Genomic DNA, 230,686 nt, shown 5'->3' with positions numbered 1-230,686 from the left:
GCGGCGCCCGCGATATTGGACAGCGAGGCGTTGCCGACCCCTTCCGGCCCCATAAACACGGTTTTCAGCCCAACGGAGCGCGCCTGGCGCAGCATCTGGCCCATTTCCGGGTAGTAGCCGCCGTAGTAGACGAAGTCGATGTTCTCTTTCTTCAGGCGCGCCAGCAGGGCGGAGAAATCTTTTTCCCCCGCGGTGATGCCGTCGAAGAAGACGATGTTGGCCCCGGCTTTTTTCAGGTTGTCCTGCACCGAACGCGCCAGCCCTTCGCCGTACTGCTGCTTGTCATGAATGATGGCGATACGCTGCGGTTTCACTTTCTCGACGATATATTTCGCCGCGGTCGGCCCTTGCGAGGAGTCGAGGCCGGCGGTACGCATGATGTACTGATAGCCGCGCTGGGTCAGCTCCGGGTTGGTCGCTCCCGGGGAGATCATCAGGATGCCTTCATCCTCATAGATGTCGGAAGCCGGCTGAGTGGAAGAGGAGCACAGGTGGCCGATAACGTACTGAATGCCGTCGTTGACGATTTTGTTGGCCACCGCGACCGCTTGCTTCGGATCGCAGGCGTCGTCATATTCGACGGCCACCAGCTTGTCACCCTTAATGCCGCCGCTGGCGTTGATGTCTTTAATCGCCTGACGCGCGCCATTGAACTCCATGTCGCCCCACTGGGCCACCGGACCCGACATCGCGCCGACGACGGCGACCTTAATATCCTTGGCCATCGCCGCGTGCGACATCGCTAATGCGACAATGCCCGCGACGATGGTTTTCGCGTTCCTTTTCATGCTGCAGAACCCCGTTCGTGATGTGGTGTAAATGTTTTGTATTTTTATGGTTAAAAAGCATTCTGTGCTTTTATTAAACAACGCCATTTTTACCATTGAGTTTAATGGTTTAGCGCAGCTTTTCACTAAAAAACAGATTAAAATCTCTATTTTTCAGTCGATTAAGCAAAGATAATATTCTGTATTTTGGTGAAGATAAACAAAAAAAAGTCCATCCTGCAGCATAAAATAACGATACATAAGGCGGAATAAAACGCTGCACATTAGGTTAAAATTCTGCTTATTTTTCGATCCATGACGGATTGCGCTACCCTGACTACATCCGGAAAACGAATCCCCTGATGTACGCGCAAAAAACAGCGCTCCGCCAGACAGCAATTTTGGGTACACTGGCGCCTCTGTTTTGCACTGGATTTGCCGCCCATGAAACTGACCATTATCCGTTTACAGCACTTCACCGATCAGGATCGCATCGACCTGGGGAAAATCTGGCCGTCGCAGGATCTGTCGACGTTAACCCTGGACGAGAATCATCGTCTCTACGCCGCCCGCTTTAACGAGCGCCTGCTGGGCGCTGTGCGCGTCACCCTGCGCGGCGTCGAAGCCGAGCTCAGCGATCTGTGCGTGCGTGAAGTGACCCGCCGCCGCGGCGTCGGGCAATACTTAGTGGAAGAGACGTTGCGAGATAACCCGGCCATCAATAGCTGGCGCGTCGCCGACCACGGGGTGGAAGACCGCGGTGTGATGGCCGCATTTATGCAGGCACTCGGCTTTAGCGCCCAGCAGACCGGTTGGGAAAAGCATTAAGAAAAGCGTTCGTCGGGTAACACAGCGCTTGTTTGTTGCCTCCCGGCAACGGAATAAAGCCCAGCCGCGGGTAAACGGCTGGGCTTGTTTATTTCATACTGCGACGATAATGCCATGGTGCCCCGAACGCGAAGCTGCGGATTGGCCTGTCAGATATTCACCAGGGCAAAGGCCCGCATGATATTTCAGAATTTAACGCGCGAGTGCACGTTTCCCCTGCGCTTCACGTGAGGTAAGATTCGCTGACGCGTAAAATTGCGCAGAAAGTATTCAGCGCAACGCGATCATCAGCAGTCAACATGGAACAAACATATGGAAATGTCTATCGGGCTGGCTATTGTCGCCGTGATCCTTATCTGGGCGATCTTCACTTATAACCGTTTTATCTCTCTACGCCGTTTCAAAGATGAAGCCTGGAGCGGTATTGCCGTCCAGCTCAAGCGCCGTCACGATCTGGCGCCCAACCTGTTCAGTCTGGTCAAACGCTATGCGCAGCACGAAAAAGAGCTGCTGGAAGAGATCGGCCGCCAGCGCAGCGTCCTGATCGGCAATCCCCGACAGGTGGCCGACAGCGAGCAGCAATATGCCGGAACGTTGAGCCGTATATTCGCCCTGGCGGAAGCCTATCCGGAACTCAAAGCCAGCGAAAACTTCCTCTCGCTGCAGCAATCCCTTAGCGAAATAGAAGAACAGCTGCAGATGGCCCGCCGTTACTTCAACGCCACGGTCCGCGAGTTTAATATTCTGGTGGAGTCTTTTCCCAGCCTGCTGCTGGCCCGCCTGTTTAGCTTCAGGGCGGAACTTTTCTTTGAACTGGAGTCCCCTGAAGAAGCCAAATTGCCACGGATGGAGTGACCCATGTCCACCTGGTCCATGCGGATACTGCGCAGTATTGGCCTGTTGCTGCTGCTGTTGAGCATCTCTGGCTTAGCCGTCAGCGACGATAAAGCTATCACCGAGGCGTCGCCACCCCCGGCTAATGCCCGCCGGGTCCCCGCGTATGAACATATTCTCTTTTTCGATTCCCTGGCGCGTTTTCAGCCAAATGGCAGCATGGAGATGCGGGAAAATATCACCGTGCTGGCCCTGGGAAAGGAGATCCGTCGGGGGATTTTCCGCACGTTGCCTCTCAACTGGCACCGTCAGGACGGCAAAATTTTTAGCGTTAATTACGCCATCAAATCGGTCTCGCGCAATAGACTCCCGGAACCCTACAGCCTCGATCGCACGACAAAAACGCTGACCGTGCGCATTGGCAGCGCCGATCACACCCTGAAGCCAGGTATTTATAACTATGAAATTCGCTATCAGGTTAGCCACCATTTCAGCCGCTTCACCGACTGGGATGAGCTTTACTGGAACGTGACAGGCAACGACTGGAGCTGGCCAATCGGGAAAGCCCGTTTCCAGCTTGCACTGCCTGACGCCGCCGGGCAGTTGAATGCGGATGGCAGAGATGCAAGGTTGCGCACCATTGATGTTTACACCGGTCGTCAGGGGGCGAAAGATCACCATGCGACCATCCTGCCTGATGGCAGCATACAAACGTCGCGCCCCCTTGCCGCCGGCGAAGGGCTGACCGTGGTCTATACCTGGCCCCGCGCCATTCTGGCAAATGCCGCCGCCCCCGAAGCGGTTTGGCCGTTGGTTCATTTACTGGTGCCGACGCTGGCCACCAGCGTTATCTGGCTTCCCCTGCTACTGCTTGTTGGCTACTACTGGCTGTGGTGGCGCAAAAACGTCACGGCGACGGGTTTAAAAATGCCGCCGGTGACGCCGCAATTTTCGCTGCCCGCCGCGATGTCGCCAGGCTATCTGCGCTTTATTACGCAACGTAAGTATGACGATGTGGCATTCAGTAGCGATTTACTGGGGCTGGTAGCCAAACGAGCCATCACATTGACGAGGAAAAAAAGCCAAACCAAAGGCGCATGGTCCTCATCCCCTGTTGATGAGCAGTGGCTTTCCCGCCAGCCAGACGAAAAGCATAAACCGCTGAATCCCATAGAGAAGCAGCTGATGAGCCTGCTTTTCAGCGCGAAACGTAAGAACATCAATCTCAGTACGCCCCATCAAACGTTGATGCAAAACGCGCGCCGGTGGCTGGAAAAATGTTGTGAAGAGCAGAAACCGCAGCTGTGCCGGACATGGGGTAAACCGCTGCGTCATTGTATTTATATTGCTCTGCTGGTTCCGATCGTTTGCGGCATCGGATTTAGCCCGGCGGCAGCGGCGCTCACCGTTCCCAGTCTGCTGTTTGTATCGGTCGGCGGTGTGATGACGTACTTGTGCCTGAAGTTTTTACGCAACCCGATGAAAACATTGCGTAGTTTGGGACCAGTTATGATCCTGATGGCGCTGGTATTTAGCCCTTTCGCCACCGTGGCGGGAGGCGTTTTCCTGCTCGGCATGTTACCCATCACCCAACTTCCTGCCGGGTACCTGGGCGCCTTGTTAACCGCCATCGCGCTGTGTGCGCTCGTCGCCTGGAAAACACCACGCTATACGCAGAAGGGGTTAAACGATCTGGCCGTCGCCAAAGGGTTGAAACGGTATATTAAAACGGCCGAAGAGAAGCGTTATCAGACACTTTATCCACCTGACCAGATGGTCGCGCACTTTGAAAGCCTGCTGCCGGTCGCTCTGGCGCTCGGTGTAGGAAAGACCCTGGCGAACACTTTTGCCCGATACTTAAGCAGCACCGGCGCGATGTCGGAAGTGTTACAGCAGACGGACTGGCAGGACATGCATCATTTCTACCAGCGCTGTCATTCCGCCGCTAGCGAGAAGCCGGTGCAGCGTTCAGAAGGTGGCTCTTCAGGGTCGGGCTATAGCGGTTCCGGCTCTTCCGGCGGCGGATCGTCAGGCGGCGGTTCCGGTGGTGGTGGTGGCGGTGGCTGGTAAGAGAAGGCCGGATAGCATTTATCCGGCCAATAAAGCTGCGGCGTGAAAGGCCCCCACTCATTTAACCCAGCATTTCGCGTTGCAAAAAGGCGTCAAGACCCGACATCCCCGAGAGCTTACATCAGTCAGTGACCGGGGTTGAGGGCCGCAGACAACGCATTTGCAGCGTGAAAGGCGCCCCACCCATTTAACCCAGCATTTCGCGTTGCAAAAAGGCGTCAAGACCCGAAATCCCCGGGAGCTTACATCAGTAAGTGACCGGGGTTGAGGGCCGCAGACAACGTATTTGCAGCGTGAAAGGCGCCGGTTAAATTATTTGGCGTCGGTCGCCGTACCATTCGCATGCCAGGTAAAGATACCGAATTCAAACCCTTTCAGGTCGCCTTTCTGATCCCACGACAGCGGGCCCATCACAGTGTCCACGGTCGCGCCTTTCAGGTATTTAGCGATTTCCGCCGGATCGTCAGACTGGTTCAGGCCCGCCTGCAGCGACTGCAGCGCCGCGTAGGTGGTCCAGACGAAGGCGCCGCTCGGATCCTGTTTCTTCGCCTTGATCGCATCCACGATCGGTTTGTTCGCCGGCACCTGGTCGTAGTTCTTCGGCTTGGTCACCAGCAGACCTTCCGCCGACTCGCCGGCGATGTTAGACAGGGAGACGTTCGCTACCCCTTCCGGGCCCATAAACTGGGTTTTCAAACCGGCGGCACGGGCCTGACGCAGGATCTGGCCCATTTCCGGGTGATAACCGCCGTAGTAAACGAAATCGATATTCTCTTTCTTCAGGCGCGCCACCAGGGTGGAGAAATCTTTCTCACCGGCGGTGATGCCGTCGAAGAAGACCACGTTCGCCCCGCCTTTTTTCAGGCCATCCTGCACCGCACGGGCCAAACCTTCACCGTACTGCTGTTTGTCATGTACCACAGCGATACGCTGCGGCTTCACTTTGTCGAGAATGTATTTCGCTGCGGTGGGTCCCTGGTCGGAGTCCAGACCGGTGGTGCGCAGGATCAGCTTATAGCCGCGCGCGGTCAGCTCCGGGGCGGTCGCTGCCGGCGTGATCATCAGAATGCCTTCGTCTTCATAGATGTCAGACGCCGGTTGAGTGGAAGAGGAGCACAGGTGGCCGATGACGTATTTGATGCCGTCGTTGACCACTTTGTTGGCGACCGCTACCGCCTGTTTCGGGTCGCAAGCGTCATCATATTTGACGATCTGCAGCTTATTGCCCTTGATGCCGCCCTTGGCGTTGATATCTGCTACCGCCTGCTCGGCGCCGGTAAATTCCTGGTCGCCGTACTGAGCCACCGGGCCGGACATCGCCCCGACGACCGCGATTTTGATATCTTCCGCCAGCGCCGCGCTGCTCATAACTAAGGCAATACATCCTGCCAGTAACGCTTTACCCTTTATATTCATCCTGAGGCTCCCCATTATTATGGTTTTTGCATTTGTTGTGATGTTGTTTGTTAGCGCATTATTTTGTTTATATCGATAGGAAAAGCATATGATAGCTAATCCACCGGGGGCTGCTCGCGCTTTTGCAGCACACTATGCTAAACATACCGTCATTCTGAGGAATTTGAAACGACTAAATTGCGGGCTATGTAACAGATAAGTGACAAATAAAAAAACCGCGCCAGCATGAACCGGACGCGGTGCAAAACAGGGCCTGATTACCAGCCAGCGGGCAGGTAGCCTACCGCGGACGCTATCGCATAGACGGCGCTGCAAAGATACAACAACACAATGAAGCATTGGATAAGCGGATGGGTCATCCAGGTCGGACAGGTCCAGCCAGGGGTCAGGTCGCCACGCTGGCGGGCGCCCTTCAGCATCAGGATCGGCATAATCGATAAAATGACGCCGCTGAACACCCCGGCAAAATAGAGCGCGTTGACGAAAGAAACCATGCCGCTATAGGCCAGCACGAACGGCGGGATCGCCACCACCAGCAGCACCATCAAGCGCCGGACGGGTTGCTCATCATTCCCCAGGCGGAACTGATCGAAAATGTTGGTCAGGAAGCTACCGCCCAGCCCCCAGTAAGAGGTCAGCATGGCGCACAGCGCAAACAGGTTGGCTGAGAAGAACGCCCATTCGCCAAGCGCGCGGCCCCAGGAGATGGTGGCCACATCCGAGATATTGTCCAGGCCATTAAGCGAGATCACCGACAGCGGCACCAGCGCCAGCAGGGCAAAGGTCAAAGCCATACCGACCATAATGGCCCTGGGCAATTTTTCCGGTTTGTCGGCGAAGCCCCGCGCCATCTCCGGCACGATATACTGTGCCGAGAAGCAGAATGCCACAACGTTGAAGACCGGAACCATATACAGCCAGTTGCCATCGAGCAGATAGCCGACGCGGGTGGTCTCTTTCAACAGCGTGGCAATCACCAGCACCGAGATCATCACCACCATGCCGATGCTGATAAATTTCTCGCCGCGGCCGATCGCCTTCAGGCCCAGGTAGAGCACCCCTGCCGCCGGGACGAAAAACAACACGCTGCCCAGCGCCGGCGAGATGCCAAACAACGAGTGCAGCAGCTTGCCGCTGCCGGTCATATAAGCCGTCAATGCGCCGACGCTGTTGACGCAAACGGAGAGGAACATCATCAGCGCGCCAAAGCCGCCGACGTAGCGCTTCGATAAACCGCTGAGCTGCAGATGTTTCCGGGTGCGGAGCGTGGATTCCGCGACATAGAGCATGGTCACCGTCGTCAGGCTGCCCACCAGCACCAGCCAGAACAGCAGCGGTAAGAAGCCCGCTTTGCTCGACGCATAGGCGATAGAGAGGACACCCGCGCCGATATTGGTACCGACAATCATCGATACGCCTTCGACGAAGCTCAGAGATTTTGTAGGGACAGCCGTACGTTCCCGGCCGGTGAGGACGGGAGAAAAGGTGGAGTTTTCAGACATAATACTTTCCGTTTTACTCCGACAGTTTTTACCGCCGGAAAAAAGGTGATATCAGGGTGATAAACCACTCACGCTGAGCATGAACAGCCGGCTGCGGCGTCCTGTTTCTGTTCGGCTTCCGTGCCGCCGCAGCCCGCCGGGGAGACGTTAGCTCTTCAGGATGCGCGCCAGAATATCCAGCGCTTTCGAGAACTGGGCGTCGGGGATAGTCAACGGATACAGGAAGCGGATCACGTTGCCGTAGACGCCACAGCTCAACAGCAGCAGGCCGTTTTCCTGCGCTTTCTGCTGCACCTGGCGGGTGAACTCCGGCGACGGCTCGCCAGTTTGCGGATCGTTAAATTCCACCGCCACCATCGACCCCCGGCCACGGACATCAACGATCGCCGGGCAGGTGGCGCGCGCCTGGTTGAGCACTTCCTGCAGATGGCTACCCAACTGATCAGCGCGCTGACACAGCTGCTCTTCGGCAATGACATCCAGCACCGCGTGTGCCGCGGCCACCGCCAGCGGGTTACCGGCATAGGTTCCGCCCAGCCCGCCAGGCGCTGGCGCATCCATCACCTCAGCGCGACCGACAACGCCCGACAGCGGGAAGCCGCCGGCGAGGCTTTTCGCCATCGTCATCAGATCCGGTTTCACCTCATAGTGCTGCATAGCGAACAGCTTGCCGGTGCGGGCGAAACCGGTCTGCACTTCATCAGCGATCAGCAGAATGCCGTGGGTATCGCACAGGTCGCGCAGCGCCTGCATAAAATCGGCCGGCGCGACGTTAAAGCCGCCTTCCCCCTGGATCGGCTCGAGGATGATGGCCGCTACCTGGTCCGGCGCAATATCCGCTTTGAAAATGCGCTCCAGGCTTTTCAGCGCATCCGCGGTGGTCACGCCGTGCGCCTCATTGGGATAAACGCCGTGATAGACCGATCCCGGGAACGGCCCGAAGCCGATTTTGTAAGGAGCAACCTTACCGGTGAGGGCCATGGTCATAAAAGTACGGCCGTGGAAGCCGCCGCCGAAAGTAATCAGCCCCGGGCGGCCGGTATAAGCGCGGGCAATTTTCACCGCGTTCTCGACCGCTTCCGCGCCGGTAGTGAAGAAGGCCGTTTTTGCTGGCCCGTCAATTGGCGCCAGATCGTTGATACGCTCCGCCAGCGAAACATAGCTTTCGTACGGCACAATCTGATAGGCGGTGTGGGTGAACGCCTGCAGCTGATCGGCGACTGCGGCGACCACTTTCGGATGGCGGTGACCGGTATTTAACACGGCGATCCCGGCGGCGAAATCGATCACCTCATTGCCTTCGATATCCCACAGCGTGGCGTTTTCCGCCTTCTCGACAAAGTAGTTACACATTACGCCTACGCCGCGCGGCGTCGCCTGCTGGCGACGTTGATTCAGTTCTGAGCTTTTCACCTGCGAATCTCCTGTCGTGTATGTCACGTTATCGCAACAAATTAGAAACGATGTCGTTTATTTACACAGGAGTTGGCCCTATAATCGAGTACCAATTTAGAATATCTGAGGGATCCAATTGCGTTCGCTGGTGGGTGACCTAGTGCTGGTCCGTCTGCAGGAAGAGCGGGATCCTCTTCTGCACAAACGCTTATATAACGCGCTGCGCCGCGCGATCCTCGACGGTTCGCTGGCGCCGCAAAGCCGCCTGCCGCCGTCGCGCGATCTGGCGGGTGAACTCGGCGTATCTAGAAACACCATATTAACAACTTATGAACAATTGCTGGCGGAAGGATATGTGGTTTCCCGTCGGGGAAGTGGAACATTCGTTGCCCAAACCGCACCTGAGAGCTCATTGACGGCTAAAGATCAGCAAGAAAACAGCAGTATCGCGTCACCGACGGCACATCTTTCACGCCGTGGCCAGCACCTGCTCGGCCAGGTCAGCGCCAGCCCGCGCCAGTGGGGGGCGTTTATACCCGGCGTGCCGGACGTTAACGCCTTTCCCCACCCGCTGTTCAGTAAGATCCAGGCCCGTATCAGCCGTCGGCCCAAACCGGAGCGGCTCAGCTATAGCTGCAACGGTGGCACCCCGGAACTGCAGCAGGCGCTGGTGGATTATCTGCGCGTGTCGCGCGGCGTCCACTGTCAGGCAGATCAAATTCTTATTACCGAGGGGATCCACCAGGCTATCGATCTGGTCACCCGCATGCTGTGTGACAACGGCGATCTGGCATGGGTGGAGGAGCCTTCCTATTGGGGGATCCGCCACGTGCTGGCAATGAACGACGTTCGGGTGGAACCCCTGACCGTCGATGCCAACGGCCTGTGCCCGCCGGAAACGGTTGACGACGCGCCGAGACTCATCTTCGTCACGCCTTCCCACCAGTATCCGCTGGGCGCGGTGATGAGCCTTGAGCGCCGCCAGCGGCTGCTGGCGCTCGCTCGCCAGCAGGGCAGCTGGATCGTCGAAGATGATTATGACAGCGAATTTCGCTTTTCCGGTCAGCCGATCCCCGCCCTGCAGGGGCTGGTCCCCGATGCCCCGGTGGTCTATATCGGCACCTTCAGCAAGACGCTCTATCCCGGCCTGCGCCTGGGCTACGTGGTGATCCCGCGTCCGCTGGTCAGCGACCTGAAGCACGCCCATGCCGAGCTTTACCGCGGCGGCCATTCGCTGATCCAGATGGCGCTGGCGGAGTTTATTACCGCCGGCCACTATTCGGCCCATATCCGCCGTATGCGGTTGCTCTACAGCCGTCGCCGCGCCTTTTTAACTGAGCTTATCCAGCGGCACTGTATGCCGTACGCCCTGTCTGACTTCAGCGATAATGCCGGGCTGCATTTGATCCTCAATTTGCCCGCAGAGGCTGACGATGTGGCGATCGCCAGAGAGGCCAATGCGCGCCATATTCTGGTGCGGCCGCTGTCGCGTTACTACCTGACGACGGCGCGGAAGAAAGGATTACTGATGGGATTCGCCAGCCAGCCCGAAGAGCAGATGGCGCCGGCGTTCAGCGTCTTACTCGGCTGCCTGCAGACGCACTGCCCGCAGATGCTCCTGCCCCGGGAGGACGCAGAAAAACAAAACGCCCCAACCTGAGGCGGGGCGTTATCGGGGAGCCTGATATCAGGTATCAGGCAGGCGTGGCGTATCAGGCTTCGATAGCGGCACGCAGTTTTTTCATGGCGTTCTTTTCCAGCTGACGCACGCGCTCTGCGGAGACGCCGTAGCGGTCGGCCAGTTCCTGCAGCGTGGACTTGTTGTCTTCGTCCAGCCAGCGGGCGCGGATGATGTCCTGGCTACGCTCGTCCAGGCCCTGCATCGCGTCAGTCAGCTTATTCGCCGCCTGCTCTTCCCAGTTGTCGTCTTCGATGCCGTCGGCAAAGTTAGACGTTTTGTCCTGCAGATACAGGACCGGCGCCATCGGCTGGCTGTCGGACTCATCGTCGGACGACATGTCGAAGGTCATGTCCTGGGCCGCCATGCGGGATTCCATCTCGCGGACGTCTTTGCTCGACACGCCCAACTCACGGGCCACCATTTCCACTTCATCCTGGTTGAACCAACCCAGACGCTGTTTGGTTTTACGCAGGTTAAAGAACAGTTTACGCTGTGCTTTGGTGGTAGCGACCTTCACAATACGCCAGTTACGCAGCACGTATTCGTGAATTTCGGCTTTAATCCAGTGCACGGCGAAGGAGACCAGGCGCACACCCACTTCCGGGTTGAAGCGACGCACGGCTTTCATCAGGCCGATATTGCCTTCCTGGATCAGATCCGCCTGCGGCAGGCCATAGCCCGAGTAGTTACGAGCAATGTGAACAACAAAGCGCAGGTGAGACAGAATCAGCTTTTTCGCTGCTTCCAGATCGCCCTGGTAATGCAGCTTTTCAGCAAGCTCCCGCTCTTCATCAGCCGACAGCATCGGCCAAGTGTTAGCGGCCCGGATGTACGATTCCAGGTTACCAACGGGGGCTAAAGCTAAAGTTTGCATTTCTTTGGTCATTCAAATCCTCTCAATTGATATCTTCTGACGCGTTCTTGTCCCCATCAGGCAACAAGCATGCCAGCATTCATGAGCAACGAGAATATCACTCACATTAGTATCAGACAGTGATTTTATCCACAAGTTCCATGCAACGGTGTGAATAAATTACGCACAAAATGTGACACCACGATGAACAAGTGAGGGCAGGAAAAGGAGAACAAGCTTGCGGTATCTTTCCCTGCGAACAGGAACTCATTGCAGCAGGGAAAGATTATATCACGCTTTTTTTAATCGGGAGTAAAGTGACGTAAATGTTGCACTGTCGCCAGCCAGGCGGCGACCCAACCGATCATCGAGCAGACAATCAGCATCAACAGGCACTCGTCGAAGCCCAGGCCGCTCAGCTCAAACTGGGTGCCGAACACTTTCGCCACTTCGGTCACCGCCGACGAGAGGCGCATCACCAGAATCTCCGACAGGATCAGCGATAAAAACGCGCCGGAGAAGCCCAGCATCGCCCCACCATAGAGGAACGGACGCAGGATAAAGCCGTCGGTGGCGCCGATTAGCTTCTGCACGTTAATGGTATCGCGGCGGGCGAAGATGCTCAGACGCACGCTGTTGCCGATCACCAGGAACACCGCCGCCACCATCAGCACGCCGATCATCGCCGACACGCGGCCTACCAGCCCGGTAAGCGAGGAGAGACGGGCAAACCAGCTGTCGTCCATCCGCACCTCATCCACCCCCTGGATCCGCGATACCCGTTCGCGCAAGGTATTCAGCGCTTCCGTGCTCTGGAAATCCAGCTTCGGTACCACGATGGCGACCGCCGGCAGCGGGTTCTCTTCCAGCATATCCAGTGCGCCGCCAAAGCCTGACCAGTTACGGAATTCACCCAGCGCCTCGTCACGGGACAAATAGTTTACCTTGTCGACGCCCTGCTCCGCCTGCAGTTGGCCCACCACCCGCGCCGCGGCGTCGTCATCCAGCGTTTTTTCCAGATAAACGGTGATCTGCGGCGATGGATAGTACTGTGACGCCGCGCTGCTGACGTTTTTGTAGACCATGTAGCAGACGCTTGGCAGGGTCAACGAAATGGCGATGACCATCACCGTCAGGAAGGTCGCCAGCGGCGTGCTTTTGAGATCCTGCAACGCGCCGTGCCAGGCATAGCGCACCTGTTCGTTGAACACGTTACTCTTACGCGAGGCCGGGTTAGGCGCCGCTTTCGGCCGTTTTGGCGCATTGCGCCCGCCGCCACTGCCGCCCGCCGCGTTGCGCAGGCGATCGAACTTACTGCCGAACTGGCGAATCTGGTTCATTGCGTCGCGCTTATTCACCCCGAATGCCTCCATGCAGATGGCCGTCGCTGAGCGACAGCACGCGGTACGGACGACTGGAGATAAGTCCCAGATCGTGCGTCGCCATCAGTACCGTCACCCCAACGCGGTTAAACTCTTCAAACAGACGTAAAATCCCCTCCGAGAGCGCCTCGTCGAGGTTACCGGTCGGTTCATCCGCCAGCAGCACCGCCGGCTTGTTGACCACCGCGCGGGCAATACCCACGCGCTGCTGCTCACCGCCGGAGAGCTGAATCGGAAAGTTCTTCGCTTTGTCCAGCAGGCCGACCTTGTCCAGCGCCGCCGAGACGCGACGACGAATGTCATCGCCGCTGGCACCGGCGATAATCAGCGGGATCGCCACGTTGTCATACACGGTACGATCCATCAGCAAATGGTGGTCCTGGAAAATCATGCCGATCTGGCGGCGCAGGAACGGCACCTCACGGCTCTTCAGACGGCTGATTTCATGACCGCTGAAGAAGATTTTCCCGGCGCTGGGCCGTTCGATACCACAGATAAGCTTCAGCAGGGTACTCTTCCCTGCGCCGGAATGGCCGGTCAGAAACGCCATCTCGCCCGGCTGCAGGTGGAAGGTCACCCCCTGCAGCGCTTGTCTCCCACCGAGATAGGCTTTGCTGACTTGTTCAAAGCGAATCATTCTTAATCCTCTCGGGCAAAAAGTGCCTCAATAAAGTCGCCCGCATTAAACGGACGCAGATCCTCAATACGCTCGCCGACGCCAATATAGCGAATCGGAATACCGAACTGATCGGCCACCGAGAAGATCACGCCGCCTTTGGCGGTGCCGTCCAGCTTGGTCAGGGTGATCCCGGTCAATCCTACCGCTTCATGGAACAGTTTGGCCTGGCTAATGGCATTCTGCCCGGTGCTGGCGTCAATAGTTAACATCACCTCATGCGGCGCGTCGACGTCCAGTTTTTTCATCACCCGGACAATCTTCTTCAGCTCTTCCATCAGGTGCGATTTATTCTGCAGACGCCCGGCGGTGTCGGCAATCAGTACGTCAACATGGCGCGCCTTCGCCGCCTGAATGGCGTCGAAAATCACCGAGGCGGAGTCCGCGCCGGTATGCTGGGCGATCACCGGGATATTGTTACGCTGACCCCAGACCTGCAACTGTTCCACCGCCGCCGCGCGGAAGGTATCCCCCGCCGCCAGCATCACCGATTTACCCTGCTGCTCAAACTGACGCGCCAGCTTGCCGATGGTGGTGGTTTTCCCCACCCCGTTTACGCCGACCATCAGAATAACAAACGGCGTTTTGCCTTCAACGTTCAGCGGCTCATCCACTTTGGCGAGAATCTCGCCCATCTCTTCTTTCAGCAGGCCGTACAGCGCTTCCGCATCGCGCAGTTGCTTACGGCTGGCGCCTTCCGTCAGGTTGGTAATGATCTTGCGGGTGGTTTCCACCCCGACGTCGGCGATCAGCAGTTGCTCTTCCAGCTCTTCAAACAGATCATCGTCGATCTTCTTGCCGCGGAACAGACTGATAAATCCGGAACCGAGGTTCTCTTTGGTTTTCAGCAGGCTACGCTTGAGGCGGGCGAAAAAGCCTTCTTTCGTCGGCTTTTCCTGCTCCTGAGCCAGCGCTTCCACCGGCGCCTCGTCCTCGGGCTCCGGCACCACGACCGCCGCCTCTTCTGCCGCCTCGGCCGCCAGCGCCAGTGCTTCCAGCTCTTCATCGCTTAACGGGGCGTCCTCTTCAGGGACATCCGTCTCCTGCGGCTCGGCGATAACGTCTGCCACAGGCTGCTCTGCTACGGCTTCCGCCACCACCGGTTCGGCGATAACCTCTTCCGCCAGCGGCTCAACCACCGCAGGCTGTTCAGGCGGTTCGCTGACCGCGGGCTCCGGTTCAACAACAGGCGCTTCTTCGGTCAGAGCAGGCGTTTCCACCCCCTCTTCTTCCTGCACGCTGGCAGGCTCCGCGAGGTGCGCTTTTTCGCTTTCGACTACCGTCTCGGTCACTTCGACGACGTCTTCGGCAAACGCTTCCGGGTCTGCTTTCGGCGCGCTCGGCTCAGCAGGGGTTTCCGCTACCGGCGTCTCATCGGCAACCGCTTGTTGTTCTTCTACTTTTTGTTCAGTCTCGGTTTCCTGTGCCTGTTCTTTCTGTCCAAAGCCCAGCCAGGAAAAGAAGCCACGTTTTTTCTCTTTTGCCATTTGCGACCACACTCCTCGCTGTTTTATTCATGGCGCAGCTTCATCAGAAGCTGAAAAAATGATGAAATTAGTCGGATAGTCTATCACTTAACTTAACTCGCAGCACCGCCCCCGGATTAAGGTTTCGTCAACCGCCGTCGATCGCTAGAATAGCAGGCCGGAAGTTGAGACTTGAGCAGAGAGATGAAAAAACCAAACCACGCGGGCAGCGGCCAGATCCGCATTATCGGTGGGCAATGGCGCGGCCGTAAATTACCGGTGCCGGAGAGCCCGGGCCTGCGGCCGACCACCGACCGGGTTCGCGAAACCCTTTTTAACTGGCTGGCGCCGTCCATCGTTGACGCGCACTGCCTCGACTGCTTTGCCGGCAGCGGCGCGCTGGGGCTGGAGGCGCTGTCCCGCTATGCGGCCAGCACCACACTACTGGAGATGGAGCGCGGCGTAGCCCAGCAGTTGCAAAAAAATCTCGCCACCCTGAAAGCGGATCGCGGCAAGGTGATCACCACCAACACCCTCAGCTTCCTGAGCCAGCCGGGGACACCGCACCAGATCGTGTTCGTCGACCCGCCGTTCCGTCAGGGGCTGCTGGAGGAGACGCTACGTCTGCTGGAGACACAAGGCTGGCTGGCCGATGAGGCCCTGGTGTATGTCGAAAGCGAAGTCGAAAATGGCTTACCGCCGGTGCCAGCTAACTGGCAGCTGTATCGTGAAAAAGTGGCCGGACAGGTCGCCTACCGTCTTTACCAACGTGAGGCCCAAGGAGAGCACCATGCTGATTAATTTAGGCCGCCTGCTGATGCTGTGCGTCTGGGCCTTTCTGTTATTGAATCTGTTTCAGCCCTTCCCGAAGCCGCTGAATATCTTCGTCAACGTCGCGCTGATTTTCATGATCCTGATGCACGGGCTGCAGTTGACGCTGCTGAAGGCGACGCAGCCGAAAGAGGCGCCGCCGCTGAGCCGCTTTGAGCAAATCCGCATTTTTATCTTCGGCGTGTTTGAGCTCGTCGCCTGGCAGAAAAAACTGAAGGCGACGCTGAAAAAGTAGTCCTGAAAAGGGCTCAGTGATCGGGCGTAAACGCCACGAACGCTGTGCCCTTATAACTCAACATCCCGCGATCGCCCACGCTCAGCGCATGATATTGCGGCGCTTCAAGGCGAAACACCACCTCCAGCCCACCGTTTTCGGGGCGAAAGCTCGCTTCATAGCGCATTTCACTGCCTGCAGGCGTCACCGTCTGCTGCCGCGAGCGCCGATCGTTAATCACTTTTTCCCGTTTATTGCTGACGATAACCCGCTTTTGCAGCAACGGCGCGGCGTCATTCGCCTGTTTCTCACGGCGCTGCTGTACATAGCGAAACGAAGCCGCCACCACAATCACCGCGACAACCAAAACAAAAAAGAGGGGCATTTTACTCATTAAGGTTACCCATAAAAAATATCAGGAATCAGCATACTGCGTCGGGAATAACATTGTCATCTGCTACGCCAAACCACTACACTGAGTTGTAGCATCACGCATCCGTAACTTTCTTTATGATAACAGATACAGGGACTTACTATGCTTTGGTCATTTATTGCTGTCTGTTTCTCCGCATGGCTTTATGTCGATGCATCCTATCGTGGGCCGGCCTGGCGACGCTGGGTATTTAAACCAGTCACCCTGATTCTGTTGCTGTTACTGGCCTGGCAGGCGCCGATGTTCAATGCCATCAGCTATCTGGTGCTGGCTGGCCTGTGCGCCTCGCTGCTCGGCGACGCCCTGACCCTGCTGCCGCGCCAGCGGGTGATGTACGCGGTGGGCGCTTTCTTCCTGTCACATCTGCTGTATACCATCTGGTTCGCCAGCCAGCTGACGCTGTCGTTCTTCTGGCCGCTGCCGCTGGTGCTGCTGGTATTCGGCGCCCTGCTAATGGCGGTGATCTGGAGTCGGCTGGAAGAGATGAAAATGCCGGTGCTGACCTTTATCGGAATGACGCTGGTGATGGTCTGGCTGGCCGGTGAGCTGTGGTTTGCCCGCCCCACCAACACCGCGCTGTCTGGTTTCGCCGGCGCGGCCCTGCTGCTGCTGAGCAATGCCGTGTGGCTGGTGAGCCACTACCGTCGCCGCTTCCGCGCCGATAACGCCATTGCCGCCGCGTTCTACTTTGCCGGCCACTTCCTGATCGTGCGCGCATTGTACCTGTAATTTAGTCCTTGACTCTGGAGTCGACTCCAGAGTGTATCCTACGGCTAATGAGAAAATTATCATTTCCCGGAGGGTGCCATGTCGACTCCAGACGCGCAGGATAAAAAAGTTCCACAATTCTCGTCATTCACCATGCGGCCAGCGACTGCGCCGGCGGAGAGCTGCTGCACAGACCACGCCTGCACCACAGAATCCGCCCCTGCCGCCGAAGCACTCAGCGACGCCCGCTATAGCTGGCAGGTTGATGGCATGGACTGCGCCGCCTGCGCCCGCAAGGTGGAAACCGCGGTTCGTCAGGTGCCCGGCGTCAGTCAGGTTCAGGTGCTGTTCGCCACAGAAAAGCTGCTGGTTAACGCCGAGGGCGATATCCGCGCTCAGGTTGAGAACGTGGTCCGCCAGGCGGGCTATACGCTGCGCGATGCCGATGCTCCCGTAACAGAGAAAACCCGCGGGTCGCTGCTGCGCGACAATCTGCCGTTACTGACGCTGGTTATCATGATGGCCCTGAGCTGGGGGCTGGAGCAGGCCAACCACCCAGCCGGTCAGTTGGCCTTTGTTGCTACCACCCTGGTCGGCCTGTGGCCGGTTGCTCGCCAGGCGCTGCGCCTGATCAAGAGCGGGAGCTGGTTCGCGATTGAAACGCTGATGAGCGTCGCCGCCATCGGGGCGCTGTTTATCGGCGCCACTGCGGAAGCGGCGATGGTGCTGTTGCTGTTCCTGATCGGCGAGCGTCTCGAAGGCTGGGCCGCCAGCCGCGCACGGCAGGGGGTGAGCGCGCTGATGGCGCTGAAGCCCGACACCGCCATCCGTCTGCGCAACGGCGTGCGGGAAACCGTCGCCCAGCGCGACCTGCGTCCCGGAGATGTGATTGAAGTGGCCGCCGGCGGGCGTCTGCCGGCGGATGGCCAGCTGCTGTCGCCGTTTGCCAGCTTTGATGAAAGCGCCTTGACCGGCGAGTCGGTGCCAGTGGAGCGTCAGGCCGGGGAACGGGTCGCGGCGGGCGCCACCAGCGTCGATCGCCTGGTGCAGCTTACTGTGATATCCGAACCGGGCGACAGCGCCATCGACCGCATCCTGAAGTTGATTGAAGAGGCAGAGGAGCGTCGGGCGCCGATCGAGCGCTTCATCGACCGCTTCAGCCGGATCTACACCCCGGCCATTATGGTCGTAGCCTTGTTGGTCGCCATTGTCCCGCCGCTGTTCTTTGCCAGCGCCTGGCTGCCGTGGATTTATAAAGGACTGACGCTGCTGCTGATCGGCTGTCCGTGCGCGCTGGTCATCTCCACACCGGCGGCCATCACCTCCGGCCTGGCGGTCGCCGCCCGACGCGGAGCGCTAATCAAAGGCGGTGCGGCGCTGGAACAACTGGGCCAGGTGCGGCAGGTGGCGTTCGATAAAACCGGCACCCTGACCGTCGGCCAGCCGCAGGTGACTTCGGTTGTCGCCACAGCTGAGGTTGACGACAACGCGCTGCTGGCGCTGGCGGCGGCGGTGGAGCAAGGCTCCAGCCACCCACTGGCGCAGGCCATCGTCCGTGAAGCACAGCGGCGTCAGCTGAGTATTCCGCTTGCCAGCGGCCAGCGGGCGCTGGCGGGCTCTGGTATCGAAGCCGAGGTGAACGGCAGCCGCATCTTGATCTGCGCCGCCAGCAAAGCCTCCCCGGCAGAGCATGAGGCGCAGATCCAGCAGCTGGAGAGCGCCGGGCAAACGGTGGTGCTGGTGATGCGCGGCGAGACGCTGCTCGGCATCCTGGCGCTGCGCGACACTCTGCGCGATGACGCGCGTCAGGCGGTGGATGCCTTACACCAGTTGGGGGTGCAGGGGGTGATCCTCACCGGAGATAACCCGCGCGCCGCGGCGGCCATCGCCAGCGAACTGGGGCTGGAATTCAGCGCGGGTCTGCTGCCGGAGGACAAAGTGAAAGCCGTCATGACGCTGAATGCCGATGCGCCGCTGGCGATGGTCGGGGACGGCATCAACGACGCTCCGGCGATGAAAGCAGCCACCATCGGCATCGCCATGGGCAGCGGCACCGACGTGGCACTGGAAACCGCCGACGCCGCGCTGACCCATAATCGTCTGACCGGCCTGGCGCAGATGATTTCACTGGCGCGCGCCACCCATGCCAATATTCGCCAGAACATCGCGATTGCCTTAGGGCTGAAGGGGATTTTCCTCGTCACCACCCTGCTCGGCCTGACCGGCCTGTGGCTGGCGGTGCTGGCGGATACCGGTGCCACCGTGCTGGTAACGGCTAACGCGCTGCGGTTATTGCGTAAGAAGTTGTAGCATAGATACCGACTTCCCTGCTCGCGCTACGCTTAGCAGGGCTACGGTTCCAGACCGTCGGGTAGCCCGGATAAGGCGCAACGCGCCGCCATCCGGGATATTCCCTGCTCGCGCTACGCTTAGCAGGGCTACGGTTCCGGACCGTCGGGTAGCCCGGATAAGACGCAACGCGCCGCCATCCGGGGTATTCCCTGCTCGCGCTGCGCTTAGCAGGGCTACGATTCCGGACCGTCGGGTAGCCCGGATAAGGCGCAACGCGCCGCTATCCGGGAAAAGCTCAGCGGCTTTTGCGGATCAGATAGCGGTACGGCAGGGCTTCGGTTTCCTGGGCCACCAGCTCATGCTCCATAAAGCGGCAGAATCCCGGGATATCGCGGGTGGTGGCCGGATCGTCAGCAATAATCAGCAGCGTCTCGCCGACCGGCATCGTCCGCACGGTTTTACGCACCATCATGACCGGCTCCGGGCAGCGGAGCCCCAGAGCATCCAGGGTATGGTCAGGAGTGGAGAAAAGTTCGCTCATTTTAGTCTCACGTCAACAAAACGGCCCTAGTTTACCCCCAGTTCGCCAGTACGCAAGCCAGGTTAACGTTTGCGCGAAAAACAACCATTGCATTACGCCGGTAACGCAGTATCATGCAGCCGTTTTTTATTGGGTTCCCTCACCCCAACGTTCCGCTGCCGATTGCTCCTTAACCTGAAGCATGACGGGCATAAAAAGGTCACAATATGAATCCGTTTACTACCGTACAGCGCAAAAAAGCGCTCGTCTGGCTTTCGCTATTTCATCTGCTGGTGATCACCTCCAGCAACTATCTGGTTCAGCTGCCGATCTCCATTTTTGGTTTCCATACCACCTGGGGCGCGTTTAGTTTTCCGTTTATCTTCCTCGCCACCGATCTGACGGTACGCATTTTTGGCGCACCGCTGGCGCGACGCATCATTTTCGCGGTGATGGTCCCGGCGCTGGTCATTTCCTACGGTGTCTCCGCCCTGTTTTACATGGGCGAGTGGCAGGGCTTTGCCGCGCTGGGCACTTTTAATCTCTTCGTCGCGCGTATCGCCATCGCCAGCTTTATGGCCTATGCGCTGGGGCAGATCCTCGACGTCCACGTCTTTAACCGCCTGCGGCAGAGCCGCCACTGGTGGCTGGCCCCCACCGCCTCAACGCTGTTCGGCAACATTAGCGATACCGTCGCATTCTTCTTTATCGCTTTCTGGCGCAGCCCGGACCCATTTATGGCCGCCCACTGGGGGGAAATCGCCCTCGTCGACTACAGCTTTAAAGTGCTTATCAGCATCATTTTCTTCCTGCCGATGTACGGCGTGTTGTTAAATATGCTGTTGAAAAGACTGGCGGATAAATCTGATTTGTCGGCATTGCAGCCGAGTTAAAGGTACTCGCGGGCTGATGTGTTAAGATAGCCGGATGAGCCATTAGTGGCCGTTTATCGAAAGGAAGATGTCAATGCGCAATTTGGTTAAATATGTCGGTATTGGCCTGCTGGTGATGGGGCTTGCCGCCTGCGATAACAGCGATTCAAAAGCGCCAACCGTTGGCGCAGCAGCGGAGAGCAATGCCAGCGGCCAGGCAATCAGCCTGCTGGATGGCAAGCTGAGCTTCACCCTGCCTGCGGGCATGGCCGACCAGAGCGGCAAACTGGGTACCCAGGCGAACAACATGCACGTCTACTCTGACGCTACCGGCCAGAAAGCGGTCATCGTCATCGTCGGCGACAGCACCAATGAAGATCTGGCGGTGCTGGCGAAACGTCTGGAAGATCAGCAGCGTAGCCGCGACCCGCAGCTACAGGTGGTGAGCAATAAATCGCTGGAGATTAAAGGCCATACCCTGCAGCAGCTGGACAGCATCATCTCCGCCAAGGGGCAGACCGCGTGGTCTTCCGTACTGCTTGGCAAAGTGGATGACAAACTGCTGACCCTGCAGGTGACCCTGCCGGCGGACAACCAGCAGCAGGCACAGACCGAAGCAGAAAGCATCATCAACACCCTCACCATTCAGTAATTACTGGCCTGGTGCGATGGCCTCCGGTTCGCTAACCGGGGGCCGTTTTTTTAGCCGCCAGCCCAACAGCAGCGCCGCCATCACCAGCCCCGCCGCGGCGAGATAAATCATCGAGATCCCGGTCCACGCCATCAGCAATCCGGCCAGCGGCCCGGTAACGCCCAACGACAAATCCATAAACACGGTATAGGTCGCCAGCGCCGACCCCTGATTGTGCTGCGGCACCGCTTTGACTGCCACCACCCCCAGCGCCGGGAAGACCAGCGAGAACCCCGCCCCGGTAAGGAAGGTACCGATCTTCGCCAACAGCGGCGTATCGGCAATGCCGACCAGCAACAGTCCGATAATCTCCACGCTAAAGCAGAGCATCGCCACGTTCAGTCCACCGAGGCGATGAATGCCGTTAGGAAACAGCAGCCGCGTGCCAACGAACGCGCAGCTGAATAACGTCAGAGCGAAAGCCGCGCCGTCCCAGCCTTTGGCGTCATAAAACAGCGTGATAAAGGTGGCGATCACCCCGAAGCCGGCGGAGGCCAGCGCCAGCGCCATGCCGTAGGGCCAGACCCGGCCAAGCACCGCGCGAAACGACATCGCTTTACCTTTAGCTGCCTTCACCGCCGCGCGGGGCAGCGCACAGAGGATCGCCACCAGCGCCACCGCCATAATGACCACCGCCAGGCCGCTGAGGCCAATATGCGAATAGCACAGCACGCCGAGCGGCGCGCCCATCGCCATCGCCCCGTAGGTCACAATCCCGTTCCACGAAATCACCCGGCCGATATGCAGCGAACCGACCACGCCGACGCCCCACAGCGTCGACCCGGTGCCGGCAAAGCTCTGACCGATTCCAAGGATCACCCGCCCGAGGCATAACAACAGCAGGCTAATCAGTGGCCAGCCGCTGCTGCAGGCCGCCAGCAGATAGCTCAGACCGCTCAAAAAACAGCCGCAGAGACCGAAGACAACAATCTTTTTGGGCCCCAGCAGGTCGGCGTAGCGCCCGGCGTGCGGGCGGCTGAGCAGCGTGGCGAAATATTGCAGACTAATCACCAGCCCGGCCCAGAAAGCGCTAAAGCCCATGACATCATGAACATAGCCGGGCAGCACCGCCAGCGGCAGGCCGATGGTGAGATAGCTGGCAAAGTTAAAGATGACGACAGAGACAATCCGCAGATTGAGGCGCAGTCCATTGAGCGCCGGTTCGGCGACGGGTTCGGGCATCAGGTTCCACCAGATTTCGACAACCAGCTTTCACTATTACCACGCTGTCGGCGGAAAAGCAGCCCTCCTTTCGGAATATTGGCAGTCGGCGAACCGCTACACTTATCTGGCGCGACTCATAAAAGGAATCCCTATGTCCTCTCCGCAGGCTGATAAAGCCGGGCTCCATATTTTACTTAAGCTGGCAGCGCTGGTGATTATCCTCGCCGGGATCCACGCCGCCGCCGATATTCTGGTGCAGCTGCTGCTGGCGCTGTTTTTCGCTATTGTTCTCAACCCGCTGGTCAGCTGGTTCATTCGCCGCGGGGTGCGCCGTCCATTCGCCATTACCCTGGTAGTGACAGCGATGCTGGTGATGCTCACCGCGCTGCTTGGCGTACTGGCGGCGTCGCTCAATGACTTCGTCGCCATGCTGCCCGATTTCAACCGCGCAATGACACGCAAGATCCTCCAGCTCCAGGAGTATCTCCCCTTCCTTAACCTGCATATCAATCCGGAGCGCATGCTGCGGCGCATGGATTCAGAACGGCTGATGACCTGGGCCACGACGCTAATGACCCAGCTTTCCGGGGCGATGGCCAGCATCGTGCTGCTGGTGATGACGGTGATCTTTATGCTGTTTGAGGTTCGCCACCTGCCCTACAAACTGCGCTTTGCCCTCAATAATCCTCGCCTGCATATCGCCGGACTGCACCGGGCGCTGAAAGGCGTCACCCATTATCTGGCGCTGAAGACGCTGATTAGCCTGTGGACCGGGCTGATTGTCTGGCTGGGGCTGCTGGCGATGGGGGTACAGTTCGCCCTGATGTGGGGGGTGCTGGCGTTTCTGCTGAACTATGTGCCGAACATTGGCTCCGCCATCTCCGCTATCCCCCCTATGCTGCAGGCGCTGCTGTTTAGCGGCATTTATGAGTGCCTGTTGGTCGGGGCGCTGTTTCTGGTGGTGCATATGGTGCTGGGCAACATGGTGGAGCCGCGCATGATGGGCCACCGGCTGGGGATGTCGACCCTGGTGGTGTTCCTGTCGTTGCTGGTCTGGGGCTGGCTGCTGGGGCCGGTGGGGATGCTGCTCTCGGTGCCGTTAACCAGCGTCTGTAAAATCTGGATGGAGACCACCGTCGGGGGCAGCAAGCTGGCGCTCCTGCTCGGCCCGGGGCGTCCCAAAAGCCGGCTCCCCGGCTAGCGGCGTTTGACCGGCCAGAAGATCGTTAATACGCCGGCGACGATGATTGCCACGCCCAGCAGCGATTGCCAGTAGAACGGCTCATGCCAGCCGGGCAGCCAGATGGCGGCGGCCCACACGAGGATATAGCTCAGGCTCAGCAGCGCATACGCTTTCGACAGCGGCAGGCGATGCAGGGCAAAGTACCAGCAGACCATCGACAGCAGGTAGCCCAGCAGGCCGAAAAACAGGCCGAAGGTACCTGGCTGAAAATGCAGCAGATGTTGGATAAATACCAGAATATCGGTCAGCGGCGGCAGGGCCACCATGGCGCTGCGCAGCAGGAGCTGCGCGGCGCTGACGAGGCCGACACTGAATAATGCCCAGAGAAAGCCCATCAGACGCTGGTCCCCAGAATGACGATGCCCACGACGATCAACCCGACGCCAAACCAGTGACGACGGGCGACCGGCTCATGCCAGATACCCCAGCCCGCCAGGGTAACCCAAACGAAGTTCAGGCTCAGCATTGGGTAGGCGATGCTGACCGGAATAGACTGCAGGACGCTCAGCCACAGCAGCATGCCGCAGCCGAGGCATAACAGCGCCATCCCCAGCCAGAAGAGTATATGGCGACTCCGCCGTCCGCGACGGGACGGGCGGGTCGCCTGTTTCTGGCAGAGTTGTCCGGCGCAGCTCAGCAGGCTGGCGAACACCAGACAGATCCAGACACTCATTGCGGCAGGTACTGAAGGAAGACCACCCGACCCAGCTCGTAGGCGTTATCCGGTTTCGGTAACGGTAAGTCGACCATACTCTCTCCTTTATCCATCAACAGCACCAGCGAGACCGGCCCCTGCTGACGATGCGTGGCCAACCAGTCAGTGAACCCGGCCTGGCTGACAAAGCTTCCCTGAGCGTCCGGCCAGTCGAGACCGTACTTCAGCTCACCCTGTTTGTCGAACATAATAATATCGCTGCGCTTCAGCTCCCAGGCCAGGCCACCGGCGATCCCAACGTTGTTGGTCAGGACGTAATGGCTGGGCTGCAGGGACTCGCTCACAATATCCACGAGGAACTGCGGCTGTTTGCTGTCGATAACCCGGTCCGGGATAGCGAAGCCCACCAGCAGCGCCAGGCCGAGCGGACAGAGCGCGGCGAGGCTCCAGCGGCGGCCAGGGTTTTTCATCGCCAGCCAGCCCATCAGCGCCCAGACGGCGAAGGCGATCGCCGCCAGCAGACATTTATACAGCTCAATCTTGCTCCACACCGGCTTGTGCATCACGCCCCAGGGAGAGACTACCAGCACGGCGACCAGCCCCAGCAGGCCAAATCCCAGGTTGATCATACCGTTGATGCGCAGCGCTTTCGCGCCGGTTTTCGCCGCCTCCAGCGCGTAGCGGGCCATCAGAATCGACAGCGGCACAAAGCACGGCAAGATATAGGTCGGCAGTTTGCCTTTGGCGATACTGAAGAACAGGAACGGCATTGCCACCCAGCCCAGCAGGTATAGCGCCCCTCGCGCCTCATCGCGCTCGCGCCAGCCGCGCTTCAGCGCCCCCGGCAGCAAGGCCAGCCACGGCAGGCTGCCGGCAATCAGGAACGGGATGTAGTACCAGAACGGCGCTTTGTGCTGGGCATCTTTTTCGGCAAAACGCTGAATATGCTCGACCCAGAAGAAGTAGCGCCAGAAGTCCGGCTCACGCTGGGCGATAGCCAGCCCCCAGGGCAGCACCACCAGCGTACAAACGACCACCGCCAGCCAACCGTAGGTCAGCACTTCACGCCAGCGTTTACGGGCGATCACCCACGGCAGAACGCCCACCACCGGCACCGCCAGCGCAAGGAAGCCCTTGGTCATCACCCCCATACCGCAGGCGACGCCCAGCAGCACGTAGCCCAGTATTTTGCCGTTGCGGGTCTGCGCCTGCGTCGCGCCCCAGAAGCTGCACATCGCCAGCGCCAGCCACAGGGTGATCATCGGGTCCAGCACCGCATAGGTGCCGATGCCGTAGACCAGCAGGGCGGTAAGGAAGATAACCGGCGACAGGACGGCTACCCGCTTATCGCGAAAGATCCGCCACGCCAGCCAGGCCACCAGCACAGCGGTCATGGTGATGGCGAAGACCGACCCAAAGCGTACGCCGAAGTTATTATGGCCAAACAGCCACTGACCGATACTGTTGATCCAGTAACCGGCAATCGGCTTTTCGAAGTAGCGCAGCCCGAGAAAATGCGGCACCACCCAGTCGCCGGTGGCCAGCATTTCACGACTGATCTCCGCGTAGCGGGTTTCATCGGGTTGCCAGAGCAAACGGAAATTGAGCGGCAGCAGGTAATACAGCGCAAACAGCGCAATCAGAGAGACGCCATAGCGAATGCTTTTCATCAAACACCCGAAGTCAGTAATTGTTCACGTCCGAGCCAGCCTTCCCGGCCAGCCAGTTCACCCCGAACCACTTTGCCAGACGGCAGCTCGCTAAAGTCAGCGGGCAGCAGCTGGCTCAGTGGGCAAAACTGAATTTCTTCTTCCGCCGCCATGGTCAGCAGTTCATCGAACTGATCGGCGTAGGCAATACCTTCCACTTCGGCGTGAATGGTATAGACCGGCACGCCCGTGTCGCGATGGATGCAATCCAGCAGGTAGCGGTTAAAGCCAGCGATATCGACCGCCGTGCCCACCGCCTCGTCCCAGGTCGGCAGCGTGACTGGGATCTGCACCGTACCGGACGTGCCGCTACCGAGCTGGGGCAGAAACGGCCGCGTGCCGCGACAGTCGCTGTTGTAGAGAAAATCGAAGGATTCTTTGGCTTTGACTACCCGCTGATCGGCGCGCCAGCCGGCGACAGCCGAGCAGGTGACCGGACGGCCGATAATGCGCTCGAGCTCCAGCAGACCGCGCTCAACCTCCAGCGTTAACCGCTCGGGCGGCCAGACGCCGCTCCACGCCTGCCAGCTGTAATGATCCCAGGCATGCAGCCCGACTTCATGAGACTCGGCGGTCGCGCGGATCACCGCTTCGTTACCCGCGCCGATGCGGCGTCCCGGCCAGGCGGTGCCGGCCAGCAGAATATCCCAGCCGTACAGCGAAGCCGCTCTGGAACGCAGCATCTTCCACAGAAACTTCGGTTTTATCAGGCGCCACAGATGGCGCCCCATATTGTCCGGCCCGACGCTGAAGAAGAAGCTTGCCTGAATCCCGTGCTGGCCCAGCAGGTCCAGCAGCCGCGGAACGCCGTCCCGCGTTCCGCGAAAGGTATCGACATCTATGCGTAAGCCGACCTGTTTCATGGATTTTTATCGTCCACCAGTTCAACCGTGCGCAGGAAGAAGTCCAGCGTATGCTCAACGGTCTCTTCCATCTCGACGGTCGGTTCCCAGTTCAGGCAGCGTTTGGCGTTGCGAATGCTCGGCTTACGATGCTCAACATCCTGGTAGCCCTTCCCGTAGTAATCGCTGCTTTCCACTTCACGGAAGCCGGCAAACGGCGGGAAGCGATCGCGCAGCGGATGGCGTTCGAAGCAGGCGAGCAGCATTTCGGCCAGCTCTTTGATACTCGCTTCGTTTTCCGGGTTACCGATGTTGATGATCTGCCCGTCGCAGCGGCCGTCTTTGTTCTCGATGATGCGGAACAACGCTTCGATACCATCGCTGATATCGGTAAAGCAGCGCTTCTGCTTGCCGCCTTCGATGAGCTTGATCGGCGACCCTTCCACCAGGTTGAGGATCAGCTGGGTGATGGCGCGGGAACTACCGATACGCGCGGCGTTGAGGTTATCCAGGCGCGGACCCATCCAGTTGAACGGACGGAACAGGGTGAACTTGAGATCGTACTTATCGCCGTAGGCCCAGATCACGCGATCCAGCAGCTGCTTGGAAACCGAGTAGATCCAGCGCTGTTTGTTGATCGGCCCGACCACCAGGTTGGAGGTATCTTCGTCGAAGTTTTTGTCGGTGCACATGCCGTACACTTCAGAGGTCGACGGGAAGATGATGCGCTTATTGTATTTCACGCAGTCGCGGATGATCTTCAGGTTCTCTTCGAAATCCAGCTCGAACACGCGCAGCGGGTTACGGGTGTATTCGATCGGGGTCGCGATGGCCACCAGCGGCAGCACCACGTCGCATTTCTTAATGTGATATTCGATCCACTCGGAGTGAATGCTGATATCGCCTTCCACGAAGTGGAAACGTGGGCTCTCAAGGAAACGGCTGATGGCGTCGGAGCCGATATCCAGGCCGTAAATTTCATAGTTGTCGTCCTGCAGCAGGCGCTCGGTCAAATGGTTACCGATAAAGCCATTGACGCCGAGGATCAGCACGCGGGTGCGACGCTTAATCGCCACCACCGGTTTGCTGCTGATCACTGCCCCGGACACCAGGCCAAGCGCCTGCGCCAGCTGAGTGCCCTGCATGTACACACCGCGTTCGGTCTGGCCGGTGACAATTTCCAGCGCCCCGTCCTGACACGCCACGATCAGCGGCGCAACGGAGATAACGGTGCCCGGTTTGGCTGCCGGCAGATCGCGGCGTACACGGGATTTCCAGACAATAAATTTGTTTGCGCCGGCGTAGCCGAACGCGCCCGGCCACGGGTCAGAGACGGCACGCACCAGATTGTGCAGCGTCTGCGCCGGCTGCTCCCAGTCGAGGCGGCCATCTTCCGGGGTACGACGCCCCACGTAGGTCGCCTGGCTGTGATCCTGCGGGCGCTCTGTGGTTTTTCCTTCAAGGATAGCCGGCAGCGCCTGGCCCAGCAGCTCAGTGGCAGCGGTGCACAGCTTACGATGCAGCGCCAGGGCGGCGTCATCCGGGCCAATCGCCACGGTTTGCTGGGCGACGATATCGCCGGCATCCGCGCGGTTCACCATGCGGTGCAGGGTCACGCCGGTTTCGCTTTCGCCATTGACCAGCACCCAGTTCAGCGGCGCACGGCCACGATATTTCGGCAGCAGCGAACCGTGCAGGTTAAATGCCCCTTTCGGCGCCAGATTGAGGATCTCATCGCCCAACAGGTTGCGGTAGTAGAACGAGAACAGCACGTCCGGCTTCATCTCGCGGATACGCTCAATCCACAGCGGATGGTTCACGTCTTCCGGCGCCCACACCGGAATGCCCTGCTCGGCAGCAAGGCGCGCCACGGAGCCAAAGAAATGATTTTCGCCAGGGTTATCCGGGTGGGTGAAAATAGCAGCGATATCATACCCAGCGTCCAGCAGGGACTGGATACCTGTGCAACCCATATCGTGATAAGCGAAGACTACGGCTTTCATGAACGATCTTCCTCTTTAGATGCCGTTTCCGGCTGGCGAACAACACGTTGAATAAAGTAGCGGGGACGAGCGCGAACGTCGTTATAGATGCGTCCGATATACTCGCCGAGCAGGCCCATACCGATAAACTGGGCGCCGATGAACATAAACAGCACGGCGAAGAGCATGAACACCCCTTCCGCCGCCCACTGCGGGCCAAAGGCCAGACGCAGTACTACCAGCATCAGGCCGAAGGCGAAGCCCAGCAGGGCAATCACGCTGCCGAAAATACTGAGCAGACGCAGCGGTGTGGTGGTCAGACAGGTCACCAGGTCGTACATCAGGTTAATCAGGCGCATAAAGCTGTATTTGGAGTCGCCGAATTCGCGCTCGGCATGCATCACCGGGATCTCGACCGCGCGCCGGGCGAAGGTATTCGCCAGGATCGGGATAAAGGTGCTGCGCTCGTGGCAGTTGAGCATCGCGTCGATAATATGGCGGCGGTAAGCGCGCAGCATGCAGCCGTAGTCGCCCATCGCTTTGCCGGTGGTGCGCTGGATCAGGCGGTTAATCATCTTCGAGGCGCTTTTGCGGAAGATGCTGTCCTGACGGTTCTGGCGGACGGTGCCCACCACGTCGTAGCCTTCATCAGCCTTCTCTACCAACCGCGGAATTTCCTCCGGCGGGTTTTGCAGATCGGCATCAAGGGTAATAATCAGATCGCCCGTCACATGGCTGAAGCCGGCCATGATCGCCGAGTGCTGGCCGTAGTTACGGTTTAACAGTACAGCAACGACGTGACTGCCTTCCGCCTCAGCGGCTTCGGTCAGCATGCGCGCGGAATCGTCGCTGCTGCCATCGTCGATCAGCAGAATTTCATATTGCCGCCCCAGCGTGGCGCAAGCAGTATCCGTACGACGAAGCAGTTCCGGCAGGCTATCCTGTTCGTTATAAACCGGGATAACCACCGAAACCTTCTTCACGGGAGGGTATGTAAGCATATCAACGTCCTGACAGCTGGCGCAGTGCGGAAATAACGCGAGTGACATCGTCATCGGTCATGTCCGGGAACAACGGGAGAGAACAGATGCGGGCGCTGTTCCATTCGGTATTCGGCAGGGAAACCTCAGGGAAGCGCTCGCGGTAATATTTTTGCGTATGAGCCGCACGGAAATGCAGACCCGTACCGATACCCATCGCCTTCAGTTTTTCCATCAGCGCGTCGCGGCTGATGCCGCATGCGGCCTCATCGACACGGATGATAAACAAGTGCCAGGCGTGCTGGTGATCCCATGCCGGGACGGTCAGCGGTTTAAACGGCGTGTCCGCCAGCTCGCGCAGGTAGCGCTGGGCAATCTCCGTCCGGCGCTGATTGGCGTGGCTCAGTTTTTCCAGCTGGACCAGCGCCAGAGCGGCGTTGATATCGGCAAGGTTGTACTTAAAGCCCGGGGTGATCACCTCCGCCTGCGGCGCGCGGCCGTGGGTCTGACGATCATAAGCGTCCACGCCCAGACCATGGAATTTCAGACTGCGGATGCGGGAAGCCAGCTCGTCGTCGTCGGTGACAATCAGCCCGCCTTCGGCGCAGGTCATGTTTTTGATCGCGTGGAACGAGAAAATGGCGGTCCCCTGCCAGCCAATGTGGCGGCCTTTATAATGGGTGCCCGCCGCATGGGCGGCATCTTCGATCACCGGAACGCCATGGCGCTCGCCCACCGCGCGAATGGCGTCGATGTCGGCTGGCGCGCCCGCATAGTGCACAGGAATTATCGCTTTGGTACGCGAGGTGATCGCCGCTTCCACAGCCTGCGGGGTAATCATCAGATTGTCGTTATCGACATCGATCATCACCGGCGTGGCGCCCAGCAGGCAGATCATATTGAGAGTAGAGACCCAGGTCTGGGAAGGGGTAATGACTTCATCGCCGGGGCCAATACCCAGCGCCATCAGGGTCACATGCATCCCGCCGGTCGCTGAACTGACGGCAATCGCGTGGCGGTTGCCGGTCAGCTGGCAGAATGCCGCTTCGAGTGCCTGATTCTTCGGTCCGGTGGTGATCCAGCCCGACGCTAAAACTTCACGCAGCGCAGCCAGCTCTGCGTCGCCCATCGACGGGCGCGAAAACGGCAAAAAATCGCTCATCATCATCCTGTTCTGTAGATGACCCACGCACAAATCAGGGTCGTTAGAATAAAATATCCTGCGCCTGCGGACTTAAACGAAATTAAAATGAAGTGAGTTCAGCGCGGCATTCCATTTCAGGGTATTTCGACCACTATTAATGTAGTCGACCTTGCTTAGGATAATATTAAGAAATTAATATTTTCCCAACACAAGTAATAACTCATTATTAAACAGTATGATAGGATTTTTTTATGGCAGGGGTATGACAGAAAAGCGTTCCTGTTAGCGGGGACAAACAGGAACGCAATAGCAGAAAGTAAACGGAGATTAAACCAATACACAATACTTTAATTAGCGATCGTCACGCTTAATGACAAAAAGTTAGCGCAGATCACAAATTTATTTCTGCTGAATTACAAATTTGCAGGGAAATCAGCTGGCAATTCACTTGCCGGGCAATTAATGACCTCGTCATTATCGGCACCACAGTCGCGAATGAAGGTGATGGTGGCGAACTCGTCAATCACTTCCGTCGGGTAGGCCGGGCCGGCATCACGGTACGAATTCATCAGCGGAATATGGTCGTTCTGGAAGCAGACGGTTTTTTCCGGGTTATTCATGATCCAGCGCGGGAAGAAAATGGTGCCGTGGAACAGTTTGTCGCCCAGGTTGACGATCAGGCTGACGTCGGTGCCGGTCGGTTCGGTCCAGGAGATTTTGTAGATACTTTCCCCCACCCGCACAATGTACGCTTCCTGATCTTTCACCCAACGATTGCCGACGATGCCGCTGTGAATACGGTAGTCGAGGGTGTGGCCATTTTTGACGTAAATCTCGTAGTTCCAGCCGTTGTCGTAGGTGTAGACCAGATGTTTACCGATAAAGCCGCTGAGGTCATGTTTGTCGAAAGTGCTCATCATTTATTCTCCTCTGTTTCGTTGAGGACAGCATACGTCTTTAAAAAATGAATGAATAACGCTATGTTTGGATTAAATATATCCAAATTTTAGATTGATTATGCACAAGACAACCCTGGAGCAGTGGGCGTTACTCGAAAAGGTAGTGGAATTGGGGAGCTTTGCCAGAGCGGCGGAGGAGACCAACCGCAGTCAGTCTTCGGTGAGCTATAATCTCGCGCTGCTGCAGGAGCGCTTAGGTGTGGCGCTACTGGCGCCGTCCGGCCGGCGGGCGGTACTCACCCCCGCGGGTGAACTACTGCTGAATCAGGTCAAACCGCTCCTGCAGGCCTTTGCCTACGTCGAGACGCACGCCGCCACTCTGCGCAACGGGGCGCGCACTCGTCTGGATCTGGTGGTCGACAGCATTTTCCCTCGCCAGCGACTGTTCGCCATTCTGCGCCAGTTTCAGCAGCGCTATCCGCAGACCCAGGTCAGACTCACCGAAGTGCTGGAAAACCTTGATGACGAGCGCGCGGCGCGGACGGAAGCCGATGTGATGGTGCTGACCCGCCGCCAGGATATTACCGGCCGCGGAGAGTGGCTGATGAATATTGATTTCATTGCCGTCGCCCACCGCGACCACCCTCTTGCCGCGCTCGATGGGCCGCTGGAGGATAGCGCGCTGGCGCCGTGGCCGCTGGTGCGCATTGCCGATCAGACCGGCGATGGCCAGGCGACGCGTGACGCCTGGACCTTCTCCACCATTGACGCCGCCATTGATGCGGTGATGTATCAGGTCGGGTTCGGCTGGCTGCCGGAGGAGCGCATTCGTTCCCATCTCGACCAGGGCGTGCTGAAGCGGCTGCCCCTCAGCCACGGCGCGCGCCGCGCGACGCCGCTGCATCTGATCGTCAAGCGGGACCTGGCGCCGATCGACGAACAGGTGGCCACGCTGCTGGGCTTATTCCGGGCGCCCTGAGAGGCGCAGGCGGCGTTTACCGCCTGCGCGTAATGATACGATTTTCTTATACTTTCCGGCGCAATATTGATCCAGGTTACTCCCAAAGTATGATGAATCACTAAAATCGTCATACTTTCCTGTCGCTGAGATCGCTGTCTTGTCTATTATCCGCCTCACCCTGCTGGCGCTGGTCGCCTGCGTCCCTCTGCTGGCTCAGGCCACGCCGCACCAGTTCACCACCGCCTGGCCGGTTAACGTCGGTCCGCTGAATCCGCATCTCTATACGCCCAACCAGATGTTTGCCCAAAGCATGGTCTATGAACCGCTGGTGAAGTATCAGGCTGACGGCAGCGTACAGCCCTGGCTGGCGACCCGTTGGCGTCACGCCGCCGATGGCAAAACCTGGTGGTTCACCCTGCGCGACGATGTGACGTTCTCCAATGGCGAACCGTTTAACGCCCAGGCCGCGGCGGCCAATTTCCAGGCGGTGCTGGCCAACCGCCAACGCCATGCCTGGCTTGAGCTCGCCAACCAGATCACCGACGTGCGGGCGCTCAGCGCCACTGAGTTGCAGATCACCCTGAAAAGCGCCTACGCGCCTTTACTCCAAGAGCTGGCCCTGCCCCGTCCGTTCCGCTTTATCGCCCCCTCGCAGTTTATCGATGGCGGCACTGCCAGGGGCATAAAAGCCCCGATCGGCACCGGACCGTGGCGGCTGGCAAGCTCGCAGCTCAATCAGCGCGATGTGCTGGTACGCAATGAGCGCTACTGGGGTAGCAAACCGGCACTGCAGCAAATCACCATCAAGGTGATCCCCGATGCCACCAGCCGGGCGGTGGCGTTCGAAACCGGGGAAATCGACATGCTGTACGGTGACGAAGGGCTGCTGCCGCTGGATACCTTCGAACGCTTTCGTCATCACCCCGGCTACGTGGCTCGTCTGTCCGCCCCGGTGGAAACGGTGATGCTGGCGCTGAACGCCAGCCAGGGCCCGACCCGCGAGCAGGCGGTTCGCGAGGCGCTCAACTACGCCGTCGATAAACAGACCCTCGTCGATAGCGTGTTGTATGGCACCCAGCAGGTTGCCGACACTCTGTTTGCCCCCTCGGTCCCCTACGCGCCGCAGGATCTGACGCCGCGCCGTTACGACCCGGCAAAAGCCCGCGCCCTGCTGGAGCAGGCTGGCTGGCAGCAGCCGGATGGCCAGCCCTGGCGACAAAAAGCCGGGCAACCGCTGGCGATTGAGCTGGCGTTTATCGGCACCGACGCGCTGGCCAAATCGATGGCCGAAATTATTCAGGCCAATCTGCGGCAGGTTGGCGTCCAGGTCACCCTGGTGGGTGAGGAGGAGAGCAGCATCTACGCGCGCCAGCGCGAAGGCCGCTTCGGCATGATCTTCAATCGCACCTGGGGCGCGCCCTACGATCCGCATGCCTTTTTAAGCTCGATGCGCGTGCCGTCGCATGCGGATTACCAGGCCCAGCGAGGGCTGCCGGATAAGGCGCTGATTGATAAAGAGATTAGCGAGGTGCTGACCACAGGGGACGAAGCACAGCGGAGAAAACTGTACCACGATGTGCTGACCCGCCTGCATCAGGACGCGGTGTATCTGCCCATCAGCTATGTCTCGCTGATGTCGGTTGCGCACCAGGAGGTCGGGGAGATCCCGTTCGCCCCGGTGACCACCGAGATCCCTTTCGATCAGATTAACCCGGTAACGCCATAATGCTACGCTATATTTTACGCCGCCTGCTGCTGCTGATCCCGCTGCTGCTCGCCGCCTCCGCCATCATCTTTCTGCTGCTTCGGCTCGGCACCGGCGACCCAGCGCTGGATTATTTACGCCTGTCGAACCTGCCGCCCACTGAAGAGATGGTTGCCTCGACCCGCGAGCTGCTGGGGCTCAACCAGCCGCTCGCTATGCAATATCTGCACTGGCTGTGGCGGGCGCTGCACCTGGATTTCGGTCTCTCCTATGCCACCCAGCGTCCGGTCCTGGATGACCTGCTGCACTTCCTGCCTGCCACCCTGCTGCTCACCGGCGCGGCGCTGGCGCTGATCCTCGTCACTTCCCTGCCGCTGGGCATCTGGGCGGCGCGCCATCGCGATCGCCTGCCGGACTATGTCGTACGGTTGATTGCTTTTCTCGGCGTCTCAATGCCGAACTTCTGGCTGGCCTTTCTGCTGGTGATGCTCTTTTCCGTGCATCTGCAGTGGCTCCCGGCGATGGGGTATGGCGACTGGCAGCACCTGATATTGCCCGCCGTCTCCATCGCCTTTATGTCGTTGGCGATCAACGCCCGCCTGCTGCGCGCCAGCATGCTGGACGCTTCCAGCCAGCGTCACGTGATGTGGGCGCGCCTGCGCGGATTAAGCGATCGCCAGGTGGAACGGCGGCATATCCTGCGCAACGCCACCTTGCCGGTGGTGACCGCCATGGGCATGCACATTGGCGAGCTGATCGGCGGCACCATGATTATCGAAAATATCTTTGCCTGGCCCGGTGTTGGCCGCTACGCGGTTTCCGCCATTTTCAATCGCGATTACCCGGTGATCCAGTGCTTTACCCTGATGATGGTGACGGTGTTCGTGCTGGCCAATCTGGCGGTGGATGTGCTTAACGCGGCGCTCGACCCGCGCCTGCGCCGCCACGAGGAGGTGAGCGCATGAGATGGCTACGAAGTTTTCGCTGGCCGGTAAAACTGGCCATGCTGGTTATCGCGCTGTTGGCAGTCATCGCTATCGGCAGCGGCTGGTGGCTGCCCTGGGATCCAGCGGCGATTGACCTTCAGCAGCGGCTGCTGCCGCCGGGTGAAGCGCACTGGCTTGGCACCGATCATCTCGGCCGGGATATTTTCTCACGCCTGCTGGCCGCCACCCGCGTTTCGCTGGGGGCGGTGATGGCTTGTCTGCTGCTGGTGCTGCTGATCGGTCTGGCGGTCGGCGGCAGCGCCGGGCTGCTGGGCGGCCGTGCCGACCGCGGCCTGATGCGCCTCGCCGAACTGTTTATGACCTTTCCGACCTCGATCCTGTCTTTCTTTATGGTGGGGGTGCTGGGTACCGGGTTGACCAACGTGATCCTCGCCATTGCGCTGTCGCACTGGGCCTGGTATGCCAGAATGGTGCGTAACCTGGTGGTTTCCCTGCGCCAGCGCGAATTTATCCTCGCCGCCCGACTGAGCGGCGCCAGCCAGTGGCGGCTGTTCAGCGACCATCTGGCCGGGGCGGTGATCCCCTCGCTGCTGGTGCTCGCCTCGCTGGATATCGGCCATATGATGCTTCACGTGGCCGGCATGTCGTTCCTCGGTCTCGGCGTCAGCGCGCCGACGGCGGAATGGGGGGTAATGATCAACGACGCCCGACAGTATATCTGGACCCAGCCGCTGCAAATGGTCTGGCCGGGGCTGGCGCTGTTCATCAGCGTGATGGCTTTTAACCTGCTGGGCGACGCGCTGCGCGATCGTCTCGATCCCCACCTGATCGCGGAGCATAGCCACTGATGCCGCAGAAGATCCAACTGGAACAGATCTCGCTTGCCGCCGACCGACCGCTGGTCAGCGACGTTTCCTTCACCCTACGCCGCGGGCAGGTGCTGGCGCTGCTCGGCAGCAGTGGCTGCGGAAAATCGCTGACCTGCGCCGCCGCGCTGGGCATGTTGCCGCCCGGCGTCAGGCAAACCGCCGGACGCGTGCTGCTCGACGGCATTCCGGTGCACGGCGAACAGCTGCGCGGCACAACTATTGCCACCATCATGCAAAACCCACGCAGCGCCTTTAATCCACTGCAGACCATGGCCGCGCACGCCCGGGAAACCTGCCGGGCAGCGGGTCGCGAAGCGAATGACGCCGTGCTGCTGGCAGCGATGGAAGAAGTGGGTCTGGACAACCCGCGGGCGTTGCTGAAGCGCTACCCCTTTGAGATGAGCGGCGGCATGCTGCAGCGGATGATGGTCGCTCTCGCCCTGCTCAGCCGCGCGCCCTTTATCATCGCCGACGAGCCGACGACCGATCTCGATGCCATCGCCCAGGCGCGCATCCTCGATCTGCTGGCGGATATCGTCGCCAGACGCGGTCTGGGGCTGCTGCTGGTGACGCATGACATGGGCGTCGTAGCGCGGCTGGCGCATCACGTGACGGTCATGGAGAACGGTCGCCTCGTTGAACACTGCGATGTGAATACGCTATTCAGCGCCCCGCGGCACCCGCTCAGCCAGCGCCTGCTGGCCGCGCATCTGGCGCTGTACGGGCTGGAGAAAACACCATGAATTTACTCAGCGCTACCGGGGTGAGTCACGATTACCCCCACCACGGCAGGGTCCTGCACGAGATCCAACTCGCCATCGCCCCCGGCGAAACGGTGGCCCTGCTCGGACGCAGCGGCTGTGGGAAAAGCACCCTGGCGCGGATGCTGGTGGGTCTGGAAACACCGCAGCACGGCGATATTGCCTGGCGCGGCACGCCGCTGCCCGCCCTGAAGGGCGAGGCCATCGGTGCCTTCCGTCGTGACATTCAGCTGGTGTTTCAGGATGCCTTTAGCGCGGTGAATCCGCGCAAAACGGTGCGCGAGATCGTCAGCGAGCCGCTACGCCATCTGTTACGCTTGTCGCGTGAGGCGCGTGCGCGGCGGGTGGAAGAGATGCTGCTGGCCGTCGACCTCGCGCCGTCGCTGCTCGATAAGCGCCCGGCGCAGCTCAGCGGCGGACAACTGCAGCGCGTCTGCCTGGCACGCGCCCTGGCGGTGCGGCCGCAGCTGTTGATCCTGGATGAAGCGGTTTCGAATCTTGATCTGCTGCTGCAGGCGGAAATTATCGCCCTGCTGAAGCGCCTGCAGGCGCAGTTTGACACCGCCTGCCTGTTTATCACCCACGACCTGCGGCTGGTCGAGCGCTTTTGCCAGCGAGTGCTGGTGATGGAGCACGGGCGCATCGTCGAAACCGCGACGGTCAGCTTACCGCTGCGCCTGCACTCCCCTGCCGGACAGGCGCTCCAGCAAGCGGTGCTCCCCCCTTTTCCTGCCACTCTGCTAAACGAGGCCATGCCATGCAGCGCGTAACCCTGACCCTTGATGATGACCTGCTGGCCGCCCTCGATGCGCTCAGCGCCCGCCGTGGCTACCACAATCGCTCGGAGGCGGTACGCGATATTCTGCGCGACGCCCTCAACCAGGATCCTGCGTCGCCGGAATCACGGCGCGGATATGCCGTCCTGTCGTATGTGTATGAACATGAGAAACGCGAACTGGCGAGCCGGCTGGTGGCCACCCAGCATCATCATCACGATCTCTCCGTCGCCACGCTGCATGTACATATCAGTCATGACGACTGCCTGGAGATTGCGGTGCTGAAAGGAGACATGGCCGAAGTACAGCATTTTGCCGACGACGTGATTGCCCAGCGCGGCGTGCGCCATGGGCATTTGCAGTGTTTAGCGGATGAAAATTAAAACGATGGCGAGCTGCTGCAGACTGTTTTAAGCCTGTTTGAGACGTTCATTGAGCGTCTCGAGGATCCAGGTATTTACGGAAACCTGTTCCTCCGCAGCGGCGGAGCTAAGACGCTCACCAAATGACTCAGGATAGCGCAGCGTGAAGGTTTTCAGCTTTTCCGGGTGAGCATAAGGCTCAATCCCCGCTTCATGACAATCTGCGAGATATTCCTGTAATGATATCTCGCCCTCCTGTTGTAACCCTTGAATGCTATCGGAAACAAAATCGCAATATCCTGATAATCCCAGGAACTTACCACGGAATGCATTGAGCTCAGGCACGTAATTGATAACGGCAGGCTGGCCGGCAATCTCCATTGAGTTTGGCGTTTTAGGTTTGATCATGGTTTTACCCCTATAGTGATTAACCAATCGCGCACGCTCTCCACGGCGCCTTTGTCGGTATCCGGCGAAGGGTGAGGCCTGTGAAAGCTGGCAATGCTGTGGTTCAACAAAAATTTACAGCGCGAGCCGCGTCCTTCTTTAATCTCCCCGCCCAACGCTTTAATTAGCGATTCAATGTCGGCCCATTTAATGCCCTGTGGGACAGGGATTTTAAACAGTTGCTCCAGCGTGTGGCGCTGTTTATTACGTAAAGATAAAACCTGCTGGTCCATCGCCCTGCCCCATGATTTCATCCATTGAAGTCAAGCTAATGATAGCACAAGATGAAGTCAAGCCGTATCCTGATGAACTTTGTTTATCAACAGTTGATAAACCACATAAACTATACGCTTTGTTAATTATCCCTCTTCGCCAATAATGGCGCCTCATTTAACGATCTCGTTATGGCGAGGCTCCTGCATAAATACAAGTTACCGCCCTGTTGGTATCGAGAGAGACCACTCAGGGAAATACAGGCTTCCATCGAATCAAGGTGTTGCCAAGGTAACTTCTGGCGGTCATGACCGTTCAGATACGTTATGCAGTGCTAAAACCAGGACGTAGGGATCTGCCTGCGCTAACCCTGTCTTGTTCGCCCCTATGAGTGATTTTTTATAGGGATTTTAATCATGTCTTCCATTCAACTCTGCGCCGCCCATCAGGCAACCTCTGGCTTCGACGGCGATGCGATCGCCCAGTACATGCGTACCGATTTTATTACGCTGCAGGAACATCTCAGCGTCCATGAGGCGCGCGAACACTTTATCTCCCAGCTGGACAGCGATGATATTCCCGGCCAGGTGTTTGTCGTTGCCGGCAGGAAACTGCGCGGCAGCCTGTCGGTCAAAAAGCTCCTGCAGGAAGGGGATGTCGGGCAGTCTATCCGCTACCTGATGGACAGCTGCCTGTTTCGCGTCAAACCTGACGACGAGCGCCCGCAGGTGATTGCCGAGCTCAGCGAGCGCGGCCTCGACCTGGTACCGGTCGTCGATAAAGGCGAGCTGGTCGGCTGCCTGATGGAAAAGGAGATCGCCCATCTGCTGGAGGATGACGTCACCGAAGACGCCCAGTTGCAGGGGGCGACGCTGCCGCTGGAAAAACCGTACCTCGAGATCAGCCCCTGGACGCTGTGGAAGAAGCGCTCGGTGTGGCTGCTGCTGCTGTTCGTGGCCGAAGCCTACACCAGCAGCGTGCTACAGCATTTCGAAGAGGCGCTGGAATCGGCCATCGCGCTGGCCTTCTTTATACCACTCTTGATCGGCACCGGCGGCAACAGCGGAACGCAAATCACCTCGACGCTGGTGCGCTCGATGGCGCTGGGGGAAGTGCGGCTGCGCGATATGGGGCGTGTGATCCGCAAAGAGGTGTCGACCTCGTTTCTGATTGCCCTGACCCTGGGGCTGGCGGGCTGCCTGCGCGCCTGGATGATGGGGATAGGCATGGAAATCACGCTGATCGTCAGCCTGACGCTGGTTTGCATTACCCTGTGGAGCGCGATTGTCTCGTCGATCATTCCGATGGTGCTTAAGCGGATCGGCATCGACCCGGCGGTGGTTTCCGCGCCGTTTATCGCCACGCTGATTGATGGCACCGGGCTGATTATCTATTTCAAAATCGCCCAGTATTTTCTTGGGTTGAACTGATCAAGTAGGCCCGGGCGCCAGAGTGCCCGGGCACGTTAATTAGGCTTCCACCAGCGCCTGCGCGCAGGCCCAGGCGCTTGACCACGCCCACTGGAAGTTATACCCCCCGAGCCAGCCGGTGACGTCCATCACTTCGCCGATAAAGTAGAGACCCGGCGCCTTACGCGCCTCCATGGTACGTGATGAGAGTTCGTTAGTGTCGACGCCGCCGAGCGTCACTTCCGCCGTCCGATAGCCTTCGGTGCCGTTCGGCTGCACGCGCCAGGCGGTTAACGTCTCCACCAGCGACTGCTGATCGCGAACGTTCAGTTGCTTCAGTGTCACATCAGGTATCTGCCCAAGCTGCTGTAAACATTCGACCAGCCGCTTCGGCAGCTGCATCGCCAGGGTGTTCTTCAGACTTTGGTTGGGATGCGCGCTGCGCTGCTCGTTCAGGAATTCGTCAAGATGACAGTCCGGCAGCAGATTGACGGTGACGAACTCGCCGGGCTGCCAGTAGCTGGAAATCTGCAGCACCGCCGGCCCGGAAAGGCCGCGATGGGTAAACAGCAGATTTTCGCGGAACAGGGTGCCATCCTCGGCGGTAATGGTAGAAGGCACTGAGACGCCGGAGAGCACCTGCAGCTGCTCGAGCAGCGGCTTATGCAGGGTAAACGGCACCAGCCCGGCGCGGGTCGGCAGCACCTTCAGGCCGAACTGCTCGGCCACCTTGTAGCCAAACGGCGAGGCGCCGAGCCCCGGCATCGACAGACCGCCGGAGGCAATCACCAGCTTTTTGGTCATCAGCGTTTCGCCGTTCACCTGTAGCCGGTAGCCTTGTTCATCTCGCTCGACGCTGAGGATTTCGCTGCGCAGGCGGATCTGCACGTCGCCCTTTTCGCATTCCGCGAGCAGCAGATTGACGATCTGCTCCGCCGAATCATCGCAAAACAGCTGGCCGAGGGTCTTCTCATGCCAGGCGATGCCATATTTGCCGACCAGCTCGATAAAATCCCACTGGGTATAGCGCGCCAGCGCAGATTTGCAAAAATGCGGGTTTTGGCTCAAATAGGCCGCCGGCTCAACATACATGTTGGTAAAGTTGCAGCGGCCGCCGCCGGACATCAGAATTTTTCGTCCCGGCTTTTTGCCATTATCGAGCAGCAGGACGCGGCAGCCCAACTGCCCTGCCTGCGCTGCACAAAACATTCCCGCCGCACCGGCGCCGATCACAATGGCATCAAACCTTTCCACTCAACTTTCCTCATTCCCCAATTGTCGGGAATTGTAAATATTTCACTCTGGTCGCACCAGCACGATAAAAACAGCATTCAGTTACGTCTTTGAAAGATATAGGATTACTCTCAACCGGGTAGAAACCAGACAGGAAGAAAATCAAAAAAAGTCTATATTTCACTTTGCCCGCGCCGCTAAAGTCACTGATAATGCGCCGCGTTCATGTCCTCAAAATGGCGTAACGTCCTATGCTACATTTATTTGCCGGTCTGGATTTACATACCGGACTATTATTATTGCTTGCTTTAGCTTTTGTACTGTTTTACGAAGCGATTAACGGTTTCCATGATACCGCAAACGCGGTGGCTACGGTTATCTACACTCGCGCAATGCGGTCGCAGCTCGCTGTGGCGATGGCGGCGCTCTTCAACTTTTTCGGCGTTCTGCTGGGCGGTCTCAGCGTAGCCTATGCCATTGTGCATATGCTGCCGACCGATCTGCTGCTTAACATGGGTTCCGCGCATGGCCTCGCCATGGTGTTCTCAATGCTGCTGGCGGCGATCATCTGGAACCTCGGCACCTGGTATTTCGGCCTCCCGGCCTCCAGTTCTCACACTCTGATTGGCGCCATCATCGGTATTGGTTTAACCAATGCGCTGATGACCGGTACTTCAGTGGTTGATGCGCTGAATATCCCGAAAGTGATTGGTATTTTTGCTTCGCTTATCATCTCGCCGATCGTCGGTCTGGTGATTGCGGGCGGCCTGATTTTCATTCTCCGTCGCTACTGGAGCGGTACCAAGAAACGCGCGCGTATTCACCTGACCCCCGCAGAGCGTGAAAAGAAAGACGGTAAGAAAAAACCGCCGTTCTGGACCCGTATCGCCCTGATCCTGTCCGCTATCGGCGTGTCGTTCTCCCACGGCGCCAACGATGGGCAGAAAGGCATTGGTCTGGTGATGCTGGTGCTGATTGGCGTCGCCCCGGCGGGCTTCGTGGTGAATATGAACGCCTCCGGTTACGAAATCACCCGTACCCGCGATGCGGTCAACAACGTCGAAACCTTCTTCCAGCAGCGCCCTGACCTGCTGAAGAAAGCCACCGGCGTTGACCAGTTGGTTCCGTCTCCGGATACCAATACCGCGGCCAACGGTGAGTTTCATTGCCATCCAGCAAATACCATCAACGCGCTTGACCGCGTGAAGACTATGCTGACCGGCGTTGAAACCTACGATTCACTGTCACCGGATCAGCGCGGTCAGCTGCGTCGCATTATGCTCTGCATCTCCGATACCACCGATAAAGTGGCGAAGCTGCCGGACGTCAGCAATGACGACCAGCGTCTGCTGAAGAAACTGAAAACCGATATGCTGAGCACCATTGAGTACGCGCCAATCTGGATTATTATGGCGGTCGCGCTGGCGTTAGGTATCGGCACCATGATCGGCTGGCGCCGCGTGGCGACCACTATCGGTGAGAAAATTGGTAAGAAGGGCATGACCTACGCACAAGGTATGTCGGCTCAGATGACCGCGGCGGTTTCTATCGGCCTGGCGAGCTACACCGGGATGCCGGTTTCCACCACCCACGTGCTGTCCTCCTCAGTGGCGGGGACAATGCTGGTGGATGGCGGTGGTCTGCAGAAAAAGACCGTAACCAGCATCCTGATGGCCTGGGTGTTGACCCTTCCGGCAGCGATTATCCTTTCAGGCGTCCTTTACTGGCTCTCCCTGAAACTGATTTAAACGTCATTCGATCAAAACGGGTCAGCTTGCTGGCCCGTTTTTTTATCCCGAAGATGTCGTTAGTGCCAGATCATCAGCGCAATCAGGCTCACCACCACCAGACCGCACAGCGCGCTGGTCAGGATAAACTGACGACGGACACGTTCGCAGCGACGAATAAATTCATCATCGTGATGGTCACGGTAACGCTGGGCATAGATATACCAGACCAGCCGCATCTGTTTGCTGGGCTGCCCATGCGAGGTAAAAAAACCACCGCCATCAACATACTGATAGAGCAAGGGATCGCAACCACGTAGCACCACTAATAATGCACGCAACGATGAGAAGTAGCGTGCCATATTCACCACACAAACGACACACAGGGCCCAAAACAGCGCAATAGTGCTGATCATACCTCCTCCCCGGCGACCCGCCCACGGAGAAATCCTCCGCGGCTACCGCTCCCCAAATAACCCACGACGATACCGTAAAGAGTGCGATTCCGATCACATTTATTTTTCCGACCGGCTCATTAAATAGTGTAGGAGATCCATTAATTTTTTTACCACAAGGTTATTCGTTATCAATACGTAAGACGGATAAATTTGTTTAACTTTTAGGTGAACCCAGTGCATTGACGGAGTGCGGGGGGCGCTATAAGGTAGGAAATATCTTCTACAATGAAGTCCTTAAAGGCTACCCTCCCGCGAATGTAGCACGCAGGACGCGGGCGAAACGGCAGCGCCAGCTGCCAGGTCCAATGGTCATCGACAAACTTATGGAAGGAGTAACACTATGGCTTACAAACATATTCTTATTGCAGTAGACCTGTCCCCGGAGAGTAAAGTACTGGTTGAAAAAGCCGTTTCTATGGCCCGCCCGTATAACGCGAAAGTGTCCCTGATCCACGTGGATGTGAATTACTCCGACCTCTACACCGGGCTGATTGACGTTAACCTCGGCGACATGCAAAAACGCATCTCCGAAGAGACCCATCACGCGCTGACCGAGCTCTCGACCAACGCGGGCTACCCGATCACCGAGACCCTGAGCGGCAGCGGCGACCTGGGTCAGGTGCTGGTCGATGCGATCAAAAAATATGATATGGATCTGGTGGTCTGCGGCCACCATCAGGACTTCTGGAGCAAGCTGATGTCCTCTGCCCGCCAGTTGATCAACACCGTCCATGTCGACATGCTGATCGTTCCGCTGCGCGACGAAGAAGACGAATAACCTTCGCTTTTTCCACACCCAAGACGCCCGCCGATGCGGGCGTTTTTTATTTCAGCCCTCCGCCGCCCACAACAGAGCTTCAATCCATAAACAAGCCATTCAATTAGTGTGATCAACCAGTTATTCGCCAAAACATCTATATAATAATCTATTCATTAAGCCAATAACCGCAGCATGGCGAGTTATCAGACATTTTCAGCGCGTTCTGGCATACGCGTTCATACTTTTTGGGAAAGTAAAACAAGGCGAAGGAATATGAATACAACTGCACCTACGGGCTTGCTGCAGCAACCTCGTCCGTTCTTCATGATCTTCTTTGTGGAGCTCTGGGAACGTTTTGGCTATTACGGCGTTCAGGGGATCCTGGCGGTCTTCTTTGTCAAACAGCTGGGCTTCTCTCAGGAACAGGCCTTTATCACCTTCGGCGCCTTCGCGGCGCTGGTTTACGGGCTGATCTCCATTGGCGGCTACGTGGGCGACCATCTGCTGGGGACCAAACGCACGCTGGTGCTCGGCGCGATTGTGCTGGCGATCGGCTACTTTATGACCGGGATGTCGCTGCTGAAACCGCAGCTGATCTTTATCGCCCTCGGCACCATCGCCGTCGGCAACGGCTTGTTTAAAGCCAACCCGGCGAGCCTGTTGTCAAAATGCTATCCACCGAAGGACGCCCGTCTCGACGGGGCGTTTACCCTGTTTTATATGTCGATAAACATCGGTTCACTGCTGTCGCTCTCGCTGGCGCCGGTGATCGCGGAAAAGTTTGGCTATGCCGTGACCTACAACCTGTGCGGCGCGGGACTGATTATCGCGCTGCTGGTCTACGTCGCCTGCCGCGGGATGGTGAAAGATATCGGCTCCGAGCCGGATCACCGTCCCCTCAGCCTGCGCAATCTGGCGCTGGTGCTGGCCGGTACCGTAGTGATGATTTTTCTCTGCGCCTGGCTGATGCATAACGTGATGGTCGCCAACCTGGTGCTGATTGTCCTGTCGGTCGTGGTCATTGCGTTCTTTTTCCGCGAAGCGTTTCGCCTCGATAAAACCGGGCGCAACAAAATGTTCGTCGCCTTTATCCTGATGATCGAGGCGGTGTTGTTCTACATTCTGTATGCCCAGATGCCGACCTCGCTGAACTTCTTCGCCATCAACAACGTCCATCATGAGATCCTGGGCTTTACCATCAACCCGGTCAGCTTCCAGGCGCTCAATCCCTTCTGGGTGGTGGTTGCCAGTCCGGTGCTGGCGGCGATCTACACCCATCTCGGTCACAAAGGCAAAGACCTGACCATGCCGGTGAAATTTACCCTCGGGATGTTCCTCTGCGCGCTGGGGTTCCTCACCGCCGCGGCCGCCGGGATGTGGTTCGCCGACGCCCAGGGATTAACCTCGCCGTGGTTTATTGTGCTGGTCTATCTGTTCCAGAGCCTGGGCGAACTGCTGATCAGCGCCCTGGGGCTGGCGATGGTTGCCGCGCTGGTGCCGCAGCATCTGATGGGCTTTATTCTGGGGATGTGGTTTCTGACCCAGGCCGCCGCGTTCCTGCTGGGCGGCTATGTGGCGACCTTCACCGCAGTGCCGGAAAACATTACCGATCCGCTGCAGACCTTGCCGGTCTATACCGATGTGTTCAGTAAAATTGGCCTGGTGACGCTGGGCGTCACGGTGGTGATGGCGCTGATGGTGCCGTGGCTGAACCGGATGATTAATACCCCGGCCAGCGCCGAGTAACCGTTTAAGATGGCCGATCCGCGCTGGCGCCGTTTGTTCAGATATTGCGGTTCCCGGCTTGCGCTACGCTGAGCCGGGCGACAATTCGGTAGCCCGGATAAGGCGCGTTGCGCCGCCATCCGGGAGATACCACCACGGCGTAATATTACTCCGGCGTACCGGCGTAGATATCAAACCGATGTCCTTTGGTCACTACCGCGTTCGGCGTGGCGACCTCCGCCAGCGGCGGCGCATAATCCGGGCGCTTTACCACCACCCGTTTGGTCGCCAGCTGGCGCGCCGGGGCCAACAGGCCATCGGCGTCTAAATCGGGCCCCACCAGCGACTGAAAGACGCGCATCTCTTTCTTCACCAGCGCGCTTTTCTGCTTATGCGGGAACATCGGATCGAGGTACACCACCTGCGGACGCGGGGTGATATCGGTCAGCGCCGTCAGGCTGGAGGCGTGGATCAGATGTAGCCGCTCCTGCAGCCAGCCGCCAATTTCCGCATCGGCATAGCCGCGCGCCAGGCCATCGTCGAGCAGCGCGGCGACCACCGGATTACGCTCCAGCATTCGCACGCGGCAGCCGACCGACGCCAGCACGAAGGCATCGCGTCCCAGCCCGGCGGTGGCGTCGACGACATCCGGCAGGTAATCGCCTTTAATGCCCACCGCTTTGGCGACCGCTTCACCGCGGCCGCCGCCAAACTTGCGCCGGTGGGCCATCGCCCCGCCGACAAAGTCGACGAAGATGCCGCCAAGTTTGGGCTCATCGCGCTTACGCAGCTCCAGATGCTCCGTCGTCAGCACCAGCGCCATCAGATTATCGTCATCCTGCTCCAGCCCCCAGCGGGCGGCTAAAACAGATAAGGCGCCGTCTCCGGCGCCTGTTTCATCAATTAAGCAGATCTTCACCGCAGACTTAACCCTTGATCCCGTAGTGCTCCAGCATCGCGTCCAGCTGCGGCTCACGCCCGCGGAAGCGTTTGAACAGCACCATCGGCTCTTCGGAACCGCCACGGCTCAGGATATTGTCGAGGAACGACTGACCGGTTTCGCGGTTGAAAATCCCCTCTTCTTCGAAGCGTGAGAAGGCGTCCGCCGCCAGCACGTCGGCCCACAGGTAGCTGTAGTAGCCCGCCGCGTAGCCGCCCGCGAAGATGTGGCTGAAGGCGTGCGGGAAGCGGCCCCAGGTTGGGCCCGGCACCACAGCGACCTGCTTTTTAATCTCGGCCAGAGTCTCAAGAATTTTCGCCCCCTGCTCCGGCTTGTACTCCGCGTGCAGGCGGAAATCGAACAGGCCGAACTCCAGCTGGCGCAGAATAAACATCGCCGCCTGGTAGTTTTTCGCCGCCAGCATTTTCTCCAGCAGCTCCTGCGGCAGCGGTTCACCGGTTTCATAATGGCCGGAGATGAACGCCAGCGCTTCCGGCTCCCAACACCAGTTTTCCATAAACTGGCTCGGCAGCTCGACGGCATCCCATGGCACCCCGCTGATGCCGGAAACGCCGGCGGTATCAATGCGGGTCAGCATGTGGTGCAGACCATGGCCAAACTCGTGGAACAGGGTGATCACTTCATCGTGGGTGAACAGCGCCGGTTTGCCGTTGACCGGGCGGTTGAAGTTACAGGTCAGGTAAGCGACCGGTTTCTGCAGGGAACCATCCAGTTTACGCATCTGGCCGACGCAATCGTCCATCCACGCCCCGCCGCGCTTATGTTCACGGGCATACAGGTCAAGATAGAAGCTGCCGCGCAGCTCGTTATTTTCGTCATACAGCTCGAAGAAACGCACTTCCGGATGCCACACATCGACATCGGTACGCTCTTTGGCAGTAATGCCGTAAATGCGCTTAACCACTTCGAACAGGCCGTTAACGGCTTTGTTTTCCGGGAAATAGGGGCGCAGCTGCTCATCGCTGATGCTGTAGAGATGCTGTTTCTGTTTTTCGCTGTAGTAGGCGATGTCCCACGGCTGCAGTTCATCAACGCCAAACTCGGCTTTGGCGAAGGCGCGCAGCTGGGCCAGCTCTTTTTCGCCCTGCGGACGGGCGCGTTTGGCCAGGTCGGTGAGGAAGTCGAGCACCTGCTGGGGATCCTCCGCCATTTTGGTGGCGAGGGATTTAAACGCATAGCTGTCAAAGCCCAGCAGTTGCGCCAGCTCGTGGCGCAGGGCGAGGATCTCCGCCATCACCGGGCTGTTATCCCATTTCCCGGCGTTCGGGCCCTGATCGGAGGCACGCGTGGAGTAGGCACGGTACATCTCTTCGCGCAGCGCCTGGTTGTCGCAGTAGGTCATCACCGGGAGGTAGCTCGGGATATCCAGGGTCAGCAGATACCCTTCCTGCTCTTTCGCCTGGGCCTGAGCCTGAGCGGCGGCCAGCGCGCTTTCCGGCATGCCGGCCAGATCGGCGACGTCGGTCACCAGCTTGTTCCAGCCCATGGTGGCGTCGAGGACGTTGTTACTGTACTGGTTGCCCAGCTCAGAGAGGCGCGCGGCGATTTCACCGTAGCGTTTCTGCGCCTCCGGCGGCAGGCCAATACCGGATAATTCAAAATCGCGCAGCGCGTTGTCGACCGCTTTTTTCTGCGCGGTATTCAGCGTGGCGTAGTTATCGCCATCGCGCAGGTCGCGGTAGGCTTTATACAGGCCTTCGTGCTGACCGACCCAGGTGCTGTACTCGGAGAGCAGCGGCAGGGTCTGTTCGTAAGCTTCACGCAGTTCCGGGCTGTTTTTTACCGAATTCAGATGGCTGACTGGCGAGAAGATGCGTCCCAGCACATCGTCCACTTCCGCCAGCGGCTGGCAAAGATTTTCCCAGCTATACGGCGCGCCGTGCGCCACCGCGCTTTCCACCGCGGCCCGGCAATCATCCAGCGCTTTGGTGACCGCAGGGACCACGTGTTCCGGTTTGATCGCAGAAAAAGGCGGCAGGGAAAAAGGCGTCAGTAATGGATTGGTCATATGCGCTGTCCTGTTGAAAAGGGTGAATGAAGCGCGCGTCCGGCGCTTATGCATGAGATCTAGAATGGGGGATAGTTGGGGGAATTTCAATGACGGGCGGTGCGTCATCCTGGGTATTGCTGCGATAAGTCCGCCCGTTGCGGGAAAAGGCCGACACGCGGTGCAGCGTGCCGGAAACCGCATTAATGCCTTTTTTGCGCCATCTCCCAGGCCGCCGACAGATTCAACCGCTGCCAGAATTGTTGTTCGGGGGTGGCGCCGGAAAGGGGGTAACCCGCCGGCAGCGCGGTGTTGACCATCAACGCCCGACGCTGGGCCGCTGACAGCTGCGGCAGGGCAGCCTCCAGTAACACTTCCGCCCCCTCAGGCACCTGCAGACGCGGCTGCGGCCCCTTCTGCTGCGGCAGATCGTAGGTCATGGTGAAACGAGAGAAATCACGCATCGCCGGATCGCGCCAGGGATCGTCTTTCACGCTGCTCTTCGCGCACTCAGCAAGCGATGTGCCGCAGGCTTTCGCCAGCGCGGCGCGCAGCTGATCGCGGGCTTCGTTAAATAATACCCGGTAGTGCGGATCGTTAAGATAGTGGGCTACGTTGCGCTCAGCCACCATCCGCGAGCCGATCACGTCCAGCGGATAGTGGACGCCCAGCACGATGCGCGAGTAGCCATAGCGGGCGCCGCGCGCCACCAGCGCGTCGTAGCGCTCCGGGATCATCGCCGCCAGCAGCAGCGCATCGGTATAGCCGGTGTTGGTGTGGCCGCTGGGGAACGAGCCGCCGTCGGCGGTATAGGGCTGGTTATCCTTCACCACCACGTCGTCCGGCACCAGGTGAATGGTGTTGCCCTGAACCAGAAACGGCCGCGGATTGTTGAAGTGCTTTTTCGCCTCGCCGGTGCTGACTTCCGAGGCTTTGATCAATGCTGCCGCTTTCCCCAGCGCGCCCTGGTCATAGGCGGTCAGAAACGCTTTGCCCAGCCGCGGCCCCAGCGCATCGCTGAGGAAGTAGAGGTAGCTAATCCCTTCCGCATCGGCCAGCGCCTGACGGCGTGTCGTCTGCACGGCATCGCGATTGATGCTAGTCACCGTCGCCAGATTCTGCTTCACGACGGTCTCCGGCAGGGTGCTGAACGCCGACAACAGCGCAATACCCGCCTGCTGGTTGGCCCGGGTCTGGAAGTCATAGCCGCTGGCCTTCAGCCAGGCGGTATCGGCCTGAGTTTTGTTTTGTTTCGTGTGCGCCAGCCGATCGCGGGTCAGCGTGGCGGCATCCCCCTGCAGAGCATGACGTAGCTGCGTCAGCGCCTGTTGCTCAAGATCGTCATACGCCTGGCTGGAGGCCGCCGGCGTCACGCTATTGGCGAGGGCCGCCGCCCTGTCCAGCGGGATGTCTTTGGCCAGAACCGGTTGCGCCAGCAGCAGCGCGACGGCCAGCAGTGAGAGTTGCCTTTTCATTATTTTTCCTTTTATTCAAATAATTACCTTGCCTGTACCCGACGCTAGCGCGGCCGTTTGACGTTTTTATGACAGCGTTATGTTTTGCAACGCTTTTGGCACAAATGAAACAGCACGGCGGCGCAGCGGTAATCTCGGCCGATCTGCGGTAAACTATCGGTTAACTTGTTTACTTCCCGGAATCTCTGTATCCATGCTCAGTTATCGCCACAGCTTTCACGCAGGCAACCACGCCGACGTCCTCAAACACACTGTTCAGAGCCTGATCATCGAAGCGCTGAAAGAGAAAGAAAAACCGTTTCTCTACCTGGACACCCACGCTGGCGCGGGCCGCTATCAGCTGAGCGGCGAGCACGCCGAGCGTACCGGCGAGTATCTCGAAGGCATCGCCCGCATCTGGCAGCAGGACGACCTGCCGGCAGAGCTGGAGCCGTATATTTCCGTGGTCGAACACTTCAACCGTAATGGCCAGCTGCGCTACTACCCGGGCTCTCCGCTGATCGCCCGCCAGCTGCTGCGCGAGCAGGACAGCCTGCAGATGACCGAGCTGCACCCGAGCGACTTCCCGCTGCTGCGCGCCGAGTTCCAGAAAGACAGCCGCGCGCGCGTCGATAAAGCCGATGGCTACCAGCAGCTGAAAGCCAAACTGCCGCCGGTTTCACGCCGTGGTCTGATTCTGATCGACCCGCCGTATGAAATTAAAACCGACTATCAGGCGGTGGTGACCGGGATCCACGAAGGCTACAAACGCTTCGCCACCGGCACCTACGCCCTGTGGTATCCGGTAGTGCTGCGCGCACAGATCAAACGCATGATCAAAGAGTTAGAAGCCACCGGCATTCGCAAAATTCTGCAAATCGAGCTGGCGGTGCGTCCGGACAGCGACCAGCGCGGCATGACCGCCTCCGGGATGATCGTCATCAACCCGCCGTGGAAGCTGGAGCAGCAGATGAACAATGTGCTGCCGTGGCTGCACAGCAAGCTGGTTCCGGCCGGCACCGGCCACGCCACCGTCAGTTGGATCGTACCGGAGTAATCGCAACCATCGGTGGAACCTTTTAAGCCTCGCGCTACAATCGCGGCAATCAACGATTAAGGACATATGGGCATGAGCAAACATTATGATTACCTCGCCATCGGCGGCGGTAGCGGCGGTATCGCCTCGATTAACCGCGCGGCCATGTACGGCCAGAAGTGCGCGCTGATTGAAGCCAAAGAACTGGGCGGCACCTGCGTCAACGTCGGCTGCGTGCCGAAAAAAGTAATGTGGCATGCGGCGCAGATCCGCGAAGCGATTCATCTTTACGGCCCGGACTACGGTTTCGATACCACCATCAACCATTTCGACTGGGAGAAGCTGGTCGCCAGCCGTAGCGCCTACATCGACCGCATCCATACCTCCTACGACAACGTACTGGGTAAGAACAACGTCGACGTCATCAAAGGCTTCGCGCGCTTTGTCGATGCCCACACCGTGGAAGTGAACGGCGAGACGATCACCGCTGACCATATCCTGATCGCCACCGGCGGCCGTCCAAGCCACCCGAATATTCCGGGCGTCGAATACGGTATTGATTCCGACGGTTTCTTTGAACTGCCGGCGCTGCCGAAGCGCGTGGCGGTAGTGGGCGCTGGCTATATCGCCGTTGAGCTGGCGGGGGTGATTAACGGCCTCGGCGCCGAAACCCACCTGTTCGTGCGTAAACACGCGCCGCTGCGCAGCTTCGATCCGCTGATCGTGGAGACGCTGGTGGAAGTGATGAACGCCGAAGGCCCGCAGCTGCATACCAACGCCATCCCGAAAGCGGTGGTGAAGAATGCCGACGGCAGCCTGACGCTGGAGCTGGAAGATGGCGGCAGCCAGACCATAGATTGCCTGATTTGGGCGATTGGCCGCGAACCGGCGACCGATAACTTCAATCTGGCGGCTACCGGCGTGAAAACCAACGATAAAGGCTACATCATCGTTGATAAATTCCAGAACACCAACGTGCCGGGCATCTACGCGGTGGGCGATAATACCGGCGCCGTCGAGCTGACTCCGGTAGCGGTTGCCGCAGGCCGTCGCCTCTCCGAGCGCCTGTTTAACAACAAGCCGGAAGAGCACCTGGACTACAGCAACATCCCGACCGTGGTCTTCAGCCACCCGCCTATCGGCACCGTCGGTTTAACCGAGCCGCAGGCGCGCGAGCAGTACGGCGACGACGCCGTGAAGGTCTACAAATCTTCTTTCACCGCGATGTACACCGCCGTCACCTCTCACCGCCAGCCGTGCCGCATGAAGCTGGTGTGCGTCGGCCCGGAAGAGAAGATTGTCGGGATCCACGGCATCGGCTTCGGGATGGATGAGATGCTGCAGGGCTTTGCGGTGGCCCTGAAGATGGGCGCCACCAAAAAAGACTTCGACAACACCGTCGCCATTCACCCGACAGCGGCAGAAGAGTTCGTCACCATGCGCTAAGACGCGGTCGCCGGATGATAAAAAGAAGCCCCAGGGGCTTCTTTTTTTATGCTCAGGCCACGCCGTTATTGCCATGGCGCATAAACGCCGGGCGCTGATTGAGCGCCATATACCAGCGCTCCACGGCCGGCATCTCCGGATGGGCAAAAGGGGTCATCTTCCAGCGATGCACCGACAGCCCCAGCACGATATCGGCGAGGGTGAAGCGCTCGCCGGCTATCCACGCCCCGGTACGCTGCAGTTGTGCTTCGACAATGCGCACGCACTGGGTCCAGGTGGCAATACTCTCTTTAATTGCCGCCGGATCCTGAAAGCGCGGATCTTTGCGCACCAGACCCATAAAGGCATGGCGCCAGGCAGTGTTAAACTCGGTCGCCTGCCAGTCCATCCAGTGCTCCACCTCGGCGGCGGGCTGTGGCTCGGTGGGCAGCAGATCCCAGCGCTCCGCTTTCCGCGCCAGATAGCGGCAGATACTGTTCGACTCCCAGAGCACAAAGTCGCCGTCCAGCAGCACCGGCACCAGGCTGTTAGGATTCAGGCGCTGAAACTCAGGCGTATCCAGAGGCTTAAATCCGCTGCCGTAATCCTCCTGCTGGTACGCCAGCCCGGCTTCCTCGCAGGTCCACAACACTTTCCGTACATTGATTGAAGAGCGTTTGCCCAGAATTGTTAGCATTGTCAGCGATTCCTCAGCCATAAAAGAGAGATCTTTCACTCTACTCTATTGTCAGCCTTGCCAGCCAGCAACAAGGCAGAGTAGTGGATAATGTGTATAGTTGATTCCAGCCTGTTTGCCGAAAAGGAACCCGACATGTTGACCCCTTTTACCGTTTTGATGCCCGCAAATATTCGTTTTGGCCGTGGCCAGGCCCTGAGCGCTGCCCCCTGGCTGGCGCAGCAGGGCGGCCCCATTCTGCTGGTGCATGGCGCCAGCCCGCAGCGGGCGGCGTTTCTGCTCCATCAGCTGGAGGCGCTGCAGCTGGAGGTCACGACGCTGGCGATAAGCCGCGAACCCTGGCTTATCGATATCGAGCAGGGCGTCCAGCTGGCGCGCGAGAAAGGCGTCCGGGCAGTGGTCAGCCTCGGCGGCGGCGCGGTGATTGACGCCGGTAAGGCGATTGCGGCGCTGGTGCCCGCCGCCGGCCCGCTGGTCGACTATCTGGAGGTGGTGGGCACGGGTCGTCAGCTGGAAGCCAGTCCGCTGCCGTTCGTGGCGATCCCGACCACCGCCGGGACGGGCGCGGAAGTCACCAAAAATGCGGTGATCAACGTCCCGGAACAACAGCGAAAAGTGAGCCTGCGCGACGACCGAATGCTGCCTGACCTGGCGATTGTTGACCCGGCGCTGACCGACAACGCGCCGCGGAGCATCACCCTGAGCTCCGGCCTCGATGCCCTGACCCAGGTGATCGAGCCCTGGCTCTGCAGCCGGGCCACTCCCTTCACCGATGCCCTCTGCCAGCAGGCGATCCCGCGGGGCATCCGCGCGCTAAAGATCCTGATGGAAAAAGAGTGTCCGGCCAGCCGCGACGAGATGGCATGGGTCAGCCTGTGCGGCGGACTGGCGCTGGCGAACGCCGGGCTGGGGGTGATCCACGGCCTCGCCGGCCCGCTGGGCGGCCTGAGCCGCGCCTCGCACGGCGCCTTATGCGGCAGCCTGCTGCCGTTTGGGCTGGCGCTCAATGAGTCGCAGATAAGCGACCCTGCCCTGCGCCAGCGCTTCAACGACGTTCGCCGCTGGCTGGCCGACGGGCTGGACGTCCCTGTGGAACAGGTCTGGGACAGTCTGCGGGAATGGAGCCATCGCGCCGGTCTTGGCACCCTGCGCGACCTCGGCGTGGCGCGCGATGCGCTGGAACCGGCGGCGCTGGCGGCCAGCACCTCCTCGTCGATGAAGGCCAACCCGGTCAGTCTGAGCAGCGAACAACTGCTGGAGATGCTGGAGGCGGCGTGGGAGTGAGCGCGCCGGGATAAAATTTTGTTGCATAATGAATGCTCCGAATTTCATCTGTGCCCGAATAGATAAATTTTAATTATTTATCAATTTATTACCTTAAGATAACGGCTTTTCGTCTCGGCGGGAAAGCGTGATCTAACGCACAGTTTACTTCACACTCACCGAAGCGACTGTCTACGCTTAATAGACAAGGCCGGGTATGCCCGGCCCCGAACTCACGCTATCCGGAGGTCCGTATCGCTATGTTCAGCCAGAAATTACGCCACGTTGAAGACGACGAGTTAAGGATCGACATCGATCCCTGCTACGAAGCCGATCCGTACGAATTAAAGCTGGATGAAATGATTGACGCTGAACCGGAGCCTGAGGTGATCGAGGGGCTTCCGGCGTCCGATGCCCTTACCCCGGCGGATCGCTATCTTGAGCTGTTTACCAACGTGCAGAAATCACGCATCTTTGCCGACAGCAAAACCTTCCCCGACTGCGCGCCGAAACACGATCCGCTGGACATCCTGCGGCACTACCGGAAGGTCAAACGTCAACCCGACTTCGACCTGCGCCAGTTCGTTGAAGACAACTTCTGGCTGCCGGAGAACCAGACCGACGTCTACACCTCGGACCCCAGCCTGACGCTGAAAGAGCACATCGATAAGCTGTGGCCGGTGCTGACCCGCGAGCCTCAGGATCATATCCCCTGGTCTTCACTGCTGGCGCTGCCGCAGGCCTATATTGTGCCCGGCGGTCGGTTTAGCGAAACCTATTACTGGGACTCTTATTTCACCATGCTGGGGCTGGCGGAGAGCGGCCGGGAAGATCTGCTGAAATGCATGGCCGATAACTTTGCCTGGCTGATTGAAACCTACGGCCACATTCCGAACGGCAACCGTACCTACTACCTCAGCCGTTCGCAGCCGCCGGTGTTTGCCCTGATGGTCGAACTCTTTGAAGAGGACGGCGTGCGCGGCGCGAAGCGCTATCTGGACCATCTGAAGATGGAGCACGCCTTCTGGATGGACGGCGCCGAGTCGTTGATCCCGCACCAGGCGTATCGCCACGTGGTGCGCATGCCGGATGGCTCCCTGCTCAATCGCTACTGGGACGACCGGGACACGCCGCGGGATGAGTCCTGGCGCGAGGACGTGGAGACCGCCCGACACTCCGGGCGGCCCGCCAATGAAGTGTACCGCGACCTGCGGGCGGGCGCCGCGTCCGGCTGGGACTACTCCAGCCGCTGGCTGCGGGATATCACGCGGCTGGCCAGTATCCGCACGACGCAGTTTATCCCCATCGACCTGAACGCCTTCCTGTTCAAACTGGAGACGACCATCGCCAACCTCTCCGGCCTGAAGGGCGATCGCGAGACAGAGGCGGCCTTCCGCCAGAAGGCCCAGGATCGGCGGGCGGCGGTCAACCGCTATCTGTGGGACGATGAGAATGGCTGTTTCCGCGATTATGACTGGCGCCGCGAACAGCTGGCGCTGTTTTCCGCGGCCAGCATCGTCACCCTTTACGTCGGCCTGGCGACTCACGAGCAGGCAGAACGCCTTGCCGATGCGGTGCGGGCCCGCCTGCTCACCCCCGGGGGGATCATGGCCACCGAATATGAAAGCGGTGAGCAGTGGGATAAACCTAACGGCTGGGCGCCGCTGCAGTGGATGGCGATCCAGGGATTTAAACGTTACGGCCAGGATCCGCTGGGGGATGAGATTGCCTGGAGCTGGCTGCAGACGGTCAACCACTTTTACAAGCAGCATCACAAGCTGATTGAGAAATACCATATTGCCACCGGCGTCCCGCATGAGGGTGGCGGCGGGGAGTATCCCCTGCAGGATGGCTTTGGCTGGACCAACGGCGTGGTGCGCCGACTGATTGGCCTGTACGGTGAGCCAACCTAGTCGGGCTGTTCCCGGCGGCTTTCTCCTGCTATGTTCAGAGGATTCGCCCCGCCCGGAATGACGCTTATGCCTGAACTCCTGACGCCGCGCCTGCGCTGCTCACCGCTGCAGCTGGATGACTGGTCGTTTTTTCTTTCCCTGCAGCAGGATCCGCAGGTCATGCTTTACGTCGCCGATCCCCGGCCGCAGGCGGCCATCCGCGAGGCGTTTGATTCGCGCCTGCCGCCGTGGGCGCCGGGGGACGAACACTGGCTGTGTTTGGTGGTGCGCGACAGGCTCACCCATGCCCCGCTCGGCCTGACCGGTTACCAACATCATCACCGCGACATTGCCGAGGTTGGCTTTCTCTTCGCTCCGTCGGCGCAGGGTCGGGGCTACGGCTACGAATCGCTGCGCGCGCTGTGCGACTACGCCTTTACCACCGGCGGCGTCCGCCGCCTGACCGCCAGCGTCACCGCCGGCAACGAGGCGTCTAAGCAGTTACTGCTCAAAGCCGGCTTCCGGCTGGAAGGGGAGCTGCGGGAAAACTACTGGCTGAACGGGCGCTGGCACAACGACTGGCTGTTCGGTCGGCTACGTGGGGAGGGCGATGCGCCGTAGCGCACCGCCGGTCACAGGCTGGGGGCAGTCAGGATCAGAGGAACATCCCGCCCGAGACTTCCACACGCTGCGCGTTCATCCACGCCAGCTCATCGCTGAGCAGGGCGGCGATGGCGTCGCCGATATCATCCGGCAGCCCAACCCGCCCCAGCGCGGTCTGGGCGGCGATATGCTGATTCACCTCGGCGTTATCGCGCACCACCCCGCCGCCAAAGTCGGTCTCGATGGCCCCCGGCGCGATGATATTCACCGAAATACCGCGCCCACCCAGCTCTTTCGCCTGATAGCGGGTCAGGACCTCCATCGCCCCCTTCATCGCGGCGTAAGCCGCATAGCCCGGCAGGGCAAAGCGCGCCAGGCCGCTGGAAACGTTGAGGATCCGCCCCCCGTCCTCCAGGAGAGGCAGCAGACGCTGGGTCAGGAAAAACGGTCCTTTGAACTGGATGTTCATCAGCTCGTCAAACTGCGCTTCGCTGGTCTCGGCGAAGGGCACGTTGAGGCCAATCCCGGCGTTGTTCAGTAAATAATCAAAGGTGGTGCGCCCCCACTTCTGCGCCAGCACCTGCGCCACCTCGCTGGCGAAAGTGTCAAAACTTGAGGTATCCCCGACGTTCAGCGCTAATGCTGCCGCTTTGACCCCTTTTTGCTCGATTTCTGCTACCACGTCGAGGGCCGCCTGGCGGTTGCTGTGGTAAGTCAGAAGAATATCGGTTCCCTTCGCCGCCAGCTTCAACGCGGCGTTTTTACCCAGACCGCGGCTGCCGCCGGTCACTAAAGCGATACGTTGTGTCATCAGAAGACCCCTTTCAGGTTGCGTTGTGATTGTGTTCTAGCTTATTAACTGCCAGTGCAACAATAAATACGCTACATTACGTTTTACTGTTTCATCCATAACAACAATAGGCGATCGGCATGGATAAAATTCATGCAATGCAGTTATTCATTCGCGTAGCGGATCTGGAGAGTTTTTCCCGCGCCGCCGAGACCCTGGCGCTGCCGAAAGGCAGCGTCTCGCGGCAGATCCAGGCCCTGGAAAGCCATCTTGGCGTGCGGCTCCTGCACCGTACCACCCGCCGGGTTCAGCTCACCCAGGATGGGATGGTCTACTATGAACGAGCAAAGGATCTGCTGAGCAACCTCGATGAACTGGACGGTATGTTCCAGCACGATCCGGCGAGCATCAGCGGCCGGCTGCGGGTGGATATGCCGGTCGGCTTTGCTAAAAAACTGGTGATCCCCCATCTGCCGACTTTTTTACAGCAGTATCCGGGCATCGAGCTGGAGCTGAGCAGCAGCGATCGGCTGGTGGACGTGATCCGCGAGGGGTTTGACTGCGTGGTGCGCGTCGGCGCGCTCAAAGACTCGGGGCTTATCGCCCGCCCACTGGGCAAACTGACGCAAATTAACTGCGCCAGCCCGGACTACCTTGCGCGATTTGGCTATCCGCAATCCCTTGAGGATCTGGCGGATCATGCCCTGATCCACTACGCCAGCACCCTCGGGGTCCGTCCCCCCGGCTTTGAGGTCATGCTCGACGGCGCGGTGCGCTGGGTAAAAACCGGCGGGATTTTGACGGTCAACAGCACGGAAACCTACCAGGCGGCCTGTATCGCCGGGCTGGGGATCATTCAGGTTCCGCGCACCGGCGTACGCGAGGCGTTACGCGCTGGCGACCTGATTGAGATCCTGCCCCAGTACCGCGCCGAGCCGCTGCCGGTCTCGCTTATCTACCCTCATCGGCGCAATCTTTCCCGCCGCGTGCACTTGTTTATGGAGTGGCTGGGCGGGTTGATGAAAGATTATGTCGATTGATCCCCGCGGATGGTGAACGGGTGGCGGGCAGATGGGTTCCTGCAAGATACGGCATTTAAGGTATACTTTTGCTGAATCTCGCTGTAAAAAAGGAAGAAATCACGTATGACGCCGGAAAACGACGATCGACGCCCACCACAGGAACCGGACACACAGCCGGAGAAAAACAAAAGTACGCTCGAGGCCCTCAATGACACGGCCGTCGGGCAAAAAGCCAGCCAGGCGCTGAAGACCGTCACCGGAACGGCGGCCAGGGTACAACGCAACCCGGTGATTGCCCATCTGTTACGCGCCGCAGAACGTTTCAATGACCGACTGGGCAATCAGTTCGGCGCGGCCATCACCTACTTCTCGTTCCTGTCGATGATCCCGATCCTGATGGTCTCCTTTGCCGCCGCCGGCTTCGTGCTGGCCTGGCACCCGACCCTGCTGCAGGACATTTTCGACAAAATTCTGCAAAACGTCAGTGACCCAACGCTGGCGGCGACCTTGAAAAACACCATCAACACCGCGGTGCAACAGCGTACTGCCGTCGGTCTGGTCGGCCTGCTGGTCGCGCTCTATTCCGGTATTAACTGGATGGGCAATCTGCGGGAAGCGATCCGCGCCCAGTCGCGCGACGTCTGGGAACGCCGACCGCAGGACGAGGAGAAAATCTGGATAAAATACTTCCGCGATCTTATCTCGCTAATCGGTCTGCTGGTGGCGCTGATCATTACGCTGTCGATCACCTCTGTCGCCGGTTCCGCCCAGCAGTTGATTATCTCCGCGCTGTATCTCGACAACATTGAATGGCTGAAACCCGCCTGGCGGCTGATCGGCCTCGCCATCTCGATTTTTGCCAACTATCTGCTCTTTTTCTGGATCTTCTGGCGTCTGCCGCGCCATCGTCCACGGCGCAAAGCCCTGTTTCGCGGCACCCTTATCGCAGCGATTGGCTTTGAAATCATCAAAATCGTCATGACCTGGACGCTGCCGGCACTGGTGAAATCCCCCTCAGGGGCGGCATTCGGTTCGGTGCTGGGGCTGATGGCCTTTTTCTATTTCTTTGCTCGCCTGACGCTATTCTGCGCCGCGTGGATCGCCACCGCGGAGTATAAAGACGACCGGCGGATGCCGGGCAAAACCCACCGTTAACGCATTGCGAGGATGAATTGAAGAGGCAAAATTCATCCTCGCGCTTTATTTCAGTAGATAAATCCACCCATTAACTTTTATTTAACTCAAAACTGGTTTTATCCTCTATCTTTTTAATTGTGTGAAGCATTTCATAGAACTATTTTCACTGGTGTAAAAATTATCCGCTTTTTGCCTGTTTTTTGCCCATTCTCGGCGTTTGTTACAGATTGAAATGTCCCTGTGGCTGTGGCTATATGGCTTTTCGTTCGCGCAAAAATAAGAAAGATCTATGCAAGCCACAGCCACCACACTCGAAAACTCGCAGGAAACCGCCCCGGTCAACTCACGCAACAAAGTCGTTGTCGCCTCGCTCATTGGCACCGCCATTGAGTTTTTCGACTTCTACATCTATGCCACTGCCGCGGTCATCGTCTTCCCGCATATCTTTTTCCCGCAGGGTGATCCCGCCGCGGCCACCCTGCAGTCGCTGGCCACCTTCGCCATCGCCTTCGTCGCCCGGCCGATCGGCTCCGCGCTGTTTGGCCACTTCGGCGATCGCGTCGGCCGCAAGGTCACCCTCGTGGCTTCACTGTTAACCATGGGGATCTCCACCGTGGTGATCGGCCTGCTGCCCGGCTATGAAAGCATTGGCATTGTCGCGCCGATGCTGCTGGCGCTGGCGCGTTTCGGTCAAGGCCTTGGCCTCGGAGGGGAATGGGGCGGCGCAGCGCTGCTGGCTACGGAAAACGCCCCGCCGCGCAAGCGGGCCCTGTACGGCTCCTTCCCGCAGTTGGGCGCGCCTATCGGCTTCTTCTTCGCCAACGGCACCTTCCTGCTGCTCTCCTGGCTGCTGACCGACCAGCAGTTTATGGAGTGGGGCTGGCGCGTGCCGTTTATCTTCTCCGCCGTGCTGGTGATCATCGGTCTGTACGTTCGCGTCTCGCTGCACGAAACGCCGGTCTTCGCCAAAGTAGCGGCGGCGAAAAAACAGGTCAAAATCCCGCTGGGTACTCTGTTGACCAAACACGTCCGCGTGACGGTGCTGGGCACCTTCATCATGCTGGCAACGTATACCCTGTTCTACATCATGACCGTCTACTCAATGACCTTCAGTACCGGCGCCGCGCCGAATGGCCTGGGCCTGCCGCGTAACGAAGTGCTGTGGATGTTGATGATGGCGGTGATTGGCTTTGGCGTGATGGTACCTGTCGCCGGCCTGCTGGCGGACGCCTTTGGTCGTCGTAAGAGCATGATTGTCATCACCACGATGATTATTTTGTTCGCCCTGTTCGCTTTTAAACCGCTGCTGGGCTCCGGTAACCCGCTGCTGGTGTTCGCCTTCCTGCTGCTGGGTTTAAGCCTGATGGGACTGACTTTTGGCCCAATGGGCGCGCTGCTCCCGGAGCTGTTCCCGACGGAAGTGCGCTACACCGGCGCGTCATTCTCCTATAACGTGTCGTCGATCCTCGGCGCCTCGGTCGCACCGTACATTGCCGCCTGGCTGCAGGGCAACTACGGCCTGGCGGCGGTCGGCACCTATCTGGCGGCGATGGCGGCGCTGACGCTGATCGCCCTGCTGCTGACCCACGAGACCCGCCACCAGTCGTTGTGATCCTTCGCCCTGACGCCGCTGGCGTCAGGGCTCTCCCCTACTTTTTCATCTGCGACAAAATGGTCCGGCACTGGTTGCTATCGCCCTCCGCCGGGGAGACCAGCGCCAGCAGCGCGGCGGCCGGCGTCACCAGGGTTGCCAGCGCGGCCGCTACCGCACCGCGGACAATCAGCGGCCCGGCCTTCACCCCCGCCTGCGGCGATTTAAAGGTGCCCCGAACATACAGCGGTGAACGCAGCGTGATCACCCGGAAGCCTTTACTTTCCGGATCGATGGTCAGGTCCAGCTGCTCGGAGGCGAAGCTGGCGGTCCCGGTCACATTGATCAGCGCGTTTTCCGTATCAAAGGCAAAAATCTGCGGCCGGGCGACACCGTTGGTCACGTCGATATTGGCCGCCGCACAGTTCACCCGGACCTCCTCATCGCCAAAAATCTGGCCTATCAAGTAGTTGCCGACGTTAAGGCCGAGAATTTCCATCAGGTTGCGACTGATCAGGCCGTCGTTCATCAGTAGCTTCAGATTGCCATTACTGTTGCCGAGCAGGGCTGCCACCGAGTTACCGCTGCCGCGCAGCTGGACATCGCCATTCATCTCGCCGAGGGTTTTCTGCATCATCTCGACGTTCGGCATCAGCGCCTTCAGCTTCAGGCGTCGCGCCTGCAGATTGGCCTCACCCTGCAGCGGCTTTTTATCACCCTGCAGATGTACGCTGCCGGCAATCGAACCATTGGCCAGGCCAAAGCGCACCGGCTGCAGGCGCAGGTCGCCATCTTCCAGGATCACGTGGGTCGACAGATCGCTGATCGGCAGGGTGCCACCGTGCTCAATTCTCCGGCCCTTAAAACGTACATCGGCATCCATCACCTGCCATTTATCGGTTTCAAAGCGGTCTGCCGGCAGCACTTTACCCGCCGGCTGCGGCCGGTCGCTCCCCTGGCGCGAAGCGCTTTTCTTCGTCCCTTTGCCAGAGTCGACGCCGATTAACGGCCCGAGGTCCGCCAGCCGCAGCTGCTTCGACTCCATATCGCCGCTGAGTTTCGGCCGCGGTTTGCCGGTGGTGTAGGTCAGGGAGCCATGAATGTCGCTATCGCCGATCCGACCATTAAAATCCTGATAGTCAAAGCGCATGCTGTTTTTTTGCTTAAAGTCAGCGCGCAAGCGGCCGTCGGTAGAGAACGATGGCGTCTCCGGCAGCAGCACGCCGGTCAGGTCGTAGAGATCGCGCAGCGAGTCGCCGGCGAATTTCAGCCGCAGGTCGATGCCGCCGACGTTGAGCGGGTCGCTGACCGTGCCGCTGAACGCCACCCGCGTGTTGCCGGAGTGGAAGTCGCCCTGCAGCGGGAAAGGCGTGCTTGCGCTGCGCAGGGCCAGCATACCGCCGATTTTACCGTTGCCGGTGACCGGCTGGTCCTTGTAGCGGCCCTTCAGCGACAGGCCAAAGACGTAGTCGCCCACTTTCGTCGCGGTATGGCGATCGTCGGCTCCGGTCACTTCGCTGAACGGCAGCGGTTTGCCGAGAGGATCGACGAGGATGGTGATATCGCTGCGGGTGATCTTGTCATCAATGGCGATAGTCCCGCGATCAAAGAGAATGTTATCAAGGCGGAAGGACCAGCTGGAGGGGGCGCTATCGCCCGACGTACGCTGATCGCCTGCCAGCTGAAAGGTCCAGTTATTGTTGTCTTCCGCCAGGCGGATCAGCCGCACGTCGGGCTGTTCCAGCTTGATCCACGGCAGGTACACCGTTTTGCTCAGCAGCGCCAGCGGGGCGAGGGTCGCCTCCACCCGCGGCAGGTGGATCATGGTCACCTGGGGAATGGCCGGCGGGTTGCCCAGCACGATATCTTCCGCGTGCACATGCGGCCACGGAACCCAGCTGCGCCAGCCGCGCTCGTCCGGCTGCCGCTCCCAGACCACACCGAGATCGCCGCGGATGGCGAACGGGCGGTTAAGCTCAGCGGACACTTTCTGATTGATCGTCGGCTTCAGCCGGTTCCAGTCAAAGGTGGCCAGCACGATAAAGAAAAGAACGATCAGCAACAGTATCGTTCCTGTGATGATAACCAACGTTTTACGGGTTCTGCTCATCCCTACTCCGCTCCTTTTGCATCACGTCAGTCCTGAATATAGTCAAAAAGCGGCGTTTCTCCTGGAAATGCGCTTTTCGTCACATTACGCGCGTCAGGTCAAAAAAATAATGGAACGATGTTTTAATATGATTGACCAGTCAAACAGCGCAGCGCACACTAGCGCTCATATCGATTCCATTGCAGGTTCTGGCTATGTCTAAAAAAATTGCCGTCATTGGCGAATGCATGATTGAGCTGTCAGAGAAGAACGGGGCCGTTAACCGCGGCTTTGGCGGCGATACCTTAAACACCTCGGTCTATATCGCAAGGCAGACCGATGCCAGTGCGCTGAGCGTCCACTATGTCACCGCGCTGGGAACCGATGCCTTCAGCCAGCAGATGCTCGACAGCTGGCAGCAGGAAAACGTCAACACCGATCTGATCCAGCGGATGGCCGACCGCCTGCCGGGGCTGTATTACATTGAAACTGATGATACCGGCGAGCGCACCTTCTACTACTGGCGCAACGAGGCGGCGGCAAAGTTCTGGCTGGAGAGCGATCGCGCGGCGGCGATTTGTGAAGAGCTGGCCACTTTCGACTATCTCTATCTGAGCGGCATCAGTCTCGCCATTCTCAGCCCGGCCAGCCGCGACAAGCTGTTCACGCTGCTGCGTGAGTGCCGCGCCAACGGCGGCAAGGTGATCTTCGACAACAACTATCGTCCACGCCTGTGGGCCAGCCAGGCGGAGACGCAGCAGGTCTATCAGGAGATGCTCGCCTGCACCGATATCGCGTTTCTGACCCTCGATGATGAAGACGCGCTGTGGGGGGAAAAACCGGTTGCTGAGGTGATCGCCCGCACGCATGCCGCCGGCGTGGAAGAGGTGGTGGTGAAGCGCGGGGCGGATGCCTGCCTGGTCTCGGTTAGCGGGCAACCGCTACAGGAAGTGCCGGCTGTCAGGCTGGCCAAAGAGAAGGTGGTGGATACCACCGCCGCCGGAGACTCCTTCAGCGCCGGTTATCTGGCTGTTCGCCTGACCGGTGGCGATGCTGAATCCGCCGCCAAACGCGGACACCTGACCGCCAGCACGGTGATCCAGTATCGTGGGGCGATCATCCCACGGGAAGCGATGCCGCAGTAATTCTCCGCAGGAAGCGCTCTCCGGCCGCCGCTGGCGCGCCGGAGAGGCGTTAGGTTACTGCCCTGGCGGGATATCGCTGGCCTCGCTGTGAGCGTCAACCGTATCAGCGCTACCGCTGACCGCCGCGGCCGCCGGATTCGGCGCCATCAGTTTTTCCCACGTAGCCTGCAGTTCCTTCATGTTATATTCCGGTTCGCCTTTCGGCTGCTGCAGCACCAGCGCCATATCCTGAGACAGCTGCTGACGCAGGTACTGGTTCAGCATGTCGACCGTCAGGGAGTTGAGGAACTCCTGCCGCAGCTTCTGGTATTGCTCCGGCGCGATATCCACCACCTGATTCTGCAGGGAGCGCATGCGCTGGCTCATCAGAATGTCGGTGTCCGTGCGCGCATAGGTGGCAAACAGCTTCTGCAGCTCAAGGCTTTTCTGGGCAATAAGCGCGTCAAACTCCTCCTGCGGCAGGCCGTTGTCCCGCACTTTCGCCAGCTCGCGCGAAACCACGCTCAGGTTGTTGTTCAGACGCTCGCCCGGCGATTCGATGTTGATGGCGCACTGCGCGCGCTGATAGAGCACCCGGCAGTCAAAGCCAAGACCAATATCCTTCACGTTATTTTTGCTCAGGCTCTGCTGCACGTGCCAGAACAGCGCTTCGCGGGCGAGGTCGTCGCGCCAGTAGCGCTGCAGCGCCGCGGAATCACGGATTGGCTGCCAGGGCGCATCCCACATGATGGACAGTTTGTCCTGACGCACCGCGCTGGTCATGATGCTGACCGGCACGGTAGGCAGTGGTGATAAGGTCGGCACCGCCGCGGGTGTTTCCCGCTTGCCCTTCAGATCGCCGAAGGTTTTACTGATTTGCTCGGCGACGCTGCGGCTGTCGACGTTACCGACCACAATCAGCGTCATAGCGTCGGGGGTGTACCATTTATGATAAAAGTCTTTCAGGTGCGCCACGTCAATCGGCTGCTTCAGTGGCGCTGCGGGATCATGGCCCAGCATGGTGGACCCTTTCAGGCGGTAGCGCCACCAGCCCTCTTTGGTATCCAGCGGCCAGGTCGCCACCATGTCGCTGCCCTGCAGCGCATGATTGATCGATTCAGGCGTAATGGTCAGCTTACCGCTGGCGTCCGCCAGCCAGCTCAGCGCCTCTTTCAGCAGATCGTTGCGGTTATTGGGCAGACTGAGATTAAACATCGTGTAATCGTAAGAGACGATGGCCGGCGGCAGAGGACGCTTCGGGTCAATACTCTGCTGCCATAAAGAGCGCGCCTGCATCGTTGGCAGGCTACCGCTTTGCGTCAACGCCAGGCGGGGAATAAAGCGGCTGAAACCGCTCTGCTGAGTGCTTTCGCTCAGCGAGCCAATATTCACGGACAGACGGACTTCAATACGGTCGCTGGGACGCTGCGGCGTGGCCAGCACCTGCCACGTCAAACCATTCGCTAAGGTCCCTTGTTGCCAGGCCGGATCAGGCTGGAGCGCTTCTGCCTGCACATAACCGGCCGCCGCTACCATCAGCAAACCGCCCGTTAAGAGTTTAATTGTTGTGCCCTGCATGTGAACCCCTGATGAACATTCCTGGTTACAACAGCACCCCACTGACGGGCTGCCGAAAAAAGTGAGAGTGAAATACGTCGGTTAGACCACACGGAGACGAAAATGTCGCATGACAACGCAAAATAATCATTTCGTGTCATTTCCGCCGGGCGGAAATGACCTCTAATTATGCGCAGGAGCCCGTACTCCAGCAAGGGAGTACGGGCCTAAGAGGAGGATTTAAGAGGATAATTCGTGCGATTTGTTCGCTGGAACACGGTTATTCAGAACATCATCCATCTGTTTGGCATCGAGTTCTTTGACCCATTTGGCCACCACCACCGTAGCGACGCCGTTACCCACCAGGTTGGTCAGCGCACGGGCTTCGGACATAAAGCGGTCGATACCGAGGATCAGCGCCAGGCCGGCCACCGGCAAATGCCCGACAGCGGAGATGGTCGCCGCCAGCACGATGAAGCCGCTACCGGTCACCCCCGCCGCCCCTTTCGAGGAGAGCAGCAGCACCACCAGCAGGGTGATCTGGTGGAAAATATCCATATGGCTGTTGGTCGCCTGGGCAATAAAGACTGCGGCCATCGTCAGATAGATAGAGGTGCCATCGAGGTTGAATGAATAGCCGGTCGGGATCACCAGGCCCACCACCGATTTGCGGCAGCCCAGCTTCTCCATTTTGTCGAGCATTCTCGGCAGCGCCGATTCTGACGAGGAGGTCCCCAGCACAATCAGCAGCTCCTCACGGATATAGCGGATAAATTTGAAGATGCTAAAGCCGGTGGCCCGGGCGATGCTGCCCAGCACGACTACCACAAACAGGATACAGGTGATATAGAAGCAGATAATCAGTTGCCCCAGCTGCACCAGGGTGCCGACGCCATATTTACCAATGGTAAAGGCCATGGCCCCGAAGGCACCGATCGGCGCCAGGCGCATGATCATATTGATGATGCCGAAGATGACCTGCGAGAAGCTTTCAATGACGTTGAAAATCAGCTGACCTTTGCTGCCCAGACGGTGCAGAGCAAAACCAAACAGGACGGCGAACAGCAGCACCTGCAGAATGTTGCCGCTGGCGAAGGCGCCAATGACGCTGCCCGGGATCACATCCAGTAAAAAGGCCACCACCCCCTGGTCTTTCGCCTGCTCAGCGTACATCGCCACCGCTTTCGCATCGAGCGTCGACGGGTCAACGTTCATGCCAGCGCCCGGCTGCACCACGTTGACAATAATCAGACCGATAATCAGCGCGATGGTGCTGACCACTTCGAAATAGAGCAGCGCCACCGCACCGGTACGGCCGACGGCTTTCATACTCTCCATCCCGGCGATCCCCGTCACGACGGTACAGAAGATAACCGGAGCAATCACCATTTTAATCAGCTTAACGAAGGCGTCGCCGAGGGGTTTCATTTGCGCGCCCAGTTCCGGGTAAAAATGGCCCAGCAGAATACCGATCGCTATGGCCGTCAGAACCTGGACATAGAGGCTTTTAAAGATAGAGGTTTTCATAGGGTGTCCTTTGGGAATAACCACAGAGCAAGAAGGGATATTTGACGTCTGTGGCTTAAAAATAACACCCTAGAAACATTTCAGAAATAACTAACGCCGAAAGTGCAACGCGATTGTTAAAATCTTTGAGCTGACTCGCACAAGTCAACAAAACATTTACAAATTTGCATCCTCCTGGACCGGAGATAAATAGCGCGCGCTGAATGCCTCCTGCGGCAAAGCGCAACCGAACAGATGGCCCTGGAGCACCTCGACGCCAGCGGTTTGCAACCAGCGGTACTGGGCGTCGCTCTCCACGCCTTCCGCCACGATACGCAGCGACAGGCCGCGCGCAAGCTGGATCATCGCCGGCACCATGCTGACATCCTCCGGCAGCATATCGATGAATACCTTATCGATTTTCAGAATATCCACCGGCAGGGCCTTCATCTGCTGCAGCTGGTGCAACCCGGCATAACCCATGCCAAAGTCATCCAGCGCAATCTGCACCCCGGCCTCGCGCAGCGGTCGCAACCGCGCCATCACATCCTGCGGATCGTCCATCCGGCAGCTCTCCGTCACCTCGAGGATGAGGGTGCCAGGGGCGATGCGGTAGCGGGCGATCAGCTTCAGCATCTCCTCACCACGATCGTGTTCCAGCAGCTGGAGCAGGGAAACATTAACCGACAGCGGCAGCATAATCCCCTGGCTTTGCCAGGCCGCCAGCTGGCGACAGGCCTCTTCCATCACCCAGTAGCCGACCGGGATAATCAGCCCACAGGACTCAATACGCTCAATCAGCGACGGCGGTAGCGACCAGCTGCCATCCGCCTGCCGCTGGCGCAGCAGCACCTCGGCGCCGCAGATCTCGCCGCTGGCGCAGGCCACCTGCGGTTGCAGCCAGATAGCGAACTGCTGGTTGTCGAGGGCAGTCATAATGTCGTGCTCTTCCATCAGGCGACGCTGAGCCTTTTCCATCTGCTCGGGATCGAAGAACTCGATCTGGTTTTTGCCTTTACGTCGTGCGGTGACGGCGGCTGACACCGCGCGACGGTAAAACTGTTCGGCACTGAGCCCGGCGTGGAACATGGCGATCCCGACGCTGGCGTAGGGGCGCAGCTGCAGACCATGCAGCGGCAAACGCTCATTAATAATAGTGAGCACTTGCTTACTTAACGTCACCGCCTGCCACGGTTCGGCAAGGCCATCGGCAAGAATCGCGAAGTCATACCCGCTCACCTGAGCCAGCACCATTTGTGGCGGAATGGCGGCCCGCAGCTTCTCCACCAGCGTCAGGAGCAGCATTTCGCGCTGGCTCTCCTTGAGGACGCCGGCGGCGTCCTGCAGGGTTTCGCAGGCGACGACGATCAGCGCGGCGCTCTGCGGGCGGGCCACCGTCTGCTCCAGCATCGCCAGCAAAAAGGCTTTATTCGGCAGCTCGGAGACCGGGAAGCGGGTCGACTGGATGGACAGCTCATCATGCTGGCGCACCAGGCTCTGCTGGTTGCGGTTATAGCTGCGCACCAGCATGCCGATCTCGTCGTCATGGTGCAGGCGCGGGAGCGTTAGCTGATGGCCGAGACGCTCCTGCTGAGAGAGATCGTTCAGCTCACGGGCGATACGCCGCAACGGGCGCACCATCAGCCGGTTGATACACCAGGTCAGCGCCACCGTCAGCATTAACACCAAAAGTAAGTAAGCCGTCACTAACGTAGCAAGGGCGCTCATGACAAACTTATACATGCGATAGGAGTCGGCCTGCAGCACCAGATAGGCCAGCGGCTGCGGGTTGGCTGGCCGCTCCAGTGAATAAATAGGTAACGAAATCTGTACCGGCAGCTCAAACAGCCGGGTGACGGTCACCGGCACCGGCCGCTCGGGGATAAATCGCATCCGCAGCGCCTGGAACTGGTTCGGCAATACCACATCCGCCCGGCTGACGATGCCAGCAGGCTGGATACGGCTCAAAATGGCTTCCGCTTCCGGAATATCGGCTTTCAGAATAGCCGCAGATAACGGTTCGCGAACGGATCGCGCGATACTTTCTAACTGCGTGGCCGTGGTAAAGCGACTCTGTTGCACAAAGTGAAACAGCAAAATAGTGCAAAAAACCAATACAAATGCCATGGACACGCTCGCGACCATCGCCATCTGTTTGATTGTAAGTGAACGGCTGACGCGCAACGGTGTTCTCCACTGATACTGAATGCATACCCGGCATCAATCCTTCAATCCCGGTCGTTTCAGGCTGATTATATACTTAAATCCTTCGCCCACGCCCGCGAGGGATGAAGTGGCGGGATACTTCCGCGCGCTAGCGCAGACGCCGGGGAAGCCTCCCCGGCGGCCGGCGGTGGGCAATGACACACGAGTATACGCGAAGCGCGCCGTGGAGTGGCGCTCTGTGACGTAATTCAGCCTATTCTGCTACCAGTCGGCGTAGGGCACCAGCGGCTGGGGCGGCATTTCCAGATCCCCCTGCCAACCGGCCGCCGAGTAGCGGACGTAAAGCAGCGCATGGCTCGGGGTATAATCCTTCGCCTGCTGAATATCGACCGCGGCGCCGACGAACCAGTTGCTGGTCACCCGCCGCTCCACCAGCGCTCTGGCGGTGTAACCAAATCCCTGGCTGCTGCTTCCCTGCTCCGTCAGCTCGCTGGCGCGCTGGCGGTAGTCGGACGGGATCAGGTTCAGCAGCGGATAGCGGGCTTGCGTCTGGGTGCGCGAATGGGACCATGACACCGACCCGCCGAGCTCCCAGGACCAGTTCTCGGTACGCTGACGCCAGGTCACCGGCACGGCGAATGAGAGATATTCCTGCGGGCTGTAGTAGCCGCCCTGGCCGAGGGTGTAGCCGCTGAGATCTTTGTCGTAGTGCCAGATCATATTGTTGAGGCCGACGGTGACGCGACGATTATTCTCGTTGATGACCTTGTAGTAGTACCCGGTCATCCAGCGCACGCGCCAGTTATCCGCCACGTTTTTACCGGTCAGCGAGTCGGCCCCCAGCGAGGACCAGATACCGTGTGCTTCGCCCCGGTCATAGCTGAGGCTCAGGCCGCCGCCGTCGGCGCGGACGCCGCCCCAGGTGGTGCCGGTATGGCTGCTGCTGTCTTTCTGCCCGCCAAAGGAGAGCAGCGAGCTGGAGATGGGGCGCCGGTGGACGTTGACTGTGTACCCCACCGGCCCGACATCGCTGCTGTAGCTCAGCCCCCCCACCACATCGACGACATTGAAGCCCATCGGCGTGGTGCCGATATCGCCGCTCCAGGTGTCATTCTTCCAGCCGACCGCCACGCTGGCCCCGCTGTCGGTCTGGTTTTTACTGCCGCTGGTACAGGCGATCTCCCCGCAGGTACCCCAGCTGGGCGAGTAGCTCCCGTCGCTGTGGGTGGAAAAGCTGCCGGCATCCATATTGACCAGATCGGTGCGGAAGAACATCCGGCCATCCGCCAGCGGAGCATCCACCTGCAGCATGGTGGTATGCGCCTTCAGGTCGGAATAGCCGCCGGTGCCGCTGGAACCCCAGAAATCGTGTTCCAGGGTGACGTTCAGATCCTGCTGGCGATAAAGGTCGGCGGCATCGCTGCGGATCCCGCGCTTCAGCCAGTCATCCCGGCTGTCGTTGCGCGTCAGCCGCGTAAAGGTATCGTTGTCCTGCGGCTGCGCGGGGGTGATCCCGGAGGCCACCATCGCCTCCCGGTAGTGCGTCAGCGCCTGCTGCGGTGCCCCGGTCTGGGTGGCAAAGCGCGCGGCATCGCGCAGCACCAGCGCGCTCTCCATAGAGGGCGGCTGCGCCTTCGCCTGCGGCACAATCTGGTTAAAAATCTGTTGGGCATCCGCGGTATCGCCAAGGCCGGCTCGCGCCAGGGCGACCCGACGCTGCATATTCATGGATTCGGTCTCTGCGCCTTTCAGCTGCATGACCTGCGCCCGGGCGGCCTGTTTATCGCCCTCGGCCAGGTAGACTTCCGCAAGGCCGAGGCGCGCATCGCCGTTATCGGCCTCCTGGCGCAGCACCCGCTGATAGTCGGCAATCGCCGTCTGGCTGTCGCCGCGCTGCTGCGCCCAGTCGGCCAGCGTCAGGTCATAACGCACCGAAGCGGGCTGCTGTTGGATAAGGGCGATCGCCTGCGCTTCGTCACCGCTGTCGCGCAGCTGGTTGGCCTGGCGCAGCACCCGGTCGCTTTGCAGACGCGCCTCAAGTTCACGAATGTTATCCGTCCACGCGCTGCGCGGCAGAGCGGCGATTTGCGCCAGGGCCAGATCGTCCTGGTCGTTCCCCGACAGGTAGAGCCCCGAGGCGTAGACCCGTTCAGCGTCCTGCGGCTGGCGGTTGACCATCGCCCGCATCAGCGCGTCGGCCTCCTGGCGTTCACCGGCGCTCACCAGATCGCGCGCCAGACGGTAGGTTATCCACACGCTGTCCGGATCCAGCGCCAGGCGCCGACGCTGGACTTCCGCCGCCTGCGCCCAGTTGCCCTGACTTTCCAGGGCCTGCGCCTGTTTCTCCAGCCGGTCGTTGGTCAGACTGCGCTCAATATCATCGATGCTCCGCCGCTGAGCGGGAGGGAGGCCGGCGATCCAGGCGCTGGCTTTCTCCGGCGATTCGGCGCGATAGAGGTTGGCCAGACCGCGCACCGCCAGATTATTACCGCGATCCAGGCGCAACGCCTGCTGGTAATAGCGCTCCGCCGCCGCCGCCTCTTTGCGCGCCGCCGCGACGTCCCCCAGCCCCAGCACGGCATAGCTGTCGGTGCGATCGACCCGCTGCGCCTGGGCATAATAGTTCTGCGCCTGCGAAAGCTGGCCGGCCTTCAGGGCGTTATCCCCCTGCTTGATCAGTAGCCAGTAACGGTTGGTTTGCAGCAGGCTGTCCCATTTGCCGCGGTTCGGGCTGTCGGGGTCCATGGCAATCGCTTTATTGAGCTGCGACACAGCGCGCGCGCGGTCACCGCGCTGGGAATAGGCCTGGCCGAGGGCACCCACCGCATCGCTGTCGCGGCTGTCGGCCTGAACGGCTTTCTGCAGATCCGCGACCGCCTGCGAGGCATTCCCGGACTTGACCGCCGCCAGCCCTTCCGAGCGGGCGCGGAAGGTCGGATCCTGCAGCTGCGCCTGCTGCTGGTCGAGCAGAACGCGAGCGTTGGCCGCCACCGAGCCGGTGGGAAACTGCAGGAGAAATTGCTGCAACGCCTGCACGCTGGCCTTGCTCACCGGCATGCTTTTCACCTCACTGAACCACATATCGGCGGCGATGCCGCGTCCTGAGGCCGAGCGGGCCATCTCCGCCAGATAGGCGAACCCTTCCTGCGGCTTGTTATCGGCAAACATCTGCTTCGCCAGCGAAGTCAGCAGGCTGACGTTGCCCGGCGTGCTGGCGTTCAGTTTTTTCAACTGGCTGACGCCTTCGCTATGGCGGGCCGGCAGGCGCGCCACCAGCGTCCAGTATTCAATGGCGACGTCAACGTCATCCGGCACGCCGCCGTACAGTTTTTCATAGGCGGCGATGGCTTCATCGACCTTCCCGGCCACGCCCAGCAGTCGCGCCTGCTGCAGCGCCTGCCGGCCCTCGCCGGTGTTGCTTTTCATCTCATTGCGCGATGCTTTCAGTTCCGGGGAGTCCGGCGCCAGCTTCGTTAGCCGTTCCAGCTCTTTTTGCGCCCCGGCGGCATCCCCCTGACGCAGCAGGTAGCGCATCCGCGCGGCAATCAGGTCCGGGTTGTTAGGGTCAATCAGCTCCAGGCGGTACAGCGACTGGCGCACCAGGTCTTCACGATTACTGGCCTCGCCAAGGCGGACCTGCTCCAGCAGATGCTCCTGGGCAGGCGTCGTCGCCGCCTGCGCTAACGGCAGCAGCGCAACGCCGAGGGACAACGTGAGTAAACTTAGTGAGAGCTTGCGCATTCCTGGTTCCAGTCAGGTTGTAATTCGCCACCCGCGGTGAAACGAAAACGGTGTTGATCCCACCCCTGGCCGAACAGCGTCAGGACCGCGCTATAGTAGGCATCCGCGCCGGGATAGTTATCGGCGACGCGCTGGCGTTGCACCGACCGGGCCTCGTCGTCCTGTAAAAACGGTAGCATCACCGCGGAGAAGCCCACGGGTCCCTGGCCGCTGGTCTTGCCGGTGGCAATATTCACTTTCTCCGGGGGCACCCCCTGCTCCGTAGTCTGCGCCGCCATCGGCGCAAAGCGTTGCAACAGGCGCGCTTTCTGCTTATCGCCATCATGGAGCATGCCCACCCACAGGTAGACGCGAATCGCGTCATAGCTGCCGATCAGCGGCTTTTCGGTTTTCAGCTGCCAGCCTTTCCCTTTCTCATAGCGCACCCAGTCCGGGGTAAAGCCTTTCGGCGCGGTCTCCAGCAGTAGGCGCAGATTGCTGTCGCGCAGGGCAGGCCACGGCGCGCCAAAACGCACAAAGTAGGTGGCCAGCTGCGGTGGAAGATAGCTGGGGTTAAACCGCCAGCCGCTGTCATCGGCAAAACCGACTTTTCCCGGCAGCAGCATCGTGCCGAGGCCCGGCACCGCCACTGTCTCTTCATCGACAATCCGCGCCAGCAGCGCTTTTCCGGTCTCGGTATACTGCGGCTGCTGCCACAGGCGGCCCGCCTCCAGCAGCGCCCAGGCTATCCACAGATCCGAGTCGGATGCCGAGTTGCTGTCCAGCAGGGTCCACTGCTTGTCGTCCTTTTTCCCCCACAGCCAGCCCGGCAGATGTTGTCGCAGGTCACCTTCCGCCAGGTTGTTCTGCGTCCAGGTCAGCAGTTTGTCGAACCCTGCGCGATCGTTGGCTGCCAGGGCGAAGAACAGGCCATAGCTCTGTCCTTCTGAGGTGGAGATTTTGCGCGCATCGCTGGGGTCAATCACCCGACCCTCCGGGCTGACGTACGCTTTTTTAAACTGCTCCCAGGCGGGCCACTGGCAGGCGGCGCCCACCGGGGCCGCCGCCAGCAGCAGCGCGGAGAGCACCGCGCCACAAAGTACTTTCATCATGATTTATTCATCATCCAGGCTAAGACGGCGGCGGCTGATGATACGCAGCATGCGCCACAGCACCCACGCCAGCAGCACGATACTGATGGCGGCGAAGATCGCCAGCAGGATCGGGTGGTTAGAGAGCGCGAACCAGATACGCTCGAACCAGGGCAGATGGCCGACATAGTAAACGTCGCCCACTCGCAGGCTGTTGACGCCGGACTCACGGATCACTGCCACCGACCCAAACATTGCTGCCCGCTTACCGCTGTCGTTGAGGGCGTTGGTCAGCAGTTCATTACCGCGGGGGCTGTCGGCCAGCAGGGCCACCACGCTGCGCTGATCGTTATACGGCGACTGGAAGCCAATCACCGCCGCCATCGGTCCGGTGGAGGTAATGTCGGTACGCGTGTTGGGCGTGCGGGCCTCATCGTCGGGATAAATGCTCGCCAGGTCATAGTGGCGCATCGGCATTTTCACCCAGCTTTTGGTCGCCTCGACCAACAGGTTGATTTTGGTGTCGTCCTTGAGGGCCGACGGGATCGCGCCGATCAGCAGCAGATCCGCGTCTTTATCCTTGATCTGGGTGCCATCGTCGGTCATCTGCAGATTAATCGCCGCCAGACCGGTCTGCGAACCGATGCCGCCCAGCGCCTGCAGCAGCGTCGCCACCTGACCCTGGGTCGGCGCCTTCGGCACCACCACCAGCGTGTCGGCGAGATCCGCCATACGGCTATATGGGAAGCCCGCGTTGGCGAAGACGCGCAGGTCCGGCAGGGCGATAAAGTGATAATACTTTGAGAAGTCGATGGTCGAATCGTCACCGATCACCACATGATTCTGCACCGGCTGGAAGGTAATACAGTTGTCGATGGAGCCGCCCGGCATCGGGTTCATGTACTGGAAGTCAAAGCGCAGCTGGTTGACCGCCCCGAGACGCAGCGCGGGGATGGTGACCTCTGATTTGCCGTCCAGCAGCCCCTGCAGCACCGGCAGACGCAGGATCAGTTTATTCACGTCCTGAGCACTGTTCAGGCTGAATGACTGCAGGAACTGGTCGTTGAGGCTGATATCCATCCGCGAGCTGTCCTTCACCGGCGGCATGGTGTAGCGATATTTCAGATCCATATCGATGCCGTTGGCCCGCAGCAGATAGAGATCCGGCGGCAGGTTAAGCGCCACGGTGATGGCATCCGGCACCAGACCGCTGGACTGCAGCTGTTGCTCATAGGTTTTCAGCTCAGCAAAGGTGACCGAGCGGTCGGTGCGCACCCAGTTCGGCGCGTCGTAAGGCTGACGCGGCTGCAGGGTTTTGATGCCGTCCACGGTGACGCTGCTGCCGCGGAATAAAATATTGCCCTGGGCAATCCCCTTCGCCGCCAGCAGCAGGTCGTTATCATCGCGGCCGAAAATTACCAGCAGCTTGACGTAAGGATCGTTCGGGTTGTCGATCATTTCGATGGTCGGCGCCTTGACCGGCGGATGATCGCGCAGGAAGTCTGGGCGCTTGTCGTTGGTGGCGAAGACGATGGCGTTACGATCCGGCAGTTCGTTGAAATAGACCGGGAACTGCTGGCCGCGCCAGCCGGCCTTGCTGCCGAACCAGGAGGCGACAATCGCCGCCGCCTGCTGCTGGGCCACCGCTGGCGAGCCCGGGAAAATCATCGGTAGCGTCAGCGGGCGGTTATCGCGCGGATCGTAGAACGGCACCGGGAAGTGCGACAGATCGTTACGCACCTTCAGCGACTGATAGGTGAGATCCAGATAGCTTTCGCGCCCAACGTCCAGCCACAGCGTGCTGCTGGCCGGGTTTTCACAGACGTCGCGGTAGTGGCCGACAAACTCCAGCCGTACGCGGTTGAAGTCGGTGATGTACAGCGGGTCAATCGGCAACTGCGCGCGGATCTTTTTCCCCAGCTGCTCTTTGGTCACGGGCAGGACGCCCATCAGCTCATCGTTGAGATAGACTTTCAGCTGCGACTGCACGGGCAGCAGCGAGGGCGATGGGGTGTATTCCAGATTGAGCAGCGCGTTGGCGACCAGCTCATCGCTGCGCATGCCGAATTCGACCGACGCGTCAGGCCGTGAGCCGCGCAGCACGATGCTGCCGGGCGGCGGCGCGATGGTGGCAAAAGTCAGCTTCACCTCCCGCTGCGGGACGTTCTCGGCCACCGCCGCCGGGGCGGTCGGTTCGGCAAGGGCCGCCGTTGGCTCGCCCACCACGATCGGCGCGCCCGGGGTCGCTACCTGCGGCTGAACGCCAGGGGCGGCGTTCGCCACGACGGCCGGCGCCGCATAAGAGGCCAGCGGATACCAGCTGCACATGCCCACCGCTACTGCACACATCCAGGAAAGTTTTCTTTTCATCGCATTATCATCATTGTTGAGCCATTGCCGGGTCTGCGGAGAGCGTCGGCGCGGCGCGTTCAGGGCGTCGGGGTACAAACGACACTATCCAGGCCACCAGCGAAGTGAGCGCGCGGAAAACCACCTTCACCGACGGCGGCGAAAACTCCGCCAGGTGACGATAGCCACGGAAGCCCAGCTTGAGGATATCCAGCAGGCTTTCCATCGGCTTGTCTTCCGGGAAGCTATCCTGCCAAAGCGCCCACGTATCAGCGCGGGCAAACGTACACTGCACAAAATCGATATGCTGTTGGTTGGTCAACGGCAGTAGCTGGAGCCCCACCTCGCTGCCGTTGACCCGCGCGACCCTTACCGGGAAGGCATATTCCTGCTGTCCTCGTTTGAGCAACAGCCGGGCGTTCTGGCCTTCCAGCACCTGCGCGTCGCCGTGAATTTTGATCCCCAGCCCGCCGTCGGAATAGTCGTGAACCGTGCAGGAGAACAGATGGCCATCTTCGCGGGCAATCGCCGCCGGCATGCTCATTTCGACACGATGCGAACGGCGAACCTGCTTGCTTTCGACCGAGACCGCCACCGCGCCGCCAAGAATAATCAGGTTGTAGAACACCCAGACAATACTCACCCAGACGGTGAGAATTTCGTTTTCCGGGCCATACATAAATCGCCAGATCCCCACCGCGACGCCGACCAGATTGAGCAGTACAAGGTAGATATAGGGCCGGGAGATCACCCAGTCGACATACTCTTCTTCCACCAGCCCGCCCTTCGCGGTGACGTTGAACTTACCTTTATGCGGGTTAATCAGCGCCACAAAGGTGGGCGGCGCGATATACCAGGCCAGCACCGTCTCGTAGATTTCACTCCAGAACGAATGGCGGTATTTGCCCTGAATCTTCGAGTTGGTCAGGCTGGCGTGGATCATGTGCGGCAGCACGAACAGCGCGATCATCAGCGCAGGCGCATAAATGATATAGGCATGGAGCAGCAAAAAGGCCAGCGGCGCCGTGAGGAAGATGAGGCGCGGAATACCGGAGAGGAAGTGGAGCATGGCGTTGGCGTAGCAGACGCGCTGCGCCAGCTTCAGGCCTTTGCCAAACAGCGGGTTATCGAGACGGAAAATCTGCACCATCCCGCGCGCCCAGCGGATGCGCTGGCCGATATGCGCGGATAAACTCTCCGTCGCCAGCCCCGCCGCCTGCGGGATCCGCATATAGGCTGAGGTGTGTCCCCGCCGGTGCAGTCGCAGGGAGGTATGAGCATCTTCGGTTACCGTTTCGACGGCTATCCCGCCAATCTCATCCAGCGGGCCGCGACGGATAACGGCGCAGGAGCCGCAGAAGAAGGTGGCGTCCCACATGTCGTTCCCGTCCTGCACCAGGCCGTAGAACAGCGTCCCTTCGTTCGGCGTTTTGCGAAAGCGGCCAAGGTTGCGCTCAAAGGGATCGGGCGAGAAGAAGTGGTGCGGGGTCTGCATCATCGCCAGCTCTTTCTCTTTCAGGAACCAGCCCATGGTCATCTGCAGAAACGAGCGCGTCGGCACATGGTCGCAGTCAAAGATCGAGACGAACTCCCCTTTAGCGTATTTCAGCGCATTGTTGATGTTACCGGCCTTGGCGTGCTCGTGGCTGGTACGGGCGATATAGTGCACCCCGACATCTTTGGCAAACTGGCGAAACGCTTCCCGTCCGCCATCGTCGAGGATCCAGATGTTCAGCTTATCCTTCGGCCAGTCGATGCCCTGTGAGGCGTAAATGGTGTTTTTCACCACGTTGAGATCTTCGTTGTAGGTAGGGACGAAGATGTCCACAGTTGGCCACAGATCCATGTCCTCCGGTAGCGGCACCGGCTGGCGGTTCAGCGGCCAGACCACCTGGAAGTAGCCCAGCACCAGCACCACCCAGGCGTAGGTCTCTGCGAACAGCAGAATGATCCCGCACACCAGGCTTACCGGGTCGTTCCAGTTCAGCGTCGAGGTATAGCGCCACCAGATATAGCGGCACGACACCGTCAGCGACAGCACGATAAGCATTAGCGCCGAGAAACGCCCCGGGATGCGGCGCACCAGCAGCGCCACGCCCCACAGCAGCATCAGGAAGATAAACTGCGACAACGGGTTAAAGGGCTGCGTAATACACATTAGCGCCAGCACCAGCGAGCAGAAGGTCACCCCCCCAAGGATCGCCCGGCGCAGCTTCGGATTAAGGTGCGCCAGCTCTTTCTGTTTATCCAGATGGCCGGTGCGGGCGTTCACCTGTTCAGGCAGTTTCTCCAGCCATTGCGTATAGCGACCATGCACCCCTTCCAGAGCCGCCAGCGAGCGCCAGTTGACCTTTTTTTCCGGCTCCGGCACGCGCGTCGCCAGCAGCCACAGGGATTGCAAAAGATAGCGCAGCGGGTCCAGCGGACGCGGGCGATGCGGATTAATATGGGGAAAATAGGTTTCATGGCGGGCCAGAATCGCCTGCCAGCGCGGAGTCTCCAGCGGCATCAGCGCCCAGACCAGCGACGCCCACAGACAGCCAAGCGACGCCGAGAGCCAGGAGGCCCCGTGCTGCCGATAGTCATCATAGCGCGCGCGCAGCCGTTCCCCTACCGGCGGAGCCAGCAGCAGCGTGCTAAGGCGGATCATCCCGCCCTCCCGCCGGTATAGTGGATCAGGCACCAGTTCGCCAGGGTCAGCACCTCTTCCGCCGCCAGAGAGTCCTGGCGATACTCGCCGAGAGGTTGTTTCGCCGCCAGGCACTCAGCCATCGCCTCGTCGCGGTGAATCGTCACCGGCAGGATGCGCGGCTGGCTCTCCAGCCACAGCTGATAGAGATCTTCCTGCAGCTGGCTGCCGACCCGCAGGTCGTTAATCAGAATGTCGCTGTTGGCCGGAAGGGGCTGCTGGTGTAGACGGATATGGCTATTGGCGTCGGGATGGACCACCACCAGCGTGCGATCGCACAGCGTCAGCAGCTCGCGGGTCAACGGCGAATAGCCGCTCGGCAGATCCAGCAGTAGCCAGCAGTACTGGCTCTGCAGCTGCTGCACAGCCTCCGCCATCACCCCCAGCGCGGGCTGCAGCTGGTCAGCATTTTCTCTTTCGCCGGCGCTGAGCTGGCCAAACGGCAGCAGATCGATATGTTGCGTATAGCGCAGTCCTGCGTCGCGCCAGTCCCGACCGTCGAGCAGCGCCCGCGCCCAGCCGTCCTGATGATGGACGTCGGTATTGAAAAAAAAGCGCAGCATATTATCCGGGCTGGCGTCGATCGCCAGCACCGTTTCACCGAGCAATTGCAGCGCCCAGGCGAGTGCAGCCGTAATGGACGTGACGCCAGTCCCCCCGCGCACGCCCTGTAATCCCAGAATAGCCATCTCCGGCTTCCTTATTTTTTCTCTGCAAACTCTGCCAGTAGCGGCCAGCGCTTCAGCGCCGCATTCAGCTGCTCGCGCCGGGAAATATCATGATAATCAATATCCGGCAGGGAAAATGCCCGGCTTAGCGCCAGAAAATCATTTTGAAAGGTGTACCCCAGCGTGGCGTCCGTGGGTACTGCAGGATCTTTTGCTGGCATATCTCTGTCCGTTCGAAATTTATTATTAAACCAGAGGACGAATACAGCGCATCCTTAAAAGCAGGTGTACATGCTAAAACTGATGACCTTTAATTTCAATGTTAGGTTTACTCTGCCGGTTTCGCTAGTAAACTTATCCAGTGTCAATCAGGGCGCACGAGGGATGCCGTGGATAGTGTATTTACTTTGGGTATTTCATCATTATGGGATGAAGTGTGCCATATGCCGGTCGGTGGGGTATGGTGGCTCAATGTTGACCGTTATGCCGATGCCGTCAGTCTGTTTAATCAGACGCTGGCCGCGCAGGCGAAAAACAGCAAGATCGCCGCGCTGGTAATGGGAAACAAACCTAATAATATCATTTCATTAGATAATGAAGGTGGCCCGGATAATATCGCGCTGTTCACCCTGCCGAATCGTCCGGAAGCACTTGAAGAAATACATCGTGATTTAGTCTGCTCCCTCGAACCTGGCAATTACTTGTTTATTCTGCTATGCGCTGAAAATACCTGGCAAAATATAAATAAGGATAAGCTATGCGCCTGGGTGGAAAAGACCAGCCGCTGGGCGCAATATCACCATTGCGCTTTCTTAGCGATCAATTCCGCCCAGGATATCGATCGGCAGCTCACCCCATTATTACGCGAGTACCGTTCCCTTTCCGGCCTGGCAAGTATTCGTTACCAGGGTGACCGACATCTCTTTGATATTGCCTGGTGGGGAAGCGAGAAAGGCATCAGCGCCCAGCAGCAACTGATGGTGCAACGCGATGATGCCGGCTGGCGGCTGGCGCAGGAGGCTGAAACCAGCGTTCAGCCACGTAGCGATGAGAAGGTGATCCTCAGCAATATGCGCGTGCTGGAAGGCGCCCCGCCGCTGTCGGAATACTGGAGACTGTTTGATACTAACGACGACGTCTTCAACGCCGGGCGCACCGCACAAGCGGCCACGTTACTCTTTTCCATTACCCAGAATACGCAAATTGAACAGCTGGGACGCTATATTCATACCCTGCGTCGTCAGCGCGGTACGGCGCTGAAAATGATTGTCCGTGAACAAACGCCCAGCCTGCGCGCGACCGATGAACGCCTGCTGCTCAGCAGCGGCGCCAGTCTGGTGATCCCCAGCAGCGCGTCGCTCTCCCGCTGCCTGACGCTGATCGAAAGCGTGCAGAACCAAAAATTCTCCCGCCATATTCCAGAGGATTTCGCCACGCTGTTGACCTGGAGCCAGCCGTTAAAGCTGCGCGGCTACCAGAAGTGGGATGCCTTCTGCGAAGCGGTACAGAACGTGATGGCCAATACCCTGCTGCCCGCCGACAGCAAAGGCGTGATGGTGGCCCTGCGCCCGGCGCCGGGACTGCGCGTTGAGCAGGCGCTGACGTTATGCAAACCCAACCGGATGGGCGATATCATGACTATCGGCAATAACCGGCTGGTGCTGTTTTTGTCGTTTTGCCGGATCAATGACCTCGATACCGCGCTAAACCACATTTTCCCGCTGCCGACCGGCGATATTTTTTCTAACCGCATGGTGTGGTTTGAAGACAAGCAGATCCTCTCGGAAATCGTGATCATGCGCGGCGTCGAGCCCGCGCACTGGAACACGCCGCTGCCCTTGTCGATAGATAAAAACGAAACCATCAACGCCACCCACGATGGACGCCACTGGCGACGCTACCCCGAACCACACCGGTTAACCACCCGTGAGGAACAAGCCTGATGATGTCTATCGCCGATATTCTGCAATTGGTGGTGCTCTGCGCCCTGCTGTTTTTTCCGCTGGGCTACCTGACGCGCCACTACCAGCGCCGTATTCGCACGACGTTAAGATTGATGTTCTTTAAACCCCGTTACGTGAAACCGGCGGGCGTATTACGCCGGGGAACAACGGTTAAGCAAGGCAAAGCGAACAAATGACAAATACTAAACCGACCGCGACACCGCTTCCGCTCTGGCAGTACTGGCGCGGACTTGGCGGCTGGAACTTCTACTTTCTGGTCAAGTTTGCCCTGCTGTGGGCCGGGTATCTCAATTTCCACCCGATGTTGAATCTGGTGTTTCTCGCCTTTCTGCTGGTGCCGATCCCGCGCGAAAAACTGCACCGTATCCGCCACTGGATCGCTATTCCGCTCGGCTTCGCGCTATTCTGGCACGATACCTGGCTGCCCGGTCCGGAGACGCTTTTTAGTCAGGGCTCGCAAATCGCCGGCTTCAGCGCCAGCTATGTCTGGGATCTGATCGTCCGCTTTATCAACTGGAGCATGGTCGGCGCCTTCTTTGTTTTACTGGTGCTGTGGCTATTTATCAGCCAGTGGCTGCGCGTCACTGTGTTTGTCTCCGCGATCATCGTCTGGCTGGCGGTCAGCCCGCTGCTGCCGGCCTTTACCCTGTGGCCCGCCGGTCAGCCGACCACGGCCGCCGCCACGACCGCGCCGGCCAATACCGGGGCCAACGCCGCCGCTGGCGCCGCGACCAGCCCCGCCAGCAGCGATATTCCGCCGCAGACTGAGCCGCCGACATCGGCCAATCTCACCAACTGGCTGAACGGTTTCTATGCCGCCGAGCAGAAGCGCAAGACGCCGTTCCCGGACCAGCTGCCGGCGGATGCGCAGCCGTTTGACCTGCTGGTGATCAATATCTGCTCGCTCTCCTGGTCGGATATTGAAGCCGCCGGGCTGATGGATCATCCGCTGTGGAAGCATTTCGATATTGTCTTCAAGAACTTTAACTCCGCGACCTCCTACAGCGGCCCGGCGGCGGTGCGCCTGCTGCGCGCCAGCTGCGGCCAGTTGTCGCATACCAACCTGTATCAGCCGTCCGGCGCCGATTGCTACCTGTTTGAAAATCTGGCGAAACTCGGCTTTAACCAGCAGCTGATGCTCGGCCATAACGGTCTGTTCGGCGACTTCCTGAAAGAGCTGCGTTCGCTGGGCGGCATGCAGAGCCCCCTGATGGACCAGACCGGATTGCCGGTCAGCCTGCAGGCGTTTGACGGCTCGCCGGTGTATGAGGATCTCGCGGTCCTCAACCGCTGGCTGAAGACCGAAGAGGCCAGCGGCAATCCGCGGAGCGCCACCTTCTATAACACCCTGCCGCTGCATGACGGCAACCACTTCCCGGGGCAAAGCAAAACCGCAGACTACAAAGTGCGGGCGCAAAAGCTGTTTGATGACCTGGATAACTTCTTCACCGAGCTTGAGAAATCGGGGCGGAAAGTGATGGTGGTGGTGGTACCGGAACACGGTGGCGCGCTGAAGGGCGATAAGATGCAGGTCTCTGGCCTGCGGGATATCCCGAGCCCGTCGATCACGAACGTCCCGACGGCGGTGAAATTCTTCGGTATGAAGGCGCCGCATGAAGGGGCGCCGATTATCATCGATCAGCCCAGCAGCTATCTGGCGGTGTCGGAGCTGGTGGTGCGCGCCCTCGACGGCAAAATGTTCAGCGAGGACAGCGTCAACTGGCAACAGTATGTCGCGAACCTGCCGCAGAGCGCGGCGGTGTCCGAAAACGCCAACGCCATCGTCATCCAGTATCAGGGCAAGCCTTATGTCCAGCTGAATGGCGGTAGCTGGGTGCCTTATCCACAATAAGTGAAAAGGCCGCCATGTTGGCGGCCTTACATCGTCAGACGTTCTCATTATCCCTTTCCCACCCGCATGCCTACGGGCGGGGAAGGCGACAAATCAATCACCGTCTCTAACGCTGATCCTGTTTCGCCAGCCAGACCAACAGCTTGAGGCTGGCAGAGTAATAATCATCCTTGTCGTCAATCTGCGGCGCCTCCTGCGGTTCACCCAGCGTCAGATCGCGCACCGCCAGCAGGCCACCAGCCATATACCAGGGGGCCACCTCGTTGGTGCTGACGTTGATCCACGCCGGGGTTTGCAGACGCGGGTAACTCTGCATCCAGGCCTTCCACGGCGCGAGCAAAGCGCTTTGCGGATCGGCCCATGAGAGATACAGCGGGATACGAATCGCATCGAAACTCATCCGCGGCGGCCACTCTTTGGCTGGCAGCATCTTGCCATCCGCCCGCAGCGCCACCCAGTCGCTGGGCAGGTGTGATTTCCCCCAGCCCATCTGCCCCAGCAGCGCCTGCCCGTCGGTCTGCAATGTCCGCCAGGCGGTCAGATGCGTCCGCTCCGCGAAGGCGCGCCAGGCCGGGAAGATGAAATAGGAGGGATTAAGGTTCAGATGGTCGTTGAGATTGAACCCTTTCACGCCCGGGAGCATCACCTGGCGACCGGCGAAGGTCACCACCGTATACTTCAGCAATGAGGCGGTGATGGCGTCCGAGGCCGTCGCGTAGCGCTTGTCCTGCCACTGCTTTTGCGCACGCAACAGCGCCCAAGCGATCAGGGTATCGCCATCGGTGGCGTTGTTTTTATCGGCGATAGGGTCCGGCGCCACCGGGTTATAGCGCCAGTAAAACAGCCCGTTAGACTTATCGCGCAGGGTACTGTCCGTCCACTGCCACAGCTTGTCGAACGCCGGGCGATCGTTATTCGCCACCGCCAGGAGCATGGCAAAACCCTGACCTTCCGTATGCGACACATTGCCATTGGCGGTATCAATGATACGGCCGTCCGGCATCATAAAACGGGCCTTATAGCGCTCCCAGGCCGTATCCGCCCACGCCCGGGGCACCAGCATCACTGCCGTTGTCACTATCACCGCCACTAAAGCACGCAGGGGCATAAATTCACTCATTATGGATGGTAGTAAAGAAACTGAACGTCAGAGACGGAGAACACCCGCTCGCGTTGTAAAACGACGTGAGCGCTGCCTCCCTGACTCTGCAGCCAGCGAGAATATAACCCCTCGAGTATGGCACAGAACGCGTTGCACCAGCGCACGCGTCCCGCGTCGTCCCGGCTGACCGGCAACGCCTGATGGCGCAGGCGCAGGCCATCCTCACCGACATCAATCGTCACCACGCCCCAGTGGAAATGGGTCAGCAGCCGGTTGATATTCGCCTCCAGCTCCCCCACCGTCTCCGACGCCGGCAGCGGATGGATCTCCGCCAGCGAGGCGCCCATCTGACGCAGGAAGGGCTGGCTTTCCAGCTCGCCGGCATTATTTAACATACCTTCGACCATAATCACCAACAGATCGAACCATCCGGCAGGCGTCTGCTGCTGCTGGAACCAGGTCGTGACTACCGGGTTATTGTTCTCCGTCATCATCAATGATCTCCCAACATATAGCGGATATAGAGCCCGGCGGTGCTTTCGTTATAATCCCCGAAGGTGTCATAGCCAATCTGGCCCCCCAGCGTCATCTGTTTGTTAACCTTGTAGTCCGCCCCGGCGCGCAGGGTATAGCCGATGCCGCTCTTCGAGGTCGCGGAATAGTAGGCTTCCTTGGCAAACCCATTGCTCACCGCCGTCTCCAGGGTCTGCTGCCACTCCGAATTGGTCGGGAAATAGGCGCTCTTATCCTGACTGTAAGACTGGTAGCCCACCGAGCCGCCAAGCTTCATGGTCCAGTTATCATATTTCTCCGTCAGACTGACCGGCAGCGACACGCTGACATAGTTTTGCGGGCTAAAGTAGCCCCCCTGGCCATAGGTGAAGTAGCTGAGGTTCTTGGAATAATCCATATAGCTCATGCTCAACCCGGTCTGCAACTGGCGGTATTCGTCATGATAGGGCCGCAGATAGACCCCGGCATTGGCGTTAATGCTGGTGTTGCTGGCGACGTTCTGCCCCAGGTAGCTGTAACCGCCGCCGCCGACATAGAAGCCCGCGTCGCCGTCGTCATAGCTCAGCTGCAGGGTGCCGCCATTTTTCGTCACCTGCCCCCAGGTTTTACCGGAATAGGCGTCTTTCAGACCAACGTAAGAAAGCAGGCTGTCGGTCAGTGAGCGGCGTTCGCCGGTCAGGATCAGCGACAGGTAGTTGCTCAGCTTAGGCGACCATTTCACCCCACCGACAACGGTATTGAGATCCTGGCCCAGCGGCGTGCTGCCAATATCGACGCGATAATCGTCACCGCTTAACGCCAGCGCCAGCTCGACGCCGTTGGCCTTCTGCGAATCGGTTGAGCCGCTGGTCTGGTCAACGTTCGGCTTAAGGCTGGAAGAGGCCAGATAGCTGGCGACCTGTCCCGAATCATAGCTCCCGAGCTTCGCCAGGTTTTCCATCCCGCTGCTGGTGGTCGGATTGAAATCTGCCGCATTCAGGGTGCCCAGGCCGCTTAACGCCTCGGCCCCCGGATTGCTGGCAAAATAGGCCGTCCGCTCCGCCTCGGTCATCGAGGCGATCGCCGCCTGCTCGCTGGTGGCGGTACTCACCATATTGGAGACCGCGTTAGCCAGCGGGTTGGCGCCGTAGCGACGCCAGGCGTCGCCGCTGGCGGTCCCGGCGTTCAACGACACCGGAGTGACGGTAAAGTCAAAGCGCGAATCGCCAAACGGCGAAGAGGACCAGGTCAGCGGCGTCCGGATCTCCGTCAGCTTGCTGGTCCCCGATTCGCCGTCGCGTCCACGCACGTCCATTCCGCCCTGCAGCCAGCTGCCGGTTTTCTCCTGCAGCGACTCCATCATGGTGTCCACCTGGCGCAGCATGCGCGTCTCGGCGGTATCGACCGGCAGATCGGGCCGCTGGATGCCCGGCAGCGAAGAACCGGGTGCGGCGGCCGACTGGGCGACCTGCCACGGCATATACTGCCCGTAGGTGGAAGCGGTCCGCGTCGGCGCCGACGTTTGCGACACGCCGATAAAGGGGTTGTCTGCCGCCAGCACCCCGCCGACGGTTGGCGTTTCGCTGCTGTTGGTGCTTTGCATACCCAGCAGTTTGCCGCGGGCGCTACGCAGGTAGGTCATCGCCTGCTGATGATGGCCCTGCGCCTCTGCGACTCTCGCCAGCAGCAGCAGGCGGTCCGGGGAGTTATCCTGACGTAAGCCACCGGCCAGCTGCTCGGCGCGATCGTTGTTCCCCGCCGACAGCGCCACATCAATGGCCCCGGCGCGCGCATCCTGGTTCGGCGTATCGCGCGTCATCAGGTAGTCATAGACCACCCCGGCCTCTTTGTTCATTTTGCCGCTCTGGTACAACCGCGCCATCGCGAACATCAGATCGGTATTCTGCGGATCGCTCTGCATGGCGCGGATCAGCTTGTCATACGCCGCGGCGTAGTTACCCTGCTCACGCAGGCGATCGGCTTCGTTAATCACATAGCCATTGCGAATACTCGCCAGCTGCGTCGGCGTACTGCTGGCCTGCAACTGCGGATTGCTGAGCAGGTTCTGCGCCTCGCCGGTCAGTCCGGCCTGGTTCAGCACCGCAATCTGATCGGCGTAATCACCGGCGTTGCCGGACACGCCGCTGCTGATATTGTTGCGCACCAGCGAGACCGCGGTGGTCAGGTCGCCGCTCTCGGCCAGTAGCCGCGCCAGCTTGCCGGCGTCCGCCGGGGCTTTCGGCGGCGTGGAGGCCATCGCCCGCAAGGTATTGCTGGCGGCGGTGCTGTTGCCCTGCGCCAGGTAGTTTTCGGCGGTCACCAGCTGCAGGTTGTAGTTCACCCGCTGGCGTAAATCGCGCATGTCGCTGGTCTGGCTGCCGCCGGGGATGCGCGCCAGCAGCGTCTGCGCCTGCTGCCAGGCACCGTTTTCGCTGGCAAACAGGGCGGCGGCATACAGCGCATTGTTGCTGGCGCCGGGGCGATAGGCCGCCGACATCAGCGAAGAGGCCTCACTGCCGTTACCCGATTTTTGCAACAGCCGGGCCAGATCAAGGCGCAGCCAGGGATCGTCCGGATAGCGGGCGACGCCTTCGCGCAGAGTGGCAATCGCGCCGCCTGGGTTACCGCTGCTGACCTGCGCCTGGGCCTGACGGCGCACGGCATCGCCCGGCATACCGGCCACCACCCGCGGCTGCAGTTTTTGCTGCAGGCTCTGCGGGAGCGTCTGCAGCATCGCCTGCGCCTCGGCGGATTTATTCTGCTCGCGCAGCACGTAATAGAGGTTTTCCCGCGCCGCCGCGTTCTGCGGATCGTCGCTTAACAGCGAGCGCAGCGTTTGCTCCGCCTGGGGTAAATCTTTGTTATGCCGTAGCACATCGGCACGGAACAGCTTCGCCGAGGCGCCCCGCGCCCCGCTCTGCTGCGCCAGCGGCGCGGAGAGCGCCAGCGCCTGGCTAATATTGCCCTGCTTATAGGCCTGTTGAGCTTGCGCCAGCTGGCCGTAGAACAGCGCATCGGCCGCCTGCTGGCGACGAGTCGCCGAGGCGTCGCCACCGAGATCTGCCGCCCGGCTCAGATACTGCGACGCGGCCTGGTAGTCACCGCTGCGTTGCGCGATATAGCCCATGCCCGCCAGCGCATCGGCATCCTGCGGGTTGGTCTGCAGCACCTCTTCAAATTGCTGCTTCGCGGCGGCGGTATTGCCGCTGTTCAGATTGGCGTAGCCCTGGCCACGCGCCTGACCGCTGCGCCGTTCGCGAAAGTAATTCTGGACTTCGCTATCCTGCGGATGCCGCTGCATCCAGGTGTCGTAATACTGTTCATCGCCGGCCTGCGGGCCCAGCCAGAGCAGCGCCTGACGCAAGCCGCTGTCCGCCTCTTTGTTGCCGCTGGCCATCGGCTCCAGCAGGGCGATCCCTTCCCGGCGGGTCTCTTCCCGCCAGGTTAAGGCTTTCCCCAGCGCCACCCGCGGGGCGTTCTCCTGCGGATGCTGGGCCACATACTGGCGCAGTTCACTGATAGCCTGTGGATAGAGCGATTTGTCGCTGGCCATGGTCAGGTAATATTCCGCCGACAGCCCGGCAGGCGGCGTATTGCCATTAAACATGCTGCGCCAGGTCGCCAGCGCCCCGGGAATATTGCCGCCGCGCGCCTGCTGGCGGGCCAGGCTGAGCTGCCCCTGCGGCACCTGCGACATCTTTTTAGCGTTGTCTAAATCCTGCAGCCCAGGGCTGTCCGGCGCCGCTTTCGCCAGCCGGGCGCGCCACTGCGCCGCCGCCTGCATATCGCCACCCTGCTGCGACCAGAGCGCCATCAGATACAGCGCCTGGGTGTTATTGGCATCGACCGAAAGCACCTTCTGCAGCGACTCCATCGCCAGTTCGTCATGCGATTTCTCATGCCAGTAGTTGGCCTGGGCGAACAGCGCCTGCAGCGCCGCGTCGTTACCTGCCGCCAGCACGCCGCCAGAAGCGCCAAGCGCTAAGGCGCCGGTGAGGCAGAACGTCGTAAGCCGGCGGGAGGTTTTCATCGTTATTGTTATCTTTCTTTTCATTAGTTATCCCCCGAACCCAGACGCTTACGGGCGTGACGTTTAAACATCGCGGTCAGCGCCAGTCCCATTATCGAGGTGGCAATCAGCCCCAGCAGGGCCAGGAAACCAGAGTGCTGGCTGGCATACCAGACGGCCATCATGTACCACGGCATCTGACCGCTGGGGAACGGCGTGCTGACCTGGAAGCTGCGCACCCCGTTATCGCTGGTGATCACCGCGGTATCGCCACGGATCCCGGCGTTGATGCGCGGCGAGTCCAGATCGGTCTTCAGTCGCGCCAGCTGGTCATCATTGCTGGCCATCGCCACCACCACCAGGCGAGTCGCGTTCCACGGCGAACGATAGCTGATGAACCCGCGCCAGGCGCTGCTGGATGAGAAGTAGCGATCGGCATCGAGGCTGGCCGAGGTCCAGTCGCCGGTCAGCCGACGTTGAACTTTTTGCCACAGGTCAGGCTCGCGGACGCTCAGCGTGTTATCCACCGGACGATAGGGTGAATCAGCCAGCAGGCTCTGGTTAAAGGCCTGCTGATCGAGAGCGGTGACCGCCAGCACATCACGTTCGCGCAGCGACTGCAGATCCGCGCCGCCGGTCGGCATCCCGAGCACGACGCGGTTATTCGCCAGCGCGGTGCCGGTCGCATTTCCGGAGCGCGCCGCCAGATTCAGCAGGGTGGCCACCTGGGTCTCAGACGGGTCTGCCGGCAGCATGAGCGTCGTTTGTGAATAGTCCGCCAGCCGCGAGAAGGGGAATGAGGCGCCAACGAAATAGGAGAGGTTTGGCAGCAGCGAGAAGTGTCGCGTTTTGCTCAAATCAATCCAGGAGTCGTCAGTGATGCGGCTCTTGATATTGTTATTCAGCAGCACCGAGCACGGAACATCATCTTTCGGCACCACATTGAAGTACATCGACAGCTGGTTATCACCGTAGATCAGGTAAGGTGCCAGCGGGATGGTAAAGCGCTCCTGGCGCGCATCGCCCCCGAGGTGGCGCCAGACTTTCTCCAGTGGTCCCTGCTTGTTCATCGCCAGGTTATTGAGGAAGGTGCCGTTGAGCGTGACGCTCAGCAGGGACTTGTCCTCATTAATCCAGCTTTCCGACGGGAAGCGGTAGCCAACCTGCAGCGGGATCGTCTCGCCATCCCAGAGATAGAGGTCGGGCGCGGCGCGAAAGGCGATACGTAAAGGCTCATGCCAGACGCCGCTGACGGTCGGGCTTTGATCCTTACGCAGCAGTTCGCTGAGCTTGACCGGACGATCGGTGGGGATCCAGCGCGGCGCATCGTACGCTTTACCAACCGGGATGGTCTGCGGTTCGACATCCTGCGTCGCGGTTTGCGGGGCAAAGTTGCCGCGGGTCAACCGCCAGGCGGCCATGCGCAGCGCGGTATCGTTTTTGCCGACAATCAACAGTAGCTTATAGGCCGGATTGGCGGGGTTGGCGATGATGCGTAGCAGCGGTTTATCGGTTTCCGGCAGCGTCATGCCGCCCACCTGCTCGCCCGGATGGCCAATCACAATACCATGGCGTTCCGGCAGGCGATCGCGCAGGGCGCTGAAGGCGATGCCGCGATAGTCCGCCTGGATACCCAGCCATGAAGAGACCAGCGCCGCGGCGCTGAAGACGTCAGCCGACGGCTTCGCCCCATAGGCGACCGCGATGTCCGCCGGCGTCATCTGCATGCTGTCAAAGAAGGGACGCGGGAAGTGGCTCAGGTCGTCGCTGATGTTCAGTTGCTGGCTTTCCCAACTGAAATGCGACGTGGGCAGCACCGTCACCCGCGACGAATCATGAATGTCACGCTGGCACTGCAGGGTATCGCCATCGTTGATCTTCACGCTCAGGTTATTGCTGGAGACCATCAGCGCGGGCGGAATATCCAGCTGGTAATGGGAGACATCCTCGCCATCGGCACCCAGCGGCAGGGTGCCGAGGGGCTGACCGTTGAGCATCAGTTGCAGGGTGGCGTTGCGGCTCGCCATTTCCGGCGATACGCGGACGGCAAGGCTGAGCTGGGAATGGATCACCACCTGGTCGGAAGGCAGCGTAAAGCTAACGCCCCCTTGCCGCTGGCCGCCGCTGAGGATAATGCCATCCGGCATCCCCATTTGCGCCAGATTCAGATCGCCTCCCCAGACCGGGGCAACCGGGATGACATCGGGCGTAGCCACCTCACTCACCGGCGGGGTTACTGCGGGCATCTCTGGCGCAGGGGCCGTCACCGTCGCATCGCCTGCGGTGGCGGGCGCTGCCGGGGGAGTCCCCTCTTCCGGAGAGGCCGCCGGAGGTTCGTCACCCGGCTCATTGTCCGCCGCGCCGTTGAGCTGCGGAAAACTCAGCGGGGCTGAAGCGCCGGCAACCGGCTCTTCACTGTGCAGCGCTGGCGCAGAGAACATCCCTGCCAGCAGCGCCAGCGTCGTTAATCGCTTCATAACGTCCCATCCTCCTGCGCCGTTTTCGCCACTGGCGTCCGGTTGCGCTGGCTACGACGGGTTTTCCACGTCAGCCAGAACAGTTCGAACACGCAGCGCAAAATGGTGAAGAAGGAGCGGAACGGGTTATCCTGCGGACGCGGCGGATTAATCCAGGCATCCGCGCGGGCCAGCACCACACGCACCAGTTCACGGCGGCGCGAGAGAGGAATATCTTCATCAAACTTGAGGCGCAGGAAGCGCTCGTCTGAGGTGACCAGCTGAGCCGGGATGGAGATAGCCCCGGACTGCAGGATCAGTTCAATCTCTTCGATGTCATCCTCCAGATGACGCATATCCGGCGCGGCCACGCGGCAGCCACCCATCGACAGGTCCGCGGTATGGCTGCGGGAAACGATACCGCTGGCGTAATGGATCACCACCGGAATATCGACATCGATACGAATCGTTTTTCGCACCTGCCGCGTCTCGCGCGCCACGGCGATAGCCGCCAGCAGGAAGATCAGGCTGTAGATCCCCCACCCGACGTTCAGGGCGATAACGTTGGGATCCGAGCCAAAGTAGTCATGGCCTATCGCCCGGACGATACCGACGACCACCCCCAGGGCCAGCAGGCAGGCCACCACCAGATGCGGGCGCACCACGGTGAAATCGAAGTAACCGACGTCAAGCAGCCCGCCCTTATCGGTAACGTTGAATTTGCCGCGTTTGGGGAAAATCATCGTCACCAGGGTCGGCAGCACCAGGTGGAAGGCCAGCACAATATCGTAAATCTCCCCCCAGAAGCTGTAGCGATAGCGGCCATTCATTCGCGAACCGACGTAAATGGCGAGGAACAGATGCGGCAGGGCATAGGAGACAATCAGGCTCGCTGAAGAGTAAATAATATTGAGGTTAAACAGCAGATAAGCCAGCGGGGCGGTGACAAACACCACCCTCGGGAGCGCGAACTGGTAATAGAGCATGGCGCTGAGGTAGCAGAAGCGCTGCTGTAAGGTCAGGCCGCGGCCAAACAGCGGGTTATCGAGGCGAAAGATCTGCGTCATCCCGCGTGCCCAGCGGGTACGCTGGATAACGTGCACCACCAGGCGTTCAGTGGCGAGACCAGCCGCCAGCGGAATATCGAGAAAGGCCGATTTCCATCCCAGCCGCTGGAACTTCAGCGCCGTATGGGCATCTTCGGTCACCGTTTCGACGGCGAAACCGCCAATCTGCGCCAGCGCCTCGCGGCGGATCACTGCGCAGGAGCCGCAGAAAAAGGTGGCGTTCCAGTTGTCGTTCCCCTGCTGAATCGGGCCATAGAACAACATCCCTTCGTTCGGGATGTTACGCCCGACGGAGAGGTTACGTTCAAACGGGTCCGGGGAATAGAAGTAGTGCGGCGTCTGCACCAGAGCCAGCATCGGATCTTTCAGGAAGCCGCCGACGGTGGCCTGCAGGAAGACGCGCGTGGCGACGTGGTCGCAGTCGAAAACGCAAATAAGCTCCCCGTGGGTCAGGGTCAGCGCATGGTTAAGGTTCCCCGCTTTGGCGTGCTTGTTGTCGTTACGGGTGATATAGCCCACGCCGACGTCGGCGGCGAACACGGCAAACTCACTGCGTTTGCCGTCATCCAGAAGATAAATCTTCATTTTATCTTTTGGATAATCAATGCATTGTGCCGCCAGCACGGTATCGCGCACCACCTCCAGCGGTTCGTTATAGCTCGGAATATAGATATCGACCGTCGGCCACTTACTCATATCATCCGGCAGCGGAACAATGCCGCGCTTCAGCGGCCAGACCGTCTGCAGATAGTTAAGTAACAGCATCACCCAGATATAGACTTCCGCCAGAAAGAGTCCCATTCCAAGAATGGTTTCAATGGACGAGTTGAAGTGCAGGGTCTGCGTGAGACGAAAATACATGTAACGCGTGGACATCAGCAGCGATGTGACGACCATAATGACCGATATGCTGCGGCGCTTACTGAAGCCCATCAGAAAGAGAATACCGATACTTAGCAGACCAAAAATATACTGCTTTTGGCTGTCCATCGGCGTGATCACCACCAGCACGGCAACGGGAGACAGCACCAGCGCCAGCAACCAAAAAAGAGATTTTTTCATTCAGCAGCCCTGCAATAAGTTAAAGCCCTGACATGCGTGGCTGGCTGTGCACCGTGCCATCGCCAATATGGATACCCAACAGCGAAGATATTTTTTTAGCAATAATTTCAATATCAAAGGCCGCTGCGGAGGAGGCGTTAAAGTCAAGGACCGACTTCTGCGAGGCATTGGCCTCCACCACGCTTTCATCACGATGGATCACCCCAAGCAGTCGCTCGCCCAGTTTCTCTTCCATCAGGCTGGTGACGTCCCGGCTGACCTGGCGACGGCTATCGCTTTGGTTAATGACGAAATAGTGCCCGTGCTTATGATTCAGCGCCGCGCCGGTCAGGCGCTGTTTTTCCACGTGCGCCAGGGTCGACATCGAGGCGGTATCTGCCAGCAGTGGAATCAGATGCAGGTCCGCCAGCCCCGTCAACGCCTTCAGCGCCGGTGAAGGCCCCGGCGGCATATCGGCGATGGTGATAAGCCCGGGATAGTTGAGCAGCGCCGACAGACCGCGCTGGAGAAAATGGTCATTGTGGGTCAGTTGCTCATCAAACGCCTGACGCTGCGCTTCGCTCACTTCGCCGTAAGGCAGGACGAAAATATTGCTGCCGGCGCTCAGCACGCACTGGCTCCAGTCATGCAGTTCCAGCGCTTTCGCCACGTAGCCCCGCTCATCGCTCAGCGGCACGCCAAAATGCAAACGGAGGGCATTCTGGACGTCAAAATCCAGCGCCAGGACTTTGCTGCCCGTTCGCGCCAGCGAATAAGCTAAATTGGCCGCAAGGGTCGTTTTCCCCACGCCACCTTTCGGTGAACAGACGCAAATCAACGGCATGTTGCGATCCTTTCCAGAAGAGATTTCAAAGGCTGGTCTTTATTTTTCGCCACCGGCTCTGCGGTTTTTGCCGCGAACAGGTGGGCATAGTTGTCGGCGCCCGGCGCAGGCCGCGGGGCCATTCTCGGCGGCGAGGTCACCACCGGCTCAGGTACCGGCGCCGCGGCCAATGGCGCAGTCGTCATTGTTGGCGCCGGAGCGACAGGTTCCGGCATTGCAGGTTCTGCGACCGGCAATGGGATCGGGGCAATAACTGGGGGGACTGGCGCAACCGGAGGTGAGGCTGGCGCCGCGACCACGGGGTCGACACGCTGGAAGAGATCCGCGGGCACGGGCTGCGGCAGCGGCGCGGAGACCGACCCTCCCAGCGCCAGAGTAGAAGATTTCCCGGCGTCGGGATTCAGCTGATTGAGGATCGCCCAGTCGCCGTGTTCCCGCGTGGCGGCTTGCGAAGAAAGATCCTGAAATTTGAGGTTTTGGGTCCGCGTTTTTTCTTGAAAGCGCTGCAGATCATCATAATGGTTCATTGATAACCTCATGATTTTAAAAATTTCATATTAAGTTTGTTGTTATTTTCTTGGTATTAGAAAACATCGTGACGTTTCTTGTATGGCAGATAAATGCCAGCTTAGTCGTACCAATACAACACGATTGACAGGGATATAATAGTTTAGAATTTGATTTTCGGTGTGATTCCACGGCAGAAGTATCACTACACTAACACTTCCCTTTCAGAATGATAGCCCCATTTTTTAGGTATGCGCTCATCCTTAACCTCCGCGTACCACCGCGCTTCCCGGCCGTTTTCATATAAATATATTAAACCATGAAAAAATCATGGCATTGGATAAATGAAATAATAAACCTGAACCATTTTAATTTCTCTTTAATTCTATAAAAATGGACTGAAAGGCTTATTTTTTCGGATAATCTACGAAGAATGCTCCGAGAGTATGGCAGAAATTGCAACAATGAACGGTGTTGCCAGGTTTCCTCTCAGGCAGAAGAGAAACTCCCGGTCCGGGGACCGGGAGCGCGCTATCAGGCGTGGGGTTTTTGCGGATTCTCATCCTGATCGACAGCAAAGCAGGCCACCAGTTGGCCACCGTAATCCTTAAGCTGCGGCTGAAGCTGGGTGCAGGGACCAAAGCGTCGACGGCAGCGTGCGTTAAAGGCGCAACCCGGCGGCGGGTTCAGCGGGCTCGGCAGTTCGCCGGTCAGCTTGATCCGCTCGCGACGGTCGTCCGGGTTCAGACGCGGGGTCGCCGACAACAGCGCCTGGGTATACGGATGGCGCGGATTGTTGAAGATCTGGTCTTTGGTGCCCTTCTCCACGCAGCGGCCGAGATACATCACCATCACTTCATCAGCGATATGCTCGACGACTGACAGGTCGTGGGAGATAAACACGTAGGACAGCCCTAAATCCTGCTGCAGATCCATCATCAGGTTCAGCACCTGGGCACGTACCGAAACGTCCAGCGCGGAAACCGGCTCATCGGCAATCACCACGTCCGGATCCAGCATCAGCCCGCGGGCAATGGCGATACGCTGGCGCTGACCGCCGGAAAACATATGCGGGTAGCGATCGTAATGTTCGGTTTTCAGACCGACCTTCGCCATCATCGCCAGCGCTTTTTCACGGCGCTGATCTTTACTCAGGCTGCTGTTAATCAGCAGCGGCTCTTCCAGAATCTGCCCCACTTTTTTACGCGGGTTCAGCGAACCGTACGGGTTCTGGAACACAATCTGGATTTTCTGCCGCCGCAGCTTCTGCGCCTGCGGGTCGTGCTTAAGCAGATCCTGACCCTGATAGTACAGCTCACCGCCGGTCGGGACCTCAATCATTGTCAGCAGACGGCCCAGCGTCGATTTACCACAGCCCGACTCCCCCACCACCGCCAGCGTTTTACCGCGTTCAAGGGTAAAGGAGACGCCGTCCAGCGCTTTCACCAACCGTTCCGGGGCGAATATCCCCTTCTTCACCGGATAGTGTTTTTTCAGATCAATGGCCTGCAACAGCGGTTGTTGCGTGGTGGCCTTTTGCGTACTCATAATCCAGGCCTCCCGGCATCATCGAGTGGGTAGTGGCATTTAGACTGACGGCCGCCATTGAGATCCGCCAGTACGGGCTCTTCGCTACGGCATTTATCCGTGGCATAGGGGCAGCGTGGGTTCAGCAGGCAGCCGACAGGACGGTCATATTTCCCCGGCACCACGCCCGGCAGCGACGCCAGACGCGCCTTATCCTGAGCGAACTCCGGCAGCGCGCGCAGCAGCGCCTGGGTGTACGGATGGCGCGGCGCGCGGAAGATATCTTTCGCGTCACCGGTCTCTACCACCTGACCCGCATACATGACGATAATTTTATGCGCCGCCTCGGCCACCAGCGCCAGGTCGTGGGTGATCAGCACCAGCGCCATATTTTCCTGCTGCTGCAACTCCAGCAGCAACTCGATGATCTGCGCCTGAATGGTCACATCCAGCGCAGTGGTGGGTTCATCGGCAATCAGCAGTTTTGGCCGACAGGCAATCGCCATCGCGATCATCACGCGCTGACTCATCCCGCCGGAAAGCTGGTGCGGGTAAACGTCGAGCCGCGACGCCGGATCGGGAATGCCCACCAGGTTCAGCAGGTCGATGGCCCGCTGGCGGCGTGTTTGCTTATTGCCGCCCTGATGAACTTTGATCGCTTCCATAATCTGGTAGCCGACGGTATAGCACGGATTGAGGCTGGTCATCGGATCCTGGAAGATCATCGCCACTTCCGCCCCCACCAGCTGACGCCGCTCTTTTTCAGAGATGCGCTGCAGGTCGCGGCCGTTGAACTCCAGTTTGTCCGCCATCACCCGGCCGGGATAGTCAATCAGACCCATAATCGCCAGCGAGCTGACGGATTTACCGGAGCCGGATTCACCGACGATGCCAACCACTTCACCCTGCTTCACGCTATAGCTGATGCGGTCTACGGCGCGGAACGGCGCGTTCTCATCGCCGAAATGCACCGATAATTTATCTACATTCAATAACGCCATCTCGAACCTCTTACTGCTTCAGTTTGGGATCGAGCGCGTCACGCAGACCGTCACCCATCAGGTTAAATGCCAGCACCGTCAGCAGGATCGCCACACCCGGGAAGGTCACCACCCACCAGGCGCTTTGCGCGAACTGCAATACGTCGGAGAGCATGGTGCCCCACTCAGGCGTCGGCGGCTGTGCGCCCATGCCGAGGAACCCCAGCGCTGCCATGTCGAGAATGGCGTTAGAAAAGCCCAGCGACGCCTGAACGATCAGCGGCGCGAGACAGTTGGGAAGAATATTGACGAACATCTGGCGCATCGCGCCGGCGCCCGCCACGCGGGAAGCGGTCACGTAGTCGCGGTTGACCTCGACCAGCACCGCCGCACGCGTCAGACGCACATAGTGTGGGAGCGCCACGAAGGTCAGCGCCAGCGACGCGTTGACGATAGATGGCCCGAAGATAGCCACCAGCACCAGCGCCAGCAGCAGGCTCGGCAGCGCCAGCATAATATCGACGACGCGCATGATGATGGAATCCACCACTCCGCCGAAATAGCCCGCCACCAGGCCGAGCACCACGCCAAGGATCAGCGACAGGACCACCACCAGGCAGCCCACCAGCAGCGACAGGCGGGCGCCGTACATCAGACGCGACAGAATATCGCGGCCCACGTCGTCGGTGCCGAGCAGATGCGCCAGGCTGCCGCCATCCTGCCAGAACGGCGGCGCCAGCAGCGAATCACGGAACTGATCCGCCGGGTTATACGGGGCGAGGAAGTTGGCGAACACCGCGATGATAATCATCACCGCCACGTACACCAGACCGACGACCGCGCCTTTGTTGCGTTTGAAATAGTGCCAGAACTCCTGCAGCGGCGTCATTGGCACCGGTGCAGCAATCGCTTTATTCTCAGTAATTTGTGACATGATGGCCCCTTACTTCTTATGCCGGATACGCGGGTTCACCACGCCATACAGCAGGTCGACCAGCAGGTTGACGAGGATAATCATCGTCGCCACCAGCAGTACCCCGCCCTGCACCACCGGGTAATCGCGACGCTGCAGCGCGTCAATCAGCCAGCGGCCTAAACCAGGCCATGAGAAAATGGTTTCCGTCAGGATCGCGCCCGCCAGCAGCGTGCCCACCTGCAGGCCAATGACCGTGACCACCGGCAGCATCGCGTTGCGCAGGGCATGGACCACAATCACCCGCATCCGGGTCAGCCCTTTGGCGCGCGCGGTACGAATGTAGTCTTCGCCGAGCACTTCCAGCATCGACGAGCGGGTCATACGCACAATCACCGCCAATGGGATAGTGCCCAGCACGATAGCCGGCAGGATCATATGCATTAAGGCATCGATAAAGTCGCCCTGCTCACCCCAGATGGCGGTGTCGATCAGCATAAAGCCGGTCAGCGGCAAGGTATCGTCAAGGAACACCGTATCGCTGATACGCCCGGAGACCGGGGTCAGGTTCAGTTGCACCGAAACCAGCATAATCAACATCATGCCCCACCAGAAGATAGGCATGGAGTAGCCAGTCAGCGCCAGACCCACGGCGGTATGGTCAAAGATGGAGCCGCGTTTTACCGCAGCCAGCACGCCCACCGGAATACCGACGGCGACGGCGAAAATCATCGCGCAAACGCCCAGTTCAAGGGTGGCTTTAAAGCGCGGGACAAACTCTTGCCACACGGGAATGCGGCTTTTCAGCGAGATGCCTAAATCACCGTGCAGTACGCCCCAAATGTAATGGGCATATTGCTGCCACAGCGGCTTATCAAGGCCCATTTCGGCCAGCAGCTGCGCGTGACGCTCGGGGGAAATACCACGTTCGCCCGCCATAATCATCACCGGATCGCCGGGGATCATATGGACGAAGGCAAAGGTGAGAAGGGTGATACCGATAAATGTCGGGATGACTAGTCCCAGACGTCGGAGAATAAACTGCAACATAACCCGGATTCTCTCTAGTGACGCCCCGCCTGGCGACAGGGCGTCTGTATTGCTCACAAAAGCATTCCCCGGAATAGCGGGAATACGCCCCCTTCCTCTCCCGCGCGGGGAGAGGGGGTCAGGCATCGTGCTTATTATTCGACGGAGACGTTATCGAAGTGGTGTTTGCCCAGCGGATCCACCACATAGCCTTTGACTTCTTTACGCACCGGCTCATAGACGGTGGAGTGAGCGATGATCAGCGCCGGAGCCTGGTCATGCATCACTACCTGAGCCTGTTTGTACAGTTCAATACGCTTGTTGTGGTCGTCGGTAGCGCGGGCCGGCTGAATCAGATCTTCAAACGGCTTATAGCACCAGCGCGAGTAGTTGGAGCCGTCTTTCGCCGCGGCGCAGCTGAACAGGGTCGCGAAGAAGTTATCCGGATCCCCGTTGTCACCGGTCCAGCCCATCATTACGGTCTGGTGCTCGCCCGCTTTCGCCCGCTTCAGATATTCACCCCACTCATAGGTGACAATCTTGGCCTGGACGCCGACTTTCGCCCAGTCCGCCTGGATCATTTCAGCCATACGGCGGGCATTCGGGTTGTACGGACGCTGTACCGGCATCGCCCACAGGTCGATGGTGAAGCCTTTTTCCAGGCCCGCTTCTTTCAGCAGCTGCTTCGCCTTCTCCGGGTCGTAGGTGTAGTCTTTAACGTCGTCGTTATAGCCCCACATGGTCGGCGGGATCAGGTTCTTCGCCGCCTGGCCTGCGCCCTGGTAAACGGCTTTGATGATCGCTTCTTTGTTAACCGCGTAGGTCAGCGCCTGACGAACTTTGACGTCGTCCAGCGGTTTCTTCTCAGTGTTGAAGGAGAGATAACCGACGTTCAGGCCCGGCTGTTCCAGCAGGGTAATGTTCTTATCTTCCTTCATGCGCGCGATGTCCGCCGGGTTCGGGTACGGCATCACCTGGCACTCATTTTTCTGCAGCTTGGCATAGCGCACGGAAGCATCCGGGGTGATAGAGAAGACCAGACGATCGATCTTCGGCTTGGTACCCCAATAGCCCGGGAAGGCTTTATACAGAATGCGGGAATCTTTCTGGTACTGCAGCAGCTGGAATGGGCCGGTACCGATAGGATTGAGGTCCACTTTTTCCGGCGTGCCGGCTTTCAGCATGTTATCGGCATACTCTTTCGAGAGGATAGAGGCGAAGTCCATGGCCAGGTCAGCGAGGAACGGCGCTTCCGGGCGAGTCAGGACGAACTGGACGGTTTTATCGTCCACTTTCTTCACTTCGCTAATCAGGTCCTGCAGACCCATCCCTTCAAAGTATTCATAGCTGCCGCCAGAAACTTTATGGTACGGGTTATTGGTATTCTTCTGGCGATCGAAGGAGAACACGATGTCATCGGCGTTCAGGTCACGGGTTGGTTTGAAGTCTTTATTATCTTGCCACTTCACGCCCTGACGCAGATGGAAAGTATAGGTTTTGCCATCAGGACTGACTTCCCATTTCTCAGCAAGCCCTGGAATAACTTCCGTCGTACCGGTTTTAAATTCGACCAGCCGGTTATAGATCGGTACGGAACTGGCGTCATAGGTGGTGCCAGAGGTGAAGAGCTGTGGGTTAAAGCCTTCCGGCGAGCCTTCAGAACAATAAACCAGGGTTTTCGCTTGCACGCTGGCGGCGACGGTCATGGCGACCAGGCTCAGACCAAGCTTCAGCATCCCTGATTTCTTCAAGGAAATACTCATTATTCTGCTCCAAAACTGTGATGTTGTTTGCATATATCCGCCGGACCTTTATTTATTTTTATTCGTCCTATTTCAAACGACGGATGCGTTGGCTGCGCTCGATCATCCCAGTCACATCGTTATCTATGCTCAGGGGAGCTCGTACACTTGCCGCCTTTCCGCAGCTCGAACTATTTAGAATATACCCGGTCCAGTCGGTGGTGCCCGAAGGCGTAGAGAGAGATGGGGATTCCTTTCGCAAAAACGACTGAGTTGCAGTACGGATTCTCCATGAAATGCCCCTCATGCCCTACAATCTGTCAACAGAATGGGGAAACGTCAATACAGCCAGCCGGGTTTTACATCCAGCGTGAGAAACGGCAGGCAAAGATTAAAAAAACTTCAAGGCGCTATTTTCAGCAGAGAAATTTATGCTACGGGCCGATAAGCAGAATAAAGACCTTAATAATTTGCAACACGCAGAGGGAAACAATTCCAACAAATGAGAAAAATTTCTTGCTGTGTGACCAATATGTGAGCGATTAATAGCGCGAACGTTAAAGCGCACAGCGGAAAATGCTACATTTAGCCATAAGCTTCGCGAAAAAAGATCTGTTCATCGATAAAAAAATGCAATGGAAGATGTCACAAAATAGCGAATAGCTGGCTTGAAACGTGGGTAAAGACGTTAATTGTGATTCTGGTGGAATTTTTGGCCGGTAGCACACGGATAATGCCCGGCGGCGCTACGCTTGCGCGGGCCTACGGAACACAAGCCGAACCTCTAACCTCTAACCTCTAACCTCTGCCCCCGGAGGTTCTCATCCTCACAGGCTACAGATGCAAAAAAGCCTGCTCATTGAGCAGGCTTTTCGAATTTGGTCGGTGATAGAGGATGACTCGCCACTTCGTGGCTCGCCCTGCGGGCCGTTGCTGTCGCAACGTTCTCTCGCTTCGCTCGAGTCGAACCTCTGCCCCCGGAGGTTCTCATCCTCACAGGATACAGATGCAAAAAAGCCTGCTCATTGAGCAGGCTTTTCGAATTTGGTCGGTGATAGAGGATTCGAACCTCCGACCCCTTCGTCCCGAACGAAGTGCGCTACCAGGCTGCGCCAATCACCGAATGCGGGGCGCATCTTACTGCTGGGATGCCTACCCGTCAATGCCTTATTTTCAAAAAATCGCTCAACCGGCGAGAAACTCAGCAGCCTGAGCAGCGAATCGCCGGTTGGTCATCGTTTTCAGCGGCAGGTCACCTCAAACGCTTTGCGATACTCGGATACCTTACAGGTCACCGGCTCACCGAGATAGGTCGAGCCCGCCGGGTTGAATTTAAATTCCCCGAGCAGCATCGTCAGTTCCCCCAGCTCCGGACAGGATTGCTGATGGCGCATGATATCCGGGCGGGTATCGTTATTTACCGCGCGGGCGATGTCGCTGTATGCCAGCTTGTCGGCAAAGGCATTGGCACAAAACTGGAGTTCGCTTTGCGCCATATGCGCAGCCTGCCCCTTCAGCTCGGCATGCTGCGCCAGCAGCAGCTGGCGAACCTCGCCGGCCCGGCTGTAGCCAATCGCCGTATAGCCGGCCTTATTGCTGAGATTGACGCTGGCGCCAGCCTCAAGCAGCGCCTCGACACTGGCTTTATTATTCATTTTGACCGCCAGCATCAGCGGGCTGAGGTCGTTGGCGGAGAGCTGGTCCACCTTTGCGCCGCGCTGCACCAGCGCCGCGATCACCGCAGGCGACCCCTGACCCGCCGCCACCTGCAGCGCCGTGAGCCCTTCACGGTTCGGCTTATCCACCTCCACACCGGAGGCCGACAGCGCCAGCACCAGATTGGGATCTTCCCCCGCCGCCGCCAGCATCAGCGGAGTGGTGCCGGATTTATCCGCCAGGCTGGTGTCCGCCCCGGCGTTGGCCAGCGTCGTGATGGTTTCCGCCGAACGCGCGTGATCGACCGCGAGGAAAAAGGCCGATTCCCCTGAAGCATTGACGGCCTTCACGTCCGCCCCGTGTTTGAGGAGCAGCGCCACAATTTCGTCGACGTTCTTCTTAAAGGCGCCGGGTGCCAGTTGTAACGCCATGTCTTCGGTCATCAGCGCGCGGTTACCCGTCGCCAGCGATTTCGCCGCCGTTGCGCCGACAATTTTATCCAGCGCGCTCTCCTCCTCGACAGGCGCATCGGGCTTTTTCATTGCCAGAATATGCTGATAGTCGTTTCTGACGTCCCCGCCGTCGGCAATGGCGGACATCAATGGCGTGCTCTTCTCGATGGTGGTCTGATTCACCGCCGCTCCCGCCTGGAGAAGATCGCCGATAATCGCGGTATCGCTGCCTCGCGCCGCCGCCAACATCAGCGCCGTCACGCCCTGGCGCGTCTGGAGATTCGGCTTCGCCTGACGCTTAAGCAGTAACGCCACCACATCGCGACGATTTTCCGCGGCAGCGACCATCAAGCCACTTAAGCCGGTTTTATCCTGACCATCCACATCAATGCCGTTATTCAGCATGGCTTCGATCGTCGCCGGCGCATCGTATTTACAGGCCAGCAGGAACTGGCTGGTCTCTTCCTCAGACTGGCAGCCCGCGAGCATCAACAGGCACAGCAAGGCCAACCCCTTTATTACCTTCATCCTTTCTCTCCATGAAAAGTTCGAGCACAGGGGAAGCAAGGAAACTGGAGGGTAATCAAAGAAGAAGAGGCAACCTGCCAGACACGTCCACTGTGCGAAAAAAATCCCTCGCGCGACGTCAGCCGGCGAGGGATTAGCTTATCCTGGGCTCAGGAAGGGAAAACAGACCCGAGAATCTGAAAATAAAATCCGTGCCTTACTTTTTCCAGCGGCACCAGTTGTTATTCTCATTGATCCCGCCATCCGGCGAGGTATAGCCGAGGCAGCCCATAATGGTGTCGTACAGCTCGACGTGACGGCGCGGCACCTTCATCGCGGCCTGCTGCTGCAGATGGGCAAACGCGGCGGCATGATCGGGATTCTCCAGGTATTTATCCGACATCCACACCATCATCGGCACGCGGAACTGCTCCGGCGGCGCCATCTTGCGCGGCGTTCCGTGCAGGTGTTCACGCTCGTTAATCGACTCCCCATGATCGGCGGCATAGAACACAATCGCTTTCTTATCCCGCAGCTGGTCGAGGACGCTGACGATAAAGTGATCGACGTAGGTCACGCTGTTATCGTAGGAGTTAATCAGCTCCGCTTTCGAGCACTTGTTGTCGACACCGACGCACTCCGGCTTCCACTGGGCAAAGCTGCGCGGGTAGCGTTGGGTGTAGTTAAAATGAGAGCCTTTGGTGTGGAGAATGATCAGGTGCTTACCGGAGGCGTTGTCCTGCGCCATACCGCGCTTCATCTCCTCCACCAGCAGCATATCGTCAACGCTCTTGCCGCGGTTGCGCGGCTCGGCGCCAATTTGCTCGCGGTAGGCGATATTGTTGGCCATCGTGTTGCTGTAGAACCACATCTCGCTCTGCATGGCATAGAGATTGCCGTTGAAGCCCAACTGATGAAGCACGGCAAAGACGTTCTGCTCTTTGAGCGTCCGCTGCGGGTTATCCTCCGCCCCGCCCTGACGCACAAACATGCAGCGTAACGACAGCTTGGTGGCGGTATCGCAGGAGTAGCCGCGGAAGGCAACGAGATTCTTCTCTTTCTCCAGCTCTGGCGTGGTGTTGCGGCTATAGCCGAGGATGCCCATATGGTCCCAGCGGGTCGTTTCGCCAATGATGAATACCACGTAGGTGTCATCCAGACCTTCCGGGGCGACGTAGGTAAACTTCTTCGCCGGGTTAATCAGCGATTTATTATCCGAGGATTCATCCACCTGCGCCCAGGCGTAAAGCCCCAGCGCCGACAGCCAGTTTGATGGCAGGTAGGAGTTGGCGATCACCCCGCCATAGCTCGGCATATCCACTTCCGAATGGCGCTCCACATCGTGCTGACGCAGCTCAAGCAGGCGGATGGGGCCCCAGACAATGAGTCCGGCCAGCACCACGATCAGCACGTTTTTAACCCGCTGGCCTGGGGTGCGCAATTGGCGCAGCAGAGTATGGCGGCAGCGGTTACTCCAGATAAACAGCAGCGGCGGCGCACTCACCACCACCAGCCAGAGGATCAGGTGCCAGCCGATAACCTCTTTCGACAGGTCGATATCGGTGGTCATCACCGAGGCGATAATTCCGTAGCCAATCACCACATTGAGGAACGTCATGTAGTAACTGGCGGCGGCGGAAAACAGAACAATCAGCGTCGCCAGAATGCGCCAGATGCGGCGGCCAAACAGTGACAGCAGACGTAACAGGAAGAAGGTGACAAAGACCGTGGCAACCAGTTCAACGACACCGGAAAGCCCTTTCCAGAAAGTGAACTCTTGAGCATAACCATCGAAACGCCGGAAAAAAACGGCGACGTTCATAAACCAGCCGATGTACAGCGCCAGCCAAAAACTAAGCTTCTGCTGCGTCATCGTTCTAATATATTTCATGCAAGCAAACCTGGAAAAAGAAGAATAAAACACCGCCTGACGCTGTGGCACGAGTCAGTAGGCTAATAGGGTGCGTTAGGGTTGGTTATCAGAAACCTCTACAAAGCGCGATAAGTAGACCACAGGGAACGGGAAAAGTATCAGGAGGGAATGTGATCCAGCCAAACATTTACAAAACATTTGGCTGGATTGGCACTATTTGCTTAGGGGATTAACCAGGGGCGCGTTTCAGGCATGCGCCTCGCTATAGACTCTGCCTTTCGGCTGACGAATGGTGGTGGACAGCGCCAGCGACAGAATCAGCAGGGCGAAGATCACGCAGAAAGTCACGTAGAAGCCGCCGAACAGCGAAGCGATGAGAGAGCCGCAGATGCTGCCGATACCAAAGCCCAGATAAATCACACCATAGTTTTTCGCCAGATTGTTCAGGCCAAAGAACTCACTCACCAGCGATGGGAAAACGGTGATGGTGCCGCCGAAGTTAAAGGCGACGCAGGCGATGGCGGCGAAGAAAGTCATGGCATTCAGCGGGGCGAACAGCAGCGCGGCCATCCCCACCAGCGACACCACCTGGCCGAGGGTAATTACACGAATGCGGGAGATTTTGTCGGACAGGATGCCTAACACCAGGCGGCCGCTGAGGTTAGCAATCGAGATAACCGTGACCGCGTTTGCCGCCGTGGCGACATCCAGGTGGACCATCCCCTGGGCAATATCTTTCGCCACGCCAATCACGTACAGGCCGCTCATGCAGGCCGTCAGGAACATCACCGCCAGCATCCAGTACTGCGGTTTGCGCATTGATTCCGCCAGGCTGAAGTCGTTTTCTACCACGCCATTGGCCGCGGTGGTCGCCGTATGATTCGGCGCATCTTTCATCAGGGTCGCGCCAAACACAATCATCACCAGCACGATAGCGCCCCAGATGACGAAGGTTTTTTCCAGACCGACGGTGGCCAGCAGATGGGAGTCAATGAATTTGAACCCCAGGCTGCCGAGACCATAGGAACCGATGGAGAAAGCGGAGATCAGCCCTTTACGTTCAGGGAACCACTTCACGCAGTTCGACAGCGTCAGCAGATAACCGGCGCCGTCCGCCAGCCCCACCAGCACGCCCGCGCTCAGCCACAGCATCATCAGGCTGCTGGAGTGCGCGGTCAGGAAGAAGCCCAGACCGAGCAGGATCCCGGAGGCCATCGTGACGCGCTTAACGCCAAAGCGCTCCTGCAGTTTCCCGGCAACCGACGAGGAGAGCGCCAGCCCGAGGCTCAGCAGGCCAAAGGAGAAAGCCACCCGGCTAACCGGCTCGCCCAGTTTGTCAGACAGCGAACTATTAAACAGGCTCCAGGTATAGACCGAACCGAGAGCAAATTGGGTGATGATGGTGCCGATTAGCGTAAGCCAGCGGGTCGATTGACGGTTTGCAGCGTTCATAGCAGTTGTCCTGATAAATTAACTGCCGCCACAATAGCGAAGGCCCCTCATCCTGTGGGGAAAAAAGGCATGAACTGCCATCAGCAGGGAATGAAATGCATTAATGGCGGAACGAATGACATTGCAAAACATTCATTCCGCGAATTTCAGGCAAAAAGTTAGTGTGCGCTATCTCACAGAAATGCGCCATTACTGAGATTTAACAATAACCGTGTCGTTTCAAACGCGTAACAATATCGGGTCAAAAGTTGGCGCTGACGCCCATCAGATAGAGCGTATTTTCCCCCGATGGGACATTGTCCGCCTGCGACAGCGTCGCCCATGCTGCCACGTGGGATCCCAACTGCATATCGGCACCCAGGGTGACATCACTCCAGCCGCCTTCTCTGGCGCGGGTCGTCGGCGACCAGGCATCGCTGGCGAGCGACTGGTTATAGCTCACCTGAGCCCAGGGATGTACGCCCCACAGCGACTGATAATCCATGCGCCAGCCGAGCGTGTTGACATACCCCGTCTCGCCCGCGCTTCTCGTCACCGGCGCGGTGACGTCGCTGCGCAGGCTGGCCACCGGCCCGGAGGTCATGCCATTTGCCAGCAGATAATTCCAGCCGACGCTCTGACCACGGCTGCTGTCCGGTGGCGCCAGCGCCTGGTTTAATGCCAGCCCGCCGGGCGTTTCTGAGGACTTCATCCGCTCAGCGAGAATATCTTCGTAACGTGGTTGGTGATCGCTATCCCATGTATAGCGTTCCGGCGTATTACTTTTTGTATCGATAGCGATATATTCCTGTTGCCAGGCATTCGCTCCAGAGACACACAACACCCAGACGGATATGCTCGCCGGGATCAAGAAGCCCCGGAGGCCATTGCATTTCTTTATTATCATTAATGCGACTCCAGAAAAGAGCCGAATCGGCAATATTGCTGTGTTTTTTTTGGGGATACGATTTCCCTGTATTAACTATTATCTTTATCTTTCAGCCGTCAAGCCGGGCGTTCACTTTTTTAGCGTAGAGGGAGAAATATCAATGCAACGTTGCGGATGGGTGAGCCAGGATCCGTTATATATCGAGTATCACGATACCGAATGGGGTGTGGCGCAAAAAGAGGGCCGCCAGCTGTTTGAAATGATCTGCCTCGAGGGCCAGCAGGCCGGTTTGTCATGGATCACCGTGTTAAAAAAACGGCAGAACTACCGCCAGGCTTTTCACCAGTTCGACCCGGTACGCGTGGCAGCGATGGGGGAAGATGATGTCGAGCAGTTGCTACAGAATGCCGGCATCATTCGCCATCGGGGAAAAATTCAGGCCATTATCGGCAACGCCCGCGCTTACCTGGCGATGGAAGAAAATGGCGAGTCGTTCACTGATTTTGTCTGGGCCTTCGTCAACAATGAGCCGCAGGTAACGTGCGCCGCGACGCTGGCGGAAATCCCCACCACGACGCCGGCCTCAGATGCGCTATCGAAGGCATTGAAAAAACGCGGCTTTAAATTTGTCGGCTCGACAATCTGTTATTCCTTTATGCAAGCCTGTGGGCTGGTCAACGACCATGTCACCGGCTGCTTCTGTCACCCTGGAGGTCAGGATGATCCGCAAGTGGGACACTGAAGATACCGCGCCGCTGCTGGCGCTGTGGCTGGACAGCACGATTCATGCTCATCCCTTTATCAGCGAAAGTTACTGGCGCGACAGCATCGCGGTGGTAAGGGATGTCTATCTTCCCGCCGCCAGCACCTGGGTCTGGGAGCGCGACGGAGTATTAAAAGGCTTTGTTAGCGTGCTGGACTCCCGCTTCGTCGGCGCGTTGTTTGTCGCGCCGGACGCCATCCGCCAGGGCATTGGCCGGGCGCTGCTGGATGAAGTCAAACAGCACTACGCCTGGCTTAGCCTTGAGGTTTACCAGAAGAACGAATCGGCGGTCAGTTTCTACCATGCGCAGGGCTTCCGGATTGAAGACTGCGCATGGCAGGACGATACTCAGCACCCGACGTGGATTATGCGTTGGCCGGCGGATCAAATGCTGTAAGCGGCAGCGCCGGGCCGGTATATTTCTCCAGCCACGCCAGGGCGGTGTTCCCGGCACAGCCGTTGCCGAGCCGGGATGTCGGGATATCTTTGGTTAAGACGTTCACCGCCCCGTTTTTGCAGATGCCCACCAGCGGATCCAGGTCGGGCCATGCCCCTTCATGCAGGCAAATCACCCCCGGGCGGATCCCCTCCGTCACCACCGCGCCGGCCAGCACCTGACCGCGGGCGTTCCACACCCGCACCAAATCGCCATCGGCGATCCCGCGCGCCTGGGCATCCTGCGGATGGATGGTCAACGGTTCACGTCCGGCGACGGCATAGCGTTCGCGCAGCGCGGTATAGTTCAGCTGACTGTGCAGACGGTGTGCCGGATGGGCCGACAGCAGCTGCAGCTGCCCTGCCTCGGCGTTGCCATGCCACTCGTCGGGCTCCAGCCACATCGGGTGCGGCGGGCAATCGGCGTAGCCAAAGGCGGCGATGGTTGGTGAGTGGATCTCAATTTTACCGCTCGCCGTTTTCAGCGGGTTGGCCTGCGGATCGTCGCGGAAGGCGGCGAAGCGGGCAAAACGGGCATTCTCCGGCTCCTCCGGCATCTCAATCAGCTGGTTAGCCTGCCAGAATTCGGCAAACGGCGGCAGCGTCACCTGCTGCTGGGCGCCGCGCCGGGCGGCCATCTGATAGAAGGTCTCCAGCCACTGCAAATCACTCTTCCCTTCGGTGAAGCGCTCGCGGCCGCCCGCTTCCCAGCGTTCGCTGAGGTCGGCAAAGACTGCGAAATCGTCGCGCGCTTCATCTCGCGGGGCGACCACCTGCTTCATCGGCACCAGATGCTGATTGCTGTAATCCCCGGTCATGGTCAGATCGTTGCGCTCAAACGAAGTGGTCGCCGGCAGGACGATATCGGCATGGCGCGCGGCGGCGGTCCAGAAACATTCGGAGATGACGATCAGCTCCGGTTTCTGCCAGGCCTGGATCAATCGGTTGGTGTCCTGATGATGAGTAAAGTTGGCCCCGCCGGCCCACCAGATAAAGCGAATGTCGGGGAAGCGACGCGCCATGCCGTTGTGCTGATAGTCCGCCCCCGGATTCTCCAGCGCCTCGACGATCCGCGCGACCGGGATCTTCTCCACCGCGTCCACGCCCCCGGCGACGCTTCCCTGCATTGAGCCCAGCACCGCCGCGCGGCGCGTCGGGTTGCCGCCGTTGGCGAAATGGTAGGAAAGACCAAACCCGCCTCCCGGGGTGCCAATCTGCCCCAGCATGGCGGCCAGTGTGACCAACATCCAGTGCTTCTGCTCGCCATACTGCTGGCGCTGCATGCCCCAGCCAGACATCAGCATGGTGGTGTTTTCATGGAAAAGTTTCGCCAGTTCGCGGATCTTATCCGCTTCCACGCCGCAGATCGCCGCCGCCCAGTCAGCGGTTTTCGCTACGCCGTCGCTTTCGCCGGTCAGATAGCGGGCAAAAATATCGTAGCCGCTGGTGCAGCGGGTAAGAAACGCATCATCCTGCCAGCTGTTTTCCACCAGCGTATGGGCGATCCCCAGCATCAGCGCGACATCGGTGCCCATATGCGGGGCGATCCATTCCATCGAATCGCCAAAGAAATCGACGGTTTCCGATCGCATCGGATCGATGCAGATCAGGCGCTTGCCGCTCTGGCGCAGCCGGTCGAACCACGGGATCCCCTGCTCGTCGGAGGCGTTCCAGGCAATTTTCAGCGTGTTCAGCGGGTTGGCGCTCCACAGCACCACCACTTCGCTGTGCTCGAGCACCAGCGGCCAGCTGGTCTGCTGCTGATACACCTCATTGCCGCCCACGACGTAAGGCATGATCGCCTGCGCCGCGCCGGTGGAGTAATCGCCAAGATGGCCGGTATAGCCGCCCGCCAGGCTCATGTAGCGCTGCAGCAGGGTGGCCGCCTTATGCAGGACGCCGTTAGAACGCCAGCCGTAGGAGCCGGCGAAAATCGACTGCGGACCGTAGATTTCGCGGATCCGCCGATGCTGGGCATCAATCAAATCCAGCGCCTGATCCCAGCTCACCCGCACGAATTCATCCTGACCGCGGACCCCCTGCGGCGTTTCCGGTGAAGCAAGGAAGCCTTTGCGCACCATCGGATAGCGCACGCGGGTTTTGCTGTGGACCTGATCGCGCACCGCCGTTTGCAGCGAGTTGGCAAACGGTGTCGCCAGCGCGCCCCGGGAGGAGAGGACGTTTTCACCGTCCGTTTCCACCAGCATCGGTCCCCAGTGGGCGGCGGTTAAGATGGTTTTGGTTGCAGATGAGGTTGGCAAGGGTGGCTCCTGGTCAGCGAATGCAGGTGTCATGACGGCGTGATGGGCAACCGTTCAATGTTATTTACAAAATGAGATGGTATCCGGGGAATTTTCTACGTAATCACGCGTCATAATCAACCGTCACGTTCGCTGTGACAAAGAATAAAAAGGATTAAGGACATTAAATGAAAAAACGCGTACTTATGATTGCGGCGCTGGTCAGCGGCACTCTGGCCATTTCTGGCTGCACCACCAACCCCTATACCGGTGAACGTGAAGCAGGTAAATCCGGTATTGGCGCAGGTATTGGCTCCTTAGTGGGCGCTGGCGTCGGCGCGCTCTCCTCTTCCAAACATGACCGCGGCAAAGGCGCGCTGATTGGCGCAGCGGCCGGCGCGGCGCTTGGCGGCGGCATTGGTTACTACATGGACGTGCAGGAAGCGAAGCTGCGCGACAAGATGCAGGGAACCGGGGTTAGCGTGACGCGAAATGGCGACAATATCGTGCTGAACATGCCGAATAACGTCACCTTCGACAGCAACAGCGCCAACCTGAAACCGGCCGGCGCCAACACCCTGACCGGCGTGGCCATGGTGCTGAAAGAGTACGAGAAAACCGCTGTTAACGTCGTCGGCTACACCGACAGCACCGGCAGCAAGGAGCTGAATATGCGTCTGTCGCAACAGCGTGCAGACAGCGTCGCCAGCGCGCTGATCACGCAGGGCGTGGCGGCCAATCGCATTCGCACCAGCGGCATGGGGCCGGCGAATCCTATCGCCAGCAACAGCACGGCGGAAGGCAAAGCGCAGAACCGTCGCGTGGAAATTACCCTCAGCCCGCTACAGTAAGCGCATCCTCATGTCGCCCGGCAGCCGCTCTGCCGGGCAAAATGCTTGATATCGCTATTTTTCGCGCTAAGGTGTTGGCAGATTTTCAGCAAAGGAAGCCACCATGGCGAAAGCGGCGCGTGCAACTATCAGCGATGTGGCGAAAGCCGCAAAGACCGGCAAAACCAGCATTTCACGTTATCTCAACGGCGAGAAGCATCTGCTTTCCGACGATCTGTTATCACGTATTGAAAAAGCCATTGCCGAACTCGACTACCGCCCCAGCCTGATGGCCCGCGGCCTCAAGCACGGCCGAACCCGCCTTATTGGCCTGATCATCGCCGATATCACCAACCCCTACTCGGTCAATGTTCTGAGCGGCATTGAAGCGGCCTGCCGGGAAAAAGGCTTCACCCTGCTGGTGTGTAATACCAATAACGAGCTGGATCAGGAGCTGCACTACCTGGACCTGCTGCGCAGCTACCAGGTGGAAGGCATCGTGGTCAACGCGGTCGGTATGCGTGAGGATGGCCTGAACCGCTTACAGCAGTCAGCCCTGCCGATGGTGCTGATTGACCGTAAAATTCCCGATTTCGCCTGCGATGTGGTCGGGCTGGATAACACTCAGGCCGCTACCACCGCCACCGAACACCTGGTGGAGAAAGGATTTGAGGCCATCCTGTTTCTCAGCGAACCGCTGGGCTCGGTGAATACCCGCCGTGAGCGTCTGAGCGCTTTTCGCGCCACCCTCACCCGCCACCACGGCGTGGTGGCTGAAAACGCCGAAGTACCGCTCAACGACGGCGCGATGATGGACAACGTCCTGCGCCAGTTCCACGCCCGCCATCGCGGGATGCGTAAAGCAGTGATTTCCGCCAACGGCGCGCTGACGCTGCAGGTGGCCCGCGCCCTGAAGCGCGTCGGCCTGATCTGGGGCAGCGATATCGGCCTGCTGGGCTTCGACGAACTGGAGTGGGCGGAGCTGGCTGGCGTCGGTATTACCACCCTCAAACAGCCGACGTGGCAGATCGGCTACGCCGCGGTCGAACAGGTGATTCGGCGCATTGCCGGCACTAACGACCCCATCCGCGAGCGGGTCTTCTCCGGCGAGCTTATCGTCCGCGGATCAACCTCCCGTTAACGATCCTTCGTGATGCCGATCATAAATTAAACATCTCGCCCTTTCTTATGGAACCGATACCATCTAGCGTATTAAGGAGATTAAGCAACAAACGCCGGGAGTAAGAGCGCGATGGCCAGAAAAATTATTGTTGTTACCGCTGCGTATGGTAATGACCATGTTAAATCCTTAGGCGGCCAGGCCGCCGTCCTGCCGTTTATCGCCGACGCCGGTGCGGACGGCGTCGAAATCCGCCGTGAGCTGTGCAGCGCGGAAGAGCTCAACGCTCTGCCGTCGCTGGCGGCCACCATTGAGCGCCACGGCCTGCTGGCCTGCTACTCCGCGCCGCAGGCGCTGTTCGCCGATAACGGCGAGCTCAACCCGGAACTCCCGGCGCTGCTCGCGGAAGCGCAAACCCTGAATGCCCTGTGGCTGAAGCTCTCCCTTGGCCATTTCCTCCACAATCAGCAGTTGGATGAGCTGCGCGATATCCTCAGCGACAGCGGCATGACGTTGGTGGTAGAGAATGACCAGACCGACTGCGGCCAGCTGGCGCCGATGCAGCGCTTCAAAGCCGCCTGCCGGGTCCATCAGTTGCCGGTCACCTTAACGTTTGATATGGGCAACTGGCTGTGGGTTGGCGACTCGCCGGAAGAGGCGGCACGTCACCTTGCGCCGGCGGTCAGCTATATTCATGTGAAAGCCGCGGAACCCCATCATGAGAAATTCCGCGCGGTACCGCCGGATCAGGCCGCCGACCGCTGGCTGGCCCTGCTCGATAATCTTCCCGCCGATGCGCCGCGTGGAATCGAGTTTCCGCTGACTGGCCATGACCTGACGGCCGTGACCCGCCGCTACGTCAACCTGTTACGCGAGGATTAAGCCGTGGAAAATTTAGATGTCATCACCATCGGCGAAGCCATGGCCATGTTTGTCGCCACCGAAACCGGCGATCTGGCCGAGGTGGAGCATTTCATGAAACGCGTTGCCGGCGCCGAACTGAACGTCGCCACCGGCCTGGCGCGCCTGGGTCTGAAGGTCGGCTGGGTCAGCCGCGTCGGCAACGACAGCTTTGGCCGCTTCGTACTGCAATCGCTGGCGAAAGAGGGGATCGATAGCCATGCTGTCGCCATCGACAACCGCTTCGCTACCGGTTTCCAGATGAAATCGAAAGTCGAAAATGGAACCGATCCCATTGTGGAATATTTCCGCAAAGGCTCTGCCGCCAGCCATCTGTCGCCGGACGATTTTCGCGCCGACTACTTCACCAGCGCCCGCCATCTGCACCTGAGCGGCGTGGCCGCCGCGCTCTCTGAAAGCTCATATGCGCTGCTGGAGCATGCGGCGAAGGTGATGAAAGCCGAGGGAAAAACCCTCTCTTTCGACCCCAATCTGCGCCCGGTGCTGTGGAAAAGCGAAGCCGAGATGGTGGAGAAACTCAACCGCCTCGCCTTCCAGGCTGACTGGGTTTTGCCAGGCTTAAAAGAGGGCGTGATTCTCACCGGCCAGCAGACCCCTGAAGGGATCGCCGATTTCTATCTCTCCCGCGGCGTCAAGGCGGTGGTCATTAAAACCGGCTGCGACGGCGCCTGGTTCAAGAGCGCCAGCGGCGAACAGGGAACGGTTGATGCCATTAAAGTCGATAACGTCGTCGATACCGTCGGCGCCGGCGACGGCTTTGCCGTCGGGGTGATTAGCGCCCTGCTGGAAGGCAAAACCCTGCTTCAGGCGGTGAACCGCGGCAATAAAATCGGTTCGCTGGCGATTCAGGTCCAGGGCGACAGCGAGGGGCTGCCCACCCGCGACGCGCTGGGCGAATAACATTTATACGCAACAATAACAGCCGTCCTGTACCCTACCTGCAGCGCGGCACAGCAGCGTCCGTTTCGACGGACGGATGTCACCTCATTGACAGAGGCAAGCCTATGAATAGCTCAACAAATGCAACGAAACGCTGGTGGTATATCATGCCTATCGTGTTTATCACGTATAGCCTGGCGTACCTCGACCGTGCCAACTTCAGCTTCGCCTCCGCGGCAGGCATTACCGAAGACCTGGGCATCACCAAGGGGATCTCCTCCCTGCTGGGAGCCCTGTTCTTCCTTGGCTACTTCTTCTTCCAGATCCCCGGCGCTATCTATGCGGAGCGCCGCAGCGTTCGCAAACTGATCTTTATCTGCCTGATCCTGTGGGGCGGTTGCGCCTCGCTGACCGGTATAGTGCATAATATCCCGGCGCTGGCGGCTATCCGCTTCATCCTCGGCGTCGTTGAAGCCGCGGTGATGCCGGCGATGCTGATCTATATCAGCAACTGGTTCACCAAATCAGAACGCTCTCGCGCCAACACCTTCCTGATCCTCGGTAACCCGGTGACGGTCCTGTGGATGTCGGTGGTTTCTGGCTACCTGATTCAGGCCTTCGGCTGGCGGGAAATGTTCATCATCGAAGGGGTGCCGGCGGTGATCTGGGCCTTCTGCTGGTGGGTGCTGGTGAAAGACAAACCGTCGCAGGTTAACTGGCTGGCGGAGAGTGAAAAAGCTGCGTTGCAGGAACAACTGGATCGTGAGCAGCAGGGCATCAAGGCGGTGCGTAACTATAGCGAGGCTTTCCGCTCCCGCAACGTGGTCCTGCTCTGCGCACAGTACTTTGCCTGGAGTATCGGGGTGTACGGTTTTGTACTGTGGCTGCCGTCGATTATCCGTAGCGGTGGTGAAAATATGGGGATGGTGGAAGTGGGTTGGCTCTCTTCTGTTCCCTATCTGGCGGCCACTATCGCCATGATCGTCGTCTCCTGGGCGTCCGATAAAATGCAGAACCGTAAACTGTTCGTCTGGCCGCTGCTGTTGATTGGCGGACTGGCCTTCATCGGCTCCTGGGCGGTCGGCGCCAATCATTTCTGGGTCTCTTACACCCTGCTGGTGGTGGCCGGTGCGGCAATGTATGCGCCTTACGGCCCCTTCTTCGCCATTATTCCGGAAATGCTGCCGCGTAACGTCGCCGGAGGCGCCATGGCGCTGATCAACAGTATGGGCGCTCTGGGCTCCTTCTGCGGCTCGTGGTTTGTCGGCTACCTGAACGGTGCCACCGGCAGCCCCGCAGCCTCCTATATTTTTATGGGGGTGGCGCTTTTCGCCTCAGTATTGCTGACTTTGATTGTTAAGCCTGCTAATAATCAAAACCTTCCGCTTGGCGCTCATCACGCCTGAACTATTCCTACTACGGAGATTCGCATGAAGCCGTCTGTCATTCTCTATAAAACGCTTCCCGACGACCTGTTACAGCGTCTGGAGGAACACTTTTCCGTCACCCAGGTGAAAAACCTGCAGCCGGAGACCGTTTCGCAGCACGCAGAGGCCTTCGCCCAGGCTGAAGGCCTCCTGGGCTCCAGTGAAAAGGTTGACGCCGCGCTGCTGGAGAAGATGCCGAAGCTGCGTGCGACCTCCACCGTTTCCGTTGGCTATGACAACTTCGACGTCGAGGCGTTGAACGCCCGCCGGGTGCTGCTGATGCATACTCCGACCGTGCTGACCGAGACCGTCGCCGATACGGTCATGGCGCTGGTGCTGAGCACCGCGCGCCGGGTGGTGGAAGTGGCGGAGCGCGTCAAAGCGGGCGAGTGGACGAAGAGCATTGGGCCAGACTGGTTCGGCAGCGACGTGCACCATAAAACCTTAGGTATCGTCGGCATGGGCCGCATCGGTATGGCGCTGGCGCAGCGCGCCCACTTCGGGTTCGGCATGCCGATCCTGTATAACGCGCGCCGCCAGCATCCGCAGGCGGAAGAACGCTTCAACGCCCGCTATTGCGATCTCGATACTCTGCTGCAGGAAGCCGATTTCGTCTGCCTGATCCTGCCCCTGAGCGAAGAGACCCACCATCTGTTCGGTCAGGCGCAGTTTGCCAAAATGAAATCTTCCGCCATCTTCATTAACGCCGGGCGTGGCCCGGTGGTGGACGAGCAGGCGCTGATCGCCGCCCTGCAGGCGGGTGAAATTCATGCTGCCGGTCTCGATGTGTTCGAACACGAACCGCTGGCAAAAGACTCGCCGCTGCTGAGGCTGCCGAACGTCGTCGCGCTGCCGCATATCGGCTCCGCCACCCATGAGACGCGCTACAACATGGCGGCCTGCGCGGTGGACAACCTGATCGATGCCCTGAACGGTAATGTAGAGAAAAACTGCGTTAATCCGCAGGTAAAATAAGCCATAAAAAAACCCGGGTAACGGCGGCAACCGCCCTCCCCGGGTTCTTTTTGCATCTTTTCCGTCAGCCTGCTCGTTCGCCGCAGCCAACGTCAGCCAGATGAGGCATTAACGCGTGGCGTTCACCGCCGCCGTCCATGCCTGATTAAACGCCTGATGCTGCGCCGCCAGCGGCCCAATCAGCGTATTGTACTGGCTGGCCTGCTGCGAGGTTGGGAACTGAATGCCGTTGGCCACAAAGCTCACCTGAGTCCCCTGCTGAGCGACGAAATCCCCCACCTGAACCAGCTGCTGGGTAAAGATTTGCGCGGCTGGGATCAGCGGCTGCAGCGCGTCGGCTGGCGCCGTTACGACCTTGGCGTAGACCTGATCGAAGACCGGCTTGAGATCGTCAGCCTGCTTCAGAGCGCTATGCGCGGCATCGGCCTGCATTTTCGCATTCTGCAGCTGCTGGCTGAGCACGCCCAGCGCGCCGTTCGCCTGACGCAGCGGCTCACGCTGGGTCATATAGTCCTGTGGGACACGGATAGCATTGACGCTGTCCACCACCGGGCGCAGACCTGCATCCATCGCCTGGCTCACTTGCTGCGAGTAGCCGTAAATTACCGCGTAGTCAGAGACAAAAGGCCCAAACTGTTTTTTCTGATCGGCGGTCAGCGTCGGCAGACGTTCACCGCTACGCATCGCCGTATTCTGCAGGAAGTCGATAAACGCTTTGCGCTGATCGCCTTCTTTATCAAAACACCCACTCAGGCTAACCACCATCAATAAGGCCGCCATAGCCGCAAACCAGCGAGAGCAGGACTTTCCTGTCGCCATTTTTTTACTCCTTTCAGCCAAAAAAAGCGCACAACGACACACACGTGCCAGACGCTGACAAGGATAGTCCAGCTCGGCCTCGCAGGATACCCTTTACTGCTAATCTTACGCAGGAAAAACGCCATTCCGCACGCCATCGTCACGGTGTAGAGCGTCTGTTATGCACATCACAAATATGGTCTTCACATTCTGCAAGCGAATTTGAGATAACCGTTTGATTTTAATGGCACTAAGAAAGTCTCCGTACGGCGTGGCATCCTTAAACGGACGATAATCGCACGCTTTGGCGCGCGCCTGGATTGCCTGCCCCCCACTTCAATGATTTGATGAATGAGCGATTAACGGCGATACGTTCGATTATCGCACAAATCAAACTCAACGACGCGAGGACGACGATAACAACAGACCTCTGTCCCTCGCTCAGTCTGCCAGGAAAGCCGTATGACTAAGACAACCATCGACATTCAGGCCTTTATCAACGAGCACCCCTTCACCCGCTACCAGTGGATGATCCTTGCGCTCTGCTTTATCACCGTCGCGATGGACGGATTCGACACCGCGATCATCGGATTTATCGCCTCCGACCTGGTACAAGAATGGGGCGTGGAGAAATCGGCGCTCGGCCCGGTGATGAGCGCCGCGCTGGTGGGTCTGGCGGTCGGCGCCTTAACCGCGGGACCGCTGGCTGACCGTATCGGCCGCAAAAAAGTGCTGATTATGTCGATCGTGGTGTTCGGCGGATTCAGCCTGCTTACCGCCTTCGCCACCAGCCTTAATCAGCTGACGCTGCTGCGTTTCCTGACCGGTCTCGGGCTCGGCGCGGCGATGCCGAATGCGGCCACCCTGATGAGCGAATATGCGCCGGAGCGCCGTCGGGCGCTGCTGGTGAACCTGATGTTCGTCGGCTTTCCGATGGGATCATCGCTGGGTGGCTTTTTATCCGCCTGGATGATCCCGCACTATGGCTGGCAGAGTGTGCTGGTGCTGGGCGGCGTGATGCCTCTCCTGCTGGCCGTGGCGTTAATTTTTCTGCTGCCGGAGTCTGCCCGCTATCTGGTGGTGAAGCAGCAGCCAGCGCAGCGCATTGCCGCCATCCTGAAGCGCATCGCGCCGTTACCAGACGTCGTCGACTTTGAGCTGCGCGAAGCAGGCCAGGTAAAAGAGAAATCGTCTATCGGCGTCATTTTCTCCCCTCGCTACGCGGTAGGTACCGTGATGCTGTGTCTGACCTACTTTATGGGGCTGTTGATTTTTTATCTTCTGACCAGCTGGCTGCCGCTGCTGATCCGCGAAACCGGCGCCTCGATGAGTCAGGCCTCCATTATCACCGCCCTGTTCCCGCTTGGCGGAGGAATTGGCGTGCTGATCCTCGGCGCGTTGATGGACAAGATCAATCCCAACAAGGTGGTGGCCGTTGGCTGGCTGCTGACTGGCGTTTGCGTCTGCCTGGTCGGTTTCTCCACCAGCAGCCTGGCGCTGATGGGGGTGATGGTGTTTATCGCCGGTAGTATTATGAATGGCGCGCAGTCGTCGATGCCCGCGCTGGCGGCAGGCTTCTACCCGACGCAGGGGCGCGCCACCGGCGTCGCCTGGATGCTGGGTATCGGCCGCTTCGGCGGGATCCTTGGCGCGTTCAGCGGGGCCTTCCTCATGCAGGCGCAGCTCTCCTTTGAGACCATATTCACCCTGCTGGCCATCCCGGCGTTCCTGTCAGCCATCGCGCTGTTGATCAAATACCGGTTCAGTAAACCCGCACCGGCCAACGCGGACGACGCGAGAGGCCTGCAGAAAGCCTGATCGCTAAGCCGGCGGCACTGCGCCGGCTTATCTGCTTTTTTCTTATCCGTTTACAAAAATTTTCGAAGCCATTTGATACCGTTAATAATCATTCTATTAGGCCCTACTGCCGTTTGGCTGCCGGGCCCGATTCGATTGCCTGTTGGCAAATAATCACGGACGTTACCATCGCGGGTGCCTTTTTCTGACTATTCTTAAAGAGCTTTAGAAAAATCTCTTCCGCTGTGTGATAAAAGGAGTTCTCAATGGAATATAAAGATCCTGTGTTTGAACTGCTGAGCAGCCTGGAACACATCGTTTTTAAGGATGATAATCAGATAATTACCTCAAACCGTAAGTCCACTGTGTTTAGTGAATTTGAACAACTGCGTAAAGGCACTGGACTTAAGATTGACGACTTCGCCAACGCCATGGGCGTGAGCGTCGCCATGGTAAGAGAGTGGGAGTCGAGACGGGTTAGACCGTCCCCTACCGAGCTGAAATTGATGCGCCTGATTCAGGCCAATCCACAGCTTTCACGACAGTTACTCGATTAATCCAGCGCGCAGCGGCATGGGTCAGTAAGGGGGCTTTTGCCGCTGCACCGTAAAAAAAGTTTGCTATCAGGTGCTGAACGTGCGTTAATGCTCGCAGGTTTGATGTACAGACCACAGAGCAGTCGAATAGAGCAGTCCTTCAAAGGTTATCCAAAGATACCCCCGTAGTGAACTTTCCCTTTATCGGTTTAAATCTGTAGTCCAGACCGCTACGCCGCAAGGCTCACTTATTTTTTTTAAAGGTAATTCACTATGTCCGGTAAAATGACTGGTATCGTAAAATGGTTCAACGCTGACAAAGGCTTCGGCTTCATCACTCCTGACGATGGTTCTAAAGACGTGTTCGTACACTTCTCTGCTATCCAGAACGAAGGCTACAAATCCCTGGACGAAGGTCAGAAAGTTTCCTTCACCATCGAAAGCGGCGCTAAAGGCCCGGCAGCTGGCAACGTAACTTCTCTGTAAGTTCAAGCCGCTAAGAATCGAGAATCCCTGCCTGATGGCGGGGATTTTTTTTATCTGTCGCCAACAGCCGCCAGCATACAATGGCGGCTGTTGGGCATTCAGAGCAGGGAAAAGTGCCAGCCCGTCTCCCGCCACGCCAGACTATGGGTCAGCTTCAGACCGTATAAAAATGCCTCGTCATGTGACACCACCAGCATCGCGCCGGGAAACGCCGCCAGCGCGCTTTCAATAGCCTGTGTCGACGCTAAATCGAGATGGTTGGTCGGCTCATCCAGCAAAAGCAGCTGGGCGGGATCGCGTCGCCAGAGCACGCACGCCAGGGCCGCTTTCAGACGCTCGCCGCCGCTGAGCGCCGCCAGCGGTAGAGTGACCTTATCCGCACCCAGCTGGAGCTGCGCCAGACGGGTGCGCAGAAGGCCCTCATCCAGCGGGGTAGCGTCCAGGCTCAGGTGCGCCATGACCGATAACGACAGATCCAGCTGCGTCAGATGTTGATCCAGATAAGCCGCGCTCACCGACAACCGGACATCGCCGGAGAAGGCCTGCTCCAGCCCCAGCAGCGTTTTTAGCAAGGTGGTTTTACCGCAGCCGTTCGGCCCCTTTAGCGCGACGCGCATGGGACCATCCATGCGCCAGTTCAGCGGCGCAGCCGGTGAATGGGCGAGCTGTAATGACTCCACCACCAGAACCTGCTTGCCGGCGGCCACTTCGCTACCCGGCAGCGTGAACATCACCGGATTGTCGTCTTCTACCCGCTCCCGTGCCTGCTGCACGGCGGCATTCAGAGTGCTGTTCTGTTCACGATGCTGACGGCGCAGCGTTCCCGGGCGCTCTTTTGCCGCGCCTTTGTACTTCACGCGTTCGAAAGAGGCGATATTCAGTGTATCAACGGTCCGCAGTGTCTGAGCCGATCGCCGCTGGGCGGCGTCATGCTCCTTTTGCATCCGCGCACGGGTCCGTCGTCGCTCGGTCGCCGCATGTTCCAGCGCCGCGCGCGCAGCCTGCTGCGCCGCCTCGCGCTGTTGCTGATATTCATCATAGTTGCCGCCGTAGCTGCGCAGCGCCGTCGGTGTCAGCTCAATAATCTCAGGCATCAGGGTCAGCAACTCGCGATCGTGGCTGGCGATCAGGGCTCCGCCTTGCCAGCTTTCCAGCTGGTGATAGAGCCACTCCCGCCCCTGGCGGTCCAGATGGTTAGTGGGCTCATCCAGCAGCAGGTAATCGGCACCCGAGACAAAGGCGCCGCACAGCAGGGCCTTCATCCGCTCGCCGCCGCTGAGTGAAAAAGCGGGACGATCGGCAGAGAACGGCGGGAGATGGGCTTCACGGAAAGCTAAACTCAGGCGATCGGATAGATCCCAGTGGCCATCCAACAGCTCGAAATCATCCGCCAGTCCGTTACCTCGCTCAAGGCGAGACAAGGCATCAAATATTGGCGCATAGCCCAGCAGCGCCGCGAGGGTCATCTCTGGCGTGACGTTCGGCTGCTGCGCCACCCAGGCAATAGAAGCCGCGCGCTCGATATAGCCGTCGGCGGGGGAATCCAGACCGGCCAACAGACGTAGCAGACGCGTCTTACCAACGCCGTTACGGCCGACCAGGCCGCAAAGCGACGATTCCAGCGATAAATTCAGCGGACCAAAAAGCGTATCTCCCGTCGCAAACTGACAGGTGACCTGATGTAAAACAAAAGCGGGGATGTGGGCGCAATGAGCCATAAGCACTCCTGAATGAAATCAATACTCCCCTACCCGCAACGTCTGCGAGGTAAGGCGTGAAATTCATCAGTCGTGTTTGTTCATTTGTGGGGCGCGCTCCAGTGAGACGAGGAATTCGTCGGGGCATAGGATAGCCACACTCCGGTATGCGTTGCAAGCCTGTTTTATTCAACGATCGTGTAAAAATAAAAAGGCCTCCTGATATCAGGAGGCAAATGATTTATTTGGTGAACAATGAAAGGGTGCATTGAGAATGCCAGACACCGCAAGCATGGTGGGGATAGTTCCCCACCAGATGCTCTTACTGTTTAATATCACAGGCTAAGAATGCCACCAGCTCAATATTTCCCTGCCTGATCTGTAATTCACATAGCGAATCACGAACCATCCAGGTCAATAATAAAATAGTGAAGCAAATCACTACTAAGCCAAACAACAGATACTTTTGCGGCATTCCTCGCCTCCAGTGTTGATTTTCAACAAGTAAGAGGCTACTCTTATGGTGTTGATGCATAGGGGAGCCTCACTTTGATTACTATCAGGTGGGGCTTTTCTCTGTCTGTCTCCCGCTGAATACCTGAGACACACAGTCTCAAGCACCCGCCGCCATTCTAGCGTAAATACCTCTCGGAATTATGTTTATATATTCCTAAAACATTTCTTATCGATGAATGAAAATAATGAAGATATCAATAACAGAATTATTAACGGTTCACCTATTTATATTTCACGCATAAAAAAACCTGCCCTGAGGCAGGTCTTTTATTATTTCCGATACGCTTACTGCAGCAGAGAAATATCCGCTACCTGCAGGAACAGTTCACGTAGTTTGGACAGCAGCGTCAGACGGTTGATGCGAACATCTTTGTCTTCAGCGTTAACCATCACGTTCTCGAAGAACTCATCCACCGGCTCGCGCAGCGCGGCCAGCTCGATCAGCGCATCCTGATAACGGCCTGCGGCGAAGTACGGCTGCAGCTTATCGCGCAGCACCACCAGATTGCCGGCCAGCTTGATTTCCGCGGCTTCTTTCAGCACCGAGGCATGAACGATGTCGTTCAGCGTCTCGTCGGATTTCGCCAGGATGTTGGAGACACGTTTGTTCGCCGCCGCCAGCGCGGAGGACTCTTCCAGGGTACGGAAGTGCGATACCGCCTTCATGCGTGCATCGAAATCCGCCGGGCGAGTTGGACGACGCGCCAGTACGGCCTGGATGGTGTCCACGCTATAGCCTTCATCCTGATACCAGGCGCGGAAGCGGCCCAGCATGAAGTCGATCACCTCATCAACCACGTTGGCGTTGGTCAGCTTCTCACCGTACAGACGCACCGCTTCTTCGGTCAGCGTTTGCAGATCGAGATTCAGGTTCTTCTCAACGATGATACGCAGCACGCCCAGCGCGGCACGACGCAGCGCAAACGGGTCTTTATCGCCTTTCGGATGCTGACCGATACCAAAGATACCCGCCAGGGTGTCCATCTTATCGGCAATCGCCACCGCGCAGGCCACCGGGTTAGACGGCAGCGCGTCGCCGGCAAAGCGCGGCTGATACTGCTCGTTCAGCGCCACGGCTACATCTTCCGCTTCGCCGTCATGGCGCGCGTAGTGCATCCCCATCACGCCCTGGGTGTCGGTGAACTCGAAGACCATGTTGGTCATCAGGTCGCACTTGGACAGCAGGCCCGCGCGGGTCGCGTGGTTCACATCAGCGCCAATCTGCTCGGCAATCCAACCCGCCAGGGCCTGGATGCGATCGGTCTTGTCGCGCAGGGTCCCAAGTTGCTGTTGGAACAGCACGGTTTCCAGACGCGGCAGGTTATCTTCCAGACGTTTTTTACGGTCGGTGTTGAAGAAGAATTCAGCATCGGCCAGACGCGGACGAACCACCTTCTCGTTACCGGAGATGATCTGCTGCGGATCTTTGGACTCGATGTTGGCCACGAAGATAAAGTTCGGCAGCAGTTTGCCGGCGTTGTCGTAGACCGGGAAGTACTTCTGGTCGCCCTTCATGGTGTAAACCAGCGCTTCGGACGGCACCGCGAGGAATTTTTCTTCGAACTTCGCCGTCAGCACCACCGGCCATTCCACCAGCGAGGTGACTTCTTCCAGCAGGCTTTCGCTCAGATCGGCTTGACCGCCAATCTTACGTGCCGCCTCTTCCGCATCGGCTTTGATTTTGGCTTTACGCTGTTCGTAATCGGCGATGACTTTACCGCGCTCCAGCAGGATCTGGGGATACTGGTCGGCATGGTCGATAGTGAACTCCGGCTCACCCATAAAGCGATGGCCGCGGATAATACGGTCAGAAGCGATACCCAAAATGGTCGCCGGAATAACCCGATCGCCCAACAGCAGGGTGACGGTGTGAACCGGACGCACGAAGTGGACGTCAGACGCGCCCCAGCGCATCAGTTTCGGGATCGGCAGCTTCGCCAGCGAGCTGGCAATCATGTTCGGCAGCAGCGCTTCAGTGCTTTCGCCCTTCACATGGGCGCGATAGAGCAGCCACTCGCCTTTATCGGTGGTCAGACGTTCGGCCTGATCAACGGTGATGCCGCAACCGCGCGCCCAGCCTTCGGCCGCTTTGCTTGGCTTGCCTTCGGCATCGAACGCCTGGGCAATAGCCGGGCCGCGTTTTTCTACTTCGCGATCGGCTTGCGCCGCCGCCAGGTTGGCTACCTTCAGCGCCAGACGACGCGGGGCGGCGAACCATTCCACTTTACCGTGCGCGAGGCCGGCGTTATCCAGCTCCGCGGTCACGTTCGCAGCAAAAGATTCCGCCAGGCTGCGCAGCGCTTTTGGTGGCAGCTCTTCAGTGCCGATTTCCACCAGAAAAGTATTCTCAGACATGGCCGCCTCTTATTTATTCTTGTTGCACATCGGGAAGCCGAGCGCTTCACGGGAAGCGTAGTACGCTTCCGCCACTGCTTTAGTCAGGGTGCGAATGCGCAGAATATAGCGCTGACGCTCGGTGACGGAGATGGCTTTACGCGCATCCAGCAGGTTGAAGCTGTGAGCCGCTTTCAGAATACGTTCATAGGCCGGCAGCGGCAGCGGGGTCTCCAGCGCCAGCAGCTGCTGGGCCTCTTTCTCATACTGCTCGAAGCAGGAGAACAGGAAGTCGACGTCGGCGTATTCGAAGTTGTAGGTGGACTGCTCCACTTCATTCTGGTGGAACACGTCGCCGTAAGTGGTTTTACCCAGCGGGCCATCGCTCCAGACCAGGTCATAAACGCTGTCCACGCCCTGGATATACATCGCCAGACGCTCCAGACCGTAGGTGATCTCGCCGGTCACCGGCTTACACTCGAGGCCGCCCACCTGCTGGAAGTAGGTGAACTGCGTCACTTCCATGCCGTTGAGCCACACTTCCCAGCCCAGACCCCAGGCACCCAGCGTCGGGTTTTCCCAGTTGTCTTCGACAAAACGAATATCGTGAATGGTCGGGTCCATACCCAGCTCTTTCAGCGATCCGAGGTACAGCTCCTGAATGTTGTCCGGAGAGGGCTTAATCACCACCTGGAACTGATAGTAGTGCTGTAAACGGTTCGGGTTTTCGCCATAGCGGCCATCGGTTGGACGACGGGAAGGCTGCACGTAGGCGGTCGCCATTGGCTCCGGCCCTAACGCGCGCAGGCAGGTCATCGGGTGAGAGGTGCCGGCGCCGACTTCCATGTCCAGTGGTTGAACAATGGTGCAGCCCTGACGAGCCCAGTAATCCTGTAAGGTCAGGATCAGGCCCTGGAAGGTCCTGGTATCAAACTTTTGCATATGATTTCGTGCTGGATACGTGTGGATTTAAAGGAAGGAGTCAGTATACCCGCTGGCTGCGAGATATACAGTACGAAACGGCGTTGTTTCAGGAAAACGGACGAAATTTACGCCAGCCGGGGTCGATTCAGCGCATCGAAAGATGCATAAACTGGCCGTCCGGGTCAAAGGAACAGATGAAACGCTCATTCTTGCCGGTCCGGCCCGAAAGCTCGTAGCTCGCCTGGAATTGTTCAAAATGGTTCACGTCAACGAGCTGCGTTTGCGTGTTGTAGCGGATAGCGGCCTGATCCTTGCAAAGCTGCGCCATATTGAGCGTGGTTTGCGGCGTAATGCGCGCACGCTGCGCTTTTTGCGCCGGCGGAGATATGGTCTCGCTACAACCCGCGAGGAGTAGCGCCAGCATAACGGAAACAACACCTTTCACCACGTACTCCTCCACCGCCTTGTTAGCAAGTTGTTATCGTAAAGATTCAGTATTACAGGTATTTTGCGAATATCATGAAACCACGACAAGTCTGTGATCGAAAACTCAGACTAATCTATTGCGACACCGGGGCATAAGGCGGGTCAGACCTTATTTCGCCAGCAGACTTTGAGGGACTGATGCAAGAAAAGATACACTGGATCACCAACCTGCGCGGTATCGCCTGCATGATGGTGGTGATGATCCACAGTACCAGCTGGTATATCACTCATCCGCATGCAATTACCCTTATGGAATGGGACATCGCCAATCTGCTCAATTCCGCCTCCCGCGTCAGCGTGCCGCTGTTTTTTATGATCTCGGGATACCTGTTTTTCGGGGAACGTAGCGCCCAGCCGCGCCATTTCTGGCGGATTGGCCTGTGCATTGCGTTCTATAGCGCGCTGTCTCTGCTGTATATCGCGCTGTTTACCCATATCAACGTCGAGCTATCGTTAAAGAATTTGCTGCAGAAGCCCGTCTTCTACCACCTGTGGTTTTTCTTTGCTATCACCGTCATCTACCTGCTCTCGCCGCTGATTCAGGTTAAGTCCGTCAGCGGTAAAATGCTGCTGGCGCTGATGGCGATCCTCGGTATTCTGGCCAACCCCAATATGGTCAGCGTCAAAGCCGCCGGGATTGAGTGGCTGCCAGTCAATCTCTATATCAACGGCGACACCTTCTACTACGTGCTCTATGGCGTGCTGGGCAGAGCCATTGGCACCCTGGACACCGATAAAAAATGGCTGACCCCGCTCTGCGCCGCGCTGTTCATCGCCGCCGTGTGGGCCATTTCACGCGGAACGTTGCATGAGCTGCGCTGGCGTGGAGACTTCGGCGACACCTGGTATCTCTACTGCGGACCGGCGGTGTTCGTTTGCGCGGTCACCCTGCTGACGCTCGCTAAAAACTGGCTTAACGCGCGTCCCCTGCCCGGTATCGCCTGCATTGCGCGACATTCGCTGGGGATCTACGGGTTCCATGCCCTGATAGTGCATGCGCTGCGCGCCAGCCATCTGGAACTGACCCGCTGGCCGCTGCTGGACATTGTGTGGATTTTTAGCGCCGCTCTGCTTGGCAGCCTGATGCTGTCAGGCCTGGTGCAGCGGGTTGATAGCCGCCGGCTGGTCAGCTAACGGCCCGCCGTCCAGAGGGGCCCGACTTACGACTCAGGCCCCTCTTCCGTCACGCTGAGAGGTTCCCGTAAGCGCGTCGGGTCCCAGGCATCACGCACGTTTTTCTGCACTGCAACAGCGCCAAACAGGCTCAGAAAGTACGCCAGCCCATAGAACCCTTTTTCGCTGAGCAGCAGAGTGGCATTCCACAGCCCGATAACCAGCAGACCTACAGCGATAACGAAGACCACCAGACAGGTGGTGTAGTACAGCGCGGTGGTCGGAATGGCTTCATACTTATCGCGCACCGTCTTTTGATAAGATGCCGCGGCAAACAGCCCCAGTACCAGGACGGCAAAATAATAGCCTTTCTCATTCAACTGCATATCGGCATTCCACAGTCCCACCAGATAGGTGACGATGCCGCCGATCAGGGCAATCCAGGAGATCAAATGAAACGCAGGAGAATACGTCGCGTGCTTGTTTTCCATTACTTTTTACCTTTTACGCGCCTCGGGGCGGCGCTTATTCCGTTTTTTGCATCGCGCGGGCGACGCGGGTCCGTTCGGGGGTTGCCGATGCGCCATATAAGCAGACAAACCACGCCGCGATATAGACGGCTTTTTCATGCCAGTCTGCCGGTACATACCAGGCGCCGACCAGCAGCAGGCCGACCGATAGCAGCAGCACCAGCCGACATAAGGCAATAAAGCCGTCGTCCTGTTCCTGCCACTGGCTGGCGCGCTGATGGGCGAGCACGGCAAACATCCCCATCACCAGTACGCCGAGAAAATAACCTTTACCGCTAAACAACGGGCAGGTTCGCCAGATACCGAGCAGATAAACCAGCGATCCTGCGGCCATCATCACTCTGGCAATGTTGCGTTTTGTGTTCATCTCACCTCCCTGGTCGACACGGGCTGATTATGACCGAGTCACCCGACGATGCCGCAGGTTATGCACGGCAAAGCGGAGATTTCGGAATAAACAAATACGCTTTTTGGGATGGATGTAGTCGAGACATTCAGGGAGGGAATCCGTCCGGCGCTGCCGGACGGACTGAGGCTAAGACATCAGCGGTTTCAGTTGCTGATAAATCTGACGGAAGGTTTCCCGCTGTGGCGCATAGTGGGCCACACGGCGATCGTCCGGGCGATGGGCTTGTTCAAGCGGTAGCGGCTTCAGCAGCCCGGCGCGGTCGGCCTCGCCGTGCACCGCCAGCTGCGCCAGCCTGGCCGCCCCCAGCGCCGGGCCGACATCGCCCCCGGTACGGTAATCGAGCTGCAGGCCGCTAATATCCGCCAGCATTTGCCGCCAGTAAGCGCTGCGCGCCCCGCCGCCGATAAGCGTGATGCTCTGCGGCTTGATGCCGCAGGCGTGTACCACGTCCATGCCATCCGCCAGCGCATAGCCCACCCCTTCCAGCACCGCCCGCGCCAGCTCTGCCGGCCCATGCTGATGCGTCAGGCCAAAAAAGACGCCCTTGGCCTGCGGGTTGTTGTGCGGCGTGCGTTCGCCCGACAGATAGGGCAGGAACCACACCGGACCGGCGCTTTCATCCGCCGTCTGTGCCGCCGCGATCAGTGCCGGCACGCTGGCCAGGCCGGTTAATTTCGCCGCCCAGTCCAGACAGGAGGCCGCGCTGAGCATCACCGACATCAGATGCCAGCGGCCCGGCAGCGCATGGCAGAAGCTGTGCACCGCGCTTTCAGGTTTGCTGAGAAACCCTTCGCTGACCGCGAAATAAACGCCTGAGGTGCCCAGCGACAGCATTGCCTGGCCGGCGTCGGCCATTCCGACCCCAACCGCGCCCGCGGCATTGTCGCCACCGCCGCCCACCACCAGCGCCTGCGGCATATTCCACGCCTTCGCCACCTCAGGTCGCAGTTGCCCGGTGACATCGCTGCCTTCAAACAGCGCCGGCATCGCGTCCCGACTGAGATCGCAGGCGGCGAGCATCTCATCGCTCCAGTCACGGCGGGCGACGTCCAGCCACATCGTACCAGCGGCGTCAGACATGTCGCTGGCGAGCTCGCCGGTCATGCGCAGGCGCAGATAATCCTTCGGCAGCAGCACTTTATCGACCTGGTTGAACACCGCCGCCTCGTGGCGCTGCACCCACAGTAACTTCGGCGCCGTAAAGCCCGGCATCATCAGGTTGCCGGTGATCTGCCGGGAAGCACTGACTTTTTCCTCCAGCAGCTGGCACTCTTCGGCGCAGCGGCCGTCATTCCATAAAATGGCCGGACGCAGCACCTGTAACGATTTATCCAGCAACGTGGCGCCGTGCATCTGCCCGGCGATCCCCAGCACCTTCACGTCGCGCAGGCTATGCTGCGCGCCCAGGGCTTTCATCGCCGTGTCTGTCGCCAGCCACCACTGTTCGGGATCTTGCTCCGACCACAGCGGATGCGGACGCGAGACGGTGAGTTTTTCGGTATGCGATGCCACTACCTCACCCTGCTCATTGAGCAGAATGGCTTTGACGCCCGATGTTCCCAGATCGATGCCGATATACATACTACCTCTCCTTAAACGCGCGCCACGGCTGAGCGTGGCGCGAACAGAGCATCCTGGTTGCGACGCCGGTCACGCCGGGCGCCGCCGCATGATTACTTATCAAACAGATAATGGTTTACCAGGTTTTCCAGTTGTTCCTGCTGGCCGCTGCGATGCTGCGGCGCCAGCTGATGCTGAGTGGCATACTGGGCAATGTCGCTCAGGGTCATCTGCCCGTTAAGGATCTGCTGCCCCAGCTCACCGTTCCAGCCGGCGTAGCGTCTGGCCACGCGTTTATCCAGCTCACCGTCCTCAATCATCCGCGCCGCAACTTTCAGCGACAGCGCCATGGTATCCATCGCGCCGATATGGCCATAGAACAGATCGTATTTGTCGGTGCTCTGCCGGCGCACTTTCGCATCAAAGTTGAGACCGCCGGTGGTGAAGCCGCCCGCTTTGAGAATTTCATACATCACCAGCGCGTTCTCTTCGACGCTGTTCGGGAACTGGTCGGTATCCCAACCCAACTGCGGATCGCCGCGGTTGGCGTCGACGGAGCCGAACAACCCCAGCGCAATGGCCGTCGCGATTTCATGATGGAACGAATGGCCAGCGAGCGTCGCGTGGTTAGCCTCAATATTCAGTTTAATCTCTTTTTCCAGACCAAACTGTTTGAGGAAGCCGTAAACGGTAGAGGCATCATAGTCATACTGATGCTTGGTCGGTTCCTGCGGTTTGGGCTCAATCAGCAGCGTGCCTTTAAAGCCAATTTTATGCTTATGCTCCACCACCAGCTGCATGAAGCGGCCAATCTGTTCACGCTCCTGGCGCAGGTCGGTATTCAGCAGGGTTTCATAGCCCTCGCGACCGCCCCACAGCACATAGTTTTCGCCTCCCAACTGATGAGTAGCATTCATCGCGGTGACCACCTGGGTGGCCGCCCAGCTAAACACTTCCGGATCCGGGTTGGTGGCCGCGCCGGCGCCGTAGCGCGGGTTGGTAAAGCAGTTTGCAGTACCCCACAGAAGCTTCACGCCGCTCTGCTGCTGTTTCTCTGCCAGCACCTCGACCATCCGGGCGAAGTTATTGCTGTACTCCTGCAGCGAGGCGCCTTCCGGCGAGACATCGACATCGTGGAAGCAGTAGTAAGGCACATTGAGTTTGTGGAAGAATTCAAACGCCACATCGGCTTTACGTTTGGCCATCTCCAGGGCGTCGCCAGGCTGCTGCCATGGACGGTCAAAGGAGCCCACGCCAAACATATCGGCGCCATTCCAGCAGAAGGTATGCCAGTAACAGGCCGCAAAACGCAGATGATCTTCCATCCGTTTGCCCAGCACCAGTTCATCCGGGTTGTAGTGACGGAAAGCCAACGGGTTAGTGGATTTCGGGCCTTCGTAACGAACGCGATCGAGTTGATCGAAATAGGTCTGCATAGAGAACTCCATATTCAGAGATGCGGCGAATAACCAATCAGATACCCTAAATAATTCGAGTTGCAGGAAGGCGGCAAGAGCGTGAACCTCCAGGCGCTGGCACCAGCAAGAGGTCGGAGCAACGAATGTCACCAACCCACCTACAACTTGAAGTATGACGGGTTTAAGCCAATATAGAATTTCACTTTCCATCTCCTCAATTACGTTATTTCACACCGCCATTGAGAGAATCCACAAACGTGCGCCAGCTCGCAAAAAATAATATACTTCCTCCTTCTCCGCGCCTTGTCGGACAAGTCCAGTGCAATAATAAGAGTGTGCATGAATAAAATACGATCGCCGTCATAATTTGCACATTAAACGAAATTTCATAACGGCAAAATAAGAACCGGTAATTGCCAGCCCTGCTTTCCGCGTTAAGAATCTGTAACGTATCCGCAACCTCATGTATCAAACATTATTTTTCCGTTCGTCTTACCTACCCTTACAAAAAAGGTATCGTTATTATGAAGATAAAGAACCTTTGCCTTACACTTTGCGCCAGCTCCCTCCTCCTCGCCAGCATGGCGGGGATGGCGAAAGAAGTGAAGATTGGCATGGCCATCGACGATCTGCGTCTGGAGCGCTGGCAGAAAGACCGTGATATTTTCGTCAATAAAGCAGAATCCTTAGGCGCCAAAGTTTTTGTCCAGTCCGCCAATGGCAATGAAGAAACGCAGATGTCGCAAATTGAAAATATGATCAACCGCGGCGTCGATGTGTTAGTCATTATTCCTTATAACGGTCAGGTGCTCAGCAACGTCATTAAAGAAGCCAAGCAGGAAGGTATTAAAGTCCTGGCCTATGACCGTATGATTAATAATGCTGACATTGATTTTTATATTTCTTTCGACAATGAAAAAGTTGGTGAAATGCAGGCGCAAAGTCTGGTCGACAAAGTGCCGCAGGGTAATTATTTCCTGATGGGCGGCTCGCCGGTGGATAATAACGCCAAACTTTTCCGCGCCGGGCAAATGAAAGTCCTCAAGCCGTACGTGGATGAAGGCAAAATTAAGATTGTCGGCGATCAGTGGGTTGACGGCTGGCTGCCGGAGAACGCGCTGAAAATAATGGAAAACGCGCTGACGGCGAATAATAACAAGATCGATGCCGTGGTCGCCTCCAATGACGCTACGGCCGGCGGCGCTATCCAGGCCTTAACCGCCCAGGGGCTGGCCGGCAAAGTGGCGATCTCCGGTCAGGATGCTGATCTGGCGGGCGTGAAGCGCATTATTTCCGGTACCCAGACAATGACCGTCTATAAACCGATTACCACCCTGGCCACCAACGCCGCCGAAATCGCCGTTGAGCTGGGTAACGATAAACAGCCGAAGGCCGATACCACGCTGAATAACGGCTTAAAAGATGTCCCTTCGCGCCTGTTAACGCCCATTGAGGTGAATAAAGAGAATATCGACGCCACGGTTATTAAAGACGGTTTCCATAAAAAGAGTGAACTGTAATGGCTGACGCCCCGCTGCGGGGCGTCATTTTCATCCCGCCGGATATCACTTTTGCGGAGTCTTTATGGCCTGGCTACTCGAAATGAAGAACATCACCAAAACCTTCGGCGCCGTTAAAGCCGTGGATAACGTCAGCCTGCGTCTGAACGCTGGCGAAGTGGTCTCGTTATGCGGTGAAAATGGGTCGGGGAAATCGACGCTGATGAAGGTGCTGTGCGGTATCTATCCGCACGGAAGCTATGAGGGCGAGATTATTTTTGCCGGCGAAACGCTGCAGGCAAACCATATTCGCGATACCGAACGCAAAGGCATCGCCATTATTCACCAGGAGCTGGCGCTGGTGAAACATCTCACCGTGCTGGAGAATATTTTCCTCGGCGCCGAGATCTCCCGCCACGGTCTGCTGGATTATGAAACCATGACGCTGCGCTGTCAGAAGCTGTTGGCGCAGGTCAATCTGCCCATATCGCCCGACACCCGCGTCGGCGACCTCGGCCTTGGTCAGCAGCAGCTGGTGGAGATCGCCAAGGCGCTGAATAAACAGGTTCGTCTGCTGATCCTCGACGAACCGACCGCTTCCTTAACCGAACAAGAGACCGCGACGCTGCTGACGATCATTCGCGATCTGCAAAACCACGGTATCGCCTGCATTTATATTTCTCACAAGCTCAATGAGGTCAAAGCGATCTCCGACACGATCTGCGTGATCCGCGATGGCCAGCACATCGGCACCCGCGACGCCAGCGGCATGAGCGAAGACGATATCATCACCATGATGGTCGGCCGCGAGCTCACCGCGCTCTATCCCAGCGAGCCGCACGCCCACGGCGAGGAGATCCTGCGGGTCGAACATTTAACCGCCTGGCACCCGGTTAACCGCCATATTAAACGCGTCAATGACGTCTCGTTTTCCCTGCGTCGCGGGGAAATCCTCGGCATCGCCGGGCTGGTCGGCGCCGGGCGTACCGAGGCGGTACAGTGCCTGTTCGGCGTCTGGCCGGGGCGCTGGCAAGGGGAGATCTTTATTGATGGCCAGCCGGTGAGCATTTCTAACTGCCAGCAGGCCATTGCCCACGGCATCGCCATGGTGCCGGAAGACCGCAAAAAAGACGGCATCGTGCCGGTGATGGCGGTGGGCAAAAATATTACCCTGGCGGCGCTCAACCAGTTCACCGGCGCGATGAGCAGCCTGGACGACGCCGCCGAGCAACACTGCATTCAGCAGTCCATTCAGCGTTTGAAAATTAAAACCTCCTCGCCGGAGCTGGCGATTGGCCGCCTGAGCGGCGGCAACCAGCAAAAGGCGATTCTGGCGCGCTGTCTGCTGCTCAATCCGCGCATTCTGATCCTCGACGAACCCACCCGTGGTATCGATATCGGGGCGAAGTATGAAATTTATAAACTGATTAACCAGCTGGTGCAGCAGGGCATCGCGGTCATTGTCATTTCATCAGAACTGCCCGAGGTGCTCGGTCTCAGCGATCGGGTGCTGGTCATGCACGAAGGCAGACTAAAAGCCAATTTGGTTAATCAACATCTGACCCAGGAACAGGTGATGGAAGCCGCGCTGAGGAGCGAACGCCATGTCGAAGAACACGTCGTCTGAAATCAAACTCACCCCAACTGCCCCCGCCGCCTTGCCGGCGCTGAAGGGGCTGAATCTCCAGGTCTTTGTGATGATCGCCGCGATCGTCGTCATTATGCTGTTTTTCACCTGGGTTACCGATGGCGCCTACCTGAGCGCACGCAATATCTCCAACCTGCTGCGCCAGACGGCCATCACCGGCATCCTCGCCGTTGGCATGGTGTTTGTGATTATTTCGGCAGAAATCGACCTGTCCGTCGGCTCGATGATGGGGCTGCTGGGCGGCGCCGCGGCAATCTTTGACGTCTGGCTCGGCTGGCCGCTGCCGCTCACCATCCTGGTGACGCTGGTGATGGGCCTGCTGCTCGGTGCGTGGAACGGATGGTGGGTGGCCTATCGCAAGGTTCCCTCGTTTATCGTCACCCTCGCCGGGATGCTGGCGTTTCGCGGCATTCTGATCGGCATCACCAACGGGACCACCGTCTCGCCCACCAGCCCGGCGATGGCGCAGATCGGCCAAAGCTATCTGCCAGACGGTATTGGATTTGGCATCGGCGTGGTCGGCATGGCGGCGTTTATCGTCTGGCAGTGGCGCGGGCGGATGCGCCGTCAGGCGTTAGGTCTGGCGACCTCATCCTCCACCGCCGCCGTTGGCCGTCAGGCCATTACCGCGGTGATTGTGCTGGGCGCAATCTGGCTGCTCAATGACTATCGTGGCGTGCCGACCCCGGTGCTGATCCTCGCAGCCCTGCTACTGGCAGGCCTGTTTATGGCCACCCGCACCGCCTTTGGTCGTCGCATCTATGCCATCGGCGGCAACCTGGAGGCGGCCCGCCTCTCAGGGATCAACGTCGAGCGCACCAAGCTGGCGGTGTTTGCCATTAACGGCCTGATGGTCGCCATTGCCGGGCTGATCCTCAGCTCGCGCCTCGGCGCCGGGTCGCCCTCGGCGGGTAACATCGCCGAACTGGACGCCATCGCCGCCTGCGTCATCGGCGGCACCAGCCTGGCGGGCGGCATCGGCAGCGTCGCCGGAGCGGTAATGGGGGCGTTTATTATGTCAGCCCTGGATAACGGCATGAGCATGATGGACGTCGCCACTTTCTGGCAATATATCGTCAAAGGCGCCATTTTACTGCTGGCGGTGTGGATGGATTCCGCCACCAAGCGGCGCGCGTAAGGAGAGACTCTCTTAAGAATGTCTGAATTCTTTGCGCTACCGCCAAACTTCGCCACAAGGCGCTTGAAATATCTCGGGCATTAGCCGGTAGTGTATACCCAACATCATTCGGGTTGCAGACGGCGCATCCGGGCCGCGTACCGGCGTACGTGGCCGGGGTGAGTGCGCAGCAACATCAAGAATGAAGGGGTATGACCGGGGTTAGAGCAGGAACATTATCTATGTTTGAAAAGCGTCACCGTATTACGCTGTTATTCAATGCCAACAAAGCTTATGACCGCCAGGTGGTTGAGGGCGTCGGCGAGTATCTGCAGGCCTCCCAGCTGGAGTGGGATATCTTTATTGAAGAGGATTTTCGGGCACGAATCGAAAACATCAAAGAGTGGTTGGGCGATGGCGTTATCGCCGACTATGACGATCCCGAAATTGAAAAGCTGCTGGCCGATGTCCACGTGCCCATCGTCGGCGTCGGCGGCTCTTATCATCAGCCAGAGCAGTACCCGCCGGTCCACTATATTGCCACGGACAACGCTGCGCTGGTGGAAAGCGCCTTTCTCCATTTGAAGGAAAAAGGGGTGCACCGCTTCGCGTTTTACGGACTCCCCACCTCCAGCGGTAAACGCTGGGCGGTAGAGCGCGAGTATGCCTTCTGCCAGCTGGTCGCGAAGGAGAAGTATCGCGGCGTGGTCTACCAGGGGCTGGAGACGGCGCCGGAAAACTGGCAGCACGCGCAAAACCGGCTCGCCGACTGGCTGCAAACCCTGCCGCCGCAAACCGGCATTATCGCCGTCACCGACGCCCGCGCCCGCCACGTCCTGCAGGCCTGCGAGCTGCTGCATATCCCGGTGCCAGAAAAACTGTGCGTTATTGGCATCGATAACGAGGAGCTGACCCGCTACCTCTCTCGCGTCGCCCTCTCCTCCGTCGCCCAGGGCACCCGCCAGATGGGTTATCAGGCGGCAAAATTACTCCACCGGCTGCTGAATAACGAGGCGCTCCCGCTGCAGCGCCAGCTGATCCCGCCGATGCGCGTCGTTGAGCGACGCTCTACCGACTACCGGTCCTTAAACGATCCTTCCGTGATTCAGGCGATGCATTACATTCGCAACAACGCCTGCAAAGGCATTAAAGTGGAACAGGTGCTCGACGCCGTGGGCATCTCTCGCTCCAATCTGGAGAAACGCTTCAAAGATGAGGTCGGAGAGACCATCCACACGGTGATCCACAGCGAGAAACTGGAAAAGGCGCGCAGCCTGCTGGTGTCCACCAGCCTGTCGATCAATGAGATTTCACAAATGTGCGGCTACCCATCGCTGCAATATTTTTATTCGGTGTTTAAGAAGGAGTACGACGTGACGCCGAAGGAGTACCGTGACCGGCACAGCGAGGTCATGCTGTAGGGCAAAAAAATGCCCGGCGACAAGGCCGGGCATCCGGATTACAGATGGGCGGCGATGAGCCGCTGATTGTCCTGATACATCGCGAAGAGATAGTTGTTGTAGCTCGACCCTTTGGTCGAATAACCCTTCAGCTTATGAATCATGGTGCTGGCCGTCACTTCCTGATCCGCCTTGCGCAGCTGCAGGCGCGATTTGCGGAATGAAGAATAGGCCGGGTGGGTGTTCAGGTTTGTGACGTAAGCCTGCACCGACTGCTCCACCGATTCGAACTGCGAGTAGCCTTTCATCGCTCCGCGGCAGCGACCGGCGCCGCATTTCATGCCAAACAGGTTGTTGTTCTCACGCGCCAGCTTGGAGGTACCCCAGCCACTTTCCGCCGCCGCCATGGTTGCCACCATGCTGTTCGGAATAATGTCGACACGCTCAAGCAGCGCGTTCCAGGGCACATGACGCGTATTGCCTGACCACTTCACCTTATAACGGGCAGCGATATCTTTCAGGCGCGCCTTTTCAGTCGGCGACCAGCGAGCATCGTACTGCTTGGAAACAAGCCAGTTACGATCCGCAGTAATCGCCTGATTCTGCTTGGTAATATAAGGCATGACCGTCCGGAGAAACGCTTTTTTCCTTGGTGTTCCGGAAGGGTATTTTCGCAAGTCAGGAAGTGAACTGCTCTTTACACTATTGCGAGAATACTCTTGTTTACTGCTTACCTTAGTACTACTGATCTTCTTAACCGTTGGGGCTTTATGACTCTTTGTTGCTGTGTGCGTTGTTGCCAACACACTACCTGAAAATACACAGGTTAGTAACATAAGTATGGCGGCCCCATATCGTCGTATGGGATTCGATATCATCAGGTCTCCTGGTCGGATATATGCATTCCAACACCTTGTTTTTCACAAAAAAACGATAGCTGAATCGCTAATAGTATCAAAAATACGCAATGAGAGCATCAACAGAAATAGTCCAATTCCGAATTGGTGTCATCTGAAATCGGTTTCTGCGCCGCATCGCCAGTGCGAAAATGCTAGCTTCGTCTCATTTTTAGCCTATTTTTTGAGCGGTGTCACTCACCCCTTTTCATCCTCCTGGTAAAACGCCCGCCAGGAGGAGTTCACCCGTGCGGCAACAAGGCACACTAGATAAAAACCGCTCACAGGATCCCGCAATGAAACTCGCTGCGCTTGCCACGTTATTCGTGCCTGGGATGGCCTTTGCCGCCTGGACTACCACCGACTTCCCTGCCTTTACCGAAGAAGGGACGGGCCGATTCATCAGCCAGAAAGTGGTTGAGAAGGGTACACGTCCTCTGCAGCTAAATTTTGACCAGCAGTGCTGGCAGCCTTCCGGCGGCATTAAGCTCAACCAGATGCTGTCCATGGAGCCCTGCCGTGGCACCCCGCCGCAATGGCGCATCTTCCGCCAGGGGTTGTATACCCTGGAGGTGGATACCCGCTCCGGCACACCGACAATGATGATTTCGCTGGAGGAAAAAGAGGCCAGCGCCGCGGCGCCGCAGATCCGTCAGTGTCCGAAGTGGGATGGAAAACCGCTGTCCATCGACGTCAGCAAAACCTTCGCCGAGGGCAGCAAGGTCCGCGATTTCTACAGCGGCAATGTCGCGACCGTCAGCGGCGGCAAAATCACCCTGCAGCCCGCCTTCGGCAGCAATGGCCTGCTGCTGCTCGAGCGTGCCGAGACCGCCGCCCCGGCGCCGTTTGACTGGCACAACGCCACTGTCTACTTCGTCCTGACCGATCGCTTTGTAAACGGTAACCCGGCCAACGACAACAGCTATGGCCGTCATAAAGATGGCATGCAGGAGATCGGCACCTTCCACGGCGGCGACCTGCAGGGATTAACCAGCAAGCTGGATTATCTGCAGCAGATGGGGGTTAACGCCCTGTGGATCAGCTCCCCGCTTGAGCAAATCCACGGCTGGGTCGGCGGCGGCACGAAGGGCGATTTCCCTCACTACGCCTACCACGGCTATTACACCCAGGACTGGTCGAAACTGGACGCCAACATGGGGACCGAAGCGGATCTCCGCCGGCTGGTGGATGAAGCGCATAAGCGCGGCATTCGCATCCTGTTTGACGTGGTGATGAACCATACCGGTTACGCCACCCTGGCCGACATGCAGGAGTTCCAGTTCGGCGCCCTGTATCTGCAAGGCGATGAGCTGAAAAAAACCCTCGGCGAGCGCTGGACGGACTGGAAACCGGGCGCGGGCCAGACCTGGCACAGCTTTAACGACTACATCAACTTCAGCGACAAAGCCGGCTGGGAGAAATGGTGGGGCAAGAAGTGGATCCGCACCGATATCGGCGATTATGACAACCCAGGCTATGACGATCTCACCATGTCGCTGGCCTTCCTGCCGGACCTGAAAACCGAATCGAAGGAAGCCTCAGGTCTGCCGAACTTCTATAGCCATAAACCAGACACCGCAGCGAAAGCGATCCCGGGCTATACGCCGCGCGACTACCTGACGCACTGGCTGAGCCAGTGGGTACGCGACTACGGCATCGATGGCTTCCGCGTCGATACCGCCAAACATGTGGAGATGGACGCCTGGCAGCAGTTAAAAACCCAGGCCACCGCCGCGCTGGCGGAGTGGAAGAAAGCCAATCCGGATAAAGCGCTGGATGCTTCGCCATTCTGGATGACCGGCGAAGCCTGGGGACATGGGGTGATGCAGAGCGATTATTATCGCCACGGTTTTGATGCGATGATCAATTTCGACTACCAGGACCAGGCGGCGAAAGCGGCTACCTGTATGACCAATATTGACCTCACCTGGCAGCAAATGGCGGACAAGCTGCAGAGCTTTAACGTCCTGAGTTACCTCTCCTCGCACGATACGCGCCTGTTCCGCGAAGGCGGCACCACCGCGGCAGAGCTGTTGCTGCTGGCCCCTGGCGCCGTGCAGATTTTCTATGGTGACGAATCATCACGTCCGTTCGGCCCCACCGGCTCGGACCCGCTGCAGGGCACCCGTTCGGAGATGAACTGGCAGGATGTTAATGGCAAGGCGGCCCGCAGCGTCACTCACTGGCAGAAGATCGGTCAGTTCCGCGCTCGCCATCCGGCTATCGGCATGGGCAAACAGACAACGCTGTCGATGCCACGTGGTTACGGGTTCGTGCGTGAGAGCGGTGAAGACAAAGTGATGGTCATCTGGGCCGGACAGCAGCAGTAATCCACAAGTGGCTCTCCGCCCTGGCGGGGAGCCATTCAGAACAAAACGCTAACAAAATAGCAATTCACAGGATAAAGATAAAAAGCCGCCTCCTCCCGCCGATTTGCACCACGCTAGCGCTGGCGTTATGGTTAGCCACTTTCCAGAACCACCGATAGACTATTCGCGATGACATTTTCCCTTTTCGGCGACAAATTCACCCGTCATTCAGGCATCACCCGCTTGATGGAAGACCTTAATGACGGTCTGCGCACGCCGGGCGCTATTATGCTGGGCGGCGGCAACCCCGCTCAGATCCCGGAAATGAATGACTACTTCCAGCAGCTGCTGTCCGACATGCTGGATAATGGCAAAGCCCTTGATGCGCTTTGTAATTATGATGGGCCGCAGGGCAAAAGCGAGCTGCTGAGCCTGCTGGCGAACATGCTGCGCGACGAGCTGGGCTGGGAGATCGAACCACAGAATATTGCGCTAACAAACGGCAGTCAGAGCGCATTTTTCTACTTATTTAATCTGTTTGCAGGCCGTCGGGCAGATGGCACCACGCGTAAGGTACTGTTCCCACTGACGCCGGAATATATCGGTTACGCCGATGCCGGTCTGGAAGAGGATCTGTTCGTTGCCACCCGGCCGAACATCGAACTGCTGCCGGAAGGCCAGTTTAAGTACCATGTTGATTTTGAACATCTGCAGGTGACGGAAGAGACGGGGATGATCTGCGTCTCGCGTCCCACCAACCCGACTGGCAACGTCATCACTGATGAAGAGCTGATCAAACTGGATGCGCTGGCGAATCAGCACGGGGTCCCGCTGGTGATTGATAACGCCTACGGCGTGCCGTTCCCGGGCATTATCTTTAGCGACGCCCGACCGCTGTGGAATCCAAACATCGTGCTGTGTATGAGCCTGTCCAAACTGGGCCTGCCGGGCAGCCGCTGCGGGATTATCATCGCCAACGAGAAAATCATCACCGCCATCAGCAACATGAACGGCATTATCAGCCTCGCCCCTGGCGGCATCGGGCCGGCAATGATGTGCGAAATGATTAAACGACAGGATCTGCTGCGTCTGTCAGAGACGGTGATCAAGCCCTTCTATTACCAGCGGGTGCAGGAAACCATCGCCATTATTCGCCGATATCTGCCGGAGGAGCGCTGCCTGATCCACAAACCGGAGGGGGCCATTTTCCTCTGGCTGTGGTTTAAGGACCTGCCGGTCTCCACCGAGCTGCTGTATCAGCGGCTGAAAAAGCGCGGCGTGCTGATGGTGCCAGGGGATTACTTCTTCCCGGGTCTGGATAAGCCGTGGCCGCACACCCACCAGTGTATGCGCATGAACTATGTGCCCGATCCGCAAAAAATTGAGGCCGGGGTGAAAATTCTCGCCGAAGAGATTGAATTCGCCTGGCGCGAACAGGAAGCATAGCCTCTGACGCCGCGGGCGGGTAACGCCCGTCAGCGACCCCGCTCACGCCAGCGCCAGTCGCTGGCGTTTTTGCGCGCATAGCGCTTCCAGCTCCGCGGGAACCATCACCCGCAGCGCCTGCGTCGGGCAGGCGGCCACGCAGGCTGGTCCTTCAGCGCGGTGATGGCACAAATCGCATTTCAGCGCCTGCGCCTGCTGATTCACTACCGTAACGGTCATCGCGCCGTACGGGCAGGCCACCATGCAACTTTTGCAGCCGATGCAGCGCCGCTGGTCGACCCACCAGACGTCATTGTCGCGCTGAATCGCCCCTTGCGGGCAAACGCTGGCGCAGGGCGCATCCTCGCATTGCCGGCACGCCGTCGCCGTCGATATGTCACCGCTTTTCACCACCTGGATACGCGGCGCGAAATGGTTCGTCGACAGGGCGGCGACATCTTGCGCCTGCTGGTGCGCCACCGCACAAGCCACTTCACAGGTACGACAGCCAATACACCGCTGGGCATTGGCAATAAGAAACTGGTTCATCCTCTGCTCCCTGGGGATAAAACCGCAGGGTGCCAGAATAGTCCCTGCCCGCGCTTTGATCCTGAATGGAATCAGCGCTGTTTTTTGTCAGATGGCCTGCAGGATGTGGTCATTTGCCTGACGCTTCACGCACCGTGAAACCCAGTTCACGCGAGATCGCCTCCGCGGTCTCACGCAGCGGTTTTAACAAGTTCTTTTCGCCTATCTGCTTGAGGCGCGACGTCGACAGGGAAATAGAGATGGCGTAGGGCACGCGCTGGTGAATATCAAAAACCGGCACCGCCAGACAGGACACCCCCAGCTCATTCTCTTCCCGATCCATGGCCATGTTACGTTCACGGATCTGCGCCAGCTCATCATGCATGGCCGGTAAGCCGGTGATGGTGTTGCGGGTCAGCGGCTGAATAATATCCTGATGAGTATTCCAGTAATGCTCAACATAATCAGGATGGCCGAACGCCATGTAAATCTTCCCCATCGCGGAACAGTAGAGCGGCATATGCTGACCAATGTAAGCACGGGTACGCAGCATTCCGGTTGTCGGCTCGAGCTTGTAAATCAGGATCGCATGATCGTCTTCCCGACTGGAAAAGTTCACCGTCTCGCCCGTCGCCAGATTAAGCGTTTCAAGATGGGGGGCCGCCACATGAATGATATTCAGCGAGGACAGCGCCTTCTGTCCAACCGCGATGAACTTGGTGGTGAGCCGATAGCTACCCGCCGCCGGCGCTGGCGTGACATACCCGCAGGACTGCAAGCCCTGCAGCAATCGATGGACCGTGCTTTTATTCAGCCCCGCCAGCTCTGACAGATGCGCCAGCGGGCAGCCATTTGGATAGTTGCTCAGGATTTCAATCAACATCAGTCCACGGAACAGGCTCTGACTTCCCGCCGGCCTCTCTTTGTCTTGCCCTGTCTCGCTCTCTTTCATCACCATCGCTTCCGCTCCCCTTTCGTTGCGTTCTGATGGTAGCGCAAAGTGTGTGTCAGTTCACGATCTGAGATCAAAAAACATAACCAATTGATTTTTATTGTTTTTAAAAAACACCCCTGCCGTTGATCTGACAAATTTTGATCGTTATATTTGAAATCAGATTTCGCATTATGAAATTTAACGATAAAAAAGCGATCAAAACTCACCAGGGAAACACGTATGAAAGTAACTTTTTCGCAGTTAAAAGAGGCCTTCAATCAGGTACTGCTTAAACGCGGCGTGGCGGCGGAAACCGCCGATGCCTGCGCGGACATGTTCGCCCGCACCACGGAATCCGGCGTCTATTCACACGGCGTGAACCGCTTTCCCCGCTTTATCCAGCAACTGGACAATGGCGATATCATCCCTGAAGCCAAACCGCAGCGTATTACCAGCCTCGGCGCGATTGAGCAGTGGGACGCCCAGCGGTCCATCGGCAACCTGACGGCAAAAAAGATGATGGACCGGGCCATTGAGCTGGCATCCGATCACGGCATTGGGCTGGTGGCGCTGCGGAACGCCAACCACTGGATGCGCGGGGGGAGCTACGGCTGGCAGGCAGCGGAAAAAGGCTACATCGGCATCTGCTGGACCAACTCCATCGCCGTGATGCCGCCGTGGGGCGCCAAAGAGTGCCGTATCGGTACCAACCCGCTGATCGTCGCCATTCCTTCCACACCAATCACCATGGTGGATATGTCGATGTCGATGTTCTCCTACGGCATGCTGGAGGTGAACCGCCTGGCGGGCCGTGAACTGCCGGTAGACGGCGGATTCGACGATGAGGGCAATCTGACCAAAGAACCGGGCGTCATCGAGAAAAATCGCCGCATTTTGCCCATGGGCTACTGGAAAGGATCCGGCCTGTCGATCGTGCTGGATATGATCGCTACCCTGCTTTCCAATGGATCTTCTGTTGCCGAAGTGACCCAGGAAAACAGCGATGAATATGGCGTTTCGCAGATTTTTATCGCCATTGAGGTCGATAAGCTTATCGACGGCGCAACCCGCGATGCCAAGCTGCAACGGATTATGGATTTCATCACCACCGCCGAACGGGCCGATGAAAACGTGGCCGTCCGTTTACCCGGCCATGAGTTTACCCGCCTGCTGGAAGAGAATCGTCGCGACGGTATCACCGTCGATGACAGCGTCTGGGCGAAAATTCAGGCGCTGTAAGGAGTTAAGCCATGATCTTTGGACATATCACGCAGCCTAATCCGTGTCGGTTGCCTGCGGCAATTGAGCGAGCCCTGGATTTCCTGCGCAGCACCGATTTCAGCAAACTGGCCCCCGGCGTCGTGGAGATCGACGGCAAAAATATCTTCGCGCAGATTATCGACTTAACCACTCGCGAAGTTGCCGAAAATCGCCCGGAAGTGCATCGCCGCTATCTGGATATCCAATTTCTGGCCTGGGGCGAAGAGAAAATAGGTTTCGCTATTGATAACGGTAATAACGCCATTAGCGAATCGCTATTAGCACAGCGCGATATTATTTTCTTTCACGGCTGCGAACATGAATCATTCCTTGAAATGATCCCGGGAAGCTACGTCATATTTTTCCCACAGGATGTTCATCGCCCCGGATGCCATAAGTCGGTCGCCACGCCGATCAGAAAAATCGTGGTTAAAGTGGCCATCGACGCTTTATAAAAGCATTATATTCAGGAGCACATTATGAAAAATAATACCGGTTATATTATCGGTGCGTATCCCTGTGCACCCTCTTTTCACCAGAAAAGTGAAGACGAAGAAAAAGCATTCTGGCGGCAACTGGCCGACACCCCGGATATTCGGGGGCTGGAGCAGCCCTGTCTTGAACATCTCCACCCACTGGGCGACGAGTGGTTATTGCGCCATACGCCTGCCGACTGGCAAATCGTCGTCACAGCGATTATGGAAACCATGCGCCGCCGCGGAGGTCACGGCGGCTTTGGGCTGGCATCCAGCGACGAAGACCAGCGTAAAGCCTGCGTGGCGTACTATCGCCACCTTTACCAGAAAATCAACACGATCAATGCGGCAAACGCCGGGAAAATCGTGGCGCTTGAGCTCCATGCCGCCCCTTGCGCCAGCAACCCTAACGTCGCCCAGGCTACCGACGCCTTTGCCCGTTCGCTGAAGGAAGTCGCCAGCTGGGACTGGTCGTGCGACCTGGTGCTGGAACATTGCGATGCGATGACCGGTCCCGCGCCGCGCAAGGGATTTCTGCCTTTAGATAATGTGCTGGAAACCCTTGCCGGTTATGAGATCAGCGTTGGCATTAACTGGGCACGCTCTGCCATTGAAGGCCAGGACACCACCCTGCCGCTGGCCCATACCCGGCAGGCCAGCCAGGCCGGTAAGCTTGGCGCACTGATGTTCTCCGGTACCACGCAACATGGCGAATACGGTGAATGGCAGGATTTACACGCACCGTTCTCCCCCTTCTGTGCAGAAAGTTTAATGACCCACACACATGTGCGTGAATTATTAGCCTGTACTGACAGCAAGCCCTTGCAATTTCTCGGTATTAAATTACTGGAAATTAATCCTGATGCGGACGTCAATCATCGCATAGCGATATTACGCGACGGCATTACTGCCTTAAATAAAGCACAACAATAATAAAAAACAGAACACTTACTCTACGAGGCTACAACTATGAATATGACCTCTCGACCAGGACTAAAAAATATCCCTCGTCAGCGTTGGCTGCGAATTATTCCACCCATTCTGATCGCCTGTATTATCTCTTATATGGACCGCGTCAATATCGCCTTTGCGATGCCGGGCGGCATGGATGCAGAACTGGGTATTTCCGCCACCATGGCGGGACTGGCAGGTGGTATTTTCTTTATTGGTTATCTGTTCTTACAGGTTCCCGGCGGCAAAATTGCCGTTCACGGAAGCGGCAAGAAGTTTATTGGCTGGTCGCTAGTCGCCTGGGCGGTGATCTCCGTCCTGACGGGATTAATCACCAACCAGTATCAGCTGCTGGTGCTGCGCTTCCTGCTGGGGGTCGCAGAAGGCGGTATGCTCCCGGTGGTGCTGACCATGATCAGCAACTGGTTCCCGGACGCCGAACGCGGGCGCGCTAACGCCATTGTCATTATGTTTGTTCCCATCGCCGGGATTATCACCGCCCCGCTTTCGGGATGGATCATCACCGTACTCGACTGGCGCTGGCTGTTCATTATCGAAGGTTTGCTCTCAGTGGCCGTTCTGTTGCTCTGGGCCTATACCGTCTATGACCGCCCACAGGAAGCGCGCTGGATCTCTGATGCCGAGAAGCACTATCTGGTGGAAACGCTGGCCGCAGAACAAAAGGCGATTGCCGGAACCGAGGTGAAAAACGCTTCGCTCAGCGCAGTGCTTTCCGATAAAACCATGTGGCAGCTTATCGCGCTGAACTTCTTCTATCAGACCGGGATTTACGGCTACACCTTATGGCTGCCCACCATCCTCAAAGAGCTGACCCACAGCAGCATGGGCCAGGTCGGGGTGCTCGCCATTCTGCCCTACGTCGGCGCCATTGCCGGCATGTTCCTGTTCTCCTCCCTCTCGGATCGCACCGGCAAACGCAAGCTGTTTGTCTGCCTGCCGCTGATTGGCTTTGCCCTGTGCATGTTCCTGTCGGTGGCGCTGAAGAATCAGATCTGGCTGTCCTACGCCGCGCTGGTCGGCTGCGGGTTCTTCCTGCAATCGGCGGCTGGCGTGTTCTGGACCATTCCGGCAAGGCTGTTCAGCGCTGAAATGGCCGGCGGCGCGCGCGGGGTTATCAACGCCCTCGGCAACCTCGGCGGCTTCTGCGGTCCCTACGCGGTGGGCGTACTGATCACCCTCTACAGCAAAGACGCGGGGGTGTATTGCCTGGCTATCTCCCTGGCTCTGGCCGCGCTGATGGCTGTGCTGCTGCCGGCGAAATGCGATGCCGGCGCCACGCCCGTCAATACAGTGAACTCGCGGAAGCACGCCGCCTAAAAAAGCGCCAGGCCTGTGGGTCATCTTCCCGCAGGCCGGCTAAGCGCAGCGCCATCCGGCAACATTGAGAGATAAAAAATGAGTGAGAAAGCACGCTTCTGGCTGGGCATTGACTGCGGTGGTACCTATCTGAAAGCCGGATTATATGACGCGCAAGGCCGTGAACATGGCATTAACCGACAATCACTGCAGACGCTGTCGCCTTTGCCAGGTTATGCCGAGCGTGACATGGACCAGCTCTGGCAGCAGTGCGCCGCCACCATCGCCGGGCTGTTACGACGTACCGGTATCTGCGGTGAACAAATTAAAGGCGTGGGCATCTCCGCGCAGGGCAAGGGGCTGTTCCTGCTTGATAAACAGGATCGCCCGCTGGGCCATGCCATGCTCTCTTCCGACCGCCGGGCGCTGGCGATCGTCCAGCGCTGGCAACAGGATGGGATCCCGGAAAAGCTCTATCCCGTCACCCGCCAGACTCTGTGGACTGGACATCCCGCCTCGCTGCTGCGCTGGGTGAAAGAACATGAACCACAGCGCTACGCGCAAATTGGCTGCGTGATGATGGGCCATGACTATCTGCGCTGGCGCCTGACCGGCGTGAAAGGGTGCGAAGAGAGCAACATCTCTGAATCCAATCTCTACAACATGACCAGCGGCCAGTACGACCCGCGTCTGACCCAATGGTTGGGTATCGGCGAAATTGACGGTGCGCTGCCGCCCCTCATCGGTTCTGCAGAAAAAGGCGGGGAGATCACCGCTCAGGCAGCCGCCATCACCGGTCTGGCGGCGGGAACCCCCGTCGTCGGCGGTCTGTTTGATGTGGTCTCCACCGCACTCTGCGCCGGTATCAAGGATGAATTCACGCTCAACGCGGTGATGGGCACCTGGGCCGTCACCAGCGGGATCACCCGCGGCCTGCGCGACCATGAAGCGCACCCTTACGTCTACGGCCGCTACGTCAACGACGGGCAGTACATTGTTCACGAAGCCAGCCCCACCTCGTCGGGCAACCTCGAATGGTTCACCGCCCAGTGGGGCGAACTCTCTTTTGACGATATCAATCAGGCCGTCGCCGGCCTGCCAAAGGCCGGTAGCGACCTCTTTTTTCTGCCGTTTCTCTACGGCAGCAACGCCGGGCTGGAGATGACCTGCGGCTTCTATGGCATGCAGGCGCTCCACACCCGCGCGCATCTGCTGCAGGCGGTCTATGAGGGCGTGGTGTTCAGCCACATGACCCACCTCAACCGCATGCGCGAACGCTTTACCCACGTGCAGGCCCTGCGCGTCACCGGCGGCCCGGCGCACTCCGACGTCTGGATGCAAATGCTGGCGGACGTCAGCGGCCTGCGCGTCGAGCTGCCGCAGGTAGAGGAGACCGGCTGCTTTGGCGCCGCGCTCGCCGCCCGGGTCGGCACTGGCGTTTATCGTGATTTCAACGATGCCTGCCGCCACCTTCAGCACCCGGTGCGCACGCTGCTGCCTGACATGGCCACCCACGCGCGCTACCAGCAAAAATATTGCCATTACCAACATTTGATTGAAGCACTACAGGGCTATCACGCCCGTATTAAGGAGCATGCATTATGAGCCGACCCTTACTGCAACTGGCGCTCGACCATACCCGCCTTGAAGCGGCCAGCCGCGATGTCGCCCTGTTACAGGACCACGTCGATATCGTTGAAGCCGGCACCATCCTCTGTTTAACAGAAGGCCTTAGCGCGGTGAAAGCCCTGCGCGCCCAATGTCCGGATAAAATCATCGTCGCCGACTGGAAGGTTGCCGATGCGGGAGAAACGCTGGCTCAGCAGGCTTTTGCCGCTGGCGCCAACTGGATGACCATCATCTGCGCCGCGCCCCTCGCCACGGTGGAAAAGGGCCACGCCGTCGCGCAAAGCTGCGGCGGTGAAATACAGATGGAGTTGTTTGGCAACTGGACGCTGGATGACGCTCGCGCCTGGTACCGCACCGGCGTCCGCCAGGCGATTTACCATCGCGGCCGCGATGCCCAGGCCAGCGGACAACAGTGGAGTGACGTCGATCTGGCGCGGATGAAAGCGCTCTCAGATATCGGCCTTCAGCTGTCGATCACCGGCGGCATCACCCCGGCCGATCTGCCGTTGTTCAAAGATATTCAGGTGAAAGCGTTTATTGCCGGACGCGCGCTAGCGGGCGCGCCACAACCGGCGCAGGTCGCCGCGGCGTTCCATGCGCAGATCGACGCTATCTGGGGAGATAAGCATGCGTAACCATCCGTTAGGGATCTATGAGAAAGCACTGGCGAAAGATCTCAGCTGGCCGGAACGGCTGGTGCTGGCGAAAAGCTGCGGTTTCGATTTCGTCGAGATGTCGGTGGATGAGACCGACGAGCGGCTGTCGCGTCTCGACTGGAGCCCAGCGCAGCGCGCCTCGCTGGTCACCGCTATGCTGGAAACCGGCGTGGCGGTCCCGTCGATGTGCCTCTCCGCGCATCGCCGTTTCCCTTTTGGCAGCCGCGATGCGGCCGTGCGCCAGCGGGCACGAGAGATCATGACCAAAGCCATCCGTCTGGCGCGCGATCTTGGCATCCGCACCATTCAGCTGGCAGGGTATGACGTCTATTACGAAGCGCATGATGAAGGTACCCAACAGCGCTTTGCCGAAGGGCTGGCGTGGGCAGTGGAACAGGCCGCAGCGGCGCAGGTGATGCTGGCGGTGGAGATCATGGATACCGCTTTTATGAACTCCATCAGCAAATGGAAAAAGTGGGATGAGATGCTCGCCTCGCCGTGGTTCTCGGTCTACCCGGACGTGGGCAATCTTAGCGCCTGGGGAAACGACGTCACCGCCGAGCTGAAGCTGGGTATCGATCGCATCGCCGCCATTCATTTAAAAGATACCCAGCCGGTGACCGCGCAGAGCCCCGGTCAGTTCCGCGACGTACCGTTTGGCGAAGGCTGTGTGGATTTCGTCGGCATCTTCAAAACGCTGCATGAGCTGAACTATCGCGGCGCATTTCTGATTGAGATGTGGACGGAAAAAGCCAAAGAGCCGGTACTGGAAATTATTCAAGCCCGGCGCTGGATAGAAGCGCGGATGCAGGAAGGAGGATTCGCATGTTAGAACAGCTCAAAGCCGACGTGCTGGCGGCCAACCTGGCGCTCCCGGCACACCAGCTGGTGACGTTTACCTGGGGCAACGTCAGCGCGGTCGATGAAACACGCACGCTGATGGTGATCAAACCTTCCGGCGTGGAATACGACGTGATGACCGCCGAGGATATGGTGGTGGTCGAGATCGCCAGCGGCAAAGTAGTGGCCGGCGGCAAAAAGCCTTCATCGGACACGCCGACCCATCTGGCACTCTATCGCCGTTATCCGCAGATCGGCGGGATCGTGCATACCCACTCCCGCCACGCGACGATCTGGTCGCAGGCGGGTCTCGATCTGCCCGCCTGGGGCACCACCCACGCCGACTACTTCTATGGCACGATCCCCTGTACCCGCCTGATGACCGAAGAGGAAATTAACGGGGAATATGAGTATCAGACCGGCGAAGTGATTATTCAGACCTTTGAAGAACGGCGCCTCGATCCGGCACAGGTTCCGGCGGTACTTGTCCATTCACACGGTCCGTTCGCCTGGGGAAAAGACGCCGCAGACGCCGTACATAACGCCGTGGTGCTTGAGGAGTGCGCGTATATGGGGCTGTTCTCGCGCCAGCTCTCGCCTCAGTTGCCGGAGATGCAGTCGGTATTGCTGGATAAACACTATTTGCGCAAGCACGGCGCGAACGCCTATTACGGGCAAAACTGACGCCAACCGCCTCTCTTCCCCGGCATGACGCCGGGGAACCGACGTTAATGATTACAGAAACAATGCTTTATCGCGCAGGATATGATCGTTACCGCGACGGCGGGTGAAGCCAATCCGATCGAAATACTCCAGGATTTGGATCGCCAGCTTCCGCCCGACGTTTAAGGTATCGCGGAAATCCGCGGCGCAGGTTGATCCGCGCAGCTGATCCAGCTCGCGCACCCGCTGGGCGAACTGCACAATGCGATCGTTGCGGTAGTAACGATCCTTGACGATCGCGGTAATCATCCCCTGCTGCGCCGCCTGGCGCAGCACCGCGCGCATCAGGGACTCTTCAACATGGACTTCGCGCGCGAGATCGCGCACCCACCAGGGGTCATCGCCGAACAGGGTTTCCACCTTCTGCCAGACCGCCTGCTGCTCGTCGGTAAACCCGGCTTTATGCTCCGGCAAATGCAGCCAGCCGTGATGGCTGTGGACTATGCCGCTCTCGCGCATCTGCTCAATCAGCAGCAGCACCAGCGCTTCATCTTCCATCGGCAGCGCGATGCGACGCAGGCGCTCCCGGCCCGGACCAGGCTCGTCGCGATGCTGCTCATGGTAGCGCGCCAGGGCTTCCAGCAATTTTCGCTGCCAGCGGGCGGCAAGCGGGGCACTGAGCAGGCGCTGTCCGGCCTGCAGATAGTCCGGTCGCTGGATCAAGGCCGCCATTCCGGCTTCGCTGAGCTGCCGTGCCCAGGCGAAGCGCTCAAGCCGGACGGCATCCCGCTGCAGATGCAGCTCAAGCGCCTGCGCATCGTCAGCGCCGACCGCCGCCAGAGCGTGCAGCCACTGCAGATATTCCGGTTTACGTTTGCCGCGGCGCGGAGGATCCAGCGTCACCACCCGTGCGCCGGCCAGCGTCATACGCGCAGAGATATCGCGGAGCACCAGCCGGTCGTTATCCGCCAGCCACAGCGGGGTATCCAGCACCAGCTCCGCCAGATTGCCCTCGAGGAGCGACACCCGGCCGGTAATGTGGCTGGCAGCGTGGTGAATATGCAGCGGCTGCCACTGGCTGAGCGGCGTATGGCACTGCAGCTCGACAATCACCCGTTCTGCAGGCTCCGGCGGCGGTGAGGACAACAGCCAGTCGCCGCGGTGCACTGCCTCTTTCTGCGCATCGCCGACAATATTCAGCGCAATGCGCTGCCCGGCGTGCGCCTGCTCAACCGCTTGATTCTGGGCATGCAGACCACGCACGCGCATCGGCGTGTTCACGCCGGTGAGCCACAGGGTATCCCCGACCCGTACTTCGCCGGAGAGCGCCGTCCCGGTGACCACCAGCCCCGCGCCTTTGACGGTAAAAGCGCGGTCCAGCGCCAGGCGAAACCGCTGCTGCTGCGGGTGGGGGCGCTCCGCAAGCTGCAGCAGATGGCTGCGCAGTTCGGCAATACCGATGTTTTCCGCCGCCGCGGTGGGAAAGAAAGCGACGGCGTCAAAGCCCAGCTCGCGCAGGGTCTGCTCGACCTCCGCCTGCACCTCCGCCACCCTGTCGGCCGCCACGCGGTCCGTTTTGGTCAGCGCCACGGTCAGCGTCGGCTTTCCGGTCAGCTGCAGGATCGCCAGGTGTTCGCGGGTTTGCGCCATCACCCCGTCATCGCAGGCCACCACCAGCAGCGCATGGTCAATACCCCCCACCCCCGCCAGCATGTTGGACAAAAACTTTTCGTGCCCGGGAACGTCAATAAATCCCAGCACCCGCCCGTCCGGCTGCGGCCAGTAGGCATAGCCGAGATCGATCGTCATTCCCCGCGCTTTCTCTTCCGGCAGACGATCGGCATTCACGCCGGTTATCGCCTGCAGCAGCGTCGTTTTGCCGTGGTCAACATGTCCAGCGGTGGCAATAATCATCGTAACAACATCTCCATAAACCGGGTTTCATCTTCCAGACAGCGCAGGTCCAGCCAGAGCCGACCGTCATCAATGCGGCCAATCACCGGGCACGGCAGTGCGCGCCAGCGGGCCGCCAGTGCCGCCAGCCGGCTGCCGCGGCCGTCATGCGGGGTAAAAGTCAATGCCGCGCTGGGCAGGCGGTCGACGGGTAACGAGCCGCTGCCAATCTGCGACTGGCAGGCTGCCACGCTGACGGCAAAATCAGCATAGTGTGCCGCCAGGTCAGGCTGCAGGCGTTCAGCCAGCCGACGGATCTCTTCCGCCGGACGGGTGAGCAAGCGCAGCGTCGGTAATCTCTCCGTCAGCACCTCCGGGTGCTGATAGAGGCGCAGCGTGGCTTCCAGCGCCGCGAGGGTCATTTTATCCGCGCGCAGGGCCCGCTTCAGCGGATGGCTTTGCAGCCGGGCAATCAGCGCGCGTTTGCCGACGATAATTCCGGCCTGCGGGCCGCCGAGCAGCTTGTCGCCAGAGAAACTGACCAGGCTCACCCCGGCGGCGATCATCTCCTGCGGCATCGGCTCCTTCGGCAGGCCATACTGGCTGAGATCCACCAGCGACCCGCTGCCCAGGTCAGCCACCACCGGGACGTCCAGTTCGCGGCCAATGGCCGCCAGCTCCGCTTCGTCGACGGCTTTGGTAAAGCCCTCAATACTGTAGTTGCTGGTGTGAACCTTCATCAGCAGCGCAGTATTGTCATTCACCGCCTGGCGATAGTCTTTGGCATGGGTGCGGTTGGTGGTACCCACTTCGTGCAGCTGACAACCCGCCTGGCGCATCACGTCGGGAATGCGAAATGCCCCGCCGATCTCCACCAGTTCGCCGCGGGAGACCACCACTTCGCGGCCGCTGGCGGTGGCCGCCAGCATCAACAGAACGGCCGCCGCGTTGTTGTTCACAATGCAGGCATCTTCCGCGCCGGTGATCTGGCACAGCAGATCAGCAATGGCGCGATCGCGATGGCCGCGCCCGGCGTCGTCGAGATCATATTCGAGCGTCACCGGCGCGCGCATCGCGCTGGCGACCGCCTCCACGGCCGACTCCGCCTGAATGGCGCGCCCGAGATTGGTATGCAACACCGTACCAGTGAGATTAAACACCGGACGCAGAGCGCTCTGCTGGCCGGCGGTGAGCCGCTGCGCGCAGGCGTGCAGCCAGTCATGGCTCCAGTCAGGAAGCGTCTGCCGTTGGCTAATCTGTTCCCGTGCCTCATCCAGCATCTGGCGCAGCTGCGCCACCACCTGCGAATGGCCGTGCTGCGCCAGCAGGGGAGAAAAAGCGGGGTCGCGTAGTAAGCGGTCAATGGCCGGAAGCCGGGTATAAAGCGCACGAATATCGGTAGTCATGAATGGGCCTGGCGGTAAGTTATTTTCCCCCCTCCCGACGGGAGAGGGAGTCAACAATCAGTGGCGATTGTAACGCCTCCCTGCGCAAACTGTTACCTGCCTGGGTCAAGTCCGCGGCGGTTCGGTACGCGCAAAGCTGGCGCGCTGGAACAACGCATCCACCAGCTTCACCAGCTGCGGCCGGGTGGCGCACCAGCCGGGCGCTACCCGGCGAAAGTTCAGATAAGCAATGGCGCAGGCCGTGGAAATGGTCGCCAGATTGACCTCGTCGCCGCGCAGCGTTCCATCTGCCGCGCAGGCTTCCAGCCTGTCGAGGCCACGAGCCACTTTCTCCCGCTGGCGGAGCAGCTCTTGTTCTGACTGCTGCGCGCCAGGGCGGGCTTTTTCGCGCACCAGCGCCTGGGCGGCCTCCATGACCCCATCCGCCAGCGCTTCAAGCTGACGCATCCTGAGAGCGGCTCTGGGGTCGGCGGGGATCATCGGCGGCGCCACGCCCAGCAGCTCCAGATACTGGGCGATGACCGGGGAGTCAAACCAGCACTCACCGTCGTCCGTCACCAGCGCCGGCACTTTGCCCAGCGGATTATAGCGCGCCACACCGTTGCTTTCGCTGTAGGGGGATTCGTTGACAAACTCAAAAGGGATGCGCTTTTCCAGCAGGATCACGGAGATTTTGCGCACAAAGGGACTGGTGTAGCTGCCGATCAGTTTCATAGCCTGCTCCTTATCGCCAACAAATTATCGCCAACAAAGATATGAGTATGGCTCAGGGCGGGGCAAAAGGCAGGTGAGCATCCCGCTCAACCTGCCGCCGATCGCATTAATGATCGAGATAGAGGTAGTGCATCCAGCTGGTCATGCGCAGCAGCACTTTACGCATTACCGAGACGTGGGTGAAATGGTCGGAGTAGACTGCCACCTGCGCGTAGATGCCATCGGGTAGCGCATCAATTTCGGCATTGGGGTCGAGCTCAATGGTCGCCAGCACGCCATCACTGCCCGGCGTCACGGTCAGCGACTGCAACGCCCCTTGCGCCTGATAACTTCCCCCCGGCACCACCGGTAAAATGCTCACCAGTTTGCCGTGGAACACCTGCCCGGGCAGAGCATTAAACACCGCTTCCGCATCGTCTCCTTTCTCCAGCCTTAACAGGGAGTTTTGCCTAAACTGGGCGACGATCAGCCGTTTTTGCTCCGGGATAAATACCATTACCGGGCGCAGCGGCAGCGAGGCGGCATAGGTCCCCGGGCGGATCAGCACCTGGGTGATATACCCATCGCTGGGCGCCCGCACAGTGGTCTGGTCGAGATTGTATTTCGCCTCCGCCAGTTGGGCGCGCAGGCTAACCACTTGCGACTGCTCGCCATTGATCATGCTGTCCAGCTGGCTCTGGATCTGCGCCTGCTCCGCTACCGACGCCTTGACCAGCGCATCCTGGGCAAGATAATTCTGCCTGGCGTTATCAATGTCGCTTTCCGAGAACGGGTTCACCCGCGCCTGGCTCCCTTTCAGGTAGCGCTGATAGTCCTTGTATAAGCGATCGCGTTCCGCCGACACGCGGGTGGTGTTGGCCTGGGCTTCAGAGAGCTGCGCCTTGAGGGTGTTAATACTGTGCCGCGCCGTCACCAGGTCGGCCTGCAGACGGTCGACCCGCGCCTGATAGCGCGCCGGGTCAATAGTAAAAAGCACCTCGCCCTTTCTGACGCGCTGATTCGCTTTGTCAGTGACGCTGTCAACCACTCCGGTAACCTGCGGCGTAATAGGAATAGATATCACCGCCTTTTGCGCCAGAAAGGTGTACGGGTGGTTATAGTTCATTAATAAAATAAGCGCGCTAACAATAAATACCCCCCCCAGCGCCGCGGTAGGTACCGTCCATTTATTTACCGGTATTTTGAAGATTTTAAATATCGACCAGGCGATGGCCACGTAGGTCAAAATTATCAACAGATCCATAGATTATTTCTCCGCCGCAGAGGTGGACTGTGGCCGCTGGATGGCCGCCACCTGGTGTTCAAGGTCGCTCAGTCGTTGGCGAAGCTGTTGTATATCGGTCTCTTTTTCAGGTTCGTCAGGGTCCGTATTCACCTTATGCTGCATGCCCCAGCCGCGCTCAGGCTGGTACAACGTGGCCCAAATCCATAAAAACGGCCAGATGACGTGGAGAGTAAAAAGACTGACCCATCCGGCGACATGAATAGCATCGGAATGAGGGTGGTTGCGTTTTTTGGCGATCAAATAAGGAATATCGTGAATAATGATAATTCCATAAAAAATGACCAGAAAAACGAAGATCAGAACGCCCAGCGCAAAATAATTGAGAAACATAATTCCCTCGGCTTTACGCTAATAATTTATATGAATTTTATTCACGACCCACTGACATTCGGGCCGCTATTTTGAGCATAATTCACGCCTTTCATTTTTGCCATCCGGCGTAAAAAAGTTATTCAGCAGTTAAGGTTGCTTAGTTACAGAGTCATCCCGACGTGGAAGCAAAACCGGGCCGAGATCACAGCGGCGAAAATCCCCCGCGAAATTTTTTGTGATCAAAATCACAAACAAACAACAAAACCACGAAACAAAATTGTGACAAATATCACACAAAAAGGCAGATCAGCGGCTAAAAAGGCGCTGTGTTGTTTTTTTACACAGGCGTTATGTGATCAACATCACTACAAAAACCGCTTTGCCCCCTATATTCATGTGATCCGTATCACACAAAAGGGCGCTGGCTGGACAGCTTAACGATTCAGTGCCAGATTTCGCACTATCAATCAGGGTCCGGCTACCTCTGCCGCCACATTAACAACAAACCTCGGGCTTTTAGCCTGCGCGATACGCAAAACAGAAGAAGGGGTGTTTTATGTCATCCGATATCAAGATCAAGGTGCAAAGCTTTGGTCGTTTCCTCAGCAATATGGTGATGCCGAATATCGGCGCGTTTATCGCGTGGGGTATCATCACCGCGCTTTTCATTCCGACAGGGTGGTTGCCAAACGAAACGCTGGCGAAGCTGGTCGGTCCGATGATCACCTACCTGCTGCCCCTGCTGATCGGTTACACCGGCGGTAAATTAGTCGGCGGCGAACGTGGTGGCGTGGTCGGGGCGATCACCACCATGGGCGTTATCGTCGGCGCGGATATGCCGATGTTCCTCGGCTCAATGATTGCCGGCCCGCTGGGCGGCTACTGCATCAAGAAGTTCGATAACTGGGTAGACGGTAAGATCAAATCCGGTTTTGAAATGCTGGTGAATAACTTCTCCGCTGGCATCATCGGGATGATCCTTGCCATCCTGGCCTTCCTCGGCATCGGCCCGGCGGTTGAAGTTCTGTCGAAAATTCTGGCGGCTGGCGTTAACTTTATGGTGGCGCACGACATGCTGCCGCTGGCGTCTATCTTCGTGGAACCGGCAAAAATCCTGTTCCTCAATAACGCCATCAACCACGGTATCTTCTCGCCGCTGGGTATTCAGCAGTCCCACGAGCTGGGTAAATCCATCTTCTTCCTGATTGAAGCTAACCCGGGTCCGGGGATGGGCGTTCTGCTGGCGTACATGTTCTTTGGCCGCGGCAGCGCAAAACAGTCTGCAGGCGGGGCGGCGATCATCCACTTCCTGGGGGGTATCCATGAAATCTACTTCCCGTACGTGCTGATGAACCCGCGTCTGATCCTGGCCGTTATCCTCGGCGGGATGACCGGTGTCTTCACCCTGACCATCCTCAACGGCGGTCTGGTCTCTCCGGCTTCCCCGGGCTCTATCCTGGCAGTGCTGGCGATGACGCCGAAAGGGGCCTACTTCGCTAACATCGCCGCGATTATCGCAGCGATGGCAGTCTCCTTCGTGGTCTCTGCGGTTCTGCTGAAGACCAGCAAGGTAAAAGAAGAAGACGATATCGAAGCCGCGACGCGTCGTATGCACGACATGAAAGCGGAATCCAAAGGCGGTAGCCCGCTGGCGGCCGGTAATGTGACCAACGACCTGAGCCATGTGCGTAAAATCATCGTCGCTTGCGACGCCGGGATGGGCTCCAGCGCCATGGGTGCCGGGGTACTGCGCAAGAAAGTGCAGGATGCCGGACTGAGCAACATCTCGGTCACCAACAGCGCAATCAATAACCTGCCGCCGGATGTTGACCTGGTCATCACCCACCGCGACCTGACCGAGCGCGCCATGCGCCAGGTACCGCAGGCGCAGCATATTTCGCTGACCAACTTCCTCGACAGCGGTCTGTACACCAGCCTGACCGAGCGTCTGGTCGCGGCCCAGCGGCACATCGACAACGAAGTCAAAGTCACCGATAGCCTGAAAGACAGCTTTGATGATGGCGACAAAAACCTGTTCCAGCTGGGCGCGGATAACATCTTCCTCGGTCGCAAAGCGGCCACCAAAGAAGAAGCCATTCGCTTCGCCGGCGAGCAGTTGGTGAAAGGCGGCTACGTCGAGCCGGAATATGTGCAGGCGATGCTGGACCGCGAAAAACTGACCTCAACCTATCTCGGCGAGTCCATCGCGGTACCGCACGGCACCATCGAAGCGAAAGACCGAGTGCTGAAAACCGGCGTCGTCTTCTGCCAGTACCCGGAAGGCGTGCGCTTTGGGGAAGATGAAGACGATGTCGCCCGTCTGGTCATCGGCATCGCGGCCCGCAACAACGAGCATATTCAGGTTATCACCAGCCTGACTAACGCCCTGGATGACGAAACCGTGATTGAGCGCCTGGCGAAAACCACCAGCGTCGACGAAGTTCTGGCACTGTTGAATAAATAACCAAAGCGGTCCATTCCCTCTCCCTTTGGGAGAGGGTTTGGGTGAGGGGAAAAGCCTCACCCCAGCCCTCTCAGGTAAAAACATTAATTGAAGGTTAATACTATGAAAGCATTACATTTTGGCGCAGGTAATATCGGACGTGGCTTTATCGGTAAATTGCTGGCCGACGCGGGCATCGAACTGACGTTCGCCGATGTCAATCAGACCGTACTTGATGCCCTGAATGCCCGTCATAGCTATCAGGTTCACGTCGTCGGTGAGAATGAGCAGGTGGATACTGTCTCCGGCGTCAATGCCGTCAGCAGCATCGGCGATGAGGTTGTGGACCTGATCGCTGAGGTGGATCTGGTCACCACCGCCGTCGGTCCCGTCGTACTCGAGCGCATCGCCCCGGCCATCGCCAAAGGGCTGGCGAAGCGCAAAGCGCAGGGCACCGAACGCCCGCTGAACATTATCGCCTGCGAAAATATGGTGCGCGGCACCACGCAGTTAAAAGGCCACGTATTTAACGCGCTGGCCGAAGAAGATAAAGCGTGGGTTGAAGCCCATATCGGCTTTGTCGACTCTGCCGTTGACCGTATTGTGCCGCCATCGGCTTCCGCCACCCATGACCCGCTGGAAGTCACCGTGGAAACCTTCAGCGAGTGGATTGTCGATGAGACCCAGTTCAAGGGCGCGCTGCCGACTATCCCGGGAATGGAATTAACTGATAACCTGATGGCATTTGTCGAACGCAAGCTCTTCACCTTGAACACCGGGCATGCTATAACCGCCTACCTCGGAAAACTGGCGGGCCACCAGACGATTCGCGACGCGATCCTCGACGAGAAAATTCGTGCCGTCGTGCAGGGCGCGATGGAAGAGAGCGGCGCGGTGCTGATCAAACGTTACGCCTTTGACCCGCAGAAACACGCGGCTTATATCCAGAAAATTCTTGGACGTTTCGAGAACCCGTACCTGAAAGACGATGTCGAGCGCGTTGGCCGTCAGCCGCTGCGCAAACTGAGCGCCGGCGACCGTTTAATTAAGCCGCTGCTGGGTACACTGGAATACGGTCTGCCGCACCGCAACCTGGTGAAAGGGATTGCGGCGGCGATGCATTTCCGTAGCGAAGACGATCCGCAGGCGCAGGAGCTGGCGGCATTGATCGCCGACAAGGGGCCGCAGGCCGCGCTGGCGCAGATTTCCGGCCTGGATGCCGCAAGTGATGTCGTCGCGGAGGCCGTTAACGACTACAACGCGGAAAAATGATGCACAACCTGGCGCGACCAACGTCGCGCCCATTACGACTCCTGTCAGATATGCAGGCAATGATGGAAGAAACACAAGCATTTGAAAACCGTGTGCTTGAGCGTCTGAATGCTGGCAAAACCGTACGAAGCTTCCTGATCGCCACCGTCGAACTGTTAACGGAAGCGGTCAATATTCTGGTGCTTCAGGTGTTCCGTAAAGACGACTACGCGGTGAAATACGCCGTCGAGCCTTTGCTGGAGGGCAGCGGGCCGCTCGGCGATCTCTCTGTACGCCTGAAGCTGATTTATGGCCTTGGGGTGATAAGTCGTGCCGAATATGAAGACGCCGAACTGCTGATGGCCCTGCGCGAAGAGCTCAACCACGACGGCAATGAGTACAGCTTTACCGACGACGAAATTATCGGTCCGTTCGGCGAGCTGCACTGCGTCGCCGCCCTGCCGCCAACGCCGCAGTTTGATGACAGCGATGCAGAACTGCTGGCAATGCAGAAGCTGCGTTACCAGCAGATGGTGCGCTCAACAATGGTGTTGTCCCTGACTGAGCTGATTTCGCGAATCAGCTTAAAAAAAGCCTTCCGGAAATCAACGCTCTGATTCCGGCTCCGTCTGGTCGCAGGTCGGCCGGTAAAGCTGACGATAATATTCCAGACGCTGCAGAAACAACGCTTCCTTATCCTGGGGAATATCTCGCGGTATATGCTGCAGACGCGGAGATTTTTTCAAATACTCCATAAACGCCTGACTGGAAGCCATAAAATCAACCGCTTTATCGATTAAACGTGGTACGCCGTCGCCGATCTTTGCCATCACGTCCTCCTTTTGGGAATAATCTTAATAAGCATTAGTCAAATCACCGGCGCGGGTTAAGGAAAACGTGCTTATCCGCCGACAGGCTTCACAGAAATGAAATTAGACCAGGTGTTAGGCAGAATATTAATAAAATTCAAATTATTAGCTAGTATGAGTATCCCATTCTGACGGCGATAAACGGCGAATTTTTGATAAATAACTATCAACAATGGCGGTCACGGCACATACTATAGGCGAATGAAGCCCCTTTATTAACAGATTAAGTCACCATGAAAGAAGTCGAAAAGAATGAAATCAAGCGTCTGAGCGACCGTCTCGACGCCATCCGCCATCAGCAGGCCGAGCTGTCGCTGGTGGAAGCCGCCGACAAATACGCCGAGCTGGAAAAAGAAAAAGCCACCCTGGAAGCCGAGATTGAACGTCTGCGTTCCGTCCAGAGCCAGAAGCTGAGCAAAGAGGCGCAGAAGCTGATGAGTCTGCCGTTCCGCCGCGCGATTACCAAAAAAGAGCAGGCCGATATGGGCAAGCTGAAGAAAAGCGTTCGCGGTTTGGTGGTCGTCCATCCGATGACCGCCCTGGGCCGGGAAATGGGTCTGCAAGAGATGACCGGTTTCGCCCGCAGCGAATTCTGATCCCCTGCCCTCTCCGCCCGGAGAGGGTCATTCTGTCTCCACTCCCCCTGTTTTTATCCCCAGCCAGGCCGATTGGTCCAACCAATAATTTCATCTACCCCCCAGCAGTTCACAAATCCATCAAAATACATCACAAACACGTTGCTTAAGAGCAACATCTGATTAACCATTCGTTGTCATCAACCCTGATACCCTTAATTGGCCGGGCCAATTTTACCTACGATGGGATCGGCAATGAGCGCAGACTCAGCCCTCCTCTCCTGGCGGCCCGATGGAGACCCTGCATGAATCTCTGGCAACAAAACTACGATCCCGCCGGTAATATCTGGTTATCCAGTCTTATCGCATCGCTACCGATTCTGTTTTTCTTTTTTGCGCTGATTAAGCTCAAACTGAAAGGCTATATCGCTGCCACCTGGACCGTCGCTATCGCGCTGGCCGTCGCCTTGCTGTTCTATAAAATGCCGGTGGACCGCGCCTTAGCCTCGGTGGTCTACGGCTTCTTCTATGGCCTGTGGCCTATCGCGTGGATTATTATCGCCGCGGTCTTCGTCTATAAAATCTCGGTGAAGACCGGGCAGTTCGACATCATCCGCTCATCGATTCTGTCGATTACACCGGACCAGCGCCTGCAGATGCTGATCGTCGGCTTCTCGTTCGGCGCCTTTCTCGAAGGGGCGGCGGGTTTCGGCGCCCCGGTCGCGATTACCGCCGCGCTGCTGGTCGGCCTTGGGTTTAACCCGCTGTATGCGGCTGGCCTGTGCCTGATCGTCAACACCGCGCCGGTGGCCTTCGGCGCGATGGGCATCCCGATCCTGGTCGCCGGCCAGGTGACCGGTATCGACAGCTTTGCTATCGGCCAGATGGTGGGCCGCCAGCTGCCGTTCCTGACCATTATCGTCCTGTTCTGGATCATGGCCATCATGGATGGCTGGCGGGGCATCAAAGAGACCTGGCCGGCGGTGATGGTTGCAGGTGGTTCGTTCGCCATCGCCCAGTACCTCAGCTCTAACTTCCTTGGCCCGGAGCTGCCGGACATCATCTCGTCGCTGGTCTCCCTGGTCTGTCTGACCCTGTTCCTCAAACGCTGGCAGCCGGTGCGCATCTTCCGCTTCGGCGACATCGGCGCCTCGCAGGTTGATATGACGCTGGCTCGTACCCGCTACACCGCGGGACAAGTGATCCGCGCCTGGTCGCCGTTCCTGTTCCTGACCGCCACCGTAACCCTGTGGAGCGTACCGCCGTTTAAAGCGCTGTTCGCACCGGGCGGCGCAATGTATGACTTCGTCATCAATATTTCGGTGCCGTTCCTCGACAAAATGGTTGCCCGTATGCCGCCGGTGGTTAGCGCCGCGACGCCATACGCCGCGGTGTATAAATTCGACTGGCTGTCGGCAACTGGCACCGCCATTCTGTTCGCCGCCCTGCTGTCCATCGTTTGGCTGCGCATGAAGCCGAAAGACGCGCTGACCACCTTCGCCGGGACGCTGAAGGATCTGGCGCTGCCAATCTACTCTATCGGTATGGTGCTGGCGTTCGCCTTTATCTCTAACTACTCCGGGCTGTCGTCGACCCTGGCTCTGGCGCTGGCCCATACTGGCCACGCGTTTACCTTCTTCTCGCCGTTCCTTGGCTGGCTGGGGGTATTCCTGACCGGTTCGGACACCTCGTCTAACGCCCTGTTTGCCGCGCTGCAGGCGACGGCGGCGCAGCAGATTGGCGTCTCCGATATTCTGCTGGTCGCGGCCAACACCACCGGCGGCGTCACTGGCAAGATGATTTCTCCGCAGTCGATCGCCATCGCCTGCGCCGCGGTAGGCCTGGTGGGTAAAGAGTCGGATCTGTTCCGCTTTACCGTCAAACACAGCCTGATCTTCACCTGCATGGTGGGCCTGATCACCACGCTGCAGGCCTACGTTTTAACCTGGATGATCCCGTGATAGTGATGCCTAAACGCCTGGCCGACGACGTGGCGCGTCGCGTCCGGGCGCTGATTGAAGAACAACAGCTGGAGGCGGGCATGCGACTGCCCGCCGAACGCCAGCTCGCCGCCCAGCTCGGTGTTTCGCGCAATTCCCTGCGCGAAGCGCTGGCGATGCTGGTCAACGAAGGGCTGCTGCTGAGCCGTCGCGGCGGCGGCACCTTCGTCCGCTGGCAGCATGAACCGTGGTCCGAGCAAAACATCGTCCAGCCGCTGAAGACGCTGCTGGCTGACGACCCCGACTACAGTTTTGACATCCTCGAAGCCCGCCACGCCATTGAGGCCAGCACCGCGTGGCACGCAGCGATGCGGGCGACCGACGCTGATAAAGAAAAAATTCGCCTGTGCTTTGAAGCGACCCAGAGTGAAGACCCGGATATCGCCTCCCAGGCGGACGTCCGCTTCCATCTGGCGATCGCCGAAGCCTCGCATAACGTGGTACTTCTGCAAACCATGCGCGGCTTTTTCGACCTGCTGCACTCCTCCGTTAAGCAGAGCCGCCAGCGGATGTATCTGGTGCCGCCGGTGTTTGCCCGCCTGACTGAGCAGCACCAGGCCGTGATGGAGGCTATTGTTGCCGGTGACGCCGAGGCGGCGCGCCAGGCGATGATGGGCCACTTAGGTTTTGTCCACGCCACGATTAAACGTTTTGATGAAGACCAGGCCCGCCAGGCGCGAATTACCCGCCTGCCCGGTGACCACAATGAAAATTCCAGGGAGAACTCGTGATGATTATTTCCGCCGCCAGCGACTATCGCGCCGCCGCACAGCGTATCCTGCCGCCGTTTCTGTTCCACTATATCGACGGCGGCGCCTACGCCGAACATACCCTGCGCCGCAACGTCGAGGACCTTTCCGATGTGGCCTTGCGCCAGCGTATTTTGCGCAATATGTCGGACCTGAGTCTCGAGACCACTCTGTTCAATGAGAAGCTGGCGATGCCGACGGCGCTGGCGCCGGTCGGGCTGTGCGGCATGTACGCCCGCCGCGGCGAAGTGCAAGCGGCGGGTGCAGCAGACGACAAAGGCATTCCGTTCACCCTCTCTACCGTTTCCGTTTGCCCGATTGAAGAGGTCGCCCCGACCATCAAGCGCCCGATGTGGTTCCAGCTGTACGTTCTGCGCGACCGCGGCTTTATGCGCAATGCGCTGGAGCGCGCTAAAGCCGCAGGCTGCTCGACGCTGGTCTTTACCGTCGATATGCCGACCCCTGGCGCCCGCTACCGCGACGCCCATTCCGGCATGAGCGGCCCGAACGCCGCCCTGCGCCGCTACTGGCAGGCCGTGACTCATCCGCAGTGGGCGTGGGACGTCGGCCTTAACGGTCGCCCGCACGATCTGGGCAACATCTCCGCCTATCTCGGCCAACCGACCGGTCTGGAGGATTACATCGGCTGGCTGGCGAATAACTTCGATCCGTCGATTTCATGGAAAGACCTCGAGTGGATCCGCGATTTCTGGGACGGCCCGATGGTGATCAAAGGGATCCTCGATCCGGAAGACGCCCGCGACGCGGTGCGCTTCGGCGCTGACGGCATTGTGGTCTCCAACCACGGCGGCCGCCAGCTCGATGGCGTACTCTCCTCGGCCCGCGCCCTGCCGGCGATTGCCGACGCGGTGAAAGGCGACATTACTATTCTCGCCGACAGCGGCATCCGCAACGGTCTCGACGTGGTGCGGATGATCGCCCTGGGCGCCGACAGCGTACTGCTGGGCCGCGCGTATCTGTACGCCCTGGCGACCCACGGTAAGCAGGGAGTGGCGAATCTGCTGAACCTGATCGAGAAAGAGATGAAAGTGGCGATGACCCTGACCGGGGCGAAAACCATCCGTGAAATCAGCCGTGATTCGCTGGTGCAGAATGCCGAAGCGCTGCAGACCTTCGATGCGCTCAAGCAGAATAACGCCGCGTAATTCTCCACGTTTTCCCTTACGCCGCCCCTCTCCCTCAGGGTGAGGGTTCAACAAATATCTGCTATTCTGCCCCCCGCAATTAAGGGGGCAGTATGCTGAACATCGTGTTATTCGAACCAGAAATCCCGCCGAACACCGGGAATATTATCCGCCTGTGCGCCAACACGGGCTTCAGTCTGCATATCATTGAGCCGATGGGCTTTACCTGGGACGATAAGCGCCTGAGACGCGCCGGTCTGGACTATCACGAGTTCACTGCCGTGCAGCGCCATGCGGATTACGCGGCGTTTACCGCCAGCGCGCAGCCGCAGCGTCTGTTCGCTCTGACCACCAAAGGCACGCCGGCGCACAGCGCAGTGAGCTATCAGGATGGCGATTTCTTGATGTTTGGCCCGGAAACCCGCGGTCTGCCGGCCAGCATCCTTGATGCCCTGCCGCCAGAGCAGAAAATCCGTATTCCGATGATGCCGGACAGCCGCAGCATGAACCTGTCCAACGCGGTGTCGGTGGTGGTGTATGAAGCCTGGCGCCAGCTGGGGTATCCGGGCGCCGTGTTGCGCAGCTAACCTGAGCCATTCCCGGATGGCGGCGCAGCGCGCCTTATCCGGGTTACATCTCTGAGCTTAACGCCGGCAAATGGCAATACATCAAATCCCGTCGCCGTACTCGAAGGTGTGGTGGATGCCGTTGAAATGCTGATCCATATCCATCGCCGGCTTGTCGCTCTCCGGCTTGCCGACGATGCGCGCCGGTACGCCCGCCGCGGTGGTGTGCGGCGGAACCGGCTGCAATACCACCGAACCGGCGCCAATCTTCGCCCCACGTCCCACTTCGATATTACCGAGGATCTTCGCCCCGGCGCCAATCATCACGCCTTCGCGAATTTTCGGGTGACGGTCGCCGCTGGTTTTACCGGTCCCGCCGAGGGTGACCGACTGCAGGATAGAGACGTCATCTTCAATCACCGCCGTTTCGCCGACCACAATGCCGGTGGCGTGGTCGAGCATGATCCCGCGGCCGATTTTCGCCGCCGGGTGAATATCCACCTGGAACGAGACGGAAACCTGATTTTGCAGGAAAATCGCCAGCGCACGTCGGCCCTGAGTCCACAGCCAGTGGCCGATACGATAGGCCTGCAGCGCATGGAAACCCTTCAGGTAGAGCAGCGGCGTGGAGTATTTATCCACCGCCGGGTCGCGCGTGCGCACCGCCTGAATATCGCAGGCGGCGGCGGCGATCATTTCCGGATCGGCGGCATAGGCTTCTTCCACCACTTCGCGAATGGCGATCGCCGGCATAATCGGCGAGGCCAGCTTGTTGGCCAGCATATAGCTCAGCGCACTGCCCAGATTTTCATGCTTGAGTAGCGTAGCGTGGTAAAAACTGGCGAGCATCGGCTCACAGTCAGCCAGAGCCCGGGCTTCGGCTTTAATATTATTCCAGACGATATCCAGTTCTTCACACGGCATTGCATACTCCAGACGATATGATAATGACCTGCCAGTTCTGCGCTGGCAGGGTCATTCAGGTGACAAAGGAAAGCTAATTACTGCTGCGCTCGTCCTTGCGGGCGCGACCCAATAAGGTCAATGCTGCCTCGCGCGCAATTTTTCCGCAATACAATACCTGATAAATTTCCTCGGTTATTGGCATTTCGACACCTAAACGCTGTGCCAGAACGCGAACTTCCTTGGTATTGCGGTAGCCTTCGACCACCTGGCCAATCTTGTCCTGGGCGCTCTGCACGTCCATACCCTGGCCGAGCATCATGCCGAAGCGACGGTTACGGGACTGGTTGTCGGTGCAGGTGAGCACCAGGTCACCCAGGCCGGCCATGCCCATAAAGGTTTCCGGATCGGCGCCCAGCGCCGCCCCAAGACGGGACATTTCCACCAGCCCGCGGGTGATCAGCGCCGTACGCGCATTGGCGCCGAAGCCGATGCCGTCCGACATACCTGCCCCGATGGCGATGACGTTTTTCACCGCGCCGCCGAGCTGCACGCCGATAAAGTCCGGGTTGATGTAGACGCGGAAGCTTTTGCCGCAGTGCAGCAGGTGCTGCAGATCCTCGGCAAACTGCGGATCCGTCGCTGCCAGAGAAATCGCCGTCGGCAGGCCGGCGGCCAGCTCTTTGGCGAAGGTTGGCCCCGAGATCACCGCCAGCGGGATATCATCGCCCAGCGCTTCACGCGCCACGTCCTGCAGCAGGCGGCCGGTTTCAGCCTCCAGGCCTTTAGTCGCCCACACCAGACGTGCGTCGGGACGCATCAGCGGTTTAATCTGACGTAATACCTGGCCGAACACATGGCTTGGCACCACGACCAGGATGTCGCGGCTGGCAGCCAGCGCCGTAGCCAGGTCGCTCTCAAGATGCAGCGTATCCGGGAAAGGAACATCGGGAAGGAACGCGGCGTTGCAGCGATCGTGTTGCAGCGTCGCGATATGTTTCGGGTCATGGCCCCAGAGCACAACGTGGTGGCCATTTCTCGCCAGGGTGATGGCAAGAGCGGTGCCGTAAGAGCCGGCACCGATCACAGTCATTGCAGCATTAAGTGCGTTCATCAGGCATCCTGATGTTGTTCAGCACCTTCGCCAGCCTGCTGCTGCAGATAGTTCATAAACAGCGCGTCGAAGTTCACTGGCGCAAGGTTAAGTTGCGGGAAGGTACCGCGGGAAACCAGGCTGGTGATGCACTCGCGCGCGTACGGGAACAGAATGTTCGGGCAGTATGCGCCGAGGCAGTGCGCCATCTGGGTGCCTTCGATGCCGTCGATGGAGAAAATACCGCCCTGCTGTACTTCACAGAGGAACGCGGTTTCTTCGCCCAGCGCGGCGGTCACGGTCACACGCAGCACCACTTCATAAACGCCTTCAGCCAGCTGGGTGGAGGCGGTATCCAGATCAAGTTTAACTTCCGGCTGCCAGTCTTTCTGGAAAACTTGCGGCGCGTTCGGCGCTTCAAAAGAGATATCTTTGGTATAGATACGCTGGATCTGGAAGGTCATTTCGGTGCTGTTTTGTTCTGACATAGTAAAACCCTTTCGTGTTGTCCTTAAATACGCGCTTCCGCCAGGGAAAGCGCGCAAAAATTAGCGCAAGAGGGGATCAAGTCCACCACGTGAATCAAGCGCATACAAGTCGTCACAGCCGCCAATGTGCTGCGCATCAATAAAAATCTGCGGAACCGTCGTCCGTCCGCTGCGCTGGATCATCTCCTCACGCTTCGCGGCATCGCCATCGATCGGCAACTCATGGAACGTTACGCCTTTGCTGTTCAACAGCGCTTTCGCACGTACGCAGAACGGGCAGGTCGCTTTGGTGTAGATCTCAATATTGGCCATGACTTTACTCCTGTTTTTACCCTGGGGGTTTTACGCCGCAGCCTGAGCTTCCCCTCACGTCAGGCATGAAGGGGAAAGTGCGGCGGCATTACCACGCGAGGTAAGTTATTTGCCGCGTACCAGAGGAAGGTTTTCGCCGCTCCAGCCAGCGATGCCCTCTTTCAGTACAAAGACTTTTTCAAACCCGGCTTTGTTCAGCGCGCTGGCTGGCTCTTGCGCCTGCATGCCGGAACCGTCTACCACAATAATGGGTTGCGATTTGTGTTTTTCCAACTCGCCGACGTTATTGGCTTTGATATCGGCAGGCAGCAGGTTGATGGCGCCGGCAATATGGCCTTTACGGAAATCGTCACGCTGACGCAGGTCGACCACCACCGCATCTTCTTTATTGATAAGACGCGTCGCTTCACCACGGGTGATGACTTTAACTTTCGACATCAACCCTTTAAAGGTGGTGAACAGTACCGCACCCAGCAGCGCGATCCACGCGATGCTCAGGACCGGGTGACGGCCGATGAATTGCATAATTTCTTGCATGGGGGGTTACAACTCCCGACTAAGTGATAAAAAACCAGGGAAGGAGTATACCTGTGCATTGCGGCAAATACAGCCAGTGAGCGCGATGTAATGTATTTTCTGCGGCCGGTCACGAAAAAAAACCGCCTTCGCCATCGCCTCTGGCACCGCCCCTTCCCTTTCTTTGATCTTTCACGGGGATTTAAACGATTCAGCTGTAGTAAAATTACGCAAAATTTCTGTCTTTGAGCATGAGGTTGTCGCAATGTCGGTTTCTAAAAAACCTATGGTACTGGTGATTCTGGATGGCTACGGCTATCGCGAAGACCAACAGGATAACGCCATTTACAGCGCTAAAACGCCGGTAATGGATGCCCTGTGGGCCAAACGTCCGCATACCCTGATCGATGCATCCGGCCTGGAAGTCGGCCTGCCGGACCGTCAGATGGGGAACTCTGAAGTAGGCCACGTCAACCTGGGCGCCGGTCGTATCGTCTACCAGGACCTGACCCGTCTCGATGTTGAAATTAAAGAACGCACCTTCTTCGCCAACCCGGTACTCACCGCCGCGGTCGACAAAGCGGTCGCCGCCGGTAAAGCGGTCCACATCATGGGCCTGATGTCTCCGGGCGGCGTCCACAGCCACGAAGATCACATCATGGCGATGGTGGAGCTGGCAGCAGAGCGCGGCGCTGAGAAAATCTACCTGCACGCCTTCCTTGATGGCCGTGATACGCCGCCGCGCAGTGCGGAAAAAACGCTGGCAAAATTCGAAGCCAAATTTGCCGCGCTGGGCAAAGGCCGCATCGCATCTATCATTGGCCGCTACTACGCCATGGACCGCGACAACCGTTGGGATCGCGTGGAACAAGCTTATGACCTGATGACCCTGGCGAAAGGCGAATTCCAGGCGGATACCGCCGTCGCAGGTCTGCAGGCTGCCTACGCCCGTGATGAAAACGACGAATTCGTCAAAGCGACCGTTATCCGCGCCGCCGGCCAGGCCGATGCCGCGATGGAAGACGGCGACGCGCTGATCTTCATGAACTTCCGTGCTGACCGCGCGCGTGAAATCACCCGCGCCTTCGTCAACGCCGACTTCGACGGCTTCACGCGTAAGAAAGTGGTTAACCTCGACTTCGTGATGCTCACCGAATACGCCGCCGACATCAAAGTCGCCTGCGCTTATCCGCCCGCCTCGCTGGCTAACACCTTCGGCGAGTGGATGGCGAAGCACGATAAAACCCAGCTGCGCATCTCCGAAACTGAGAAATACGCTCACGTCACCTTCTTCTTCAACGGCGGCGTAGAAGAGCCGTTTAAAGGCGAAGAGCGTATTCTGATTAACTCGCCAAAAGTGGCGACCTACGATCTGCAGCCGGAAATGAGCTCCGCCGAGCTGACCGAGAAACTGGTCGCCGCCATCAAAGGTGGCAAATACGACACCATCATCTGTAACTACCCGAACGGCGATATGGTTGGCCATACCGGGGTGATGGAAGCGGCAGTGAAAGCGGTTGAAGCGCTGGATCACTGCATCGACCAGGTGACTCAGGCAGTGGAATCCGTTGGCGGCCAGTTGCTGATCACCGCCGACCACGGCAACGCCGAGCAGATGCGCGACCCGGCCACTGGTCAGGCGCACACTGCCCATACCAACCTGCCGGTTCCGCTGATCTACGTCGGTAACAAAGCGGTCAAAGCGGTCAATGGCGGTAAACTTTCCGACATCGCCCCGACCATGCTGTCGCTGATGGGAATGGAAATCCCGCAAGAGATGACTGGCAAGCCGCTGTTCATCGTGGAATAATCCTTCCCCATGAGGGGAAAGGCGACGTATTCAACTACATGGATCGCAACGGCAGTTCGATCCGTCCTTTACGCCAGCGCGCTCAGCGCTGGCGTATTGCTGTGCGCGTCATCTGCTCACGCCGACGATCGCGATCAGCTAAAATCTATTCAGGCCGACATCGCCGCCAAACAGCGGGCGATTAAGCAACAGCAGCAGCAGCGCGAAACCCTGCTCGCCCAGCTCAGGGCGCAGGAAGAGGCGATCGCCGCCGCGACCCGCAAACTCCGCGAAACCCAGGACAGCCTGAACCAGCTCAATAAGCAAATTGACGAGATGAATGCTTCTCTCGCGAAGCTGGAGCGCCAGCGCGCGTCTCAGGAGCGGAACCTCGCCGCGCAGCTTGATGCCGCGTTCCGTCAGGGGCCGCATACCGGCATCCAGATGGTGCTGAGCGGTGAAGAGGGTCAGCGCAACCAGCGGATGCAGGTCTATTTCAGCTATTTCAACCAGGCTCGCCAGGAGACTATCGCGGAACTGAAGAAAACGCGCGAAGAGATGGCGGTGCAAAAGTCGATGCTCGAAGAGAAGCAGAGCCAGCAGCAGACGCTGGTCTACGAGCAAAAAGCCCAGCAGGCGAAGCTGGAGCAGGCACGTAACGAACGGAAAAAGACCCTTTCCGGGCTGGAGTCCTCCATTCAGCAGGGTCAGCAACAGTTAAGTGAAATGCGGGCTAACGAATCGCGCCTACGCGGTCGTATCGCCCAGGCGGAGGCTGCCGCCAAAGCCCGAGCCGATCGGGAAGCTCGCGATGCACAGGCGGTGCGCGACCGCCAGCAGGAAGCGTCGCGCAAAGGCACCACCTATAAACCAACGGAAAGCGAACGTTCGCTGATGTCACGCACCGGCGGGCTGGGCTCGCCGCGCGGTCAGGCGTTCTGGCCGGTTCGCGGTCCGCTCCTTCATCGATATGGCGAACAGCTGCAAGGTGAACTACGTTGGAAAGGGATGGTTATCGCCGCGTCTGAAGGTACCGAAGTCAGAGCCATTGCCGATGGTCGGGTCATTCTGGCCGACTGGCTGCAGGGCTATGGTCTGGTGGTGGTGGTCGAACATGGCAAAGGCGACATGAGCCTGTATGGCTATAACCAAAGCGCGCTGGTCAGCGTCGGTACGCAGGTTCGTGCCGGTCAGCCTATCGCGCTCGTAGGCAGCAGCGGCGGTCAGGGCCGTCCGTCGCTCTATTTCGAAATTCGCCGCCAGGGTCAGGCGGTCAATCCACAGCCGTGGTTGGGAAGATAAGTTTTGCTTCAATTTCGCGCAATTGCTCTTGCCGTAGCCGGTTCGCTGGCTCTGGCGGCGCCAGCGTTCGCTGGCAAACTCTCCATCGTTATTGACGATTTTGGCTACCGCCCGCAGACCGAGAATCAGGTGCTGGCGCTGCCGTCAACTATCTCCGTCGCCGTGCTGCCGAACGCGCCGCACGCCCGGGAAATGGCCACGAAAGCGCATAATCTGGGCCATGAAGTGCTCATCCACCTGCCGATGGCGCCGCTCAGCAAACAGCCGCTGGAAAAAGACACCCTGCGTCCCGAAATGAGCAGCGAGGAGATCGAGCGCATCATTCGCGAGGCTTACGGCAAAGTTCCCTACGCCGTCGGGCTGAATAACCATATGGGCAGCGCGATGACCTCCAACCTGTTTGGTATGCAGAAGGTGATGCAGGCCCTGGAGCGCTACAATCTCTATTTTCTCGATAGCGTCACCATCGGCAACACCCAGGCCATGCGCGCCGCGCAGGGCACCGGGGTGAAGGTGATTAAGCGCAAGGTGTTTCTTGACGATACGCAGAATGAAGCCGATATCCGCACCCAGTTCAATCGCGCCATCGCCCTGGCGCGGCGCAACGGTTCGGCAATAGCCATTGGCCATCCGCATCCGACGACGGTGCGGGTGCTGCAGCAGATGGTCTATAACCTGCCGCCGGATATCACGCTGGTGCGCCCGAGCAGCCTGCTCAACGAGCCACAGGTCGACAACTCGACGCCAAACTATGCTCAGCCGCCTGCGCAACAAACGCTGCCAACGCCGCAGAAACCGCGTAATCCGTTCCACGGCGTGAAGTATTGCAAGCCGAAGCGCCCGCTGGAGCCCGTGAACGCCAGCCGCTTCTTCACTATCCTCAGCGACAGCATCAGCCAGAGCGCGCTGGTCCAGTACTATCGCCTCAAATGGCAGGGCTGGGACAATCCCGGCAACTAGACCACTCAGGGGTCCGTTCGCTTTTGCGCGACGGGCGCCTGGTTATCTTCGTGGGCGTACCACGCCTTAAAATATTTCAGAAAGCTGTAAAACGTGGCGTACAGGCCAGTGACTACGCCGACCTTGCCATAGCGCCATGCCCCGCTAAACAGATACCACTTAAAGAAAGCGCCAATCGCGCTGACGATCCCCCGCGTCAGCGAAGGTTTGACCGGCTGGTGCTTCACCAGCCGGGTGGTATAGCTGTTCAGCTTATTAAACACTTCATGCAGCGAATAAAAGGTGTCATGGCGAACGAAGCCCGGCAGCCTGACGGAGCGTGCGTGTCCAACCACCTGGTCATCCACCGGCCGGTCGTTAAACCGCGCCTGCTGGCGGTTAAAGAGTCGCACCGGGTAATCCGGCGAGGAAATGGGGTAGATCGTCCGCACCTGCGTGCCGAGCACAAACCAGTAGCGCGGCAAACGCCAGGCGCAGGTTGGGTCTGGCTCCTCGCCCGCTTTTAACGCCTGAATGGCCGCCACTACGTCGTTATCAAGAATCTCATCGCTGTCCATGCACAGCACCCAGTCATGGCTGGCCAGCCCAATGGCATAGTTCATCTGGGCGCCGTGGGCTTTATAGGCATGATGATGGACGGTGAGACCAAACTGCTGACAAATAGAGACCGTTTCGTCGGTGCTGCCGGAGTCGACGACGATACATTCATCGGCCACCTTCAGCAGCGGCGGCAGCACCTCCATCAGCAGGCGCGCAGAGTTACAGGTCAGTAAGCATACGGAGAGTTTAAGCATGATAGTTACAAAGTTAAACCGCGACTAAACACACTGTATAAGCGAATAACCGTAAAATCGATGTAGAAATTGTGCGCTTAATATTAAGCAGGCTAAAAATGTTATCCAAATCTAAATTAAGGCGCCCGCAGGCGCCTTTTTTGCTGATTTTTACAACAGACCGGAGGCGTTATTCCCAGCTCAGAACCACTTTACCGGACTGGCCGGAGCGCATCGCGTCAAAACCTTTCTGGAAGTCATCAATGCCGAAGCGGTGGGTGATGATGGGTGAAAGATCCAGACCAGACTGGATCAGCGCCGCCATCTTGTACCAGGTCTCGAACATTTCGCGACCATAGATACCTTTGATAAACAGCCCCTTGAAGATGACCTTGGTCCAGTCGATGGACATATCCGACGGCGGGATACCCAGCATCGCGATGCGGCCGCCGTGGTTCATGGTATCGAGCATGCTGCGAAACGCCGGCGGCGCGCCGGACATCTCCAGACCCACGTCAAAACCTTCGGTCATGCCCAGCTCGGCCATCACGTCATTGAGGTTCTCTTTCGCCACGTTCACCGCGCGGGTCACGCCCATTTTGCGCGCCAGCTCAAGACGGTACTCGTTGACGTCGGTGATCACCACGTTACGCGCGCCGACGTGTTTCGCCACCGCCGCCGCCATCACGCCGATCGGACCGGCGCCGGAAACCAGTACATCTTCCCCGACCAGATCGAAGGAGAGCGCGGTGTGTACCGCGTTGCCGAACGGGTCGAAGATAGACGCCAGGTCATCAGAAATATTGTCCGGGATTTTAAAGGCGTTAAAAGCCGGGATCACCAGATACTCGGCAAAGCAGCCCGGGCGGTTGACGCCCACGCCGATGGTGTTACGGCACAAATGGGTGCGGCCCGCGCGGCAGTTGCGGCAGTGGCCGCAGGTGATATGCCCTTCGCCGGAGACGCGGTCGCCAATCTTAAAGCCGCGCACTTCCTGACCAATCCCCACCACTTCACCGACGTATTCGTGACCGACCACCATCGGCACCGGAATGGTCTTCTGCGACCACTCATCCCAGTTGTAGATGTGCACGTCGGTTCCACAAATGGCGGTCTTGCGGATTTTAATCAGCAGATCGTTATGGCCGACTTCCGGTTCCGGTACGTCGGTCATCCAGATGCCTTCTTCCGCTTTCAGTTTGGATAACGCTTTCATCTCACACCCTTATTAGGCGATGACGCCCAGTTGTTTGCCGATGCGGGTAAAGGCTTCCACCGCACGCTCAATTTGTTCAGGGGTATGCGCCGCCGACATCTGGGTGCGAATACGCGCCTGGCCTTTCGGTACCACCGGATAGAAGAAGCCGGTGACATAGATCCCTTCTTTCTGCAGCTCGCGGGCAAAGTTCTGCGCCACCACCGCTTCACCCAGCATCACCGGAATGATGGCGTGGTCGGCGCCCGCCAGCGTAAAGCCCGCCGCGGTCATTTTTTCGCGGAACAGACGCGCGTTAGCCCACAGGCGATCGCGCAGGTCTGCGCCCTCTTCAACCATCTCCAGCACTTTGATGGAGGCGGCCACGATGGCCGGCGCCAGAGAGTTGGAGAACAGATACGGACGGGAACGCTGGCGCAGCCACTCAACCACCTCTTTACGCGCGGCGGTGTAGCCGCCGGAGGCGCCGCCCAGCGCTTTACCCAGCGTGCCGGTGATGATGTCGACGCGACCCATCACGTCGCAATATTCATGAGAGCCGCGGCCATTTTCGCCGACGAAGCCGACGGCGTGGGAGTCATCGACCATCACCAGCGCATCGTATTTATCCGCCAGGTCGCAAACGCCTTTCAGGTTGGCGATCACGCCATCCATCGAGAAGACGCCATCGGTGGCGATCAGCACGTGACGCGCGCCGGCCTCGCGCGCTTCTTTCAGACGCGCCTCCAGCTCCTGCATGTCGTTGTTGGCGTAGCGGAAACGCTTCGCTTTACACAGACGCACGCCGTCGATGATCGAGGCATGGTTCAGGGCGTCGGAGATAATGGCGTCTTCCGGCCCGAGCAGCGTTTCAAACAGGCCGCCGTTGGCGTCAAAGCAGGAGGAGTAGAGGATCGCGTCTTCCATACCGAGGAAATCGGCCAGCTTCTTCTCCAGCTGCTTATGCGTATCCTGGGTGCCGCAGATGAAACGGACGGAGGCCATCCCGAAGCCGTGGCTGTCCATGCCGGATTTCGCCGCGGCAATCAGTTCCGGGTGGTTCGCCAGACCCAGATAGTTATTGGCGCAGAAGTTAATCACGTGGCTGTCGCCGACGGTAATGTCCGCCTGCTGCGCCGAGGTGATGATCCGCTCTTCTTTGAACAGGCCTTCGGCCCGAGCGGTTTCCAGATTACTCGTTAACTGTTTGTAGAAATCACCACGCATTGCAACTCTCCAGATTCGGCAAAATTTGGCACATATTACCCAAAGCTATACGCTGATACGAGATGATGCAGGCCTGAATGAATTATTTGCAGCATAAATCACGTCAGCCCAGCACCTTATTCTGCGAATGGCTGTAGGCTTGCTCATGTGGTGATATGATATGAGCATTCATGCCCGGATTGTCTTCGGGCTCCCAACTTCAAAGGTACAGTTATGATCATCGTTACCGGCGGCGCAGGCTTTATCGGCAGCAACATCGTTAAAGCGCTGAATGACAAAGGCATCACCGACATTCTGGTTGTTGACAATCTGAAAGACGGCACCAAGTTTGTGAACCTGGTTGACCTGAACATCGCTGACTACATGGATAAAGAAGACTTTCTGATCCAGATTATGGCGGGTGAAGAGTTCGGTGAAATCGAAGCGATCTTCCACGAAGGCGCGTGCTCTTCCACCACAGAGTGGGATGGCAAGTACATGATGGACAACAACTATCAGTACTCTAAAGAAGTGCTGCACTACTGCCTGGAGCGCGAGATTCCGTTCCTGTACGCCTCTTCCGCGGCCACCTACGGCGGGCGCACCAGCGACTTCATCGAGTCCCGCAAGTACGAACAGCCGCTGAACGTCTACGGCTACTCCAAATTCCTGTTCGACGAATACGTCCGCCAGATCCTGCCGGAAGCCAATTCGCAGATCGTCGGCTTCCGCTACTTCAACGTCTACGGGCCGCGCGAAGGCCACAAAGGCAGCATGGCGAGCGTGGCTTTCCACCTCAACACCCAGCTGAATAATGGCGAAAGTCCGAAACTGTTTGAAGGCAGCGACGGCTTCAAGCGCGACTTCGTCTACGTGGGCGACGTTGCCGCCGTCAACCTGTGGTTCTGGGAAAACGGCGTTTCCGGGATCTTCAACCTCGGCACTGGCCGCGCGGAATCCTTCCAGGCCGTCGCCGATGCGACCCTGGCGTACCACAAGAAAGGCAGCATCGAGTACATCCCGTTCCCGGACAAACTGAAAGGCCGCTACCAGGCGTTCACCCAGGCGGATCTGACTAACCTGCGCAAAGCGGGCTATGACAAACCGTTCAAAACCGTTGCCGAAGGCGTAACGGAATATATGGCCTGGCTGAATCGCGACGCGTAAGAAACAAGCATGAAAATATTGGTGATAGGCCCGTCTTGGGTGGGCGACATGATGATGTCGCAAAGTCTTTATCGTACGCTCAGGGCGCGCTATCCCCAGGCGATTATCGACGTGATGGCGCCAGCCTGGTGCCGTCCGTTGCTATCGCGCATGCCGGAAGTGAACGAAGCGATCCCGATGCCGCTGGGCCACGGCGCGCTGGCTATCGGCGAACGCCGCAAGCTCGGCCACAGCCTGCGCGAGCGTCGCTACGATCGCGCTTACGTGCTGCCGAACTCGTTTAAATCGGCATTAATCCCCTTCTTTGCCAACATCCCGCTGCGCACCGGCTGGCGCGGTGAGATGCGCTACGGCCTGCTCAACGACGCCCGGGTGCTGGACAAAGACGCCTGGCCGCTGATGGTGGAACGCTACGTGGCGCTGGCCTACGACAACGGCGTGATGCGCTGCGCCAAAGATCTGCCGCAGCCGCTGCTGTGGCCGCAGCTGCAGGTCAACGATGGCGAAAAATCACAGGCCTGCAACGCCTTTAATCTCTCAAACGAGCGGCCGATCATCGGCTTCTGCCCCGGTGCGGAATTCGGACCGGCAAAGCGCTGGCCGCACTATCACTATGCTGCGCTGGCGAAAAAGCTTATCGACGATGGCTATCAGATTGCGCTTTTCGGCTCGGCCAAAGACAACGATGCCGGCAAAGAGATCATCGCCGCCCTCAGCAGCGAGCAGCAGGCCTGGTGCCGTAATCTGGCGGGTGAAACCCAGCTGGAACAGGCCGTGATCCTGATTGCCGCCTGTCAGGCCGTGGTCAGCAACGATTCGGGGCTGATGCACGTCGCCGCCGCGCTGGACCGCCCGCTGGTGGCGCTGTACGGTCCGAGCAGCCCGGACTTCACCCCGCCGCTGTCGCATAAAGCGCGCGTGATCCGCCTGATTAGCGGCTACCACAAAGTGCGCAAAGGCGATGCCGCGGAAGGCTATCATCAAAGCCTGATCGACATCACGCCAGAACGCGTCCTGCAAGAGCTGAACGAATTGTTGACGGAAAAAACCGAGCACGAGGAAGCGTAACGGATGCGGGTATTGATCGTAAAAACCTCGTCCATGGGCGACGTGCTACACACGCTGCCCGCGCTAACCGACGCTGCGCAGGCCATCCCCGGCATTCGCTTCGACTGGGTGGTTGAAGAGGGTTTCGCGCAGATCCCCTCCTGGCATGAAAACGTCGACCGGGTCATTCCAGTGGCGATTCGCCGCTGGCGTAAAGCCTGGTTTTCCGCGCCGATTAAAGCGGAGCGTCAAGCCTTCCGCGAGGCTGTTCAGGCGGTAAAGTATGACGCCATCATCGACGCCCAGGGGCTGGTGAAAAGCGCCGCGCTGGTCACTCGCCTGGCACACGGCGTGAAGCACGGTATGGACTGGCAAACGGCCCGCGAGCCGCTGGCGAGCCTGTTTTACAATCGCCGCCATCATATCGCGAAACAGCAGCACGCGGTGGAGCGTACCCGTGAGCTGTTCGCCAAAAGCCTCGGCTACGCGAAACCCCAGACCCAGGGGGATTACGCCATTGCGCGCCATTTCCTGCAGCACGAGGCTAGCGCTACCGCGCCCTATCTGGTGTTCCTGCACGCCACCACCCGCGACGATAAACACTGGCCAGAAACCCGCTGGCAGGAGCTTCTCGATCTGCTGGCCGACAGTGGCGTCCGCATTAAGCTGCCGTGGGGCGCCCCGCACGAAGAGTCGCGGGCAAAACGACTGGCGGAAGGACGTGAGTATGTTGAAGTGCTGCCGCGCATGAGCCTTGAGCAGGTGGCGCAGGTCCTGGCCAGCGCCCGGGCCGTCGTCTCGGTCGATACCGGACTGAGCCATTTGACCGCTGCGCTGGATAAACCGAACTTCACGCTCTACGGCCCGACCGATCCGGGGTTGATTGGCGGATACGGTAAAAACCAGCATATCGTCAGGCCGGAAAACAGCACCAGCACCAGCGATATTCCGGCCAGTCGGGTTCATCTTCTCCTGCAAAATCAGGGGCTGCTCTGATGGGATCCCTGTTTAAACAGATCTACCGCTATACACGCCCTCGCGCTTATCGCCACAATGAAAATCTGTGGCCTTTTACCCGCATTACGCGCGCGCCGAGCGGCGAAATCAGCGCGTTACGCTATAAAGGGAAAACGGTGCCGCTGGTCAGCCTGAGCGCGCTGAAAAACAGCATGCAGGGCGAAGTCCTGCTGACCGCCACCGGTCCCTCAACCCGTAATATCGACTTTTCCCTGTTATCGAAAACGATCCCGGTGATGGGCGTCAATGGTGCCTGGCATCTTGCCGACCGGCTGCACTTTTCGCTCTATACCATCGTCGACATGGAATTTTTCGATAAGAAGCCTGACATTATCCACGCCATTGTCAGCCAGCCGGAGATTCTGCTGTTCACCACCATGCACGGAATTGCCAAGATCCTCGATCGCTATGGGGACGCACTACGCTGCCGTTTGGCGTTGATTGAGGACGGTTGCTATAAGATTTACCAGCCGAAAGTCGCCAGCGAAGCGATAAAGCGCACTTACCAGCAGAATGCGGCGATGTGCTTTCATCCCCAGCGCCCGGATATCTGCTTTAGCACCGATATTCGCCAGGGCATTTTCGATGCCGGCACGGTGGTCTACTGGGCGCTGCAAATTCTCGCCTGGCTGGGCTTCAATACTATCCTGGTGAGCGGCCTGGATATGACCAACTTTAACCAGCCGCGATTCTATGAAACACAACAAGAAAAATTGCCTTCGTACCTGGCAACAAAAGTGGATACCCTCGTCATGCCCTCCTTTGCGCATGCCGCTCAAGTACTGCAGCAACGTCAGGTCCGGGTGATTAATTTTTCTCCAGAAAGCGCTGTGCCGGATACTATCTTCGAAAAGGTTGCGTTTAATGAGTACTTTAAAAATGAGTAACTACGCCAGACAGGGTTACTCGATTGTCTTTCCTTTATTTTTATTTTTCAGCGCGATTTTTTGCATGTCCACCCGGACCAATAATCTGCTGCATTTATCGATCCTGCTGCTGTTGCTGTCGCTGGTACGCCAGGAAAACCGCCAGGCGCTGGCCGGGGTGTTACGCGAGCAGTGGCAGACCTGGACGCTGCTGGCGGCTTTCTTTATCTATTACGCCCTCAGTAACCTGTGGGGGCATACGCCGCAGCATATTGACTCGCCGATCACCCACGGCGTGTATCTGACGGGGTATCTGTTGCTGATGGCGATGCTGCTCAGCGACGGACAAACCCGCCGTCTGGCCATGCTGGCGGTGGTTGGCGGGATCACTGTGCTCTCCCTGTGGACGTTGATTATCGACCACACGCTGGTCCTCACTGCACGAGCGGTCTCCCCCGAGAACCCCGGGCCAACGAACGTTATCGACCTTGCCGGTTACTGCGGCATCGGCATTTTAATCTGCGGCATGCTACTGAAAGAAAAAGCCAGCCACTGGCTCTATCTGCCGATCGCCATCATGCTGGTGATGCTGCTGCTCACCCAAAGCCGTGGGCCGATCATCGCCCTGGTACTGGCGGTCGGCTGTACGCTGCACCTGCACGTCTTCACCCGCCGCAACCTGCTGATCGCCGCGGCGCTGGCCGTGCTGGTAGCGCTGCTTTTGGTCATGACGCCGGTGGGTGACATGCTGCTCGCCCGTTTCGAGGAGCTTGGCACCCAAAGCGGGCTGCGCCTGAGCATCTGGCATCATACGCTGTCGGAGATGGCCAGCCAGCCGTGGCTGGGGCGCGGCTTCAGCTATGAACTGGATTTCATCAACTACAGCGGCGAGCACATCACGACCACCCACAGCGTGTATATGGGTGCCCTGCTGAAAGGCGGCATTGTAGGGTTACTGCTGCTGCTGGCGGTCATTGCCTGTGGGCTATGGCAGGCGTGGCGCAAGCGCCGCACCGACAGCCGCTACAGCCTGGCGATCCTGTTTTACGCGCTGGTTTTTATGGCCTCGCAGGGGATGTTTATCATTAGCAACCCACGGGAGACCTGGGTGCTGTTCTGGCTGCCGATGGGCATTGCGCTCAGCAAAGGGCTGGCGGAAAAACGCTAACAAAAAGGGCCGTCAGTGGCCCTTTTTTATATTCACTTTTAAATCAACCGCGGGCGGCGACCAGCCGGTCGGCCTGCTCTTTAATCACGGGCCACACCGACTCAATCGCCACATCGGCGACATTCGCTTCTTCACAAACGATCTGTTTCGCCTTGTCATAGCCCGGCGCCCAGATGTGATAGCCGGGCAGCCCGGTATCCTTGAGTTTGCGCTTGTTATAGACCGCCACCATCGGTTTATCGAAGGCCCGGGCGATATGCACAATTGAGGTGTCTGGCGTAATGACTAAATCACAGCTGCGGATCACTTCGACGGCGGAGTTGATGGTGCTGTCGGCGATGTACAGCGCCAAATTCAGCCCAAGCTGCCGAATTTTCTCACTGCGCCCCACCATCACGATACAGACCCGGTAAGGCAGAGCATGTAGCCGCTCGACCAGGGCCGCCACCTGGTGACGACAGAAGTCTTTATCCTCGGAGGCGGTAAAAGGGTTAATGGCGATGCGCAGTTCGACCTCTCCGGCCTGGGAAAGCAAGCGAGCCACTTTCTCCCGCTCATGGCGACAGCCGGGGAGATGATAGTGGTATGGGTAGTCGTCAACGATGCCAAACAGTTTCACCACCTGTTTATAGCGCTGGGAAATATGGCTGTTGCTGTCAAAAAAAGCGATCGAATGATCGTAAAGTTTATAGGGCTCTTTATTAAAACCAATCACGCTGGCCGCCCGTAAATCGGCGAGTAATTTAAAGCGTTCATAGCTGGTTACGTCATCAAAATCGATAACTGCATCAAAACCTACCGCCCGCAACGTATTTAAGGACATGCGCGGCCGATATAAATATACTTGCCGAATGAATTCTGAGCCTGCTAATATTTCGCAGCATATTGGTCCGGTTAACACCGAAACCTGATATCCCCGTTCGGCCAGTATTCTGGCGCAGCCGGTCGTGACCACCATATCGCCGACTTTATCGTCCAGGCGCAATAGCAGCACGCGACGGACAGCCGCTGGGTCAAAGGCTTTACGCGCTGGCTTATTTCTGTATCGATAGTTAATTAAATTAAATTTAATGCCGCGGAAAAAAGCATTCTTTTTCCGCGTTAATTGTTTAAGGATACGCATACGGTACCTTGAGCTGTGTTAGCGCTGTGTAATTTTCCGCTGGTAATATTCTGCCAACGTCATGCCCTTCACCTGCGGCGCCAGCCAGCTAAAAAAGGCTTCAAGGTCAGCGTATAAACGCTCAATATCCCGTTCATTCTGGAACGTAGGGCTGCCGCCGGGCATATACTCTGAAGAGTGGAGCATATATTCCACGTAGTCATTGCCCTGCGTCAACGTTTGTTCGACGACTTTTTTCATCGTCTCCACGTTGCCGCCCATCGGACGCAGCCAGTGTACGGAGGGGGAACGCACTTTACCCCGCAGGCGATCGTAGCCCTGCTTCACGCTGTTCATCCACGCTGAGTGCTTGTACTGGATGCTCATCGGCACTTCCAGCAGCGGAGAGTGGCCTTCGCGGCTGATATCATTTTCATCGAGAAAATAGGCATGCTGCGGGAAGCGGCGATAATCGGTCCCGCCATCGCCCTGCGGCGCTCCCTTGGCGGTCTTCCAGTTCACCCGCGGGGTCACCGAGCAATCCACCTGATAACCGTGCTCCACCAGCAGACGCGCATAGCGCTCGTCAAAGGCCCAGCGCCCGGCGCGATGGCTGACCATTTTGGTCTGGAAAGTATCCTCCAGCAGATGCGTCATATAGTCGACCTTCTCACGCATCATGGCATCGTTGTATTCAATGAGATAAGGCTTATGCCGCCAGTCATCGGCGGTCAGCGGCTCGGTCGGTGGGCTGTTCCACGCATGCAGATGCATGCCGACTTCCGCGGTGCCGCGGGCAATCACGTCTCTGGCGAATTCGATATAAAAGGGGTCGATGGCCATTTCATAGTTGGTCAAATAGACCGGTTTAAAGCCATACTTTTCGCAAAGCTGCTGAAAACGCGGGAGATAACGCGCATTCTCGGTGGTGATGCTGTCATGTTTTTGCCAGAGGTTATCGCCCTCTGTATCAATCGTGATGAGAAATGCGGGATTGTGCACGAAAACGTCCTCAGGCCATACGTATCGGGTCATGGTAGAGCAATACAACGCTTCTCTCAATCTGTCTGATCCCCTAGAATCGGAACCCTTATCCTGGATGAAGAACAGAGTATGACGCCTGAAACCCTCTCCCGCGGCCCGTTGAACCCGGCGCGGATCCTGGTCATTAAGCTGCGCCATCATGGCGACATGCTGCTGATCACGCCGCTTATTCACGCGCTGAAACAGCAGTATCCCGCCGCCAGCGTGGATGTGCTGCTGTATGAAGAGACCCGGGATATGCTCGCCGCCAACCCCGATATCCATCATATTTATGGTCTCGATCGCCGCTGGAAAAAGCAGGGAAAAAGGCATCAGTTGAAGATGCAATGGCAGCTCATTCAGACGCTGCGTCAGCAGCGATACGATATGGTGCTTAACCTTGCTGACCAGTGGCCGAGCGCGATTATCAGCAAACTGACCGGCGCCGCGACGCGGATTGGTTTTGATTTTCCGAAGCGCCGCCACCCGTTCTGGCGCTATTGCCACACCGCGCTAGCCTCCACCCAACAGCACAACCAGCTGCATACGGTACAGCAGAATCTCTCTATTCTCGCTCCGCTCGGTCTCCCGTTGAACGACGCGCCGGCGCGGATGGGCTACAGCGAAGCAGACTGGGCCACCAGCCGCGCCCTGCTGCCGGAGGAGTTCCGGGAAAACTACATCGTCATCCAGCCAACGTCGCGCTGGTTCTTTAAATGCTGGCGCGAAGATCGTATGAGCGCGCTGATCAACGCGCTATCCGCCGAGGGGTACGCGGTCGTGCTCACCTCCGGCCCCGACGATAGAGAGAAGAAGATGGTGGACACCATCATCGCCGGCTGCCCGCAGGCGCGTCTGCACTCTTTAGCCGGCCAGTTAACGCTGCGCCAGCTGGCGGCAGTGATCGATCACGCCCGCCTGTTTATCGGCGTCGACTCGGTGCCGATGCATATGGCTGCGGCTCTCGGCACTCCGCTGGTCGCCCTGTTCGGCCCCTCGAAGCTGACCTTCTGGCGTCCGTGGCAGGCGAAAGGCGAAGTGATCTGGGCCGGCGACTTCGGTCCGCTGCCCGATCCGGACGCCATCAACACCAACACCGAAGAACGTTATCTCGATTTAATTCCTACCGACGCCGTGATCGCGGCGGCGAAAAAGGTACTGGCATGAGTAAATTCAGGCTGGCTCTGGTGCGGCAGAAGTACCGCCCGGACGGCGGCGCAGAACGGTTTGTCTCCCGCGCGCTGGAAGCCCTCGACAGCAGTCATCTGCAACTGAACGTCATCACCCGCGAATGGCAGGGGCCGGTGAAACCGGACTGGCAGATCCATATCTGTAATCCGCGCAAATGGGGGCGCATCAGCCGCGAACGCGGGTTTGCTAACGCCGCGCGCGCGCTCTGGCAGCGTGAGTCCTTCGACCTGGTGCAGAGCCATGAACGTATTCCCGGCTGCGATCTCTACCGCGCTGGCGATGGCGTTCATCGCCGCTGGCTGCAACAGCGCTCGCGCATTTTACCGGCCTGGAAAAGCCGCCTGCTGTTCGCCGACCGTTACCACCGCTACGTCATGCAGGCGGAGCGCGAGATGTATGAAGACTCACACCTGCGCGGGGTGATCTGCAACGCCGAGATGATCAAACGCGAGATCATCGAAGACTTTGGGCTGTCGGCGGACAGGATCCACGTTATTTATAACGCCATTGATAACCAGCGTTTTCTACCGCCGGGCGAAGACACCTTTGCCGCCTTACGCGCCAAATGGCAGCTACCGCTGCAGGCAACCTGCCTGATTTACGTCGGCTCCGGCTTTGAGCGCAAAGGACTGGCGGCGGCAATTCGCGCCATCGCCCCGACCGATCGCTATCTGCTGGTGGTTGGCAAAGATAAGGATCAGCCGCGCTATCAGGCGCTGGCGAAGAGTCTCGGCTGCGAAGCGCGCGTGCGCTTCTTCGGCATGCAGTCGGAGACGCTGCCCTTCTATCAAATGGCCGATGGTCTGCTGCTGCCCACCCTCTACGATCCGTTCCCCAACGTCATTCTCGAGGCAATGGCCTGCGGTCTGCCGGTGATCACCACCACCGGATGCGGCGGAGCGGAGTTTATCGTCGACGGCCACAACGGTTACGTCTGCGACGCCCTGGATATCCCGGCGCTGCAGCAAGCGGTGATGGCTCTGCCGCCGCGCGCGCTGGGCTCTGCGCAAGGCGGCCGCGCCCGCGAGCGCATTATGGCCTGCACCAGCGAGCGACTCTCCACCCAGCTGCTTTCTCTTTATCAGGATCTGGTGAAATAACGATGCGCATCTTATTTGTGATTGACGGTTTACCCGGTGGCGGCGCGGAAAAAGTGGTCCTGACCCTGGCGGCACAGTTCCTGCGCGACGGCGATCGGGTGTCGCTCATTTCGCTGCGCGATGTCTGCGAGTACCCGTTACCCGAGGGGCTCGACTACCAGGTGGTGGCCGATCGTTGCCGCAAACCGTGGCGCAAGCTGACTGAGCTGTCCCGCCGCGCCCGCCAGCTGGACGCCGCGGTCATCCGGGCCGAAAAGCAGGGACAATTTGACCTTGTACTTTCCAACCTGCACAAAACCGACCGCATCGTCGCCCGCAGCCGGGCGCTGCGCGAGCGTAACGTCTGGTTCTGTCTGCACGGCGTATTCTCTGCCTCCTATCTCGGGCACCGCACCGGCTTTGACCGCTGGATGAAGCAGCAGAAAATTAAGCGAATTTACCAGGGTCGCAACGTGGTGTCGGTTTCCGACGCCGTGGGACGCGATCTGGTGGAAGCCTTCGCCTTGCGTCCGGCACAGCTGAAAACCATCTACAATCCCTTCGATATCACTGCCCTGCGTGCCGAGGCGGAAGCCGAGAGCGAGCGACCGGACGGTGACTATCTGATTCACGTCGGCCGCTTCCATCCGGGCAAACGCCACGACCGCCTGATCGAAGCCTATGCGCAAAGCGGCATTGACGCGCCGCTGGTGCTGTTAGGCCAGGGAAAACCGGAGCAAGAGCAGCGCCTGCGCCAGCTGGCCAAAACGCTGCAGGTTGACGATCGGGTGTGGTTCAAGGGTTTTCAGAAAAACCCCTTACCGTGGATCAAAGGCGCACGGATGCTGGTTTTAAGCTCCGATAGCGAAGGATTCGGCAATGTGGTGGTGGAAGCGCTGCTGTTGAATACGCCGGTTGCCAGCACCCGCTGCCCCGGCGGCGTCACCGAGATCCTCACCGGCGAACTTGCCCGCGGTCTGGCGGATCTGACCAGTCCGGCGCTGGCTCAGACGATGCAAAGCATTTACCATAACCCGCCGACTATCGACGACGCCGTGCTGGAAAAATTCAGCGTCGTGTCCATTTGTCAGCAGTATCGTCAGCTGCAGCGCACCTGACGCCGTTAGTTAACCAGGATCGAAGATTTATGAGTCAAACGCCTTTATTGAGCATCGTGGCTGCCGTCTACAACGGTGAGAAATTTCTTGCGCAATTCTTTGAGTGCCTTGAACAGCAGCAGCTGGAAAGCTATGAACTGATCCTGGTGAACGATGGTGCGACGGACAACAGCCTGGCGGTGATCGCCGAATGGCGGGATCGGCTGCAGAACGTCCAGGTACTGGAGCAGGAAAACCAGGGCGTCTCGGTCGCGCGCAATACCGGCCTCGCCGCCGCCAGCGGCAAATATCTCGCGTTTCCGGATATCGACGACAAACTCTATCCGGGCATGTATCGCACGCTGCTGGAGATGGCGGAGAAAGAACATCTCGATATCGCGACCTGCAACGGTACCTACGTGTACGAAAAGCGCCGTGAGAGTCACCCGATCTTCCCGCTGGATCGCCTGCCCTCGACCGGTGTGCTGCCGGGCCATGTCTGGCTCAAGCAGGCCCTGGACTCGCGGAAGTTTCTGCACGTCACCTGGCTCAACATCTATCGCCACGACTTTATCCGCCAGCACCACTTCCATTTCGAGCCCGGCCTGCGCCATCAGGATATCCCGTGGACGACAGAGGCGCTGCTGGCCGCGGAGCGCGTGCAGTACACCAGCCAGCAGTTCTATGATTACTACATCCACTCTGAGTCGGTGTCGCATAAGCCGGACAACGACGACACGCTGATGCGTTCGGCGCGCCACTATATGAAGATTCTGGAGATGCTGGAGGCGATCAACCAGCGCTACCCGGATAAAGTGCGCCATATCGCCGCCTGTCGCTGGCAGATCGCCAAAGAAGGACTGGGGATCATCCACACCTTCGACAGCATGAAAGATGAGTCGAAAAAGCATGTTATTATTAAAGAATTCTTCGACCGCGGTATCTGGCGGTTAATCTGGAAAAACGCCTGTACTTTCCGTTTACGCTGGCGCCTGGGACGCCGTTATCTGCGTATTAAGCGTTATCGCCACGCGGTATAGACCAAAAACCCGCTGTTTCCGCCAAAGAGATAGCTTTACGCGGGCTAAATGCTTAGAATTTGCCCGCCAAAACAGAGAACGGATAAATAGTTTGGAATTGCTTTATACCACCCTACTTTACCTTATTCAGCCGCTGGTGTGGCTGCGGCTGCTGCTGCGCAGTCGTAAGGCTCCTGCCTATCGTAAACGCTGGGCGGAACGCTATGGCTTCTGTCAGAACAAGGTAGAGCCGGATGGCATTCTGCTGCACTCCGTTTCCGTCGGAGAAACCCTGGCCGCCATTCCGCTGGTTCGCGCTCTGCGCCACCGCTACCCGTCGATGCCGATCACCGTCACCACCATGACGCCGACCGGCTCCGAGCGCGCCATGTCGGCGTTCGGCAAAGATGTCCATCACGTCTATCTGCCCTACGATCTGCCCGGCGCCATGAACCGCTTCCTGAATACCGTTCAGCCGAAGCTGGTTATCGTTATGGAAACCGAGCTATGGCCGAATATGGTGGCCGCGCTGCATAAGCGTAAGATCCCGCTGGTGATCGCCAACGCCCGCCTCTCTGAACGTTCCGCTAAAGGCTATGCCAAACTGGGCGGTTTTATGCGCCGTCTGTTAAGCCGTATTACGCTTATCGCCGCGCAGAATGAAGAGGATGGCAACCGCTTCCTCGCTCTGGGGCTGAAGCGCAACCAGCTGGCGGTCACCGGTAGTCTGAAATTCGATATCTCCGTCACCCCGGAGCTGGCGGCCCGCGCGATTACGCTGCGCCGCCAATGGGCGCCGCACCGCAAGGTATGGATTGCCACCAGCACTCACGACGGCGAAGAACAAATTATCCTGCAAGCGCATAAAAAACTGCTGGAGACCTTCCCGAACCTGCTGCTGATCCTCGTTCCCCGGCATCCGGAGCGCTTCCCCGATGCGCGTGAGATGGTGCAAAAGGCCGGAATGAGCTTTACTCTGCGCAGCACCGGCGAGATCCCCTCCTCCAGTACCCAGGTGGTGATTGGCGATACCATGGGTGAACTGATGCTGCTCTACGGCATTGCCGACCTCGCCTTCGTTGGCGGCAGCCTGGTGGAACGCGGCGGTCATAACCCGCTCGAGCCGGCGGCGCATGCCATTCCGGTGCTGATGGGGCCGCATACCTTCAACTTCAAAGATATCTGCGCCAAGCTGCAGCAGGATGATGGCCTGATCACGGTCACCGACGCCGACTCGCTGGTCAGGGAAGTGTCCACGCTCCTGACCGATGAAGACTACCGCTTGTGGTATGGCCGTCACGCAGTGGAAGTGCTGCACCAGAACCAGGGCGCGCTGTCGCGTCTGCTCAAGTTACTGCAACCTTACATGCCGCAACGGAGTCATTAATGTCGAACCGACTTTCCGTGGTGATGATCGCCAAAGATGCAGCGGACCTGCTGCCGGATTGTCTGGACTCCGTTAGCTGGGCAGATGAAATCATCGTCCTCGACTCTGGCAGTACCGACAACACCGTCGAGCTGGCCCGCCGCCTCGGCGCCCAGGTCTATACCCATACCGACTGGCGAGGCTATGGCATTCAGCGCCAGCGCGCGCAGGACTATGCCACCGGCGACTGGGTGTTGATGATCGATACCGATGAGCGCGTCACGCCAGAACTCAGGCAGGCTATTCTTAAGGTGCTGGCAGCACCGCAGCGCGGCGCCATCTACAGTATCGCACGTCGCAACTACTTTCTCGGACGCTTTATGCGCCACAGCGGTTGGTATCCCGATCGCGTGCTGCGCCTGTACGAACGAGCCCGTTACCGCTATAACGATAATCTGGTCCATGAATCGCTGGATAGCCTGGGCGCAGAGGTCATTCCGCTAACCGGCGATCTCTTGCATCTGACCTGCCGCGACTTCGCTGGCTTCCAGCAAAAACAGCTGGCGTATGCTGCCGCGTGGGCGCTTGAGCGCCACCGCAAGGGCAAGAAGACCTCGATGGCGGGAATTTTCAGCCATACCCTGGGCGCGTTCCTGAAAACGCTGCTGCTGCGCGGTGGGGTGCTGGACGGTAAGCAGGGCTGGTTACTGGCGATGGTCAACGCGCAGTATACGTTTACGAAATATACCGAGCTGTGGGCGCTGAGCCACGGCTACTCGGAGAAAGGGTAATCATGAGCACAAAAGCGATCTATCCGGGTACCTTTGATCCCATCACCAACGGTCATATCGACATTGTCACCCGCGCGGCGAGCATGTTCGATAAAGTGGTGCTGGCTATCGCCGCGAGCCCGAGCAAAAAGCCGATGTTTACCCTCGACGAGCGTATCGCGCTGGCCACTCAGGCAACAGCGCATCTGGTTAACGTGGAGGTTATCGGCTTTAGCGACCTGATGGCCAGTTTCGCCCGCGCGCAGCAGGCCAATATTTTAATTCGCGGCCTGCGGGCGGTGGCGGATTTCGAGTATGAGATGCAGCTGGCCCACATGAACCGCCACCTGATGCCAACGCTGGAGAGCGTGTTCCTGATGCCGTGCAAAGAGTGGTCGTTTATCTCTTCCTCACTGGTGAAGGAAGTGGCGCGTCACCAGGGCGACGTTTCTCATTTCCTGCCAGCTAACGTCCACCAGGCGCTGTTGAATAAGCTGAAGTAACGCATCTATCTTCTGGGGCATGAGCTACGCAGGCTGGCGCTGCACTGCGCCGCCAGCCCATCCACACCGGCTCTGTCCCGGTCTTTGTGCCAGGTGGCGCTACGCTGACCTGGCCTACAAACATCCCCGGCCCACCAGATGCGCACCCGCAGGCTCGCTGACCGGGCCTACAAACGTTCCTGTTCCTGAGAACTACTTCTGGCACTGACGGCAATAAAAGGTCGCGCGCTGGGCATGTTTGGTCCCGACAACCGGCGTGCCGCAGATCCGGCACGGTTCGCCCTTGCGGCCATAGACCTGCAGCTCCTGGGCAAAATAGCCCGGCTTGCCATCGCTTTGCAGGAAATCCTTCAGCGTCGTGCCTCCCTGCTCTATCGAACGCAGCAGGACCAGCTTAATCACTTTCACCAGTTGCTCACACTCTTCCCGCGATAGTGAAGAAGCCAACCTGTCGGGATGGATCCCGGCCGAGAACAGCGATTCGCTGGCGTAGATATTGCCGACCCCTACCACCAGCTTGTTATCCATCAGCCAGGGTTTGATCGCAGTTTTTTTCTTCGCGCATTTCTGCTGAAGATAGTCGGCGTTAAATTCATCGCTGAGCGGCTCCGGGCCAAGATGCGCCAGTACCGGATGGCCTTCCAGCGTATTGGTCCACAGCCAGGCGCCAAAGCGGCGCGGATCGGTATAGCGCAGCACCTTGCCATTACTCATGACCAGGTCAACGTGATCGTGTTTTTCGGCCGGTAGCTCTTCGCTCAGGATACGCAAACTCCCCGACATCCCGAGATGGACGATGATCCAGCCGTCCGGCAGTTCCAGAAGCAGGTATTTGGCACGACGCCGCACGCTGAGCACGGGTACATCGCTCAGGCGATAAATCTCTTCGGAAACCGGCCAGCGCAGCCGTCCATTGCGCACAACGGCGTGCAGAATGGTTGCGCCAACCAGGTGCGGCTCGATGCCGCGGCGGCTGGTTTCAACCTCTGGTAATTCAGGCATGATTTTCCTCCATTTACCCGACGTATTGTGCTTCACGGGCAGGGGACTGAAAAGGGAGTATGTGAAAGCAATATGGGGAAGTTTTAAAAACAAAAAACCCCGCCGAAGCGGGGTTTTTATACAAGGAGGCTAAAATTATTTGATTTTAGCTTCTTTGTAGATAACGTGCTGACGTACAACCGGATCGTACTTTTTCAGTTCCATTTTTTCCGGTTTGGTACGCTTGTTCTTCGTGGTGGTGTAGAAGTGACCAGTACCAGCGGAAGAAACCAGCTTGATTTTCTCACGAATACCTTTAGCCATGATTTATTTCCTCTAAGTACTTAGTACTTTTCGCCACGGGCACGCAGTTCAGACAGAACTGTATCGATGCCTTTCTTATCGATTACACGCATACCTTTAGCAGATACGCGCAGGGTGACAAAACGCTTCTCGCTCTCAACCCAGAAACGGTGAGAGTGCAGGTTCGGCAGGAAACGGCGTTTAGTCGCGTTCAGTGCGTGGGAACGGTTGTTACCGGTCACCGGACGCTTGCCAGTAACTTGGCAGACTCGGGACATGTCTATTCTCCAAAAATCAAATTAGCTCGAGCTTCGTATGGGGTATTGGCGCCTCGTCAGGCTTTACAGCCTGGTCATCGCAGTTCAATGTGAACTCTCGACTGCCAGGCCCAAATGCCAAACCCGAGATTCTCAAAGGTGGCGTAGTATACGCTGACTCGGCGATGTGCTCAAGTCCCGAACAGACAAAGATCCCGAAGGATCGCCAGTTCGGGGCTAAATCCAGCCACGTTCGGCAAAAGATACATACGCACCGCGGCCGATGACCAGATGGTCAAGCACGCGTATCTCCATGAATCGACAACATTTTACCACCCTTTCGGTAATCAGCCTGTCAGCCTGGCTCGGCTCCGGACTACCGGAGGGATGATTATGCGCAAGGATCACGGCGGCAGCGTTCACTTTGATGGCTTCGCGTACAATTTCTCGCGGATGCACCTCAACGTGGCTAAGAGTACCAGAAAAAAGGCGACTATGTTTCAACACGCGGTTCTGATTATCTAAAAAGATCACCATAAAGATCTCGCGCTCCTCTTCCGTGAGCTGGCTTTGTAAAAATTCCCGCGTCATTGAGGGGCTGACCAGCGCAGCCTCCTCAACCAGCTGCGAGCTAAAATAGCGTCGCGCCAGCTCGGCAATGCCCTTCAGTTGCGCATATTTCGCCAGTCCCAGTCCATCCACAGCTATCAGTTGCGCTTTATCCGCGGAAAGCAGAGCGTAGAGCGAGCCAAAACGCTGCAGTAACGCCTGCGCATAGCTGAGCACATCCTGACGGCGCGTGCCGACACGCAGAAACAGCGCCAGCAGCTCAACATCCGTTAGCGCTTCGATGCCATACTGCAGCATCTTCTCCCGTGGCATCAGATTTTCCGTTCCGTCCATGCGCCCTCCTGCGTTAATCAGGCTATCCTGGCACAGCCTGACGGCGCTGCCGACCCGCGGCTTTTCACCCTGCGTAGCAGCTCGCAAAGTGAATGCCCACCAGAGGCACGACGGCGACAGGATTGTGATAAGATGCGCGGATTCTGGTCTACGGCAACAGGAATACATCATGATGACTCTGGCGGGTAAAAAAATCGTCCTGGGCGTCAGCGGCGGTATCGCGGCGTATAAAACCCCGGAACTGGTGCGCCGACTGCGTGAACGCGGCGCGGAAGTGCGTGTCGCAATGACGGAGGCGGCAAAAGCATTCATCACCCCACTCAGCCTGCAGGCGGTATCCGGCTATCCGGTTTCCGACAGCCTGCTCGATCCGGCGGCGGAAGCGGCCATGGGCCATATTGAGCTCGGAAAATGGGCCGACCTGGTGATCCTCGCCCCGGCAACCGCCGATTTAATTGCCCGCGTGGCGGCCGGCATGGCCAACGATCTGGTGTCGACGATCTGCCTCGCCACCCCTTCCCCGGTTGCCGTGGTGCCCGCCATGAATCAGCAGATGTATCGCGCGCAAGCCACCCAGCACAATCTGCAGACGCTCGCTTCCCGCGGCCTGCTGCTGTGGGGACCGGACAGCGGTAGCCAGGCCTGCGGCGACGTCGGCCCGGGGAGAATGCTCGATCCGTTAACCATCGTGGAGATGGCCGCGCAGCATTTCGCCTCCCCTGTCAAAGATTTGCAACATCTCAACCTCATGATTACCGCGGGCCCGACCCGTGAGCCGTTGGATCCGGTGCGTTACATCAGCAACCACAGCTCAGGCAAGATGGGCTTCGCGATTGCTGCCGCTGCCGCGCAGCGTGGTGCGAAGGTCACTCTCGTCAGCGGCCCGGTATCGCTACCGACACCGCCGTTTGTGCAGCGCATTGATGTCACTACCGCACTGGAAATGGAAGCGGCCGTCCAGGCCAGCGCACAACAGCAGCATATTTTTATTGGCTGCGCCGCGGTGGCGGATTACCGCGCTGCCGCCATCGCCGAAGATAAAATTAAAAAACAAGGTGATGAATTAACAATAAAAATGATTAAAAACCCCGATATTGTCGCTGGGGTTGCGGCGCTAAAAGCGCATCGCCCTTACGTCGTTGGGTTTGCCGCCGAAACGAATAATGTGGAAGAATATGCGCGGCAAAAACGTGCCCGCAAAAACCTCGACCTGATTTGCGCCAACGATGTTTCTCAGCCTAATCAGGGCTTTAATAGCGATAGCAACGCATTACACCTTTTCTGGCAGGATGGGGAAAAGCGCTTACCACTTGAGCGCAAGGAACTCCTGGGCCAATTATTACTCGACGAGATCGTGACCCGTTATGATGAAAAAAATCGACGTTAAGATTCTGGACCCGCGTGTCGGCCAGCAATTTCCGCTGCCGACCTATGCCACCTCCGGCTCCGCCGGACTTGACCTGCGAGCCTGTCTCGACGACGCCGTAGAGCTGGCGCCGGGTGCAACCACGCTGTTGCCGACGGGCCTTGCGATTCATATCGCCGATCCCTCTCTGGCGGCGGTGATCCTGCCGCGCTCCGGCCTGGGTCATAAGCATGGCGTGGTGCTGGGCAACCTGGTGGGGCTCATCGACTCCGATTACCAGGGGCAACTGATGGTGTCCGTCTGGAACCGCGGTCAGCAGAGCTTCATCATCGAGCCGGGCGAACGTATCGCACAGATGGTCTTTGTGCCGGTCGTGCAGGCGGAATTTAACCTGGTGGAAGAGTTTGACGCCACCGACCGCGGCGAAGGCGGCTTCGGTCACTCAGGGCGTAAATAAGCCCAGCAACACGGAACCTGCATCCCAACGCGCATAATGCAATAACATCACCGCAAACTCAGGTTTGCGGTCGCGTTGTGGATGTCTGCCTGACAAGTGCTTATTTTCAGGGGTATTTTAAAACATGGCAGAAAAGCAAACTGCGAAACGGAATCGTCGCGAAGAAATACTTCAATCTCTGGCGCTGATGCTGGAATCCAGCGATGGTAGTCAACGTATTACCACCGCGAAACTGGCGGCTTCCGTCGGCGTCTCTGAAGCCGCGCTGTATCGCCATTTTCCCAGCAAAACCCGCATGTTTGACAGTCTGATCGAGTTCATTGAAGACAGTCTGATTACGCGCATCAATTTGATTTTGAAAGATGAAAAGGACACGACCGCGCGCCTGCGCCTGATCGTTCTGTTGATTCTTGGGTTTGGCGAGCGTAATCCTGGGCTGACGCGTATCCTCACCGGGCACGCGCTGATGTTCGAACAGGACCGGCTACAGGGCCGCATCAACCAGCTTTTTGAACGCATCGAAGTACAGCTGCGTCAGGTGATGCGCGAGAAAAAAATGCGTGAAGGCGAAGGCTACACCCTCGACGAAACCCTGCTGGCCAGCCAGCTGCTGGCCTTCTGCGAGGGCATGCTGTCGCGCTTTGTGCGCAGCGAGTTCAAATATCGTCCGACGGATGACTTCGAGGCCCGCTGGCCGCTGGTCGCCGCACAGCTGCAGTAAATCCTCACATGCAGCCGCCAGGCTGCATGATTCTCCTCGCAATCTGCGTAAGTTTGTTGCAAATCCCAGGGCCATTGGTTGAATTGCCCAATGCGCGTTTCCGCTTTCCTTTCCTACTATCCAGCTTGCTGATCGTTTCACCCACCCCCAACACCACCCGACAAGGAGAGATTTGATGGCGACGTCACGGCGGGATTTATTGAAGATAGGCGGGTTGGCAACCGCATCACTACTAGTCAGTCAAAAAAGCTTCGCAGCATGGGCCCCTTCGGAACGCTATCCTGACCCACGCATCGTGGCCGTCGATGACAGCTTTCGTCGCTATATGCTTGCCAGCGCAAAGGTTGAACGCATCGCCAGCGGCTTCCGTTGGGCGGAAGGCCCAGTCTGGTTCGGTGACATGCGAATGCTGCTGTGGAGCGACATTCCGAATAACGCCATCATACGCTGGGATGAAATCAGTGGAGAAACCAGCGTCTTTCGCTACCCGGCCAATTATAGCAATGGCCACGCCCGCGACAGACAGGGGCGCTTAATCAGTTGCGAGCACGACACCCGCCGCATTACGCGTACCGAATACGATGGATCTGTCACCGTACTGGCCGATAGCTACCAAGGTAAGCGCCTCAATTCCCCAAACGATATCGTTGTGAAGTCAGACGGTACCATCTGGTTTACCGACCCGCCATTTGGCATCAGCGGCTTTTACGAAGGCCACAAAGCAACGCCAGAATTGCCGCAAAACGTCTATTGCCTGGAGCCGGAAAGCCGCAAACTAAGCGTGGTATTGGGCGACATAAAAGGGCCAAATGGTTTGTGTTTCTCGCCGGACGAAAAGACCCTGTACGTGGTGGAAAGCCGGGCGACACCGAACCGCTTAATTCTGGCGTGGGACGTGGAAGGCAATACGCTGAAAAATAAACGGGTGTATCTCGACTGTGGCAAAGGTACCGCCGATGGGATCGCCTGCGACGCAGACGGCAATCTGTGGTGCGGATGGGGAAGCGGAAACGAAGAACTCGACGGCGTGCGGATCTTTAACCCTCAGGGTAAGCATATCGGCACCATTCAACTGCCGGAGCGCTGCGCGAACTTGTGTTTTGGCGGCGAACAGCGCAATCGGCTGTTTATGGCGTCCAGTACGTCAATCTATTCGCTGTACGTCAATGCGCAGGGCGCTAAGCTGGTATAGAGGAAATATCCGGCAGCCGAGGCTGCCGGATGCATCATCAGATGCCGTAGGCTTCACGATAGGCGCGAACTGACGCCAGATATTCCGCCATCTCGGGTTTCTCTTCCAGATAAGCGATCAGCTCTTTCAGAGTGATGATTGAGATCACCTGGCAGCCGTAATCACGCTCCACTTCCTGAATGGCGGAGATCTCGCCACGGCCGCGCTCCTGACGATCCAGGGAGATCAGTACACCCGCCAGCTGCGCGCCCTGGGCCTGGATAATCTCCATGGATTCGCGGATCGCCGTACCGGCGGTGATCACGTCATCCACCAGCATCACACGCCCCTGCAGCGGGCTGCCAACCAGATTGCCACCTTCACCGTGAGTTTTTGCCTCTTTGCGGTTAAAGCAGTAAGGCAGATCGCGGTCATGATGTTCGGCTAACGCCACCGCGGTGGTGGTGGCGATCGGAATACCTTTATAGGCCGGGCCAAACAGCAGGTCGAACTCAATCCCGGAATCCACCAGCGCCTCGGCATAAAAACGGCCCAGCAGTGCCAGATCGCGCCCGGTGTTAAACAGGCCGGCGTTGAAGAAATAGGGGCTCTTGCGCCCGGATTTCAGCGTGAACTCGCCAAACTTAAGAACCTGCTTGCTAAGCGCAAACTCAATAAACTGGCGCTGATACGGCTTCATGGATTCGCTCCTTTTGGTACTTTCATCATTGTCAGACTACGCGTTCATCCTTCGCAGGTGTAATGAAGGATGAAGCGCAAAAAAAAAGGCGACTTCTCAGTCGCCTTAATCATTAATTTTCTAACGCCGCCTTCTGCGTCGTGATAATGGATTCGATCCCCCCTCGGGCTAACGCCAGGAGAGTGAGGAGCTCTTCATGGGTGAACGGCTCGCCTTCTGCCGTGCCCTGCACCTCAATAATGCGGCCATCTTCGGTCATCACCACGTTCATATCGGTTTCCGCGGCGGAATCTTCGATGTACTCCAGATCGCAAATGGCTTCGCCATTAACGATACCAACGGACACCGCGGCCACCATCCCCTTCATCGGGTTGGTTTTCAGCTTGCCGGCTGCCACCAGCTTGTTCAGCGCATCGGCCAGCGCCACGCAGGCCCCGGTAATAGACGCGGTCCGGGTGCCGCCGTCTGCCTGCAGCACATCGCAGTCGAGGGTGATGGTGAATTCGCCCAGCGCTTTCAGGTCAACCGCCGCGCGCAGCGCGCGAGCGATCAGACGCTGAATTTCCATCGTCCGGCCGCCCTGCTTGCCTTTTGCCGCTTCACGCGCGTTACGCGTGTGCGTTGAGCGCGGCAGCATGCCATATTCGGCAGTGATCCAACCCTGTCCCTGTCCTTTCAGAAAACGCGGAACGCCTTCGTCAATGGAAGCGGTGCACAGCACTTTGGTATCACCGAATTCGACCAGCACGGAGCCTTCAGCGTGTTTTGTGTAATTACGGGTCAGGGTGACGGGACGCACCTGATTAGCGCTACGGCCTGCTGGACGCATGATAGAAATCTCCGGCTTGAAACGAATGTGGGGCGCATTATACGAATTTCATGGCGAAAAGCCTATGCCAACACGTGCCGGGCGCACACATAATGTCAGTCCAGCGTTTTACGATAAGATTTCAACCCCACGCCAATCACAATCACTGCCAGGCCGATCAACGGCAAAAGATCGGGTAATAATGCCATCGCAGAATATCCTTTCAACATGATGCCCTTAACCAGTCGGATGAAATAGGTCAGCGGTAAACAGGAGCCAATGGCTTTCGCCCAGTCAGGCATACTAATAAAGGGGCTAATAAAACCGGAAAGCATAATGGAAGGAATAAAGTAAAATGACGACATTTGCAGCGCCTGCAGTTGGTTTTGTGCCAGGCCAGAAATACCAATCCCGATTGACAGGCAAAGAAAGACATAAATTAACAACACAAAAAATAGCAGGAAGACGCTACCGTGAAGGGGAATATCGAACAACAGAACGGCGGCAATCAGAATCAAGGTCGCCTGAAACAAACCAATGATAACAAAAGGTGTTATTTTCCCAATGATGACCTCAAGTCCGGATAACGGAGAGACCAGTAAATTTTCTAACGCCCCGTTTTCTCGCTCACGGGTAATAGACAGGGCGGTCATCAGGATCAAGGTTGTACTGAGTATCGATCCCATAATACCTGGAATAGTATTAAACTGGGTTATCCCCTCCGGGTTAAACATGCGATGGATAATAAGCTCAAAATCATCCTCTTTTTGCTCTACACGCATTTCGCCCGGCAAATCGTGTTGAAACATCGATTTCGCAACCTGCACAAGGGCGCTGAGCGCATTCCCCGTGGTTATCGGATCGATGGCATCCCCCTGAATTAACAGCTGAGGCTTTTCTCCACGCAACATCTTGCGCGTGAATCCCTCAGGAATCGTCACGATAAAAGTGACATCTCCTCGAACAAACGCTTTCTGAGCTGCTTCTTCTGAATCGACAGGAATCATCGAAAAATACCCTGTATTTTGCGCTTCCGTCACAAAAATCTGACTCATGCGTTCGGTATCATAATTTAATAAAGCGGTAGGAAGATTATGGGGATCCATATTGATGGCATAGCCAAGAATGATCAGCTGAAAAATAGGTGTCAGGAGCACCATACTGATGCTGACTTTATCACGACGTAATTCATGGATTTCCTTAATAACCACACCGATCCAGCGAGTAAAGGAGAAGCTTAAATTAATTTTTTTCACAATCGTTTTTCATCAAATAGGTAAATGCATCTTCCAGATTGGTATCCACCTGGCAGAACTCATAGCCCTGCTGTGTAAATGCAAAAAGAGTAGACTTTAACTTCGCTTCATCTCTGGAAGTAATATAAAGCTGATTGCCAAAAATGACCGTTTGCTCAATATCCGGCAAGCGCTGTAGCTGGTTTTCAAGCATCGTCAGACCGGCGCCGCTCGTTCGCATGGTGATCAGATTCTGGGACGCGATAATCGACGCAATAGTGCCATTTGCCAACAGGCGGCCATAAGACAGATAGGCAACCTTATGGCAACGCTCGGCCTCATCCATATAATGCGTGCTCACCAGTATCGAAATACCTCGGTCCGATAGCTGGTGCAGCATTTGCCAGAACTCGCGCCGCGCTTTTGGATCCACGCCAGCGGTTGGTTCGTCCAGAAACAGCAAAACAGGTTCATGCAACATGCAGGCGGCAAGGGCCATTCTTTGCTTCCAACCGCCAGAAAGCTCCTTAGCCAGCTGGTGCTGTCGGGTTGTGAGACCTAACTCTGAAAGCGCGTGTTCAACCCGGGCCTTACGCTGATCGAGGCTATACAACCGCGCGATAAAAAGTAAGTTTTCCCGGATGGTTAAATTTCCCCACATCGAGAAATACTGGGTCATATAACCTATCTTTTTTTTTATTTTTTCCCGCTGTGTAAAGATGTCCATGCCCAGACAAGAGCCTTCACCTGAATCCGGGGTAATCAAACCACACATCATCCGAATCGATGTCGTCTTGCCGCTACCGTTTGGGCCGAGAAAACCATAAATCTCACCTTTTGCCACCTGTAGAGAGAAATCCTTTACAACATGATGTTCACCAAAATACTTATTGAGATTTTTTACATCAATACAAAGATTATTCATTACCAATAATCTCCACATCAAACGGCTGGCCGATTTTCATCAGGCCGGCCTGCTTCAGAGCAGGGATAGCCTCAGCCATAAAAATGAGTTTCTCCCGGCGATTCGTACTATAAATAACCGGAGGCGTAAATTCTGCTTCAGGATTAATATAGTTAATAACGCCAGGGATAGGTTCCGCGCAACCATCACATATCAGTTTTACCTTAGATCCGATTTTAAATTTACCAAGCAGCGCTTCAGGTATAAAGAAGCGCACTTTTATATTCTCAGGAGGTAACAGACTGATTATTGGTCTGCCGGCAGTGGGCCGTTCCCCGGTACGATAAATAATATCGAAGACTTTAGCATTAACCGGAGAAACAATCGTCGTTTGTTGAACATCCCAAAGCGCCTTGTCACGTTCGAGTTTTGCCGCGGCCACCATCGAGAGCTGTTTGCTAATCTCATCCTGACGGGCAGGCAGTTGCCGCGCTTTGAGTTGATTAATTAACTCTTCAACCTGCGCGCCTTTTTGCGTTAACTCATCCCGGATATCCTCCCATTCTGCGAGCGAGATGGCGCGACTGGCGTAAAGATTACGATACCGCTCAAGCTGACGCTTTACCTGGGATTCCGCCGATCGTGCTTTTTTAATCTGGGCACGAATAATATCCAGCTCTTCAGGCCGTTCTCCCGACTCCAGATTTCGCAATAATGCGCTCTCTGCAGAAAGTTTTTCCTCAGCTCGCAGGAAAATATTTTGCGCATCAAAGGACTCAATTTTCACTAACTCTTGTCCAGGCGTGACATTATCTCCTTTCTTAATGAATAGCTGTTCAATTTTTGCAGTGGAAGAATAAGAAAGGTAGACAAATTCTCCATGTGAATAACCAGATAACATATTATCCGGTTTGTTATCACACCCCGTTATAATCAGCATTGCTACCAAAACAAAAAATATATTTACTGGCTTTTGCATTAAAACGCATCCATACGTATAGAGTTTTTCATTACTGATGTCTGGATTGAATTATTCTCATTCCAAACCCTAACGGTATCGTTAGTTTAATCCTTTAAATAATGCTTAAAGTATATTTCATTCAATTTATCGAGAGCACTCAGGTTTAACCCAGCTATCGAGTTAAAAGCATCATCTTTGGTGAATGCAAGAATCGATGATCCACCCGGAGAAAACCATTTAGCACTCTGTTTAAAAGGCCATGGTAGTTCATAACCTTTTTCTCTCAGCAGACGGTTAAGCGCACACCAGTCGTCTCTAAAATCATTTCCGGAAAATGGGCTATCACTTTGTGCACCTTCTGCAGTGAATAATTGAATTGGCGTACAAAAGTTAACCGAACTGGGAAAGTACATATTATAAAAGCTTACAATGAGTTTCTGCACCTCTTCAGGAAAAGAGCCGGGGATCGTCAACACACCTAACAAATATTTATAGTCTGGATATCTTTTTATAAAATCAAATATCCCGCGCCATAAATAATCAAGAACATTACTTTTTTGATAAGGCTTCTGGATAAATCCACGGCCGATTTCCACACACTGGCTTAAACAGGAATAGGCATTATTATGGTACTTGAACAGGCTGTTGCTATAGAGGCCTGTTATTCCATGTTGCGCTAACTGCTCACCAACGGGTATTAGACGATAGGCACCCAGTATTTCTTCATCAGAAGGATCCCATAAAATGATATGGTAATAGGTTTCATCAAAAACATCATTATCTCTGTCTTTACCGGATCCAGCGCCAATATCGCGATAACAGCGCTCGCGTAAGCGCCCTAGCTCATCAAGAATGGGTGAGTCCCCGAGGGTATTGCAGCGAAATATCAATAATTTTCTACCATCATCAAATTGTCTTAATACTTCACACTCTTCTATGGCGCTTATTAAACTCTCTCGACTGCCTGTTAATTCGTGTGGAGAAACCGTATCTACAAGCGCCGGGCCATTCTCTCCGATGCTCTGGAGATGCATCAAACATACATTTGCCGCGACCGACAGTTCTTTATTAAATCGATTAAACGAAGATAAGGCTATTTGCTGCCCCACTTTGATTTTCATGGTCTTACCACGATGGCGTAGCGCTTCACGAATAATCATTATATTTGACAGTTGCCGCCAGACCGTCGCAGCAAAATAATAAGTTTTGCTGTTTGATCCCGAAATATGAACAGGTACCAGCGCCGCGTTGTTTCTCATCGCCAGTTGTAAAAAACCGGGATTCCATTGATGTTCCTGTAAACCTGAGAGAGACCAGCTAGCCAGCTTACCTGCAGGGCAAATAATCAACACACCACCGTTCTTCAGATGATCGTTCATCTCCCTGAATTTCTTATGGCTCATTTTACCAGCCATATTCTCAATACCAATGGTAAGTTCTGCTACCTGTGGGAATATCATTGGCAAAATGTGGTTAGCCACGATTTTTATATCTTTTCTAACCTGAGAGACAGTATGTATTAAAGCAATACCATCCATCACCGTCGGATGATTTGAAATAACAACCGTAGCACCGTGTCGGGGTATATTATTAAATTCAGAGTATTCCGTCTCACATCGAACGTTAAAAAAATCAACGACAGAAGTAACCCAGTCTACGCCATTTCTATTAATTAACCGTTCATCATTTATTAAACGAGAGAATACCTTACTGCCAAACGCGGCGCTGAAAACCCATTTTTTCCAGCATGGTATATTAGCATCAGGAAAAAACTCTCTAATGACCCTGTCAAAGATAGCGTTCATATTAAAATCCTTTTCATAGAACTAATCTAAAACGACTATACTCGTGATCTTTCTGTCGGACAATACCGTCCAAAATTAAAATACGCCAATACAAAATTAATGGATATAGTTGAAGCACTAATATTCATGACAGCAATACAAACAATGACAGGTTAAATATTTTCATCGTAATGAATTCAAAAAAAACATATATAACGCTTAAAGATAATACACCATGTCATTTCGTGTATTTATATTTTGCACACGCCCCCCTGAGCAGTTTTTCTGGCAAGAAACTAACCCGTATCGCACCATCTGGATTTTATGCCCACTTTAAATAACATCAAAATTATTAACTACAGACAAACGTTATTAGTCTATGCTGTCAGAATAACTCGAAATCATTTATTCAGGAAGCCTAAATAATTAAATCAAAATAACTTAACTACATAATTGACGTAAAGTTGCTAATACAAAAAGTCTTATTTCTACCCACAACAGAAGCATACCGTTCACTTAACTTAGTAATTGCATGAAATACATTGCGGTTATGCCCTTCAAAACAATCGCCATCCAGGTATTTCATCACTATTCCTGTTAAGTCACCGCCCGCATAGCTATAATCCTTGCATTCATTATTACGAAAACAGGAACGTCTATGATCCGCAGTATGACCGCCTATGCCCGCCGTGAAATCAAGGGTGACTGGGGTAGCGCCGCATGGGAGCTGCGCTCGGTAAACCAGCGCTATCTGGAAACGTACTTCCGCCTGCCGGAGCAGTTCCGTAGTCTGGAGCCCGTGGTACGCGAGCGCATTCGCGCCCGCCTGACTCGCGGTAAAGTCGAATGCACCCTGCGTTTTGAACAAGATCCCAGCGCGCAGGGTGAACTCATCCTCAACGAAAACCTGGCGAAGCAGCTGGTCAACGCTGCCAACTGGGTGAAAATGCAGAGCGATGAAGGGGAAATCAATCCGGTTGATATCCTGCGCTGGCCGGGCGTGATGGCTGCCAAAGAGCAGGATCTCGACGCCATCGCAGCCGACATTCTGTCAGCCCTGGACGGCGCGCTGGACGACTTCATCGTCGCCCGCGAAACGGAAGGCCAGGCCCTGAAAGCGCTTATCGAGCAGCGGCTTGAAGGCGTGAGCGGCGAAGTGGCGAAAGTTCGCGCTCATATGCCGGAAATTCTTCAGTGGCAGCGCGAGCGTCTGGTTGCCAAACTGGAAGACGCGGAAGTGCAGCTGGAAAATAACCGTCTTGAGCAAGAACTGGTGCTGATGGCGCAGCGTATCGACGTTGCCGAAGAGCTGGACCGCCTCGAAGCGCACGTTAAAGAGACCTACAACATTCTGAAAAAGAAAGAGGCTGTGGGTCGCCGTCTCGACTTTATGATGCAGGAGTTCAACCGTGAGTCGAACACCCTGGCGTCAAAATCGATTAACGCCGAGGTCACCAACTCCGCGATTGAGCTGAAAGTGCTGATCGAGCAAATGCGCGAGCAAATCCAGAATATCGAGTAAGCTCAGGCACACTACTAAAGGCCGGTTTTCCGGCCTTTTTTTCATTTATTTCAGAAGAAATATTTTTTATCCAGGATCCTGCAGGTTAAAAACGCTCCTGCCGCGCACAGCAGCATCGGGGCCAGATAGCTGTGATCCATGTGGGTAAATTCCATCACCAGCGCCACCGCCGTGAGCGGCATCTGCATGGAGGCGGCGAGAAACGCGGCCGCCCCCACCAGAGCGAAGCTGCTTTTATCTCCGCCAGGGAAGCCGAGCTGCCAGAGTGCGCAGAGCAGCAGACTGACCAGTCCGCCTACCGCCAGCCCCGGGGTTAACAATCCGCCTTCCGCACCGCCGCGCAGCACCGCCAGGATCACCACCATCTTCAACACTAACAGGATAGCGACGGTATAAAGAGGCAGCCCGTCGCTGAGCGCCAGCTGCATTGGTCCCTTGCCATTGCCCGGAAGCTCGGGGAAATAAAGGCTCAGAATGGCAAGAAGGGAAAAACCCAGCAGACAGAACACCGGCATCTGCCAGTTACTTCGGACGCGTGAACGCGCCGCGCTGGTCGCTTTGCGAAAAAGCCAGGCGCCGGTGCCAAGAATCGGGCCCGCCAGAATCGCCCACCAGAGAAAGGTGTACGGGAGTGCGCTGGAAACAAAATGGTATTGCGATTCATCCCCTAACCCCAGGGTGGCCGTCCAGGCGGCAATCGCCGAGGTGACCATCGCCGCCAGCGTTTTTTCCCAGCTAAACGACAGCAGCATGACCTCAAGGCTGAACAACGCCCCTGCCAGCGGGACGTTATACACCGCCGCCAGACCCGCGCCCGCCCCACAGGCAATCAGTGTCCGGGTTTCATCTTCCAGCAGGCCCAGCTTACGCGCCACCATCCCCGCCCCCAGCGCGCCCATTTCCCGGGGCGCCACTTCGCGGCCAAGCGGGGAACCCAGCGCCACGGTGACGATCTGCAGCAGGGCATGGATCGTTGTGGTGCCCGCAGGCATGGGTGCGGAAGGGTTGGCCACCGCCGCCGCAATGGAAACCCGCTTCTGCCCATAGCGACCAAGCAGCCACCAGCCAAATCCGGCGACGACGCCGCCAGCCACGATTGCCGCGATGCGATGTGGCCAGGACGACTCCGTGACGCCCTGTAAAAATGACACCGAACCGACGATCTGCCCGGCACTGTAGCCAAAAGCCAGGTGCTGTATCGCATGTAAAATCAGCGCCAGCACCATGCCGGACAGGCCAGCCAGAATCCCGGTTAATACCACGGCTATCAGACGAGTCAGATAATTTTTATTCCCGGCGGCTACACTCATTTCTCAGGCCTTGAAGAAGAAAAATAAAAGAATAAAGGTCGAGACTTAAACATTAGGTATTCATAGTGTTTTCAATATAGATGCCTATCTTTCCATTTATCATTACTTTTTCTAATCAATAAAAATTAATACAAAATCAACAAACCTTTAAACAAAGCCATCACAGGCACTATTGTCATTAATTTTTCCTGGCGTAAATGATTCGCTTTAGAAAATCTCAATCGTGATCCTGCGCACAAATCGTTAACCTGCCCGCCATTACCTGGGGGGATCTATGCTGCTTCATGTTCTGTATTTAATCGGTATTACCGCTGAAGCCATGACCGGCGCGCTGGCTGCCGGGCGCCGGCGGATGGACACGTTTGGCGTCATTATTATCGCCACCGCGACCGCGCTGGGCGGGGGTTCCGTTCGCGATATCCTGCTGGGACATTATCCTCTCGGCTGGGTGAAACATCCGGAATATGTCATTATTGTCGCTGTCGCCGCCGTCCTTACCACCATTGCCGCTCCGGTGATGCCGCACCTTCGTCGGCTGTTTCTGGTGCTGGACGCGCTGGGACTGATCGTGTTTTCCATCATCGGCGCGCAGATCGCCCTGGATATGGGCGAAGGTCCGATCATCGCCTCTATCGCGGCGGTCATTACCGGCGTTTTTGGCGGCGTACTGCGCGATATGTTCTGCAAACGCATTCCGCTGGTCTTCCAGAAAGAGCTCTATGCCGGGATCTCGTTTGCCGCAGCCGTACTCTATATTGCCCTGCAACATTACGTCAGCAGCCACGATGTGGTGGTGCTGGCTACGCTGCTGTTCGGCTTTACCGCCCGCATGCTGGCACTGCGCTGGAAACTGGGGCTACCGGTCTTCCACTACACCCATGATAGCCACTAACCGCCTCAAAACCCGGAGATGCGCTGCCCACTGAGCCATTGCGCCAGCGCCACCACATCCGGATGGTGCAGGAAGGCCACCAGCTGGCGGGCTCTGATCTCCCCCACGCCCGGCAGCGCGCGCCATTGCGCTTCACTTTTTGCCGCCAGCAGATGCCAGTTTTCGCTTTCGAGCTGCGCCAGCGCCCCCTGAGGCACCGGGAGCCCCATCGCCAGCACCCAGCGGATAAAAGGCCGTTTGCGAACGAGATCAAATTGATGCCAGAGGTGCTGCCCGCGGGCGGCGGAGATCCCTGGCACCGCCTGCAGCTGCTCCACCGTAAGCGCCAGCCAGGAAAAAATATGCGTCATCGGGTTTTGCTGCTGAATGGCGCGCCATAAATTTGCCCCCACGCCATCGACATCCAGCGCTGACTTTGATGACAGCCAGCTCAGTCGGGAAAGAAACTGTTCGCTGCACTCAGGGGTGGCGAAATAGCAGCTTAGCGCATTGAATTTCGCCGGCGGCGGCGTCGGTTTATGGCGCTCGGCCGTCCGCCAGACGACGGCGTCGATCCGAGGAATACCCTGCCCTGCCAGACTGATCTGCAGCTGATCGCCAACCCCAATATCCAGCGCCTGCCAGCGGGCCACAGAGCCAACATTAACCCGCTGCACGCGTTTATCATCCAGCCGCTGGGGCTCAAGCTGGGCCACGACGTTGAACCTGCCGCTGCGGCCGGTGCTGAAATGGATCGCCCGTACCTCCATCACCTGCGAGGCCGGAGGATACTTCCAGGCCGCCAGCCACTCTCCCTTTCCGGGAGACCAGTCACGCCCAGGAGGCTCACGACCTTCACGTACAATCACACCATCACTTACGAAGGGAAGCGGCGAGCGATACCAACGCTGACGCCATTGCGCTACCTGTTCGACGCGTGTCACCGGGTGGGTATATTGCCCGCTGTACTTAAACCCCGCCTGCGTCAGCAGCTGCTGTCGACGGCGCATATCCGACGGGCCGTCTGGCCAGGCCCAGATAAAAACGTCCAGTTGACCGAGCGCTGCCGCCGCGTCGGCTCGCATCATCAACCCGGCGACTTTCGCCCGCGCGTTCATCCCCCCAGCCTGCTGCTGAACATGGTCGTCCCGGCGCAGAAACAGCTCCCCCTGCAGCACGCTGTTGGCCAGTTCTCCGGTCGTCACTTTTACCAGCGCCGGGATCTGCCGCGCTCGGGCGGTCCATGCCTCACCGCGCAGACCATCGCCGCGGCTAATGGCCTGAACCAAACTCCCCTGGCGATAGACCAGGGTCACCGCCACACCGTCCACTTTAGGTTGTACCCACAGGTCGTTTTTATTTTTCATCCAGCGGGCAACGCTGGCGCCATCGGCCAGTTTGCGCACGCCGGTATGCGCCACCGGATGACGCGTATCGCCCGTCGGCGGAGGCAGATCGTCATCCTCAGGCGTCTCGTCCGGAAAACATTGCCGCCACTGCGCCAGCCGCAGAGTGAGCTGGTCATAAACGTCATCGCTTACCTCACTGGCGCCTTGTCGCCAGTAGGCCTCTTTCCAGGCGACAATTTGCTGATGAAGGCGTGAAATCTCCTGCCTTCCTTTGGCCGGCGGCCAGTCCGGACACGTCGCCAGCGCGCTGGCAGAGAACATCCCCATCGCCAGCCACCACCCTCCTTTTCGCATAGCATTCCTCTCCTTCGTCACCTGGCGGAGAGTCTGCTGTAGAACACCGCGAACCGCGACGGGTACTTTTTCGCCTTGCGAAGCGCCTTCCAGGATTTACGCCTCATTGCAGCAACGGCTGGCGAATTCAGGAAAACGGCAGGCAAAATGAAAGAAACCGCGGCAAAAAGTGTGACAATGACTGCGTCACGCCGCGGCGACGTGTATAATAGGCTCGTATGTAGGACCTCTTTCGATAACCACATACAAAAGACACTCATGGCTCAAGGCACGCTTTATATTGTTTCCGCCCCTAGCGGCGCGGGTAAATCCAGCCTGATTCAGGCTTTATTAAAAACCCAACCGTTGTATGACACCCAGGTATCGGTTTCCCATACCACGCGGGCGCCGCGTCCGGGTGAAGTGCACGGCGAACACTATTTCTTCGTGAATCACGACGAATTCCGCTCGATGATTGGCGAAAACGCGTTTCTGGAACATGCAGAGGTCTTTGGCAACTATTACGGCACGTCGCGTAAAGCGATCGAGCAGGTGCTGGCGACCGGCGTCGATGTCTTCCTCGATATCGACTGGCAAGGTGCGCAGCAGATCCGTAAAAGCATGCCCGGCGCACGCAGCATTTTTATTCTGCCGCCGTCAAAAGATGAACTGGACCGTCGCCTGCGCGGCCGCGGCCAGGACAGCGAAGAGGTAATCGCGAAACGGATGGCCCAGGCCGTTGCGGAAATGAGCCATTACGCGGAATATGATTACCTGATTGTGAACGATGATTTTGACACCGCCCTGAGCGACCTGAAAAATATCATCCGCGCTGAACGTCTGCGCATGAGCCGCCAAAAGCAGCGACATGGCGCTTTAATCACCAAACTATTGGCAGACTGAACCCACATTCAGTATCATGCCCAGTCATTTCTTCACCTGTGGAGCATTTTAAGTATGGCACGCGTAACTGTTCAGGACGCTGTAGAGAAAATTGGTAACCGTTTTGACCTGGTACTGGTCGCCGCGCGTCGCGCTCGTCAGATGCAGGTAGGCGGAAAGGATCCGCTGGTACCGGAAGAAAACGATAAAACTACCGTTATCGCACTGCGCGAAATCGAAGAAGGTCTGATCAACAACCAGATCCTCGACGTACGTGAGCGCCAGGAACAGCAAGAGCAGGAAGCCGCTGAATTACAAGCCGTTACCGCGATTGCTGAAGGTCGTCGTTAATCACACAGCGGGTCGCCCTTGTATCTGTTTGAAAGCCTGAATCAGCTGATTCAAAACTACCTGCCGGAAGAGCAAATCAAGCGCCTTCGGCAGGCGTATCTCGTTGCACGTGACGCTCACGAGGGTCAGACACGTTCAAGCGGTGAACCCTATATCACGCACCCTGTCGCGGTAGCCTGCATTCTGGCCGAGATGAAGCTCGACTATGAAACGCTGATGGCCGCGCTGCTGCATGATGTGATTGAAGATACCCCCGCCACCTACCAGGACATGGAACAGCTTTTTGGTAAAAGCGTTGCCGAACTGGTAGAGGGGGTGTCGAAACTTGATAAGCTCAAGTTTCGCGATAAGAAAGAGGCGCAGGCCGAAAACTTTCGCAAAATGATCATGGCGATGGTGCAGGACATCCGCGTCATCCTCATCAAGCTTGCCGACCGCACCCACAACATGCGTACTCTGGGCTCGTTACGCCCGGATAAACGCCGCCGCATCGCCCGCGAAACGCTGGAAATTTACAGCCCGCTGGCGCACCGTTTAGGTATCCATCACATCAAGACCGAGCTCGAAGAGCTGGGCTTTGAAGCGCTGTACCCTAACCGCTACCGCGTCATTAAAGAGGTGGTCAAAGCGGCGCGCGGCAACCGTAAAGAGATGATCCAAAAGATCCTCTCCGAAATCGAAGGACGGTTGCAGGAAGCGGGCATCCCCTGCCGCGTCAGCGGTCGCGAAAAGCATCTGTACTCCATCTACTGCAAAATGGTGCTCAAAGAGCAGCGTTTTCACTCGATCATGGATATCTACGCCTTCCGCGTCATCGTCCATGATGCCGATGTCTGCTACCGCGTGCTCGGCCAGATGCACAGCCTCTACAAACCGCGTCCAGGTCGTTTCAAAGACTACATTGCCATTCCGAAAGCGAACGGCTATCAGTCTTTGCACACCTCGATGATCGGCCCCCACGGCGTCCCGGTTGAGGTACAAATTCGTACCGAAGACATGGACCAGATGGCGGAGATGGGGGTTGCGGCGCACTGGGCTTATAAAGAGCACGGCGGCGAAAGCAGCACCACCGCGCAAATCCGCGCTCAGCGCTGGATGCAAAGCCTGCTGGAGCTGCAGCAGAGCGCCGGTAGCTCGTTTGAATTTATCGAGAGCGTAAAATCCGATCTGTTCCCGGATGAGATTTACGTTTTCACCCCGGAAGGTCGCATTGTCGAACTGCCCGCTGGCGCCACGCCGGTGGACTTCGCCTACGCGGTGCATACTGATATCGGCCATGCCTGCGTTGGCGCACGCGTCGACCGCCAGCCTTATCCGTTGTCGCAGCCGCTCTCCAGCGGCCAGACTGTCGAAATTATCACCGCGCCGGGCGCACGCCCGAATGCCGCCTGGCTGAACTTTGTCGTCAGCTCGAAAGCGCGCGCCAAGATCCGTCAGCTGCTGAAAAACCTTAAGCGCGACGATTCGGTCAGCCTTGGCCGTCGTCTCCTCAATCACGCACTGGGCGGTAGCCGCAAACTCGCCGAGATCCCGCCGGAAAATATCCAGCGCGAACTTGACCGCATGAAGCTGGCCTCGCTTGACGATCTGCTGGCGGAAATCGGTCTGGGCAATGCCATGAGCGTCGTGGTCGCCAAAAATCTGCAGCAGGGCGAAGCCTCTGCCGCACCGGTACCGGCTAACGCCTCGAACCACGGACATCTGCCGATCAAAGGCGCCGATGGCGTGCTGATTACCTTCGCCAAGTGCTGTCGTCCGATTCCTGGTGACCCGATCATCGCCCACGTCAGCCCGGGTAAGGGGCTGGTTATCCACCATGAATCCTGTCGTAACATTCGCGGCTATCAGAAAGAGCCGGAGAAATTTATGGCGGTTGAGTGGGATAAAGAGACCGCTCAGGAGTTCATCACCGAAATCAAGGTGGACATGTTTAACCATCAGGGCGCGCTGGCTAACCTGACGGCGGCGATCAACACCGCGTCTTCCAATATCCAGAGCCTGAATACGGAAGAGAAAGATGGCCGCGTATACAGCGCCTTTATCCGCCTGACCGCGCGCGACCGCGTGCATCTGGCGAATATCATGCGCAAAATCCGCGTCATGCCGGACGTGATTAAAGTCACCCGTAACCGAAACTAGCTTTATGAACTCAAAGCGCTACGAGCGTATCTGCGAGATGCTCGCCAGGCGTCAGCCTGACATGACGGTCTGTATGGAGCAGGTCCATAAGCCTCATAACGTCTCTGCGGTCATTCGGACCGCAGATGCCGTTGGCGTACACGAAGTGCATGCCGTCTGGCCAAGCAGCCGGATGCGTACCATGGCCTCCGCCGCCGCGGGCAGCAACAGCTGGGTGCAGGTGAAAACCCACCGCACCATCGCAGATGCCGTCGGCCACCTGAAAGGCCAGGGCATGCAAATTCTCGCCACTCACCTTTCCGACAAAGCCATCGATTTTCGTGAAATCGACTATACGCGCCCAACCTGCATCCTGATGGGCCAGGAGAAAACCGGCATCACTCAGGAAGCGCTGGCGCTGGCAGACCAGGACATCATTATCCCAATGATCGGCATGGTACAGTCGCTGAACGTCTCCGTTGCCTCGGCGTTGATCCTCTACGAGGCGCAGCGCCAGCGGCAAAACGCCGGGATGTACCAACGCGCTAACAGCATGCTGCCGCCGGAAGAGCAGCAGCGACTGCTGTTCGAAGGCGGTTATCCGGTGCTGGCCCGCGTCGCCAGGCAAAAAGGTCTGCCTTACCCCCACGTCAACGAGCAGGGCGAAGTGGAAGCCGATGCCGCGTGGTGGGCGAACATGCAGGCAACGAGGTAAATCCGATGTCAGGCCGCCTGCTCGATGCCGTTCCGCTCAGTTCACTCACCGGTGTGGGCGCAGCACAGAGCAGCAAACTGGCGAAAATAGGCCTGCATACGGTTCAGGACCTGCTGCTGCACCTGCCACTGCGTTACGAAGATCGCACCCATCTTTACCCGATAGCCGAGCTGCTTCCCGGGGTTTATGCCACCGTAGAAGGCGAAGTGCTCAACAGCAATATCACCTTCGGCGGCCGGCGGATGATGACCTGCCAGATCAGCGACGGCACCGGCATCCTCACCATGCGCTTTTTCAACTTCAACGCGGCGATGAAAAACAGCCTCGCGACCGGTCGTCGGGTGCTGGCCTACGGTGAAGCCAAACGCGGGAAGTACGGCGCCGAGATGATCCACCCGGAATACCGCGTCCAGGGCGATATGAGCACCCCGGAGCTGCAGGAAACGTTAACTCCGGTCTATCCGACCACCGAAGGCATCAAGCAGGCGACCCTGCGCAAGCTCACCGACCAGGCGCTTGAGCTCCTGGAAACCTGCGCGATTAGCGAACTCCTGCCACCGGAGCTGGCGCAGGGGATGATGAGCCTGCCGGAGGCGCTGCGTACGCTGCACCGTCCGCCTCCCTCCTTGCAACTTAGCGAGCTGGAAAGCGGCAAGCACCCGGCGCAGCAGCGTCTGATTCTGGAAGAGCTGCTGGCGCATAACCTCAGCATGCTGGCGCTGCGGGCAGGCGCCCAGCGCTATCACGCCCTGCCGCTCGGCGCCAACGATACCCTGAAAAACCAGCTGCTGGCCTCCCTGCCCTTTAAGCCCACCGGCGCGCAGGCGCGGGTTACCGCCGAGATCGAACACGATATGGCGCTGGACGTGCCGATGATGCGCCTGGTGCAGGGCGATGTTGGCTCCGGTAAAACGCTGGTCGCCGCGCTGGCCGCCGTGCGCGCTATCGCCCACGGCAAACAGGTGGCGCTGATGGCGCCCACCGAACTACTTGCCGAACAGCACGCCAATAACTTCCGCAGCTGGTTTGAACCGCTGGGCATAGAAGTCGGCTGGCTGGCGGGCAAACAGAAAGGCAAAGCCCGTCAGGCGCAGCAGGAGGCTATCGCCAGCGGCGAAGTGCAGATGATTGTCGGCACTCACGCCATCTTCCAGGAGCAGGTGCAGTTTAACGGCCTGGCGCTGGTGATTATCGACGAACAGCACCGCTTCGGCGTGCATCAGCGGCTGGCGCTGTGGGAAAAAGGTCAGCAGCAGGGGTTCCACCCGCATCAGCTGATCATGACCGCCACGCCTATCCCCCGCACCCTGGCGATGACCGCCTACGCCGATCTGGACACCTCGATTATCGACGAGCTGCCGCCGGGCCGAACCCCGGTGACTACCGTCGCCATCCCGGACACCCGGCGCAGCGATATTATCGACCGCGTACGCAACGCCTGCACCCACGAAGGGCGCCAGGCCTATTGGGTTTGTACGCTAATTGAAGAGTCCGATCTGCTGGAAGCCCAGGCGGCGGAAGCGACCTGGGAAGAGCTCAAACTGGCGCTGCCGGAACTGAATATCGGCCTCGTCCACGGGCGGATGAAACCGGCCGAGAAGCAGGCGGTAATGCAGGCCTTCAAGCAGGGCGAGATGCATCTGCTGGTGGCCACCACGGTGATTGAAGTCGGTGTTGACGTGCCTAACTCAAGCCTGATGATTATCGAAAACCCGGAACGTCTGGGTCTGGCGCAGCTGCACCAGCTCAGAGGGCGCGTCGGGCGCGGCGCGGTCGCTTCCCACTGCGTGCTACTCTATAAATCGCCGCTCTCCAAAACGGCTCAGAAACGCCTGCAGGTCCTGCGCGACAGCAACGACGGTTTCGTCATCGCCCAGAAAGACCTCGAAATCCGCGGTCCCGGCGAGCTGCTCGGCACCCGCCAGACTGGCAACGCCGAATTTAAAGTGGCGGACTTGCTGCGCGATCAGGCGATGATCCCCGACGTTCAACGCATTGCTCGCCATATTCATGAACGCTATCCGCTGCAGGCCCAGGCGCTTATCGAGCGCTGGATGCCGGAAACCGAACGCTATTCCAACGCGTAGCGCGCGCTTTTGCCGCGCTGCGGGCAATTTTTCTACACAACGAGTGGATTATGAAACGAGAACTGGCCATCGAATTTTCGCGTGTCACCGAAGCCGCCGCGCTGGCGGGCTATAAATGGCTGGGCCGCGGCGATAAGAATACCGCCGACGGCGCAGCGGTTAACGCCATGCGCATTATGCTTAACCTCGTCAATATCGACGGCACCATCGTCATCGGCGAGGGCGAAATCGATGAAGCGCCGATGCTCTATATCGGCGAAAAAGTGGGTACCGGCAAGGGCGATGCGGTAGATATCGCTGTCGATCCCATCGAAGGCACCCGCATGACGGCGATGGGCCAGGCCAACGCCCTGGCGGTGATGGCGGTCGGCGATAAGGGCTGCTTCCTCAACGCGCCGGATATGTATATGGAAAAGCTGATCGTCGGCCCAGGTGCTAAAGGCGCCATCGATCTCAATCTGCCGCTGGAAGAGAACCTGCACAATATCGCCCGCGCCCTGAACAAGCCGCTGGGCGAGCTGACCGTCACCGTGCTGGCGAAACCGCGCCACGACGCGGTCATTGCCCAGCTGCAGCAGCTGGGCGTGCGTGTATTCGCGATTCCCGATGGCGACGTCGCGGCCTCTATTCTCACCTGCATGCCGGATAGCGAAGTCGACGTACTGTACGGCATCGGCGGCGCGCCGGAAGGGGTGGTTTCCGCCGCGGTGATCCGCGCCCTCGACGGTGATATGCAGGGGCGTCTACTGGCTCGCCACCACGTGAAGGGCGATAACGAAGAGAACCGCCGCATCGGTGAAAACGAGCTGGCGCGCTGCAAAACCATGGGCATTGAAGCCGGCAAGGTGCTGCGTCTGGATGAAATGGCGCGCAGCGATAACGTCGTCTTCTCCGCCACCGGGATCACCAAAGGCGATCTGCTGGACGGCATCACCCGCAAGGGCAACATGGCCACCACCGAGACGCTACTGATCCGCGGCAAGTCGCGCACTATCCGTCGTATTCAGTCGATTCATTACCTCGACCGTAAAGATCCGGACATCCAGCAGCACATCCTGTAATACCGCTTTTTCTCTCCCAGGCAACCGTCCGCAGGCGGTTGCCCTGTTCTTCGTTTATATTTGATCAATAGAGCTTTCTTGTGCCTTCGGGGTGGAAATCTTACTCGTCTGGACCGAAGATAAGGCATCGCTTGGCAACAGGAGAAGACGATGGCGGACTGGGTTAGCGGCAAAGTGACAAAAGTGGAGTACTGGACGGATGCCTTGTTCAGTTTATACGTGCGGGCGCCTGTTCATCCGTTTACCGCCGGGCAGTTTACCAAGCTCGGACTGGAAATCGACGGAGAACGCGTGCAGCGCGCCTACTCCTACGTCAATGCCCCCGGCAATCCCGATCTCGAGTTCTATCTGGTCACCGTCCCGGAAGGCAAGCTGAGCCCGCGTCTGGCGGCGCTGAAGCCGGGCGATGAAGTCCTGGTGGTGAGTGAAGCGGCAGGTTTCTTCGTCCTCGAGGAGGTACCGGATTGCGATACCCTGTGGATGCTGGCGACCGGCACTGCCCTCGGGCCGTACCTGTCAATTTTGCAGGAAGGCAAAGATCTTGAACGCTTTAACAACCTGGTGCTGGTCCACGCCGTCCGCTACGCCGCGGACCTGAGCTATCTGCCTCTGATGCGCGAGCTTGAGCAGCGCTACGCCGGTAAATTACGCATCCAGACGGTGGTCAGCCGCGAAACCGTGGAAGGCTCGCTGACCGGCCGGGTGCCGTTCCTGATTGAAACCGGCGCGCTGGAAGAGGCGGTTGGCCTGCCGATGACCACCGACACCAGCCACGTCATGCTGTGCGGCAACCCGCAAATGGTGCGCGATACCCAACAGCTGTTAAAAGAGACCCGGCAGATGACCAAGCATCTGCGTCGCCGGCCAGGCCATATGACGGCAGAGCACTACTGGTAATCAGGCGTCCGCTTTCCAGCGTACGTCCTGGGTCTCTTTGCCGAACTTATTCTCGCCCTGGGTGCCGACAAACGCCCCCAGGTCGATCAACATCATGACGATAATCAGCGTCGGCACAAAGCGCCCGACGCCCCACTGCCAGACCTGCGGCAGCATCGCCCAGTTCCCCGCCAGCAGCATCCACGCCAGAATCATCAGCAGCGCCCACAGCCCGGATTTGCCGCGATCGTGCAGCCGTTTCACCACCACCGCCGCCGTCGGCCACAGCAGGCAGACGATAATAAACGCTGCCGTCTGCAGGTTGAGCAGATTGCTGCCTGCCAGGGTAAACAGGGCGCTCATGGTCACCAGCCAGATGGCAATCCAGATCCAGAAATCGCGGCGGCCAATGCGCCCTTTAATTGAGAATAACCACTGCTGTAGGGTCATGCGTTTTTCCTTATCATCATCGTCTGCGTAGTTTACCCTGGCGTCGTGACTTTTTGACAAGCGCCGCGCTTCCCGATTTAATCGTCAGCAGGCAAAAAAAGGAACGACGGGCATGAAGAAGTGGACAATCTTGTGTTTAAGTGGGCTGATGGGCCTGACCGTCAGCCCGCACGCGTTGTCCGCAGAAAGCGAATCGGCGACAGCGGCGCCCTACCTGCTCTCTGGCGCACCGAGTTTTGACCTGTCGATCAGCCAGTTCCGGGAAAAATTTAACGCCGATAACCCGAAGCTGCCCCTGAACGAATTCCGTTCCATCGCCACCAGCCGGGATCAGGCTAACCTGACCCGCGCCGCCAGCAAAATTAACGAAAATCTCTATGCCTCGACCGCGCTGGAGCGCGGCACGCTGAAGATCAAATCCATGCAGATCACCTGGCTGCCGATCCAGGGGCCGGAGCAAAAGGCGGCGAAAGCCAAAGCGCTGGAGTATATGAGCGCCATGATCCGCGCCTTTGTCCCCACCCTTAGCCCGGCGCAAAGCCAGCAAAAGCTGCAGAAACTGCTGACCGCCGGCAAGGGCAAACGCTACTTTGCCGATACCGAAGGCGCTGTACGCTATGTGGTGGCAGATCATGGCGAAAAGGGTCTGACCTTCGCCATTGAACCGATTAAGCTGGCGTTATCTGAAACGCTGGAAGGCAACAATAAATGACAAAAAGCAAAGCCTTTCCAGTGACGAGTCTCTATACTGTTTCACAGACCATGCTGCCCTCTGGGGCGGCTATATTCCTTAATTCGCTTAAGTAGCGTGGAGAATTAAAATGCGACATCCTTTAGTGATGGGTAACTGGAAACTGAACGGCAGCCGCCACATGGTAAACGAACTGGTTGCGAACCTGCGTACCGAGCTGGCTGGCGTAAGCGGCTGTGCAGTTGCCATCGCCCCGCCGGAAATGTATCTGGACCTGGCTAAACGTGCGGCAGAAGGCAGCCACATTCACCTGGGCGCGCAGAACGTTGACGTGAACCTGTCTGGCGCTTTCACCGGCGAAACCTCCGCTGAAATGCTGAAAGATATCGGCGCACAGTACATCATCATCGGCCACTCCGAGCGCCGTACCTACCACAAAGAATCCGACGAGCTGATCGCGAAGAAATTCGCTGTGCTGAAAGAGCAGGGTCTGACCCCGGTACTGTGCATCGGTGAAACCGAAGCCGAAAACGAAGCGGGCAAAACCGAAGAAGTTTGCGCACGTCAGATCGACGCCGTGCTGAAAACGCAGGGCGCTGCCGCTTTCGAAGGCGTGGTTATCGCTTACGAACCGGTATGGGCTATCGGTACCGGCAAATCCGCGACCCCGGCTCAGGCTCAGGCGGTGCACAAATTCATCCGTGACCACATTGCTAAAGCTGACGCGAAAATCGCTGAGCAAGTGATCATCCAGTACGGTGGTTCCGTTAACGCTGGCAACGCAGCAGAGCTGTTCACCCAGCCGGACATCGACGGCGCGCTGGTTGGCGGCGCCTCCCTGAAAGCTGACGCTTTCGCGGTGATCGTTAAAGCAGCAGAAGCAGCGAAAAAAGCGTAATTCGCTTTTCCCGGTAGCGAAACGCGACCGGGGTGACTGACAAAACGTGGGAGCCCGGCTTAGCACAGCGCAAGCCGGGCTTTCTTTTGCCGTTACAGTTTCCCCAACAGCTGATACCACGCGTAGTCCAGCGGTAGTAAAATCAGATAACTCACCGCCGCCAGCGCCAGACACAGTTGCATCCCCGCCCTCGCCGGGACCTTGCCTAACCCCATCGCCACCACGATCGGCGACGCCTGATAGGGCAGCAGCGGCGTGGAATAACCCAGCACCTGAATCATGATCACGCTGAGCAGCGGAAAGCCGGTCGCGTCGGCAAAGCTCTGCGCAAAAGTGGTATACAGCGCCGGCACGCCGTTGGCGGTCATAATAAAGTTCAGCGCGCTGGTTATCCCGGTCAGGGCGAGGAAGCTGGTGAACGGATTGTCTTTATCCAGCGGCATCACCTGCAGCAGCGCATTGCCCACCGCGCCGCCAATTCCGGTTTGAGTAACGGCGATCGCCAGTCCCAGAATCCCGGCGACGTAAATACAGGTACGCATATTCACCCCGCTGGCAAACTCCTCACCGTTGATAAAGCCCACCCGCGGCAGCAGCGTGACCACTGCCGCCGCCAGGCCGGTCCACGCCGGGCCGACGCCGTGCCAGCTCTCCGTCACCCATAGCGTGAGGACGACCGCCAGCAGCCACGCCAGACGTTTCTCGTCGCGGCTCATCGGCGGCAGCGGCGCCAGGTCACGCGGTGGATGCGGCTTGCCGGGAAACAGCCAGCAGATCAGCGCCACCAGCACCGCCCCTTTCAGCCAGCCAAGCACCGGCGTATGCAGCAGTAAATAGGGAACATAATTCAGATGGATACCGTACGAGCCTTCCGCCGCGCCGCTCATCACCAGATTTGGCACGTTAGCGGGCAAAATCGTCGCCGAAAGCTGAAAGGTGCCGAACCCCACCGCCAGCGCCAGGCCGAACCAGCCGCGGCTGCCATCGACAATGCCCGCGCGGCGGGCCATCGCCGCCACGATCGGCATCAGCAGCGCGATACGTCCCATGTTGGAAGGCATGACAAACGCCAGCGCGTAGCTCAGCAACACCACGCTGCCGACCATCCGCGGCCAGGAGTCAGTGAGCCGCGCAGACAGCGCCTGCGCCGCCCGGTCCGCCAGCCCGGTTTTACGGATCGCGATGCCGAGCACAAAGCCGCTGAACACCAGCCAGAACGCCGAAGAGGCAAAGCCGCCGAAGATCACCTCCGGTGGAGCGATTTTCGCCATCATCGCCGCTGCGAAGAACAGCAGCGCGGTGATAAATTCCGGCAGCAGCGACGTCGCCCAGAGCACAATGGTGACGCCGACAATCAATGAAGGAAGGAACAGCGGGTGGGTAAGCCAGAGCGACATGCCTGTCTCCTGTCGTTTTTTTCAGCAAGAATACGACGACAGGTAAGACAGGTAAACGCCAGAACTAGTGGCTTGCGTTAAGAATGGCGCAGCGATGATCCTGAATTTCTTCCGCTGAAGCCCGGTTCAGGGTCAGCAGGTTACGCTCCGTCGCCAGCAGCACCAGCGAGCCGTCGCTCTGCTGTGCCATCGCCAGCGCGAAGCGTCCCATATGTTCACGCGCCTCCGGCACCTCTTCCGCCAGCATCAGGAACGGGCTGCGCTGGGCCAGTTCGGCCTCCGTCACCCGGCGCGCCAGGTATTCATGACCCTGAAGCCCGCCCGGCAGCGGCAGCCAGCGGCTGCTGACCGCGGCCGCATCCTTATCTAACTGCGCGCGTACATCGGGGCGCAGGCAGGATATATGAATATGGAAATGGTTTTGCGTGCGTCCGCTGCGCGAGTTGATCGCCAGCGATACCGCGTTATCAGGAACTGGCGCGCCGTGACGCTGACTCATGATTTCTCGTCCCTGCCAGGCCTGCCAGAAGAAGTTCGGCGTCAGCGGATCCAGCAGCAGCGGGCTTTCGGTGCCGTTAATGCGGTAGGTCGGCATCAGCAGATATTGCAGCGGGCCATTGCGGTCTTTAAACAGCACGTAGCCGCCCTTGAGGTTCACTTCCGCACACGGCGACGGGTTTTGCTGCTGTTGCTGATGGGGTACGCACTGCTGCAGAACAATCTTGCGTAATGCGTCCGGGTTGCCGGAGTACAGCCAGTAGTAGCCGCCCGCCAGTGCCGCGAGGATCGCCACCAGCAGCGCCAGCAAAAAATATCTTACTCTTCTCATTATCGTTCCCTGTTAAGCCTGAAGCGGAAGAGTAACGTAATTTGATGACTAAATGAAAACAGATGGTGGGCGGGGAGTTATCCCGGGTAGCGGCTGACGCCTTACCCGGGATATGCACGGCGCAGAACTGTAGCCCTGCTAAGCGTAGCGCAAGCAGGGCCAAGAGGATTAACGCTGGCTAATCTGGTCGAAGGTGCCGCCGTTAGAGAAGTGCTCTTTCTGCGCTTTCGTCCAACCACCAAACTCCTGATCGATGGTAAACAGCTTCAGTTTCGGGAACTCATTGGCGTATTTTTTCGCGACATCAGGATCGCGAGGACGGTAGAAATTCTTCGCCGCAATCTCCTGGCCTTCCGGTGAGTAGAGATACTTCAGGTACGCTTCCGCCACCTGGCGCGTGCCTTTCTTATCCACCACTTTATCGACCACAGAGACGGTCGGCTCAGCCAGAATCGACTCACTCGGGGTCACGATTTCAAACTTGTCTTTGCCCAGTTCGTTGGTCGCCAGCAGCGCTTCGTTTTCCCAGGCGATCAGTACGTCGCCGATGCCGCGTTCTACGAAGGTATTGGTCGAACCGCGCGCGCCGGAGTCCAGCACTTCAACGTTTTTATACAGTGCTTTGACGAATTCCTGGGCTTTGGCCTGGTCGCCGTGATTCTGATGCAGGGCATAGCCCCAGGCAGCCAGGTAGTTCCAGCGGGCGCCACCGGAGCTTTTCGGGTTCGGGGTAATGACCGACACGCCCGGTTTGATCAGGTCGTTCCAGTCATGGATCTGTTTCGGGTTGCCCTTGCGGACGAGGAACACGATGGTTGAGGTATACGGTGCGGAGTTATCCGGCAGGCGTTTCAGCCAGTTTTTATCGATACGGCCGCGTTCAGCAATGGCGTCTACGTCGTAGGCCAGCGCCAGCGTGACCACATCCGCTTCAATACCGTTAATCACCGAGGTCGCCTGTTTGCCAGAGCCACCGTGCGACTGGCGAATCACCACGTTATCGCCGGTTTCCTGCTTCCAGTGCGCGCTAAACGCTTTATTGTACTGTTCGTACAGCTCGCGCGTCGGATCATAAGATACGTTTAATAGTTGAATGTCTTTTGCCAGAACGCTGGCGGATGCCAGCAACAGAGTTAACCCTACGCCCCACTTATTCATCGCACCGCTCTCTTTATGTGTGTTGTGATGGGTTAAGCGTGCCAGAAAGCGATTCAATGATTAAAGAATAAAAAAAGATTGGCTATAACTTGTGGATATAAAGAAATGAGTAAGGATAGCCCCCTCCCGGACGGGAGAGGGCGCGAAGCGATTAGACTTCTTCCATGCGGCCCAGCAGCGCCTGCAGGCGATCCTGCCAGCCCTGCTGTTGCTCTTTCAGCTGGCTGTTTTCGCGCTCCAGCTCTTCACGACCGTGCTGCGCGCTCTGAACTTCCTGAACCAGGGTGTTGTTCTTTTCTTTCAGCTCTTCGATTTCCATCTGCAACAGAGTGATGGTATCAATCGCCTGCTGAACTTTAGATTCTAATTTCTCAAACACTTCTAATGACATCGTCATACCTCTCCTGAACTTGCAAGGCGTTGATAGAAACTCGTGTTTCGTATACGCGGTCCCGCCTTAACGAAAATTAGCGCACTTAGCGGTGTTATCGTCGATTGTATGAATCCCCGCCGCCCCTGTCCAGCGGCAAGCCGCGCAGATTGCGGTTTGCAACACTTTTCAGCCTTTACCTGGTGCTTTCAGCGCAGTTCGCTCGTACTTCATGGGTCATTGTTAATTTTATGGTTAACAAAATGCGAGGTGAAACGCTCCGGCACCGGTCTCAATGCGCGCGGATGGCGCGAAAACGCTCATTTTCTTGACGTGGTACACACATTTGAAGTTCGATATTTCTCGTTTTTGCTCGTTAACGATAAATTAACACTATGCCTACATGGCAATATGGTCGTCTGTGACCACCCTACATACAATAATCATCACCACGCTTCAGGATTCGATTATGAGCCAAACATCAACCTTAAAAGGCCAGTGCATCGCAGAGTTCCTCGGTACCGGGTTGTTGATCTTTTTCGGCGTTGGGTGCGTGGCTGCGCTCAAGGTCGCGGGAGCCAGCTTCGGGCAATGGGAAATCAGCATCATCTGGGGTCTGGGCGTCGCCATGGCGATCTACCTGACCGCTGGGGTCTCCGGTGCGCACCTTAACCCTGCGGTAACTATCGCACTCTGGCTGTTCGCCTGCTTCGATGGCCGCAAAGTGGTCCCTTTTATTATTTCGCAATTCGCTGGCGCCTTTTGCGCTGCGGCATTAGTTTACGGGCTTTATTACAATCTTTTCCTCGATTATGAAACCACCCACCATATGGTCCGCGGCAGCGTAGAAAGCCTCGATCTGGCCGGCATCTTCTCCACCTATCCGAACCCGCATATCAATTTTGTGCAGGCCTTCGCGGTAGAGATGGTGATTACCGCTATCCTGATGGGCGTCATCCTGGCGCTGACCGACGATGGCAATGGCGTACCGCGCGGTCCGCTTGCTCCGCTGCTGATCGGCCTGCTGATTGCGGTGATTGGCGCCTCCATGGGACCGCTGACCGGTTTCGCCATGAACCCGGCGCGTGATATCGGCCCGAAAGCCTTCGCCTGGCTGGCTGGCTGGGGTGACGTCGCCTTCACCGGCGGCAAAGATATTCCTTATTTCCTGGTGCCGCTGTGCGCACCGGTGGTCGGCGCGGCACTGGGCGCGTTCAGCTATCGTAAGCTGATTGGCCGCCATCTGCCTTGCGACACCTGCGTGGACGAAGAGCAACAGAGCCCTTCCTCTTCGACCACTCAACATAAAGCTTCGCTGTAATCTGACTACGGGACACCGACTATGACCGACAAAAAATATATCGTTGCGCTTGACCAGGGCACTACCAGCTCCCGGGCCGTTGTGATGGATCATGATGCCAATATCGTCAGCGTCTCCCAGCGAGAATTTGAACAAATTTATCCTAAGCCAGGCTGGGTTGAGCACGACCCGATGGAGATTTGGGCTTCGCAAAGCTCTACGCTGGTAGAAGTGCTGGCGAAAGCTGACATCAACTCCGACGAAATTGCCGCCATCGGCATCACTAACCAGCGTGAAACCGCCATCGTATGGGAGCGTGAGACCGGTAAGCCCATCTACAACGCCATCGTCTGGCAGTGCCGCCGTACCGCGGAGATCTGCGAGCAGCTCAAGCGTGACGGGATGGAAGAGTATATCCGCAAGGCCACAGGCCTGGTGGTGGACCCCTACTTCTCCGGCACCAAAGTGAAATGGATCCTCGACCATGTCGAAGGTTCCCGTGAACGTGCGAAACGCGGCGAGCTGCTGTTCGGCACCGTTGACACTTGGCTTATCTGGAAGATGACCCAGGGCCGCGTGCACGTTACCGACTACACCAACGCCTCACGTACCATGCTGTTCAACATCCACGAGCTGGACTGGGACGACAAAATGCTCGACGCGCTGGACATTCCGCGCGCGATGCTGCCGGAAGTGCGTAAGTCATCCGAAGTGTACGGCCAGACCAACATCGGTGGTAAAGGTGGGACCCGTATCCCTATCGCCGGGATCGCCGGTGACCAGCAGGCGGCCCTGTTCGGCCAGCTGTGCGTCAAAGAAGGGATGGCGAAAAACACCTATGGCACCGGCTGCTTTATGCTGATGAACACCGGTGAAAAAGCGGTAGCCTCAACGCATGGCCTGCTGACTACCATTGCCTGCGGCCCGCGCGGCGAGGTGAACTATGCCCTGGAAGGTGCGGTGTTTATGGCCGGCGCGTCTATTCAGTGGCTGCGTGACGAGATGAAGCTCATCAGCGATGCGTTCGACTCCGAGTACTTCGCCACCAAAGTGAAGGATACCAACGGCGTATACGTGGTACCCGCGTTCACTGGTCTTGGCGCACCATACTGGGACCCGTATGCCCGCGGCGCGATTTTCGGCCTCACCCGCGGCGTAAACTCGAACCACATTATCCGTGCGACGCTGGAGTCCATCGCCTATCAGACCCGCGATGTGCTGGAGGCGATGCAGGCTGACTCCGGTATTCGTCTGCACGCCCTGCGCGTGGACGGTGGCGCGGTGGCCAACAACTTCCTGATGCAGTTCCAGTCCGATATCCTCGGCACCCGCGTGGAGCGGCCGGAAGTACGCGAAGTGACGGCGCTGGGCGCGGCCTATCTGGCGGGTCTGGCGGTGGGCTTCTGGCAAAATCTGGATGAGCTGCAGGAAAAAGCGGTCATTGAGCGCGAGTTCCGCCCGGGTATTGAAACCACCGAGCGCAACTTCCGCTACAGCGGCTGGAAGAAAGCGGTGAAACGCGCGTTAGCGTGGGAAGAGCACGACGAAGCGTAAGATTGTGGAGGTATTCCCGGCTTGCGGCGTAAACGCCTTAGCCGGGCTACAAAACCCCAAACAGCACGATCTTGTAGCCCGGACAGGTGCGCAGCACCGCCTCCGGGTTATTTATCAGCCAAACATCGGCAGCAGCAGGTACAGCTTAATCACCAGCGCGTTGACGATATCGATAAAGAACGCCCCCACCATCGGCACCACCAGGAAGGCCATATGCGATGGACCAAAGCGGTCGGTAATCGCCTGCATATTGGCAATCGCCGTCGGCGTTGCGCCCAGACCGAAGCCACAGTGGCCCGCCGCCAGCACCGCGGCATCGTAATTCTTACCCATCATCCGATAGGTGACGAACACCGCATACAGCGCCATCGCCAGCGATTGCACCGCCAGGATAATAATCATCGGCAGCGCCAGCGAGGCCAGTTCCCACAGCTTGAGGCTCATCAGGGCCATGGCGAGGAACAGCGACAGGCTGACGTTGCCCAGCACCGATACCGCCCTATCGAACACCCGATACAACCCCGCCAGCGCCAGGCTGTTGCTAAGGATCACACCGATAAACAGCACGCAGACGAAAGTCGGCAGCTCGAAGACGCTGCCCGCCAGCAGTTGCGCAACCACCTTGCCTACCGTCAGACAGATGGCAATCAGGGCGATACTTTCGATCAGTACCAGCGAGGTGATCACCCGCCCCACGTCCGGTTTTTCAAAGGCGGTTGGCGCCACCTGATCGTCCGGTGTGCCGTCCGGAGAGGAAGAGTGCTTCACCAGATAGCGTGCCACCGGGCCGCCGATCAGGCCGCCCAGCACCAGGCCGAAAGTCGCGCAGGCCATCGCCACTTCGGTGGCGTTGGCAAAACCGTAGCGTTCAACGAACAGCTTGCTCCACGCCGCCCCGGTGCCGTGGCCGCCGGATAAGGTAATCGACCCGGCCAGCAGGCCCATCAGCGGATCCAGCCCCAGCAGCGTCGCCATGCCGATACCGAGGGCATTCTGCAGCAGCAGCAGACCGACCACCACAATCAGGAAAGTGCCCAGCACCTTGCCGCCAGCCCGCAGGCTGGCGAGGTTGGCGTTAAGACCGATGGTGGCAAAGAACGCCAGCATGAGCGGGTCTTTCAGACTCATATCGAAATCAATTTCGATATCCATGCTTTTCTTCAGCACCAGCAGCGCCAGCGCCACCAACAAACCGCCGGCAACAGGTTCAGGGATGGTGTATTGCTTGAGGAAGGGAACAGTTTGTACGAGTTTTCTGCCGAGTAATAGCACAAGCGTTGCGGCAACGAGCGTCGATAAGGTATCGAGGTGAAACATAAAAAGCTCCTTATGGGCGCATGATCCATTCACACGCGACGATATTCCTGGTGTCTTTAGCTTCTCATCATGAGGAGTCAGAGGGGGATTTTACGCAGAACGGCGGAAAAAATGACAGAAAAAGATATTTTGTATCACCAATGATGCGATTTAGCATACAAAATGTTAATAACCTCGTTGCGCATATTCACGGCATAAATTTTTATGACCAAATGCTGGCAAACGTTTGCTTTTGGTCTACAGTCCGATAAAATTCCCGCTTTGCCACCTTGGGATTGCTTGTGATGTCCGTTAACACCGCAGAGTCAGAAAATGCGCAACCGGTTGCGCATAAATCAGCTAGCGAATTAATCTACCGCCTCGAAGATCGTCCACCGCTACCGCAAACCCTGTTCGCCGCCTTCCAGCACCTGCTGGCGATGTTTGTCGCGGTGATCACTCCAGCGCTGTTAATCTGCCAGGCTCTCGGTCTCCCGGCACAAGATACCCAACATATCATCAGCATGTCGCTGTTCGCCTCCGGCGTCGCTTCCATTATTCAGATTAAAGCCTGGGGCCCCGTCGGCTCCGGATTGCTTTCCATTCAGGGTACCAGCTTCAACTTTGTCGCCCCGCTGATCATGGGCGGTACCGCGCTGAAAACCGGCGGCGCCGACGTCCCCACCATGATGGCCGCCCTGTTCGGCACCCTGATGCTGGCCAGCTGCACGGAAATGGTCCTCTCCCGCGTCCTGCACCTGGCGCGCCGCATCATTACCCCGCTGGTCTCCGGCGTGGTGGTGATGATTATCGGCCTGTCGCTGATTCAGGTCGGACTGACTTCCATCGGCGGCGGCTATGCGGCGATGGCCGACCACACCTTCGGCGCGCCGAAGAACCTGCTGTTGGCGGGCATCGTGCTGGCGCTGATCATTATTCTCAACCGCCAGCGTAATCCCTATTTGCGCATCGCTTCGCTGGTGATCGCCATGGCGGCGGGCTATCTGGCGGCGTGGTTCCTCGATATGCTGCCGGCCAATACCGCCCCGACCAACAGCAGCCTCATCACCGTGCCGACGCCGCTCTACTATGGTCTCGGTATCGACTGGAGCCTGCTGCTGCCCCTGATGCTGGTGTTTATGATCACTTCCCTGGAAACCATCGGCGATATCACCGCCACCTCCGACGTCTCCGAACAGCCGGTTTCCGGCCCGCTGTATATGAAACGCCTGAAAGGCGGTGTGCTGGCTAACGGCCTCAACT

The 230,686-nt window shown here is 58.2% G+C and carries 202 protein-coding genes, 1 tRNA gene, 1 other RNA gene, 1 pseudogene and 1 riboswitch (2 of these 206 only partly in view); of the genes and pseudogenes, 101 read left to right on the top strand and 104 right to left on the bottom strand.

The features are described from left to right. Positions 1-788: the 5' portion of a high-affinity branched-chain amino acid ABC transporter substrate-binding protein LivK gene (livK, locus tag CWM61_RS07750; protein ID WP_002920808.1), read on the bottom strand. The gene continues 322 nt to the left of window position 1, outside the view; 788 of the gene's 1,110 nt are visible here — the first part of the coding sequence; its start codon is at positions 786-788; its stop codon lies off the left edge, out of view. A 423-nt stretch (positions 789-1,211) separates the two neighbouring features. Between livK and panM the strand changes: the two genes are divergently transcribed. The 3 genes from panM to CWM61_RS07725 all read left to right on the top strand — a co-directional run bounded on the left by panM (position 1,212) and on the right by CWM61_RS07725 (position 4,499). After that, positions 1,212-1,595 carry an aspartate 1-decarboxylase autocleavage activator PanM gene (gene panM / locus CWM61_RS07735; protein WP_064180469.1) on the top strand — a complete coding sequence of 128 codons (384 nt, stop codon included), beginning with the start codon at positions 1,212-1,214 and terminating at the stop codon, positions 1,593-1,595. 312 nt (positions 1,596-1,907) lie between these two features. After that, positions 1,908-2,450, top strand: coding sequence for a LemA family protein (locus CWM61_RS07730; protein ID WP_074387036.1), 543 nt, complete (start codon positions 1,908-1,910; stop codon positions 2,448-2,450). Positions 2,451-2,453: 3 nt separating this feature from the next. Next, the gene (locus CWM61_RS07725) at positions 2,454-4,499 is read left to right on the top strand and encodes a DUF2207 domain-containing protein (protein WP_100631025.1); all 2,046 of its coding nucleotides are present in this window, start codon (positions 2,454-2,456) and stop codon (positions 4,497-4,499) included. 312 nt (positions 4,500-4,811) lie between these two features. Here the strand turns inward: CWM61_RS07725 and livJ are convergent, their stop codons facing one another. The 3 genes from livJ to CWM61_RS07710 form a co-directional block, all read right to left on the bottom strand. Continuing rightward, complete coding sequence (gene livJ / locus CWM61_RS07720) at positions 4,812-5,915, bottom strand: branched chain amino acid ABC transporter substrate-binding protein LivJ (RefSeq protein ID WP_100631024.1); 1,104 nt, start codon at positions 5,913-5,915, stop codon at positions 4,812-4,814. A 257-nt stretch (positions 5,916-6,172) separates the two neighbouring features. Continuing rightward, entirely contained in the window at positions 6,173-7,417 is a 1,245-nt protein-coding gene (locus CWM61_RS07715; RefSeq protein ID WP_100631023.1) for an aromatic amino acid transport family protein, read from the bottom strand. A gap of 147 nt (positions 7,418-7,564) precedes the next feature. After that, positions 7,565-8,830 carry a 4-aminobutyrate--2-oxoglutarate transaminase gene (locus tag CWM61_RS07710; protein WP_074387032.1) on the bottom strand — a complete coding sequence of 422 codons (1,266 nt, stop codon included), beginning with the start codon at positions 8,828-8,830 and terminating at the stop codon, positions 7,565-7,567. A gap of 118 nt (positions 8,831-8,948) precedes the next feature. Here CWM61_RS07710 and CWM61_RS07705 point away from each other — a divergent pair, with 118 nt between their 5' ends. Beyond that, entirely contained in the window at positions 8,949-10,472 is a 1,524-nt protein-coding gene (locus CWM61_RS07705) for a PLP-dependent aminotransferase family protein (protein WP_074387031.1), read from the top strand. 52 nt (positions 10,473-10,524) lie between these two features. Here the strand turns inward: CWM61_RS07705 and rpoH are convergent, their stop codons facing one another. The 4 genes from rpoH to ftsY form a co-directional block, all read right to left on the bottom strand. Next, positions 10,525-11,379: an RNA polymerase sigma factor RpoH gene (rpoH, locus tag CWM61_RS07700; RefSeq protein WP_002920815.1), complete on the bottom strand. Its 855-nt coding sequence runs from the start codon at positions 11,377-11,379 to the stop codon at positions 10,525-10,527. A 269-nt stretch (positions 11,380-11,648) separates the two neighbouring features. Further along, a complete protein-coding gene (gene ftsX, locus CWM61_RS07695) occupies positions 11,649-12,704 on the bottom strand; it encodes a permease-like cell division protein FtsX (protein ID WP_008806965.1) in 1,056 nt (351 codons plus the stop codon). After that, positions 12,697-13,365: a cell division ATP-binding protein FtsE gene (gene ftsE, locus CWM61_RS07690; RefSeq protein WP_008806964.1), complete on the bottom strand. Its 669-nt coding sequence runs from the start codon at positions 13,363-13,365 to the stop codon at positions 12,697-12,699. Before ftsE ends, ftsX begins: the two co-directional genes overlap by 8 nt. A gap of 2 nt (positions 13,366-13,367) precedes the next feature. Next, the gene (gene ftsY / locus CWM61_RS07685) at positions 13,368-14,891 is read right to left on the bottom strand and encodes a signal recognition particle-docking protein FtsY (RefSeq protein WP_100631022.1); all 1,524 of its coding nucleotides are present in this window, start codon (positions 14,889-14,891) and stop codon (positions 13,368-13,370) included. A 183-nt stretch (positions 14,892-15,074) separates the two neighbouring features. On the opposite strand from ftsY, the gene rsmD reads away from it, so the two are divergent. Beyond that, the gene (rsmD, locus tag CWM61_RS07680; protein WP_002920820.1) at positions 15,075-15,671 is read left to right on the top strand and encodes a 16S rRNA (guanine(966)-N(2))-methyltransferase; all 597 of its coding nucleotides are present in this window, start codon (positions 15,075-15,077) and stop codon (positions 15,669-15,671) included. Then, a complete protein-coding gene (locus CWM61_RS07675; protein WP_002920822.1) occupies positions 15,661-15,936 on the top strand; it encodes a DUF1145 family protein in 276 nt (91 codons plus the stop codon). Before rsmD ends, CWM61_RS07675 begins: the two co-directional genes overlap by 11 nt. A gap of 13 nt (positions 15,937-15,949) precedes the next feature. Here the strand turns inward: CWM61_RS07675 and CWM61_RS07670 are convergent, their stop codons facing one another. Beyond that, the gene (locus CWM61_RS07670) at positions 15,950-16,300 is read right to left on the bottom strand and encodes a DUF2500 domain-containing protein (protein WP_165784227.1); all 351 of its coding nucleotides are present in this window, start codon (positions 16,298-16,300) and stop codon (positions 15,950-15,952) included. A 150-nt stretch (positions 16,301-16,450) separates the two neighbouring features. Between CWM61_RS07670 and CWM61_RS07665 the strand changes: the two genes are divergently transcribed. Together CWM61_RS07665 and zntA are read left to right on the top strand one after the other, a co-directional pair. After that, positions 16,451-17,077, top strand: coding sequence for a lysoplasmalogenase (locus CWM61_RS07665; RefSeq protein ID WP_004173987.1), 627 nt, complete (start codon positions 16,451-16,453; stop codon positions 17,075-17,077). Between the two features lie 78 nt (positions 17,078-17,155). Next, positions 17,156-19,366 carry a Zn(II)/Cd(II)/Pb(II) translocating P-type ATPase ZntA gene (gene zntA, locus CWM61_RS07660; RefSeq protein ID WP_100631021.1) on the top strand — a complete coding sequence of 737 codons (2,211 nt, stop codon included), beginning with the start codon at positions 17,156-17,158 and terminating at the stop codon, positions 19,364-19,366. 277 nt (positions 19,367-19,643) lie between these two features. Here zntA and tusA read toward each other — a convergent pair whose 3' ends face one another. Further along, positions 19,644-19,889: a sulfurtransferase TusA gene (gene tusA, locus CWM61_RS07650; protein ID WP_074387026.1), complete on the bottom strand. Its 246-nt coding sequence runs from the start codon at positions 19,887-19,889 to the stop codon at positions 19,644-19,646. A gap of 206 nt (positions 19,890-20,095) precedes the next feature. Between tusA and CWM61_RS07645 the strand changes: the two genes are divergently transcribed. Both CWM61_RS07645 and CWM61_RS07640 read left to right on the top strand, forming a co-directional pair. Next, the gene (locus CWM61_RS07645) at positions 20,096-20,761 is read left to right on the top strand and encodes a 7-cyano-7-deazaguanine/7-aminomethyl-7-deazaguanine transporter (protein ID WP_025710747.1); all 666 of its coding nucleotides are present in this window, start codon (positions 20,096-20,098) and stop codon (positions 20,759-20,761) included. Between the two features lie 73 nt (positions 20,762-20,834). Beyond that, the gene (locus CWM61_RS07640) at positions 20,835-21,392 is read left to right on the top strand and encodes a DcrB family lipoprotein (protein ID WP_025710746.1); all 558 of its coding nucleotides are present in this window, start codon (positions 20,835-20,837) and stop codon (positions 21,390-21,392) included. Here CWM61_RS07640 and CWM61_RS07635 read toward each other — a convergent pair whose 3' ends face one another. Next, on the bottom strand, positions 21,393-22,613 hold the full coding sequence (locus CWM61_RS07635) for an MFS transporter (protein ID WP_100631019.1): 1,221 nt from the start codon (positions 22,611-22,613) through the stop codon (positions 21,393-21,395). A gap of 133 nt (positions 22,614-22,746) precedes the next feature. Between CWM61_RS07635 and CWM61_RS07630 the strand changes: the two genes are divergently transcribed. After that, entirely contained in the window at positions 22,747-23,796 is a 1,050-nt protein-coding gene (locus CWM61_RS07630) for an AI-2E family transporter (protein WP_100631018.1), read from the top strand. Here CWM61_RS07630 and arnF read toward each other — a convergent pair. The 8 genes from arnF to CWM61_RS07590 all read right to left on the bottom strand — a co-directional run bounded on the left by arnF (position 23,793) and on the right by CWM61_RS07590 (position 32,070). Next, positions 23,793-24,173: a 4-amino-4-deoxy-L-arabinose-phosphoundecaprenol flippase subunit ArnF gene (gene arnF, locus CWM61_RS07625; protein WP_074387023.1), complete on the bottom strand. Its 381-nt coding sequence runs from the start codon at positions 24,171-24,173 to the stop codon at positions 23,793-23,795. The two genes, CWM61_RS07630 and arnF, sit on opposite strands and share 4 nt — an antisense overlap. Beyond that, positions 24,173-24,511: a 4-amino-4-deoxy-L-arabinose-phosphoundecaprenol flippase subunit ArnE gene (arnE, locus tag CWM61_RS07620; protein WP_004202083.1), complete on the bottom strand. Its 339-nt coding sequence runs from the start codon at positions 24,509-24,511 to the stop codon at positions 24,173-24,175. The genes arnF and arnE overlap by 1 nt, the downstream gene beginning before the upstream one ends. Further along, the gene (gene arnT, locus CWM61_RS07615; RefSeq protein WP_100631017.1) at positions 24,508-26,163 is read right to left on the bottom strand and encodes a lipid IV(A) 4-amino-4-deoxy-L-arabinosyltransferase; all 1,656 of its coding nucleotides are present in this window, start codon (positions 26,161-26,163) and stop codon (positions 24,508-24,510) included. Before arnT ends, arnE begins: the two co-directional genes overlap by 4 nt. Then, the gene (arnD, locus tag CWM61_RS07610; RefSeq protein WP_074387021.1) at positions 26,163-27,065 is read right to left on the bottom strand and encodes a 4-deoxy-4-formamido-L-arabinose-phosphoundecaprenol deformylase; all 903 of its coding nucleotides are present in this window, start codon (positions 27,063-27,065) and stop codon (positions 26,163-26,165) included. The genes arnT and arnD overlap by 1 nt, the downstream gene beginning before the upstream one ends. After that, positions 27,062-29,047, bottom strand: coding sequence for a bifunctional UDP-4-amino-4-deoxy-L-arabinose formyltransferase/UDP-glucuronic acid oxidase ArnA (gene arnA, locus CWM61_RS07605; RefSeq protein ID WP_074387020.1), 1,986 nt, complete (start codon positions 29,045-29,047; stop codon positions 27,062-27,064). Before arnA ends, arnD begins: the two co-directional genes overlap by 4 nt. Continuing rightward, a complete protein-coding gene (arnC, locus tag CWM61_RS07600) occupies positions 29,044-30,027 on the bottom strand; it encodes an undecaprenyl-phosphate 4-deoxy-4-formamido-L-arabinose transferase (protein ID WP_074387019.1) in 984 nt (327 codons plus the stop codon). Before arnC ends, arnA begins: the two co-directional genes overlap by 4 nt. Position 30,028: 1 nt before the next feature. Next, positions 30,029-31,168 carry a UDP-4-amino-4-deoxy-L-arabinose aminotransferase gene (gene arnB / locus CWM61_RS07595; protein ID WP_061153055.1) on the bottom strand — a complete coding sequence of 380 codons (1,140 nt, stop codon included), beginning with the start codon at positions 31,166-31,168 and terminating at the stop codon, positions 30,029-30,031. 395 nt (positions 31,169-31,563) lie between these two features. Then, a complete protein-coding gene (locus tag CWM61_RS07590; RefSeq protein WP_012540376.1) occupies positions 31,564-32,070 on the bottom strand; it encodes a phenolic acid decarboxylase in 507 nt (168 codons plus the stop codon). A 97-nt stretch (positions 32,071-32,167) separates the two neighbouring features. On the opposite strand from CWM61_RS07590, the gene CWM61_RS07585 reads away from it, so the two are divergent. The 7 genes from CWM61_RS07585 to nikR all read left to right on the top strand — a co-directional run bounded on the left by CWM61_RS07585 (position 32,168) and on the right by nikR (position 38,451). Further along, the gene (locus tag CWM61_RS07585) at positions 32,168-33,028 is read left to right on the top strand and encodes a LysR family transcriptional regulator (protein WP_061153054.1); all 861 of its coding nucleotides are present in this window, start codon (positions 32,168-32,170) and stop codon (positions 33,026-33,028) included. A gap of 139 nt (positions 33,029-33,167) precedes the next feature. Next, positions 33,168-34,736 carry a nickel ABC transporter substrate-binding protein gene (gene nikA, locus CWM61_RS07580; RefSeq protein ID WP_100631016.1) on the top strand — a complete coding sequence of 523 codons (1,569 nt, stop codon included), beginning with the start codon at positions 33,168-33,170 and terminating at the stop codon, positions 34,734-34,736. Beyond that, positions 34,736-35,680: a nickel ABC transporter permease subunit NikB gene (gene nikB, locus CWM61_RS07575; RefSeq protein ID WP_061153052.1), complete on the top strand. Its 945-nt coding sequence runs from the start codon at positions 34,736-34,738 to the stop codon at positions 35,678-35,680. The genes nikA and nikB overlap by 1 nt, the downstream gene beginning before the upstream one ends. Continuing rightward, positions 35,677-36,510 carry a nickel ABC transporter permease subunit NikC gene (gene nikC, locus CWM61_RS07570; protein ID WP_074387016.1) on the top strand — a complete coding sequence of 278 codons (834 nt, stop codon included), beginning with the start codon at positions 35,677-35,679 and terminating at the stop codon, positions 36,508-36,510. The genes nikB and nikC overlap by 4 nt, the downstream gene beginning before the upstream one ends. Beyond that, complete coding sequence (locus CWM61_RS07565; protein WP_100631015.1) at positions 36,510-37,274, top strand: nickel import ATP-binding protein NikD; 765 nt, start codon at positions 36,510-36,512, stop codon at positions 37,272-37,274. Before nikC ends, CWM61_RS07565 begins: the two co-directional genes overlap by 1 nt. Continuing rightward, positions 37,271-38,062, top strand: a complete 792-nt coding sequence (gene nikE / locus CWM61_RS07560; protein WP_100631014.1) for a nickel import ATP-binding protein NikE — start codon at positions 37,271-37,273, stop codon at positions 38,060-38,062. Before CWM61_RS07565 ends, nikE begins: the two co-directional genes overlap by 4 nt. Continuing rightward, positions 38,050-38,451 carry a nickel-responsive transcriptional regulator NikR gene (gene nikR / locus CWM61_RS07555; RefSeq protein WP_048330886.1) on the top strand — a complete coding sequence of 134 codons (402 nt, stop codon included), beginning with the start codon at positions 38,050-38,052 and terminating at the stop codon, positions 38,449-38,451. Before nikE ends, nikR begins: the two co-directional genes overlap by 13 nt. A gap of 27 nt (positions 38,452-38,478) precedes the next feature. Here nikR and CWM61_RS07550 read toward each other — a convergent pair whose 3' ends face one another. After that, positions 38,479-38,838, bottom strand: coding sequence for a type II toxin-antitoxin system HicB family antitoxin (locus CWM61_RS07550; protein ID WP_022066422.1), 360 nt, complete (start codon positions 38,836-38,838; stop codon positions 38,479-38,481). After that, the gene (locus CWM61_RS07545; protein ID WP_074387014.1) at positions 38,835-39,110 is read right to left on the bottom strand and encodes a type II toxin-antitoxin system HicA family toxin; all 276 of its coding nucleotides are present in this window, start codon (positions 39,108-39,110) and stop codon (positions 38,835-38,837) included. The genes CWM61_RS07550 and CWM61_RS07545 overlap by 4 nt, the downstream gene beginning before the upstream one ends. 158 nt (positions 39,111-39,268) lie before the next feature. Next, positions 39,269-39,450: riboswitch (M-box (ykoK) riboswitch) on the top strand. A gap of 56 nt (positions 39,451-39,506) precedes the next feature. Here CWM61_RS07545 and CWM61_RS07540 point away from each other — a divergent pair. Beyond that, positions 39,507-40,520 (top strand): magnesium transporter, encoded by a 1,014-nt coding sequence (locus CWM61_RS07540; RefSeq protein ID WP_022066424.1) that lies wholly within the window; start codon positions 39,507-39,509, stop codon positions 40,518-40,520. Between the two features lie 39 nt (positions 40,521-40,559). On the opposite strand, the gene CWM61_RS07535 is transcribed toward CWM61_RS07540, so the two are convergent. Continuing rightward, positions 40,560-41,753: an NAD(P)/FAD-dependent oxidoreductase gene (locus CWM61_RS07535; RefSeq protein ID WP_074387012.1), complete on the bottom strand. Its 1,194-nt coding sequence runs from the start codon at positions 41,751-41,753 to the stop codon at positions 40,560-40,562. 230 nt (positions 41,754-41,983) lie between these two features. On the opposite strand from CWM61_RS07535, the gene pitA reads away from it, so the two are divergent. Beyond that, a complete protein-coding gene (gene pitA, locus CWM61_RS07530) occupies positions 41,984-43,480 on the top strand; it encodes an inorganic phosphate transporter PitA (RefSeq protein ID WP_061153045.1) in 1,497 nt (498 codons plus the stop codon). A gap of 59 nt (positions 43,481-43,539) precedes the next feature. On the opposite strand, the gene uspB is transcribed toward pitA, so the two are convergent. Further along, a complete protein-coding gene (uspB, locus tag CWM61_RS07525) occupies positions 43,540-43,875 on the bottom strand; it encodes a universal stress protein UspB (protein ID WP_002921203.1) in 336 nt (111 codons plus the stop codon). Positions 43,876-44,257: 382 nt separating this feature from the next. On the opposite strand from uspB, the gene uspA reads away from it, so the two are divergent. Together uspA and dtpB are read left to right on the top strand one after the other, a co-directional pair. Then, the gene (uspA, locus tag CWM61_RS07520; RefSeq protein WP_004145166.1) at positions 44,258-44,695 is read left to right on the top strand and encodes a universal stress protein UspA; all 438 of its coding nucleotides are present in this window, start codon (positions 44,258-44,260) and stop codon (positions 44,693-44,695) included. A gap of 255 nt (positions 44,696-44,950) precedes the next feature. Continuing rightward, positions 44,951-46,423, top strand: coding sequence for a dipeptide/tripeptide permease DtpB (gene dtpB / locus CWM61_RS07515; protein ID WP_100631013.1), 1,473 nt, complete (start codon positions 44,951-44,953; stop codon positions 46,421-46,423). Positions 46,424-46,568: 145 nt separating this feature from the next. On the opposite strand, the gene rsmJ is transcribed toward dtpB, so the two are convergent. The 3 genes from rsmJ to CWM61_RS07500 all read right to left on the bottom strand — a co-directional run bounded on the left by rsmJ (position 46,569) and on the right by CWM61_RS07500 (position 50,825). Beyond that, positions 46,569-47,321, bottom strand: a complete 753-nt coding sequence (gene rsmJ, locus CWM61_RS07510) for a 16S rRNA (guanine(1516)-N(2))-methyltransferase RsmJ (RefSeq protein ID WP_100631012.1) — start codon at positions 47,319-47,321, stop codon at positions 46,569-46,571. Positions 47,322-47,328: 7 nt separating this feature from the next. Further along, entirely contained in the window at positions 47,329-49,371 is a 2,043-nt protein-coding gene (prlC, locus tag CWM61_RS07505) for an oligopeptidase A (protein WP_032733902.1), read from the bottom strand. 182 nt (positions 49,372-49,553) lie between these two features. After that, positions 49,554-50,825, bottom strand: coding sequence for an acid phosphatase (locus CWM61_RS07500; protein ID WP_032731403.1), 1,272 nt, complete (start codon positions 50,823-50,825; stop codon positions 49,554-49,556). A gap of 193 nt (positions 50,826-51,018) precedes the next feature. On the opposite strand from CWM61_RS07500, the gene CWM61_RS07495 reads away from it, so the two are divergent. Continuing rightward, entirely contained in the window at positions 51,019-51,861 is an 843-nt protein-coding gene (locus tag CWM61_RS07495; RefSeq protein ID WP_008806933.1) for a 23S rRNA (adenine(2030)-N(6))-methyltransferase RlmJ, read from the top strand. A gap of 72 nt (positions 51,862-51,933) precedes the next feature. Then, entirely contained in the window at positions 51,934-53,286 is a 1,353-nt protein-coding gene (gorA, locus tag CWM61_RS07490; RefSeq protein WP_100631011.1) for a glutathione-disulfide reductase, read from the top strand. A 52-nt stretch (positions 53,287-53,338) separates the two neighbouring features. On the opposite strand, the gene CWM61_RS07485 is transcribed toward gorA, so the two are convergent. Then, entirely contained in the window at positions 53,339-53,962 is a 624-nt protein-coding gene (locus CWM61_RS07485) for a glutathione S-transferase family protein (RefSeq protein ID WP_074387008.1), read from the bottom strand. Between the two features lie 135 nt (positions 53,963-54,097). On the opposite strand from CWM61_RS07485, the gene CWM61_RS07480 reads away from it, so the two are divergent. The 3 genes from CWM61_RS07480 to CWM61_RS07470 all read left to right on the top strand — a co-directional run bounded on the left by CWM61_RS07480 (position 54,098) and on the right by CWM61_RS07470 (position 57,738). Beyond that, complete coding sequence (locus CWM61_RS07480; protein WP_100631010.1) at positions 54,098-55,246, top strand: iron-containing alcohol dehydrogenase; 1,149 nt, start codon at positions 54,098-54,100, stop codon at positions 55,244-55,246. A gap of 239 nt (positions 55,247-55,485) precedes the next feature. Continuing rightward, positions 55,486-57,138, top strand: coding sequence for an alpha,alpha-trehalase (locus CWM61_RS07475; protein ID WP_032740305.1), 1,653 nt, complete (start codon positions 55,486-55,488; stop codon positions 57,136-57,138). 66 nt (positions 57,139-57,204) lie between these two features. Continuing rightward, complete coding sequence (locus CWM61_RS07470) at positions 57,205-57,738, top strand: GNAT family N-acetyltransferase (protein WP_074387006.1); 534 nt, start codon at positions 57,205-57,207, stop codon at positions 57,736-57,738. A 34-nt stretch (positions 57,739-57,772) separates the two neighbouring features. Here the strand turns inward: CWM61_RS07470 and CWM61_RS07465 are convergent, their stop codons facing one another. Further along, positions 57,773-58,531, bottom strand: coding sequence for an SDR family NAD(P)-dependent oxidoreductase (locus tag CWM61_RS07465; RefSeq protein WP_100631009.1), 759 nt, complete (start codon positions 58,529-58,531; stop codon positions 57,773-57,775). A 119-nt stretch (positions 58,532-58,650) separates the two neighbouring features. On the opposite strand from CWM61_RS07465, the gene CWM61_RS07460 reads away from it, so the two are divergent. From CWM61_RS07460 to CWM61_RS07450, 3 genes are all read left to right on the top strand, one after another. Further along, the gene (locus tag CWM61_RS07460) at positions 58,651-59,550 is read left to right on the top strand and encodes a LysR family transcriptional regulator (RefSeq protein ID WP_100631008.1); all 900 of its coding nucleotides are present in this window, start codon (positions 58,651-58,653) and stop codon (positions 59,548-59,550) included. A 105-nt stretch (positions 59,551-59,655) separates the two neighbouring features. Next, on the top strand, positions 59,656-60,687 hold the full coding sequence (yhjD, locus tag CWM61_RS07455; protein ID WP_074387003.1) for an inner membrane protein YhjD: 1,032 nt from the start codon (positions 59,656-59,658) through the stop codon (positions 60,685-60,687). A gap of 271 nt (positions 60,688-60,958) precedes the next feature. After that, positions 60,959-62,281, top strand: a complete 1,323-nt coding sequence (locus CWM61_RS07450; protein WP_100631007.1) for an MFS transporter — start codon at positions 60,959-60,961, stop codon at positions 62,279-62,281. A 37-nt stretch (positions 62,282-62,318) separates the two neighbouring features. On the opposite strand, the gene CWM61_RS07445 is transcribed toward CWM61_RS07450, so the two are convergent. Continuing rightward, positions 62,319-64,370, bottom strand: a complete 2,052-nt coding sequence (locus tag CWM61_RS07445; RefSeq protein ID WP_100631006.1) for an AsmA family protein — start codon at positions 64,368-64,370, stop codon at positions 62,319-62,321. 194 nt (positions 64,371-64,564) lie between these two features. Between CWM61_RS07445 and CWM61_RS07435 the strand changes: the two genes are divergently transcribed. Continuing rightward, positions 64,565-65,494 (top strand): sugar kinase, encoded by a 930-nt coding sequence (locus tag CWM61_RS07435; RefSeq protein ID WP_012967094.1) that lies wholly within the window; start codon positions 64,565-64,567, stop codon positions 65,492-65,494. A gap of 54 nt (positions 65,495-65,548) precedes the next feature. Here the strand turns inward: CWM61_RS07435 and CWM61_RS07430 are convergent, their stop codons facing one another. The 9 genes from CWM61_RS07430 to bcsR all read right to left on the bottom strand — a co-directional run bounded on the left by CWM61_RS07430 (position 65,549) and on the right by bcsR (position 81,440). Beyond that, positions 65,549-67,051, bottom strand: a complete 1,503-nt coding sequence (locus CWM61_RS07430; RefSeq protein ID WP_061153028.1) for a M16 family metallopeptidase — start codon at positions 67,049-67,051, stop codon at positions 65,549-65,551. 219 nt (positions 67,052-67,270) lie between these two features. Then, entirely contained in the window at positions 67,271-68,557 is a 1,287-nt protein-coding gene (locus tag CWM61_RS07425) for a dicarboxylate/amino acid:cation symporter (protein WP_061153027.1), read from the bottom strand. Between the two features lie 156 nt (positions 68,558-68,713). Beyond that, positions 68,714-70,720: a biofilm formation regulator HmsP gene (hmsP, locus tag CWM61_RS07420; RefSeq protein ID WP_206053090.1), complete on the bottom strand. Its 2,007-nt coding sequence runs from the start codon at positions 70,718-70,720 to the stop codon at positions 68,714-68,716. 243 nt (positions 70,721-70,963) lie between these two features. Continuing rightward, positions 70,964-74,443 (bottom strand): cellulose synthase complex outer membrane protein BcsC, encoded by a 3,480-nt coding sequence (gene bcsC / locus CWM61_RS07415; RefSeq protein ID WP_100631005.1) that lies wholly within the window; start codon positions 74,441-74,443, stop codon positions 70,964-70,966. After that, a complete protein-coding gene (bcsZ, locus tag CWM61_RS07410; protein WP_100631004.1) occupies positions 74,425-75,534 on the bottom strand; it encodes a cellulose synthase complex periplasmic endoglucanase BcsZ in 1,110 nt (369 codons plus the stop codon). Before bcsZ ends, bcsC begins: the two co-directional genes overlap by 19 nt. 3 nt (positions 75,535-75,537) lie before the next feature. After that, entirely contained in the window at positions 75,538-77,883 is a 2,346-nt protein-coding gene (gene bcsB, locus CWM61_RS07405; RefSeq protein ID WP_100631048.1) for a cellulose biosynthesis cyclic di-GMP-binding regulatory protein BcsB, read from the bottom strand. Between the two features lie 10 nt (positions 77,884-77,893). After that, complete coding sequence (gene bcsA / locus CWM61_RS07400; RefSeq protein WP_043874980.1) at positions 77,894-80,512, bottom strand: UDP-forming cellulose synthase catalytic subunit; 2,619 nt, start codon at positions 80,510-80,512, stop codon at positions 77,894-77,896. Beyond that, complete coding sequence (bcsQ, locus tag CWM61_RS07395) at positions 80,509-81,240, bottom strand: cellulose biosynthesis protein BcsQ (RefSeq protein ID WP_100631003.1); 732 nt, start codon at positions 81,238-81,240, stop codon at positions 80,509-80,511. Before bcsQ ends, bcsA (CWM61_RS07400) begins: the two co-directional genes overlap by 4 nt. 11 nt (positions 81,241-81,251) lie before the next feature. Then, positions 81,252-81,440: a cellulose biosynthesis protein BcsR gene (bcsR, locus tag CWM61_RS07390; RefSeq protein ID WP_002921513.1), complete on the bottom strand. Its 189-nt coding sequence runs from the start codon at positions 81,438-81,440 to the stop codon at positions 81,252-81,254. 168 nt (positions 81,441-81,608) lie between these two features. Here bcsR and bcsE point away from each other — a divergent pair, with 168 nt between their 5' ends. The 3 genes from bcsE to bcsG are packed head-to-tail and all read left to right on the top strand — an operon-like array spanning position 81,609 to position 85,035. Further along, on the top strand, positions 81,609-83,162 hold the full coding sequence (gene bcsE, locus CWM61_RS07385) for a cellulose biosynthesis protein BcsE (protein WP_100631002.1): 1,554 nt from the start codon (positions 81,609-81,611) through the stop codon (positions 83,160-83,162). Then, positions 83,162-83,359 (top strand): cellulose biosynthesis protein BcsF, encoded by a 198-nt coding sequence (bcsF, locus tag CWM61_RS07380; RefSeq protein ID WP_004204976.1) that lies wholly within the window; start codon positions 83,162-83,164, stop codon positions 83,357-83,359. Before bcsE ends, bcsF begins: the two co-directional genes overlap by 1 nt. Next, positions 83,356-85,035, top strand: a complete 1,680-nt coding sequence (gene bcsG, locus CWM61_RS07375; RefSeq protein WP_074386996.1) for a cellulose biosynthesis protein BcsG — start codon at positions 83,356-83,358, stop codon at positions 85,033-85,035. The genes bcsF and bcsG overlap by 4 nt, the downstream gene beginning before the upstream one ends. 106 nt (positions 85,036-85,141) lie before the next feature. Here the strand turns inward: bcsG and CWM61_RS07370 are convergent, their stop codons facing one another. From CWM61_RS07370 to CWM61_RS07270, 18 genes and pseudogenes are all read right to left on the bottom strand, one after another. Beyond that, a complete protein-coding gene (locus CWM61_RS07370; RefSeq protein ID WP_100631001.1) occupies positions 85,142-86,143 on the bottom strand; it encodes a glycosyl hydrolase family 8 in 1,002 nt (333 codons plus the stop codon). 11 nt (positions 86,144-86,154) lie between these two features. Then, on the bottom strand, positions 86,155-86,631 hold the full coding sequence (gene bcsD, locus CWM61_RS07365; RefSeq protein WP_100631000.1) for a cellulose biosynthesis protein BcsD: 477 nt from the start codon (positions 86,629-86,631) through the stop codon (positions 86,155-86,157). Beyond that, on the bottom strand, positions 86,631-90,683 hold the full coding sequence (locus CWM61_RS07360; RefSeq protein ID WP_100630999.1) for a cellulose biosynthesis protein BcsC: 4,053 nt from the start codon (positions 90,681-90,683) through the stop codon (positions 86,631-86,633). The genes bcsD and CWM61_RS07360 overlap by 1 nt, the downstream gene beginning before the upstream one ends. Further along, positions 90,683-93,115 carry a cellulose biosynthesis cyclic di-GMP-binding regulatory protein BcsB gene (gene bcsB / locus CWM61_RS07355; RefSeq protein ID WP_100630998.1) on the bottom strand — a complete coding sequence of 811 codons (2,433 nt, stop codon included), beginning with the start codon at positions 93,113-93,115 and terminating at the stop codon, positions 90,683-90,685. Before bcsB (CWM61_RS07355) ends, CWM61_RS07360 begins: the two co-directional genes overlap by 1 nt. Continuing rightward, the gene (gene bcsA, locus CWM61_RS07350; RefSeq protein ID WP_061153014.1) at positions 93,112-95,223 is read right to left on the bottom strand and encodes a UDP-forming cellulose synthase catalytic subunit; all 2,112 of its coding nucleotides are present in this window, start codon (positions 95,221-95,223) and stop codon (positions 93,112-93,114) included. Before bcsA (CWM61_RS07350) ends, bcsB (CWM61_RS07355) begins: the two co-directional genes overlap by 4 nt. Before the next feature lie 19 nt (positions 95,224-95,242). Next, positions 95,243-96,035: pseudogene (locus CWM61_RS07345) on the bottom strand (cellulose synthase operon protein YhjQ/BcsQ). Between the two features lies 1 nt (position 96,036). After that, positions 96,037-96,573, bottom strand: a complete 537-nt coding sequence (gene bcsO, locus CWM61_RS07340) for a cellulose biosynthesis protein BcsO (RefSeq protein ID WP_100630997.1) — start codon at positions 96,571-96,573, stop codon at positions 96,037-96,039. A 514-nt stretch (positions 96,574-97,087) separates the two neighbouring features. Continuing rightward, a complete protein-coding gene (dppF, locus tag CWM61_RS07335) occupies positions 97,088-98,101 on the bottom strand; it encodes a dipeptide ABC transporter ATP-binding subunit DppF (protein WP_061153011.1) in 1,014 nt (337 codons plus the stop codon). Then, on the bottom strand, positions 98,098-99,081 hold the full coding sequence (dppD, locus tag CWM61_RS07330) for a dipeptide ABC transporter ATP-binding protein (RefSeq protein WP_061153010.1): 984 nt from the start codon (positions 99,079-99,081) through the stop codon (positions 98,098-98,100). Before dppD ends, dppF begins: the two co-directional genes overlap by 4 nt. Before the next feature lie 10 nt (positions 99,082-99,091). Further along, a complete protein-coding gene (dppC, locus tag CWM61_RS07325; RefSeq protein ID WP_074386990.1) occupies positions 99,092-99,994 on the bottom strand; it encodes a dipeptide ABC transporter permease DppC in 903 nt (300 codons plus the stop codon). Between the two features lie 9 nt (positions 99,995-100,003). Next, positions 100,004-101,023, bottom strand: a complete 1,020-nt coding sequence (gene dppB, locus CWM61_RS07320; RefSeq protein WP_008806900.1) for a dipeptide ABC transporter permease DppB — start codon at positions 101,021-101,023, stop codon at positions 100,004-100,006. Between the two features lie 134 nt (positions 101,024-101,157). Continuing rightward, positions 101,158-102,765, bottom strand: coding sequence for a dipeptide ABC transporter periplasmic-binding protein DppA (gene dppA, locus CWM61_RS07315; RefSeq protein ID WP_061153008.1), 1,608 nt, complete (start codon positions 102,763-102,765; stop codon positions 101,158-101,160). Positions 102,766-103,623: 858 nt separating this feature from the next. Beyond that, a non-coding RNA gene (locus tag CWM61_RS07300) (RtT sRNA) lies at positions 103,624-103,755 on the bottom strand. A gap of 34 nt (positions 103,756-103,789) precedes the next feature. Further along, positions 103,790-103,866: transfer RNA gene (locus tag CWM61_RS07295), tRNA-Pro, on the bottom strand. Positions 103,867-103,985: 119 nt separating this feature from the next. Continuing rightward, entirely contained in the window at positions 103,986-105,380 is a 1,395-nt protein-coding gene (locus tag CWM61_RS07290; RefSeq protein ID WP_100630996.1) for an ankyrin repeat domain-containing protein, read from the bottom strand. A gap of 196 nt (positions 105,381-105,576) precedes the next feature. After that, positions 105,577-107,250 carry a kdo(2)-lipid A phosphoethanolamine 7''-transferase gene (gene eptB / locus CWM61_RS07285; protein WP_074386988.1) on the bottom strand — a complete coding sequence of 558 codons (1,674 nt, stop codon included), beginning with the start codon at positions 107,248-107,250 and terminating at the stop codon, positions 105,577-105,579. 228 nt (positions 107,251-107,478) lie between these two features. Next, complete coding sequence (locus CWM61_RS07280) at positions 107,479-108,684, bottom strand: MFS transporter (protein ID WP_074386987.1); 1,206 nt, start codon at positions 108,682-108,684, stop codon at positions 107,479-107,481. 241 nt (positions 108,685-108,925) lie between these two features. Then, the gene (locus CWM61_RS07270; RefSeq protein ID WP_162678233.1) at positions 108,926-109,507 is read right to left on the bottom strand and encodes an autotransporter outer membrane beta-barrel domain-containing protein; all 582 of its coding nucleotides are present in this window, start codon (positions 109,505-109,507) and stop codon (positions 108,926-108,928) included. 205 nt (positions 109,508-109,712) lie between these two features. Between CWM61_RS07270 and tag the strand changes: the two genes are divergently transcribed. Next, a complete protein-coding gene (tag, locus tag CWM61_RS07265; protein WP_100630995.1) occupies positions 109,713-110,294 on the top strand; it encodes a DNA-3-methyladenine glycosylase I in 582 nt (193 codons plus the stop codon). Then, complete coding sequence (locus CWM61_RS07260) at positions 110,272-110,712, top strand: N-acetyltransferase (RefSeq protein WP_100630994.1); 441 nt, start codon at positions 110,272-110,274, stop codon at positions 110,710-110,712. Before tag ends, CWM61_RS07260 begins: the two co-directional genes overlap by 23 nt. Here CWM61_RS07260 and CWM61_RS07255 read toward each other — a convergent pair. Next, positions 110,681-113,011, bottom strand: a complete 2,331-nt coding sequence (locus tag CWM61_RS07255) for a molybdopterin guanine dinucleotide-containing S/N-oxide reductase (RefSeq protein WP_100630993.1) — start codon at positions 113,009-113,011, stop codon at positions 110,681-110,683. The two genes, CWM61_RS07260 and CWM61_RS07255, sit on opposite strands and share 32 nt — an antisense overlap. Positions 113,012-113,178: 167 nt before the next feature. Between CWM61_RS07255 and CWM61_RS07250 the strand changes: the two genes are divergently transcribed. From CWM61_RS07250 to ghrB, 6 genes are all read left to right on the top strand, one after another. Further along, complete coding sequence (locus tag CWM61_RS07250) at positions 113,179-113,841, top strand: OmpA family lipoprotein (RefSeq protein ID WP_100630992.1); 663 nt, start codon at positions 113,179-113,181, stop codon at positions 113,839-113,841. A gap of 103 nt (positions 113,842-113,944) precedes the next feature. After that, the gene (locus CWM61_RS07245; RefSeq protein ID WP_061153000.1) at positions 113,945-114,961 is read left to right on the top strand and encodes a LacI family DNA-binding transcriptional regulator; all 1,017 of its coding nucleotides are present in this window, start codon (positions 113,945-113,947) and stop codon (positions 114,959-114,961) included. 111 nt (positions 114,962-115,072) lie between these two features. Further along, positions 115,073-115,822, top strand: a complete 750-nt coding sequence (locus CWM61_RS07240) for a sugar phosphate isomerase/epimerase family protein (RefSeq protein ID WP_100630991.1) — start codon at positions 115,073-115,075, stop codon at positions 115,820-115,822. 3 nt (positions 115,823-115,825) lie between these two features. Then, positions 115,826-116,761 carry a sugar kinase gene (locus CWM61_RS07235; RefSeq protein ID WP_002921921.1) on the top strand — a complete coding sequence of 312 codons (936 nt, stop codon included), beginning with the start codon at positions 115,826-115,828 and terminating at the stop codon, positions 116,759-116,761. 104 nt (positions 116,762-116,865) lie between these two features. Continuing rightward, positions 116,866-118,146, top strand: a complete 1,281-nt coding sequence (locus CWM61_RS07230; protein WP_061152997.1) for an MFS transporter — start codon at positions 116,866-116,868, stop codon at positions 118,144-118,146. Positions 118,147-118,170: 24 nt separating this feature from the next. Further along, positions 118,171-119,142 carry a glyoxylate/hydroxypyruvate reductase GhrB gene (ghrB, locus tag CWM61_RS07225; protein ID WP_100630990.1) on the top strand — a complete coding sequence of 324 codons (972 nt, stop codon included), beginning with the start codon at positions 118,171-118,173 and terminating at the stop codon, positions 119,140-119,142. 108 nt (positions 119,143-119,250) lie between these two features. Here ghrB and CWM61_RS07220 read toward each other — a convergent pair whose 3' ends face one another. Further along, complete coding sequence (locus CWM61_RS07220; RefSeq protein ID WP_061152995.1) at positions 119,251-119,961, bottom strand: DUF3053 domain-containing protein; 711 nt, start codon at positions 119,959-119,961, stop codon at positions 119,251-119,253. A gap of 441 nt (positions 119,962-120,402) precedes the next feature. On the opposite strand from CWM61_RS07220, the gene CWM61_RS07210 reads away from it, so the two are divergent. The 3 genes from CWM61_RS07210 to cspA all read left to right on the top strand — a co-directional run bounded on the left by CWM61_RS07210 (position 120,403) and on the right by cspA (position 122,759). Beyond that, the gene (locus CWM61_RS07210; protein ID WP_061152994.1) at positions 120,403-121,758 is read left to right on the top strand and encodes an MFS transporter; all 1,356 of its coding nucleotides are present in this window, start codon (positions 120,403-120,405) and stop codon (positions 121,756-121,758) included. A gap of 245 nt (positions 121,759-122,003) precedes the next feature. Then, on the top strand, positions 122,004-122,294 hold the full coding sequence (locus tag CWM61_RS07205) for an HTH-type transcriptional regulator (RefSeq protein ID WP_061152993.1): 291 nt from the start codon (positions 122,004-122,006) through the stop codon (positions 122,292-122,294). A gap of 252 nt (positions 122,295-122,546) precedes the next feature. Continuing rightward, positions 122,547-122,759 carry an RNA chaperone/antiterminator CspA gene (gene cspA, locus CWM61_RS07200; protein ID WP_004126446.1) on the top strand — a complete coding sequence of 71 codons (213 nt, stop codon included), beginning with the start codon at positions 122,547-122,549 and terminating at the stop codon, positions 122,757-122,759. Between the two features lie 98 nt (positions 122,760-122,857). On the opposite strand, the gene CWM61_RS07195 is transcribed toward cspA, so the two are convergent. The 5 genes from CWM61_RS07195 to CWM61_RS07170 all read right to left on the bottom strand — a co-directional run bounded on the left by CWM61_RS07195 (position 122,858) and on the right by CWM61_RS07170 (position 128,675). After that, the gene (locus CWM61_RS07195) at positions 122,858-124,477 is read right to left on the bottom strand and encodes an ATP-binding cassette domain-containing protein (RefSeq protein WP_100630988.1); all 1,620 of its coding nucleotides are present in this window, start codon (positions 124,475-124,477) and stop codon (positions 122,858-122,860) included. A gap of 301 nt (positions 124,478-124,778) precedes the next feature. Continuing rightward, entirely contained in the window at positions 124,779-124,931 is a 153-nt protein-coding gene (gene hokA, locus CWM61_RS07190) for a type I toxin-antitoxin system toxin HokA (protein WP_004205012.1), read from the bottom strand. Between the two features lie 326 nt (positions 124,932-125,257). Then, entirely contained in the window at positions 125,258-127,327 is a 2,070-nt protein-coding gene (glyS, locus tag CWM61_RS07185; protein ID WP_074386978.1) for a glycine--tRNA ligase subunit beta, read from the bottom strand. A gap of 9 nt (positions 127,328-127,336) precedes the next feature. Continuing rightward, the gene (glyQ, locus tag CWM61_RS07180) at positions 127,337-128,248 is read right to left on the bottom strand and encodes a glycine--tRNA ligase subunit alpha (RefSeq protein ID WP_004205014.1); all 912 of its coding nucleotides are present in this window, start codon (positions 128,246-128,248) and stop codon (positions 127,337-127,339) included. A 127-nt stretch (positions 128,249-128,375) separates the two neighbouring features. Beyond that, positions 128,376-128,675, bottom strand: a complete 300-nt coding sequence (locus tag CWM61_RS07170) for a YsaB family lipoprotein (protein ID WP_165784251.1) — start codon at positions 128,673-128,675, stop codon at positions 128,376-128,378. 179 nt (positions 128,676-128,854) lie between these two features. On the opposite strand from CWM61_RS07170, the gene CWM61_RS07165 reads away from it, so the two are divergent. Beyond that, complete coding sequence (locus CWM61_RS07165; protein WP_100630987.1) at positions 128,855-129,850, top strand: acyltransferase; 996 nt, start codon at positions 128,855-128,857, stop codon at positions 129,848-129,850. A gap of 26 nt (positions 129,851-129,876) precedes the next feature. On the opposite strand, the gene yiaA is transcribed toward CWM61_RS07165, so the two are convergent. The 4 genes from yiaA to xylA form a co-directional block, all read right to left on the bottom strand. Next, on the bottom strand, positions 129,877-130,320 hold the full coding sequence (gene yiaA, locus CWM61_RS07160; protein WP_012540331.1) for an inner membrane protein YiaA: 444 nt from the start codon (positions 130,318-130,320) through the stop codon (positions 129,877-129,879). Between the two features lie 34 nt (positions 130,321-130,354). After that, positions 130,355-130,726, bottom strand: a complete 372-nt coding sequence (gene yiaB, locus CWM61_RS07155) for an inner membrane protein YiaB (RefSeq protein ID WP_008806878.1) — start codon at positions 130,724-130,726, stop codon at positions 130,355-130,357. Between the two features lie 168 nt (positions 130,727-130,894). Further along, entirely contained in the window at positions 130,895-132,349 is a 1,455-nt protein-coding gene (xylB, locus tag CWM61_RS07150) for a xylulokinase (protein WP_074386975.1), read from the bottom strand. Positions 132,350-132,441: 92 nt separating this feature from the next. Then, on the bottom strand, positions 132,442-133,764 hold the full coding sequence (gene xylA / locus CWM61_RS07145; RefSeq protein WP_008806876.1) for a xylose isomerase: 1,323 nt from the start codon (positions 133,762-133,764) through the stop codon (positions 132,442-132,444). 506 nt (positions 133,765-134,270) lie between these two features. Here xylA and xylF point away from each other — a divergent pair. The 4 genes from xylF to xylR all read left to right on the top strand — a co-directional run bounded on the left by xylF (position 134,271) and on the right by xylR (position 139,431). Next, positions 134,271-135,266, top strand: coding sequence for a D-xylose ABC transporter substrate-binding protein (gene xylF, locus CWM61_RS07135; RefSeq protein WP_004210164.1), 996 nt, complete (start codon positions 134,271-134,273; stop codon positions 135,264-135,266). Positions 135,267-135,330: 64 nt separating this feature from the next. Continuing rightward, on the top strand, positions 135,331-136,872 hold the full coding sequence (locus tag CWM61_RS07130) for a xylose ABC transporter ATP-binding protein (RefSeq protein ID WP_012540329.1): 1,542 nt from the start codon (positions 135,331-135,333) through the stop codon (positions 136,870-136,872). Next, positions 136,850-138,031 (top strand): xylose ABC transporter permease XylH, encoded by a 1,182-nt coding sequence (gene xylH / locus CWM61_RS07125; RefSeq protein WP_008806873.1) that lies wholly within the window; start codon positions 136,850-136,852, stop codon positions 138,029-138,031. The genes CWM61_RS07130 and xylH overlap by 23 nt, the downstream gene beginning before the upstream one ends. Positions 138,032-138,252: 221 nt before the next feature. Beyond that, positions 138,253-139,431 (top strand): D-xylose utilization transcriptional activator XylR, encoded by a 1,179-nt coding sequence (gene xylR / locus CWM61_RS07120; protein WP_100630986.1) that lies wholly within the window; start codon positions 138,253-138,255, stop codon positions 139,429-139,431. Positions 139,432-139,469: 38 nt separating this feature from the next. Here the strand turns inward: xylR and CWM61_RS07115 are convergent, their stop codons facing one another. Next, positions 139,470-140,288, bottom strand: coding sequence for a protein bax (locus CWM61_RS07115; RefSeq protein ID WP_008806871.1), 819 nt, complete (start codon positions 140,286-140,288; stop codon positions 139,470-139,472). A gap of 314 nt (positions 140,289-140,602) precedes the next feature. Between CWM61_RS07115 and CWM61_RS07105 the strand changes: the two genes are divergently transcribed. After that, positions 140,603-142,636: an alpha-amylase gene (locus CWM61_RS07105; RefSeq protein ID WP_100630985.1), complete on the top strand. Its 2,034-nt coding sequence runs from the start codon at positions 140,603-140,605 to the stop codon at positions 142,634-142,636. Between the two features lie 168 nt (positions 142,637-142,804). After that, complete coding sequence (avtA, locus tag CWM61_RS07100; protein WP_008806869.1) at positions 142,805-144,061, top strand: valine--pyruvate transaminase; 1,257 nt, start codon at positions 142,805-142,807, stop codon at positions 144,059-144,061. Between the two features lie 42 nt (positions 144,062-144,103). Here avtA and CWM61_RS07095 read toward each other — a convergent pair whose 3' ends face one another. After that, on the bottom strand, positions 144,104-144,589 hold the full coding sequence (locus tag CWM61_RS07095; protein ID WP_100630984.1) for a 4Fe-4S dicluster domain-containing protein: 486 nt from the start codon (positions 144,587-144,589) through the stop codon (positions 144,104-144,106). 109 nt (positions 144,590-144,698) lie between these two features. Continuing rightward, positions 144,699-145,526, bottom strand: a complete 828-nt coding sequence (gene yiaJ, locus CWM61_RS07090) for an IclR family transcriptional regulator YiaJ (RefSeq protein ID WP_004889293.1) — start codon at positions 145,524-145,526, stop codon at positions 144,699-144,701. Positions 145,527-145,742: 216 nt separating this feature from the next. Here yiaJ and yiaK point away from each other — a divergent pair, with 216 nt between their 5' ends. From yiaK to araD, 8 genes are all read left to right on the top strand, one after another. After that, complete coding sequence (gene yiaK, locus CWM61_RS07080) at positions 145,743-146,741, top strand: 3-dehydro-L-gulonate 2-dehydrogenase (RefSeq protein WP_061152984.1); 999 nt, start codon at positions 145,743-145,745, stop codon at positions 146,739-146,741. A gap of 11 nt (positions 146,742-146,752) precedes the next feature. Then, positions 146,753-147,217 (top strand): YhcH/YjgK/YiaL family protein, encoded by a 465-nt coding sequence (locus CWM61_RS07075; RefSeq protein WP_039102636.1) that lies wholly within the window; start codon positions 146,753-146,755, stop codon positions 147,215-147,217. Positions 147,218-147,241: 24 nt separating this feature from the next. Then, positions 147,242-148,171, top strand: coding sequence for a DUF4862 family protein (locus CWM61_RS07070; RefSeq protein WP_074386970.1), 930 nt, complete (start codon positions 147,242-147,244; stop codon positions 148,169-148,171). A gap of 36 nt (positions 148,172-148,207) precedes the next feature. Beyond that, positions 148,208-149,527, top strand: a complete 1,320-nt coding sequence (locus CWM61_RS07065) for an MFS transporter (protein WP_074386969.1) — start codon at positions 148,208-148,210, stop codon at positions 149,525-149,527. Positions 149,528-149,605: 78 nt separating this feature from the next. Beyond that, positions 149,606-151,111 carry an FGGY-family carbohydrate kinase gene (locus CWM61_RS07060; RefSeq protein WP_100630983.1) on the top strand — a complete coding sequence of 502 codons (1,506 nt, stop codon included), beginning with the start codon at positions 149,606-149,608 and terminating at the stop codon, positions 151,109-151,111. Next, positions 151,108-151,770: a 3-keto-L-gulonate-6-phosphate decarboxylase UlaD gene (gene ulaD / locus CWM61_RS07055; protein WP_100630982.1), complete on the top strand. Its 663-nt coding sequence runs from the start codon at positions 151,108-151,110 to the stop codon at positions 151,768-151,770. The genes CWM61_RS07060 and ulaD overlap by 4 nt, the downstream gene beginning before the upstream one ends. After that, positions 151,763-152,623: an L-ribulose-5-phosphate 3-epimerase gene (locus CWM61_RS07050; RefSeq protein WP_100630981.1), complete on the top strand. Its 861-nt coding sequence runs from the start codon at positions 151,763-151,765 to the stop codon at positions 152,621-152,623. Before ulaD ends, CWM61_RS07050 begins: the two co-directional genes overlap by 8 nt. Continuing rightward, positions 152,617-153,315, top strand: coding sequence for an L-ribulose-5-phosphate 4-epimerase (gene araD / locus CWM61_RS07045; RefSeq protein ID WP_100630980.1), 699 nt, complete (start codon positions 152,617-152,619; stop codon positions 153,313-153,315). The genes CWM61_RS07050 and araD overlap by 7 nt, the downstream gene beginning before the upstream one ends. 51 nt (positions 153,316-153,366) lie before the next feature. Here the strand turns inward: araD and selB are convergent, their stop codons facing one another. The 5 genes from selB to CWM61_RS07020 all read right to left on the bottom strand — a co-directional run bounded on the left by selB (position 153,367) and on the right by CWM61_RS07020 (position 158,922). Then, positions 153,367-155,208 carry a selenocysteine-specific translation elongation factor gene (gene selB, locus CWM61_RS07040; RefSeq protein ID WP_100630979.1) on the bottom strand — a complete coding sequence of 614 codons (1,842 nt, stop codon included), beginning with the start codon at positions 155,206-155,208 and terminating at the stop codon, positions 153,367-153,369. Further along, on the bottom strand, positions 155,205-156,593 hold the full coding sequence (selA, locus tag CWM61_RS07035; RefSeq protein ID WP_100630978.1) for an L-seryl-tRNA(Sec) selenium transferase: 1,389 nt from the start codon (positions 156,591-156,593) through the stop codon (positions 155,205-155,207). The genes selB and selA overlap by 4 nt, the downstream gene beginning before the upstream one ends. A gap of 105 nt (positions 156,594-156,698) precedes the next feature. Next, entirely contained in the window at positions 156,699-157,307 is a 609-nt protein-coding gene (locus CWM61_RS07030) for a glutathione S-transferase (RefSeq protein WP_004145238.1), read from the bottom strand. A gap of 106 nt (positions 157,308-157,413) precedes the next feature. Beyond that, positions 157,414-158,550 carry an HlyD family secretion protein gene (locus CWM61_RS07025; RefSeq protein WP_100630977.1) on the bottom strand — a complete coding sequence of 379 codons (1,137 nt, stop codon included), beginning with the start codon at positions 158,548-158,550 and terminating at the stop codon, positions 157,414-157,416. 3 nt (positions 158,551-158,553) lie between these two features. Continuing rightward, positions 158,554-158,922 (bottom strand): DUF3302 domain-containing protein, encoded by a 369-nt coding sequence (locus CWM61_RS07020; protein ID WP_100630976.1) that lies wholly within the window; start codon positions 158,920-158,922, stop codon positions 158,554-158,556. 538 nt (positions 158,923-159,460) lie between these two features. On the opposite strand from CWM61_RS07020, the gene mtlA reads away from it, so the two are divergent. The 3 genes from mtlA (at position 159,461) to mtlR (ending at position 163,215) form a co-directional block, all read left to right on the top strand. Further along, positions 159,461-161,368, top strand: a complete 1,908-nt coding sequence (gene mtlA / locus CWM61_RS07015; RefSeq protein ID WP_061152975.1) for a PTS mannitol transporter subunit IICBA — start codon at positions 159,461-159,463, stop codon at positions 161,366-161,368. A gap of 102 nt (positions 161,369-161,470) precedes the next feature. Next, positions 161,471-162,619, top strand: a complete 1,149-nt coding sequence (gene mtlD, locus CWM61_RS07010) for a mannitol-1-phosphate 5-dehydrogenase (protein WP_100630975.1) — start codon at positions 161,471-161,473, stop codon at positions 162,617-162,619. After that, positions 162,619-163,215, top strand: a complete 597-nt coding sequence (mtlR, locus tag CWM61_RS07005; RefSeq protein ID WP_100630974.1) for a mannitol operon repressor MtlR — start codon at positions 162,619-162,621, stop codon at positions 163,213-163,215. Before mtlD ends, mtlR begins: the two co-directional genes overlap by 1 nt. Here the strand turns inward: mtlR and CWM61_RS07000 are convergent. After that, positions 163,204-163,428 (bottom strand): hypothetical protein, encoded by a 225-nt coding sequence (locus tag CWM61_RS07000; protein WP_012540317.1) that lies wholly within the window; start codon positions 163,426-163,428, stop codon positions 163,204-163,206. The genes mtlR and CWM61_RS07000 overlap by 12 nt on opposite strands. Before the next feature lie 272 nt (positions 163,429-163,700). On the opposite strand from CWM61_RS07000, the gene CWM61_RS06995 reads away from it, so the two are divergent. From CWM61_RS06995 to trmL, 5 genes are all read left to right on the top strand, one after another. Beyond that, positions 163,701-164,063, top strand: a complete 363-nt coding sequence (locus CWM61_RS06995) for a YibL family ribosome-associated protein (RefSeq protein ID WP_061152973.1) — start codon at positions 163,701-163,703, stop codon at positions 164,061-164,063. Between the two features lie 284 nt (positions 164,064-164,347). Next, complete coding sequence (lldP, locus tag CWM61_RS06990) at positions 164,348-166,003, top strand: L-lactate permease (protein ID WP_100630973.1); 1,656 nt, start codon at positions 164,348-164,350, stop codon at positions 166,001-166,003. After that, the gene (lldR, locus tag CWM61_RS06985; RefSeq protein WP_061152971.1) at positions 166,000-166,773 is read left to right on the top strand and encodes a transcriptional regulator LldR; all 774 of its coding nucleotides are present in this window, start codon (positions 166,000-166,002) and stop codon (positions 166,771-166,773) included. The genes lldP and lldR overlap by 4 nt, the downstream gene beginning before the upstream one ends. Further along, on the top strand, positions 166,773-167,957 hold the full coding sequence (lldD, locus tag CWM61_RS06980) for an FMN-dependent L-lactate dehydrogenase LldD (protein WP_008806858.1): 1,185 nt from the start codon (positions 166,773-166,775) through the stop codon (positions 167,955-167,957). Before lldR ends, lldD begins: the two co-directional genes overlap by 1 nt. A gap of 92 nt (positions 167,958-168,049) precedes the next feature. Next, positions 168,050-168,523, top strand: a complete 474-nt coding sequence (gene trmL, locus CWM61_RS06975) for a tRNA (uridine(34)/cytosine(34)/5-carboxymethylaminomethyluridine(34)-2'-O)-methyltransferase TrmL (RefSeq protein WP_074386960.1) — start codon at positions 168,050-168,052, stop codon at positions 168,521-168,523. Between the two features lie 81 nt (positions 168,524-168,604). Here the strand turns inward: trmL and cysE are convergent, their stop codons facing one another. From cysE to CWM61_RS06950, 5 genes are all read right to left on the bottom strand, one after another. Then, positions 168,605-169,426 (bottom strand): serine O-acetyltransferase, encoded by an 822-nt coding sequence (gene cysE, locus CWM61_RS06970; protein ID WP_061152969.1) that lies wholly within the window; start codon positions 169,424-169,426, stop codon positions 168,605-168,607. Between the two features lie 73 nt (positions 169,427-169,499). After that, on the bottom strand, positions 169,500-170,519 hold the full coding sequence (gpsA, locus tag CWM61_RS06965; RefSeq protein WP_008806857.1) for an NAD(P)H-dependent glycerol-3-phosphate dehydrogenase: 1,020 nt from the start codon (positions 170,517-170,519) through the stop codon (positions 169,500-169,502). Next, positions 170,519-170,986 carry a protein-export chaperone SecB gene (gene secB / locus CWM61_RS06960; protein WP_002922428.1) on the bottom strand — a complete coding sequence of 156 codons (468 nt, stop codon included), beginning with the start codon at positions 170,984-170,986 and terminating at the stop codon, positions 170,519-170,521. Before secB ends, gpsA begins: the two co-directional genes overlap by 1 nt. 60 nt (positions 170,987-171,046) lie before the next feature. Beyond that, positions 171,047-171,298: a glutaredoxin 3 gene (gene grxC / locus CWM61_RS06955; RefSeq protein WP_008806856.1), complete on the bottom strand. Its 252-nt coding sequence runs from the start codon at positions 171,296-171,298 to the stop codon at positions 171,047-171,049. Positions 171,299-171,403: 105 nt separating this feature from the next. After that, positions 171,404-171,835: a rhodanese-like domain-containing protein gene (locus CWM61_RS06950; RefSeq protein ID WP_008806855.1), complete on the bottom strand. Its 432-nt coding sequence runs from the start codon at positions 171,833-171,835 to the stop codon at positions 171,404-171,406. A gap of 244 nt (positions 171,836-172,079) precedes the next feature. Here CWM61_RS06950 and gpmM point away from each other — a divergent pair, with 244 nt between their 5' ends. The 3 genes from gpmM to CWM61_RS06935 are packed head-to-tail and all read left to right on the top strand — an operon-like array spanning position 172,080 to position 175,865. Then, entirely contained in the window at positions 172,080-173,624 is a 1,545-nt protein-coding gene (gpmM, locus tag CWM61_RS06945; RefSeq protein ID WP_061152968.1) for a 2,3-bisphosphoglycerate-independent phosphoglycerate mutase, read from the top strand. A 9-nt stretch (positions 173,625-173,633) separates the two neighbouring features. After that, complete coding sequence (gene envC / locus CWM61_RS06940) at positions 173,634-174,905, top strand: murein hydrolase activator EnvC (RefSeq protein WP_061152967.1); 1,272 nt, start codon at positions 173,634-173,636, stop codon at positions 174,903-174,905. Positions 174,906-174,908: 3 nt separating this feature from the next. After that, the gene (locus tag CWM61_RS06935) at positions 174,909-175,865 is read left to right on the top strand and encodes a divergent polysaccharide deacetylase family protein (RefSeq protein ID WP_023323385.1); all 957 of its coding nucleotides are present in this window, start codon (positions 174,909-174,911) and stop codon (positions 175,863-175,865) included. Positions 175,866-175,870: 5 nt separating this feature from the next. Here the strand turns inward: CWM61_RS06935 and CWM61_RS06930 are convergent, their stop codons facing one another. From CWM61_RS06930 to kbl, 3 genes are all read right to left on the bottom strand, one after another. Continuing rightward, complete coding sequence (locus CWM61_RS06930; protein ID WP_061152965.1) at positions 175,871-176,659, bottom strand: glycosyltransferase family 2 protein; 789 nt, start codon at positions 176,657-176,659, stop codon at positions 175,871-175,873. 169 nt (positions 176,660-176,828) lie between these two features. Beyond that, positions 176,829-177,854 (bottom strand): L-threonine 3-dehydrogenase, encoded by a 1,026-nt coding sequence (tdh, locus tag CWM61_RS06925; RefSeq protein WP_004205051.1) that lies wholly within the window; start codon positions 177,852-177,854, stop codon positions 176,829-176,831. Between the two features lie 12 nt (positions 177,855-177,866). Then, positions 177,867-179,060, bottom strand: a complete 1,194-nt coding sequence (gene kbl, locus CWM61_RS06920; RefSeq protein ID WP_012967063.1) for a glycine C-acetyltransferase — start codon at positions 179,058-179,060, stop codon at positions 177,867-177,869. 213 nt (positions 179,061-179,273) lie between these two features. Between kbl and rfaD the strand changes: the two genes are divergently transcribed. Genes rfaD through CWM61_RS06895 form a run of 5 tightly spaced genes read left to right on the top strand, consistent with a single transcriptional unit; the run spans position 179,274 to position 184,304 of the window. After that, positions 179,274-180,206, top strand: a complete 933-nt coding sequence (gene rfaD, locus CWM61_RS06915) for an ADP-glyceromanno-heptose 6-epimerase (RefSeq protein WP_074386958.1) — start codon at positions 179,274-179,276, stop codon at positions 180,204-180,206. A gap of 9 nt (positions 180,207-180,215) precedes the next feature. After that, entirely contained in the window at positions 180,216-181,274 is a 1,059-nt protein-coding gene (rfaF, locus tag CWM61_RS06910) for an ADP-heptose--LPS heptosyltransferase RfaF (RefSeq protein WP_100630972.1), read from the top strand. 3 nt (positions 181,275-181,277) lie between these two features. Further along, complete coding sequence (rfaC, locus tag CWM61_RS06905) at positions 181,278-182,249, top strand: lipopolysaccharide heptosyltransferase RfaC (RefSeq protein ID WP_100630971.1); 972 nt, start codon at positions 181,278-181,280, stop codon at positions 182,247-182,249. After that, positions 182,249-183,157, top strand: a complete 909-nt coding sequence (locus tag CWM61_RS06900) for a sugar glycosyltransferase (RefSeq protein WP_074386955.1) — start codon at positions 182,249-182,251, stop codon at positions 183,155-183,157. The genes rfaC and CWM61_RS06900 overlap by 1 nt, the downstream gene beginning before the upstream one ends. Beyond that, a complete protein-coding gene (locus CWM61_RS06895; protein WP_165784250.1) occupies positions 183,135-184,304 on the top strand; it encodes an O-antigen ligase family protein in 1,170 nt (389 codons plus the stop codon). The genes CWM61_RS06900 and CWM61_RS06895 overlap by 23 nt, the downstream gene beginning before the upstream one ends. Positions 184,305-184,347: 43 nt before the next feature. Here CWM61_RS06895 and CWM61_RS06890 read toward each other — a convergent pair whose 3' ends face one another. Then, positions 184,348-185,427, bottom strand: a complete 1,080-nt coding sequence (locus CWM61_RS06890) for a glycosyltransferase family 9 protein (protein ID WP_165785255.1) — start codon at positions 185,425-185,427, stop codon at positions 184,348-184,350. 18 nt (positions 185,428-185,445) lie between these two features. Next, a complete protein-coding gene (locus CWM61_RS06885) occupies positions 185,446-186,408 on the bottom strand; it encodes a polysaccharide deacetylase family protein (RefSeq protein WP_100630970.1) in 963 nt (320 codons plus the stop codon). 111 nt (positions 186,409-186,519) lie between these two features. Between CWM61_RS06885 and rfaQ the strand changes: the two genes are divergently transcribed. From rfaQ to coaD, 7 genes are all read left to right on the top strand, one after another. Then, on the top strand, positions 186,520-187,596 hold the full coding sequence (gene rfaQ / locus CWM61_RS06880) for a putative lipopolysaccharide heptosyltransferase III (RefSeq protein WP_100630969.1): 1,077 nt from the start codon (positions 186,520-186,522) through the stop codon (positions 187,594-187,596). Next, the gene (locus CWM61_RS06875) at positions 187,593-188,720 is read left to right on the top strand and encodes a glycosyltransferase family 4 protein (RefSeq protein WP_100630968.1); all 1,128 of its coding nucleotides are present in this window, start codon (positions 187,593-187,595) and stop codon (positions 188,718-188,720) included. The genes rfaQ and CWM61_RS06875 overlap by 4 nt, the downstream gene beginning before the upstream one ends. A 2-nt stretch (positions 188,721-188,722) precedes the next feature. Further along, positions 188,723-189,817 carry a glycosyltransferase gene (locus CWM61_RS06870; RefSeq protein WP_100630967.1) on the top strand — a complete coding sequence of 365 codons (1,095 nt, stop codon included), beginning with the start codon at positions 188,723-188,725 and terminating at the stop codon, positions 189,815-189,817. 29 nt (positions 189,818-189,846) lie between these two features. Then, entirely contained in the window at positions 189,847-190,836 is a 990-nt protein-coding gene (locus CWM61_RS06865) for a glycosyltransferase (protein ID WP_100630966.1), read from the top strand. A gap of 91 nt (positions 190,837-190,927) precedes the next feature. Continuing rightward, positions 190,928-192,202, top strand: coding sequence for a lipid IV(A) 3-deoxy-D-manno-octulosonic acid transferase (gene waaA / locus CWM61_RS06860; RefSeq protein ID WP_008806838.1), 1,275 nt, complete (start codon positions 190,928-190,930; stop codon positions 192,200-192,202). Further along, entirely contained in the window at positions 192,202-192,972 is a 771-nt protein-coding gene (locus CWM61_RS06855; RefSeq protein WP_008806837.1) for a glycosyltransferase family 2 protein, read from the top strand. The genes waaA and CWM61_RS06855 overlap by 1 nt, the downstream gene beginning before the upstream one ends. 2 nt (positions 192,973-192,974) lie before the next feature. Then, positions 192,975-193,454: a pantetheine-phosphate adenylyltransferase gene (gene coaD, locus CWM61_RS06850; protein ID WP_008806836.1), complete on the top strand. Its 480-nt coding sequence runs from the start codon at positions 192,975-192,977 to the stop codon at positions 193,452-193,454. 192 nt (positions 193,455-193,646) lie between these two features. On the opposite strand, the gene mutM is transcribed toward coaD, so the two are convergent. The 4 genes from mutM to radC all read right to left on the bottom strand — a co-directional run bounded on the left by mutM (position 193,647) and on the right by radC (position 195,898). Continuing rightward, positions 193,647-194,456 (bottom strand): bifunctional DNA-formamidopyrimidine glycosylase/DNA-(apurinic or apyrimidinic site) lyase, encoded by an 810-nt coding sequence (mutM, locus tag CWM61_RS06845; RefSeq protein ID WP_061152954.1) that lies wholly within the window; start codon positions 194,454-194,456, stop codon positions 193,647-193,649. Positions 194,457-194,591: 135 nt separating this feature from the next. Further along, positions 194,592-194,759, bottom strand: coding sequence for a 50S ribosomal protein L33 (gene rpmG, locus CWM61_RS06840; RefSeq protein WP_002922510.1), 168 nt, complete (start codon positions 194,757-194,759; stop codon positions 194,592-194,594). Between the two features lie 20 nt (positions 194,760-194,779). Continuing rightward, on the bottom strand, positions 194,780-195,016 hold the full coding sequence (gene rpmB, locus CWM61_RS06835) for a 50S ribosomal protein L28 (protein WP_002436699.1): 237 nt from the start codon (positions 195,014-195,016) through the stop codon (positions 194,780-194,782). Positions 195,017-195,232: 216 nt separating this feature from the next. Beyond that, positions 195,233-195,898 carry a RadC family protein gene (gene radC, locus CWM61_RS06830; RefSeq protein ID WP_061152949.1) on the bottom strand — a complete coding sequence of 222 codons (666 nt, stop codon included), beginning with the start codon at positions 195,896-195,898 and terminating at the stop codon, positions 195,233-195,235. A gap of 172 nt (positions 195,899-196,070) precedes the next feature. Between radC and coaBC the strand changes: the two genes are divergently transcribed. From coaBC to CWM61_RS06810, 4 genes are all read left to right on the top strand, one after another. Beyond that, positions 196,071-197,285, top strand: a complete 1,215-nt coding sequence (gene coaBC / locus CWM61_RS06825; RefSeq protein WP_074387093.1) for a bifunctional phosphopantothenoylcysteine decarboxylase/phosphopantothenate--cysteine ligase CoaBC — start codon at positions 196,071-196,073, stop codon at positions 197,283-197,285. After that, positions 197,263-197,721, top strand: coding sequence for a dUTP diphosphatase (gene dut, locus CWM61_RS06820; protein WP_012540306.1), 459 nt, complete (start codon positions 197,263-197,265; stop codon positions 197,719-197,721). Before coaBC ends, dut begins: the two co-directional genes overlap by 23 nt. A gap of 124 nt (positions 197,722-197,845) precedes the next feature. Continuing rightward, positions 197,846-198,442, top strand: a complete 597-nt coding sequence (slmA, locus tag CWM61_RS06815; protein WP_008806831.1) for a nucleoid occlusion factor SlmA — start codon at positions 197,846-197,848, stop codon at positions 198,440-198,442. Positions 198,443-198,617: 175 nt separating this feature from the next. After that, a complete protein-coding gene (locus CWM61_RS06810; protein ID WP_077268425.1) occupies positions 198,618-199,634 on the top strand; it encodes an SMP-30/gluconolactonase/LRE family protein in 1,017 nt (338 codons plus the stop codon). A 37-nt stretch (positions 199,635-199,671) separates the two neighbouring features. Here the strand turns inward: CWM61_RS06810 and pyrE are convergent, their stop codons facing one another. From pyrE to CWM61_RS06780, 6 genes are all read right to left on the bottom strand, one after another. Then, a complete protein-coding gene (gene pyrE / locus CWM61_RS06805) occupies positions 199,672-200,313 on the bottom strand; it encodes an orotate phosphoribosyltransferase (RefSeq protein ID WP_008806829.1) in 642 nt (213 codons plus the stop codon). Positions 200,314-200,425: 112 nt separating this feature from the next. Continuing rightward, positions 200,426-201,142 (bottom strand): ribonuclease PH, encoded by a 717-nt coding sequence (rph, locus tag CWM61_RS06800; RefSeq protein WP_002922602.1) that lies wholly within the window; start codon positions 201,140-201,142, stop codon positions 200,426-200,428. A 95-nt stretch (positions 201,143-201,237) separates the two neighbouring features. Beyond that, positions 201,238-202,377, bottom strand: coding sequence for an ABC transporter permease (locus CWM61_RS06795; protein WP_100630965.1), 1,140 nt, complete (start codon positions 202,375-202,377; stop codon positions 201,238-201,240). Next, positions 202,364-203,281 carry an ABC transporter ATP-binding protein gene (locus tag CWM61_RS06790; protein ID WP_074386950.1) on the bottom strand — a complete coding sequence of 306 codons (918 nt, stop codon included), beginning with the start codon at positions 203,279-203,281 and terminating at the stop codon, positions 202,364-202,366. The genes CWM61_RS06795 and CWM61_RS06790 overlap by 14 nt, the downstream gene beginning before the upstream one ends. Continuing rightward, a complete protein-coding gene (locus tag CWM61_RS06785; RefSeq protein ID WP_074386949.1) occupies positions 203,274-204,239 on the bottom strand; it encodes an HlyD family secretion protein in 966 nt (321 codons plus the stop codon). The genes CWM61_RS06790 and CWM61_RS06785 overlap by 8 nt, the downstream gene beginning before the upstream one ends. An 86-nt stretch (positions 204,240-204,325) precedes the next feature. After that, on the bottom strand, positions 204,326-206,026 hold the full coding sequence (locus tag CWM61_RS06780; RefSeq protein WP_100630964.1) for a lysophospholipid acyltransferase family protein: 1,701 nt from the start codon (positions 206,024-206,026) through the stop codon (positions 204,326-204,328). Positions 206,027-206,663: 637 nt separating this feature from the next. Here CWM61_RS06780 and CWM61_RS06775 point away from each other — a divergent pair. Further along, positions 206,664-207,527 carry a YicC/YloC family endoribonuclease gene (locus CWM61_RS06775; protein WP_100630963.1) on the top strand — a complete coding sequence of 288 codons (864 nt, stop codon included), beginning with the start codon at positions 206,664-206,666 and terminating at the stop codon, positions 207,525-207,527. A gap of 50 nt (positions 207,528-207,577) precedes the next feature. Here CWM61_RS06775 and CWM61_RS06770 read toward each other — a convergent pair whose 3' ends face one another. Continuing rightward, complete coding sequence (locus CWM61_RS06770) at positions 207,578-208,837, bottom strand: chloride channel protein (protein ID WP_100630962.1); 1,260 nt, start codon at positions 208,835-208,837, stop codon at positions 207,578-207,580. A gap of 274 nt (positions 208,838-209,111) precedes the next feature. Here CWM61_RS06770 and CWM61_RS06765 point away from each other — a divergent pair, with 274 nt between their 5' ends. Beyond that, entirely contained in the window at positions 209,112-209,729 is a 618-nt protein-coding gene (locus CWM61_RS06765; protein WP_012540300.1) for a trimeric intracellular cation channel family protein, read from the top strand. Between the two features lie 5 nt (positions 209,730-209,734). Here CWM61_RS06765 and ligB read toward each other — a convergent pair whose 3' ends face one another. Beyond that, complete coding sequence (ligB, locus tag CWM61_RS06760) at positions 209,735-211,411, bottom strand: NAD-dependent DNA ligase LigB (RefSeq protein WP_100630961.1); 1,677 nt, start codon at positions 211,409-211,411, stop codon at positions 209,735-209,737. Between the two features lie 258 nt (positions 211,412-211,669). Here ligB and gmk point away from each other — a divergent pair, with 258 nt between their 5' ends. The 7 genes from gmk (at position 211,670) to fpr (ending at position 219,501) form a co-directional block, all read left to right on the top strand. Continuing rightward, on the top strand, positions 211,670-212,293 hold the full coding sequence (gene gmk, locus CWM61_RS06750; RefSeq protein ID WP_002922664.1) for a guanylate kinase: 624 nt from the start codon (positions 211,670-211,672) through the stop codon (positions 212,291-212,293). 54 nt (positions 212,294-212,347) lie between these two features. Then, positions 212,348-212,623 (top strand): DNA-directed RNA polymerase subunit omega, encoded by a 276-nt coding sequence (rpoZ, locus tag CWM61_RS06745; protein WP_000135058.1) that lies wholly within the window; start codon positions 212,348-212,350, stop codon positions 212,621-212,623. 18 nt (positions 212,624-212,641) lie between these two features. Continuing rightward, positions 212,642-214,762 carry a bifunctional GTP diphosphokinase/guanosine-3',5'-bis pyrophosphate 3'-pyrophosphohydrolase gene (gene spoT, locus CWM61_RS06740; RefSeq protein ID WP_074386944.1) on the top strand — a complete coding sequence of 707 codons (2,121 nt, stop codon included), beginning with the start codon at positions 212,642-212,644 and terminating at the stop codon, positions 214,760-214,762. Between the two features lie 4 nt (positions 214,763-214,766). Beyond that, positions 214,767-215,456, top strand: coding sequence for a tRNA (guanosine(18)-2'-O)-methyltransferase TrmH (gene trmH / locus CWM61_RS06735; RefSeq protein ID WP_100630960.1), 690 nt, complete (start codon positions 214,767-214,769; stop codon positions 215,454-215,456). A 5-nt stretch (positions 215,457-215,461) separates the two neighbouring features. Next, positions 215,462-217,543: an ATP-dependent DNA helicase RecG gene (gene recG, locus CWM61_RS06730; protein WP_012540296.1), complete on the top strand. Its 2,082-nt coding sequence runs from the start codon at positions 215,462-215,464 to the stop codon at positions 217,541-217,543. Positions 217,544-217,593: 50 nt separating this feature from the next. After that, positions 217,594-218,604: a class II fructose-bisphosphatase gene (gene glpX / locus CWM61_RS06725; RefSeq protein ID WP_002922903.1), complete on the top strand. Its 1,011-nt coding sequence runs from the start codon at positions 217,594-217,596 to the stop codon at positions 218,602-218,604. 150 nt (positions 218,605-218,754) lie between these two features. After that, a complete protein-coding gene (gene fpr, locus CWM61_RS06720) occupies positions 218,755-219,501 on the top strand; it encodes a ferredoxin--NADP(+) reductase (protein ID WP_004173895.1) in 747 nt (248 codons plus the stop codon). Here fpr and CWM61_RS06715 read toward each other — a convergent pair whose 3' ends face one another. Beyond that, a complete protein-coding gene (locus tag CWM61_RS06715; protein WP_004173894.1) occupies positions 219,502-219,930 on the bottom strand; it encodes a DUF805 domain-containing protein in 429 nt (142 codons plus the stop codon). Between the two features lie 112 nt (positions 219,931-220,042). Between CWM61_RS06715 and CWM61_RS06710 the strand changes: the two genes are divergently transcribed. Beyond that, the gene (locus CWM61_RS06710) at positions 220,043-220,642 is read left to right on the top strand and encodes a YiiQ family protein (protein WP_100630959.1); all 600 of its coding nucleotides are present in this window, start codon (positions 220,043-220,045) and stop codon (positions 220,640-220,642) included. A 109-nt stretch (positions 220,643-220,751) separates the two neighbouring features. Then, the gene (gene tpiA / locus CWM61_RS06705) at positions 220,752-221,519 is read left to right on the top strand and encodes a triose-phosphate isomerase (protein ID WP_002922909.1); all 768 of its coding nucleotides are present in this window, start codon (positions 220,752-220,754) and stop codon (positions 221,517-221,519) included. Between the two features lie 92 nt (positions 221,520-221,611). On the opposite strand, the gene CWM61_RS06700 is transcribed toward tpiA, so the two are convergent. The 4 genes from CWM61_RS06700 to zapB all read right to left on the bottom strand — a co-directional run bounded on the left by CWM61_RS06700 (position 221,612) and on the right by zapB (position 225,300). Next, positions 221,612-222,916, bottom strand: coding sequence for an SLC13 family permease (locus CWM61_RS06700; RefSeq protein ID WP_012540294.1), 1,305 nt, complete (start codon positions 222,914-222,916; stop codon positions 221,612-221,614). Between the two features lie 64 nt (positions 222,917-222,980). After that, a complete protein-coding gene (locus tag CWM61_RS06695) occupies positions 222,981-223,745 on the bottom strand; it encodes a CDP-diacylglycerol diphosphatase (protein WP_074386942.1) in 765 nt (254 codons plus the stop codon). Between the two features lie 168 nt (positions 223,746-223,913). Continuing rightward, positions 223,914-224,903 (bottom strand): sulfate ABC transporter substrate-binding protein, encoded by a 990-nt coding sequence (locus tag CWM61_RS06690; RefSeq protein WP_061152934.1) that lies wholly within the window; start codon positions 224,901-224,903, stop codon positions 223,914-223,916. 151 nt (positions 224,904-225,054) lie between these two features. Next, positions 225,055-225,300 (bottom strand): septal ring assembly protein ZapB, encoded by a 246-nt coding sequence (gene zapB, locus CWM61_RS06685; RefSeq protein ID WP_008806812.1) that lies wholly within the window; start codon positions 225,298-225,300, stop codon positions 225,055-225,057. A 442-nt stretch (positions 225,301-225,742) separates the two neighbouring features. Between zapB and CWM61_RS06680 the strand changes: the two genes are divergently transcribed. Together CWM61_RS06680 and glpK are read left to right on the top strand one after the other, a co-directional pair. Continuing rightward, positions 225,743-226,594 (top strand): MIP/aquaporin family protein, encoded by an 852-nt coding sequence (locus tag CWM61_RS06680; protein ID WP_012967047.1) that lies wholly within the window; start codon positions 225,743-225,745, stop codon positions 226,592-226,594. A 21-nt stretch (positions 226,595-226,615) separates the two neighbouring features. Then, positions 226,616-228,127 (top strand): glycerol kinase GlpK, encoded by a 1,512-nt coding sequence (glpK, locus tag CWM61_RS06675; RefSeq protein WP_061152933.1) that lies wholly within the window; start codon positions 226,616-226,618, stop codon positions 228,125-228,127. Positions 228,128-228,241: 114 nt separating this feature from the next. On the opposite strand, the gene gltS is transcribed toward glpK, so the two are convergent. Beyond that, complete coding sequence (gene gltS, locus CWM61_RS06670) at positions 228,242-229,444, bottom strand: sodium/glutamate symporter (protein ID WP_074386941.1); 1,203 nt, start codon at positions 229,442-229,444, stop codon at positions 228,242-228,244. Between the two features lie 284 nt (positions 229,445-229,728). Between gltS and CWM61_RS06665 the strand changes: the two genes are divergently transcribed. After that, positions 229,729-230,686, top strand: the 5' portion of a protein-coding gene (locus CWM61_RS06665; RefSeq protein ID WP_008806808.1) for a nucleobase:cation symporter-2 family protein. It continues 434 nt past the right edge of the window; only the first 958 of its 1,392 coding nucleotides appear in the window; it begins with the start codon at positions 229,729-229,731; its stop codon lies off the right edge, out of view.

This window comes from Klebsiella sp. K-Nf6 (assembly GCF_002806655.1).
GTDB lineage: Bacteria > Pseudomonadota > Gammaproteobacteria > Enterobacterales > Enterobacteriaceae > Klebsiella > Klebsiella variicola.
The sequence above is the reverse complement of the archived record's forward strand: the minus strand, read 5'-3'. Positions and strand labels throughout refer to the sequence as shown.

What these genes read in the sequence shown, in the direction of transcription:
- CWM61_RS07115 (WP_008806871.1), bottom strand. Translation starts at nt 140,288, where the DNA reads ATGATATCGAATCCCATACGACGATATGGGGCCGCCATACTTATGTTA.
- CWM61_RS07370 (WP_100631001.1), bottom strand. Translation starts at nt 86,143, where the DNA reads ATGCCCCTGCGTGCTTTAGTGGCGGTGATAGTGACAACGGCAGTGATG.
- CWM61_RS06895 (WP_165784250.1), top strand. Translation starts at nt 183,135, where the DNA reads ATGAGTACTTTAAAAATGAGTAACTACGCCAGACAGGGTTACTCGATT.
- CWM61_RS06870 (WP_100630967.1), top strand. Translation starts at nt 188,723, where the DNA reads ATGCGCATCTTATTTGTGATTGACGGTTTACCCGGTGGCGGCGCGGAA.
- CWM61_RS06690 (WP_061152934.1), bottom strand. Translation starts at nt 224,903, where the DNA reads ATGAATAAGTGGGGCGTAGGGTTAACTCTGTTGCTGGCATCCGCCAGC.
- arnT (WP_100631017.1), bottom strand. Translation starts at nt 26,163, where the DNA reads ATGAAAAGCATTCGCTATGGCGTCTCTCTGATTGCGCTGTTTGCGCTG.
- dppB (WP_008806900.1), bottom strand. Translation starts at nt 101,023, where the DNA reads ATGTTGCAGTTTATTCTCCGACGTCTGGGACTAGTCATCCCGACATTT.
- CWM61_RS07360 (WP_100630999.1), bottom strand. Translation starts at nt 90,683, where the DNA reads ATGAAAAGAAAGATAACAATAACGATGAAAACCTCCCGCCGGCTTACG.
- CWM61_RS06710 (WP_100630959.1), top strand. Translation starts at nt 220,043, where the DNA reads ATGAAGAAGTGGACAATCTTGTGTTTAAGTGGGCTGATGGGCCTGACC.
- dtpB (WP_100631013.1), top strand. Translation starts at nt 44,951, where the DNA reads ATGAATACAACTGCACCTACGGGCTTGCTGCAGCAACCTCGTCCGTTC.
- CWM61_RS07205 (WP_061152993.1), top strand. Translation starts at nt 122,004, where the DNA reads ATGGAATATAAAGATCCTGTGTTTGAACTGCTGAGCAGCCTGGAACAC.
- CWM61_RS07230 (WP_061152997.1), top strand. Translation starts at nt 116,866, where the DNA reads ATGAATAGCTCAACAAATGCAACGAAACGCTGGTGGTATATCATGCCT.
- envC (WP_061152967.1), top strand. Translation starts at nt 173,634, where the DNA reads ATGAGGGGAAAGGCGACGTATTCAACTACATGGATCGCAACGGCAGTT.
- tusA (WP_074387026.1), bottom strand. Translation starts at nt 19,889, where the DNA reads ATGAGCGAACTTTTCTCCACTCCTGACCATACCCTGGATGCTCTGGGG.
- nikC (WP_074387016.1), top strand. Translation starts at nt 35,677, where the DNA reads ATGAGATGGCTACGAAGTTTTCGCTGGCCGGTAAAACTGGCCATGCTG.
- CWM61_RS07665 (WP_004173987.1), top strand. Translation starts at nt 16,451, where the DNA reads ATGCTTTGGTCATTTATTGCTGTCTGTTTCTCCGCATGGCTTTATGTC.
- mutM (WP_061152954.1), bottom strand. Translation starts at nt 194,456, where the DNA reads ATGCCTGAATTACCAGAGGTTGAAACCAGCCGCCGCGGCATCGAGCCG.
- CWM61_RS07725 (WP_100631025.1), top strand. Translation starts at nt 2,454, where the DNA reads ATGTCCACCTGGTCCATGCGGATACTGCGCAGTATTGGCCTGTTGCTG.
- CWM61_RS07425 (WP_061153027.1), bottom strand. Translation starts at nt 68,557, where the DNA reads ATGAAAACCTCTATCTTTAAAAGCCTCTATGTCCAGGTTCTGACGGCC.
- bcsD (WP_100631000.1), bottom strand. Translation starts at nt 86,631, where the DNA reads ATGATGACGGAGAACAATAACCCGGTAGTCACGACCTGGTTCCAGCAG.
- CWM61_RS07050 (WP_100630981.1), top strand. Translation starts at nt 151,763, where the DNA reads ATGCGTAACCATCCGTTAGGGATCTATGAGAAAGCACTGGCGAAAGAT.
- gpmM (WP_061152968.1), top strand. Translation starts at nt 172,080, where the DNA reads ATGTCGGTTTCTAAAAAACCTATGGTACTGGTGATTCTGGATGGCTAC.
- CWM61_RS07500 (WP_032731403.1), bottom strand. Translation starts at nt 50,825, where the DNA reads ATGAAAAGGCAACTCTCACTGCTGGCCGTCGCGCTGCTGCTGGCGCAA.
- CWM61_RS06715 (WP_004173894.1), bottom strand. Translation starts at nt 219,930, where the DNA reads ATGACCCTACAGCAGTGGTTATTCTCAATTAAAGGGCGCATTGGCCGC.
- CWM61_RS07250 (WP_100630992.1), top strand. Translation starts at nt 113,179, where the DNA reads ATGAAAAAACGCGTACTTATGATTGCGGCGCTGGTCAGCGGCACTCTG.
- gltS (WP_074386941.1), bottom strand. Translation starts at nt 229,444, where the DNA reads ATGTTTCACCTCGATACCTTATCGACGCTCGTTGCCGCAACGCTTGTG.
- CWM61_RS07290 (WP_100630996.1), bottom strand. Translation starts at nt 105,380, where the DNA reads ATGAAGGTAATAAAGGGGTTGGCCTTGCTGTGCCTGTTGATGCTCGCG.
- CWM61_RS06855 (WP_008806837.1), top strand. Translation starts at nt 192,202, where the DNA reads ATGTCGAACCGACTTTCCGTGGTGATGATCGCCAAAGATGCAGCGGAC.
- CWM61_RS07590 (WP_012540376.1), bottom strand. Translation starts at nt 32,070, where the DNA reads ATGATGAGCACTTTCGACAAACATGACCTCAGCGGCTTTATCGGTAAA.
- uspA (WP_004145166.1), top strand. Translation starts at nt 44,258, where the DNA reads ATGGCTTACAAACATATTCTTATTGCAGTAGACCTGTCCCCGGAGAGT.
- rpoZ (WP_000135058.1), top strand. Translation starts at nt 212,348, where the DNA reads ATGGCACGCGTAACTGTTCAGGACGCTGTAGAGAAAATTGGTAACCGT.
- cysE (WP_061152969.1), bottom strand. Translation starts at nt 169,426, where the DNA reads ATGCCGTGTGAAGAACTGGATATCGTCTGGAATAATATTAAAGCCGAA.
- CWM61_RS07245 (WP_061153000.1), top strand. Translation starts at nt 113,945, where the DNA reads ATGGCGAAAGCGGCGCGTGCAACTATCAGCGATGTGGCGAAAGCCGCA.
- bcsG (WP_074386996.1), top strand. Translation starts at nt 83,356, where the DNA reads ATGACAAATACTAAACCGACCGCGACACCGCTTCCGCTCTGGCAGTAC.
- bcsA (WP_043874980.1), bottom strand. Translation starts at nt 80,512, where the DNA reads ATGATCCGCCTTAGCACGCTGCTGCTGGCTCCGCCGGTAGGGGAACGG.
- CWM61_RS07060 (WP_100630983.1), top strand. Translation starts at nt 149,606, where the DNA reads ATGAGTGAGAAAGCACGCTTCTGGCTGGGCATTGACTGCGGTGGTACC.
- CWM61_RS07730 (WP_074387036.1), top strand. Translation starts at nt 1,908, where the DNA reads ATGGAAATGTCTATCGGGCTGGCTATTGTCGCCGTGATCCTTATCTGG.
- CWM61_RS07130 (WP_012540329.1), top strand. Translation starts at nt 135,331, where the DNA reads ATGGCCTGGCTACTCGAAATGAAGAACATCACCAAAACCTTCGGCGCC.
- CWM61_RS07030 (WP_004145238.1), bottom strand. Translation starts at nt 157,307, where the DNA reads ATGAAACTGATCGGCAGCTACACCAGTCCCTTTGTGCGCAAAATCTCC.
- kbl (WP_012967063.1), bottom strand. Translation starts at nt 179,060, where the DNA reads ATGCGTGGTGATTTCTACAAACAGTTAACGAGTAATCTGGAAACCGCT.
- CWM61_RS07260 (WP_100630994.1), top strand. Translation starts at nt 110,272, where the DNA reads ATGATCCGCAAGTGGGACACTGAAGATACCGCGCCGCTGCTGGCGCTG.
- CWM61_RS07585 (WP_061153054.1), top strand. Translation starts at nt 32,168, where the DNA reads ATGCACAAGACAACCCTGGAGCAGTGGGCGTTACTCGAAAAGGTAGTG.
- CWM61_RS06810 (WP_077268425.1), top strand. Translation starts at nt 198,618, where the DNA reads ATGGCGACGTCACGGCGGGATTTATTGAAGATAGGCGGGTTGGCAACC.
- CWM61_RS07565 (WP_100631015.1), top strand. Translation starts at nt 36,510, where the DNA reads ATGCCGCAGAAGATCCAACTGGAACAGATCTCGCTTGCCGCCGACCGA.
- rpmB (WP_002436699.1), bottom strand. Translation starts at nt 195,016, where the DNA reads ATGTCCCGAGTCTGCCAAGTTACTGGCAAGCGTCCGGTGACCGGTAAC.
- tdh (WP_004205051.1), bottom strand. Translation starts at nt 177,854, where the DNA reads ATGAAAGCGTTATCCAAACTGAAAGCGGAAGAAGGCATCTGGATGACC.
- dppA (WP_061153008.1), bottom strand. Translation starts at nt 102,765, where the DNA reads ATGAGTATTTCCTTGAAGAAATCAGGGATGCTGAAGCTTGGTCTGAGC.
- uspB (WP_002921203.1), bottom strand. Translation starts at nt 43,875, where the DNA reads ATGATCAGCACTATTGCGCTGTTTTGGGCCCTGTGTGTCGTTTGTGTG.
- xylR (WP_100630986.1), top strand. Translation starts at nt 138,253, where the DNA reads ATGTTTGAAAAGCGTCACCGTATTACGCTGTTATTCAATGCCAACAAA.
- hokA (WP_004205012.1), bottom strand. Translation starts at nt 124,931, where the DNA reads ATGCCGCAAAAGTATCTGTTGTTTGGCTTAGTAGTGATTTGCTTCACT.
- CWM61_RS07485 (WP_074387008.1), bottom strand. Translation starts at nt 53,962, where the DNA reads ATGCTAACAATTCTGGGCAAACGCTCTTCAATCAATGTACGGAAAGTG.
- CWM61_RS07630 (WP_100631018.1), top strand. Translation starts at nt 22,747, where the DNA reads ATGTCCTCTCCGCAGGCTGATAAAGCCGGGCTCCATATTTTACTTAAG.
- ligB (WP_100630961.1), bottom strand. Translation starts at nt 211,411, where the DNA reads ATGCGAAAAGGAGGGTGGTGGCTGGCGATGGGGATGTTCTCTGCCAGC.
- CWM61_RS07475 (WP_032740305.1), top strand. Translation starts at nt 55,486, where the DNA reads ATGTTCAGCCAGAAATTACGCCACGTTGAAGACGACGAGTTAAGGATC.
- tpiA (WP_002922909.1), top strand. Translation starts at nt 220,752, where the DNA reads ATGCGACATCCTTTAGTGATGGGTAACTGGAAACTGAACGGCAGCCGC.
- CWM61_RS07545 (WP_074387014.1), bottom strand. Translation starts at nt 39,110, where the DNA reads ATGGACCAGCAGGTTTTATCTTTACGTAATAAACAGCGCCACACGCTG.
- CWM61_RS06680 (WP_012967047.1), top strand. Translation starts at nt 225,743, where the DNA reads ATGAGCCAAACATCAACCTTAAAAGGCCAGTGCATCGCAGAGTTCCTC.
- fpr (WP_004173895.1), top strand. Translation starts at nt 218,755, where the DNA reads ATGGCGGACTGGGTTAGCGGCAAAGTGACAAAAGTGGAGTACTGGACG.
- CWM61_RS07635 (WP_100631019.1), bottom strand. Translation starts at nt 22,613, where the DNA reads ATGCCCGAACCCGTCGCCGAACCGGCGCTCAATGGACTGCGCCTCAAT.
- bcsO (WP_100630997.1), bottom strand. Translation starts at nt 96,573, where the DNA reads ATGAACCATTATGATGATCTGCAGCGCTTTCAAGAAAAAACGCGGACC.
- CWM61_RS07540 (WP_022066424.1), top strand. Translation starts at nt 39,507, where the DNA reads ATGTCTTCCATTCAACTCTGCGCCGCCCATCAGGCAACCTCTGGCTTC.
- bcsB (WP_100630998.1), bottom strand. Translation starts at nt 93,115, where the DNA reads ATGAAGCGATTAACGACGCTGGCGCTGCTGGCAGGGATGTTCTCTGCG.
- CWM61_RS07470 (WP_074387006.1), top strand. Translation starts at nt 57,205, where the DNA reads ATGCCTGAACTCCTGACGCCGCGCCTGCGCTGCTCACCGCTGCAGCTG.
- recG (WP_012540296.1), top strand. Translation starts at nt 215,462, where the DNA reads ATGTCAGGCCGCCTGCTCGATGCCGTTCCGCTCAGTTCACTCACCGGT.
- CWM61_RS07065 (WP_074386969.1), top strand. Translation starts at nt 148,208, where the DNA reads ATGAATATGACCTCTCGACCAGGACTAAAAAATATCCCTCGTCAGCGT.
- bcsZ (WP_100631004.1), bottom strand. Translation starts at nt 75,534, where the DNA reads ATGATGAAAGTACTTTGTGGCGCGGTGCTCTCCGCGCTGCTGCTGGCG.
- CWM61_RS06875 (WP_100630968.1), top strand. Translation starts at nt 187,593, where the DNA reads ATGAGTAAATTCAGGCTGGCTCTGGTGCGGCAGAAGTACCGCCCGGAC.
- ulaD (WP_100630982.1), top strand. Translation starts at nt 151,108, where the DNA reads ATGAGCCGACCCTTACTGCAACTGGCGCTCGACCATACCCGCCTTGAA.
- yiaJ (WP_004889293.1), bottom strand. Translation starts at nt 145,526, where the DNA reads ATGGTGATGAAAGAGAGCGAGACAGGGCAAGACAAAGAGAGGCCGGCG.
- bcsF (WP_004204976.1), top strand. Translation starts at nt 83,162, where the DNA reads ATGATGTCTATCGCCGATATTCTGCAATTGGTGGTGCTCTGCGCCCTG.
- coaD (WP_008806836.1), top strand. Translation starts at nt 192,975, where the DNA reads ATGAGCACAAAAGCGATCTATCCGGGTACCTTTGATCCCATCACCAAC.
- CWM61_RS07430 (WP_061153028.1), bottom strand. Translation starts at nt 67,051, where the DNA reads ATGCAGGGCACAACAATTAAACTCTTAACGGGCGGTTTGCTGATGGTA.
- trmL (WP_074386960.1), top strand. Translation starts at nt 168,050, where the DNA reads ATGCTGAACATCGTGTTATTCGAACCAGAAATCCCGCCGAACACCGGG.
- arnF (WP_074387023.1), bottom strand. Translation starts at nt 24,173, where the DNA reads ATGGGCTTTCTCTGGGCATTATTCAGTGTCGGCCTCGTCAGCGCCGCG.
- rpmG (WP_002922510.1), bottom strand. Translation starts at nt 194,759, where the DNA reads ATGGCTAAAGGTATTCGTGAGAAAATCAAGCTGGTTTCTTCCGCTGGT.
- slmA (WP_008806831.1), top strand. Translation starts at nt 197,846, where the DNA reads ATGGCAGAAAAGCAAACTGCGAAACGGAATCGTCGCGAAGAAATACTT.
- rpoH (WP_002920815.1), bottom strand. Translation starts at nt 11,379, where the DNA reads ATGACCAAAGAAATGCAAACTTTAGCTTTAGCCCCCGTTGGTAACCTG.
- dppC (WP_074386990.1), bottom strand. Translation starts at nt 99,994, where the DNA reads ATGTCACAAATTACTGAGAATAAAGCGATTGCTGCACCGGTGCCAATG.
- CWM61_RS07640 (WP_025710746.1), top strand. Translation starts at nt 20,835, where the DNA reads ATGCGCAATTTGGTTAAATATGTCGGTATTGGCCTGCTGGTGATGGGG.
- trmH (WP_100630960.1), top strand. Translation starts at nt 214,767, where the DNA reads ATGAACTCAAAGCGCTACGAGCGTATCTGCGAGATGCTCGCCAGGCGT.
- yhjD (WP_074387003.1), top strand. Translation starts at nt 59,656, where the DNA reads ATGACGCCGGAAAACGACGATCGACGCCCACCACAGGAACCGGACACA.
- yiaB (WP_008806878.1), bottom strand. Translation starts at nt 130,726, where the DNA reads ATGAACACAAAACGCAACATTGCCAGAGTGATGATGGCCGCAGGATCG.
- CWM61_RS07435 (WP_012967094.1), top strand. Translation starts at nt 64,565, where the DNA reads ATGTCTAAAAAAATTGCCGTCATTGGCGAATGCATGATTGAGCTGTCA.
- CWM61_RS06890 (WP_165785255.1), bottom strand. Translation starts at nt 185,427, where the DNA reads ATGCGTATCCTTAAACAATTAACGCGGAAAAAGAATGCTTTTTTCCGC.
- CWM61_RS06950 (WP_008806855.1), bottom strand. Translation starts at nt 171,835, where the DNA reads ATGCAAGAAATTATGCAATTCATCGGCCGTCACCCGGTCCTGAGCATC.
- xylH (WP_008806873.1), top strand. Translation starts at nt 136,850, where the DNA reads ATGTCGAAGAACACGTCGTCTGAAATCAAACTCACCCCAACTGCCCCC.
- panM (WP_064180469.1), top strand. Translation starts at nt 1,212, where the DNA reads ATGAAACTGACCATTATCCGTTTACAGCACTTCACCGATCAGGATCGC.
- CWM61_RS07020 (WP_100630976.1), bottom strand. Translation starts at nt 158,922, where the DNA reads ATGTTTCTCAATTATTTTGCGCTGGGCGTTCTGATCTTCGTTTTTCTG.
- CWM61_RS07280 (WP_074386987.1), bottom strand. Translation starts at nt 108,684, where the DNA reads ATGAACGCTGCAAACCGTCAATCGACCCGCTGGCTTACGCTAATCGGC.
- CWM61_RS07070 (WP_074386970.1), top strand. Translation starts at nt 147,242, where the DNA reads ATGAAAAATAATACCGGTTATATTATCGGTGCGTATCCCTGTGCACCC.
- dppF (WP_061153011.1), bottom strand. Translation starts at nt 98,101, where the DNA reads ATGAGTACGCAAAAGGCCACCACGCAACAACCGCTGTTGCAGGCCATT.
- yiaK (WP_061152984.1), top strand. Translation starts at nt 145,743, where the DNA reads ATGAAAGTAACTTTTTCGCAGTTAAAAGAGGCCTTCAATCAGGTACTG.
- CWM61_RS06865 (WP_100630966.1), top strand. Translation starts at nt 189,847, where the DNA reads ATGAGTCAAACGCCTTTATTGAGCATCGTGGCTGCCGTCTACAACGGT.
- pitA (WP_061153045.1), top strand. Translation starts at nt 41,984, where the DNA reads ATGCTACATTTATTTGCCGGTCTGGATTTACATACCGGACTATTATTA.
- CWM61_RS06770 (WP_100630962.1), bottom strand. Translation starts at nt 208,837, where the DNA reads ATGAGTGTAGCCGCCGGGAATAAAAATTATCTGACTCGTCTGATAGCC.
- CWM61_RS06700 (WP_012540294.1), bottom strand. Translation starts at nt 222,916, where the DNA reads ATGTCGCTCTGGCTTACCCACCCGCTGTTCCTTCCTTCATTGATTGTC.
- rfaC (WP_100630971.1), top strand. Translation starts at nt 181,278, where the DNA reads ATGCGGGTATTGATCGTAAAAACCTCGTCCATGGGCGACGTGCTACAC.
- rfaQ (WP_100630969.1), top strand. Translation starts at nt 186,520, where the DNA reads ATGACGCCTGAAACCCTCTCCCGCGGCCCGTTGAACCCGGCGCGGATC.
- arnA (WP_074387020.1), bottom strand. Translation starts at nt 29,047, where the DNA reads ATGAAAGCCGTAGTCTTCGCTTATCACGATATGGGTTGCACAGGTATC.
- CWM61_RS06785 (WP_074386949.1), bottom strand. Translation starts at nt 204,239, where the DNA reads ATGCAAAAGCCAGTAAATATATTTTTTGTTTTGGTAGCAATGCTGATT.
- pyrE (WP_008806829.1), bottom strand. Translation starts at nt 200,313, where the DNA reads ATGAAGCCGTATCAGCGCCAGTTTATTGAGTTTGCGCTTAGCAAGCAG.
- CWM61_RS06775 (WP_100630963.1), top strand. Translation starts at nt 206,664, where the DNA reads ATGATCCGCAGTATGACCGCCTATGCCCGCCGTGAAATCAAGGGTGAC.
- CWM61_RS07195 (WP_100630988.1), bottom strand. Translation starts at nt 124,477, where the DNA reads ATGGCTCATTGCGCCCACATCCCCGCTTTTGTTTTACATCAGGTCACC.
- CWM61_RS07645 (WP_025710747.1), top strand. Translation starts at nt 20,096, where the DNA reads ATGAATCCGTTTACTACCGTACAGCGCAAAAAAGCGCTCGTCTGGCTT.
- CWM61_RS06765 (WP_012540300.1), top strand. Translation starts at nt 209,112, where the DNA reads ATGCTGCTTCATGTTCTGTATTTAATCGGTATTACCGCTGAAGCCATG.
- selB (WP_100630979.1), bottom strand. Translation starts at nt 155,208, where the DNA reads ATGATTATTGCCACCGCTGGACATGTTGACCACGGCAAAACGACGCTG.
- CWM61_RS07075 (WP_039102636.1), top strand. Translation starts at nt 146,753, where the DNA reads ATGATCTTTGGACATATCACGCAGCCTAATCCGTGTCGGTTGCCTGCG.
- bcsB (WP_100631048.1), bottom strand. Translation starts at nt 77,883, where the DNA reads ATGAAAAGAAAACTTTCCTGGATGTGTGCAGTAGCGGTGGGCATGTGC.
- glpK (WP_061152933.1), top strand. Translation starts at nt 226,616, where the DNA reads ATGACCGACAAAAAATATATCGTTGCGCTTGACCAGGGCACTACCAGC.
- glpX (WP_002922903.1), top strand. Translation starts at nt 217,594, where the DNA reads ATGAAACGAGAACTGGCCATCGAATTTTCGCGTGTCACCGAAGCCGCC.
- CWM61_RS07210 (WP_061152994.1), top strand. Translation starts at nt 120,403, where the DNA reads ATGACTAAGACAACCATCGACATTCAGGCCTTTATCAACGAGCACCCC.
- CWM61_RS07240 (WP_100630991.1), top strand. Translation starts at nt 115,073, where the DNA reads ATGGCCAGAAAAATTATTGTTGTTACCGCTGCGTATGGTAATGACCAT.
- radC (WP_061152949.1), bottom strand. Translation starts at nt 195,898, where the DNA reads ATGGACGGAACGGAAAATCTGATGCCACGGGAGAAGATGCTGCAGTAT.
- rfaF (WP_100630972.1), top strand. Translation starts at nt 180,216, where the DNA reads ATGAAAATATTGGTGATAGGCCCGTCTTGGGTGGGCGACATGATGATG.
- arnB (WP_061153055.1), bottom strand. Translation starts at nt 31,168, where the DNA reads ATGAGCGATTTTTTGCCGTTTTCGCGCCCGTCGATGGGCGACGCAGAG.
- bcsA (WP_061153014.1), bottom strand. Translation starts at nt 95,223, where the DNA reads ATGAAAAAATCTCTTTTTTGGTTGCTGGCGCTGGTGCTGTCTCCCGTT.
- zntA (WP_100631021.1), top strand. Translation starts at nt 17,156, where the DNA reads ATGTCGACTCCAGACGCGCAGGATAAAAAAGTTCCACAATTCTCGTCA.
- CWM61_RS07025 (WP_100630977.1), bottom strand. Translation starts at nt 158,550, where the DNA reads ATGGATCTGTTGATAATTTTGACCTACGTGGCCATCGCCTGGTCGATA.
- CWM61_RS06780 (WP_100630964.1), bottom strand. Translation starts at nt 206,026, where the DNA reads ATGAACGCTATCTTTGACAGGGTCATTAGAGAGTTTTTTCCTGATGCT.
- CWM61_RS07495 (WP_008806933.1), top strand. Translation starts at nt 51,019, where the DNA reads ATGCTCAGTTATCGCCACAGCTTTCACGCAGGCAACCACGCCGACGTC.
- nikB (WP_061153052.1), top strand. Translation starts at nt 34,736, where the DNA reads ATGCTACGCTATATTTTACGCCGCCTGCTGCTGCTGATCCCGCTGCTG.
- ghrB (WP_100630990.1), top strand. Translation starts at nt 118,171, where the DNA reads ATGAAGCCGTCTGTCATTCTCTATAAAACGCTTCCCGACGACCTGTTA.
- dut (WP_012540306.1), top strand. Translation starts at nt 197,263, where the DNA reads ATGATGAAAAAAATCGACGTTAAGATTCTGGACCCGCGTGTCGGCCAG.
- CWM61_RS07220 (WP_061152995.1), bottom strand. Translation starts at nt 119,961, where the DNA reads ATGGCGACAGGAAAGTCCTGCTCTCGCTGGTTTGCGGCTATGGCGGCC.
- gorA (WP_100631011.1), top strand. Translation starts at nt 51,934, where the DNA reads ATGAGCAAACATTATGATTACCTCGCCATCGGCGGCGGTAGCGGCGGT.
- dppD (WP_061153010.1), bottom strand. Translation starts at nt 99,081, where the DNA reads ATGGCGTTATTGAATGTAGATAAATTATCGGTGCATTTCGGCGATGAG.
- lldD (WP_008806858.1), top strand. Translation starts at nt 166,773, where the DNA reads ATGATTATTTCCGCCGCCAGCGACTATCGCGCCGCCGCACAGCGTATC.
- CWM61_RS07105 (WP_100630985.1), top strand. Translation starts at nt 140,603, where the DNA reads ATGAAACTCGCTGCGCTTGCCACGTTATTCGTGCCTGGGATGGCCTTT.
- araD (WP_100630980.1), top strand. Translation starts at nt 152,617, where the DNA reads ATGTTAGAACAGCTCAAAGCCGACGTGCTGGCGGCCAACCTGGCGCTC.
- bcsQ (WP_100631003.1), bottom strand. Translation starts at nt 81,240, where the DNA reads ATGGCTATTCTGGGATTACAGGGCGTGCGCGGGGGGACTGGCGTCACG.
- zapB (WP_008806812.1), bottom strand. Translation starts at nt 225,300, where the DNA reads ATGACGATGTCATTAGAAGTGTTTGAGAAATTAGAATCTAAAGTTCAG.
- mtlD (WP_100630975.1), top strand. Translation starts at nt 161,471, where the DNA reads ATGAAAGCATTACATTTTGGCGCAGGTAATATCGGACGTGGCTTTATC.
- livJ (WP_100631024.1), bottom strand. Translation starts at nt 5,915, where the DNA reads ATGAATATAAAGGGTAAAGCGTTACTGGCAGGATGTATTGCCTTAGTT.
- CWM61_RS06995 (WP_061152973.1), top strand. Translation starts at nt 163,701, where the DNA reads ATGAAAGAAGTCGAAAAGAATGAAATCAAGCGTCTGAGCGACCGTCTC.
- CWM61_RS07000 (WP_012540317.1), bottom strand. Translation starts at nt 163,428, where the DNA reads ATGGCAAAGATCGGCGACGGCGTACCACGTTTAATCGATAAAGCGGTT.
- CWM61_RS07450 (WP_100631007.1), top strand. Translation starts at nt 60,959, where the DNA reads ATGCAAGCCACAGCCACCACACTCGAAAACTCGCAGGAAACCGCCCCG.
- bcsR (WP_002921513.1), bottom strand. Translation starts at nt 81,440, where the DNA reads ATGCCAGCAAAAGATCCTGCAGTACCCACGGACGCCACGCTGGGGTAC.
- CWM61_RS07465 (WP_100631009.1), bottom strand. Translation starts at nt 58,531, where the DNA reads ATGACACAACGTATCGCTTTAGTGACCGGCGGCAGCCGCGGTCTGGGT.
- CWM61_RS07715 (WP_100631023.1), bottom strand. Translation starts at nt 7,417, where the DNA reads ATGTCTGAAAACTCCACCTTTTCTCCCGTCCTCACCGGCCGGGAACGT.
- rsmD (WP_002920820.1), top strand. Translation starts at nt 15,075, where the DNA reads ATGAAAAAACCAAACCACGCGGGCAGCGGCCAGATCCGCATTATCGGT.
- CWM61_RS07460 (WP_100631008.1), top strand. Translation starts at nt 58,651, where the DNA reads ATGGATAAAATTCATGCAATGCAGTTATTCATTCGCGTAGCGGATCTG.
- arnE (WP_004202083.1), bottom strand. Translation starts at nt 24,511, where the DNA reads ATGAGTGTCTGGATCTGTCTGGTGTTCGCCAGCCTGCTGAGCTGCGCC.
- avtA (WP_008806869.1), top strand. Translation starts at nt 142,805, where the DNA reads ATGACATTTTCCCTTTTCGGCGACAAATTCACCCGTCATTCAGGCATC.
- CWM61_RS07095 (WP_100630984.1), bottom strand. Translation starts at nt 144,589, where the DNA reads ATGAACCAGTTTCTTATTGCCAATGCCCAGCGGTGTATTGGCTGTCGT.
- ftsY (WP_100631022.1), bottom strand. Translation starts at nt 14,891, where the DNA reads ATGGCAAAAGAGAAAAAACGTGGCTTCTTTTCCTGGCTGGGCTTTGGA.
- yiaA (WP_012540331.1), bottom strand. Translation starts at nt 130,320, where the DNA reads ATGGAAAACAAGCACGCGACGTATTCTCCTGCGTTTCATTTGATCTCC.
- mtlA (WP_061152975.1), top strand. Translation starts at nt 159,461, where the DNA reads ATGTCATCCGATATCAAGATCAAGGTGCAAAGCTTTGGTCGTTTCCTC.
- grxC (WP_008806856.1), bottom strand. Translation starts at nt 171,298, where the DNA reads ATGGCCAATATTGAGATCTACACCAAAGCGACCTGCCCGTTCTGCGTA.
- ftsE (WP_008806964.1), bottom strand. Translation starts at nt 13,365, where the DNA reads ATGATTCGCTTTGAACAAGTCAGCAAAGCCTATCTCGGTGGGAGACAA.
- bcsC (WP_100631005.1), bottom strand. Translation starts at nt 74,443, where the DNA reads ATGCGCAAGCTCTCACTAAGTTTACTCACGTTGTCCCTCGGCGTTGCG.
- eptB (WP_074386988.1), bottom strand. Translation starts at nt 107,250, where the DNA reads ATGAAATATATTAGAACGATGACGCAGCAGAAGCTTAGTTTTTGGCTG.
- arnC (WP_074387019.1), bottom strand. Translation starts at nt 30,027, where the DNA reads ATGCTTACATACCCTCCCGTGAAGAAGGTTTCGGTGGTTATCCCGGTT.
- CWM61_RS07675 (WP_002920822.1), top strand. Translation starts at nt 15,661, where the DNA reads ATGCTGATTAATTTAGGCCGCCTGCTGATGCTGTGCGTCTGGGCCTTT.
- secB (WP_002922428.1), bottom strand. Translation starts at nt 170,986, where the DNA reads ATGTCAGAACAAAACAGCACCGAAATGACCTTCCAGATCCAGCGTATC.
- xylB (WP_074386975.1), bottom strand. Translation starts at nt 132,349, where the DNA reads ATGTATATCGGCATCGATCTGGGAACATCGGGCGTCAAAGCCATTCTG.
- gmk (WP_002922664.1), top strand. Translation starts at nt 211,670, where the DNA reads ATGGCTCAAGGCACGCTTTATATTGTTTCCGCCCCTAGCGGCGCGGGT.
- rph (WP_002922602.1), bottom strand. Translation starts at nt 201,142, where the DNA reads ATGCGTCCAGCAGGCCGTAGCGCTAATCAGGTGCGTCCCGTCACCCTG.
- CWM61_RS06930 (WP_061152965.1), bottom strand. Translation starts at nt 176,659, where the DNA reads ATGCTTAAACTCTCCGTATGCTTACTGACCTGTAACTCTGCGCGCCTG.
- xylA (WP_008806876.1), bottom strand. Translation starts at nt 133,764, where the DNA reads ATGCAGACCTATTTCGATCAACTCGATCGCGTTCGTTACGAAGGCCCG.
- CWM61_RS07550 (WP_022066422.1), bottom strand. Translation starts at nt 38,838, where the DNA reads ATGATCAAACCTAAAACGCCAAACTCAATGGAGATTGCCGGCCAGCCT.
- glyQ (WP_004205014.1), bottom strand. Translation starts at nt 128,248, where the DNA reads ATGCAAAAGTTTGATACCAGGACCTTCCAGGGCCTGATCCTGACCTTA.
- cspA (WP_004126446.1), top strand. Translation starts at nt 122,547, where the DNA reads ATGTCCGGTAAAATGACTGGTATCGTAAAATGGTTCAACGCTGACAAA.
- lldP (WP_100630973.1), top strand. Translation starts at nt 164,348, where the DNA reads ATGAATCTCTGGCAACAAAACTACGATCCCGCCGGTAATATCTGGTTA.
- glyS (WP_074386978.1), bottom strand. Translation starts at nt 127,327, where the DNA reads ATGTCTGAGAATACTTTTCTGGTGGAAATCGGCACTGAAGAGCTGCCA.
- CWM61_RS07670 (WP_165784227.1), bottom strand. Translation starts at nt 16,300, where the DNA reads ATGCCCCTCTTTTTTGTTTTGGTTGTCGCGGTGATTGTGGTGGCGGCT.
- CWM61_RS07445 (WP_100631006.1), bottom strand. Translation starts at nt 64,370, where the DNA reads ATGAGCAGAACCCGTAAAACGTTGGTTATCATCACAGGAACGATACTG.
- gpsA (WP_008806857.1), bottom strand. Translation starts at nt 170,519, where the DNA reads ATGAACGCACTTAATGCTGCAATGACTGTGATCGGTGCCGGCTCTTAC.
- prlC (WP_032733902.1), bottom strand. Translation starts at nt 49,371, where the DNA reads ATGACCAATCCATTACTGACGCCTTTTTCCCTGCCGCCTTTTTCTGCG.
- CWM61_RS06790 (WP_074386950.1), bottom strand. Translation starts at nt 203,281, where the DNA reads ATGAATAATCTTTGTATTGATGTAAAAAATCTCAATAAGTATTTTGGT.
- CWM61_RS07165 (WP_100630987.1), top strand. Translation starts at nt 128,855, where the DNA reads ATGCAAGAAAAGATACACTGGATCACCAACCTGCGCGGTATCGCCTGC.
- xylF (WP_004210164.1), top strand. Translation starts at nt 134,271, where the DNA reads ATGAAGATAAAGAACCTTTGCCTTACACTTTGCGCCAGCTCCCTCCTC.
- coaBC (WP_074387093.1), top strand. Translation starts at nt 196,071, where the DNA reads ATGACTCTGGCGGGTAAAAAAATCGTCCTGGGCGTCAGCGGCGGTATC.
- nikE (WP_100631014.1), top strand. Translation starts at nt 37,271, where the DNA reads ATGAATTTACTCAGCGCTACCGGGGTGAGTCACGATTACCCCCACCAC.
- CWM61_RS07480 (WP_100631010.1), top strand. Translation starts at nt 54,098, where the DNA reads ATGTTGACCCCTTTTACCGTTTTGATGCCCGCAAATATTCGTTTTGGC.
- rfaD (WP_074386958.1), top strand. Translation starts at nt 179,274, where the DNA reads ATGATCATCGTTACCGGCGGCGCAGGCTTTATCGGCAGCAACATCGTT.
- tag (WP_100630995.1), top strand. Translation starts at nt 109,713, where the DNA reads ATGCAACGTTGCGGATGGGTGAGCCAGGATCCGTTATATATCGAGTAT.
- CWM61_RS06900 (WP_074386955.1), top strand. Translation starts at nt 182,249, where the DNA reads ATGGGATCCCTGTTTAAACAGATCTACCGCTATACACGCCCTCGCGCT.
- CWM61_RS06695 (WP_074386942.1), bottom strand. Translation starts at nt 223,745, where the DNA reads ATGAGAAGAGTAAGATATTTTTTGCTGGCGCTGCTGGTGGCGATCCTC.
- arnD (WP_074387021.1), bottom strand. Translation starts at nt 27,065, where the DNA reads ATGAAACAGGTCGGCTTACGCATAGATGTCGATACCTTTCGCGGAACG.
- mtlR (WP_100630974.1), top strand. Translation starts at nt 162,619, where the DNA reads ATGCACAACCTGGCGCGACCAACGTCGCGCCCATTACGACTCCTGTCA.
- selA (WP_100630978.1), bottom strand. Translation starts at nt 156,593, where the DNA reads ATGACTACCGATATTCGTGCGCTTTATACCCGGCTTCCGGCCATTGAC.
- nikR (WP_048330886.1), top strand. Translation starts at nt 38,050, where the DNA reads ATGCAGCGCGTAACCCTGACCCTTGATGATGACCTGCTGGCCGCCCTC.